Origin of the sequence: Francisella salimarina (assembly GCF_007923265.1) — a bacterium.
GTDB lineage: Bacteria > Pseudomonadota > Gammaproteobacteria > Francisellales > Francisellaceae > Francisella > Francisella salimarina.
In genome coordinates this window covers 1-230,686 of the sequence record NZ_VOJA01000001.1, presented here as the reverse complement: position 1 = coordinate 230,686, position 230,686 = coordinate 1, and the positions used below count along the sequence as shown (strand labels likewise).

Genomic DNA, 230,686 nt, shown 5'->3' with positions numbered 1-230,686 from the left:
ATATAGAGAAAGAACTTAAACAATCATATCTTGATTATGCAATGAGTGTGATCGTTGGTCGTGCCTTGCCAGATGTGAGAGATGGTTTGAAGCCAGTTCACCGCCGAGTGCTTTTTGCAATGAATGAGTTGTCTAATTATTACAATAGACCATATAAGAAGTCTGCTAGGGTTGTCGGTGATGTGATAGGTAAGTATCATCCACATGGTGATACTGCGGTATATGATACTATCGTTAGAATGGCTCAGCCATTTTCTCTACGTTATACGTTGGTAGATGGGCAAGGTAACTTTGGTTCTGTAGATGGCGATTCTCCTGCAGCTATGCGTTATACTGAGATTAGAATGCAGAAGCTGACGCATGAGCTTTTGATTGATATAGACAAAGAAACTGTAGATTTTTCTCCAAACTATGATAATACAGAATTGGTTCCTGATGTTTTACCGACTAGAGTTCCAAATCTTTTAGTCAATGGGTCATCAGGTATTGCTGTGGGTATGGCGACAAATATTCCTCCGCACAATATGACAGAGGTTATTAATGGTACTATAGCTTTGATTGATGACTCAAAATTAACTATAGAGGATTTGATTCAATATATTCCTGCACCAGATTTTCCTACTGGGTCTTACATAAATGGTACTGATGGTATCTTGGAGGCGTATAAGACTGGTCGTGGGCGCGTTATTATGCGTGCCAAAGCTGATATTCATGAAGATGAAGCTTCTGGCAAGTCTCAGATTGTGGTTACAGAAATACCATATCAGGTTAACAAAGCCAAACTAGTTGAAAAAATAGCGGAACTTGTAAAAGATAAGAAAGTAACAGGTATATCTGAATTAAGAGATGAATCGGATAAAGATGGTATTAGGGTTGTTATTGACCTTAAGAGAGATGAGTCTCCAGAAGTTGTTTTAAATACTTTATATGCTCAAACTCAGCTACAGTGTAGTTTTGGTATAAATATGGTGGCACTAAGCGACAATAGACCTAAGTTACTTAATCTTAAGGAAATATTAGAGCAGTTCATTAAACACAGAAAAGAAGTTGTTACAAGAAGAACAATTTTTGAGTTAAGAAAATCAAAGGAACGTGCGCATATATTAGAAGGCTTATTGCTTTCGTTGGCTAATATTGATGAGATGATTGAGCTTATTAAGGCTTCTCCAAGTCCTGCCGATGCAAAAGAATCAATGCTTGCTAGATCATGGAATGGTTCTATGGTTAAGAGTATGCTTGAGGGAGTTGATGTTAAGATGTATCGTAAAGAAACATTAGCATCTCACTATGGTATTCAAGTTGATAGCTCTTACAATCTTACAGAAGAGCAGGCTGAGGCAATACTTGCTTTAAGATTGCATAGATTAACAGGTTTGGAGCAGGATAAAATTACTAACGAGTTTAAAGAACTTATTGAAAGAATTAAGTATCTAATAGGTATCTTGAGTGATGTGAATGAGCTGATTCGTGTTGTGAAAGAGGAGCTTGTTGAAATCAGAGATAACTACGGTGATACAAGGAAGTCTGAGATTATAGAATCAAGACTTGATCTTACAAGAGAAGATCTTATAGCAGAAGAAGACATGGTTGTGACTTTGTCAATGGATGGTTATGTTAAAACTCAACCGCTTAGTATGTATAATGCTCAAAAACGTGGTGGTGTTGGTAAGTCTGCAACTAAGACTAAAGAAGAAGATAGTATCTTTAAATTAATGCTTGCTTCGACTCATGACACAATGCTTTGTTTCTCTAGTTTGGGCCGAGTGTACTGGTCAAAAGTATATGATTTCCCTGTAGCAAGTAGAATTTCTAAAGGTCGACCTATTAATAATATTTTACCACTTGATAAGAATGAAAGAATAACCGCTTTAATGCCAATTTCTGAGTTTACAGAAGGTTGGTATGTGTTTATGTCAACTAAGCTTGGTAGGGTTAAAAAAGTTGATTTATCAGAGTTTGCGAGACCTCGTTCTACAGGTAAGATAGCAATTGGATTAAATGACGGTGATGAACTGTCATATGTTGCTCTTACAGATGGTTCTAAGGAAATTATGATGTTCTCAGATGCGGGTAAGGCAATTCGTTTTGGTGAGTCAGATGTTAGAGCTATGGGGCGCTCGGCTGCTGGTGTAACTGGTATGCGTTTACATGCTGATCAAAAAATAGTCTCTATGATCGTAACAAATCCTGATGAGGGCGTTGTCTTGGCAGCAACTGAGAATGGTTATGGTAAACGTACTGCAGTATCAGAATATCGTAGAACTAAAAGAGCTAGTCAAGGTGTAATAGCTATATCAACCTCTGATAGAAATGGTAAAGTTGTTGTTGCTGTTTTGGTTGGTAATGATGAAGATATAGTCATGATTACCGATAATGGAACTCTGGTTAGGACTTCATCTGATCAAGTTAGAGAATGTGGACGTTCTGCTCAGGGTGTTAGACTTATTAATCTTAGGAATAATGAAAGGCTTATAAGTCTAAAAGTAGTTAAAAAAGATGATGAAGTTGATAGTGATGATGTAGAAATTTCTGAAGCAACAGAGCAGAGTGAATAAATTAATATGCTAAAGAAAAAGGTAACTATACTGGGTGCTACAGGTTCAATAGGTGATAGTACATTAGCTGTAATTAGAGAGAGTAATGACTTTGAGGTTTATGCGTTATCAGCTTTTAGTAATGTAGAAAAGTTGGCGAGATTATGTGAAGAATTTTCACCAAAATTTGTTGTAGTTTCGGATTTACCTAAAAAGCAACAATTACAAGCCCTGATATCTGATGTTACTGTTTTGGTTGGTGAAAGTGCTTTAGAGGAAGTTTCAAGTGCGGTAGAAGTCGATTTGGTGATGTCTGCTATAGTCGGCATAGCAGGTCTTAAGCCTACCTTTGCTGCGGCTAGAGCAGGCAAGAAAATTTTGCTTGCAAATAAGGAGTCTCTTGTAACAGCTGGACATCTTTTAATTGAAGAAGTTGAGAAAAATAATGCTCAGCTTATACCTGTGGATAGTGAGCATAATGCTATATTTCAATGTATTGACAACTCAGATAAGAAATATACTAAAGAGATTAGTGAAATAGTTTTGACAGCATCTGGTGGGCCTTTTAGGGATAAAGAGTTATGTGATTTGATTGATATCACACCTGCGCAGGCTTGTGCTCATCCTAACTGGGAAATGGGGCAAAAAATATCAGTCGATTCATCTACTATGGTAAATAAAGCACTAGAAGTTATCGAGGCATATTGGCTTTTTTCTGTTTCAGCTGATAGAATAAGCGTTCTGATTCATCCTCAAAGTGTAATCCACTCTATGGTTAGATATGTGGATGGTAGTTATATAGCGCAATTAGGTGTACCAGATATGAGAACACCTATAGCAAACGCAATGTATTACCCAGTTAGAGGGTCGATTAATGTTGATAGATTGGATTTTACAAAATATGAGCTTACTTTTAGGGAAGCATGTTTTGACAGATTCGAGGCTTTGAAAATAGTTTTTGATAATTTAAAGAGTGAAAATTATTCAGCAAATATTGTTTTTAACGCTGCAAATGAAGTTTTAGTGGCAGCGTTTTTAAACGAAAGAATTAAGTATTTAGATATAATAGAAGTAAATAAAAAAGTAACAAAAGAGTTGATTTTTGAGAATCCAACAAATATAGAAGAAGTTTTTGAAATAGATAGAAAGACTCGAGAATATGTGGATTCTGTTTTGGGGTAAATTGAGTGTTTTTTTTGAGAAAGAAGTTTGTATTAGCCTCTCTTCTTATGGGTATTGCATTAAATAGCTGGGCAGATAATGACAGTTTTATATTAGACAATGTTTCCATAAAAGGTTTGGAAGGTTTACAGAGTGATGTGGTAAAGAGCCGAATTGGCTATAAGAAAGGTAGTTATATCACTCCAGAAGATACAAACCAAATTATTAATAATCTTTACGGTACAGGATTTTTTAATAGTGTTGATCTATATCGTAAGGGTAGTAACCTCTTTATTAATGTTAAAGAGAGACCAATTATTGCTGGTTTTAATTTCACAGGAAATAAAAAACTTAAAAAAGAAGATCTGGAAAAGGTCTTTACTGATGCGGGTATATATGTTGGTAATGTATATAACCCTAATACGATGTTTTTGCTTAAGCAGTCACTACTAAATCAATACTCTATGATGGGCCTATATGGTGCAGAGGTTGATGAAAATATTAGAAAACTCCCTAATAATAGGATTGATATAAACATTACCTTTAAAGAAGGGAAGCCTGCAACTATTGATTCTATAAATTTTGTAGGTAATAAAAACTTTGATGATTCAGAATTAGATAGTAGTATGGCCTTCGAAGTTCCATCTATATGGAATTTGTGGGGCTTTTTGTCGTCGTTTGATAGTTACTCTCCTGAAGGTATGAATCAATCTGTTCAAGGGGTAACTAATTATTATCTTGATAGAGGTTATCTTGATTTTAAAGTTACATCTAAGCAAGCATCAATGTCTAAGGATCGAGAGCATTCATATATCACTCTTGATGTTGCAGAAGGTGATGTATATAAGGTTGGTGACGTATCTTTGACCGGAAAATTTATTTTACCAAAGTCTGAGTTGGAATCTTTGATAAAAATAAAGCGAGGCGAGGTTTTTTCTAAAAGTAAGCTTGTTGATACGGTTGAGAGTATAAAAACCTTGTTGGGAAGTAAAGGTTATGCATTCGCTACAGTTAACCCTATTCCGACAATTGATAAGAAGAAGCGTATAGTTTCTTTCAAGTTTGTTGTAGATGCCGGTAAAAAAGTATACGTAAATAGAGTTAATTTCTTTGGTAATAATGTTACCAATGATTATGTTTTTCGTAGGCAGTTGCAGTACTATGAGCAAAGCCAGTATAATAAAGAAGCCATAGATAAGTCTCAAAGAAGGCTTGATCAGCTTCCATACGTCGCAGGTGCAGATATGGAGCTTGTGCCTGTAGAGGGCTCTGATGACTTGGTTGATGTCAACTATAATATCAAAGAGAGAAATGCGAACTCAGTTAGTGGAAGCTTAGGTTTCTCGGACTTATATGGTTTCATGATTGGTGGTAGGCTTAATATGCCTAACGTTTTTGGTACCGGCAATACCTTTAACCTTAATGCGCAGTTATCGATTCCATTCCAACAATTAGATATAAGTTATATTGATCCTTATTTTACTACTTCTGGAGTTAGTCAGAGTATTTCAGCTTATATTAATAGATCAAACTTTGCAAAAACTAATGCGGTTGCGGCATATCGATTAGATACTATCGGTGCAAGACTAATGTATGGTGTGCCAATATCAACATTTAGTAACGTTTCAGCGGGTATAACATTTGCAAATAATACTGTTAACCAATCTAATGGGTTTACTTCATCAATTGTACAATGGTTTATACAGCAACAAGGTGGGAGAAATAGCTTTAATGAGCCTGCTTTAACTGCTGGTTGGAGTTTTGATAATTCTAATAAATATATGTTCGCTACAGATGGTGGCTCATTTGATATCAATGGCTCAGTTAACATACCAGTTATTAGTAATATTGAAGCTTATAAGATTGAAGTTGGAGGTAAGTATAATATAGCTATACCAAATACAGATATGTCTGCTCTAACTATCAGGGGTGGTGTGCAGTATGGTGGTGGATATGGTGGTACTGATAACTTACCTTTTTATGAGAACTTCTACGGAGGTGGTTGGGGAAGTGTTCGTGGTTTCCTACAAGGTTCTTTAGGTCCGCGTGATATAAATTTACAAAATGGTCAAATAGGTAACTCAATTGGTGGTAACCTTAATATCTACAATAACTATGATTTACTTTTTCCAGTACCATTTATTAAAGATAGCTCAAAAATGCGAATAGGTGCATTTGTTGACATAGGTAACACTTATACTACTTATGATCTGAAAGGGGTTGTAGCACCTCAGCCAAAACAAGAGACTACTCCATCATTTACTAACCTTAAATATTCTGTGGGTGTTGAGTTTAGATGGGCTTCGCCAATGGGTCCTTTGGCAGTATCAATAGCACAGCCGTTTAATGTTCAGCCTGGAGATGTTACGCAAGTTTTCCAGTTCTCACTTGGTCAAAACTTCTAAAAAAAATAATTAATCTAGAAAATATTTATCGAAATCTAATACCAAAACGATTTAACAAGGTCTATAATATTGTGTTAGAATCTGTTATTGAATATATAATAAAAATTAAGGGAGATCTTAAAATGAAAAAAATTGTATTATCGTTGTGCGTTTTGGCTAGTGCTGTGACAGGAGTATATGCAGATACTAAGATAGCGGTAGTTAACCCTGTAGAGATCTTCAATGATTCTGATTTGGGATCAGTTAGCGTAAAGAAAATGGAAAATGACTTAAAGCCAGAGGCAGCAAAGCTTAAGCAAGAGCAAAATGATATTATGCAACAAATGAGAACGCTTCAAGAAAATTCAGCTACTATGACAAAAGCTGAGCTGGAGAAGAAGCAGCAGCAGATTCAACAAGAGCAACAGAGCTTTGCTCAAAAAGCTCAAGTTCTTCAGCAAAAAGAGTATGCTGCAAAAGATAAGTTATCTAAGAAATTCCAAGCATCTTTTGATAGTGCGGTAGCAACAGTTGCTAAACAAAAGGGTTATAATATTGTTATGACAACTCAGGCGCTAGCTTATGTAAATAATGTTGATGATATATCAAACCAAGTAATTGAAATTATGAATAAGAACTCTTAATTGTTTGGGGAGTTTTGGAATGTATTCTTTAGATTTTTTGGCCTCGAAACTAGATGGTGAAGTTAAGGGTGACAAGAGTATTGAAATAAATAGGATAGCTACTTTAGAGAAAGCAGGTGTCGGAGATATTTCTTTTTGCACGAATCCTAAGTATTTGAAGGCGCTATCAGAGACTAAAGCTTCTGCTGTGCTAATTACAGAGGAAGCCTTAGAGTTTTGTAATACAAATGCAGTTGTTTTATCAAACCCATATATGGCATTGGCTAAAGTTATGGAGTTGTTTGATAAGTCACCAAAGCCAGATGGTAAAATACATAGTAAAGCTGTAATAGCCTCAAGTGCTGTTATAGGTGAAAATGTTACTATTGGAGCAAACTCTGTTGTCGGTGAAAACGTTACTATTGGAGATAATACTTTTATTGGTGCATGCACCACTATTGATGAAGGTACTAAAATAGGTAGTGATACTTTTATAAAGAGTAATGTTTCTATTGCTCATGATGTTCAAATTGGTGCTAACTGTATAATACACCAAAATGCAGTGATTGGGTGTGATGGGTTTGGTAATGCCAGAGATGATGATGGTAGTTGGACTAAGATTCCTCAGTTAGGAAGAGTTGTAATAGAGGATGATGTTGAGATTGGCTCAGGGACTACGGTTGATAGGGGAGCTATCGATGATACCATTATTAAAAAAGGTGCTCGTATTGATAATTTGGTGCAGATAGCCCATAATGTAGTTATTGGTCGAAATACTGCCTTGGCAGGTGTTACAGCAGTAGCTGGGAGTACTACTATTGGTGATAATTGTTTGATAGGTGGACAATCTGCGATAACAGGTCATATAAGTATATGTGACAATGCAGTTATTGGCGGAGCATCTAACATAGGCAAATCGATTACTCAACCTGGGATGTATTATGCTGCATTTGAAGCTAAGCCAAGGATTCAATGGGGACGATTCGTAGCGAGATTATCTAAAATCGACAGTTTGATTAAAAAAGTAAAACAATTAGAAGATAAGTTAAATAAGTAAGGATTATTCATGAGCCAGTTTGATGAAAAAAATAAACAAATAGATGTAATGGGGATTAGAAAAATTTTACCTCATAGGTATCCTTTTGCTCTTTTAGATAAGATTGTTGATTGGAGTATTGAAGATAGAACTATTGTGGCCCATAAAAATGTAACGATAAATGAAGATTTTTTTAATGGTCACTTCCCGGAGTTTCCAGTCATGCCTGGTGTTTTAATTGTAGAAGCTATGGCTCAGGCAACTGCTATACTTGGTGAATTGATGGCTGAGACACTGTTTGCTCATGTTGTTGCTAAAGCTGGTGGTGGAAGAAGAACGTTTATGCTGGCAGGTATTGATAAGGTTAGAGTCAAAAGACCAGTCGTTCCTGGAGATGTTTTGGTTATCGAGTCACGTATGGTTAAGCAGAAAAATATTATCTGCACGGCGGAGTCTGTAGCTAAAGTTGATGGGCAAGTCGTTTGTTCAGCTGAGTTAATGGCAGCATATAAGGATTATTGATTGTGATACATAGTTTGGCAGTAGTACATGAAAGCGCCAAAATAGCCGAAAGTGCTATAATAGGACCATTCTGTGTTATTGGAGAGAATGCCGTTGTAGGTGAAGGTACAGAGCTTAAGAGTCATGTTACTGTTGGGGATAATACAGTAATAGGCAAGAATAACCGTATTTTCCAGTATGCATCAATAGGTGATGATCCTATTGATTATACTTATAAACAGGGTGACTTTTCTCAAGTTATTATTGGGGATAACAATACCATTAGAGAGTGTGTTACTATACATGGTGGCACATCAAAAGAGACAGGTATTACAACAGTTGGAAATAATAACCTCATTATGTGCTATGTTCATATAGGTCATGATTGTAAAGTTGGAAATAATATTAGTCTTGTAAATGGAGTTGGTCTTGCAGGTCATGTCCATGTCGATGATTTTGCTATTTTGAGCTCAAATGTTGGTATTCATCAGTTTTGCAGAGTTGGTAAACATGCGTTTATAGCTCATGCTGCTCTTGTTGGAAAAGATGTTCCACCATACTTAATGGTAACAGCTGTAACAGCAGGTGCAACCCCTTGTGGAATAAATACAGAAGGTCTGAAACGAAGAGGGTTTACTCCAGAGCACTTAAAGAAAATAAAAGAAGTTTATAAAGTGCTGTATAGAAAGGGCTTGATGATCAAAGAGGCGTTTGAAGTCATTAAGGAAATGGCAGATGAAGAGCCTGTGCTAGAACCATTCGTTGATGTGATAAGTACTTCACGTAGAGGCATACTAAGATAATGAGAATAGGTATTGTAGCAGGAGAGCTCTCAGGAGATCAGCTGGGTGCAACTCTTGTCGAAGCTCTGAGAAAAAAATATCCTGATGCTATAATAGAAGGTATTGGTGGCCCTAAAATGGAAAGTCAAGGGTTCAAGAGCTTATATCCTATGGATGCTCTGTCTCTAATCGGTTTTTTTGAGATTATTTCAAAAGGTCTTAATATATTAAGTATTCGTAAAAAGATAATTAATCACTTTAAACATAATAAGCCTGATATATTTATTGGTATAGATGCGCCTGACTTTAACCTAACCGTAGAAAGAAAGCTAAGGTCTGCTGGTATCAAGACTATACACTATGTTAGTCCTAAAATATGGGTGTGGAGAGAGTATCGTATCAAAAAAATCAGAAAAGCGACTGATAAGATTTTAGCAATTTTACCTTTTGAAGTGGAATACTACAAAAATAGACATGATTTTGAAGCTATATATGTAGGGCATCCGCTTGCTAAAAATATACCAATCAAGATTGATAGAGCGAAGTATAGAGAGCATCTTGGTCTTGAAAATGTAGGGTTGCCAATACTATCTGTATTACCAGGTAGTAGAACTACTGAAGTAACTAGGCTATTACCATTATTTTTGGAAGCATTGCAAAAGTTACAAGAATCTGGATATAAATTCAAAGCTATTATGCCATTAGCTAAACCGTCACTTAGATCAATATTTGCTGAGTATGATACACAAATTAGAGACTTGGAAATTGAGGTTTTTGAAACAAACTCTCACGAAGTATTAAAAGCTTCGGATTTGAGTTTATTGGCATCTGGTACAGCAACCTTAGAGGCTATGTTGTGTAAGTTACCTATGGTAGTTGGTTATAAGTTGTCTAAATTTTCAGCATTTATCGGTAGAATTCTTATACGTGGTCATAGTTATTGGGCTTTTCCAAATATTTTGCATAAAAGTGAAATAATAAAAGAACTAATTCAAGAAGATTGTACTGCAGATAATCTTTTTTATGAATTGAAAAGACTGTTTGATGATAAGCAAAGAAATGATTATATAGTTCAAGAGTTTGAAAAAATTCATGAAGATATGATTGTCGACACCGAAGAAAAGATCATAGAAGTATTGGATACAATGATAGAAAAATCTTAATTTTTATAATCTTTAAATATATAATACATGAGTATGAAAACACCAAAGGTACTAAATAAATGACATTGATATTGGCTTTAGTTTTAATTTTAGTGGTCTTAATCATAATTGATTTATTCCGTAAAAGCTTGAGAGTTAGACAAAAAGATATTCTAGCAAATATTGAACATGCAAATAGTCAAGAGCTGATAAGTCAAGCTAAAAGTTCACCAAGCAATGCACGCGTCGAGGATGTTCAGCGTGAGTATCCTTTATTGAGAGATGGTTTTTTATTAATCTATTTTGAAGGAACTCAATCTATACAGGTAAAAGATTTAGCAACATTTTTGAAGTATTATGGTATTAAATTTACAGAAGAGAAAGTTTTTCAAAAGATAAACTATAAAGATGTTATTTTTAGTGTTTTGCCTGATAATGAAGGTCAAGAATTTTTGGCTAGTAATGAGGGTGAGGTAAATGGGATAGTGGCAGTAATGAACTATAGAAAGCTCGCTAATATAGGATATGATGTTAAAACCTGCTATGAGCTCATGCTTGATATTTTGGAAGCTTTAGGTAAATCATTTAATGGTACACTAATGAATGAGCATAAAGTTAGACTTACAAAAAAAGATAAGCAAAGCTATTTGGCAGCTATATTGTAGATAGGCATATCTAATTTTAAAGAGTTTGTTCCATTTTATTACTTTCTTCTGTACTTTGAGTCCTAAAAAATAGTCAACAAATAGAATTTGGTCTGCTAAAAGCAAAAAGTATTTCTAAAGATATGAGTTTTAGTTTTTATAATTTGTATGGGAACTATATCTGATAAATTGAATAGTTTGGTGGGCCCAGTAGGACTCGAACCTACGACCTACGGATTATGAGTCCGGCGCTCTAACCAACTGAGCTATAGGCCCAAAACTATAGTCAAGATTATATTTTAAATATGGTGTTTAGTCAATAGAAATTTTGCTTAAGTTTGTTGTTATTTATATATTTTTGATGATGTTCCTACGATAAGAGGGTCTGGTGCAATTGCTACCTCAGGATCTTTGTTATCATAATCAATACTATTTAGTATATATCTAATAGCATTTATTCTTGCCCTTTTCTTATCATCAGACTTCACAATTACCCAGGGCGCATAAGGCTTGTCTGTATATATAAACATCCTTTCTTTAGCTTCTGTATAGTCATCCCACTTATCTAAGGATGCTTTATCAATAGGGCTAAGTTTCCATTGCTTAAGAGGATGATTTTCTCTAGCTGCAAATCTATCTTTTTGTTCTTGTTGGCTTACAGAGAACCAAAACTTAATGATTATAGTGCCGCTATCAACTAACATTTTTTCAAGTTGAGGAGCCTGCTCCAGAAATAAAAAATATTCTCTCTCGGTACAGAATCCCATAACTCGTTCAACACCAGCTCTATTATACCAAGATCTATCAAACAGTATTATATCGCCACCAGATGGTAGATGTTCGATATATCTTTGGAAATACCATTGATTTCTTTCTCTTTCAGAGGGTTTTTCTAAGGCTATTACTTTAGCTCCACGAGGATTTAAGTGTTCCATAACTCTTTTTATTGTTCCACCTTTTCCAGCAGCATCTCGTCCCTCAAAAATTATTAGAACTTTTTTATTATTTTCTTTAACCCATTTTTGAAACTTTAATAATTCTATTTGCAAATGATGTTTTTGCTTTTCATATACTTTACGAGGGATTTTATGTTTGTATGGAAATATATTCTCGACAAAGAGCTTTTGACGCTCCTCTTGGCTTAATACTTTCATGTGTAGATTAACTAATATTTACCATAGATAATATATTACCATAAGGGATGGCTATTCGCTAAAGAGATTAGTTTTTTACTGGTTTAATATTAAGTTTGAGGCTAAATAATATATAAAAAATAGAGAAAATTAGTATTATTGATATAAAAGGAGTTGGAGTTTTTATAGGATATATTAGCACTGCTAGGAATGTGGAAATTGATGCAAGCATTGTAAATATAAAAGTAAATGATTTGATAAGCTTATTTGTACTTATATGCTCAGTTCTTGATAGGTAAATATATTTTATTGGTACAAATGAAAATATCGAAAGAATGACTATTACAATCTCGTTAACCCAGTATGGAGATTGAAAACATAGCATGTACATCACTATTACATTCCAGTAGCTAGGAAAACCAACAAAAAAGTGGTCATCTGTTTTGGCATTAGTTTGACAGAACTGATATGAAGATGAAATCGTTATCATTACTACTACTGGAATTAACCATTCCTGAGAGACTATCCCTGAGACATATATCCAAATGCATGGGACTATGGAGTATGTTGTGAAATCTATAATATTATCAAGTAAAGCACCGTCTAGAGGGGCTAATTTTTTTATATCTACCAATCTGGCCAAGCTACCATCAATAGAATCAATAAAAATAGCCATGATTATGCTAAACATTGATAGCTTAATGTAATAGTGGTGAAGATCTACTTGGTTAATCACACTGGCTTTAGCAGCTTCTATGGAGAAAATGATAGCGAGTATGCCAAATACTGCACCTAATGAAGTGAATAGGTGTACTAGCCAAGCATAAATTTTTTGTATTATTTGCATTGTTGTTATTTTTTTAATTTACTATGAAATAAATAATTACGGAATTGTAACAAAAATAGTTAATAGTTTCTATGAATAACTAGTTCAATAAGTTTTTCTAACTTTTGTGTAGAAAGTTGTCTTTCATTTAATTGAGTAAGTAGTTTTTTGATTTCACTCTTATTACGACTTAAGTGATCACCTGCTTTATCAAGACCCATTAGAGATACGTAGGTGGATTTATTTGCGTTAATATCTTTCGCACTAGTTTTACCAAGTTCTTTTGTCGATTTTGTAACATCTAAAATATCATCTTTGATTTGAAAACATAAGCCAATTAAGTCAGAAAGTCTTGTCAAAATGATTTCTATCTCTTTGCTATTATTCTCGGAAATGATGTAGGGTATTATTACGCTAGCTCTAAACATTTTCGCAGTTTTGTTTATATGCAGTTTTTGTAAATCTTTTAATTCTAGACTTTGGTTTTCGCCGTCTATATCTAATTGTTGGCCACCAACCATACCTTCTAGACCACAGCATTTTGCAAAAAATATATTTATTTTCTTTAGCTTGTCAATGTTCGATACTTCAATATTGTTTAGAATTTCAAAACCTAATGACTGTAATGCATCTCCAGCTAATATCGCTGTTGCTTCATTAAATTGTATATGACATGTGGGCTTGCCTCTTCGTAAGGTATCGTTATCCATTGCTGGAAGATCATCATGTATAAGTGAGTAAGTATGTATGCACTCTATAGCAAATGCAACTTTATGACAGTTCTGAAGACTTATATCCAATGCTTCACCTAGAGCATATACAAATTGTGCGCGTATTCTTTTACCACCGCTGAAAAAACTATATTTCATCGCTTCTTTGAGTCTTTCGGAAGGCGAGTTAATTTCGGAAAATATCTTTTCTGAAAAAAGATTGAAGCTTTCTATTGTAGGGGTGGTACTCATAAGAACTTCACTATATTGTTGTATTGCTTTTCTAGAACATCACTATGAGCTTCAAATGTTTTTAGAGAGCCCTGAGACATTTGTTGCGAATATTCTTTATTATCTAGTAACTTAACTATACTATCAGCAAGTTCTGTATGGTTTTTTACTCGTATTAGTGCTCTATTACGAATTAATTCTTTTGATATTTGACTAAAGTTGTAGAGACTTGTGCCACTTATAATTGGTTTTGCGAGGGCTGCAGGTTCTAATAGATTGTGTCCCCCGTTGTCTATCAAAGTGCCGCCTACAAAAGTGATGTTAGAAATGTAGTATAGATGAAGTAACTCTCCCATAGTATCACCTAAATATATCTGAGTATGGTTAAAGATTTCATTGGTAGATGACGATCTTTTTTGGTAAGAGAATCCTTCATTTGCAATGAGTTTCTCTACTTTTTGAAAACGTTCTTTATGTCTTGGTACTATTATTAATAGGCAGTTTGGGTAAGTGATTAACACTTCCTTATGAGCGGCAAGTATTATCTCTTCTTCTCCTTGGTGAGTACTACCTGCAATCCATACTGGTCTACTATTTATGCTTTGTTTGATGCTAAGCATCTTATCTTCTAAATTTTCAGGGGTGATAAGATTATATTTTAAATTGCCAGTTACTGTGATTTTTTCTTTATCAACACCTAATGAGCAAAATCTTTTTGCATCTTTTTCAGTCTGAGCGTTTATTTGACTTATGTTTTTAAATAGGAAATCTTTTCCAAATGGTATTTTGGTGTAGTTTCTAATCGATCTTCTTGATAGTCTTGCGTTTGTTATAACTACAGGAACATTTTCTGCAAAACATTTATTTAAAATATTTGGCCAAATTTCAGTTTCAATTATCAAGAAAGCTTTAGGATTAACTTTCACAAAGAAGCTGTTTATGAATGGTATTGTGTCATATGGGATGTACATATGGTATACATTATCGTATTTGCTGTACAAGTTTTTAACAACATCACTACCTGTAGGTGTTGTAGTAGTAATAACAAAATTTTCGTTTGGAAAGTTTTTTAAGAGTTCTTTCACTAGAGGTTCTGCTGAAACAGTTTCGCCCACTGATACTGAATGAATCCAAATTGAACTCTTTAGTCGAAGTTTTGTTTGAGCAAATCTTTCTCCCCATCTTTGCCTATAGCTACTATTTTTGAGGCTTCTTTTGAGTTTTTTGAGATATATGAAAGGTACATATATAATGAATAGGCTAGAGTATATGTGAGCAAGAGAAACGTATAATATTCTTTTTAAATGTTCCACACTTCGACCCAAAAGCTTACTTGTTTAGTAAAAATTATCAAACTAATTAAGCTATTTTAGCATATATGATAAGAAATTATATCATCAAGGATGAAAAAACATTAAGACCTCATATTTTGCTAATAATTTTATCAAGCGCTATAGCTCTATGACTTATTTTGTTTTTCTCACTTTTTGATAGTTGTGCTAAAGTTTTTTGTAATTCAGGTAAAGAGAATACCGGATCATATCCAAAACCATGTTCACCTAAGCAAGTGTGTGCGATCTCGCCATCTAAGAAGCCATATTCTAGTACTGGGGTAGGATCTTTTTCATTTCTGACATAAGCCAAGGCGCATACAAACCGAGCCGTACGATTATCTTTATCTTTTAGATTAGTCAGTAACTTTTGTATATTAGCATCATCATTGCCATGCTCGCTAGCGTATCTTGCAGAGTAAATACCAGGGTCGCCTGCTAATGAAAATACTTCAAGCCCAGAATCATCTGCTATTGCAGGCAATCCAGTGTGTCTTGAACAGTGTCTTGCTTTAATGATTGCATTTTCTATAAAGCTAAGCCCTGTCTCTTCAGCATCACTAATATTGAATTCTGTTTGAGGGATTATTTGAATGTTTATTTTTTTAAAAATATCTGTAAATTCTCTAATCTTTCCTTTATTGCTTGATGCTAGAACTATTTCTCTCATTTTTGAATGTTTTTTAAGGTTTAAGTCTGTGTATATATTAGCAATAATTATCCGAAATGTTATAGTTATATAAATTAAAGAATGGAAAATATATAGAGTATATTTATGAAAGTTTGTTTTATTGGTGGTGGTAATATGGCCGCTGCAATGATCGCGGGAATGGTTAATCATGGCTATGATGGTCAGAATATTATCGTTTTTGATAGAAATGAAGATAAAAGAGAAAATTTAGTTAGTCGATATGGGATACTGTCTTCGGACTCTTTACTAGAGTCAATTGCTATAGCTGATATTATTATTTTAGCTGTAAAGCCACAAGGTATGATTAGTCTAATCAGGGATATTAGAGATCATACTAGAGATGATCAGACAATAGTTACGGTAGCAGCAGGCATCAAAGCTAATGATTATGAGAGAATGTTTGCTAAGAATATTTCTTTCGCAAGGACTATTCCCAATACGCCTAGTAGCTTAGGCTACGGTGCTACTGGAATATTTTTTAATAAAAATATTAGTGATGATAATAAGTCAGAAGTTATTAATATTATGAAGACAATGGGAGAGGTCGCTGTAGTTAAAAAAGAGGATGAGATTGATGTTATTGCAGCTATAGCAAGTTCTGGTCCAGCATATTATTTTCAATTTATGGAGCATATGGTCAATGCTGCTGCTAAAAGAGGGCTGGATAAACAACAAGCTGAGAAGCTTGTTGCTCAAACGTGTCTTGGTGCTGCGCAGATGGTCTTGAAAAGTGACGAGGATATGGCTACTTTAAGAAAAAATGTAACATCTAAAAAAGGTATAACTTTTGAAGCTTTATCTACTTTTGAAAGACTTGATCTTGGTGGAACTGTTGATAAGGCAATACAAGCAAATATCAATAGAGCAGAAGAACTTTCCCAAGAGTTTAGTTCACAAATTTCTTGAACACTCATATTAGTTTTAGGGTAATATTTCTCATAATTCATAAGTTTAAATAAATATTTATTTTATGTACCTTATGCTATATACTTTAGCTGATAAATGTTTTTTTAGAATCTTATAACGAATAAAGGTGAATATATGAGGCTATTATTGGCTGAAGATGATCTTAACTTAGGTGAGGGCTTACTCGAAGCGCTGCAAAAAGAAGGTCTTATTGTTAATTTGGTTTCTGATGGCGAAGCTGCGCAGACTTTCGTTGAATCAGGATTGTATGATATTGTGGTTCTTGATATAGGTATGCCAATTAAAACAGGTTTGGAAGTTCTTAGGAATGTTAGGAATAAAGGTATTAAAGTGCCAATTATTCTTTTAACAGCTAGAGATGGTTTGGAGGATAGAATCAAAGGCTTAGATTTAGGCGCTGATGATTATCTTACTAAACCTTTTGAGCTTAAAGAATTGGTAGCAAGAATTAAAGCTATTTCTCGTAGAATAGACACAAGATCTGGCAAAAGTACTAAAGAAGAAATCAAGTTTGGCGACTATAGCTTTAACCCTAGCTCTGAGACAGTAACTAAAGATGGTGTTATTATTCCAGTTTCAAAAAAAGAATTAGCGCTTTTGGCTATTTTGGTGCAAAATGCTGGCCGTGTTGTACCAAAAACTCAGCTTCTGGAAGAAGTGTATTCTACTGATAAAGAAATGGACACTAATACTCTAGAAGTACACATGCACAATCTAAGAAAGAAAATAAATATTCCAAACTTTATTCAAACTATTAGAGGCGTTGGTTATTTTGTTCAAAAGGATAAAGTAGTTAAGTGATTTCATGGAACTATTGAACTATATCCTAAGCCTAGGTTTTACTTTTTGGCTACTGTTTTTAACTATAGCAAGTGGTCTAATTTATTTGATGGACCTACTTTTTTTTCAAAGGCCAAGATTAAAGCCTTATGCCAAGGAATTAAAGGGTTTATCTAAGAAACAGAAGCGTCAGTTCTATAAGGACAGTGGCCTTAAGGCTCCTTTGATAGCAGATCAAGCAAGATCCTTGTTTAGTGTATTCTTGGTGGTTTTTTTGCTTAGAACATTTCTAATAGGGAACTTTCTTATCCCTACAGCATCTATGACACCAACACTACCTGTTGGAGATTTTATATTTGTTAATAAAGCTGCTTATGGTATTCGAGCACCTTTTACTAATGAAACTCTGATAAAAACAGGTGAGCCTAAAAGAGGCGACATTTTAGTGTTTCACTTTCCAGTTAATCCAAGTGTAGATTTTGTCAAAAGAGTCGTTGGTGTACCTGGAGATGTGATTTCTTACAAGAATAAGATGTTGACGATTAATGGTAAAAAACTTGAGTACACAAATTGTGATAAAGATGCTATTAATTATTACAATCAATCATTAGCTAATGGCAGTGGTGATACAATTTGTACTGAAAATCTTGATGGTGTTAAGCATCAAGTTGATTGGATTGAATCCGTAAAAGGTACTGATTTTGAAAATCTTAAAGTACCTGCTGGACATTACTTCGTAATGGGAGATAACAGAGATAATAGTGAAGATAGTCGTTATTGGGGTTTTGTTTCTGAGAAGGATCTTGTAGGTAAAGCAAAGATTGTATGGATGAGCTGGGATAAGGTTGATAAAAAAGTTCGTTGGAGTGAAATTGGTAAGGTCTTTTAAATAAATGATTCCTGAATATTCTCGATTATATAAAATTCTTGGTTATAACTTCAAAAATTATACTCTCTTGGTCAGAGCATTAACTCATCGTAGTAAAACAAAGAAAAACTATGAAAGATTAGAGTTTTTGGGAGATTCTATTTTGGGATTTGTAATTGCCGAAGCGTTGTATTTAGAGTTTCCAGATTTAGCAGAGGGCAAGCTCTCACAAATTAGGTCTAAGCTAGTTAAAGGAGTAACTTTAGCAAATTTAGCTCTAAATTTTAAGTTGGATGAATATATTATCTTAGGTGCTAGTGAACAAGGTGGACATAAGCGAGAAAAAATATTAGAAGATGTATTTGAAGCTATTATTGGGGCAATTTATTTAGATAGTGATTTTGCTACTGTTAAAAAGGTTATACTAAACTGGTACAAGCCAGTTATATCAACTCTTAACTTGGATGATGTAAAAGTCAAAGATGGTAAGTCTAAGTTACAAGAAATCCTATTGCAAAATGGTTTAAGTCTTCCTGAGTATAGTATTGAAACTATCGACGGTAAAGACCATGAACAAGAGTTTACAGTGAAAGCATTGTCTAATGATTTAAATATTGAAGTTAGTGCAAAAGGTACATCGCGAAAAAAAGCTGAGCAGAAAGCTGCTGAGAAGATGATACAAATACTATCACAACAAGGCTTACATGAAAAAAAATAGATTAAATCTCAATGGTGTGATTGTCATAAATAAGACTCAAGGTCTTAGTTCAAATAAAGTTTTACAGCAATTAAAGTATATATTTAATGCTCAAAAAGCAGGTCATACAGGAACCTTAGATCCTATGGCAACAGGAGTTCTGCCTATATGCTTTGGTAGAGCCACTAAAATAGCACAATACCTTTTAGACTCTGATAAGGAATATATTGCAACTATTAAGCTGGGTGTTGAAACAGATAGTGGAGATGCTGAGGGTGAAATAGTGGCAAGAAATGCTAATATTCCAGAATTGTCGGCAGAGTACCTAGAAACAGTTTTGAGAGATTTTCGGGGGAACATAGTTCAAATCCCTCCAATGTATTCAGCTTTGAAGTATAATGGACAACCTCTCTATAAGCTAGCTAGAGAGGGTAAAACCGTTGAGGTTAAGCCGCGTAATATCTGTATATATGAGTTAGAGTTACTGGAGTTTAATACAGATTCATTAGAAATAAGAGTTAAATGTTCAAAGGGCACATATATTCGTAGTCTAGCTATAGATATTGGAAAAGTTTTAGGCTGTGGTGGACATTTGTCTGCTCTGCAAAGAACCCAAAGCGGACCTTTTGGAATTGAGGCTGCTCATGACTTAGATAACTTAAAAGATTTAAGTTTTGAACAAAAACTTGCTAGTATAGCTAGTGTAGAGAGTGTATTTATTGACAAGCCAATATACTCTTTAGTAGAAGAAGAAAAAGATGATTTATACAAAAGAGGACTCTTCGCTGACAAACCTCATCTTGATGGAACGGTCAGGATATATGATGATGAGAAGTTTGTTGCTATAGCAGAGTTTGATAAAGGTAAGTTAATAAGTAAAAAATTTTTTGACCAGGATATATTCATAAGTGAGTAAATATAATATACATAATGATCCTAATAGGGATGTCGAAGCACAAAAGTACGAGAATCCAATTCCAAGTAGAGAAGTGATTCTAAAATATATAAAAGATACTAATATTCCTGTTAGTATAGAAAACATCGCAAATGCTTTAGAAATTTTTAAAAAAAATCTTTTTGATGGTCTTGTAAATCGTTTAGGTGCAATGGTTAGAGATGGACAGTTAGAAAAAGACAAATCATACTATAATCTACCAGAAATGACGCCAATATATATAACATCTAAAGTAACAGCTGATAGAGACTCCCGTTTAGAGTTATTTAGCCATACTTTAAATACTAAGGTTGGAATTGTATCTCATCAGACAAAAATGGTAATGGCTGGTGATGAAGTAACAGCTAAAGTTCTTGGACTTAATAAACGTGGTCGAATAGATGCAGAAATTAAAACAATAGTTTCAAGATCACAAAAAACCATCACTGGATACTACTATAAGAGTTTTGATTGTGATTTTATTAAGCCGATAAGTAAGAGTATGACAAGTGATATAGTGCTATTACCACCGAGGCAGAAAATAGAACACAATTCTCTAATTGAGGCCGAGATTGTTGTTTATCCTAGTATAAATAGTGCAGCTGTAGCTAAGTTTAAGCAAGAGGTTGAAGCAGTATCTCCAGTTAAAGAAGCAATGATGATGGCAACACAGAAATATGACTTAATAGAACAGTGGAGCAAAAAGGCTTTGCGCTATTTAGATAATATTTCTGATGATGTGATTGTTGGTAATAGAGTTGATTTGCGTAATGAAAATTTTGTAACTATCGATGGTGAAGATGCCAAAGATTTTGATGATGCTGTTTATGCACACAAGACTAAAAGTGGTAGCTGGAAACTATATGTCGCGATTGCAGATGTGTCAAACTATGTTGAGAAAGATTCAGGCCTAGATTTGGATGCAAAGCGTCGCTCAACTTCTGTTTATTTTCCTGGATATGTTATTCCGATGTTACCAGAGAAGTTATCAAATGGATTATGTTCGTTAAAACCTAATGAGGATAGATATTCTCTAGTTTGTGAGATGAACATATCTAAAACTGGTAAGCTTTCTAGATACAAGTTCTATTCTGCAGTAATAAACTCAAAGGCGCGCTTAACTTATACAGAGGTTGCAAAACTTTTAGAGAAGAAACAAAACTCTATAGTTGATAAAACTCCTGAGTTGATACCAAATCTATTTGATTTATATGAGTTGTATAAAGTGCTACATGGAGCTAGGCAAGAGCGAGGTGCTATAGACTTTGATACCGTTGAAACACAAATAATATTAAATGAGCATAATCATATTGAGTCAATAGTACCAAGACATCGTAATGATGCGCATAGATTAATAGAAGAGTGTATGCTTGTGGCAAACGTTGCAGCAGCTAAATTCACCATTAAGCATAAAAAAACATCGCCATTTAGAGTTCATAGTGAGCCTAAAGAAGATAGGATGGAGACTCTTAAGAAGTATCTTGCTAAGCATGGTATACATCTTGCATATGGTAAAAATGGCAAAGTTACACCAAAGGCTTTGGCAGAAATGTTAGATAGCATAAAGGATCGTCCTGATTATGATGATATTCAGATGATGACTTTGCGTAGCATGAATCAAGCGGTGTACAGTATAAATAATGATGGACACTTTGGATTGGCATATAGTGAATATACTCATTTTACATCGCCAATTCGAAGATATCCTGACTTAGTAGTACACAGAATAATTAAATCAATTATTGGCGAATATGAGCATGGTGGTGCTGATTATAAGTCTTCTGAATTAGCAAATATTTGTGAGAATGCCTCTAATCAAGAACGAAATGCAGATGGTGCATCAAAGCAAGTTGAGAGCTGGTTGAAATGCTATTTCATGCAAGACTATATTGGTCATGTTTTGGAGGCTCAAGTTAAGCATGTTAATGGCTTAGGTCTATTTGCTGAGCTAAAAGATATGTATATAGAAGGCTTGATACACGTTTCTGCTATTCCAGGGGATTATTATATTTATGATGAAGCTAAAGATATATTGATTGGTAAGAGAACTCATAAAGTTTATAAGATTGGTCAAGATATTACTGTAAGAGTTGTCAGAGCAGATTTAGAAAGAATCCACATAGATTTTGAATTATATGATCCACGTAAGCCAAATTTAGATAAAGATAATGATAAGCCATATCCCAAGAAGTCAAAAAAACCTAATAAGGCTAAGAAAAAAAGAGCTAGACGTAGAAAAAAAGCAAAAACAAAAGCAGCTCAATAAATTTATTCTATAAATATTTAATCTAAACGGTTTTCTTTGGTTCTTTAAATCCCCATACTATTCTAAATTTTCTCAATACACAAAGAATCATGTATGTAATATCAATTTGCCATGCTTTGAGATTATTTCTAACAGAGTAAGCAAATTTATGGTGATTGTTGTGCCACCCTTCACCAAATGTAATTAATGCTATGAACCAATTATTACGACTATTATCTGAAGTTTCATAATCTTTTTTGCCAAAAATATGACAGATTGAATTAACACTAAATGTAGTGTGATATAACAATACTGTACTTAAGATACCGCCCCAGAATACAAATGCTAAACCGGATGTTTCGAGGTTGGGGAAGAAGTGGTTAACTAGGCTACCTACAACAAAGAGACCTACTAAATATAAAGCAAATGAAATATGGTCATATTTATCTAACCAAACTAATTCAGGATATTCTATCCAGTCTTTGGTAAACTTGGGATCAACATGATCACTTCTAGATTCAAAAACCCAGCCAACATGCGACTGGAAGATACCGTTTTTAGGTGAGTGTAGATCTGTGTCTTTATCAGAATGAATATGATGATATCTATGATGACCTGACCACCAAAGAGGTCCTTTTTGAGATGCCCAAGTTCCAACTAATGCTAAAATAAATTGAAATACTCTAGAAGTCTGAAAAGCTTTGTGTGCAAAGTAGCGATGGTACCCAGCGGTCAAAGCAAATGTTCTAGCTGAAAATGTAACAAGAAATACAACTAAGGCAGTAATATTATAATTTACAAAAAATATTGCCAGGCAAGCAATATGCATAATAGCAAAAGCTATTATAGTAAGTTTATTAGATTGTGTTTCCATGGTTTCTCCGGTTCTAAATCATCTTTTTAGCAATTTTAAAGTAAAGTTTGTAAGGTAAAGTTGCAATAAGTTTTAGAATTATAGTGAATTTTTTTGTAAAGTGAACCTCAAATTTATTTGACTCTAAACCTTTGATAATGCTAAGGGCAGCTTCTTCAGGTTGAAGTAGAACTGGCATTTTAAAATTATTCTTGTCAGTAAGTTTAGTTTTAACAAAGCTTGGATTTATTAGACGGATATCAAGCTCAGTATTTTCTGCTTTTAGGCTCTCAACTAAATTTATAACACCAGCCTTAGTAGCAGCATAAGGTTGTGATCTAGGTAAACCGATATAGCCAGCGACACTAGCTGTAATAGCTAGCTGACATTTAGGATTTTTTTTGAGATAAGGTAGCGTAAATCTTATTAGGTAAAAAACAGCAGTTAGGTTAGTTTGGATAGTTTTATTAAGATTTGAAATGGCAATGTCAGCAATTAATGAAGGTTCATAGAATGCGGGCAAATATATAATATAATCAGGATTATAGCTAAGAGCTATATCACTTCCTTTTTTGAAGCTCTCAAAATCTGCCACATCAAGATCAACAGTATGAGCAGTATTTTTTAGACTTGCAGATATGCTTTGTAGTTTGTCTAGTGAACGAGCTGATATTATAAAATTAGCTTGTATTGAATTATCAAGTTTCTTGAGTAATGCATTACCAATACCATCTGTTGCGCCAATTAACCATATAGTTTTATCTGCAAATTTTTGCATAGTTATTCTCCAGATTTTTCTTTATGCATAAATAGCGTTAATGAACCAACTGTTAGTCCAAATTTTTTGAATGTATTTTTGTTTATAAGTACACCATCGTTCATTAAGTACATCCAATCATCAAAGCTAATTTTGTATTTTTTGTCGCCAACTGGGATATTCATTTGATATTGCCAGTTCATAGCGTTGCCTTCAACATAGATTTTAGCAGTACCAATTACGTCGCCTGTTGTACCTTCGTAGTAGTTATCAGAAATTTTCTTAATCGTCCAAATACGGTGATCTTTTTGGCCGTCATAGTAGACCATGTGCTCATCAAATGTGCCGACATCACCATTCCAGCTAGCAGTTCCAGAGAAGTCAAACTGCTTAGTGACTTTTCCTTTATAGTCTTGAATAATCCCTGTGCCAACAATTTTACCTTGTAAATACTGTTGTAGGTCAAGCTTTGGACCGTTTCCTTTGTAACTTGATATATCAGCTGAGCATCCAAATAATCCTAATGCCATAATAATTACTCCTATTCTAGATATTAATTTTTTCATAAGCCCCTCAATTGTCTTGACAATGTTTGATATGATGAGTTATCGCTAAGCCATATTTCAAAAAAATATTTTGAAAGATCTTTGTCTGGTATTTGACCAATTAGACCATTGTCTGAATATATATATCCTTTACCATCTTCATCCATATAACCGTACAGGTTTGTACCGTTTTGGACATCGGGAATTAAATGATCAAAGGTATCTCTATATTCTTGATAATTTGCCTTAACTTGCTGTGGATGTTGGTATGATATTTCTTTAACAGTATGTTTAGAGATAGTTTTCCCATCCATATTTCTAAGGTAATGAATTTTTAGTAAAAATGGTTTATCCCAATTAAAATTTCCATCTTGAGTGTAAAGTTCAGCATCATAAACATCAAAAAACCATTTAGAAAAATGAATTTTACCAACTTGTTGTACTTGTTGAGATTTTATTTGCTGCAAAGTTAATTCTTCAGCGTAAGTGAATAAAGGAAAACTAATAATGATAAATATTAGTAGTCTTTTAAGCATGGACAATCTCCAACTGTACAACATCAATACGCCCATGAGTAAATGCAGCACTACAAGAGTTTAAGTAGAAACGCCACATTCTCTGAAAACGCTTGTCAAAACCTAGTTTTATTAGCTCAGGCTCTACATTTACGAAATTTCTGTCCCATTCATCAAGAGTTTTAGCATAATCTTTTGCAAAAGATTCAGTACCTACACATTTTAGACCAACCTTATCGAGTTCCAGATTAATTTGTCCCATAGATGGTAAGAAGCCACCGGGAAAAATAAAGGTTCTAATCATATCAGTACCTTTAGCATAATCCGCAAAAAGCGCATCATCAATGACAATGGCTTGAATAACAATCTTACCATCTTCTTTAAGTAGTGATTTAAGCTTAGAAAAATATGTGTTCCAATATTCTCTACCCACTGCTTCGATCATCTCGATTGAAACGATATAGTCATATTTATCACTTTGGATGCGGTAATCTTCAATAACTATATCAGCTTTTTTCCCAACTAGTCGCTTCGTAGCATAGTCGTGTTGTTCTGTCGATAGAGTGATGCCTTTGAGTGTGTAGTCACCACTATTTAGGGCTGTTTCAGCAAATCCCCCCCATCCACAGCCAACTTCAATGATTGAGCCATTTTTTTTATCAAATTTATCAATTATGTTTTTGTATTTATTGATTTGTGCTTGCTCTAATGTTTCATTTTGATTTTTGTACATCGCAGATGAATAAGTCATGGTTTTGTCTAACCACAAACTATAAAAGTCATTACCTAAGTCGTAATGATCGTAGATGTTTTTCTTACTCTGTTTGATGCTATTACGTTTAGTAAGGTAGCCAAGTTTTTGTAATAATTTAAAAAGAAAATTTGGCTTCATGTATTGACCAAATGCTTCTTCATTAACTAAACCTAGTAGAATCAGAGATTTAAGATCTGATGTTTCCCAGTAACCATCTCTATAATCAGCAGCAAATCCAATGTCTGATTTTAGTTGTAAGTTTACTACTGTGCGCCAATCTTTTAGTTTTAGATCGGCTGTTGGACCTTGTTTTTCGCCTTTTGTATAAATAGTTTCGTTTTCTGGAGTTGTTAAATATAGCTCACCACATTCTAATTTGTTAAGTGATTCTAATAAATTTTTTCTAACGGTTTTTTCAAACATTTCAAAAGGCAAAGGTTGATTATTCTGTACGTAAATATTAGCAAATAAATATTGAGGTAATATTGCTGGAATATTAAATTTTGTTAATAAATTTATAAGTAAGCTTTATATTTCTGATATGGGTAAAATATTGTCGGGAATCTAACTATTTGGACTTATAATATTAGCTACACTGACTCGAATATTTTTCTGCTCAGGTTTTGGAATATATTTTATGCGTTTAAATACGATTTTTAGAGCTTGCCAGTGAATTAGATAGATAACTTTGAAAGTTAGAAGTGGAGATCTAAAAAATTCTTTGACTAAGTTTGTACTTGATAAAGGTTTGATTTGACCATTAATTGCTGTACCAAGTTGGAGCTGATTATTATCATAGTAATTGATAATAACTTGATTTTTTGCATTATTATCAAAATCAAGTGCGAAGTTGAATTTATAAAAGCCTTGTCTTGGATAAAAAGGTGATACATGAAATATTTTTTCTGCTTTGAACCATGTTTTATCTGTAATTTCGTTGCCATTGTTGTGGCAAATATAGCTATGAGTTTCTTTGAATGTGTTGTTGACTTCTGCTATCACAGCTACAAGTTTTTTTTCACTATAACAAAGCCAAAAGCTAACGGGGTTAAATAAGTATCCTAGAACTCTAGGCATAGTCATCAATTTGATTTTATCATATTTAAGGTTGTGCTGGTCTAATAAATTAGTTGCCCATTTTAGACTACTTGAACCATCTTTTAGACCATGATCCTTATCATAGAAAGAATACAAGTTAGGTTTATTGATACTAAAAAAACTAGTCTTACTTTGCTTAAGATTAAGCATGTCCAAAATAATATAATATGATTTATATCTGAAAGAATTTTGCTTTGGATGATGCCTCTTATGAAAAACTTTTGAGCTTAAGATAAAGTTTTTTACCATGGAGTTTTGATTCCTAATTTATTCGCAACATTTACTGCACTAAGTATACCATCTTCATGGAAACCATAGCGTAGATAAGCTCCACAATAGTATGTGTTGTTAAGTCCTTGGATTTTATCAAAGTCTTTTTGAGCTTGAATGGCTTTTTTATCAAAAACAGGATGATCAAAAGTATGTTCGTTGATGATTTTTTGTGGATCAGGTTTTTGATCCGGGTTAACTGTAACAAAATAATCTATATTAGTATCTAAGGGTTGAAGATTATTCATCCAGTAGCTAAGTGAAACTACATCACGTTTGTCTTTAGTTTCAGCACTTAGATAATTCCAACTTGACCACGCAGCTTTGCGTTTTGGCATAATACTAGCATCTGTATGTAATATTACGGAGTTCGGTTGATATTTTATAGCAGATATAAGTTTTTTTTCATCACTGTCGGCATCACCTAATAGTTCGAGAACTTCATTGGAATGGCATGCAAAAATAACCTTATCATATTCTATGGTGTTATTGTTGATATCAGTTATCAAAGTTTTATGGGTTCTAGTTACATTGGTAGCTTGGGGTGCAAATTTAACATTAGCGGATTTTAGTTGAGTTATGATTTTGTCAACATATACTTTACTACCGCCTTTGACTGTGTACCATTGGACTGGTTTGGTAGTTGTAAGTAGCCCATGATTATCAAAAAATCGAATAAAACTAAGGGCAGGGAAGTCATACATCTTCTCTAGTGGAGTGCTCCAGATACAGGCTCCCATCGCTAGTAGATAATAATCTTTGAAGCAGTTACCAACATTTATAGATTCTAGATATTCAGCAAGGCTTATATTTTCATCAAGAGTGTTGTTTTCAAGATGCTGTCTTGAGATCTTATTAAATTTTAGAATATCTTTTATCATTTTATAGTAACTTGGTCTGAAAATATTTGACCATTGAGCGAATAAACTTTTGATACTACTAGATCCATACTCAAACTTACCATTTTTGATAGATACACCAAAAGACATGTTGCTGTCGGCGACGGGCACATTTAAATGCTTGAATAATCGCGATAAGTGATAATATGTGTGGTAGTTAAAGACAATGAAGCCAGTATCTACAGCGGTGCTATTTACCTCTAATGTACGAGCATGTCCACCGTAATAATTATTTTTTTCATAAAGAGTAATGTCGTATTTTTCTTTGAGAAGATAACTGATGGCAAGTCCGGATATGCCACTTCCTATTACTGCTACTTTTTCCATATATTTAAATTGATTGTAAGAATTTTAGTTAATTATAAGGGTAATTTTTAAACCTTTAAAAACATAGTTAAAATTTGTTAATGTAATGGTAGCGAGATTTCTATAATTAAGCCATGAGGATTGTTGTTAGTAGCAGTGATATCACCATTATGAAGGTGTATAATTTTTCTTACAAGAGAAAGTCCTAAGCCATTACCTATTTGGCTACGGCTTTTTTCTTCACGAAAGAATCTTTCAAAAATCTTATCAATATTTTCTTCATTTACACCAATCCCTTGATCGGTAAATGTGATGTTATATTTTGAGTTTTGAATTTTTGTCGAAATCGTTATTTCAGTATTATCTTTTGAGTATTTATAGCTGTTGTCTAGGATATTTGTAATACTTTGGAAAATAAGATTTTTATCGATATTTAAATTTTTTGAAATAACAGAGATATCTAATTTGATATTCTTTTGTTCAAACATTGGTTCATAAAGTTCAATAGCATCATCGATAATTTTTTTTACATCAGAATTTTTTTTGAGTAAGTTTTCACGACCATGTTCAAGACGATTAAGTCTTAGGATACTATTAAAGATATTAAGCAATTGATTACACTCTGCCAATGCCTCAGATGTGTCATCATTTGGACAAGTTTGCTCAAGGCTTTCAAGCTTGTTTTTTAAACGAGTTAGAGGAGTCTTTAGATCGTGAGCAATATTATTTGAAACGCTTTTGATATCTACCAAAAGCTCATCGATATTAGCTAGCAGGATATTGAGTATATTAGCTAAATTACTAAGATCATCCCAGCTTGTATCAGATTTGATTCTTTGGCTAAAGTCGCGAGTGTTAACAATAGAGGCAGCAGAGCTAGCTATAAAATTGATTTTCTTAACAACAAAAACACTGATCAAATAACTGATGATGACAACGCTTGCTGTACAGAAGATACCAATACTTAGGGGGATTATATGCTCAGTAACTCTATTACCAAGCGCGGAGAAAATTATATAAATCCAAGATGCTATACTTAAACCTAAAAGTATTGTAAAAAGCACTGCCATTTTAAAGCTTGAGCTAATTATATACCTACGTTGAATAGTGTCGTTGAATTTATTCTTGTATGACATATCCAAAACCTCGTATAGTTTTTATAGGGTCAGGCAGACCATTCTCAGTGAGCTTGTTGCGCAGGCGAGAGATATGTACTTCAACTACATTTGTCTGAGGGTCAAAGTCATAATCCCATACCTCTTTAAGTATCATCGTCTTGCTAACCACCTCATTTTTATGTTTAAGAAGTAGATGTAAAACTTTGTATTCTCTTTGTTGTAATAATATTAATTCATCATTGCGACGTACTTCATGAGCGAGTTCATCAAGAACTATATCTCCGCAGGTCAGTTTATGAGACTGTGCATCAGCAATTTGTTTAGTTCTTCTGTATAGAATATTAACACGAACCATTAACTCATCTATTGAAAACGGCTTAGTTAAATAATCATCACTACCTGATGTAAGACCTTGAATTTTATTCTCAGTGCTATCAAGTGCACTTAGAATAATCACAGGAATTGTTACATTTTGTTTACGTAAAATTTTTAGCAAAGATATTCCGTCTAAATACGGCATCATCCAATCTATAACAACCACATCATAATTATTGGTATTGATTAGGAATAGTGCTTCTTTGCCATCGTGAGCTAATGTTGTTTCAATACCATTTTCTTCAAATTTGGTTTTTATAAACTGAGCAATTTTTTTATCATCGTCAGCAACTAAAACTTTTGGTTTATCAGTCATTGAGTCTATATACATATTCAATTCACATACTATAATTATAGCTTATTAATAGTCATGTAACTTGAAAAAAATAGCTATAAAACTTATTTATAATTTTAGACTATTTGTGTATAAAATATTTACATCAAAAAGATGGAGGTTGAAATGAAGAAAATTCTAGCAACAATATTCGGTTTAATGGTTGTGTCAGGAGTATATGCTGAGAGTTATCAGATGTATGCAAAACCAGATGAAAAATCGAAAAAAATTATGACAGTTGATGATCGAAATCCCCAATTTAGAGCTATTTTTTCAAAGGGTAAATGGATTGAGATAGTTGATCAAAAAGATGGTACTGTTGGTTGGGTAAAACAAAAACCTCAAAACAGTACGCAAGTATCTAATAATAAACCTATAGAAAAGATGATGGCAGATTTTCAAAAGCAACAGCAGATGATAGATGAAAACTTCAACAGAACAATAGCAAACATTGATCAGAATATTGCCCAAATACAAGCTGAATCTAAAACATCAAAAGTTACTAAAAAGCCAGATGTATATAAAGAATTTAGTTCTATAACAATTAAGTCAGATGGTAAAACTGCTAAAATTGTCAAAAAAACAGAAGATAGCACTGGAAAAGTCGAAACAGTAGAGAAGGAAGTACCGGCTGATCAGCTAAATACTATTAAAATCTAGCGTTAGATTTAATTTTACTATTGATGATGTTTGCAAATAATAAATCCTTATTTAATATCTTTTGTTTCTAAAGTGTGTTCAATAAGTTAAAATTACTGTGTAAATGCCACACCAATGGGGAGTACGTTATGTATGAAGAAGAGTTCTTATCAGAAAAATTACAGCATTTCACATTAGTAGACATTGCTCTTGTTAAAATAGTCTACTTCTTGGTGGGCTTGCTTGTAGCTACAAACTATCTAGTTCTAACTGAAGTGAGTTGGATTTTTTATTTATTAATGTTTTTAACGGCAGTATTTCCAATAGTGATTCATCTATTTTCATTTGAGGGATCATATATTGAGAAAGCTAGAATGTATCTAAAGACAAATAAGCCATCATACCAAGTTCTTCTGTTTTTTAGCCAGTTCTTCTTTGGATGTATGGTAGTTGTACTTGTTCCGGTATTAATATTAGTTCCTTGGTATGTTTATTGTATCTTGATAGTTATTCTTGCTATTAAGCCAATGCGTTCAAATATGTTTTGGTAGAGTGAGGTTATCGAATTGAAAAAAAGCACACACGATGGCCAAAAGGTTTACTCAAAATTGGTTTTAAAGGTTTATAACTTTTGGGTTTTGTTTTTTAATAATACTTTTTTATGGAAATGTAAGACTTCCAAGTTGCTTAAATTATACAAAACCAATGTCTCTAAAAATCATTTAGATATAGGTGTGGGCTCTGGATACTATTTAAAAAAAGTTAATAACCAGCTCCAACAAGTAACACTTATGGATTTAAACCCAACATGTTTGGATTATGTAGCAAAGGCTTTGCCAGCTAAAAGTGTTTTGACTTATAAGGTAGATATTCTTGAAGCTATTCCTGAGAAATTTTATTCCAAATTTGACTCTATATCATTTAACTATCTAATTCATTGTTTACCTGATAATGGTAACAAACAAGTTGTTTTTGAGAATGTTGCAAAGATGCTTAAATCTGAAGGTGTAGCATTTGGATCAACTGTCATTAATGACTATAGCTCAAATCTTGCAATTAAGGTGGCTAATAAATTTAATGACAAAGGAATATTCGATAATAAAAATGATACTTATGAATTGATAGAAAAATATATAAAGAGTAATTTTGCTGAATATACTATAAAGCAAATAGGCTCAGTTTGTGTATATATTATGTCTAAACCTCTTAGATGATCTTTACTATTTATAATCAATAACATTCTTAATTATTTTTGTTATAATCGCTATATAGACAAATTATTCTGTTCACAAAAATAATGAAGAAAAAGCTTTTATTTGTAACTTTATCGGCAAGCTTAATTTTGTTGGGCTCATGTAGTAAAACAACTGTTGCTTATGAGGATCCAAATGGTGTAGATACAACATCTATTAATTTTAGTTCTACTGATTTGCAAGCTATTACAAACAAGATGACTGAAGATATGCTGAATTCACGAGCGGTTAAGAGAATTACTGCTATGGATACACCAACATTATTCTTTAGTAATATTCGTAATGAAACAAGAGAGCATATCAATACGACAATGTTATCAAATACAGTACAGACACAGATTATCAAATCTGGATTGTTCCAAGTTACTGATATGTCTCAAATCAAAAATGTACGTGAGCAGCTTGGATATCAAGCTAATAGTGGTATGGTTGATCAAACTACAGCTACTAAGATTGGTCAGCATATTGGTGCTAGATATATGGTTTATGGTTCTATTCAAGATATTGATAATACTAATGTTGATGGAGATAAGAGATCTAAATTCTTCTTGGCAACATTGAAGATGATGGATCTAAAAACAGGTCTTGTTGTATGGCAAGATGATAAGCAAATTCGTAAATCACAGACTAAATCAACATTTGGCTGGTAGTTAGATTTCAAAATGGTTATTTCAGAGTAGATCTGAAATTTCTTAAAACATAGGAGATAAAATACTATGAAAAAGAAAATATTAAGTTCATTAATTGTTTCATCATTATTAGTAAGTCCTTTAGTTGCTGCAGAAACAACTGTAGATACTAAATCTACAGCTGAGCAGTCGCAATCTGTTGATATGGGTTCAGATGTGTCTAATCTTAATAGTGCTATCTCATCAGATTCAAAAGCAGTTGCAACAACTGCAGAAGATAAGAGATCAGCAGAAGAAATATTAAGTGATGTAATGGAGAGTTATATCGATCAGAATAATCTTAGAGATAAATATGATTATGTTGGTTCTGCTATAGGTACAGCCTCTGTTAATCAAACAAATTCAAATTATGTCGACAGTGCTCAGTTGGCATTTGAGAAAGCTCTAATAAAAGCACAGGCAGAATACATATCATTTATATCAGCAAATACAAAAGTTGATAAGAGTCTAAGCATAGATAGTACACAAGGTTCTAATGTAAATGACATTAATACAGATTCTGATAAGCCCAAAGAGGGTACTCAAGCTGCGATTGATGCTAAGCAACAAGCATTAGAAGAAGCAAAGCTAGATAAACAATTAAAAGATCAAGGTTTAAACCCAGATGATTTTGCAACACCAGATGAAAAGAGAAAAGCTCTTTTAAGCCAGCAAATGACAGTCAAAAGCTTAACTACAGGATTTGGTAACTTATCAGGTCTACTACCAATTAAGACTTTTGTTGTAGAAAAAAATGGTAATGCTGCTATTGGTGTAGTGGTTATTTACTCAGATAAAATTAAAGGAATGTTTGAGGATATCAAACATGGTAATGAACCTGTAATCGTTGGTAAAGGCGGACAATCTCCTTCTGACTTATATAAGGATAAGTCAGGTGAAGATATGATGGGTGATTATGGTATTCGTGTTGGTTTTGGAGAAGATAATAAACCATATATCTTATCATATGGTCAAGGCTCGTACACAGGTCCAAAGCTTCAAGGAGTTTCAGCTGGAGATTATGGTTATAAGCAAGCTGAGATTATGGCAAGAGCAAATTTAGTTACACTAATAGCTGGGCAAATGTCGACAAAAGAAGCTTTGACTATGTCTGAGGATATATCTAGCACTCTTGCTAAAAATACTAAGACGCAGCAAACACGCAGAATAGATGCGACTGATATTGAAAAGACACTATCTACATATTACAAAACAAAAGCAAACCTAGATATTATTGGTCTTAAAACTGTTAAGAGATGGCGTTATAAGTTACCAAGTACAGAGAATACTGTATATGGTGTTGTATTAAAGTGGGATCCTAAGCAAGTAGCTACAGCAAATAAGATTAAAAACTTTAATTATGATGAATATCGTAAACAAAATGCTAAAAGTACAGAAAGTGGAGAAACTTCGTTAAATGGTAAAGTAATTATTAGACAAAGTGATGATAATAAATATTTAAACCAGTTCTAGGGTAATGTGATGCAAAAAATATTGATTTTTTTTTCTTTCTTACTGATTTCTATAGTTACTAATAATGCTTTTGCTGCAGATTCTGCTACAAATATTGTGTCTGATAGCTCAGCTAATTTGTCAAATAACTCATCAGATACTAATTCTGGAAGTACGCTTAAATATAAAGGCGTAGATGAGCGTAATAATCTTAAAATGTTCACAGTTGCTATATTACCTTTTGATACGAAAGGAGCAACTAATGAAAGTATTTACAGTGAGAAAGAGCTTCAAAAAGGACTTAATCAGAATATCATAGCTCAAATAACTCAATCACGTAAGTTTAGAGTATCAAATAGAGATGCTAAAGATGAGAAAGCTTATGAAGAGGAAATTAGACGTATAATAAATTCCAATGATACCAGTGAGAAAGCTAAGCTAAATCAAAGAATAGGCGCTGATTTTATATTAACTGGCGATATCCTGGGATTAAACATTAGTAAGAAAAAGAGTTCGTATTATGGAGAAGACTTTACAACATTGAATGTCTCAGCTAGTGTAGCTTATCGGATGATTGAGCTGGCTACGATGGAGGTTAAATGGTCGAATGTAGTTAGATTGCAAGTACCAGCAAATATCGCTAACGAGTATACTAACTATGATAATGGTGATCACTCACAGATATTAAGCTATGTAGCTGAGCAAATCGGTCAAACAATATCTGAACAAATTGTTGGGGCTATATACCCTCTTCAAGTGTTAAAAGTAGATGATGGTGAAATTTACTTCAATCGTGGTGGTAATGGAGTCGTTAAGGCTAGTACTTATGAGATTCGCCAAGAAGGGGGTACTAGTGTTGATCCGGCAACAGGACAGCATATTGTCTTAGATAGTAAAGTTTTAGCAAAAGTACGAATTACAGATGTGATGCCTAAGTATTCTGTAGGTATTGTAATTGATGGTAGCTTATCTAAAGTACATCCAGGTTTACGTGCTTACCTATCCAAGTAGTATGAAAGTTAAAGTCTGTTTGTTATCTATTGTATGCTTAATAATTTCTAGCTGTGCGACATTCAGTGGTAGCCATCCTGATAAGGTAGAAACTGCCAAAGATGCTATTGAAACATGCAGATATAAGCCTATTGAAACTAAATTTGACAATGCTTTTAGTGGTGATGGTGTTAATGCTTCTATCGGTTTCTTAGAAACAGGACGTTTTGATCAGCTACTTGGTAAAACTGAACTATCACAAGCTAAATATACCAAGGCAACGGATTATGTTGCAAAGTCAGAAGCAGAAGCAAAAATAAGAGTTAGGAATATACTTAAAAATACTCAAGCTACTCTTTTAAGCGATAAAGAGAGATATTACTATATATCTGATTATGAAATTACTTTTTTATATGCTTATCAAGCACTAAACTACTTAAAACAGCATGACTTAGAAAATGCTGCTGTCAGTATTCGTAACTTATCATATGCACAATATGCCACTTATGAAGCAAAAGATTTAGCTGCTCAGACAAATAAAACCAGGTATGAAGAATTTAATCATGTTAATTCTAGACAGGTTTCATCAAATATATCTAGTTCAAAACAATATAGACAGTTAGTGAGTATAGCTGATAGGGTAAAAAACTCTTATGAAAATGCTTTTGGATATTATCTAGAGGCTTTGATATATCAGTCATACGATACCGATCTAAATAATGCTAACTTATCAATGAGTAATGCTCTAAGGGTTGTTCCAAATAATCCATATGTTAGAGAAGACTATGACGAAATTAAGAACGCTTTTGACACTGGTCATAATATCTATCCACAAGGGCAAGGTAAACTTGTTGTAATATATGAGAGTGGTTGGGTAGAGCCTATTAAAAAATTTGATATACCAATCGTGATATTTTTCCAACAAGCTGGAGTTCAAAAAATTTCGTTACCATACTATGGCTCTTATAGGTTGACATCTAATGCCGATGTGCAAATCTTAAAAGATAATAAGATTATTGATAAAGGCAAAACTGCATTATTGGTTGATACAACTGCAATGGCAGCTAAGTCATTATCAGATCAATATCCTGCGATTGTAACTAGAGAGGTTTTGCGTCTGGTTACAAAAACAGCTATTTCTGTGGCGGCTATTAGATCATCAGGTGACTATGCAGCATTGGCAGCAATTGGAACTTCGGTGTATAATATGGCGACAACCCAAGCAGATCTCAGAAGTTGGAATCTTTTGCCCAAAAATGTTGATTTATTCTCTAAGAATTTAAGCCAAGGTGAATATACGCTCAAAATTAATAATAAAGATACAACTGTAACTATTATGCCTCAAAAAATAACTTTGGTATGGTTAACTAGTGAAGGTTGCTATCAAAGGATATTATTAAACGAAATTTTATAACATTGATTGTAAATAAGTTTTGAAAATTAATCTTTTAAAAATGCTCAAAAGTATTTTTTAGTTGTAATAATACATTCTGTCGAGAAATAAATAATTGCATAAGTTTCTATTGATTAATCCTATTCTTGAGAATATATTTAAAAGGTTAAATTTTTTTAAAATAAAGCTATTTAATAGTAAATTGGAGAAGATATGAGAATCTTATCAGTTCAAGATATGGCAAAAATAGTGCAGAAGCACGGCTTTGATAATTTTATTAAAGACCTAGTTGAATATACAAAACAAGACTTTATAAGATGGCAAGAGTTTGATAAATCACCAAGATATGCAGCTCATGTTCCGGGAGGTGTTCTGGAACTTATGCCAACTGCTGATAATAAACTATTTACATATAAATGTGTAAATGGGCATCCTGCAAATCCGTTTGAAGGTAAGCAAACAGTTGTAGCTACAGGTCAATTAAATGAGATTAAACATGGTTATCCATTACTTATATCTGAAATGACTGTTCTTACTGCTCTAAGAACTGCTGCTGCGACTGTCTTAGCAACAGATTATTTAGCACGTAAAGATAGTAAGACTATGACGCTAATAGGTACAGGTGCTCAAAGTGAATTTCAAACTTTAGCTCATAAATTAATCAGACCTATTAAAACAGTAAGATATTTTGACACAGATCCAGAAGCGATGAAAAAATATGCTAACAATATGAAAGGTGTTGATCTTGAATTTATCGCTTGTGATAGTGCTAAAGAAGCTTGTGAGGGTGCAGACATCATCGTCGTATGTACGGCTTGTAAACTTCATGCAATTGTTATTGAAAATGATTGGGTTAAAGAAGGTGCACATATAAGTGGTTTAGGTGGGGATTGTCCTGGTAAGACTGAGCTTGATATGGATATTCTTTTTAGAGGTAAAGTAGTTGTTGAATACAAAGAACAATCAATGATTGAGGGAGAAATCCAGAATTTATCACCACAAGAAGTTGAACAGGTTTTACATGCTGAAGTATGGGAAATTTTAACTGGTAAGAAAAAAGGTCGTGAAAATGATAAAGAAATTACCATCTATGATTCAGTAGGTTTTGCTGTTGAGGATTTCTCAGCACTTCGTCTTACTTTAGATTTAGCTGAGAAGTATGATATTGGTAGCCAAATGGATATGGTACCGCCAATTAAAGATCCTAAAAATTTATTTTCAGTATTATAGTATTGGAGTAATAAGATGAAAAAAGTAGAAGCTGTAGGAATAGCTATTGGTAATGCTGGTAGAGAAATTGGTTGTGGAAGAGCACCATACGCTTTGTTGAATGAACTAAGAGATAGACGTATAGATGCCCAAATTATCAACTACATTGGTGGAAGAGCTGAAGTACCAACTATGGGTAAGTATTTTACTAAGGTTGCTCAGGCGGTATCTGAGATTCTTAAAGAAGGTAAGTTTCCTTTGGCTCTTGGAGGAGACCACTCATGTGCAATAGGTACATGGAGTGGAGTTTATGACTACCTTAAAGATCAGAAAAAAGAACTTGGTTTGATTTGGATTGATGCGCATATGGATAGCCATAGGCCAGAAACTTCTGAGACTGGTAATATACATGGTATGCCTGTAGCACATCTTTTAGGATATGGGCATGAGGAATTAACAAAAGTACTAAATGATAATCCAAAGTTAAAGCCTGAGAATATTGTTTTCTTTGGAATTCGTTCTTATGAAAAGCCAGAAAGAGACTTTTTGGAAAAATTAGGAGTTAAGGTTTATTATCAAAGTGATTTAACCGATAGAAACTTTGAAGAGTTATTTTCACAAGAATTTGAACGTCTTGAGAAGATTACAGAGGGTAATGTCGGGATTAGTTTTGATTTAGATGGTTTAGATCCTACTAATCTTGACGCTGTAGGAACTCCAGTTGAAAATGGTATTGACCCTCAGGTTTTTTACAAGACTATTGAAAAAATTAATTTTAATAGTTTGGTATGTTTTGAAGTGGCAGAATATAATCCCCTGATTGATAAAACAGAAATCTCTCTTAAATATATGTCAAAACTAATAAGATTAGTTGAAGGCAGTATAAAAAATCTAACTCAAAAATAGTTTATCTTTACAACATTTGATAACATTATCTTACAAGTTTCTCTTTATATATATCTGATGCATAGAAACAACCTTTTATTAATGACTGATAGTTATAAACATTCTCATCCTTATCAATATCCTAATGATGCTAACTATCTTCACTTTTATTTAGAAAGTCGTGGTACTGTAAATAGTGATTTAGGGGCGCATACTAGATTTTTTGGCTTACAGTATTACATCAAGAAATACTTATCTCAGCCAATTACACCAGAAATGATAGATGAAGCTGAAGAAATTCTAAAAGCTCATGGTTTGGTATTTTATCGAGAAGGCTTTGAGAAAGTCCTAAAAAAATATAATGGTTATTTACCAGTTAGGATTCGTGCTGTTAGAGAAGGAAGTTTAGTACCTTTACATAATGTATTGATGACTATAGAAAGTACTGATCCAGAGTTATTTTGGTTGCCTGGATTACTAGAGACACTACTTTTAAAAGTGTGGTATCCAACAACAGTTGCAACAATCAGTTTTAATATCAAAAAACTAATCAAAGAGTATCTTCTAGAAACCGCAGATAATCTCGATAAGCTAGAATTTATGCTTCATGATTTTGGCTATAGAGGTGTTTCATCAGAAGAGTCAGCAGGGATTGGTGGAGCGGCACATCTGACTAATTTTCTAGGAACAGACACTTTGGCAGCATTACAAATTTGTAAAGAGTATTATCATGAAGATATAGCAGGTTATTCGATTCCTGCAAGTGAGCACTCAACAATGACTAGCTGGGGTATTGGTTCTGAGTGTGAGCGCCAAGCCTTTGAAAATATGGTTGAGCAATTTGGAGATAATAGTGTTTTCTATGCTTGTGTTTCTGATAGTTGGGATTTTAAACAAGCAATACAAACTTGGATTGATTTAAAAGATAAGGTCAAAGCTAAAAAAGCAAACTTGGTAATTAGACCAGATTCGGGAGATGCTATAGATAATATTTTATATGCGCTTAATGAATTAGAAAAGGCTTATGGTAGTAATGTAAATGCTAAGGGATATAAAGTTCTACAAAGGGTAGCTTTGATACAAGGTGATGGAGTGAGTCTTAGTTTAGCAAAGAGCATACTATCAGCGATGAAAAAAAACGGGTTTTCTGCTGAGAATATAGCTTTTGGTATGGGTGGAGCATTGCTACAAGGAAATCATGAATCATCTATAAATAGAGATAGTTTCAAGTTTGCTATTAAATGCTCAGCAATCAAACGAGGGGATTCTTTAATTGGAGTTAAAAAAGAGCCTATCACAGATCCTACAAAGAAATCTAAACAAGGACGTCTAGATTTGATTAAAAATGCTAAAGGTAGTTATCAGACAATAGTTCTAGATGATCAGTATGCAATAGGAGATTATCATAGCGACTCAATTCTTGAGACTTATTATGAGAATGGACAAATTAAATTTGAACAATCCTTGTCAGATGTGAGAAAATATACTTAAGTTAGGTATAAATGTAATTTATTTGTATCTATTGCTGTATCTGTATGCAGTTAATTTAATTAATCAATAAAGATAAGGAGTATCTACAATGTTAGAGCATCATCCATTAGTTAAAGAATTCCCTGAGTTAAGAGATCAACTTCATAATGTTAAAGAAGATCATCATATTAGTAATCAAATGAAAAAGTATGAAGATCTAGATAAGAAAATATATAACCTTGAAAGTTCAGGCATGTTTGAAGATATGCAATTAGAAGAGCTAAAAAAACAAAGACTAGAAATCAAAGATACTATCTACAAAGCCCTAAAAAGCTAATCATTGAATAATTTCTATATGAGATTTGATTCTTAAATAAATTACTTTTTTCTATAATTTCTTATAAAACTTTAGTTCTATTTAGTATATCTTTATAGTTATATGTTTATTGCTTAGTTGTTGAGTATTTATTATATATTTTATAAAGAGGGTCTAATGTTAGTAACTAAATACCAAAAAATCGTTATAACTTTGATAGTTTTGACAGGTGTATGCTCTGGCTTTGATATTGGAGTGATATCAGGGACATTACCTGTTATTAAAGAGGAGTTATCTCTTAACCTTACACAACTATCTGAGATAGCTGGTATTGTCTTTTTTGGAGCTTTGCTATCCAAACTAATATCAGGACCATTAATGGATATCTTTAGTAGAAAAAATATTTTGGCTTTTGGAGCATTTCTATTTACAGTATCAATGATATTGATGATGATATCTAATACTTATACAACTTTGATGCTATCAAGACTTCTACAGGGAGTGTCGATTGGGTTCTTGTTGACGGTAATTCCTGTTTATATTTCTGAAACTAGTGTAGCTAAGTTTAGAGGTAGGGCGATGGCTATATTTCAATTATCACTAGTTTCTGGAATTTTTTTGGCTAACTTTTTTGCAAGCTTATTTGTCGCAAGTTTTGGTTGGAGACTGATATTTGCTTGCGCTATCCCTTTTTCAATTTTACTTTTCATCACTAGCTTAATAGCACCATTTTCACCATCTTGGTTAATTTTAAAGGGTAGAAATGAACAGGCACTAACTATTAGTGAGCAATTAGCTCTCAAAGTTCAGCATTCATTAACCGAAAAAAATAAAACAGGTTTTGTTGAGTTTATTAAAATTGTTATCAAACAAAAATACTATTTATCTGTAATACTGATTAGTTTAATGGCAGTTTTAAATGGCTTTGTTGGTATTAATGTCTTTATAAGTTATGGTCCTACTATGTTTGGTCAACTCAGTAGTTGTAGTAATTGTGATGCTACTTATTATGGTACAGCAATGACATTAGTCAATCTTATAGCTACTGTATTTGGCTTGTTCCTTGTCGATGTTATTGGTCGAAGAAAACTTATTATTAGTGGGTTATTAATTTCATTTGTATCTATATTTACAATGATCTTTTGTATAACAGCTGGGTATAATAATTTAGGTCTTCTGATGTTGATTATTGTTGTATTCGGAGGAGCTGTAGGTCCTGGAGTGTGTATATGGTTGGTATTATCGGAAGTTTTACCTGTACATATACGTGGTATAGGGATATCTGTAGCTCTTGTTTCAAAAGCATTAATAGAAAGTATGTTTATCTCGAGATTCTTAGATCTTACTCATAATTATGGTTATGCTCCTGTATTATATTTTATGGGAGCGTGTATTGTTGCATTTATATTTATTGTGTATAAATTTTTGCCAGAAATGACAAATAAAGAGCTTATTTAAGATGTGCTACTAAATCATCAAGCTTATAGCTTGCGATATCTTTTTGTTTTGCATGATGCTCTTCTAAGAGTGCAAAGTCTGCATCAGCATAAGCACATAGATCACCTTTTTCATTGAAGATATCAACTTTTATCCACACGGTAGTACGACCTTTACGAATTACGGTGGTTTTGAAAATATGTGCTACTTTACTATAGGTTGGTTTTAAGTATTTGATATTTAAGTTGCGGGTCATACAAAATGACTTACTAATACTTAAAACATGTTTGCCAAGAATATCATCGCATATAAGTGCGATAATACCACCATGAATAACATTATCCCAACCGACATGATTTGGTAGACATTTGAACTTTGTATACATATGTTCGCCAATATGATACAAAGGTAACTTCACACCAAGAGGATTCTTGGCTATGTCACTAAAGCAAGTGAAACTCCATGGAAAATCAATTGGTTTATAATTATCTAAATTTATCATTTTAGTTTAACCTATTGGATATTTAGTTATTTTTATAATGTTCAGGATTATTGGCTGCTAACAAGCTTCAATAATACCAGCTGCACCCATACCAGTACCAATACACATCGTAATCATAGCATATTTCTTACCAGTACGTTGTAGTCCATGTAACGCTTTGACAGTTAGTACAGTACCAGTTGCACCAAGAGGATGTCCTAAGGCAATAGCTCCACCACAAGGATTAACTTTATTCTTATGAAGTTTCAAATCATTAATCACAGCTAGTGACTGAGCTGCAAAAGCTTCATTTAGTTCAATCCAGTCAATATTATTGATATCTAAACCAGTTTGCTTGAGCACTTTTGGTATAGCTTTGATTGGGCCAATACCCATAATGCGTGGATCAACACCAGCTACAGCAAACCCTAGAAACTTACCTAAAGGTTTTAGGTTGTGCTCTTTTAGGTATTTTTCACTAACTAAAATCACAGCTGCAGCACCATCTGATACCTGTGAGCTATTACCAGCAGTCACAGATCCACCGTTAGCAAAAGCAGGTTTTAGTTTAGCTAATGCCTCTAGTGAGGTATCTTTTCGAGCACCTTCATCTTCAGTTATAGTTTGTTTATGATTAATGATCTCACCAGTAGCTTCATCTGGCTTATTGTGATCAACATCTATAGGCAGTATTTCATCTTTGAAATAACCACTCTCGATAGCATGGATAGCCTTTTGATGACTCTCAAGAGCAAAAGCATCTTGGTCTTGTCGTGATACATTCCAATCTTTAGCAACCATCTCAGCAGTGATACCCATTCCATAAGCTATTGCAACATTTTCATCTTTAGCAAAGATTTCTTTACTAAAAGACATTTTGTTACCACCAAAAGGAATCATACTCATACTTTCAACACCAGCACCGATAGCAACGTCAATATTACCTTGAGCAATCTCATTTGCTGCAATAGCAATTGACTGTAATCCAGAGCTACAATAGCGATTGATTGTAAAAGCAGGAACACTATTAGGTAGTCCTGCCAAAAGAGATGATATTCTTGCGACATTTAAGCCTTGTTCAGCTTCAGGCATCGCACAGCCGACAACTATATCTTCTATATCGTTAGGATTTATATTAGCTTCAGCGACAGTTCTTCTAAGTACATCCGCCAATAATTCATCAGGACGTTTTTTTGCAAAACCACCTTTTTTACCTTTTGTAACAGCAGAGCGTTTTGCAGCGACTATATATACGTTTTCACTCATGTCAATTACTCCTTAATTTCTTAGTGGTTTGCCAGTTTCTAGCATATATTTCATTCTAGCTTCTGTTTTCTCAGATATCGCAAGTTCTTTGAAGTTTATTAGTTCTCTATCGAGTAGCCAATCTTCCGAAACTTCAGTATCTTTTTCTATCTGACCACCACACATAGTATCTGCTAAATTTACTGCGATCTTATAATCATGTTCAGATATTTGATTACCATCACGCATATTTACTAATAAAGCTTTGATTGTAGCGATACCAGTTTCACCAAATACAGGGACTTTTTGTTTCAGAGGTGGTTGATAACCAGCTAGAGCCATAAGTTGAGCTTTTTTAATTGCTACAAGTAGGATTTCTTTAGTATTCATTACGATTATGTCATCATCGCGTAAAAAGCCCATTTCTTTAGCTTCATAGGCACTTTTAGCCACTTGTGCAAGAGCAAGGTTTTTATAACGACGCTCAAAGTCTTTCCAGTGATCTTGAGCTTGAGATGCTCTAATAGCCATTTCTTTTGAGCCGCCCCACCCAGGGATAATTCCTACAGCGGCTTCAACAAGACCAACATAGCTTTCATACGCAGCAACAGCAGCATCACTATGCAAGATAGTTTCACAACCACCACCAAAAGCAAAGCCCTTAACAGCTGCGACAACAGGTATCTTGCTATAGCGTAATTTTTTGCTGATAATTCTATGACCTTTACGGATTACCTCTTCGATAGCAGCTTCGCCATTCATTGCAAATTTGATACCAAATTCTTCTAAGTTGGCACCTACCGAAAATACATCTTGCTCTTGCCAAATAACAAGACCATCAAGATTTTCTTCAGCATAGTTGATAGACTCGGATATACCATCTAAAACATCATCGCCAATAGCACACATTTTGCTCTTAAATGAGAGTATTCCTATATTGTTATAGTCATTAATTTGCCATAGTTTGACACCATCATTTTCATACAGTGTTTGTGTTGCTAAAGTACTAGTATGTTCAACTATATTATCAGCGAATAGTTGACGCTTATAAACATCTAGGCTATCACGAGATATTAGGGTTTTATCCTTAAAGCTAAACTCTTTATTATTTTGATAAACACCGATATCAAGAGTATCAATCCAGCTAGGTAGAGTATTTTTTGATAATGCCTTACCAGCTGAAATATCATCTTTTAGCCAACTAGCTACTTTGTGCCAACCAGCAAGTTGCCATATCTCGAAAATACCTTGTTTCCAACCAAATCCCCAACGAATTGCTAAATCCATATCTTTAGGGAAATTTGATATATCTCCCACTAGATGAGCAGCATACAAAAACATTTCTCTAAAAGTTGCCCACAAGAATTGAGCTTGGGGATTATCGCTATTACGCAGACCTTCCAGTTTTTTGCTCCAATCTCTCTCAGCTAGTATATCTAAGACTTCTTTATCAGCTTTTTTATCAGAAGGGCGATATTCTTTAGTGTCTAAATCAAGTACTTTGATACCATCAGACTCTTTGATATATAAGCCTTTTTTGGTTTTTTGACCAAGTGAACCTGAGTTGATTAGACTTTGAATCCAGTTAGGTGTGTTGTATAGCTTCTGCCAACCATCTTCGAGATTATCTTTCATAGTTTCAACAACATGAGATAACACATCTAAACCAACTAAATCAGCAGTTCTATAAGTTGCACTTTTTGCTCGCCCTAGTTTTTTACCAGTTAGTTCATCGACAATTTCTAAAGGGATATTCATCTGCTCTGTATAGTAACAAGTTACAAGCATTGAAAAGACACCTAATCTATTAGCGATAAAATTTGGTGTATCTTTTGCGCGAATTATACTTTTACCAAGCTTTTCAACTAAGAATGTTTCTAGTTTATCCAAGATTTCAGAATTAGTATCTGCATGAGGGATTAGCTCAACTAAAGGCATATAGCGCGGTGGGTTAAAAAAGTGTACACCACAGAAATTAACTTTGAGATTCTCTGTTAATACTTCAGCTAATTTTGTGATACTCAAGCCAGAAGTGTTTGATGCTAAAATTGCATTTTCTTTGATGTGAGCAGAGATTTTAGAGTAAAGACTCTCTTTGATATCTATACGTTCGGCTACTGCTTCTATGATTAAGTCACAATCTGCTAAAAGTTCAAGATTATCCTCATAATTTGCAGGAGTAATGTATTTGATAGAATCTTTTGAACCAAAAGGCGCTGGGTTAAGTTTAGTAAGTTTTGCTAGAGAATCTTCAACAATAGCATTAGCGCTACCTTGTTGAGATTTTAAATCAAATAAAACAACAGGAAATCTAGCATTTGCAAAATGCGCGGCAATTTGAGCTCCCATAGTTCCAGCACCAAGAACTGCAATTTTATCAATAGCTTTACGCTGTGATTTATTTTCTACAGGTTCTAACTTATTTGCTATAGTGCTACTTGAGGTATTGCTACTTTCTCCAGCTGGGAGATATTCTTCGCCAAAAACTTTAAGATAACCTCGCATAGCATCTTCTTTTGACATACCTTTAATTGCATCCCAAGCCATCCACTTAGCTCGTTCAACCATTTTCAGTGCAGAAGGTTTTTTAGTATTATTATCACCTTCTTTTACTTGTTTATAAAAAGCATAGAGCTTTAACTTTTGGCTATTATCGGGCTTGAAATCAATAGTTGCATCACGAACAGCTATCAACATTTCTTCAAACTTTTTCTCTAACTCTGTCATATTTTCCTCCCGATGTTGGTTTATACATCGTTTTTAGATTCCGTTATTTAAACGAAATGACATTGGTACATATTATTTTTCGCTATTTTTTTGCCATTCTGGGTGAGCATTTTTAGGTCCTAAAGCATAATCGTCAAACTCATCTGTTTGAATTATATTATTAACCTTTATGAGCATCTCATTAGCAATATCTGCCTCTTGTTGAGAGATTATTTTATTCTCTAAAGCTATTTCAATAGAGTCTTGCCAGCTTGCTTTTGGTAGCTTAGAAGTTTTGATAGCATCAATAATTTTTTTCTTAATAGGTTGTGTAGTTAGTGATGCAAGATAAGCATTCTCAACTCTACCAATTGGATCATTATCATCATTTGGTATATAGCACTTATCTTTCATCCATTGTCTTGTATCGCTATTGCTCACTAATGATTTACAAATTTGTACTTCAAGCTTGTCAGATGGTCTTCTGAATTTTTTACCGTAAGGAAAAACAAAAAGCTTCATCTTAGTAGCAAATATTCTATTTGGGAAATTTCTAAATAAGTCTAACATCGCTTGTTGAGCTTGGTATAGACAGTGCTGAATACTCCAATCAACATAGATATCATCACTTTGAGGTTCGCCTGTGTCCTTATAGTATTTCAATACAGCTACAGCCATATACAGATAACTCATGATATCTCCCAAGCGAGCGGATAATCTTTCTTTACGTTTTAGGCCTGCACCTAATACTGTTATTGAAATATCATTAACATAAGAATAAGCAGTACTCATATGTGAGATATAGCGATAGTAACGCTTAAATTTAGAAGGATAGCTAGGAGCTGTAAAGCCTCCACTTAAACCATACCAAAGTGTACGTGAGCCATTTAGAGCCATGTATTTAAAATGACCTTTGAAATTGTCTGTAAATTGTTTTTCATCCTCATTCATTAGGCTTTCTATCTCGTTACGAATATATGGATGACATTTCATCGCACCTTGACCAAAAATCATTAGATTTCGAGTCATAATGTTGGCACCTTCAACTGTTATGCCAATAGGTGTTGCCATATATGGAATAGCTAGATAGTTATTTGGACCCATAATGATTGCTCGACCACCGTGGATATCCATAGCATTGTTGATGGTTGTACGTCCCATCTCGGTTAGGTGATATTTTGCAATTGCAGATGATACAGATGGTCGCAAACCACTATCAACAGCAGAAACTGTGAATTGACGAGTAGCATTGGCAATATAGGCAAGCCCTGCAGTTTCAGCTAGTTTTTCTTGAACTCCTTCAAATTGAGCAATAGGAACTTTGAACTGTTCACGCACACTTGCATAAGCTGCTGTCATTACAGCGGACATTAATGTATTGGCTGTGCCACATGCTGGTAATGAAATAGCTCTACCTATAGATAAGCACTCAACTAGCATCCGCCAACCTTCACCAGCCATTTTTTGTCCGCCGATTATCCAATCGATTGGGATAAAGACATCTTTAGCTTTGATATAGCCATTCATAAAAGCTTGCCCTAGAGGAAAACCACGCCTACCAATTTCTAAACCTTTGTGATTATACGGTAGTAGGGCACATGTTATACCTTCATTACCTGTTTCATCAAGTAAGCCATCAGGATCTTGTAGTTGAAAAGCTAAACCAACTAGAGTGGCAATAGGAGCTAATGTAATATAACGTTTGTTGATATTCTTTAGTTTGATACCTAAAGTTTTTTTGCCATTGAACTCTTCATGGCAGACAATACCATAATCAGGCAATGAAGTCGCATCAGATCCTGCTGTTGGTCCTGTTAAAGCAAAACATGGTATCTCTTGCCCAGAGGCTAATCTAGGTAGATAGTGATCTTTTTGCTCATCTGTACCATAATGAACTAGAAGTTCACCAGGTCCAAGTGAATTAGGTACCATTACAGTGATTGCTGCAGTGACACTTTTGGTTGCTAGTTTCATAACCACTTCTGAGTGAGCCGCTGCTGAGAAGCCTTTACCACCGTATTCTTTGCTAATAACTAAACCTAAAAAGCCTTTTTCACGCATGTATTCCCAAGCTTCAACGCTTAGATCTTTGTCTTGATAATTAATCTTCCAATCATCAATTAGCCTGCATAACTCGGTTGTTTCATTATCTAAAAATGATTTCTCTTCAGCTGTTAGTTCAAATTTCTTTAAACTATGTAACTTATTAAAATCAGGTTTCCCTTGAAATATATCTTGTTCAAACCAGTTATCACCAGCATTTAGGGCAGTTTGTTCAGTTTGAGAAATACTAGGAGTAGCCTTTTTTGCAATATTATAAATTTTGTTGAACATCTTTAGCTCCTTAAGCAAAAAGCTGTTTAGTTATTTATTTTCATATTTTTCAGCATATTCTTTTTGTAATGCATTTACATCTATTTTTCCAACAGTATTTTTAGGTAACTCATCTATGAAGATTATTTTTCTAGGTAATTTATAATGAGCTAATTTAGTTTCACAGTATTTAAAAATTTCTCTTTCAGTAAGTTTTTTGTCATTTTTTAGTACAACAAAAGCAACTGGCATTTCACCTGTTTCGTTAGAGTGCCCTTTGATAACTGCTGCATCCTCAATCTCTTCTTTTTCAGTTAATACTAATTCAACTTCTTTAGGAAAAACATTAAAGCCTGAGACGATAATCATGTGTTTAATGCGTCCTGATATTACTAGGCGACCTTGCTCATCAAGATAGCCCATATCGCCAGTTTTAAGCCAACCATCCTCAGTGAAGTGCTCTCTATTAATCTCTGGAAGACTCCAGAATCCCGGTGACTTTTGTGGGCCTGCCACCCATATCTCTCCTGTTTCACCTTGTGGTAACTCATTACCTTTATCATCGTAAATTTTGATATCAGTATTCGGCAGTGGAAATCCAACACTACCACTGAAATCTTCCTCAAGTAAAGAGTTTACAGTTACGACAGGCGACATTTCTGATAGACCATAACCCTCTTTAATATTTACACCTGTGATTTTTTTCCATTCTTTAGCTACAGCTTCAGAAGTTGGCATGCCGCCACTTATTGAGAGCTTAAAATTAGGGAACTTACTTTGTCTAAATTTTTTATCGTTTAATAGAGCAATATAAAGAGTATTTACAGCAAATATAGTTGAGAAATTACTTTTTCTCATTTCAGCAACTAAGCTTTTGATATCTTTAGGGTTAGGTATAAGTATTTGAAAGGCTCCAGAACAGTAAAAAAGAAATAGATTAGCAGTTAAGCTAAATATATGATAAATCGGTAGGGCAGTTAAGACAATTTGTTCACTGAGCTCGATATCAAACCCTTCTGTCCAAGCTTTTACTTGATAGATATTTGCAACAATATTTCTATGTAGAAGTATTGTGCCTTTAGGTGTACCTGTTGTACCACTAGAGTATTGAAGTGCGGCTATATCATCAGACTTTAATTCAATACTTGTATAGTCTGGAGTGTAGTCTGATTTTAGAGCATCTGTAAATGTATCAAACTTATCTTTTGAGTATTTATCTTTCATACCTTTGATATATTTTACTACAAAGGAGATTATTTGTTTTTTTGGAGTAGGATAAAGATCAGAAATATCTGTAACCATTTTATATTTTAGATCTTCACACTCATCAGCTATAGCTTCGACATTATGCGCAAGTCCGGATAATACAATTACGCCTTTAGCTTTTGAATCTTGTAGGATTCCTTTGACTTCTCTACTTGTATATAGTGGGTTTATATTTACAAAAGCACAACCAAGTTTTACCAAACCGAAAATAACAATTGGGAACTGTAATAAATTAGGCAGCATAATGGCAATATGGTCACCTTTTTGTAATTTCCATTTGTTTTGTAAGAATCCTGCGAATTTATCAGAATAGCTGTTAATCTCGTCAAAAGTTAGTTTTTCACCGTGACAGCTAAGGGCATTTTTATCGTTGAAGCTTTTAGTAGCTTTTTCAAGCATATCTTTTAGAGTAATATTAGGGATATCTATATTCAGAGGAACCTTGTCGGGATAGTTTTTTGTCCATGGCTTAGTGATCATAAAGACCTCCTGATATCTTATAATTTGGTTGTTTTTATTATCTTTATACTATTCTTGCACTCCAATGTATTTCTTATAAATTAATATAATTTATAGTTAAATATTATATGTTATTTGAGCGTATTTATATAATAATCATTCTTAATCGATTATTTTTATGATTTATACACCAATGTAATTTATAATAATGATAACGTTAATTGAATCACTATTTTTATGAAAATTTATCATAATCCAAAATGTTCAAAATCACGTCAAGCAAAGCAAGTTTTGGATCAAAACAGTATCAATTATGATACTCATTTATATTTAGATAATCCTTTGACAGTAAAAGAGATCGAAGAATTATTAGCAAAATTGAAACTTTCTATAACAGATATCATTCGTACTAAAGAAGCTATTTGGAAAGAGAACTTTAAAGATGGTGAATTCACCAATGATGAGCTCATACAAATAGTAGCTAGCAATCCTAAGTTATTAGAGCGACCGATTATTGAACACAATGACTTTGCTGTAGTGGCAAGGTCTGACGAGAAAATACAAGAAATATTAAATACGTACTAGTTTTGTGTTAGTATTTGAAAGATGAAATTCTATCAATAGGAGATTTTTTTATGCATAAAATATTTTATACATTCACAGATGAGGCACCAGCTCTAGCGACAGGTTCATTTTTACCGATAGTTGAGAGCTTTACTAAAGTTGCTGATATCGAGTTAGAAACAAAAGATATATCTTTAGCAGCGCGTATATTAGCTAACTTTAATGATTGTCTTACAGATGAGCAAAAGTGCTCTGATAATCTAGCAATACTTGGGGAGCTAGCGAAAACTCCAGATGCTAATATTATCAAGCTTCCTAATATTAGTGCATCAATCCCCCAACTTACTGCAGCTATCAAAGAGCTTCAGTCAAAGGGCTACAAAATTCCAGACTATCCATTTGAGCCAAAAGATGACAAAGAGCAAGAAATCAAAGCTCGCTATGCAAAAGTCTTAGGTAGTGCGGTAAACCCTGTCTTAAGAGAAGGTAACTCGGATCGTAGAGTTGCAGATGCAGTTAAAAAGTACGCTGAAAAACATCCACACTCTATGGGTGCATGGACAAAAGATTCTAAATCTCATGTCGCTAGTATGGCAGATAATGATTTTTATGCTAATGAGAAATCTTATATTGTACCAAAAGCAACTAAGGTTAAGATAGTTCATACAGATACTAAAGGCACTCAAACAGTACTTAAAGATAATCTTGCTTTAGAAGAAAAAGAAATTATTGATGCTACTAAGATTTCAATAAAAGCACTAAGAGAGTTCTACAAAACTGAAATCGCTAAAGCTAAAAAAGAAGGTACATTACTATCACTTCATCTAAAAGCTACAATGATGAAAGTTTCTGATCCAATATTATTCGGTCATGCAGTAGAGATTTTCTTTGAAGATGTTTTCAAAAAGTATGCTAAAGAATTTAAAGAGCTTGGTGTGAATCCTCGCAATGGTTGGGGTGATGCAGTAGAAAAGATTACGCAACTACCTCAAGATCTTCAAGATAAAATCAATGCTGATATTGAAAAGGTATTTGCTAAGCAACCTGATATTGCGATGGTTAACTCTGACAAAGGTATTACAAACTTGAATGTCCCAAGTGATGTGATTATCGATGCTTCTATGCCTGCAGCTATTCGCTCATCTGGTCAAATGTGGAACAAAGACGGTAAGCTTCAGGATATGAAAGCTATGATTCCTGATAGATGTTATGCAGGTGTATATGCCGCAACTATCGATTTCTGTAAAGAAAACGGTGCTTTTGATGTTGCTACTATGGGTGATGTTTCCAACGTTGGTCTGATGGCAAAAAAAGCAGAAGAATATGGCTCTCATGATAAGACATTTGAAATTCAAGCAGATGGTAAAGTAGAGGTTATTGATATTGAAGGTAGTGTAATACTCGAGCATCAGGTTGAGAAAGGTGATATTTGGAGAGCTTGTCAGACTAAGGATATCGCAGTTAAAGATTGGGTTAAACTAGCTGTTAATAGAGCTAGAATTACTCAAAATCCTGCGATTTTCTGGTTAGATTCAAAAAGAGCGCATGATAGAAATTTAATTGCTAAAGTTAATGAATATAAAGTGTTGCATGATACTACTGGTCTAGATATCCAAATTTTAGCGCCGATAGAAGCTACGAAGTATTCTCTAAAGAGAATGAAAGAAGGTAAAAACACGATTTCTGTAACTGGTAATGTTTTGAGAGATTACTTGACAGATTTATTCCCTATTTTAGAGCTTGGTACTTCTGCTAAGATGCTTTCTATTGTGCCTCTTTTAGCTGGTGGTGGATTATTTGAAACTGGAGCTGGTGGTTCTGCACCTAAGCACGTTGAGCAACTTATCGAAGAAAATCATTTAAGATGGGATTCTTTAGGAGAGTTTTTGGCGTTAGGGGCTTCATTAGAAGACCTAGCAATCAAAACTAGAGACGCTAAAATCAAAGTCTTAGCAGAGGCATTATCTCAAGCAAACCAAGATTTCTTGGATAATGATAAATCACCAAAGCGTAAGGTAGGTGAGTTAGATACGAGAGGAAGTCATTTCTATTTGGCTTATTACTGGGTCAAAGCTTTGGCTGAGCAAACTGGTAATGCTGAAATCAAAGCTAAATTTGAACCAATTTATGCTGAGCTAAAAGCTAATGAAGATAAAATTGTCAAAGAGCTTAACGACGCTCAAGGCAAAAAAGTAGATCTTGGTGGTTACTACTTTATGGATAGTGACAAGCTAGCAAAAGTAATGAGACCAAGCAAAACTTTAAACTCAATTTTAGCTAAGCTATAGTCCTTTATTAAGTCAATTATTTCTTATTCATGGTATAATTCTTTACTAAGAATATGCAATTTCTACCATAAAATTATGAAATTTAAAACGCTATTATCGTTATCAGAGCTTTTTTGGAATATTTTTAAAGATATATTAGTTTTATTATTTTTGGCTATTTTTGTACTTGTGAGTAGGGTCGTGATGATTTTTATGAGATTAATTAATAAGATTCTAAAAGTTACAGGTATCAAGAAGCGTTTAATGCAGTAGCATGAATACGAATAAAACTTTATTTAATGATTATCTTAATCAGATACCAACTAAGCTTCGTGGTAAATTTATATCAGCTATAAAAAATAACAAGCTTCCAAGACAGCAAGTACTGAATGATTTGCAGCTTTTGGCTGAGCAAGCTAGCCAAAAGGTTTTGCCTAAGATAACTTATCCGGATCTTCCTGTTGCTGAAAAAGTTGATGATATAAAAAAGCTTATACAAGATAATCAAGTTATTGTTGTAGCAGGAGAGACTGGTTCTGGTAAGTCAACACAATTACCTAAGATATGTCTTGATTTAGGGCTAGGCAAACGCGGATTAATTGGACATACTCAACCAAGAAGACTTGCGGCTAGATCTATTGCTAGTAGAGTCGCTACTGAGATTGGTGATCAATCAAAAGTATCTTTTAAAATACGTTTTTCAGATCAAACTTCTGAAAATACTTTAATCAAAGTAATGACAGATGGTGTGCTACTATCTGAAATCAAGAATGATAAGTTTTTATCTCAATATGAGGTTATTATTATTGATGAGGCTCATGAAAGAAGTTTAAATATTGACTTTCTACTTGGTTGTATAAAAAAGATACTACCATATAGACCTGATTTAAAAGTAATCATTACCTCAGCAACTATAGATCATCAAAAGTTTATAGATTATTTTCAGAATGCTAAAGATATTACAATTAGTGGTAGAACATACCCTGTTGAAATCCGTTATCAAAATGATGAGGATTTTGAAGAGTTTTCATTACAAGAGAGAATATTGTATGCTCTTGATGAGCTTGGCAGAGGAGACGTTTTAGTCTTTTTGCCTACAGAAAGAGATATCCATGAAACATTAGCATATTTAAACAAACAAGATCTTAGATTTACAGAGGTTTTGCCTTTGTTTTCGAGATTATCAAATAAAGATCAAAGCAAAATATTCAACCCAGAGGGTTCTGTACGTAGGGTTATCTTAGCAACCAATGTTGCTGAAACATCTCTGACAGTGCCACGCATAAAATATGTGATAGATTCAGGCTTAGCGCGAATAAGTAGATATAGCTATCGCACCAAGGTGCAACGCCTACCGATAGAGAAAATTTCTCAAGCAAGTGCTAATCAAAGAGCCGGTCGATGTGGTAGATTATCAGCTGGTGTTTGCGTACGTTTATATAGTGAGGAAGATTTTAATAATCGTAAAGAATATACTGACCCTGAGATACTTCGGACAAATTTGGCATCTGTTATCTTGCAGATGTTGTTTTTAAAGCTAGGAAGTATTCAAGATTTTCCATTTATAGATTCTCCAGACTCCAGATTTATTAAAGATGGCTTTAAACTCTTGTTTGAATTACGAGCTATTTCCGAGCTTAATTATTCAAAGCCTAAAATTACTGATGATGGTATCAAAATGGCAATTATGCCATTAGATCCTAAGTTGGCAAAAATAGTTATAGAAGGTCATAGACAAAATACTCTTAGAGAGATTGTCTCCATTGTTAGCTTTTTAAGTGTACAGGACCCGCGTGAGAGACCTCTGAATTTTCAGCAAAAAGCTGATGAAAAACACAATGTTGATAAAGATAAATCTTCTGATTTCATAGCGATTTTAAATTTGGCAAATAGACTAAACTCTGATTTAAAAGGTTTATCAAATAGAGAAAAAAAAGAATATTTTAAAAAGAATTTTATTTCACCTGTTAGATTTAATGAGTGGAATGATATTTATCGACAAATTGTTGAAGTTGTTCACCAGTTTAAATGGAAATTATCGTCAAATGAAAAGCTTGATTATGAAAACCTACACAAAGCCATAGCCAGTGGATTTTTGAGTAACATTGGATTTAATTATGAAAATGCTGAGTATATAGGAGCTAGAGGGCTTAAGTTTTTTATATTCCCTGGGTCTTCTCAGTTTAAGGCAAAGCCAAAGTGGTTACTTTCATCGGAAATAGTTGAAACTACCAAGACATACGCTCGGAATGTTGCAAAAATAGAGCCTGAATGGTTAGAGAGCTTAGCAGTGCATCTTATAAAAAAACATTATGATGAGCCTGTTTGGAGCAAAAAGCGTAGAGCTGTTGTAGTCAATGAAAGAATTACGCTTTATGGCTTAGAGATAGTTTCAAAAAGATCTGTGCAATACTCTAAGATAAATCCTCAAGAGGCTAGAGAAATATTCATTCGAGAAGCTCTTGTAAGAGGTGACTTTGATTCTAAAGTGTATTTCTATCAGCAAAATCTCAAGCTTATAAATCAAGTTGAAGAGCTCGAAAACAAATCACGCCGAAAAGATATTTTGGTTGATGAAGAGGTAATGTTTGCACATTATGATAGCTTTATCCCAGATGATGTTTGTAGTGGTGCAACATTTGACAAATGGTTAAAGTCGGTCACAAAAGAGCAGCAAAAGGGCTTTATCTTTGATATAGAAAGTCTAATGCAGCATGATGCTAAAGAAATTACGCAACAGAAGTTTCCTGATGTCTTAACTATCGCAGATATGCATTTGCCATTAGAATATCACTTTGACCCATTGGATGAGAGGGATGGTGTAACAGTTACTGTACCAATAGTTTTTATCAATGATATAAATCCTGCTGTTTTGGAGTGGGGGGTGTATGGTTTTTTGTATGACAAGATTGTCGCTTTGTTACGTGCTTTACCAAAAAATATTCGCAAAAATTGTGTGCCAGTGCCAACTTATGCTCAAGCTATATTTGAATCAATAGATTTTGATAAGGATAGATACTCTCCTTTGAAGTCTATTATTGCTAAACATATTACGCGAATAGTAGGTTTTGTGGTAGATGAGACAGTGTGGCAGGATGAGGAGTTGGAGAAACATCTTGTGCTGAATGTAAAAGTTGTTGATGAGCAAGGTAAAACACTAGCTGTTGGTAAGGATATTTATATATTAAAGCAAAAGCTTAAAAATCTTGTAGCTAAACCAAGCCAAGAAGTTGATGAGATGGTTTATTATTATTGGGATTTTGCAGATATCACAATGACTAGTCAAATCAAAGAGTACGGCATAACGGTCAAAGTCTATAATTGTTTGGAGGAGTATAAAGATGGCGTGAAGCTATCTTATAAGGCAACACTTGATGAGGCTAAGCTATGTATGCAAAAGTCTTTGAAAAGGTTAATTAAACTACGCTTACAGAATCAGTTATCAAAAAATATCAAAAGTAATGACCTAACAAGCTTATCAATGTCATTGAAGCTAAGTGACTCAAAAGATAATGTGGTTGATAAAACTATAGATTTGAGTTTTTTTGATAATATCGAATTGCCATATACCAAAGCAGATTTTGAAAAATTCTATGCTTTGGGGATGGAGAACTTTGCTTTAAATAAAACCAAAGTTGAAGCATTGCTTTTAGAAATAACAAAGTTTAAGTTGCAGCTTGAAAAAAAACTTAATATTAAGAAAATACCACTTAATTTTATCGAGCTTTTCACAGATGTTAGGCATGAGTTTACTAAGCTTTTTACAGATGATTATATATCTCAACCCGTAGAGTTTTTACAGAGGTATAAATATTATCTTCAAGCTTTAGAAAATAGGCTAGACAAAGCTAAATTAAATCTCCAAAGAGATAGAGGGTATCAAATAGAAGTTAATGAGCTAAGATCTAAATTGGCTAAAAAAATAACAGCTAATCATATTGGTAAAAGTGAGTTTGTTGTTGTAAAAATTTATAATTTAATACAAGAGCTATGGATATCATGGTATTTGCAGAATGTTAAGACCATCGAGTCGGTGTCATATAAGAAAATTTTAGCTTACATAAATGAGATATAGTTGGGATACTTTGATATAATTAAATTACTGTAGGTATTGTTTTTGCTTTATGAAATATTTGTACGATAAGAGGGTTCTTAATTTTGCAGTGATTATAGTTCTGACTATTGTGACTGTTAACTGGACTTCTTATATTTTTAAGCAAGATGTTAATCTATATTTTTTACTTACGCTTGTTTTTTTGAGATGCTTAGCATCATTTTTACTTCTGCGTGACTACATGGCTAGTTGGCGTAAGTCGACACAGAAGACTTTTCTGCGTAAGGTGTTTATTAATGTTCCAGTGTTTTTTATAGTGGCTTTTGCTTTTTATGGTCAGGTTAGATTTGCGCTTATTTTCTCTGAGTTTCTATCTTATGTATTTTTAATTAATTTGAGTGTATATTTTTATTGGTATCTTACTAATAGAAGTCAAATAGAGAAAACAAAAACAGCTGTTATTTACGGAGCGGGTGCAGCAGGAACAAAAATAGCCCAAGAGTTATCGGCGACAGGTTATCGTATCAAGTTTTTTGTTGATGATGATAAGGCGCTACAAAAGAGAAGTATTGATGGCAAGAGAGTTTTATCAAGCTCGAAGTTGCGTAAAGAGCTACGTTCTTCAAGGTTTGACTTGTTAGTTGTTGCACTGCCTAAGAGTGCTAATCATATAGTTAAGAAAATTTATAAAAAACTAGAATCAAACTTTAATCAAATTAGAATCATGCCTCCTCTTGAAGATGTACTTCAAGATGAAAGTTTTATGTCACAGCTAAAGCCTGTTTCAGTATATGATCTTCTATCAAGGGACTCTAAGAGTCTTGATCAAAAATCTATCTCAAAATTTATCAAAGATAAAGTTATCCTAGTTACAGGCGCTGGCGGCAGTATAGGCTCTGAGATTGTTAGACAATGTATTAAGTATGAGGCAAAACAGATAGTTTTACTTGATCATAGCGAGTTTAATTTATATAAGATTACAGAAGAATGTTATGGATATAATATCAAAAGTGTCCTATGCTCAGTGTGTGATCGAGAGTCTTTTGTTAAAATTTTTAGTAAATATTCGCCAAATATAGTTTTTCATGCAGCGGCATATAAACATGTCCCTTTGGTAGAGGAGAATATCTCTCGGGCTATCAGAAATAATATTCTAGGCACAAAAAATGCTATAGACTTAGCTATTAATTCAGGTGTTGACTCATTTATCTTGATATCTACAGATAAAGCTGTGCGCCCAACTAATGTTATGGGAGCTACTAAAAGGGTTTGCGAGTTATACTTACAAAATGTTGATTCAAAAAGTACCAAACTTGCTGCTGTTAGATTTGGCAATGTGTTAGGTAGTAGTGGTAGTGTTATACCAAAATTTGAAGAACAAATTCGAAACGGTGGTCCTGTTACTGTCACTCACCCAGAGATTACAAGATATTTTATGCTTATTCCTGAGGCTTGTGAATTGGTATTGCAAGCTGGTGCAATTGCCAAAAACTCAGAGGTTTTTGTGTTAGATATGGGTCAGCCTGTCAAGATACTGGATCTTGCTAAGCAGTTTATTAAACTATCAGGTAGAGATGATATTAATATTGAAATAATAGGACTGCGTCCAGGTGAAAAGTTGTATGAAGAGCTACTTATTGATGAAAATGATATTAGTACTGAGTACAAAGATATTTTTATTGGTAGGAGAACTTTTTATGATTTTGAAGAGTTAGAGAATAATCTTCAGGAATTGTCTGTAGTACAACCAGATAAACAGTTAGAATTGTTGAAGAAGATTGTTCCAGAGTTTGATCATAAATTGAATGGGTAGATGGTTATGTTGTATAGGTTTCTAAAAAGATTTTTAGATATTGTTTTGTCTTTTGTTGGTCTGGTTCTTTTAAGTCCGGTGTTTTTGATTGTTATATTAATGATAAAAAAAGATTCAAAAGGTCCAATACTCTTTAAACAAAAGCGCTATGGTAAGGGTAAGAAATTCTTTTATATATATAAGTTTAGAACGATGTATGTTGATACTCCTAAGGATATGCCGACACATATGTTACAAGATCCGTCTAAGTGCATTACAAAAGTTGGTGCTTTTTTGAGAAAGACCTCTCTAGATGAGTTACCTCAGATTATAAATATCCTAAAAGGTGAAATGAGTATTGTTGGGCCAAGACCTGCATTATGGAATCAAGACGATTTGATCGCTGAGCGAGATAAGTATGGAGCTAATGATGTGCCTGTTGGATTGACTGGATGGGCGCAAATTAATGGTCGTGATGAGTTGCCGATTGCTCAAAAAGCTAAGCTCGATGGTGATTATGTTAAATACAAAAGTACTTGGTTTGATATTAAATGCATATTTTTGACAGTCCTTTCAGTATTTGCTAGTAGTGGTGTAGTAGAGGGTGGTACTGGTTCACTAGATAACAAAAAAGATAATAAGTAATAATGAAAAAAGTTCTAATTACTGGTTTAAATAGTTATATTGGTAATTCTTTTGAGAAGAATTGCGGAGATGATTTTATAATCGAAAAAATATCACTAAAAGATGAGTCATGGCAAACATTAGACTTTAGTAAATATGATGCTATATTGCATGTTGCTGGTATTGCACATACTTCAAAAGATCCTTCTTTAAAAGATAAATACTATGCTGTAAATACTGAATTAACTTATGAGTTAGCCAAGATAGCTAAAAGCTCAGGTGTCAAACAGTTTGTATTTATGAGTAGTATAATTGTATACGGAGATAGTGCGCCAATTGGGCAGCAAAAAATCATCACAAAAGATACTCAGCCGCGACCGGATGATTTTTATGGGGATAGTAAGCTTCAAGCAGAGCTTAAGCTAAAAACTTTAGTATCAGAAGATTTTGGTGTTGCAATAGTTAGACCTCCAATGGTATATGGAGACGGCTCGAAAGGTAACTATCCTAAGCTTGTTAAGCTTGCTAAGTATGCTTTTATTTTCCCTAAGATAGCAAATCAGAGAAGTGTAATACATATTGATAACCTTACTAGTCAATTGAAAGATATTATAAGCAATGGTTATGTGGGTACATTTTTACCTCAAGATGATAAGTATTTTTGTACATCTGAATTTATCAAAGAATATCGACAAAAATTGGAAAAAAAAACATATCTAACAGTTATTTTTAATCCATTAATCAAGTTAACGGCGACTAAAATAGGGTTTTTAAATAAAGTTTTTGGTAATATGATATATAAGAAATAGCTTGCTTAGACTATTTTGGTTTGTGGAAAAATGCTTTTAAAAGTAATATAATTTCAGGATGTATGGTTTCGTTGTCTAAAGCGATGTTAGAGGAGTGGTAGTGATAAACCTAATACTTTGTGGTGGTAGTGGTACTAGGCTTTGGCCTATTAGTAGGAAATTACTGCCAAAACAGTTTGTGAAGATGTTTAGTGATAAATCACTGTTTCAATTAACTGTTGAGAGAAATTCTAGTTTGTGTGATTCGACAATGGTTGTTTCAAATGAGGGGCAATTATTTTTAGCAAAAGATCAGTTGGATGAGCTAGGTATTCTAGATAAAAGTATCTTTCTAGAAGAACCTATCGGTAGAGATACAGCTCCTGCAATTGCTCTGGCATGTATGAAATTAGATCCGCAAGAAATAGTATTTGTAACTCCATCAGATCATGTTATTAATGTTGATGATGAGTATAGAGGTATATTAATTCAAGCTAAGAAATTAGCTAAAGAAGGTTCTCTTGTTACATTTGGTATTACACCAACTTTTGCTAATACTGGATTTGGCTATATCAAGTCAGCTGGTAATTTTGATGTAGAGAGTTTCCATGAAAAGCCAAATGCTGCTACAGCAGAGAAGTTTTTGGCAGATGGCTCATATTACTGGAACTCGGGGATGTTTATGTTTCAGGCAGGAGTTTTCTTAGAAGAGCTAAAAAAATATTCTCCAGAAATATATGATGCGTGTGTTGAAGCATATAATAATAGCGACCTAGATAATTCAGATGCTATTAAGTATGATGATATGATGAGTATTCCAGCTAAATCTATAGATTATGCTGTGATGGAGAAATCCAACAAAATAAAGATGGTTGTTGCTGATATTGTGTGGAACGATGTGGGTAGCTTTGATTCACTTTTTGATCAACTTCCTAAGGATAGCGATAATAATACTATAAACAGCAATCATATTAGTATAGATAGTAAAAATAACCTGATCCATAGTGAAAAAGGTCCTAAAAAGGTTGCTACTATTGGTGTTGAGGATCTGATAGTTGTCGACAGTGGCGATGCTCTATTGATTGCTAAAAAAGGTAGCTCTCAACGAGTTAAAGAAGTTGTTGAGCTTCTAAGTGACGATCTTAAAAATATCCACTTAACAGCACATAGGCCTTGGGGTACGTATACTGTGTTAGAGGATACTCCCGGTTATAAAATTAAGAAGATAGAAGTTAAGCCTGGCAAAAGATTATCTCTGCAGAAGCATTATCATCGTAGCGAACATTGGATAGTGGTTTCAGGTACTGCTACAGTGACTAAGGGAGATCAAGAGTTTATTGTTAGACCTAATGAGTCTGTGTATATTCGTATGGGTGAGGTACATAGGTTAGCAAATAATGGTAAAATTCCAGTAGTACTGATAGAGGCGCAAGTCGGTGAGTACACTGGTGAAGATGATATCGTTAGATTAGAAGATGATTTTAATAGAATTTAATTTAATAAAGTAAATATAAGGATTGTAGATGAAAAAAGTAGCATTAATTACAGGTATTACTGGTCAAGATGGTTCATATTTGGCTGAGTTTTTATTAAAAAAAGGCTATATTGTTCATGGTATCAAAAGAAGAAGTTCGCTTTTTAATACTGATAGAATCGACCACTTATACCAAGATCCTCATGTTGAGAATAGAAATTTAATTCTACACTATGGTGATATGACAGACTCTATGAACTTAACTAGAATTATTGCTGATACTCAACCGGATGAAATCTATAACTTAGCTGCGATGAGTCATGTGCATGTATCTTTTGAAACTCCAGAATATGTTGCTAATGCTGATGGTACTGGTACTTTGAGAATTCTTGAGGCTGTTAGACTTCTTGGATTAGAGAAAAAGACTAAAATCTACCAAGCAAGTACTTCTGAGCTTTATGGTAAGGTTCAAGCAATTCCACAAAGTGAGACTACACCATTCTATCCAAGATCTCCTTATGCAGTAGCTAAGATGTATGCATTTTGGATTACAGTTAACTATAGAGAAGCTTATGATATGTTTGCTTGTAATGGTATTTTGTTTAATCATGAGTCTCCAGTACGTGGTGAGACCTTTGTGACTAGAAAGATTACAAGGGCTGCATCTAAGATAGCGCTTAATCTTCAAGACAAGCTGTATCTAGGTAATCTAGATGCTAAAAGAGATTGGGGTCATGCAAAAGACTACGTAAGAATGATGTGGATGATTCTGCAAGCAGATCAACCAGAAGATTGGGTGATTGCTACCGGTCAGACTACTACCGTTAGAGATTTTGTTAAATTATCATTTGCTTATGCAGGTATTAACCTTAGATTTGAAAATGAAGGTGTTGATGAGATCGGTGTGGTTGATTCAGTAGATTTAGCTAGAGCTGAAAAAGCAGGTGTTGACTTATCTCATATATCAGAAGGTCAGGTAGTTGTTTGTGTAGATCCTAGATATTTCAGACCTACAGAAGTAGATCTATTATTAGGTGATCCTACAAAAGCTGAACAAAAATTAGGTTGGAGTAGAGAATATGATCTTGAGCATCTCGTAAATGATATGATGGAAAGTGATTTAAAGCTGATGACGAAGGATGTTTACCTAAAAGATGGTGGCTATAAAATTATGAGTTATTTTGAGTAAGGAATTATTTAAAATGCATAAAGATAGCAAGATATATGTGGCTGGACATAGAGGGTTGGTTGGTTCAGCTATTGTCAAAAACCTTCAATCTAAAGGCTATACTAATTTAGTATTGAGAACTCATGCTGAGCTTGATTTAACTAATCAAAAAGCTGTTGAGGATTTTTTCAATACTGAAAAGCTAGAGTATGTAATTTTAGCGGCAGCTAAAGTTGGTGGAATTGTTGCGAACAATACTTATCGAGCAGAATTTATCTACGATAATATTCAGATTCAAAATAATGTTATCCATCAAAGTTATGTGAATGGCGTCAAGAAGCTTCTATTTTTAGGTAGTACATGTATATATCCTAAAGAAGCTCCGCAACCAATGCCTGAAGACTGTTTACTTACTAGTCCGTTAGAATATACTAATGAACCGTATGCTATTGCTAAGATAGCTGGTATCAAGATGTGTGAGAGCTATAATTTGCAGTATGGAACAAACTTTATATCTGTGATGCCAACAAATCTATATGGGCCTAATGATAATTTCGATCTTGAGAAATCTCATGTGTTACCAGCATTGATAAGAAAGATACATCTTGCGAAACTTCTAAATGAAGGGAAGATAGAACAAGTGTTGTCAGATTTGAAAGTAAACTCTATTGAAGAAGCTAGACAGTATTTATCTAAATTTGGTGTGAATGAAAGTTCTGTAGAAATATGGGGAACAGGTAAACCAAGAAGAGAATTTTTATACTCTGAAGATATGGCAGATGCATGTGTGTTTTTATTAGAAAATAGAGACTTTAAAGATACCTATTCTAAGAATGCTAAAGAGATAAGAAATACTCATATCAATATCGGTACTGGAGTTGATATTTCTATCAGAGAGTTAGCTGAGCTTATTAAGGGTGTAATTGGCTTCAAAGGTGAGCTTAAGTTTAATGCTGATAAGCCAGATGGTACTATGGTCAAGCTTACTGATCCATCTAAACTACATTCTCTTGGTTGGAAGCATAGAGTGGAGCTTGAAGATGGTATTAGAAGAATTTATGACTGGTATCTATCAAAGTCTTAAATTCTAGTTTAATATTAAAAGTTTTTTATTTCTCAGAATATTTTCAACATACTTAGTTCTTCGATTGAAATTATGGCTGGCTATTCGTATACTATCGTATAAGTATAAAGATTATTTTATTAGGTATTTTTATGAAAGGTATAATTCTGGCTGGAGGCAGTGGTACACGACTGTATCCAATTACAAAAGGTGTAAGTAAACAACTTACACCGATATATGATAAACCACTTATATACTACCCACTTTCTGTGCTTATGTTGGCTGGTCTGAAAGATATACTTATAATTACAACAGAACAAGATCAGCCTAGTTTTAAGAATCTTTTAGGAGATGGTTCTGATCTTGGCATCAATCTTGAGTATATCATACAACCTAGTCCTGATGGGCTTGCTCAAGCTTTTATATTAGCCGAAGAATTTTTAGCGGGGGATTCAGCTTGTCTTGTACTTGGTGATAATATCTTCTATGGGCATGGCCTACCAGAAATGTTTGCTGAAAGTATCCAAAATGTAGAGAAAGAAAATTGTGCTAACATTTTTGGTTACTATGTTGATGATCCAGAGAGATACGGTGTTGCTGATTTTGATGTAGATGGAAATGTAATTAGTATCGAAGAGAAACCGAAGAAGCCAAAATCAAACTATGCGGTTGTGGGCTTATACTTCTATCCTAGTGATGTGGTTGCTAAGGCTAAGCAAGTACAACCATCTGAGAGAGGGGAGTTGGAAATATCTACACTTAATCAGATGTATCTTGATGAAGCACGCCTTAAAGTTAAAACTATGGGTAGGGGATATGCATGGCTTGATACTGGTACACATGAAAGTATGCTCGCAGCCAGCAACTTTATCCAAACTATAGAAGACAGGCAAGGGTTAAAGGTCGCATGTCTAGAAGAGATTGCTTATGAGATGGGCTATATCTCAAAAGAGCAACTTCTTAAATTGGCACAACCACTCAAAAAAAATCAATATGGCCAGTATTTGATTAAAAGAGCAAAAGAGCGAGCAGTACCGCGATGAAATTTACACGGGCGCGCATTGATGATGTTGTTATTTGTGAGCCTACTGTTCACGGTGATAGCAGAGGCTATTTTGCAGAGACTTTTCGTGAAGATAGGCTCTTTGACTTCTTAGGTTATAAGATTAACTTCTGCCAGGATAATGAGTCTAAGAGTTCTTATGGCGTGCTTAGAGGCTTACATTATCAATTAGCACCATATGGACAGACTAAGCTTGTCAGAGTGATTCAAGGTAGAGTGCTAGATGTTGCTGTAGATATTCGTAAGGGTAGTCCTACTTTTGGGCAATATGTTGCGGTTGAATTAAGTGCCAAGAATAAAAAACAATTATTAATTCCTAGAGGATTTGCTCATGGTTTTGTAGTTTTAGAAGATGATACAATTTTTGCTTATAAGGTTGATAACTATTATGCTCCTGAGTGTGATAGGGGTATTGCCTTCGATGATAAAGATATAGCTATTGACTGGCAGATACCTATTGATAAACTCGTGCTTTCAGCAAAAGATAAAGTTCAGCCTAAACTCGGCGAGACATTCGATTTGTTTGAGTATGGTGAAAATTATTACTAATGCTGAATTTTGGATTATAAATTATTAATTGGTAGTTGTTGAGTAATTAGTATAGTTCAAGATATTTAATAACCATTAACCATTAACCATTAAGTATTAAGTATTAAGTATTAAGTATTAAGTATTAAACATTAAACATTAAACATTAAACATTAAACATTAAACATTAAACATTAAACATTAAACATTAAACATCATGAAAATACTAGTAACAGGTAGCAATGGTCAGTTAGGCTCTGAATTAAAAGAGTTGGTATCTAATTCAAAATTAGAAATTCAAAATTACACATTTATATTTGCAGATAGTAAGTCATTAGATATCACAGGCCATGAAGCTGTTAAGCAATTTGTTATTGATAATGATATACGTTTTATAATTAATTGTGCTGCATATACGGCTGTGGATAAAGCTGAAACTGATATTGAAAGAGCTGATAAAATAAATCATCTAGCTGTTGCTAATATTGCTAAAATTGCAAAAGAGTATGATATAAAACTAGTGCATATATCTACAGACTATGTCTTTGATGGTCACAGCTATAGGCCATATCTTGAAGATGATCAAACAAATCCGCAAGGTGTCTATGGATCTACTAAGTTGGCAGGTGAGCAGGCAATTTTGGATATAAGTCCTAAAAATTCGATAATTATCAGAACATCATGGGTTTATTCATATTATGGTAATAATTTTGTTAAAACAATGCTTCGCTTAGGTAGAGAAAGAGACTCTTTAGGTGTGATATATGATCAAGTAGGTACTCCTACCTATGCCAAAGACTTGGCAAAAGCTATTTTAGATATACTTCCAAAAATTCAAAATTCAAAATTCAAAATTTATAATTATAGTAACGAGGGTGTGACAAGTTGGTATGATTTCGCAAGGGAAGTAATGAGTTTAGCTTGTGTGAGCTGCCAAGTTAATCCAATTGAAACTAAAGATTATCCAACTCCTGCAAAGCGTCCGCATTATAGTATACTTAATAAGAGTAGAATAAAGTCTGATTTTAGTATAAGAATACCGTATTGGAAGGGCTCACTAAAAGACTGTGTTTGTAGAATTATGAGTAATAAGTAATTACATTATTTGCAACTAAATTCTTATTATAAGCTATTTGATTAAGTGCTATATTTAGATATGGTGATTTATGGGTACCGTGATCAAGTCACGATATGACAAGTTGAGGTGATTTTTGAGCTTGATTTTGTAATATATACTTTTGCAGAAATTTTGTTGTAAACTGAATTTGGTATTAACTAATTGCTAATAACAAGCTACAATTATTGTATAGGGTTTTAAGAATTTGGGTATTCCCATAAATATAATTAGGAATAATGTGAATGAATTATAAAGCAAAAAATATATTAGTAACAGGAGCGGCTGGCTTCATAGGTAGCAACTATGTACGTATGATGTTATCAAGACATAATGATGTGAAAATAGTATCTTATGACAAGCTTACTTATGCAGGTAGTTTAGATAATCTAAAAGATCTAGAAAATGAACATAATCATACTTTTATCAAAGGTGATATTTGTGATGAGACTTTGGTGTATGAAACTCTTAAAAAGCATAATATTGAAACTATAGTTCATTTTGCAGCAGAATCTCATGTGGATAACTCAATTGCTAATCCTAAGGTATTTTTAGAGACGAATGTGATAGGTACATTTACACTTTTAAATTGTGCTAAAAGATACTGGTTGGATGAGTTAGGGTTAGATGAAACTAATTGTAAGTTCCATCATGTATCTACAGATGAGGTGTATGGTACATTATCAAAAGATGATCCAGCATTCACAGAGACAAAGGCGTATGAGCCAAACTCACCATATTCGGCATCTAAAGCAGGATCTGATCATATTGCTAGGGCATATCATCATACTTATAAATTGCCAGTTACGATTTCAAATTGCTCAAATAACTATGGACCATATCAGCATCCTGAGAAGCTAATTCCAGTTGTGATTAATAGCTGTATTAACCAAAAGCCTATTCCAGTATACGGAGATGGATCAAATATCCGTGACTGGCTGTATGTGGTGGATCATTGTGATGCTATACAAACAGTAGTTGAAAAGGGTGTGATAGGAGAAGTTTATAATATAGGAGGTATTAATGAGGTTGATAATCTGACACTTATAAATACTATATGTGAGCTAATGGATGAGTATAAGCCTGAGTATGCTCCACATAGTAGATTAATATCATTTGTTGAAGATAGAAAAGGACATGACTGGAGATATGCTATAGATAATAGTAAGATTCAAAATGAGTTAGGTTGGGAACCATCACAAGACTTTGAGAAAATGTTTAAAGAAACTATTGAGTTTTATTTGTAATGATTAAATGTGTTATATGCTTTGTGGTAACTTAAGGGGTTAAGGAATAATTAATGAGACTAAGAAAAAAAATACTACCTCTCTCGCTCAAGAAAGCTATAGATAAATTATCGAATGGTTATTTCACAAAGCGTATATTAAACGCTCAAGAAAAAATGCAAATTAAATATAGGTTGGATCAATTAGAGGAAGAGCTAGCTTTGTCTAAAAATAATCTTTATTCTGTAGAGCAAGAACAGGATTCTTTAAGAAAAGAGATAAGGATGCTTAAGGACGAGTTTGACTTCATGGAAAATGCTTGTATATATAAAAAAGAGCCAGATTTTATGATAATTGGGGCTCAAAAAGCTGGTACAAGTAGTCTTTTTGATTATTTGGATAGCCTAGATGGTTTTGAAGGTTCTAGAGTTAAAGAAACAAATTTTTTTGATAGAGATGATGATTTTAATAAAGGTAAAGACTATTATCTATCATTTTTTAGATGTGGTAAAAATATTAAAAGTTTTGAGGCAACGCCAGATTACTTATATGATCCGAAAACTCCTAAGAGAATAAACAAAACTCTGAATACAAATAAGTTTATTGTACTTTTGAGAAATCCAGTGGATAGGGCTTATTCTCAGTGGAATATGTGGCGTACGTCCTTTTTACATCAAAATAAGCGAGAGATGTTAGAGAGGTTTAATATTTCCAAAGACTCTTATTTCTATAATTTAATGATGGCAAATGCTTACCCTTCATTCAATGAAACAATCAATGAAGATATTTGCAAATACCATGGTAAAGATGTAGATATTAGTCCAGGTAATGTTAGGAGAGGTATTTATTATGATCAAATAGAAAGGTATCTTGAGTACTATGAAATGGAGAATTTTTTGTTTTTAGACTTTAGGGATCTTAAAAATAATACCCATGAAGTATTGAAACAAGTTTTTGATTTTTTAGATATTAATGGTGTGGATAGCCAAAAAATGCTTGATAGTTTTAAAATGCCAGAACAAAATATCTCGAATAAAGGTATATATGAGTCCAAGAGTGATGAGGATAGAGAAGTGTTGGAGTACTTAAGAGATTTCTATAAACCTCACAATGAAAAGTTATATAAGTTAATAGGCAGAAGATTTGATTGGTAGAGTGAATATGAAAGATGATTCCTTTAAATTTGGAAAAAACTATCTGTAGAGTAGCGAATTATGATAAATGTAACTAAAACATACCTACCTAATATTGACAAATATAAGCAATATATAAATCAGATATATACTAGTGGACAAATTACAAATAATGGACCGTTAGTTAGAAAATTAGAGCAACGATTAGCTACATATCTAGGTGTTAGGAATATGATCTTAGTATCTAATGGTACTGTGGCTTTAGAGATAGCATATAGAGTCCTTGGGGTTAGAGATTTTGCGATAACTACGCCATTTTCATTTGTAGCGACTACGAGCTCTTTAGTAGCTAATGGTATTAAGCCAATATTTGTTGATATTGATGAGAAGACATTTAATATTGATCCAAATAAAATAATCGATCAAATAACGCCAAATACAACAGCTATAGTTGCTACTCAAGTATTTGGCAATCCTTGTGATGTTGAGGCGATTGATGAAATTGCTAAAGAATATAATCTAAAAGTAGTGTATGATGCTGCACATGCTTTTGACGTAAAGTTTAAAGGTCAAAGTGTTCTAAACTATGGTGATATATCTACATTGAGTTTCCACGCTACTAAGCTTTTTCATACTATTGAAGGAGGAGCTCTTATTACAAATGATGATGAGTTCGCCGAGAGAGCAAGATTTCTAATTAATTTCGGTATCAAAAATGCTGAAGAAATTCCTCATCTTGGAACTAATGCAAAGATGAATGAGTTTGAAGCAGCAATGGGTCTTTGTGTATTAGATGATATAGAGACTATTTATGATTCAAGAAAAACTATTGCAGAAAAGTACAAATCAGAGTTGCAAGGCTTAGTTCAGTTTCAAGAGTTTAACTTTAATGCTACGGAGAATTATAGTTACTTTCCTGTATTGTTTAAGTCAGAAGAAGAACTTAAAAGAGTACAGCACGCACTAAATAGTCAGGATATTTTTCCTAGGAGATATTTTTATCCATCGTTAGATACCCTTAGCTATATTGAACCCAAACAGTGTATGCCAATATCTAGAGATATATCAAAAAGAATTATGTGCTTGCCTATTTATTATGGACTTGCAGAAAGAGTGCAAGAGCAAATAATATCATCAATAGTTAGCTGTTTAAATAGTTAGATATATCTGTATATCAAGGAGTTTTGTATGGAAAAGATATTGTTGGGGGATGCTAATTTTTGTGTTTTACCAATTTTAAAATCAATAATGTCAAAGAATAGACAAGTGAGTGTTGTTGGAGGAATAAATACAGATCCTGGACATAGTGTTGCAGATGTATCTGTTTTGATGGATTATTCAGATACAGATTTGTTATATAAACATATAGAAGAGCAAAAGTACGATTATATAGTACCAGGATGTAATGATAGATCCTATTTATCATTGTCAGAAATATCGCAAAGAACAAATCGCTATTACGGCTTGGATGATCATAATACAGTCTTAACTATACATCATAAAGATAAATTTAAGAAATTTGCCCAAGAACAGAAGTATCCAGTACCAAAATCTGTAGATAAGATTGAAGATGTTTGTAATTTAAAGCTTCCGATAATAATTAAACCAATTGATTCGTTTAGTGGTAAGGGTGTGAATATAGTTAATTCTACTAAAGACATATATAAATACTGGAGTGAAGCGGAAAAATTTTCAAAAACAGGTCTAGTTATTGCCGAAGAATTTATTGAAGGTGATTTATATAGCCATTCAGCTTTTATAAAAAATAAAAATTTATTAATAGACTTTTTTGTGAATGAATATTGTACGGTATATCCGTTTCAAGTAAATAGTTCTAATCTATCTTCTAATTTGAGTGACTTAATTATGAAGGGCATGAGAGAGTGGGTTGAGCAGTTTGCTCGTGATTTGAACCTTATGGATGGTCTTGTTCATACACAATTTATTGTTAATGGTGATGAGTTTTATATTTTAGAAGTTGCTAGAAGATGTCCTGGAGATTTATATAGTGAGTTGATTTCTAAAAGCACTGGGGTTGATTACGCGAAACTATATTCGCTACCATTTTTGGGACAGAAGCTGCCAGATATGATTGAAAAAAAGTTTATTAAGCCAATATCAAGACATACAGTTAGTGTTGATTACGAATGTATATTTATTAGTTCTAAGGTTAATCTAAAATGTAGTAGTGTGGAAAATATACAATTGAAATATTCTGGTCAAAAAATGAAGCCAGCACCATTTGACAAATCTGGCATATATTTTATCGAGCATGGTTCTATAGATGAAATGGAAGATAAAACAAAAGAACTTAGAGATTACATTGAAATTCAAAATATTAAATAAAGGGAGAGTATAGTGACGGATCATAAGGATTATAAGGAACCATTGAGGCTTGCCTTTATTGGTGGTGGGGTAAATTCTGCAATTGGATATACTCATTATATAGCATCCCAAATGGATCATTTATTTGTTGTTGTGTCTGGTTGCTTTAGTAGGAATCCTGAGATTAATAAATTAACAGCGCAAAAATGGGGAATTGAAGATAAATGTCTTTATGAATGTTGGAAAGACTTACTTGAATGTGAAGTGGGGAATGTTGATGCTGTAGTTATTTTAACACCTACTCCAACTCATTATGATGTAGCCACATATGCTCTAGATCTAGGTTATAATGTGATTTGTGAAAAAGCTCTCGCGAGCAATGTCGATCAAGGTAAAAAAATAGCTGAAAAAGTTGAAAATAAAAAAGCCTTTTTTGCAATTACTCATAATTATACTGGTTATCCAATGCTTAGAGAGCTTCAGGCAATGATTCAAGAAGGGAAGCTTGGAAAAATTATTAATATAAACATAGAAATGCCTCAAGAAAGTTTCATAAGATTTGTAAATGGAGAAAAACCACAACCACAACAATGGCGATTGCAGGATGAGACTATAAATGGTGTATCGCTTGATTTAGGAACTCATTTACAACATATGGTATATTTTTTGACAGGAGAAAATCCTATTGAATTAGTGGCTGACACTGCAAGTTATGGTCATTTTAGTAGTGTTATTGATAATGTCGCTTGTTTAGCTAGGTATCAGAGTGGTATGAAAAGTCAGATGCTGTATGGTAAGTCATTTATGGGACATCGTAATGGTTTAAGGGTTAGGGTGTATGGTGATCAAGGAAGTGCAGAATGGTTTCAGATGAATCCAGAGGATCTTATGTTTTATTCCATAGATGGGAATAGAATAGTAATTGATAGAGCTTCCCCTAATGTGTGTGTTTCTAATCAGAGTAGATATAATCGTTTTAAAGCAGGGCATCCTGCAGGCTTTGTTGAAGCTTTTGGTAACTTATACTTTGATATTTCAGAACAATTAAGAAAATTTAAAGTAGATGGAGAGTATGCAATTGATTGGTCGTATGGAGTAGATCAAGCGTTGGCAGGATTGCAAGTTTTTGAGGCTATAGAAGAATCTGCATTAAATAGACAATGGATTAGTCTTGGGGAGGTAATTGTATGTCATTAATAGATTTGAATGTTAGTGTTAATGTTAATAAGGAGAAATTAGTAGATGATTTCTTAAATGGGAGTGTGGACAAATATGTGTTAGGAAGAAATGAAACTTCTGCTAAGCTTTTGGATGTGGTTGATTTTTGTGGCTATATTGATGATTTTTTTGATGGTGAGATTTGGAATACTAAGAAAGTTTTTAAAATTAATCAAATCAATAATAAGAACGCGATTATAGTCTCATGTTCAACAGCAATATATCCAGTTTCTATAATCAGGAAGTTAGAAGAAAGTGGATTTAATAATATACTAACTGTAATGGATGTTGTGAAGTATTCTAATTTGAATTTTAATATAAAATTTCTTACCGTAGCGAGGCAGGATTTAGAATTAAATATAGTTGAATATGAAAAAATATATCAAAAATTAAGAGATTGTAAGTCAAAGCAGGTGCTTAGAGATTTAGTTAATTTTAGGTTGAATTTTGATTTGTCGTATATGCGAGAGTATACTGTAGACTTTAAGAAACAGTATTTTGAAGACTTCCTAGGGCTTGAATTAAATGAAGTGTTTGCAGATGTTGGTGGATATGATGGTCAAACATCTATAGAGTTTGTGAAGCATTGTCCCAGATATAAATCAATCTATATATTTGAACCATCAGAAGCTAATCTGATTCTAGCAAGAGATAGTCTTAAAAATTATAAGAATATTAATTTTATATCTAAGGGGTTGTCAAATAAAAAGGAAACGCTTAGGTTTAACACTAATTCAGGGAGCGCTAGTAACCTTTCTGAAGAAGGCGATGTCGAGATTGAAGTAGATACTCTTGATAATTTAGTCAAAGAAAAGATTTCATTTATAAAAATGGATATAGAAGGGGCTGAGTCATTAGCTATAGAAGGTATGAAAAATCATGTCCTAAAAGACCACCCTAAGTTAGCAATAAGTGTGTATCATAAACCTGATGACTTTTGGAAAATACCGGAACAGATATTCAACATAAGAAGCGATTATGATATTTATATGCGACATTATACAGAGGGAACAGATGAAACAGTTATGTTTTTTATTCCTGTCAAGTAGGAGTGAATGATGTTTTATAAAACAGAGAGTGAAGTAACTAAAAGATGGAAAGATGATAAGGTTTTATTAAGTATAATATGTGTTGCATATAATCATGAGAAATATATTGAACAGGCTCTTGATAGTTTTTTGATTCAGGAAACTGATTTTGCATTTGAAATTGTTATCAATGATGATTGTTCAACCGATAACACAGCTAGAATAATCAAAGCATATCAAGATAAATATCCAAAAATAATTAAACCTATATATCAAAAAGAAAATTGTTTTCAAAAAAATATTAATTTTATGAAGGAAATTTTTATCCCAGTTATACAGGGTGCGTATATAGCGTTATGCGATGGCGATGATTACTGGACAGATCGTCATAAATTACAAAAGCAGGTTGATTTTCTTGAGGCTAACCCTGAGTTTATGGGGTGTTCACATAATACAATTACTGTTGAAAAAAATAATGAAACGTCAAAGTTAGTTGCTTATAATGGGCATCAAACAGATGTGCATCATTTTGATGAATACTCTAAAGGAGAATGTTATTTTCATACAAGCTCGTATGTTTATAGGTTTGGAGGTAAATATAGAACAGAAGTTGAAGAATATTTACAGTTCTATAACAGTGATTGGTATATGTGTCTAGTTTTTTCATATTTTGGTCCTATAAAATCATTTAATAATATTATGTCGGCGTACAGAATTCATGATTTAGGCATTTGGAGTGCTAATGAATCATGTTTAAATGAGATCTATAATATATTGGCTTGTGTAAGTATTGTTAACATTTTTGATGAGAAGTATAGGAGAAATTTTTACCAAGCATTTTTGAACGTAATAAGAGCAAAAAACTCATCTGAGGTGTCTGAACTTTTATTGAAAAGTGCAACAGAAGAAGAGATAAAAAATACTCTTATTATGATTATTGACATACTGAATAAAGATGATAGTCCCATCAATGTCTTAATAGGAGACTTTCGAAAGGCAATAGATTATCAGGAAAAAATGCTGCATAAGAATAACGATGCCTTGAAGTTGCAGGGAGAGTGTATAAATGAGTGCAATAAGTATATAAAAGAGTTGGAAGAAGCATTGGAAAGAGAAAGAAAAAAAGGTATTATTGAATTTGTGTTGAAGAGAGTTTATAGGTTCTGCACGAGGTTCTATAGAAGGCGTAACTAGCTTTACTATAGCTTGTATTATATAATAGTTTTATTTTGAGGTTGAAAATATATGGTGGATATTTTGAGTTTAGCTGTTATTGGTGATGACAGGGGTTCTCTAGTATCCCTTGAGCAAAACAAAAATATACCATTTGACATAAAAAGAGTTTACTACATATATGGAACTAAGGAAAATGTGCGCAGAGGTTTTCATGCTCATAAGAATTTATCACAAGTTTTAATTTGTGTTTCTGGTAGTTGTAAAATATTGGTTGACGATGGTAAGACTAAAAAAGATGTTTTATTGGAGTTTCCTGAAAAAGGTTTACTAATTAAAGGATTAATTTGGAGAGAGATGTTTGATTTTTCACCAGACTGTGTGCTTATGGTTCTTGCTAGTGATTATTATGATGAATCTGACTATATCAGAAGTTATGGTGATTTTATGGAGATGGTAAAAAATGTTAAATGAGAGTTTAGTTCATCCTACAGCAATAGTGTCGGATAAGGCAATTATAGGTAGAAATGTAAAAATAGGACAATTCACTACTATTTATGATAATGTTGAAATAGCAGATGATACAACCATTGAGGGATATTGCGAAATAGGTGTTCAAAATCATTTATCTGAAGGCAGTAAACTTTTTATTGGTGGTAATTCATATATTAGATCACATAGTGTTTTTTATGAGGGCTCGGTTTTTGGAGAAAAATTAATTACAGGCCATCGCGTGACTGTACGAGAAAAAACAATAGCAGGTATAAATTTACAAATCGGTACTTTAGCTGATATTCAAGGACATTGTACTATTGGGGATTATGTAAGAATGCATAGTAATGTGCATATAGGTCAACATTCAAAAATTGGTAATTATATTTGGATTTTCCCTTATGTGGTGTTAACAAATGACCCGCATCCACCAAGTGAAGTTATGCAAGGTGTAGAGGTTGGTGATTTTGCCGTAATTTCTACGATGAGTGTTATTTTGCCTGGAGTTAAGATAGCAACTGGGTGTCTTATTGGAGCAAACTCTATGCTAAGTATCTCAACTAAGCCACATATGCTTTATAGTGGAAATCCCGCGAAAGAAGTTTGTGAAGCATCTAAGATAAGACTTAAAGATGGTACAAGAAAACCGGCATATCCTTGGATAAAGCATTTTCATAGGGGGTATCCTATAGATATTATAAAAGAGTGGGAGAAAATGAATAGTGAAGGAATCATATAGTATTGATGAAATAGAAATCGGGATGTGTGCATCATATTCACAAACAATAACTGATACAGATGTTAAAGTTTTTGCTGGATTGTCTGGTGATCATAATCCAGTTCATTTAGATGAATTATATGCAGAAAAATCAAGATATAAAAAAAGAATAGCTCATGGATTAATAAGTGCAAGTTTTTTTTCTGCATTATTTGGTACAAAACTGCCAGGTAAAGGATGTGTTTATGTAGGGCAAAATTTGAATTTTAAAAGACCTGTGTATCTTGGGGATACAGTAGTAGCAACTGTAATTGTATCAAACATAGATGTATCAAGAAAAAGAGTTTTTTTTGATACAAAATGTACTGTAAAAAATAAAGTTGTTATAGATGGTACTGCTGAAATATTTATTCCATAAATAAAAATATCTCCCAAACTTGGTAGAAGGAGTTTGTCAAGTGATTTTGAAAGACATAGCTAGAGTTATGTATATGTTTGTTCCTAGGTTTATGAGGGAGCAGTTTGTTAATGATGTGATATTAGCAATAAGGCGTATTAGAGAACCAGATCAATCAGATTATATAGAGGATGTGGAGAGAAAATATAGTAAAAAACTCATGCTTGCTAAAGATTTAGACTTACTTGGATGTGAATATAATATTTTGTACGAATGCAAAGATAGATCTATTCAGCTTAGTGCACCAAAGTTAATAATCGATGGTGAGAAGTATTTCAAAAATGAAATTAATACTGAACTACCAGATACAGCTATTTACCTTGTCAACGATGTAACACTTATTGGTGGCTCAGACTCTCTAATTAATCAAGGTAATGTTTATAACCATGATTTAAATTCGATGAGTAATCATCACGAGATCAAGAGATTTGAAAATATAGAGTACTATGGTGGTGGATTTTATAAATTCTACCTTGATTCAGAAGAGATTAAGTCTTCAGGTGACAAAACATATATTAGTTTAATTTCTGAATATTCTTGGAATTATTATCATTGGATCGTAGAAGTTCTGCCAAAGTTTATAATGATATTAGACGTCTTGAAAAAACAAGATGAAAAGTTTGATTGTACTAAATATACACTTTTAGTAGATCAAGGATTGCCTAGTCAGTGTATCGACATTCTAAATATTGTGGCCGGTTGTAGCTTCGAAATAGAGGCTGTTGAGCTGAGAAGACTTTTATTTTGCAAAAAAGTCATTTTTGCTAAGCCATTATCTTATGTTTTGGAAAATAATAAGAATCCAGTTAATAACATGAAAGATGTTGTTATAGATATTGATGCTTTAAAAGATTTGAAGCGTAAGGTATTAAATAATGTTTCTATAAAACCTTTTAAAGCATTTTCAAGTAAGAAAATTTATTTACAGAGAAATAATAAAATAAGAACAATTGAAAACATTAATGAATTGGAAAGACTTTTGCATAAGAAAGGATTTGAGTTCGTGAATCCAATAGGTTTAAGCTTCTGTGAACAATTAAGTATGTTTCAGCATGCTGAAGTGATAATTGCGCCCTCTGGTGCAGCTTTTACCAATATGTTATTTATGAGAGGTGGAACAAAAGCTATAAATTTATATCCATCTGTTACAGGTGTTAATTTTAATATATTTGAACCAATTGCGGCAGCATCTGGGGTAGAACTTGTACATTTTTTAACAACTCCGGTAAGTGACACTAGTTATATTCATGGGAATGTGACTGTTAATGTTCAAGATTTGGAGAAATATCTAGATGATATACTTGTTTAGAGGTTTTACTATATAAAGATTTTCAGTTTAATTCAAAGCAATGTTTTATAAAGTTTAATTTTAATAATTTAAGATGGTGAAATATTATGATAAGTTTTTTAGATCTTCAAAAAATAAATGGTTTATATGAGTCAGAGCTTAAACAAGCATGTGAGCGGGTCATTGATAGCGGATGGTATATTCGTGGTAGTGAATGTGAAAAATTTGAAGAAGAGTTCGCTAATTATTGTGGTACTAAGCACGCTATTGGTGTTGCAAATGGCTTAGATGCTCTTGTATTAATTATTAGAGCATATAAAGAGTTAGGAGTTTTTAAAAATGGTGATGAGATTATAGTTCCAGCTAATACTTATATTGCAAGTATTTTAGCGATATCTGCTAATAGTCTAGTGCCTATATTAGTAGAGCCTAATATAGATGATTATCTATTGGATGTAGATAAGCTTCAAAAGGCTATTACAGATAAGACAGTAGCTATCATGCCAGTACATCTATATGGACAAACTTGTCAGATGGACGAAATTAATTCCATAGCTAAAAAACATAATCTTAAAGTAATAGAAGATTCGGCTCAATCGCATGGAGCATACTTTGATAATAGGAAGTCAGGTAATCTCGGAGATGCTAGTGGTTTTAGTTTTTATCCGGGTAAGAACCTAGGGGCATTAGGTGATGCTGGTGCTGTAACAACGAATGATAGTATATTAGCTGATACAATATCGGCCTTGGCAAACTATGGTAGTCACGAGAAGTATAAAAATCTTTATAAAGGAACTAATAGTAGGTTAGATGAGATTCAGGCAGCTATGCTAAGGGTTAAGCTTAAATATTTGAATCAAGATATAGATTACCGTAGAAGAATAGCTGAATACTATCTTTCTAATATTAAAAATGAAATAGTTTTTTTACCAATGCTTAGACAATTCGATAATCACGTTTGGCACTTATTTGTAATCAGAACAGAAAATAGAGACCGACTGCAAGATTATTTATTAAATAATGGTGTTCAAACCGTTATTCACTACCCGATAGCCCCACATCATCAAAAAGCATATAGTGAGTGGAATAATGATAGTTATCCGATATCAGAGCAGATTCATGATCAAGTTTTAAGTTTGCCAATAGGTCAACATTTATCTCAGGATGATGTTGTTCGAATAACTGAAATCGTGAATAAATTTTAGACCGTAACATTCTGAAAAAGAGCTTGTCTAATAAGTGGTACTTAGTCAAAAAAACATAATGATTAATAAAAATGTTGTTATTGAGTTTTATATGATAGTCCGAAACAGTGGCCTTTAGTTATCATAAGGTCGATTAACTCTAATACTTTCAGTAAAAAAATCTAACAACATTTGTTAAAAGTAGAATATTCAATATAAGCATTAAGCTTGGGAGGTTAGGTTCTATGGATAATAGTCCTCTTATAAGTGTATGTATGCTTTGCTTCAACCATGAGAAGTATGTGGAGCAAGCCATAAATTCAGTTATAAACCAGACATATGATAATTGGGAATTAATTATTGTTGATAATAGCTCAACAGATTCTTCGAGACAGAAGATAGCCAATTGCTCTTTTACTGATGATCGAATTACTTTTATTTCACTTGAATATAATAGTTATCCCTCTGGAGGAATTAATACTGCTCTCAAACAGGCTAAGGGTGATTACATATCTGTATTATCTGCGGATGATTATTTTATGTCAGATAAGTTAGAGAAACAACTTAATTATATGAAAGAGACGAATAGTTGTATTTGCTTTACTTGGGTTAAGTTTGTGAATGATAGTGGTGTTGAGTTAGATAACTATAAAAATCATGTTTTTAATAAGCATTTTAAAAATACAGATGAGCTTATGAAAATGTTATTTAATGGTATTAATGTGTTTTGTGCAGTAACGCCATTGATATCTCAAAAGGCTCATGAAAAAATTGGTTTTTATGATAATAGATTACTACAGGCTCAAGATTTTGATTTATGGTTGAGAGCGTTAAAAGAGTATGATATATCTATATTGGAGGAAGAATTATCATGTTATCGAATTAGGGATGATGGCGCTAATCTAAGCATAGGAGTTGATACTAGAGCATTACTTCGAGGAAATACTGAAGCTATTTGGTATATGCAGAATATACCTAAATTAGAAACTTGTGTTATCTCAAAGATAATTGGTAATAAAAGCGATGAGATATCTAAGTATAAAAATTTATTTTATTATTATTTGAAACAATCAAATAAAGTAGGTGCGGCAGCTATGGTTTTTGCAGCATATGACAAATTAACTGAGAGTTTTTCATTTCCTTCAGAGCTATATCAAGATTTTCTTGAGATGTATTCACGCCTTGATCTTTTTGATGAGTTGGGTTTTAGGAAAGATGCTGTGGCAGAGCTATATCTTGAGCAATCAAATTCTGAATCAAGTAGTATAAAAAAACGGGTCTATGTAAATAAGAATATATATTCTTTCGATATATATATTGAAAATGATATTTCAAAGATCGAGTATTTACCAATTAATCAGCCATGCAAAATTAATCTAAAGTCAGCTAGAGCGATTTTCGAAGGCGGTAATGTAATAGCATTAGGTGTGAGTAAGACTAATGCTGAATATTTTGATGGACAGTATTATGATTTTAAAAGATACCCTAAAATCGTTTTTGATAAACTAAATGTAGAAGCTATAGGAGAAAAAATACAAACTATTGAAATAGATATAGATATTTTGCCGTACAATAAAGAATGTTTAATTTCATTAAATGAGGCTATTAATTATTTAAATGATGAGTTAAACAATGAGCTTGATACTTATAAAAAAGAGATTAATAAGATATACTCATCTTTAGGTTGGAAATTAACTAAACCTGTAAGAATAATTACAAAGCTGTTTAATAAGTAATAAAAGTATGACTAGGTTATATAATGATTTTAAGAGAGATAGTTACGTTTCTATGTCCTGTAGGCAGTAGAAGAAGAGAGATATTGAGAAAAATATATCGAGGTATTGTTGTTAGTAAAGTCTCTACTAATGATGTCGAAAATCAGTTTCAAGAAGGTAAAAAGGTATTTGATGTTTCCAAACAAACTTTGATCATAGTATCTCATATATCTTCAGCTACTGGTGCGCCTTTGTTGGGGTTAAATATAGGAAAGAGTTTAAGTAAGCAATATAATATAATTAACTACATTATGCAAAAGTCAGATATTCATGATGCTTTTTTTGAAGATGCTTTTCTAGTGGTTGAAGAGGTTTATAATAATCAGAGTCTGTCTATCCAGATGATCGATACGCTTAATCAAAAGTATAATATAACCGCTGCTATATGTAACTCAATTGTAACGTATCCTATATTAAGTATAGTTCGAGACCTTCGAATTCCTGCTTTGTCACTTGTTCATGAATTTGCAGGCTATGTAGTTCATGGTAGTGTAATGAGAGATACACTTGTGGCCGCAGACAGTGTTGTAATTCCCGCAAAAATAATACAAGAGTCGATTACTAATCATTTAAGGGATTTTGAAATAATTTCAAATGTTCCTAAGAATATATCTATTTACCCACAAGGAAAGCTACCATTTATCCCTAAAAATTATGGCCATGCTGACTCTGTGGATAAAATTTTGCAAAAAATAGGTATTGATAATATAGGAAATTATAGAATTATGGTCGGAGCTGGGTCAATAGATATTAGGAAAGGTGTAGATTTATTTATCTCCGTAGCTAGATATATTAAACAAAACTATGAGGGTAGGTGTAAATTTGTTTGGGTAGGTGATGGACTAAAAGAATCTGATTATACGTATTCTTATTGGTTGCAAAGAGAAATAAGACTATTTGATCTAAGTGACGATTTTGTTTTTTTGGAACATCAGCAAAGTCTAGATGCAATATTTTCTATAGCAGATATCTATTGTTTGACATCGCGTATGGATCCATTTCCTAATATCGCTATTGATGCTTTAGAAGCTGATTTGCCAATTGCTTGTTTTAAGGATGCTTCTGGCACAGTTGAGTTTTTAGAGAAATATAATGCACAATCTATAATAGTAGACTATCTAGATACGCATAAATTAGGTTATGAGATCGCAAAATTTTTATCAAAAAATATCGTTAGATCTAATAGGAATTCTTATCTTGTTAAAAAATATTTAGACTTTGATAAGTATGTCGATTTTCTGATCAGTAAGATTAACGAGTGTGTTTCATATAATAGTAAGAATCTAAAAATTGCTAGAGAGTTAGAGTTATCCGAGTTTTTTGATAATCAGTTTATTGGATTATCAGATTTGAAATCTGCCTCAACGTACTTTTATACATTAGCGCATAGGAAAGGTTTGCATAGGTTAACATCTAATCCATATCCTGGCTTTTCAAATCTTAAATGGATTTTAGAAAATGGTGATGGTAGGACGGGAGTTCCATTATATGAGGCTCTTAGTGAACATATACATGCTACTCACGAATGCTATAGATTACCTATCCATAGTGATGAAGAGAATATATCAGTTAGGTTTGCGGTACACTTGCATTTATTCTATATTGATTTGGTTGAGGAGTTTAATGATTATTTTAAATACCTTCCTCCCGGATACGACTTATACATCACTGTAGTAGATGATAACAATATTGAATTTATTAGAGATAAATTTAGCACTTGTGGTGCAGTTAATGTGGAGTTTATAAAAGTTGATAATATTGGAAGAGATATTGGTCCAATGATATTTGGACTCAAAAATCAGTTATTTAGTCAGAAATATGATGTTGTAGGCCATTTTCATAGCAAAAAAACAGTTAGTGCTCATGCTAACTTAGGTGATGAATGGAGATCATATTTGTTGGATAATTTAATTGGTAAGGATAAACAAATTTCTAGTTCTATACTTAGACTTTTGAATAAAGAAGAAGTAGGATTAGTCTTTCCTGAAGATAGGACATATGTTGATATCGGCGAGAACAAGTCATATGTTGATAAATTGGGTCAAGTTATTGGGTTAAAAGAAATATATGAAACTCCTATATTTCCTTTGGGTAATATGTTTTGGGCTAAGCTTGATGCAATCAGGGATATTTTTTATCTAGATGAGCAATTGATTCTACAAGAGGAACCGTTACCACGAGATGGTAGCTATATGCATGCTTTAGAGAGAATAATGCCGAATATAGTCGAGAAAAATGGTTATAAATATGTAACAGTGTACAAGGATGGTACATCGTGGTAGTTGGAGGTGGTCAGTTAGCACAAGCATTTTATAATTATCAAAACAATGAGGGTGTCACTATTTTTGCTAGTGGAGTCTCTGATTCTAGTTGTATTGAACAAAAAGAATTTGATAGGGAAAGAAAGCTTCTTGAAACTATACTTAAAGGGAATTCGAATAAAAAGTTTGTATATTTTAGTAGTTGTGCATTATCGGCTGAAGATTATCCTAAGAACTCATATTATGCTCATAAAATACAGATGGAAAGTACTATAAAGAAGCTTTCAGATAAATATTTTATCATTAGGCTTCCGCAACTATTTGGAAATCTAAAACTGCATAATACTCTAATAAATTATATTTATCATGCTATTAAAAGTAATAATGTAATGAGTGTATATTCAGATGCATATAGATATGTTATTGAGATAGAAGATGTTAGGAAGTTTGTTGATTCATATTTGGCAAATGGTGCTCTATGTTCTACTATTGATCTTGCTAATCCATATAGATATAAGATTTTAGAGATTATAGAAATTTTTGAAAATCTTCTTAACAAAAAGGCTAATACTATAATTATACAGAAAAAAGATAAATATATTTTAGATCTCAGCAAGCTTAACAGCTATATTAAAGCAAATAATATAGATATAGAATTTGGTAAAGATTATCTAAAAAATAAACTTCATGAAAAAATAAAAAACATAAATAGTATATAGAGTAATGCCAGTAAGTTATTTAATCTTATGTTGTTAATGATTATAATGTTTAGAATATAGTTATCCAAGTTTTATGAATAATGTCTAAATTAATAAGTGAGAGTCAAATATTATCACATTGGCAAGATAATAAACCAATATTGAGTATTTGTTGCACCGCATATAATCAAGAGAAATATATTGAAAAGGCTTTAGAAGGTTTTTTATCTCAACAAACAGATTTTCCATTTGAAATAATTATAAGTGATGATTGCTCGACTGATAGAACTACAGAAATACTTAATAGTTATCTTGAGCAATATCCAAATATTATTAGATTAGTCTATCAAAAACAAAATCAATACTCAAAAGGAGCTTTACCTATAAGAGACTTTATTTTACCTGTCGTTAGAGGTAAATATATAGCATTGTGTGAAGGAGATGATTATTGGATAGATTCCACCAAATTACAGCAGCAAGTTGATCTTTTGGAGCATAATCCTGAATTCATGGGCTGTGGTCATAATACAAGATTTTTAATCAATGGAGAGTTGACTGATAGATTATTTATAGATTCTAGTAATAAAAAAGACAGTTATAAATTCGATGATTTTATTGATTCCGCCTATTTGCATACAACATCTTTAGTTTTTAGATATGATGCACATAAAAGTCAGATTAATGAATACCTTGCTAAATACTCATCTGTTAAACGTAATGATGTATATATGTTGTTGGTATTTTCAAAATTTGGTTCAATAAAATATATAGATAAAATCATGTCTGTATATAGAATGAATGATGGTGGTATATGGAGTGGCGCGGATGAACAAGCACAGCTAATTATGTTTTTGCATGGTTGTGTAGATTTTAGCTATATATTTGGTGAGGAGTACAGAGATAAATTTCTTTACTCATTCGCTAATACATTAAGTGAAAGTATAGGTGCTACTACGCCAAATTTTATGTCAGAAGTATTAAAAGAATTCTCAATAAGAGATTTTGAAGTTATTGTAGAGAGTTTTGCCAGATTTAAAAATCGTGATAATGGAACTATTAGAGAATGTAGTGAGTATATTGAGTTTCTTGAAAAGCAAGTTAATGATAATAGTATCAAATCACTGATTATAAAGTTTATTAGAGTCTTAAGGAGATTTACTTTTTTCAAAAAATAACTTTGAAAAATAATTTTATTGTATAGTAGCGTAGCATAATGATGTACTATGTGAGTGGCTTCATTATTTCAACTAATTTTGGCTTAATATGCTTGAGTAAGTATATGGATCCTGTTTTTGAAAGATGATTACCATCAGAATAAAACGGAATGCCTTCCCTGTTTACATTATTACAATATCCATTTTCACAAAAAGTATCGTATGGATTGATAAAATAAACATTTTTATGTTTTTTGGCAAATTGATTGAGAATGTTATTAACATTTATTGCTGCAGGATAATTATTTTCTATTTCTTTTGTTTGACAATGATTTGTTGATTTAAACCATTTTAGTTGAGATAAGCAATATGTTGTATTGTAATTAAATGATTCTGGAGGATTTCCTATTATTATTAATTTATGTCCGTCAATTATTTTCAGCAATTTTTCAAAAGCATCCGTTAATGCTTTGTATTGATTGTATTTTGTCATGGTGAAAGGATCTATATTAATTGGCTTGTGTGAGTCTAAATACAATGCGTCTCCAACATAGGCTGCAACATATGCAGAGTATATTAAAACACTATCTTTTTTTTGTTTTATATGATTGCTTAGATCTATAGGTGCTTCCTTATTAGATTTATCATTCCATTCCTGTGTAAATATAGGATTTCCTTGTCTAGTAAGTCCCGGAATAAGTAATGTTGATGAATACTTGCCTCCATCTCCACCTGTTATACCGTATAAGCTTAGGTTGAAAGGTTTGGCTATTTCATCTATTAATCCTCTCTCCAACATTCCGGCATGACTATCTCCCATAAGTATTATATCAGCAGGTAAAGAACCGTATTTTACCTCCTCTGTTGTGACACCGGCCCCTCCCCAGTTTTCTATATGATATTTACTCAAATCTGTCACTTGATTGGCAGCTATTGGATATTTTGCTCTCCAAAGCCAACCTTTACTATAGAAAATAGAAGCTCCTATTACAGATATTATAACTACAATTAAACTCCATTTTGAAACCAATAAGACTTGTGAGTAATTTTTTTTAGGGATGTTTTTTCTGAAAGGTTGTTCAATTGTGTAATACATGACTGAAGCCACAATTAGGGCAATAATTAAAATAACTAATTTAGATATTGAACTAAGTTCAAATGGATACCCAGTGTTTTGATTGTATGTTTTAACGAATACTATCATTGGCCAATGTATTAAATATAAGGAATAGCTAATAAGTCCAATAAATCTGATTGCTTTGACTCTTAGTATATATCCTGACCACTTGGCGGATCCGGAAAGAATCAATAATCCAGCGCCTATTGTAGGTAGTAAAGCATTATAGCTAGGAAATAAGGTGCTTGAATTATAATAAAATATAGGATAAAAAACAAAAATAAATCCTGTGGCACACATTATTTCTTTACTTTTGTTTGATTTTAGTAATTTGTCTTGATCTAGCCAAGTTAGTATTGCTCCAATACAGAATTCGAAAGCTCTAAACTGAGTTAGGTAATACAAATTACTTATGTTTGTGCTTTGCTTATAAATTGACCAAATAATACTAATAGTAAATATTGACATTATAAAAGGGATTAAAAGTTTCTTGTTAATTCTATATATAATCAATAACCCTATGGGCCAAAATATATAAAACTGCTCTTCAACTGCTAATGACCATGTATGTAGAAGTGGGTTTGATTGTGAGAAAATATCAAAATATCCCGCCTGAGAATTGAAAAAAAAGTTTGATATAGATAATGCAGAGGTTGCTAAAGAGCCTCCAAAAATTTTAAAGCTAGCAAGATTTAGTAGCCATGTTGAGAGCAAAAGTGTAGTTATTAGAGTGAATATTAGTGCAGGCAATATTCTTCGTATTCTTCTTGTATAGAAATTCAAAAAGTTAAATTTGTTATCTCTTCTTAGTTCTTTAATTATTATTTTAGTTATAAGATAACCACTTATAACAAAGAATATATCAACACCAATAAATCCACCACTAAAAAGTGAATAGTCAAGGTGTACAAATATTACAGATATGACTGCTAGAGCTCTCAAACCATCTATGTGATCAATATACTTAATGTTGCTCAAAACTTTAACTCAACTGATTAATTTAGTTACAAAAGTTTATTATACATGGAATATACTAATAAGCAATTGTGCTTAAATGATAAAATTGACTTGTAGGTTGTTGTAGTAATGTTGGAGATCAAATCTTTCAATTGTTATAGATTTTAATGTAAAAAAAATAATGTTCTGATAAAATGATTCTCATAGTAGAAAAGTGGTTTTAGTATATATGAGATACTTCAAAGAATTCTATAGGTTTATTAGACATCTTATTAACAATAATAGACTAATTCTTATACTCTCTTACAATGATTTTAAAGAAGCATATTTAGGGTCATATTTGGGAATTGTTTGGGCTGTTATAAGACCGGTAGTTTTTATATTGGTGATATGGCTGGTTTTTACTTATGGTATTAGACCTGGAGGTGCTGGAGGTAGTTCTTCAATAATCCTTTTTTTATTGACAGGTATGATTCCGTGGTTCTTCTTTTCAGATGCTTTTTCTAAAAGCTCTGAAGTCCTTATAGCAAAAAGTTTTTTGGTTACGAAAGTTTCGTTTAGTGTGAATATTTTACCTATAGTAAGTATTATGTCTTGTTTTATTATACATATGATACTTGTTTTTATATTATTCTTGGCATTCACGCTAGCTGGCCACTATCCTAGTATTTACTGGTTGCAGTTGCCATACTATCTGTTGTGTAGCTTATTGCTCTTACTGGGATTGGGCTGGTTGGCTTCAGCATTAAGGGTGTTTGTGAAAGATACCTCAGAAGTTGTTGCTCTAATTACACAATTTGGGTTTTGGTTTACTCCGGTTTTTTGGTCTCCTCAGCAGATTCCAGAGAGATATAGATTTCTGATAGATCTGAATCCGATGGCATATGTAATTCAAGGTTTTCGTAACACTTTTATTGAAAAAGTGTGGTTTTGGCAACAACCAGTGCAGACTACAGTTTTCATGATAATGGTTTTTTGTATAGTATTTTTGGGGGCTATTGTATTTAAAAGACTAGCTCCTCACTTTGGAGATATTCTGTAAAATGAAAAAAAATATTGCTATTAAACTAACTAATGTTTCTAAGTATTATAAAATATATGACTCTGCTAGAGACCGAGTTAAAGAAGCTTTTAGCTTGTCTAGAAAGAAGTATTCCAAAGATTTTTGTGCGGTAAAGGATGTGAATCTTGAAATTAATAAGGGTGAGGTTCTCGGTATTTTTGGATTAAATGGAGCTGGTAAGTCAACACTGCTTAAGATTATCGCTGGAGTTGTTACACCAACCTCTGGGAGAGTTAATGTTAATGGTCAAATCAACGCTATGTTAGAAATTACAGGAAGTGTGAATCCTGAGTTAACTGGTGCGCAAAACATTAAATATAGCTTGGATCTTAATAAAGTCAATGAAAATGAAAGAGATCAAATTACTAAGGAAATTATAGAATTTGCTGAAATTGGTGACTATATAAATCAGCCAGTAAAGAATTATAGTAGTGGCATGACAGCTAGACTTGGGTTTGGAATTGCTACAGCGATTAAACCAGAAATATTAATAGTTGATGAAGTTTTGGCTGTTGGAGATGCTATCTTTCAAAATAAATGTTTTGTTAAGATTAGACAGCTTCTTAAAGGAGGGACAACAGTTGTCTTTGTTTCGCATAATGTTTCTTTGATGGTGGAATTTTGCAGTAGGGCAATATTTCTTCATAATAGACAAATACTTCTTGATGATGAACCCAAAAGGGTGGCTCATTATTATCAAAAAGCCTTATTTAGCGATGATAAAGAGAGGGTGATAAGAGAAATTCAAATTCTTAATGGTGATATTGTTGAGGAAGCTGATAGTGATGTAAAAGATAATTTTGGAAGAGATTTTGATAACCTTTTAGTTTCTGATCTATGTATTTATGATATGTCAAATAATGCGACGAGTTTCTTGGAGACAGGATATGAATATATTTTATCTATGGATGTTAAGTTTCTAAATGATTACAATAAAGTTAGGGTGGATTTTGATGCGCAAGATATTACAGGTAAGACGTTGACTTTATTTAATTCTTTTTCTAAGGGTAATATTATAGAAGGCATTAAATCAGGAGATGTTTTCAATATAAGTAATATATTTAAGTGTGTGGTATATAAAGGACAATATACTATAAGAGTAAGCTTTACTGATATTAGTGATAAGAGATTTGATACTCCTATTGAGAGTAATAAAATCGAAACCAAGTTTGAGGTTGGGGTGTTAGAGCAGGAGAATGTCCTAAAGGTACAAAAGCGTAAATAGGTTTTTACATGAAATTTTCTATAGTAACAGTATCATACAATTCTGAGAAATATATTGAAGAGACTATCTTGAGTGTAATCACTCAAAGAGGTGACTTTGATATTGAATATATTCTAGTAGATGGTAAGTCAAAAGATAGCACTTGTGATATTATCCAAAAGTATGTAGATAAGCATAAGAAAGGCGAATTAGACATATTTTGTAATAGTCTTGATATCAAGTTTATATGTGAGAAAGATGATGGCATGTATGATGCTTTATCAAAGGGATTATCGATAGTAACTGGTGATATAGTTGCTTATATAAACTCAGATGATTTTTATCTACCAAATGCCTTTAAAGCGATAGCTGCTGAGATGAAAAAACACGGTGAAAAAGCACAGTGGATAAATGCTAAAAATACCTGGTACAACAAGGATGGTATTATTGAAAACTCTATGCTGCCTCTAGTACCATCAAGAAAGAGAATACTAAAAGGTATCCATGGTACGAGTTTGCCATCGATACAACAAGAGTCAACTTTCTGGACAAAATCATTACAAGATAAAATGGATATGAAAAAGTTTGCTGAGTATAAACTAGCCGGTGACTTTTTTATGTGGCACGAGTTTGCAAAACATGCAAATTTACATATATGTAATAGTAATGTTTCGGGCTTTAGACATCATGAAACTAACAAAAGCAATGATCTAAGCGGTTATATGAATGAGTTTTATGATATTGTTGGCGGCAAGCCAAGAAAGAATATTTTTGATCTGTGGCATATTTTTATATATAAGTTTTATGTTAAATATACTTCAGATAATATGATTAGAAGACACAATGAGTATGTTAGAATATTCAGACATATAGGCTACAAGCTTAGTGAAAAACTAGGTAAGAAAAGTCACTAATATATCTTAGGAGCTATCCTTGTCAAATTCTCAAATTCAAAAAGCTAATTATCCTTTGGTTACAGTTATAACAGTTGTATATAATGCCAAAGAACTTTTAGAAGAGACTATTTTGAGTGTATTAAACCAGACATATTTAAATATTGAGTACATTATAGTTGATGGTGGTTCTACTGATGGAACGCTTGATGTTATTAAAAAATATCAAGATAAAATTACTAAGTATATCAGTGAGCCAGATCAAGGTATTTACGATGCTATGAACAAAGGTATTGCACTAGCTAAAGGGCAATGGTTTAACTTTATGAATGCAGGAGATAGCTTTTATTCTAATGATGTTTTACAGGAGGTATTTGAGAACAAATTTTCTCAAGATACTGCTGTCATTTATGGAAATACTAATATTGGTCATAAAATTCTAAAATACAAATCTGAACTAAATTTGAGAGATATGGCGCTAGGAATGATGTTGTGCCATCAATCTACTTTTTATAGGTTAGATAAAGCAATAAAATACAATCTTAAATACAAGATATGTGCAGATCAAGATTTTACAATGCAGTACTTTAAGCTTGGTAAAAAATCGAAATATCTAGATATGACTATTTCTAAGTATGATCTTGATGGTATATCATCACAAAACTTGAATAAGATTCTCAAAGAAAAATTTCAAATAAATAAATCTTATAATCTTTCGTATCTGCCTGTAATCAAGAGTTATATTATTTCGCTGTTAGTTAAGCTACGCAGTTACTTTAGGGGTTACTAAAAGCTAGTATTGTTATATCATATAGTTAGATATAGATTTAATTAAAGGCAAGATAAATATCATGTATGATTATGTCATAGTCACTCACATCCCAGCTTTTTATAAGGTTAACTTGTATAATCAGTTAGCTAAGAAGCTAAATATCTTTGTTGTTTTCTTAGCCTCGAATACAAATGAAAAAAGAGCAGATGATTTTGTTGGTTTAGATAATGTATCTTTTGAGTATCAGGTTTTATTCTCAGGCAACTTACAACAGCGAAACTCTTCAGCAAATATCAAAAGATTAAGAAGTATTTTAAAAAGTATTCAATATAAAAGAATGTTAGTAAGTGGTTGGGATTTGCGTGAGTTTTGGTATGTTATATTTGCTAATCGTAAAAACAAAAATTTTCTAGCTCTTGAGTCAACTATTAATGAAAGTAAGACTACAGGAATACAAGCATTAATAAAAAAAATATTTCTATCGCGAGTATCTACAGTTTTTGCATCTGGTACTCTTCATCGAGAGTTATTACTAAAACTTGGATATCGTGGCGATATAAAAATTACCAAAGGTGTTGGTATTATCAATAAACCAAGCTTTAATAAGGAAGTAAGAGAGTATCACAAAAAGTTTCTTTATGTTGGGAGGTTATCAGCGATTAAAAATTTAGAGAGATTAGTTCAGGTATTTAATAGTCTAAAAGATTATAGTCTGACCATAATCGGAGAGGGCGAGCAGAGAGAGTATTTACAAAAAATCGCTAATGATAACATTGTGTTTAAATCAGCTATTGAGAATAAGAAACTTAAAAATGAATTTCTTAGTCATGATGTTTTTGTGCTACCTAGCCTGGTTGAACCATGGGGATTAGTAGTTGAAGAGGCGTTTTATTTCGGTTTGCCTGTGATTATTAGCCAAAACTGTGGAGCTAGAGATATTGTCAAAGATAATATAAATGGTTATTGGATAGACCCACAAAATATTGATGGACTAATTTCATTAATCCGAGCAATTAACTCAGATAAATATCATGAGCTTATCACTGGTGTGGAGAAATTCTCTCTAAATGCAAAGGATATTGAGCAAATTGAGGCTTATTTATGAAAATTTTGATTGTCCATAACCGCTATCAGTCAAATAATATTGGTGGCGAAGATATAGTTTATGATAATGAGTTAAAGTCTTTGCGAGAATTACATGGCGAAGATAATGTTTTGGCATATCAGGTTTCTAATGATGATATTAGCAAATTTAGCTTATTATTTGGGATATGGTTTTCACGCAAGCATTATCGAAATATTAAAAAGATAGTTAGAGACAACAATATTGATATAGTCCATGTGCATAATTTTTTTCCTTTGTTGACACCAAGTGTTTTTAAGGCTGCAAAAAAATCTGGTGCTAAAGTGGTACATACACTTCACAATTACAGACTATGGTGTATATCTGGTATTCTGTATAGAGATGGCTTTGGTGCATGTGAACTATGTACCAAAAGTAAGTTACCTATTTTTGGTATAAAAAATAAGTGCTACAGGAAATCGCGATTACAAAGCTTAGTTGCTCAGGTCGCATTTAGTTTTTATAAGCTCTTCAAAATGTTTAAGAATATTGATTATTATTTCGTGTTGACTGATTTTCAAAGGCAAAAGGTCAAAGAACTTGGTATTTCAAACCATAAAATTATCCTCAAACCAAATAGTATCTCTTTGGCTGTAGATCAGCATACTCAAAAGATTAAACAAAACTATATTTATGTAGGTAGGCTTGAAGAATCCAAAGGCATATTTGAGCTTTTAGATACATGGAGATCTCTAGATGATAAGTTTGTGTTGACAGTGGTTGGCAATAGTCCCGATAGTGATGAGATAATTAATAAATACTCATCTAAAAATATTGTTTTTAAGGGGAAATGTACTAGGGAAGAGACGCTATCTTTGATTTCACAATCGAAGTATCTAATCCAACCAGCGCTACTGTATGAAACATTTGGCTTGACGATAATAGAGGCTATGAGTTTTGGCGTTCCTGTTATTGGTTTTGATATTGGTACGCGTAGAGATTTTATCAAAAATAGAGAAAATGGCTTCATAACTACAAAAAATGACTTACAAAGAACTATACAAAACTCTTACGACTATAGTAACTATGAGCTAATGAGTCAAAATGCAAAAAATACTGCAAAGCAATATCAAAATGACTATATAATAGCTAAGCAGTTAGAGATTTATAAAAATATTTTAGAAGGTTGATAGTTTGAAAGTATCGATAATTACAGTTTGTTACAATTCTGCAGAGACTATTGAAAAGACAATTCAGTCAGTAATTTCACAAAGCTATCAGGATATTGAATATATAATAGTTGATGGTGGTAGTTATGATGGCACTTCGGATATATTAGCAAAGTATCAGTCTAAACTATCAAAAGTGGTGAGCGAATCAGATGATGGTATCTATGATGCTATGAATAAAGGTATCGCTTTAGCAACTGGGGATATCATTGGTATTTTAAATAGTGATGATTGCTATAGTAATAGTGATGTTATAGACAATATTGTGAGCACGTTTAGGCAGAATGATAAAGATATGCTTTTTGCAGATTTGAAATTTGTTAATGATAATGGCAAGATCCTGCGCTATTACTCAGCTAAGCGTTTTACTCCAAATAGATTGAAGTTTGGAATTATGCCACCGCATCCGACACTTTTTGTCAAAAAAGCTATTTATCAGAAATATGGAGTCTACCGTTTAGATTTTAAGATTGCTGCAGATTATGAGATTTTTGTGAGATTCTTGCTTGTAAATAGACTTTCGTATACATATTTAAATAAATGTATAATTAATATGTTGGTAGGTGGGGTTAGTACTAGTAATTTGCAGAGTAAAAAAATTATTAACCAAGAAACGATTAAAGCTCTAGAGCTAAATGGTATCAAGGCAAATTATTTGTGTATTTCGACTAAGTATGTCACCAAAATACTAGAAATACTGAAAGGTCGACTGTTAAACTATTATAAGAAAAACTAAATTTATAAGTATATGAGATTATTTCGGGAGATTTGTGTGGAAAAAGTAGTTATAAAAGATGTTATTAATTCTAGTGGAGTGAAGTTCGGTACTAGTGGGGTTAGAGGCTTGGTTGTAGCAATGACTGATAAAATTTGTTGGCTATATACTAAGGCTTTTATTCAGTTTTTGGAGCAGAAGTACTCAATAACCAAAGGTTCAGAGGTTGCTATAGCTCATGATCTGCGTGATAGTAGTCCTAGGATAACTAAGGCTGTGATTAAGGCAGTCAAAGATAGTGGCTATGAACCAGTGTACTGTGGAGAGATCCCATCTCCAGCTGTGATGCTATATGGTATAACTAATCAAATACCATCAGTTATGGTTACAGGTAGTCATATCCCAGAAGATAGAAATGGTATCAAGTTTAATACTCCTTATGGCGAAGTTCTCAAAGAAGATGAGGAAATGATTGTCAGCCAAGTGATTACGGTTAATGATAATACTTTTGATAAAAATGGGATGTTTTTGCAAAAAGTAGAACTACCAAAAATCTGTAATCAAGCACATGTACAGTATGTGGATAGATATTTAGATTTCTTCCCGCGAAATTGCTTGTCGGGTAAGACTATTGGATTGTATGAGCATTCGTCTGTAGGGCGTAAGATAGTCAAAGAAATTCTTGAAAAGCTAGGTGCTAAGGTTATCTTACTAGGATTCTCAGAGAGATTTGTATCAGTAGATACCGAAGCAATTCGTCAAGAAGATGTGAAGCTTGCAAAACAGTGGGCTAATGAGTATGAAATTGATAGTATTGTATCAACAGATGGCGATGCTGATAGGCCTCTGGTTAGTGATGAGTATGGTAACTGGTTAAAAGGCGATATTTTAGGTGTATTGACAGCTAAATATCTTCAAGCTGATGTTATTGCGACACCAGTAAGTAGTAATACTGTAGCAGAAAAGATAGGTTATTTTAATAATGTGATTAGAACTAAGATAGGCTCACCGTATGTAATTGCTGCAATGAATGAGCTACTTACTAATAATCAAAATGCTGTAGCTGGATATGAAGCAAATGGTGGATTTCTATTAGCTAGTGATATATCAAGAAATGGCAAAGTACTAAAAGCATTAGCTACAAGAGATGCTGTGATACCTATGCTTGCTGTGATGATGCTATCTATTAATGCTAATAAAACAGTTTCAGAACTTTTATTTGATTTACCATCTCGATATACAGCAAGTAGTAAGATTGATGATTTTGCCACTGAAAAAAGCCAAGAAATCCTGAAATCAATATTAGCTGGCGAGTCAGATCTTTTAGATAAGGTTATATCTACTCATTTCGATGGTAAAAACAGCATTGAAAATATCGATACTACAGATGGTGTTAGAGTAACTATGACAAATCAAGATATTGTCCATCTTAGGCCGTCAGGTAATGCCCCAGAGTTAAGGTGCTATACAGAGGCCACTACTGAAGAGTCAGCTAAGAAACTTAATCAATGTTGTGTTGATTTGATCCAAGACATATAAGTTCTTCAATCGAATTACTATATTATGTAGATAATTTGAGCGATAGCGAACAATATCTTAAGATGATATAATTAATCCTATAGAGGTAAATAGTTACTATTATGCAAACACATCTAAAAAAACTTGAAAATGAGTCAATACAGATATTTAGGGAAGTAGTTGCACAGTTTGATAATCCTGTGATGTTATATTCTGTTGGTAAAGATTCATCTGTACTATTGCACTTAGCTCGTAAGGCATTTTATCCTGGTAAGATTCCATTTCCTTTGCTTCATGTTGATACTACATGGAAGTTCAAAGAAATGATAGAGTTTAGAGATAATATGGCAAAAGAGTATGACTTTGAGCTTTTGGTACATATTAATCAAGATGGGATTGATCAAGGTGTAGGGCCATTCTCACATGGTAGTGCAAAACATACTGATATTATGAAGACTCAATCACTCAAGCAAGCTTTGAATAAAGGTAAGTATGATGCTGCATTTGGAGGTGCTCGCCGTGATGAAGAGAAATCGCGTGCTAAAGAGCGAGTATTTTCATTTAGGGATAAAAATCATCGCTGGGATCCTAAAAACCAAAGACCAGAGCTATGGAATATCTATAATGGTATGGTAAACAAAGGTGAGAGTATTAGAGTTTTTCCACTCTCAAACTGGACTGAGTTAGATATTTGGCAATATATTTATATGGAGAATATCAAGATTCCAAGTTTATATTTTGCCAAAAAAAGACCTGTAGTTGAGCATGATGGTATCTTGATGATGGTTGATGATGATAGAACACCTGTTGAACTAAGACAAAAGGCTGTAAATAAAAAGGTTAGATTCAGGACATTAGGTTGTTATCCACTAACTGGAGCTGTAGAGTCAGAGGCTGATACTCTACCAGAGATTATCCAAGAAATGTTACTAACCAAAACATCTGAGCGCCAAGGTCGAGCTATAGATAAAGATAGTGTCGGCTCGATGGAGAAGAAGAAAATTGAGGGGTATTTTTAATGAGCCATGTATCTCCATTAATTCAAGAAAATATTCTTGCGTATCTAAAACAGCATGAGCAAAAAGAATTATTAAGGTTTATCACATGTGGAAGTGTTGATGACGGTAAAAGTACCTTAATTGGAAGGCTCTTGCATGATAGTAAGATGATTTTTGAAGATCAATTAGCTGCTATTACAGAAGATAGTAAGAAAGTTGGTACACAAGGCGATCAAATTGATTTAGCGTTACTTGTCGATGGTCTACAGTCTGAGAGGGAGCAAGGTATTACTATAGATGTGGCTTATAGATATTTCTCTACTGATAAGCGTAAATTTATCATAGCTGATACTCCAGGGCATGAGCAATATACTCGTAATATGGCGACAGGTGCATCAAATTGTGATTTGGCGATAATACTTGTAGATGCTAGAAATGGTGTGCAAACTCAAACACGCAGACATAGTTTCATATGCTCTCTTTTGGGCATTAAGCATGTGATAGTAGCTGTGAATAAAATGGACGCGGTGGATTATTCGCAAGATGTTTATAAAGAGATCCAAGATGATTATATAAAACTAGCAGGAAGTCTTGAGATACCAGATATTAGATTTGTACCTATATCTGCGCTAAAGGGTGATAATGTAGTTACTAAAAGTGAAAATATGCCATGGTTTAGGGGATCGGCATTAATGCACTATTTAGAAACGATGAAAGTAGAGCATTCTGATAGTGATGAATTTAGATTTCCAGTACAGTTGGTTTGTCGACCTAATTCAGATTTTAGAGGGTTTCAGGGTACTGTTGCTTCTGGTAAGATTAGTGTGGGAGACACTATCAGAGTTATGCCTAATGGTAAGATTACCACAGTCAAGTCTATAGTTACATTTGATGGAGACCTAGAATTTGCAGAGGCTGGGCAAGCTGTGACTCTAACAACAAATGACGAGATTGATATCAGCCGTGGTGATATGATTGTTCATAAGGACTCTATCTCGCATGTGTCACCTAACATCAAAGCACATATCGTTTGGATGCATGAGCAACCACTAGTAGAAAATAAAGATTATTATGTCAAGTTTTTGACTAAGCAAGTGACAGGTTCGGTAAGTAAGTTTAATTACAAAACAGACATAAATACCCTAAAAGATATTGATTGTGGTAAATTAGATTTAAATGAGATAGGTGCAGTTGAGCTGAAATTGTCAGAGCCTGTATGTTTTGATGATTATCAAAAAAATAGAGCTACAGGAGCATTTATAGTTATAGATAGATTATCTAATGCAACTGTTGGTGCGGGTATGATTATCAAACCACTTGCAGATGGCGAGATTAGAAGGGATAGTAATAATTATTCAGAGTTTGAGCTAGAGTTAAATGATCTTGTTCGTAAGCATTTTCCTCATTGGGGAGCTAAAAACTTAAGAGATTAGCTATATGAGTGCTATTTTACTATTTTTGATAATTGTTGTTATGCTTGTGTTGTTGTGCTTTTATCAGCACAAGACATTGATGATTTTTGGTGTGGTGATGTTTGCTTGTTTTGCTTTTGGTTGGGTTAACCAAAAAGAGCTATTAGGTAATGCATCTAATGCATCTTTGGTTACATTAGTAATCATCATGATACTTGCATCAGTGATTGAAAAAACAAGTGTATTACGGAAGTTACAAAATCTACTGATTGCCAAGACGGAGAAAAAAACTCTAATAAAGGTCTTGAGTATTTCGGCACTATCATCATCAGTTCTAAACAATACCGCAGTTGTAGCTATTCTTATCAAAGCTATCAATAACTCAAAAGCAGTACTACCATCGCGACTTTTGATACCGATGTCATATGCAACTATTATGGGTGGTACTTTGACCTTGATTGGTACCTCAACAAATCTGGTTGTTAGTAGTATGTACTCAGCTGCGACTGGATCTAAAGGTTTCGGCTTCTTTGATTTTACAATTGTCGGAGCTGTGGTAACTGTATTCGGTTGCATAACATTATATTTTACTAGTAAATTTCTGCCAAAAAAAGAACCCCAAATTAATAGCTATAATAGCTATATGGTTGAGGCCGAAGTGCTTGCTAAATCATCACTTATTGGCAAAAGTATTGAAAAAGCTGGATTACGACATCTCGAGGACTTATTTCTTGCTGAAATTATAACCAAGAATGGTGATAGGATATGTCCTGTTAAACCTCATGATATTCTTGCAGAGGGAGACAAGTTATTATTTTCTGGAGATATCCAAAAAGTTTCGATATTAAATCAGTTTGATGGTCTAAAACTATATGCTCAAACAGAGGGTTTTGATACTTTTCAGCTAACAGAAGTTCTTGTTAAGCAAGATTCGAGTATAGTTGGTAAAAGTCTCAAAGAAATTGAGTTTAGATCAAAATTTGATGCTGCTGTAGTTGCCGTACGTAGAGATGGTGAAAAAATTTCTGGTAAGCTTGGTAAGCTAATTATCAAAGCTGGAGACTTTTTGTTATTGGCTACAGGCGATGATTTTAGAAGTAGAGCTAATATATCCCAAAATTTCTTGGTCATAAAGGGAGTAGAGCCTAAAAGAGTGATTACAGGCTGGCGTGAGGCTTTGGTAATTTTTGGCTTTATTGCGGTTATTGTTTATTCTGTTTTTTCTGGGGATTCGCTGTTTTCAGGGATGCTTATATTATTAGGTATCCTGGTATTAACTAAGAGTATATCTATCAATGAGATCAAAAATAGCTTCCCTACCGAAGTTTGGTTGATAGTGACTAGTTCATTATGTATCGCTACGAGTATGGATAATACTGGTTTAGCAGCTACTATTGCTGATTTTTCACGCACATATTTAGCAGGACATTCTGCCATAGTTATATTTGTAGGGATTTTTATCACTACAATATTACTGACAGAATTTATAACCAATAATGCTGCCGCTGCATTGATGTTTCCAGTTGCATATAATCTAGCATTAGGTGTTGGTATCAATGTGTTTCCCGTGGTGCTTGGGGTGGCATTTGCGGCGTCTGCAAGTTTCTTGACTCCTTATGGTTATCAAACTAATCTGATGGTAATGAATGCTGCAAACTATAAGTGGCGGGACTTTATCGTAACTGGAGTGCCAGTTTCAATCGTATATGTAGTATCCTGCTGTGTTATGATACCTATAATTTATCCTTTATATTAATGGAGATATAAGTGAGCAAAAATATCGTTTGGCATGATGCTAGTGTCTCAACTGATGAAAGAGCTAAGCATAAGAATCACAAAGCCTTAGTGCTTTGGTATACAGGGTTAAGTGGCTCTGGTAAGTCAACTATCGCGAATGCTGTTGATCGTATACTGTATCAAAAGGGCTATCATACTTATATATTAGATGGCGATAATATTCGTCATGGATTAAATAAAGATTTAGGCTTTGATGAGACTAGTCGTATTGAAAATATTAGACGTATTTCTGAGGTTGCGAAGCTTTTTGTAGATGCTGGTATTATAGTTAGTACAGCATTTATTTCGCCATATATATCTGATAGAGAGCAAGCAAGAGAGCTAATTGGTAAGAATAACTTCATTGAAATTTTTATAGATACCGAACTATCAGAGTGTGAAAATAGGGATCCCAAAGGTTTGTATAAAAAAGCAAGAGCAGGTGAAATAGCAGATTTCACAGGGATAACATCACCATATCAAAAGCCAGTGAATCCAGATATACATATTGAAACCGAGGATAAAACAATCTTTGAATGTGCTGATATAATAGTCGAATATTTATTTTACAGGGTAAATAATGAAAAATAATATATATTATAAACATATAGATGGCTTAAGGGCTGTTGCGGTATTATCGGTAGTATTTTTTCATCTTGATATAAATTTAGTTAAATCTGGATTTTTGGGTGTTGATATATTTTTTGTTATATCAGGTTTTTTAATTACTAGTATTATTATTAGAGATTTAGAGAATAAAAGTTTTTCATTAAAGAACTTTTATTTAAGACGGATGCGGAGAATACTTCCAGCCTTAATTACTGTATTAATATTTTCTACGATTTTTGCATGGTTGATATTGTTACCACAAGATTTAAAGAATTACTCTAAATCGTTAGTAAGTGCATTGGGATCATTCTCAAATTTATATTTTTTCAAGACATTAAGTTTTGGTTACTTTAGTACAGATGCGACGGTAATACCTTTATTGCATACATGGTCTTTAGGAATTGAGGAACAGTTTTATATATTTTGGCCTTTATTTTTAATATTTGCTTTTAACGTATATATAGGAATAGGTTGGAAAGATAAACAAGCGTTGAGTAATTTTGATAAGTATTTGATTATAAGTCTAATACTTATAGTTTTATCTTTATTTTGTTTTAGATATTTTAGTTATTTTGAGATATATGATTACTTTAATCATGAGAGGTTTTATTATTTTCCATTAACAAGAGCCTTTGAGCTTTTGTTTGGATGTGCACTTGCTATTTATCTTACAAGATATAAGCCAACAAATAATAAGTTAATACTTGAGTTATTATCAATTATTTCGATATTGCTTATGTTGTATCCAATATTGTTTAAGGATGTGTCTTATCCAAGTAACTGGACAGTTATTGCATGTGTTGGAGCTGTATTGTATATATATGCTGGTTGTAACGAAAGATATAATACTTTAGTTAATAGGTTTTTATCAATTAAGCCAATTGTATTTATAGGTTTGGTTTCATATTCATTATATTTATGGCATTGGCCAATTATTGCATATTTGAATTATTTAAGTATAGAGAAGACACATTTGATTAAATTGATCATACTGGCTTTAAGTGTTGTGTTAGCTACATTGACTTATTTATTTGTGGAGAAACCATTTAGGTATAAGTTTAAGACATCATTTAAAAAGACACTAATCCTCTTATTTATATTTCCTGTAGCTATTTCGGTGGTTTTATTCTATATTGCTTCACGACATAATACCTATGTTATGATAAATGGTATGGATTATAATAAAGATAAAATGTTTGATCGTCTTTATGGGTTTGAGTACTTTATAGATAATGATTGTTTTTCTTATAGAGAAACTCAAGCTTCTAAGATTCCATCAAGTAATTCATGTTCTATTGGTGATAAGCATAAAAAAAATACAGATTTTATGTTTGTAGGAGATTCAACAACAAGAAATTTTATTTACAGTATGGATCGATGGGCTCAAGCTGTCAATCTAAGAGGTATATACATGGGGCAAGCATCCACCCCATTCCTTGTGGCTTCACCAGTTGGAACAGTATTAAATAGAGCAAAGGTTATACAGAAGGCAATTAGTAAATATAAGCCCAGATATATATTTATGGTTACCGCCTCTGCACTATCAGATTCACAAGAAATGAGAGATGATGTTAGAAAGACTGTTAAGTACCTTGTAGATAATGATATTATACCTGTTTTTGTTATTTCTACACCTATGCTATTTGAATCACCAAAAAAATTGTATGTTGATGGGGTGAATAGAGTTAGTATAGATATGACATCTGTAAAATATAAAATTCATGATGATACTTCATACATAAATGATTTAAGAGCAGATTTTCCTAGTATTAAAGTCCTAGATATTACGAATTTTTTTTGTGACATAACCACATGCTTATATAAACTAAAAAATGTTCCTATATATGCAGATCAAACACACCTAAATATTTTTGGGTCTAGGTTGTTGGGTGAAATGTATCTCAATAAGTATGGTAATCCATTGGCTAGTATTATTGAGTGACATAAAAAGGGTTGGTTTTTAATGTATAAAATAGATATTTTCAATGGTGATGCAGATGGGATATTATCACTTATTCAACTACGCAAGGCATTGCCAGTAGCTAGTAATAGCCATACACTAATAACAGGGGTCAAAAGAGATATTTCTCTATGTAAAAATGTTTCTAATCAGGATGCTAACGATGCAGTTGTGACAGTGTTAGATATTTCATATGATAAGAATTATCAAGATATTGAGAGATTGCTTGAGTGTGTCAGTCAGATGTCATACTTTGATCATCATAAGGCTGATAAACTAATCTTAAATCCAAAATTAGAAGCTCATATAAACACATCAGCAGATATCTGCACCGCACTGATAGTAAGTAATAGTTTAGATAAAAAGTATCATCTCTGGGCTATCGCGGCAGCTTATGGCGATAATTTGCATCATGTAGCAGACAGTGAGGCTGATTTACTTAAGCTGAAGAGTGAGCAAAAAGCTCAACTAAAAGAGCTAGGAATGCTGATTAACTATAATGGTTATGGAAGTATGATTGATGATTTGTATTATCATCCAGCTGACTTGTATCATGAGTTAATAAAGTATGAGACTCCATTTGATGTGATTGCTGATAAACATTCTTGCTTTTATAAATTGAGACAGGGCTATGAGAATGACAGTAAAAATCTAGATAGTTTAGATATCCAAGGTTTTGATGAGCTAAAGCTAGTTAAACTTCCTAATCAAGCTTGGGCAAGAAGAGTCAGCGGGACTTTAGGTAATGACTTGGCAAATAAGTATCGTGATAAAGCTATCATAATTGCAACGACAAAAGATAATGGTAATTATCTAATAAGTCTAAGAGCTCCAAAAAATAAACCATTTGGTGCGGCTGATATTTGTTCACAGTTCGCCACTGGAGGCGGTAGAGAGGCAGCTGCTGGTGTTAATGATTTATTGAAAGGGGAGTTAGATAAATTTGTGAATAAAGTTCAAAGGTATTATGGTTGAGGATTGATTATGACAAAACAGTGGGCTGTAATAGGTGGAGGTGTAGCCGGCATAACAGCTATAGCTAAGCTTCTGGATGAGAATGTAGGTGGTAAAAATATTCATTGGATATGTTCGGATTTCTGTGTTGGTGATCTAGGAAAAAAATGGCGCAATGTTTCAGGTAATACTTCTGTAAAGAGGGTTAAAGAGTTCTTACTGGCTTATGAGTCTTTTGATTTGAAAAAAAGACAAAGTGATTTTGATATTTTTAAAATGCCAGAAGATCAGACTTGTTATCTCAGTGATATTGTAAAACCTCTTGAACATTCAACAAAAGTATTGATAACTAAGGTAAATATATATAATCAGTTGGCTATAGATGTGAAATCTACTGACCAAAATGTAACTATAACATTAGATAATGGTCAAAAGATAACAAGCAATAAATCAATAGTTGCAATTGGTGCTGAGCCGAAGAAAGCATTATATCAAGATGTACAAGAGATCGGTTTGGATATTGCTCTTGATCCAAGTAGATTGTCTAAAGTGATATCGGCAGATGATACGGTGGCAGTTTTTGGATCGTCACATTCAGCTATTTTAATTCTTAAGTCATTAGTTGAAAATAATGTCAAAAAGATTGTTAACTTTTATATTGAAGATATAAAATATGCGGTTGATACCCCAGACGGTATTATAAATGATAATACTGGTTTAAAGGGTGTAGCTGCTGAATGGTCAAGAGAGTTTTTGGAACAGAATTTATTGGCAAATTTAATTAGAGTGAAGTGTAATGAACATAATCTTAAAAGATATTTACCAGTAGTCAATAAAGCTATTTACTCAATAGGTTTTGAAAGACGAAAGCTTAAAATCAATGGAAATAATAATCGAGACTATAATAAAGAAACTGGTGAAATAGTTGAAAATGTCTATGGTTTTGGTATTGCTTATCCTAATTTAAAAAAAGATCTATCAGGTCAAGATGAGTACCAAGTAGGTGTTGGCAAATTTGTCAAACACATTAATGATAGCTTCGATATTTGGAATAGTTAAGATGAGTAATAAACTAAAACTGATTAAAGAATACTGTAAAAGTAACCAGTATGATCTAAAAGTTCTTATGAAACAGATAATAAGCTTGATTGATGATGATTTATTGAATTTGTGTCGTAATGATTCTGTTAAATATACTAGGACATCACTGTATAATGACTCTCTCATAGAGGTTTTATTACTGAGATGGCCTCCTGCATCAAGATCCTATATTCATGATCATGATCTTCAAGAATGTTATGTGAGCTTGATTCAAGGGAGGTTAACAAATGTTTTATATGGCTTTAATAGAGATGAATTTGCGGCACTATCTGAGTCAGAAGTTAAACGTGGTTACATTTATGAAGCAAAAGACACTGAGATACATAGTATACAAAATAGAGGATTAGAAACAGCATATTCTTTACATATATATAGTAACCCTGTAAAAAAATGTAAGATATATTCAGAAAATGGAGAGTATGAGATTAAAGAACTTTCTTATGATGAAGTATTATGAGCTTTTGTATTTGTTTAGATGCTAAATAGCACCTCTTTTCATAGTCTCGAAGAACTCTTCATTAGTTAATGAACCTTTCATTTTTTCTGTTAGGAACTCCATAGCTTGAACATCTTCCATACCACCAAGAATCTTGCGTAGTACCCAAAGTTTTTGTAGTTCTTCAGGAGTTGTAAGAAGCTCTTCTCTACGCGTACCAGATCTATCAAAACTAATAGCAGGGAATACGCGACGCTCTGCAATCTTACGATCAAGATGAAGTTCCATGTTACCAGTACCTTTGAATTCCTCAAAGATAACCTCATCCATCTTAGAGCCAGTCTCTACAAGAGCTGTTGCAATGATTGTCAAGCTACCACCTTCAGCAGTATTACGCGCAGCACCAAAGAATCTCTTAGGCTTTTGCAGAGCATTCGCCTCTACACCACCAGATAGTACACGACCAGAAGCTGGTGATACAGTGTTATAAGCACGTGCAAGTCTTGTGATTGAGTCAAGTAGAATTACTACATCTTGTTTGTGTTCAACCAGTCTTTTTGCTTTTTCGATCACAATTTCAGCTAACTGGACATGACGAGCTGCTGGCTCATCGAAAGTAGATGCTACTACTTCACCACGCACTGAGCGTTGCATTTCTGTAACTTCCTCAGGACGCTCATCGATCAGTAGCATGATTAGATTACATTCAGGATGGTTCTTAGCAATTGATGTTGCGATATTTTGCATCATAATTGTTTTACCAGTTTTTGGTGGGGCAACAATTAGACCACGCTGACCTTTACCAAATGGAGCAGCTAAGTCGATGACTCTTGCTGTAATATCTTCATTTGAACCATTCCCTATTTCCATAGTTAGCCTTTCTTTAGCATACTCAGGAGTTAAGTTTTCAAATAAGATTTTTTTCCTAGCTAATTCTGGTGAATCAAAGTTAACACTGTCAATATGCTTTACTGCAAAGTATTTTTCATTATCACGAGGTGGACGAATTTTGCCAACAATGCTATCACCAGTTCTTAGATTTAGTTTTCTGATAAAAGCAGGTGAAACATAGATATCATCAGGAGATGCAAAATATGAGCTATCAGAAGATCTCAAGAAGCCGTAGCCATCTTGTAGAACCTCTAAGATACCTTCACCATATATATCTTCACCCTTATCTGCATGATATTTAAGAATTGAGAAGATAAGTTCTTGTTTTCTTGCACGAAGTGATTCAAGATCTAGACTTTGAGCTATATCCATTAGCTCATTAACAGATTTGTACTTTAATTCATTTAAGTTCATTTGATTCTCTATTTATAAAAAATAATACTGATCTAACTAATTATAGATATTTGTCTACGATTGAGATTAATTGAGTTTTTTGTACTACACCAACTTTAGTTTCTTTATTTTCGCCATCTTTGAAAACCATAAGAGTTGGTACACCACGCACACCGAATTTCATTGCTGTTTCTTCGTTGTCATCGATATTTATTTTGCATACTTTAACTTTGTCGCCATAATGCTCGGCAACTTGTTCTAATATTGGAGAAAGCATCTTACAAGGACCACACCAAGGAGCCCAAAAATCTAATAATACTGGAGTATCACTATTTAATACTTCGCTTTCGAACTGGCTATCTAATATATCGATACATTTTGACATGCTTTGATTTTCCTTTAAGTTTTTGATTCTAAAACTGATTAAGCAGACGCTTCTGCTGTATTTTTGATAATTTTATAAGAAGTTAAACTAATAGCTAGTTATTATAAACAAAAAAACTTCTTAGACAAATTTTTTTAGCTATTTTACAGATATTTTTTTATAATGGGGATAGTTATAAAAATAAGCTTTTGTTTTATATGTCAAAGATAGTCGCAACGGTAGATTTAGGTTCAAATAGTTTTCATATGTTGATAAGTGAAATCAAGCCTGATGGTGAGGTTGTTACATTATCAAAACAAAAGCAAAAAGTTCAGCTAAGAGCAGGTCTTAATAATAACTTAACAATTAGTAAAGATGCTCAAGAAAGAGCTATTGAGTGCTTGGGGGTTTTTGCTCAAGAAATTCAAAAATATAAAGTTGAGCATGTAAAAGCAGTAGGTACATATACTCTTAGAAAGGCTAAAAATAATATAAAAGGTTTTAAAAAGAAATTAGATAAAGCCTTAGGGACTAAAATTAAGATTATTTCTGGTCCGGAAGAGGCACGTCTGGTGTATGTTGGGGCTAGAGATAATCATGATGCAAAGCAAAAAACATTAGTTATAGATATCGGAGGAGGTTCCACCGAGCTTGTAATTGGAAGAGGTGATAAGATATTAATTGCTCGTAGTTTAGATATGGGCTGTGTAGGTATGCAAAAAGATCACTTTAGTAATGAGAAGCTTGATTTTGCTAACTTTTACGCAGCTACTGATAGGGCTAGAGAAATTCTCTTACCTATTTTGCGCAAGTACAAAAAAGTTGGTTGGAGTAGTGTATTAGGCTCTTCTGGGACAATTACATCAGTTGTTGGTGTTTGCCAAGAAACTACAGGAGGCTCTACTATTACTAAGGATTTTCTTAATGATTTGATTACAATGATGATGGATAAACGAGAGGTTGAGCATATTCGTTTTGAGGGCTTGAGAGAAGATAGAGAGAGCGTTTTGGCTGGTGGTGTGGCGATTTTGTATGCTATTTTTGACTGTCTTGGAATTTCTGAAATGAAGTTGTCTAATGGTGCTGTGCGTGAAGGTATGCTTTATGAGCTTGTTAAGCGTAAGTACAAGATTGTTATAGATTAGACAATAAAAAGATTTAGTTAAAATCAAAAAAGGATTTATTTATATGAAGTATGTTCCATTGGCAGCTCGATTAAGACCTCAGAGTATTGAGGAGGTGATAGGTCAGGAGCATATATTATCAAAAAATGGATCATTAAGAAAAATTTTGGCTGGAGATGGGGTTTGCTCGCTGATACTATGTGGAAAACCAGGTGTTGGTAAAACTACCTTAGCTAAAATTATAGCTAGTTCTAAACAGTTAGAGTTTTTTGAGCTATCTGCAGTTGATTCTGGTGTTAAAGATGTTAAAAAATTAATCGCAGATAATCAACATTTAGGTAGTTTTGTATTATTTTTAGATGAAATTCATCGATTTAATAAATCACAGCAGGATTTACTTTTACCTTATGTTGAGTCTGGCAAAATTATTTTAATTGGAGCAACTACTGAAAATCCAACATATTACTTAAATAATGCTCTAGTTTCGCGAGTATTTATTTTACGATTGAAAAGGCTGAGTATCTCAGATACCCGTAAGCTTATTCAAAGAGCTATAACTAAGGATGAATCATTGGCAAAACATTCTTTTGAAATTGATGATGATTTATACAATGCTATACACAACTATAGTGAAGGTGATTGTCGTAAAATTTTAAATTTGCTTGAGAGGATGTTTTTGATTAGTGATAGAACTAGCAATATTCATCTTGATAGCGATCTTTTTGATCAAGCAGTAGGCGAGGCATCAAGAGATTTTCACCGTGAGGGTAAAGAGTTCTATGAGCAACTATCAGCCTTTCACAAGTCTGTCAGAGGTACTGATCCTGATGCGGCTATATTTTGGCTGAGTGTAATGTTAGATAATGGGGCTGATCCTCTAGTTATCGCAAGAAGAATGCTCTGTATAGCATCTGAAGATATCGGTAATGCTGATCCTCAAGCTTTGAGAGTCGCCATAGATGCTTGGAATGCTTATGAAAAGTTAGGTATGCCAGAGGGGAGGTTGGTTTTGTCGCAGGCAGCTATATATTTAACAGTGGCACCCAAAAGTAATGCTTGCTACAAGGCGCTAGCAGATGCCCAACAGATTGTTAAAAGTTTGGGCAATATTGAAGTTCCTCAGCATCTAAAGAACTACAAAGATAGTAACTACTTATATCCACATAATTATCCGAACGCCTATGTGGTGCAGCAATACTTGCCAAAAAATATTAGTCAAGCTTTTTATAATCCTACGAATGCTGGTTTTGAATCTAAGATAAAAATGAAGCTAGAGAGCATAAACAAAATCAAGAAGTTATAATTAAGCTATTAAAATTTTGTATTTGTATGCTATAATCTTTGGAATTAAATTATATCTAATAAAATTATAACTAGGTTTTATACTGCTATGGCATTGGAAAATTTACTACATCCTACTAATATTAAAATTGATGAATATGCAAAAAATGCTACTAAGTTTTCTTTTGAGGCTCTAGAAAGAGGCGTTGGTTATACACTTGGTTATGCGCTTAAACAGACTATGCTGTATTCTATCTATGGTGCATGTGTTACTAGTGTGAAAATTAATGATGGTAAGATTACTTCTCTTGAGGATGTAATTCCTTGTGATGAGACTGTTGCAGATATCATTTTGAATGTGAAAGCTTTACCTGTGACTTTAGCAGATGATATTGAGTCTGGAACTATTACTTTTGAATTATCAGGTTCAGAAGAAGAAGTTTTTTCAGAAGAGGCTAAACTATCTGAAGGTTTAACAATTACAGAAGAAGTATTTATATGTAGCTATAATGGTGGCAAGAAACTCAAGATTGAAGCTAAAGTAGAGAAAGGTGTTGGCTATAGACAAGCTGAAGAAAACTTCAAGGATGGAGAATTTTTTCTGGATGCCACTTTTTCTCCGGTATCTTTCTGTGAGTATGAGATTAAAGATGCTCGTGTAGGTAGACGTACAGATTTGGATAAGCTTGAGCTTAATATTAAGACAAATGGTAATATTAACTGTGAAGAAGCTCTAAGACTAGCAGCAACAAAAATTCAAAATCAATTGAGAAATATAGTTGATGTTGAAGAAATAAACAAAGGGATTTTTGTAGAAGATCCTACTAAAGATATAAACCCTGTTTTACTGAAGCATGTTGAGGAGTTAAACCTTACTGCTAGATCTTCAAACTGCCTAAAAGCAGTTAATATTAGATTAATCGGTGAACTTGTGCAAAAAACAGAAAATGAGCTTCTTAAAGCACCAAACTTTGGTAAGAAGTCATTGACAGAGATCAAAGACAAATTGTCTGAACTTGGTTTATCTTTAGGTACAATGATTGATAATTGGCCTGAAGATCTGTAATATATAACCAGCTACTCTTGCCGGAGTGGTGAAATTGGTAGACGCGCCGGATTCAAAATCCGGTTCTGGCAACAGAGTGCCGGTTCGAGTCCGGCCTCCGGCACCATCTTATTATAAGTAATCAACTTGTACTCTCATAATGTTCCTATCTCATAAATTTTATATACAAAAGAGAATTAGTGTATGAAAAAACCTAACTTTAATATTGTAGTAATTGCGATCATAACGATTATGGGTATGGATCTTATTGATACAACTGTTATGAATAATATCTTACCTAAGATAGCGGAAAGCCTTCACACTACACCTGAATTTCTAAAGACGGGTATTAGTATTTATATGATCGTTATGGGTATGTTTCTGCCTCTTAGTTCATGGATGGCTGAGAAGATTAGCTTTAGATATACATTAATGTTTGCAGCATCTGGTTTTGGATTATTTTCATTGCTATCTGGATTAGCGATGACTGATACTCAGCTTTTTGCATTCAGAGCAATTCAGGGATTATTTGCAGCATTTTCAGCGCCTGTAGCAATGCTTGCTTACTTAAAGCTTTCGGAGAATATGCTTGAGGGAACGGCTTCATTATCTAACTATACTTTGATAATGGCTATATCTGGACAGATTATAGGAGGTATCTTTGCATCTATATCTCCAGAGTCATGGCGTTTGGCATTTGTGATGCAAGTGCCATTTGCCTGCTTTGCAGTTGTAGCTATATACAAATATTTCCCCAAACAAATATCAAATAATCAAAAGCAGAGAATCGACTTTGTTGGTCTTTGTCTGTTAGGCTTTTCAATATCAGCACTTTTTGTACTAAGTGAGATTCTCTTAAAAGAGATTGACTTGTCAATTAAGATATATATTGCGATATGTGTAGTTGTATCGATATCTTTATATGCGATTACATACAAAAAAATTAGAAATCCAATAATTGATTTAAGTATCTTTAGTAATAAAAATTTTACGATAGCCTTTGTTTCAAATTTTTTGTGTAGACTAACAACTTACTGGGTGTTTTTTGCTTGGCCTGTTGTCTTATATCATCTTAGCCACTTGAATACTATATACATATCTATTATGTCCGTATGTTTGATGATTGGTACTATTTTTTCTAAAAAAATTGCTAAACATATAGTTTATTTCTATGGTTATAGAATATGTATGGTGTTAGGTTTGCTAGGTGTATCTTCAGTGATGTTACTCTCAATTTTGTTTGATATTCACTATAATTATATTATATTCTGTGCAGTCGCTATGGGGTATGGATTTGTGTTAGGTTTATATCAGACATCATCAAATGCAGTAATGTATACTGTAGCGGATAAAAATAAGTTAGATAGTGTCAATACACTCAAAAGTTCAGGAAATATGATTTCATCGGCATTTGCCCTAACTATATTTACTATAACTTATGACTTATATTATAGATATGATATTAGTCATCATTGGTTAAGTAGATTCCTAAATGTCTTTACGCAAACATATTATCATGTGGTTGTTACAGCAGCATTAGCTCAGATTATTTTAGTAGTATGGATAATTTTGAGAATGGATAATATAAAGGAGAATACACTTTGATTCTCTTATTTCTTCTTCGCTTTGATATGAACAACAGAAGTCGGATTGTGGAGTAATTTACCGTTTTTTACGCCTCTAATTGTGCCTACAGCCGCTGTAGTCCATGCAAATAATAGAACAACAAAAGAACTTATTGCTGCAAACTGAAAGAAGGTTAAACCTGTATGTAGAGATAGTTGTGTAGTACCTGTAACACATGTACCAACCGGGAATGTAAATGCCCACCATGTTAATGCAAATGGCATTTTTCTTTGTAATGCTCTTAAGGTAAGCAAAGTAGCTATGAAGAACCACAGCATAGCAAACCCCCAAACTGGTACACCATAAAGAATAGCCATGACATTCATACCTGTCGCAATAGGCTCACTAACTGTAAACACAGCTGCAGTACCCAAACATCCTGCAGCTGTAATTGATTGACCTAATGGACCTAGTATAATCCATAATGTCGGGACTCTTGCACTACCTGAAGTGCCAGAGTGAGCTAAGCGATTCCAAATTAGAGTTATAATAATAAGTGAAGCTATCAGACTAAGACCAAAGCAAGCATACATACCATAGAGCAATGTTTGCTGTGCTTCGCCATGTTGCATATATTTAAGGAACATTGAGCCAATAGTTGCCGATACCATTGGTGGGACAACAGGCATTAGCCAGCCACCAAATGCAGCATCTGCATGTACCTCATTGTATGTAAATAAACGATATGGGATAACAACAGCAGTAATAATACCACTAATAGTACCAATCCAAAAAAGTGGCCATGCAATATCTAGAGCTAACTGTTGACCAAAAAGGTTAGGTCCTAGTAGCAATGTACCACCAGCTATGGTCAAAAAAGCCATAGGGGGAGCACCAAAAAATTGCGACATTACTGGATCATTGAATTGACGTTTGATAATTTGTGGTTTAGTTATTGTTTGGTAACTTTTAAAAATAGTCATAAAGATAAGCATAGCAAATGCAATAAGCCAAATAATAGTTGCAAAACCTGTTAAACTCTTCCCAATAAGAGGTAGTCCGACAGCAGCATTTGCAATAATGCCAGTACCCATTACTGAGGCAAACCAGTTGGGCCCCATTTCTTTTTGTAACTCAATTTGTTTATCTGTAGACATAACTCTCCTAATATTAATTAAAAATCAGCTAATTTTGTTTTTAGTGATATGATAATAGTTTTAAAAGTTAAAATGTGTAATCCAAATTTTAAAATCTCTTTTAATTAACTGTTAAATTACTATTTAATTGTAGTCTTATATCTATAAATTTACAATTTAAAAGTCTCTTGTGATTGGTCTTGATCATAAAACAAATATAGCTTGTCAGATGTGTTTGATTAGGTGTGGGAATAAGATAGAGCCTGGAAAATAAGAAGTAAGATGTCTCTTTTATCTTTAAATTGTTATAATACATCACATCATTTGATAAATTATAAAACTGTTTTATGATAATAGATTCGCATTGTCATCTAAATTATTTGAAACTAGAAAACATAAGCCTCGAGCAGGTTATTAATAATGCAAAAAGTGCTGGTGTTGAAAAAATTGTTTCAATAGCTGTTGCATGGGATGAAATTGCTGATATAGAGAGAATTACAGAAAATTTTAATAATATTTACCATTCTGTAGGAGTTCATCCTAGTGAGCTTGATACATATCAGCCAACTGTGGATGATATAATAGCGCGCTCGCTACATGATAAATGTGTTGCTATCGGTGAGACTGGTTTAGACTACTACTATAATGGTAGTGACACTAGAGAAGCTCAAGTAGAAAAGTTTGTAAATCACATGCAAGCAGCAAATGAAGTAAATAAACCAGTCATAATACATACTAGATCTGCAAAACAAGATACCTTGGATATACTAAAAAGCGAAAACGTAGAGAAATGTGGAGGTATACTGCATTGTTTTACGGAAGATTATGATATGGCTAGAAAAGCTATTGATATGGGTATGTATATATCATTTTCTGGTATCTTAACCTTCAAAAATGCAAAGGATATTCAAGAAACTGCCAAAAGGTTGCCACTAGATAGAATATTGATTGAAACGGATGCACCTTATCTAACCCCAGTACCTTTGCGCGGTAAACCAAACTATCCAGAGTATGTTAAATATGTGGCTCAGTTTTTGGCGGATCTTAAAGAAATATCTTATGATGTGGTTGCTAAGCAAACCTACAAAAATACCTGTGAGATTTTTAAATTTTAGTTTTGTAAATTCTTTTAAGGCGTACTTTTGTGTTACTATGAATTAATACCTTATAGTTTTTTTATTTTTTTATGAATAGATTTATTTGTTGCTTTCTGATTTTACTGATGAGTTTAGGGTATCTTCAAGCAAATACGCTTAACAAAGATGGACAGCTAAATCAAAAAATATCACAGATTAATTTATTTGCAGAGTCTATTTATAACTCCAAAGAATCTAACAATGAGCAAACACTATCGTATCAAAGAAGTAAGCTTCTTAAAGACAGATCTTTTATAAGTAAGCATATTGCTGAACTAAATACTCGACTTGAAAGAGTTGATAGTATTCTGAGATTTATTGATGGCAAATATCAAAATGAGCAGTTTTCGGAGTTTATAAATGAGAGAGTTGAAAATAACAAATACCTAAATGTTAAGCTAAAAGAGTATACTCGAAAGAGGGCGTTGATATTAAACGAGCTAGTACTTTTGAAAGAGGTACATCTGAACATAGAAAATGCCCTAAAACATATATCAAGTATAAGAACATATTTGCGCAATCAATTTAGGTTTGAAAAGAATAATGTTCTTTGGAAGCCACAAGCATGGTATTTTGCATTTCATACATTCTGGGATAATATTACTCAAGTAATTAAAGATATTGTGTTTTTCCTTATTCTATTAGGAATGTATTTTTTTTCAAAGACAGTTTTCTCTCTCGATAAGTGTTTGTTTCAGAACCCTAAATTGAAGACAAAAAAGAAACTATTTAAGGCAACTCGTAAGCTTAATGGTATTTATTTCTTACTTTTTAGTGCAGTGTTGTATCCGTTGGTTGTTCTTGGTATAGGGCATTTATTTAGGTATTTAGAAATAATTTCATCGGATACTTATTATGTTATGACCATAGTATCCCAAGTTGTTGGTATTTATGCTTTTTTGATATTTATTTTAGAAAATTTTGCACAGATCTACATATCTAAGTTATTAAAGACTTTGTTTATAATTGCTTATTCTACTTTTGGTATGATTATGTACATATTCAGATCAAACTTAGTCAGCTTTACAAGAGGTAGCTTGACGTCAATACTCTCTAGAGAGGAGGCATTAATTTTGGTCTTCTTTTTTATGTTGGTAATGTTGATACCAATAGTATGTATTTTTATAAAACTAGGTAAGGTTACAACTTCTAATAAGTCAGATATAAGAGTGGTACATTTAGTTAAATACTTCATGTTGGGAACATTGTTGTTTAGTATCTTAATGATGACTCTTGGAGGTTATCCAAATTTTGGGATGTCTGCAGGGTTTGATATGTATCAGATTTTATATGGATCATTGTATATTTATGTTTTTTATAAAGTTTCTGTAATTATTGTTGATATGTTGATGTGTAATAAAACTAGAGTAGTAGTTATTCGTAGTCTTGCTGAGACAGCTGTCGGCGGGGTTAAGCGAGCTGGAGTAAGGTATTGGATAAAAAATTTAATATTTATTCTCTCTATAGTAATGTTTTTGATTATTTTGCCTTTATGTTTAAATATCCAGTCTGAGAGATTAGAAGATATATGGAATACTTTTTTTTATGAAGGTGGTGATATTTTAGGATTACAATTAATTCCACTTATTACACTAATGAAGTCAATATTAGTCATTATAGTTGCATTTTTTATCTATAGGTTTATTATTCTAGTCGCTAATAAAAGAGTATTTCCATATACAAACATGGACCTGGGGACTCGTGAAGCAATTTTATCGATTATTAAATACATTTTTGTAGTTATTGCAATTTTCTTGTTTATTAAGTCTTTAGGAATAAGTAATACAGCTATTACATTTATTATTTCTGGTTTGTCAGTTGGTCTCGGTTTTGCCATGCAAGATTTAGTTAAAAATTTCTTTGCAGGCTTAGTTATGCTTATCGAAAGACCTGTAAAAATAGGCGACTGGGTTAATGTTAATAATGAGATTGGAGTTGTTAAAAAAATTAGTATTAGAGCAACAGAGGTTTTGACTTTTGATAATAATTCATTGATAGTTCCTAATAATGTCATGATAACTAATGTGGTTTCTAATGAGACATTAGATCCTACATCTAGATTAGTCTTACCTTTAAGAATTTCTTATGCTCAAAACCCCCAAAGAGTTATAGAAGTTTGTAAACAAGTTGTGGAATTAGAAAAAAGAATATTTAAAACCCCAGCTCCTGAATTTTTACTAACCAGCTATGATGAGTATAGTATGGAGATAGCAGTTAGAGCATATTGTCTTAGAACTGTGAAGATATATTTATTGAGTGATTTGAGGCTTAAGATCCTAGATGCTTTAAAAGACAACAATATAAGGATTGAGTATCCTAAGCTTGATATATACGTAAAAGATGCTGATAAATAAGGTTATTTAGTCGATAAAAAATATAAAAACTTAGGATCATAAATATAAATTTGATGAAAAAAGATAGTGATGAACTTAATTTGTATAATATTGACCCCATAATCTCTGAAAAAGAGGTTTTTATAGATCTCTTTAAAGATAATAGTATTCACATAGAAAAGATTGTATCTTATGGACAGGTTACGCCTATAGATGAACCGTATATCCAGAGTCATGATGAGTGGGTTGTTGTTCTTAAGGGTATGGCAAAGCTTAGGTTAGATAATAATGATTATATTTTGGATGAAGGAGAGCATTTATTTATCCCTAAAAATACTAAGCATTGGGTTACATATACAGAAAATCCGACCGTTTGGCTCGCGTTACATTTATTAATACAATAGGGTGAATTTATTCATTGAGAAAAGATTTTACTCGCTTTACTGAATCCTCTATTTGAGGAGGTATTATGCCAGTGAAATTAATTTGTATATTTTCCTTAGCTAATTCTTCTTTTAATGTTTTGATAAAAATACCATTACCGGCTACTTCTTGGTCGTCAGCCCAAGTAGTTTCAACACCACACGTTGGAGACATATTTACACCAAGAATCCCAACAATTTCAAAATTATACGTTTTATACTGTTTTAACTGGAGTATGACGTGTTTAGCTAAATCTATACAAAGTTGTTTTTGATTTGCCATAAGTTTTGAAACTCTTGTCTTTTCACTCTTAATATCATCAGCAGTAGTATCTTTAATACACTGTCTATCAATCCCTAGTCCTAATAACTCTGGACATGGCATCTGTACAATCCCAACTCCAGAATTTATTATTTCTCCCATTACTAAAGGAAGTGCGCCAGGTCTAGATGCGAGATGATCTAATTTTACATTTTGATTTAATAAGCAGTGTGACATGAAGAGTATTCTTTTGCTTCTGTTATCTGTATCAAACATAGATATTAACCCCTTAGAAGTATTGTGAGAGTAAGTTGGTCTAATTTGTATTTATTTAGCAGTATTGCAACCAAATATATTGTAATATTGAGTTAGTCTATCTTATATGATTATAGTTTGTAAATGGTTGAATTTTTTTCCGAGCATTTTTATATTTTATGTCTATTTGTTGTATCTATGGGTTTTTTGGCAAGTTTCATTGATGCTATAGCTGGAGGTGGGGGGTTGATAAGTATACCAGCTCTAAGTATGACAGGTTTGCCAATTGTAACAGTACTAGGTACAAATAAGTTTCAAGCTAGTATTGGTACAGCCATGGCGGTGTTGAAATATTATAAAAGTGGTTTGATTAACATCAAAACAGTTCTAAGAGGACTTATTGCAGGATTTATTGGTGCTTGTTTGGGCACTATATTAACCTTGGTTATTCATAATGATTTTATGAATACTTTGGTTCCGATTCTTTTGATAGTTGTTTTTATCTTTAGTATTTTGAATAAAAACTTAGGTGTTAATCAAGGTAAAAAAAGAATGTCAGAGGTGACTTTTTTTACAATATTTGGTTTTATACTGGGTGCTTATGATGGCTTTTTTGGTCCCGGAACAGGTAATTTTTGGATTATCGCTATAGTTTATTTTCTTGGTTATACATTTTTACAGGCATCAGGATACGCGAAAGTTCTTAATCTAAAAAGTAATCTATTTTCTTTAGCTGTATTTGCTTTATCTGGTCAGGTAAATATAGCATTTGGATTGTTAATGGCTGTTGGTAGTTTCTTTGGTGGGATTGTTGGTTCGAGAATGGTTATACTTAAAGGTTCAAAATTAGTGCGACCAATATTTATAGTAGTTGTTGGTTTTAGTATATTGATGATGCTATTTTAGAATTTTTCACATTAATGGTTTGTAATATCTCTATTATTTATTTCAGGAACTTCAAAAAACACCTATTAAATGATTAATATTAAATTATAATATATGATTAATATGCTTAATTGTTTAAGTGTTTAAATTTAATATAAAATATAAAGGAGTTATTAATGAGAAAAAATATTCTAAAGAAAGTGGCTGTAGCTAGTATATTATTTGTACCATTTCTAGGATGTGCGGCTGCAAATTTCGAAGTGCAAGTCAGTGATGGTCTTGCTGATGAATTATACTTTGGTAATGCTTCGTCAATAGATCCAAACTGTAAGGTTCTAAGTATCTCTAGTAAGCAAAAAGTAGTAGTATCATGTGATGGTTCGGGTCAAGCTACTTTCCCTGTGATTTCAGTAAATGAAGATAGAGAAGTGGCGGTGATTAAGATGAATAATCCTTGGTATGCTTCGGCATCTACATCTTTAATAATTGATGAGACAAATGAGAGTTCTAAGTGCGATATGGATGGTAACTGTACCAATACGCCAGTTAACGATTATTACCTTTTAGCTCAAGGTTTAGATGGCAGTAGACCTGATTATGCGGATGAAAACGCTATTATTAAGCTGAGAAAATTATAATTTTTTATTTCTAGAGTTTGTCTTATAAGTTTCCAAAAAAAAAATTCTGAAGTGCTATAATATTCAGATATTTTTCTAAATAATTAATTATTATGGATAGTCAAAACGCATTAGAAATAAAAAATCTTACCAAAGTTTATAAGGGTGGCTTAAAGGCGGTTGATGATATTAGTTTTGAGGTGAAAAAAGGAGATTTTTTTGCTCTTTTAGGACCTAACGGTGCTGGTAAATCAACAACTCTAGGGATGATATCATCACTTGTAAACAAAACTTCTGGGCAAATAAAAATTTTTGGATATGATATTGATAAGGATTATATCCAAGCGAGAAAGCATCTAGGTGTAATGGCTCAAGAGATTAATCTAAATATCTTTGAGAAGCCAATGGATATCCTTGTTACCCAAGCAGGCTTTTTTGGCATCTCTAAAAAAGAAGCGATTCCTTATGCAGAAGAGCTCTTAAAGAAAGTAGACCTTTATGAGAAAAGAAATACTCAAGTCAGATTTCTATCTGGAGGCATGAAAAGAAGATTAATGGTTGTTCGAGCTCTTATACATAAACCTAAGCTTCTTATACTTGATGAGCCAACGGCTGGTGTTGATGTCGAGCTTAGAAATTCGCTGTGGGAGATGATTTCAGAGTTTCACAAAGAAGGTTTGACAATTATCCTTACAACACATTATTTAGAAGAAGCTGAGTCAATGTGTAAACATATAGCACTAATTCATAAAGGTAAATTATGTGTTAATACTGATATGAAGACTTTTTTAAAGTCAGCCGATAAGCATACTTATATTTTTGATCTTAAAGAAAAGTGTCAGCATGATTTGAAACTAGATCTTGGTGAAGTCAAGCGAATAGATGATTATACAATTGAAGTTGAAGTTACTAAGGGGGTTGTACTTAATAATATATTTGCAGAATTAACGAGCAAATATAGTTTAGATGTTTTAGATGTGCGATCAAAAGAAGCAAAATTAGAGAAGCTATTTATAGAAGTAGCAAGAAATAAGTAGGTGAATTTATGAGTTTAAGAGATTTTTGGATAACATATATCACAATTTTGGATCGTGAGTGTAAAAGAGTTTTTAGAATTTGGCCACAAACATTACTACCATCAGTTATAACGATAATTTTATATTTTTTAATATTTGGTAAGGTTGTAGGCTCACGTATAGGTATGATGGATGATGGTATTACTTATATGCAGTATATTACACCTGGCTTGATAATAATGGCAGTGATTCAGAACTCTTACGGTAATGTAGTAAGTTCTTTTTTTGGAATTCGCTTTAGTAAAGCTATAGAAGAACTATTAGTATCACCTGTTAGTAATCATGTTATTGTACTTGGATATATCTCTGGTGGAATTTTTAGAGGCTTTTTGGTTGGTATATTTGTTAGTATTGCAGCATTCTTGTTAGGTGGTTTCAGTGCTATACATAATTTACCTCTTGTCTTGGCTGGGTTTGTTTTTTGTGGAGCATTATTTTCACTTGGTGGACTGATAAATGCAATATTTTCACAAAAGTTTGATGATACTACGATATTCCCTACATTTATCCTGACTCCACTAATATATCTAGGAGGAGTGTTCTATAACATAAACAATCTTACAGGATTTTGGCACTTCATCTCATCATGTAACCCATTATTTTATATAGTTGATTTTGTGAGATTTGGATTTCTGGGAGTTTCTACAGTTAATCCATATTATGCATTTGGAGCAATAGTGATTTTTACATTTATTTTGTATTATGCTTGTTGGTATTTGTTAGATAAAGGTATTAGATTAAAAGCTTAAAAGAAATTATTTTTCAGATCTGTGCACTTCACGCACTATATATAAAGGTCGATGTTTTGTTTCTATAAATATTCTGCCAATATAACTTCCTAACATTCCTATACCAATCATCTGTAATCCACTAAAGAATAAAATAAATGTCACTAATGAAGGGTAGCCTGGTACATCGGCTCCGAATACTAATGATTTAATGATTATTATAGAGCCATATACAAAACTCATAAAAGCAACAAAAACACCAATATAAGACCATATTTCTAATGGTGCACGGCTGAAGCTTGTAATACCATCTATAGAGAACTTAAATAGTTTCCAGTAGTTCCATTTAGTCTGTCCAGCAACTCTTTCTTCTCTAGCATGGTAGACAATTTTTTCCTTGAAGCCTATCCATGTAAGAAGACCTTTGTTAAAACGTACCTTCTCCTTTAGCTCAAGAAAAGCATTAATTGCTGCTCTATTCAATAACCTGTAGTCTCCGGCGTTAGGAGTAAGTTTAGTTTCACTGATCTTGTTCATGACTGTATAGAAAAGTCCAGCAGTGTGTTTCTTGGTTGAAGTATCTGTATCACGATTTTCTCTAACGGCAGTTACAACCTCATAGCCATTTAGCCAGTGCTCAACCATCTCTAGAATAAGCTCAGGTGGATCTTGTAGATCTGCATCAATAGAAATAGCAGCATCACCTTTACAGTTGGCAAAACCGGCGAATAATGCAGCTTCTTTACCAAAGTTACGGGATAAATCAACGATAGCAATTTCTGGAATGCTTTTTTGTTTTTCTAGAAGAAGCTCTAAGGTGTTATCATTACTTCCATCATTTATAAATACTAGTTCATAATTAGTCGGCAGTTGATTTAAAATTGGCATTAATCTATTAAAAAGGTGATCAATACCTTCTGATTCATCTTTTACAGGTATAATTATACTCGTAAGTTTATTCACTTTGTCCATCTGTTCAATCGAAATTTACTAATCTTATACTTTATTTTAAATATATTAACAGATTTGAGCAACTTATATTTGATGGCTATTGTACGTTAACCTATTAGTATTATAAATATTGGGTTAAAGATTTTCGGTGCTAGTAAGTATTTTGGTATAATCACAGTTAATGTCAGTTTAAATATATGAGTATGATCTATAAATATAGTAGAGTTGCTATTATCGGTAAGCATTATAAAGAAGAAGTAAGTCAAACAGTAGAGATTCTGTATGCTTATTTGCAACAACAAAATCTAGATGTGGTAGTAGAGGATGAAACTGCATCTGATACCACCTTGGAAAATATTACAACCGCAAGCTTAAAAGAGATAGCTTTGGTATGTGATGTTGCTATCGTTGTTGGTGGAGATGGTAATTTTCTTAAAGCATCTAGGGTTTTAGCATTATATAGCAATATTCCTGTTATTGGTGTAAATAAGGGTAAGCTTGGTTTTTTAACAACTCTTGCTGCAGATAATAATGCCTTAAGAAGAGACCTTGATGCTATATTAAAAGGGGACAGTTCAGTTACCAAAATGAGTATGCTGAAATGTCGTGTTGATGATAATTTACGTGCACCTCTAGAGGCGTCTATCGCATTAAATGAAATTGCTATAACTTCTAGTAGGGGGTTGATGTTTGGTTTGAAGGTATATATAGATGGTCGATATGCTTTTGATCAAAGAGGTGATGGACTTATTGTTGCTACACCAACAGGCTCAACAGCACATGCAATGTCAGCCGGTGGACCTATTTTGAATCCTAATCAAAGTAGTGTGGTTTTGGTGCCAGTATGTTCTCATTCATTAAATAGTAGACCTTTGGTTATATCAGATACAAGTGTTATAGATATTTACATAACAGATTACAATGATCCAGAACCTGTTTTAAGCATTGATGGTAGACATGATACTATTTTAAGATCACATCAGAAAGTAACTATTCAAAAAGCACAGAAAAAAGTCACTGTCTTGCATACTAAAGATTATAATTACTATGATACTCTAAGAGAAAAGTTAGGTTGGAGTAAAGTTCTATTCTAAAAAAGCTCAATTAATATAATTACTACAAAAATAGTTATAAAAATAGCAGACACAAATTCAATTTTTTTGATGTTTCTAAAGAACACTTGCCTAAGTTTATTATTACCAAAGAAAGTAGCAACAATTGCGAACCAAATAAATGTACTTAGAGCTATAGCAATCCAAACAGCAATTTTGCCAAAGCTTGGAAGTTGAGCGACTAAACTAAGCATCGAGCTAAAGAAAACCAGTACCTTAGCATTAGCAAGATTTGTAAAAGCACCGTTTAAGAAAAGTTTAATGTTAGTAGGCTTATCAAAATTATCAAGGTTTTTTATATGCTCATTTGCATTAGGGTTTAATTGTTGTTTTGTAAAAATATTCTTGTATAAGTTATATGCTATGTACGCAAGATAAATGACACCTAGAAGTATTAATGCTTTGAACAGTAATGGCTGTTTATAAAGGAGGAATGAACCAAACCAGTAGACTATAAAAGTATTTAGAAGAATTCCACTAGCAACGCCAAATGCGGTATATATTCCTGATCTATGTCCAAATTTGATAGAGTTGCTTATAGTTACAAAGAAGTCAGGACCAGGTAATACAAGACAACTTACTTGTAAAGCTAGAATTGTTAAAAAGATTAGCACAGTTATACTCTTATTTTTGTTTTACTTGCGATAGAATAGTAGTAATAAAATTGCAATAAATCTAGAAAAATGAGTGATAATTCTAAAGAAAATTTACGCCAGATAAAAAGTTATGTCCAAAGAGCTGGCAGAGTGACAAAAAAGCAGCAACAAGCACTTGATGATTATACATCTAAATATATGGTTGAATATGATCAAAATAAAAGTTTAGACTTCTCTGAAATCTTTAAAAATTCTAATGATGTAGTATTAGAGATAGGTTTTGGAATGGGTGGATCATTGGTGCAAATGGCTCTAGAAAATCCTAAAAAAAATTATTTAGGGATTGAAGTTCACAAAGCAGGAGTTGGTAATATTCTCTATGAAATTGAGCATCAAAATATATCTAATCTTTTAGTTATGAGTCATGATGCTGTAGAAATATTAGAAAATATGATATCTGATGATTCTTTGTCAGGAATGCAGATATATTTTCCAGATCCATGGCATAAGAAAAAGCATAATAAACGAAGATTAGTGAATCAATCAAATGTTGATTTATTTGCTAAAAAACTCAAAACAGGTGGTGTGTTTCACTATGCTAGTGATTGGTTACCATACGCAGAGGAAGTTTTAGAACTTCTTGAAAATGATGATAAATACAAAAATCTATATGATGGATTCGCACCGCGACCAGAATGGCGACCTTTGACAAAATTTGAAAAGCGAGGTCAGAACCTCGATCATCCAATATCAGATATTCTTTTTGAAAAGATTTAGGGATAAAAAGTGAAAACAGCTAGATATAAAAGAGGGTTCATAAAAGCTAGTGAGTATAACAGCAAACTCCATTTTGATAATATTTTTTGTCCAGATTGTGGCAAAGCTAAACTAAAAATAGTACGTAAAGCTGATCAAGAACTATACTTTGCTTTTGTGGCAGACCAAAAACATGATGAGCTCTGTCCGAGGGTTGCTAAGCCAATTCAAGATGAAAAAATTAAAGAATTAGTTTTAAGTGATTCAAAAAAAGACATGAGTAAGTTGAATTTTTTAGTAAATAAGAATTTAGAAAAATGTATAAATCTTGTTACTAAACTAGAGAATGATGGCAAGCTTAACAAAGAAGAAGAGCTTAATCTGATGCCACAAAAGAAGCAGCAACTTACGGAAAATCGTATTAGAGAGTATTCAAGACAAGATATTTTAACTATTAATATCCTTGATTTAGATTCTATCGATACTAATGTACTTAACAACAAACACTGCTTGATCTATGGTATCGCGGGGATTACATTATCTGATATTGGAGAAAGTAAAAAATTGTTTTTTAAGGCAGATCAAGACTCTAGGTTTTCAATATTTGTGGTACCTAGTCAGATTAAGTATCTTGATTTTGATAAAGGTAAGAGAGCAAAGTTTGCAGTATTTGGTAAGTTTAAAAAATCTGGTAAATTTCTAAATTTAGAAATTCGTTCAACGCGTGATCTAGTTATTGGAGATTAGGGTATGCACGTAAAAATAAGATATGAAACTTTAAAGGATCAAGAACAGATATATAACCTAATATCTGAAGCATTTGATACCAAAGATGAAGAGAGATTAGTTAGACTTTTACATACTGACCATCAAAGTCTAATATCTTTAGTTGCTGAGACTGATAACGGCAATATAATAGGTCAAGCAATTCTTTCAAAAATGACAACGGAAAAATCTACTAATCTAAAAATATATGGATTGGCTCCAATGTCTGTCGCACCTGAATATCAACATAAGGGGATAGGTACTAAGCTTATAGAAATGATGATAAAAGAGGCTAGAGTAAATAGTATTGATGCAATATTTGTTTTAGGGCACCCTAGTTATTATCCAAAATTTGGTTTTAAGCCTACTATAACATATAAAATAAAGTGTGAATATGATGTGCCCGAAGATGTTTTTATGGTGTTAGATTTATCGAATAAATTGGATCAGTTAAAAGGTCAGAAGGTTTATTATGCCGAAGAGTTTAGGAAAGTCTTTTAGAGATTGTATAAGAAAATGGTTCAGTTATTTTATTGCTATTGAGCAAATGTTTTTTATTAGATATAGGGAGAAGTAGATGAAAATCCTCACAAATTGTAAAATATATAGTGGACTAGAAATATTGAATAATCATTCTGTTGTTATGAATGGCCAAACTATTCAAGATATAATCCATAATTCTAATATAAAGGATTATTCAGATTATGAAATTATAGACTTAAAAGGTGAGAATATTGCACCAGGATTCATTGACCTGCAAGTAAATGGTTTTGGAGGGTTTCTTCTAAATGATGATGTCAGTGAGGATTGTCTAAAAGGCATATTTGAGTCTTCAAAGAAATATGGGGCAACAACAGTGCTGCCAACATTGATTACAACTTCTGATGAAAATATCTTAAAAGCATTGAAATTGGTGAGGGATTATAAAGATAAATATCAATATAATATTCCAGGTCTTCATCTTGAGGGTCCCTATATTAGCAGAACTAAAAAAGGGGTTCATAATATTGATCATGTTAGAGGACCTAATTCTAAAATTATAGATACAATAATAGAGTATGCTGATTGTGTGAAAATTCTGACCCTGGCTCCAGAAGTTTGTGATTCATCCACTATCAAGAAACTAGCTAATGCTGGAATAACTGTTTCTTTGGGTCATACAAATGCAACTTATGAAGAAGCATTTAATGGCATTGAATCAGGTATAACTATGGCAACACATTTGTATAATGCTATGAGTGGATATCAAGGTAGAAACCCTGGTGCTATAGGTGCAGTCCTAAACTCATCAAGTGTATATGCTGGAATCATCGCTGATGGGTTTCACTTAGATTATTCATCATTAGAAGTTGCTAAGAAGTTACTCAAAGAGAAATTAATTCTTGTAACAGATGCAGCAGCTCCGGCAGGTACAGATATGAAAGAATTTGTCTTTGAGGGCGCGGTTGTCTATCACAAAAATGGTAAGCTAACTACAGCTGATGGGACTTTGGGTGGATCTGCTTTGACAATGATGGGTGCGGTTAAAAATACAGTTGAGAATACTTTTATACCTCTTGATGAGGCACTAAGAATGGCGTCTACTTATGCAGCAGAATCGATTAATTTAGGGAATTTATTAGGGAAGATAAAGTCCGGATATATAGCGAACTTGGTTATATTTGATAATGGTTACAATATTTCAATGGTAGTTGATAAAGGTGAGATTAGTACTTATTGCTAATAAGAAATCTAAAAATTTTTATTAAAATAATTGACTTCTCAATTTCATATAAATATAATCACGGTGTTTGTCTATTTGGTTAGATAATTCAATTAGGCCCGGTGCTTATCTGCTGGTTATATAATCCTCAATTGACCCGAATGGATTTATTTAGTTTAAATAACGATAAATCAACAAGAGGATAATAATTATGAAAACAATATATCGTGCAAGTATCTTTACATTCAACAAAAATGCAACGCTTCAGTCACTATTAGGCCATAAGGTTGACAACTTATTTTCTGATTCAAAAGACTATACATTTCTAAGAGATGGTGCAGTTGTTGTAGAAGATGGTTTGATAACTGAGGTTAACGATTTTCATAAGATTAACATAGGTGATAATGATAAGTTGATAGACTACTCTGGTAAATTAATTATGCCAGGGCTTATCGATACACATATGCATACAACTCAAACAAAAGCTGTAGGTGCCTATGGGGAAAAGCTTTTAGAGTGGTTAGATGGATATATTTTTCCAAGTGAAGCTAGTTTTAACAGTAGCTCTTTAGCTCATAAGGAGTTTGATATACTTTTCAAAGAATTATTTAAGAGTGGAACTACAACTATATGTGGATACGCTCCAAGTGCTTATGACGGTACAGATATAGTTTTTGAAATAGCTCAAAAATATAATATGAGAGTAATTCTTGGAAATACTATTATGACTCAAGGTAATAAAGAAATAATTACAGATGCTCAAACCAGTATGAAAATCTCCGAGAAGCTTTGTAATAAGTGGCATAATAGAGGACGTGCTAGTTACGCTCTTACCCCAAGATTTGCTCTTAGTTGTGATGATGAAACTCTTAACTTATGCAAAGAGTTCATGCAATCGCATAAAGATGTTTATGTACAAACACATTTAAGCGAAAATTTAAATGAAATCAAAGATACTTTAGCGATGTATCCAAATGCTACTGATTATCTAAATGTTTATGAGAACTATTCATTAATTACGGATAAAACTATTTTAGGACATTGTATCCACTTGTCAGATAGTGAATGGAATAGAATGAAAGATCAAGGTGTTGTTATAGCAAGTTGCCCAACTAGTAATAATTTCCTTGGCAGTGGTCATTTTGACTACAAAACGGCTATTGAAAAAGATATCAAGCTAACTTTAGCTACTGACTGGGCAGCAGGTAATACTCTAAGTATACTTCGTGTAATGGATGATGCTTATAAGGCTGCATTATTAAATTCCTATAAACTTGAAACTTTGGTACGCCTGTTCTCTTCTACTCTAGGTAGTGCAAAAGCGCTAGGTTTAGGCGATAAAATTGGCAGCTTAGAAAAAGGTAAAGAAGCTGATTTTATAGTTATCAATACTGACAACAATTCTCTACTTAAATATAGACTTGAATCTGCATATAATCTTCAAGACTACTTATTCTCAGTTATTTCTTTAGGAGATGATCGTTTAATTGATGCTACATATATATATGGAAGCAAAGTTCATTAATTACGATTATTAACTAATTCACATTACAAAACGTTAAATCAATAATTATAAATAGTGTAGTATCTTATTTGTAGATGGCATATTTTTAATTATTGGTTTGTAGGTTTGTACCTAAGGAGAATATCTATGAGAGCTATAAATTATACGCGTTGGGCTATTACAGAGTTGTTTTTTACAATGAGTGTTTTCTCAGCAGTTTTGTTCGGAACATATGCATTATCAATAAGGTTAGATAATCATTTGACAGATACTAATCTGTCAATATTATCAGGAGTTTTTTTTGTAGTATTTGCTATTTCTCAAGTGTGTGCTGGGGTATTAATAAATAAGATATCACCTAAATTATTGCTTAGTAGTTCAGCATTTGTATCTGCTTTGGGCGCACTTTTGTTTGCACACACTACTGTATTTGAGTTACTGGTAGTTGCAAGGATAATGCTTGGTTTGGGTTTGGGGTGTACATTTGTAGGAGTGCTTTATGTTGTGCAGACTAATTTTTCAGATCATCAATTTGCATTTTTTTCATCCTTGAGTCAGAGTATTGCTAATATTTTTGCAGGTATGTTAGCACTATTTGCAGGTAAGGCTTTGAGTCAATATTCATATACTTATGTTTTTGATATTCTTGCAGTGATGTTTATTATCTGTACTATTGGTCTTAGTATCTTGTTACCTCATAAGACAAGAACTACGAGTGACAGTGATCTACAACAACCAGTAATATCTAGAATATGGAGTATTCTTTCAAAACGAAATTTTTGGTTAGCATCATTTTACTTTACAGGTTTGTTTGGATCAATTTTGACATTTGCAGATCTATATAATGTTACCTATGAAATGAAGGTGTTTGGTGTACCTCATGATACAGCTATCATGATGAATGGTTTGGTACCAATAGGAGTTGCAACAGGAGGAATTATTGCTGGATTTTTGGTATCAAGATACCAAAATAATAGACTTACAGCTATATGTTTTAGTTTGATTACACTCATTTTTCTTTGTTTAATTATGTATATAAGATGGCCAAATAGAAGTTTTGGATTTGAAATGGCTTTCTTGTTTAATTTTCTGTATGGTGTTGGGTGTGGAGGAGCTATGCTAGCATTCCAAGAAATTCAGCTACTGTTCAAAGAGTTTTCAATAAGACCATTAGCTAATTCATTAGTGCTAACATTTGCTTATCTATTTAATGGAATGATTATACAACCATTGACGGGATATATCATTGGTGAAACAAGAGTTGTGCACTATTTTAACCAATCTTCGCCTTATTCAAGATGGCTATATGATACTAGTATTCATAATGAGTGGCATAAGTTTAATAGTGGTTTACTTATTATCGTATTGATAATAGTAATTAGTTTCGTAAGTAGTATTTTCTTTACCAAGAAAAAATCAAGCTAATTATTTTCTATATACTGAATTATATTATTGATTACTAAATTAGAATTTGCTAATATTTGTAGTTAGAAATTAACAAACATTGATCATAACTATGGATTTGATACAAATGAAAGGTAATGCAAGTAAAGCTTCGTCTTTATTAAGAGCAATATCTCATGAATCTAGACTTTTGATACTTTGTTTATTACTAAGACATGAAATGAGTGTTGGGCAGTTAGCGGAGTTTTCTGATCTTAGTCAGTCAGCATTTTCTCAGCATTTGTCTGTTTTGAGGAAAGAGGGACTTGTTAAGACTAGGAAAGAATCACAAACAGTTTTTTATAGTTTAAATGACCCTGCAGTAACTAAAATATTAGAAGCGTTATATGGCATATATTGTGGTGATGATAACAATTAAAAAATTTGAATAAAATATTAGTAATAACTAAATTAGAAGTAGCTTAATAATATAAAGGAGAGCAAATATGAGTAAAGTAAAAAATATTTCAGTTAAAGACTTTTTGGAATTACAAAAAAAAGAAAAAGTAAAATTAATAGATATCAGAACAACAGGTGAACATAACAGAGAGTGTATTGATTGTGCTGAAAATATAACAGTTGATGAAATATATGATGCAGATATTAAACCTGATGAGATTGTAGTACTTCACTGTCAGTCTGGTAACAGAACTAATCAGGCAGCAACTAAAGTAAAAGATCTAAATGCAAAAGCAGTATATTTGTTAGAAGGTGGCTTGAATGCTTGGAAACAACACAAACAACCTACAAAAAAAAATGTTAAAGAACCTCTACCAATAATGCGTCAAGTACAAATAATAGTTGGTTTTATGGTTCTGTTAGGTGTAGTACTTTCGTTTACAGTATCACAATACTTCGCAATTTTGAGTGGATTCTTTGGTGCAGGACTTTTATTTGCTGGGTTAACAGGCACATGTGGTTTAGCAGTTATGTTAGAATTTTTACCATATAATAAAAGAAAATAACACTTCATATAATATTTCTAGAGGAGCTCAATAATGGCTAAAAAATATCTCATAGTTGGTGGTGTTGCTGCAGGTGCATCAGCAGCTGCAAGACTAAGAAGGCTTGATGATAAAGCAGAGATAGTAATGTTTGAAAAAGGACCACACGTATCATTTTCTAACTGTGGCCTACCTTATCATTTAGGTGGGCATATCGAACCAGCTGAAAAATTAATCTTAATGACGCCTGAAAAGTTTGATACAAGATATAATATTGAGGCTCGTACAAATTCGGAAGTTGTTAGTGTTGATAAATCAAACAAAACTGTAACTGTTATAAACCACACAACTGGAGAAGAGTATACTGAAAGCTATGATAAGCTAGTGTTAGCTGTAGGTGCTAAGCCGATAGTTCCTCCTTTTAAGGGTCTTGAGACAATCAATCACTTTATATTAAGAAATGTTGTCGATGTCAAAAAAATCCATAAAGCTGTTTTTGATAGTGAAAAATCTGTCAAAGACGTGACAGTTATAGGAGCAGGCTTCATTGGTATTGAGGTTGCAGAAAATCTTAAAGAAAGAGGCTTTAATGTAACTATAGTTGAGATGGCTAACCAAATTATGCGTCCGTTTGATTATGAAATGGTTAAGTATCTAGAAAAAGAGTTATTAGATCATGATATAAACTTGATGCTATCTGAGAAAGTAGTTGGTTTTGAATCTGATAAGGTTCTGCTTGAATCAGGTAAAGAAGTTAAGTCAGATTTGGTGGTTTTAGCTATTGGTGTGGCACCAGATACTGCATTTCTAAAAAATGTAGGCATTGAGCTAGCTAAAAGTGGCCATATACTTGTTAATGAGAATTATCAAACATCAGATAAAGATATTTATGCAGCAGGTGATGCTATATTGGTTAAAAATGCTCTTACAGGTCAAGATTTTAATTTGCCGTTAGCAGGACCAGCTAATAAGCAAGGTCGCTTGATTGCAGATCATATAAATGGTAGAAAAATTGTAAACAAAGGTTATATTGCTTCATCAATCATTCAGATATTTAACTATACTGGCGCAGCAACAGGCTTAAACGAGGCTTGGATTAAGTTTCATAATTTAGATATCGATTATCAGGTAGCATATACAGCACCATTTGATAGAGTAAGTATCATGCCTAATGCTCAAAATGTATTTACAAAAATATTATTTGAGAGTAACACAGGTAAACTTCTAGGTGCTCAGACAATAGGTAAAGGTATAGTTGATAAGAGGGCGGATGTGTTTGCAACAGCTATCAAAGCGGGTATGACAGTAGAAGATCTTCAAGATCTTGAGTTATGTTATGCTCCTCCATATTCAACAGGTAAAGATGTAGTTAACCATACTGGTTATGTTGCTAATAATCTTTTAAATGGAGATTTTAAACAGGTTCTATTTACTGATGTTGAAAAGCTTTTAGCTGAGAATGCTCAAATTATTGATGTTAGAGAATTTGGTGAAACATCTAAGGGTATGCTAGCAGGTGCTAAAAATATACCAATGTCAGAGATTAGAAATAGATTGTCAGAGCTTGATAAAACTAAGCCGGTATATGTACATTGTCAGTCAGGTCAAAGATCATATAATGTAACTCTAATGTTACAACATCATGGCTATGATGTTTATAATATTGCAGGTGGTTATGCTATGATTTCTAATTATTATGGCACTATTGAGCGTATTACAGGCGAGTGTCGTATTTTAATAACTTAAACTAACTAGAACAGATAAATATATCTAGGAGGAACTATGATTTTTAGACAACTAATTGATAGGGATACTTATACCTATACTTATATTTTAGGTTGTGAGCAAACTAGGGAAACTATAATAATAGATCCTGTAAGATTTAATGTTCAACAGTATTTAAAACTATTGAGAGAACTTGATCTTAAATTGATTTATGCTGTAGATACGCATGTTCATGCAGATCATGTAACAGCAGCAGGTATTTTAAGAAAAGAAACAGGCTGTGATATAGTACTAGGTGGTGAGAGTGCTGCTCAATGTGCTACTAAAAAAGTATTTGATGGAGATATACTAACATTTGGTAATTATCAGATTAAGGCAATATATACACCAGGTCATACAGATGACTCTTACTGTTTTATAACAGAGAATATGCTTTTCACTGGAGATACTTTGTTGATTAGAGGTTCGGGTAGAACTGATTTTCAAAATGGTGATTCTTATGCTGCATATGAGAGTATTATGACTAAACTTATGACTTTACCAGGTAGTACAATTATCTATCCAGGTCATGATTATAATGGTGTTACTAGTAGTAGTGTTGCTGAGGAAAAAAGAAATAATCCAAGACTACAAGTAAACTCGCCAGAAGAGTACGCGAAGATCATGGATGATTTAAAATTACCTCCACCAAACTATATAGATATCGCAGTTCCAGCTAACCTAAAATGTGGTATAGAAGAAGAGTAATATGTTTTTGATTATATTTGGATTTATTTGTGGAATCGCTTTGGGCTTAACTGGTGGTGGCGGATCTATATTAGCAGTTCCATTACTTACTTATGGTGTAGGTTTAGATTTCCATACCGCTGTTCCCATTTCTCTACTTGTAGTAGGCTTTACAGCTATTTTTGGTCTTGTAGTTAACTATAGGCAGCATGATATTAATTATTTAGCGGCTGCTATAATGATTACTACTGGAGTTATTTTTGCTCCAATTGGTAGCTACATATCTCAAGGCTTATCAGACAAAGTGCTAATGGTTAGTTTCTCTATACTTATGATTACAATAGGTATTTGGAGTTTGATAAAAGCAAAAGTTATGTCAGGTGCTGAGAAATCAATATGTGAGAGTATCGCTCCGAAATGTATTATCGCATTATTAGTAAGTGGTGCAATTGTTGGTACTTTGACTGGATTCTTTGGAGTTGGTGGTGGATTTTTGATAGTGCCTGCGTTGGTATTTATAACAGCTATGCCAATTAAAAGAGCTATAAATACTTCTTTATTAGTAATATTTGTTGTATCAATATCTGGGTTTATATCGCATTACGAAGAAGAGCATATGAGTTGGTATGTGGCTGGTATGTTTATAATTGGCAGTGTAATTGCGATGTTAATAGCTACTAAACTTAAAAAAAGACTTAATGATAAAATCTTACAAACATTATTTGCTATTATGCTGGTAGTGCTCGGAGCAGTGATTTATTTTATTAATTAACAATCTTCAGCTTTAACTGTTTTAAAGCCATAGAATGCTGCGAAAGCTTGGTTATTTGTGTTATTGCTATCACATGTTATCGCTTCAAAAGTTATACCATATGGTTGAGCTTCTCCATGAAGCTCGAATGTTGGTATAGTAATATTCTCTATATTTTTGTTATGTAATTCTGTAATAAGCTTTTGTCTATTTTGATTAAACTTATAAATTGAGTAATATGCACTTCCCATAACTCCCATGATAATTAATAAACCTATCAGAAAAAGGATATAAATTTTTTTGAAGGCTTTGTGGATAGTTGTAATCGCTACACTCTGATTATCATAAAACGGTTGCATCACTGCAATAAAAAAGATTATGTAGTATATCAACATTAACCTAATCTGTAAGCCGTAACTAGTCGCAAGAGGAGCCATTATAAAAATTGATATAATTAATGTTAGTGAGTATATCAATACGCTAATTTTTGAGTTCTTTTGATTAGTAATGGCTAAAATAAAGTATAGGATAAATAGCCATACAATAATCATCGTATGAGGCCATAAATTGTATTTGAATATATGAATAAAGTAAAGAAGCTGATTTAAAAGAGAAATGCTTTGGTCATTCGACATTTGATCCATTCTAACGTAATTACCTGGAGCAGCTATTAAAATAGCCCCTCCAATCAAAAGACCTGTCAAGAAAAACAGAATCCCTTTGTTTATAATTTTGTTATTTATTTTTCTCTCAATAAAATATGCTAAACAAAATAAGAGTAGTACTGCAACAAACTGCTCATTATATAGGCCTATAAATAGGCCTCCTAACAAGCTAATTAAGTAGAAGCTTTTATTTTCGATTATTAAATAATAATACAAAATAATAAGGATTGTATATCCCCATAAGTATTGTATAGCAGCAGTTTTCCATATTACTTGACCTATGAAACCTGTCCATGTGAACATTAAAGCAAAGAAGAATGAATATATAATAAAATCTTTTGATGCTAGACTATACTTGTTTCTAGTCACAATTTTAAAGATAAATATTATAAATAAGCTCATGGATATTGAGCTTATAGTATTTATAGTTAGCAATGATAATGTTAAGTATTTTTTTGAAAATAGTGCATATACTAAAGCTTGAGCAGATATTCTACCCGTCCAGCCTGTATAATCTTGGATTAGAAAATGAAAAAAAGTACCATTTACTAGAGTATCATTAATAGCACGCCAAAAATCATCCATAGCCAATGGTTGACAAAAATTCAAAAATAGAAAATAAGAGAAAATAGCTAAAATTATAAGTAATTTAGACTTTAAAAGATTATTCATTATTTAAGATTTATAATTTAAAAATTAAATTATTATAACGTATATGAGACTATTTTTGCAAAAATAGTATTACGTGGTAGTGCAAATTAGCCAAGAAGTTTGTGTGTTAAGTATACGATTTAATTGGTTTTTAACCATCCAGTAATGCTAAGTCTTTTATTTTTCGTAAGTACAGGTAACACTTCATGTTCAATGGTTTTGCTATCAAAGAGAACTATTTTTCCATTAGTTGGAAATATTTGTAATGTTTGATTATTAAGATATAGTTTTAACTCTCCACCGAAAGATTCATTCCAAATTTCATTAAGATAGCAGACTATAGATATCGTTCTTCGATCATCATTTTGAAAGGTATCGATATGTTTTTTATAGAATGATCCTTTAGGATAAGCTGCGTAGTGAAACTCCTTTGTTACAATTCCGGCAAAACACGTTTTATTAAGGTAGTCAATAAAATTATTTATCTTTTTAAAGAATGTTACGGCATGTTTTGTTTCATCTAACCAAAAAATAAAGTCATTACGTATTGATCTTTCTAAGTTTTCATTCAAGCGATTACCTATTGCGGATTTTTTAAAGCAATCAGCATCATAAAAATGATTAAGTTCTTTGCGTAGTTGAATAGTTTCATCATTAGTTAGCCAGTTATCGATAACGCAGAACCCATTGTTAAGATAATCACTAATTATCTTTTCATAAAAAAGATTAATTTCGAATAAATCAGACATACAATGCCCAATTAGTAAAGAGTAAGGAATTATATATCAGAAACTAAAAATCAGTTATCTATTTTTATGATAAAGTCTTCTAAATATTCATCAACATCTAACTCATATTCAGAAATAGCAAAATGCTTAGCAGATTTTTTTTGTTTGTGCATCTCATCAGTTGAGCCCGTGTTTAAATGATGCCAGTCAGGTAGGTCTTTATTTTGTAGTAAAAGCTTATAGCTACAACTATTAGGTAGCCATTTATGGGCATGATTTTTAAGTTGTTTATATGTTAGGTTTATACAGTCAGGCACAATCTGCTTTCTTTTTTCATACATGCTGCATTGGCATTTTCCGATATCTAAAAGCTTACAGCTAACTTTTGTATAGTAGACATCATCAGTTTCATCATCTTGAAGCTTATTTAAACAGCAAAGGCCACATCTATCGCAAATCGATTCCCATTGCTCTTTACTCATATCTTTTAGATCAATTTCTTGCCACCACTTATTCATGATTCAGTCATTTATTGATAATTTGTAAGGTATTAAACTAAATTTTTTGACAAAAATACAGTTCAAAGAGAAAACTATTTAAGAGACTTTTTGAATAGGTTGACTTAATACTGGAGAAATACCTGTTTGTACAAAGATTTGTTGCTGGATTTTTGCAAAAGCATTTTCGTATGCTTGAGGGTCCAAGATAGCATAAGAAGTGTTTATTGGAGCAGCTCCTTGATTAGGATCAGGGGTTGATTGATAAACTACAAAGTTAATTCTAATGCTAGAGTCTTTGGTTGATTGTCTATAAGGTTGAATAAATGCTGTAGCTTCAGTATATTCAGATTGCCCCCAACCATTAGCATTTTCAGTACTTTTAGCTGTAATAATGCCAGTGTTGAAGTTAGCATCTTGAATGATATAACCTAGATTTTGCATAACAGTAACTGTAGCATCAAAAGCTGTTCGTAAATCAACATTAAAAACTTTTGTTTGCATAAGTTGGATTTGTAGAGGTGTTAGATTTGGTCGTTGTGGTCCTGATGATATACATCCTGATAAAGCTAAAACAACTAAGTAAACTAAAAGACTAAATTTCTTACGCATATTATAAAAGCCTCATCTAGAAGTTAGTTGATAATGATTTATAGTTAGAGACAATATTACCCTTGAATGTGATAATTATAGTCATAGTTTTTTGTGATTGCATAAATCCTGATTCTTGTGTATTTTCACCGGTTATCAGTAGAGTCAAAAAACCATCTCTAGAAGCATTGTTCTCAACAGTTGCATTTGTTTGATATGTCCAGACAGATTCTCCACTTGCATTTTGAGTAACTATATTAGGAGAGCCAAAAGCATTTATAACTTCATCTTTTGTAGTTACACCTTTTTTTAGAGTTAATGATACATTACCAGAAGTGTAGGGGGTTTTTACAAATCCAACATCTTGAGGGTTGGTATTATTTACGCAAGAGTTAAGGATAAATACTATTCCTATTAAACATATAATCTTAAATTTCATAATAGTCTCACTAGTTACAAGAAGTAGTTTTAATCAAAAATCATTTTATAATAGATCGGATAATAATGATATCTAAAACTTATAATTTAAAGTACTAATCACTCATAAGAACTATATATATTATTGTTAATAATGTATAATCTAGAACCATAAAATTCCCTAATAAATTATATCTATAAACAATTATGAAAACTACTGCTAGAGCTAGAAATAACGCTCGTTTATATACTGTGCAGGCTTTGTACCAAAAAAAGGTTGCAGATCATACATTTTCTGAACTAAAAACTCAATATTATGCAGATAATGCAGAGAGACACTATACGGACTGGGATCTTTTTTATAGATTAATGGATGCAGTTAGAGAAAATCAAGATACTATAAATAACTATATACAGGATAATTCAAAAAATGGTGTTGAGTCTATAAATTATGTTGATTATGCAGTACTTCAAGTCGCTATAGCAGAATTGATAGAGTGTCTAGAAAATCCATATCAAGTTATTATAAAAGAATATGTTGAAATTTGTTATAGTATGGGGACAGAAGAGGGATATAAATTCGTCAACGCTGTTTTACAAAACCTTGCTAAGTCGATTAGAGGTGAAGAGTAAACTTATCTTGTGATGCAAGAAAATTAAACTTATCACGATGTTCTTGTTGTTTGTTCTTATCTAAAGTTGCTGTTAGTATAGTTTCTTTATATTCGTCATGAGCTAAAACATCTCCATTATAGTCAATAATCATACTATCCCCAGAATAGCTAAAGCTAGGGTCATTTCCGACTCTATTGCATGCAATGACATAGGCTTGATTTTCTATAGCTCTTGCTTTTAGTAATGATTTCCAATGCTCACGACGAGATTCTGGCCAACAAGCAACATTTAGTAGTACATCATATTCATTATTATTACAATTAAATACAGGGAATCTTAAATCAAAACACACTGTTAGCAATATGTTGAAACCTTTGTAGTTAATAATTTGACGATTATTGCCGCTAGTATATTTTTTATCTTCTCCTGCATGTATGAAAAGATGATTTTTGTCATAAGTAAAAACTTGCTTGTCAGGAGTTACAAAGTAAAGTCTATTGGCAATTTTATTTTCTGTAAAAGTTGCAGCACTACCTACAATTGCATAGTTTTTACCTTTTACTTGATTATACATCCATTCGATAATATCTTCTTCAGAGCTAGCCTCATTAGTAGGATTCATTATAAAACCAGTGTTAAACATTTCACAAAGTATTACAAGATCAGTTTCTTTATGAATATCTGCAATCTTATTCTCGATAGCTCTATAATTTGCTTGCTTATCATCCCAAATAATATCTGATTGAATTATGCTAACTTTTAGTTTTGACATATATGTTCCTTATTCGGAGTTAGGGTATCTTCTGAGAGTTTAACAATATTTCTCATAATCGTTAAGAATAAAATGCTATATACAAAATATAATTTGTTGACAAATAAATAGCACAATAACATAATAATCCTAATTTATTTTGATACCTATATGAGGAAATTATGAAAATTATAAAACTAAGAAATTATGCTCTATTATCTATACTAGTATTTGCTTTTGTTACCGGCTGTTCAACCGTCGAAAATAATAATGGTATAAAATATGTAGAGGGTTATTACATTGTAAATATGCCATATAGTTTTGACAAAGTTTATAGTTCTGCATATCAATCAATAAAAGCAGGGGAAACTTATACTTCTACTAGCGGTGCTCCTTATAATCTTGTTGTTAACAAGAAGACTAATGAAACAGCAACTTTAGAGGGTATAAACCCAAATGATCCGAGAGATACCATTAAAATAAATATAAAGAAAATATCTGATACAAGTACCAGCTTGGCTATCAAATATGGTAAAGATGGAAATTCTATGAGGTCTTCGGCAGAAGTACAAATTATTGAAGGAAATATCAAGTACGACTAGTATTTGTCATTAAAGAAGTAAAAACTTTTATATCTTTGCAAGAATTTTTGCGCCTTTAATTATCTCATCATCTTTTTTTGCGAAGCAAAGTCTTAGTAGTCCATTTTGTGGTTTTTCAAATAATGACGATATTGGAACTAGGCCAATGCCATATTCTTTGATCAAATTAGAGGCAAAATCTTCATCAAACTCATTACTAATATCACTATAGTCTAACATCTGGAATGGAGAGCCATGCCATTCAAGAACTTTAAACCTAGTTCCTTCCAGATTTTCTCTTAAAAGCTGATTCTGTTTTTTATACAGTTTATTGAGATCTTCATAATACTCAGGGTGTTCAATTATACCTTCTGCTAATGCTAACTGTAATGGATGCACTGCTGAGAAGGTTGCAAATTGCTTTACCGCTAAGATATTTTTTATAACTTCAGCTGGAGCAATAGCTACACCTTGACGCCATCCAGTAACATTATAAGTTTTGCCTAAGGATTGAAGAACTATGAGCTTATCTCTAAGTTCAGCTATTTGTATGGCACTAGTGAAGTTTTCACCTGCGTAAATATGTTCATAAACCTCATCAGAAATTACTAAAAGATTTTTATTTTTAACTATTTTAGCAATTTCCTTGAATTCATCTTCTGATATCACAGTACCCATAGGATTATGAGGCGAGTTTAAGATAATAAGTTTTGTTTTATTTGTAATTGCATTTGCAATAGCTGGGATATCAATTCTACCATCTGCTAGTAGTTTCAGCCTTACGCATTTACCTTGATTAAGTTTTGTAGCTCCAACATACGTATCAAAAACTGGATCAAACATGATAACTTCATCACCTTGTCCGATATAAGCAGATATTAAAGTAAATAAGCCTTCTTGGGCTCCTGCTGTAATAGCCACATTTTCAATACCTATCTCTGCATCATAGCATTTTTTAGTTTTCGTTATTATAGCATTACGCAATGCAATAGTACCTGGTATTGGGGAGTATTGATTTTTTGCATGTTGCATATGAAAGTTAGCCCTATCAATTAACCACTCAGGAGTATCAAATGCAGGAGCTCCCTGAGTAAAGTTAAGGGCTTTATGTTCTGCCGCTAATGTTGCGAATCTACCATAGACAGAAGGGGAAGTATCAATATAAGACTTAGCTTTAATCATATTATTCGTTATAAATTATTAGCATATTTACAGTATATAATAGAAATGTATTTATCAAGAAGAGTTTTGTGCTAAAAATATATTAAATGATGCCGTATATTAGTGTTTTTGGGTAAATTCAAGCGGGTTACCATGCATTTTTAAATATTGTTTTCCTAATAGTTTTGAACCTATATAGTTAAGATGATTTGAATCAGCATAAATGGGGATATTATTTATTTCAATATCACAGTATTTGTCACTACAGAGTACTTTTTTCGGATCTATAATTACTAATCTAGGAAATTCTTTTTTAAGTTTTTCAATAAGATTAGAAAATACTAATTGTTGTTGTTTTACAAATTCGATATTTAATTTGCATGAATTATCTCCGAAAATAAATGGTAGTTTATTTTTTTCTAATGGACAAAGATTAGTGACATCTGTGTTGAGTGTTGGAGTATCTAAAATAAGTATAGGTATACTACCATTATCTATTACTAATTTAATGGATTCTTGTATTGAGTTAATCGAACTAGAGTATAGTGCATTTGACCATTCACCAGCAAGAATAACATATTTATATTTTTTTGATTTTATCAAATTAGCAATTGCCTTATTTCTATCAGTAACAGAAACATATTCAACAACATTTTTGAAAGTCGGTAAGAATGGAGTAGATTTTTGGGTTACAACGTAAGCTTTCTGGCTTATGTTATCAAGCCAAGTAGTTATCATAGGTATTTCAGATCTTGCATGAGAGTCACCTACCAACAGAAAATTAGTATTTTTAGCTTTAGGACTTCCTATTGAACAGATATCCTTATTAGGGAGTTGTTTTGACTGAAAGCTAGAAGATTGAATCATAAGGAAACAATTGTTTTGATCGATTTTATTAAACCCATAGTTATATGTTAGTTTATTTTGATTAATAAGGTTTGACGAATTAAAACCAAATTTATTATTAGTTGAGGCTATATAAAAGCAGCAAGCCAAAATTAGAGGCATTATCCATAGTAGTATAAGGCTTTTAGTAAAGCTAAGCTTATATTTGTGTCTAAAAGGTTTTTCTACAAATAAATATGTTAATGTAGCAAGAGCTAAGCTAACAGTAAAAATTATGATACATATAGTGACAGTTTTATTGATACTTAAATAGTTGACATAAGCAATAATAGGCCAATGCCATAGATATAAAGAATACGAGATAAGACCTATAGCCACAATAGGTTTTAGAGAAAGTATTCTATTTATAATAGGTATATGATTAGTATTTGCGCCAGAATATATATAAATAGTCGCCCCAATACATGCAGTAACAGTCCAAATACTTGGGAAACTCACATTAATAAAAAATATAGGTGCTATCATCATTAAAGCACCTATTACAGAGAGTATATTAAGAGTCAGTTTGTTATTGTTTAAAGTAGCTGAATTATTAAGGTATATTGCTAAGCAGCAACCAAATAAAAGTTCGAATGCTCTATGAGTTGGAAAGTAATACCATCTGTCAGAGCTCAGAATATATAAATTAAATTCGCCAGAAAGGAAAATCAAGCAAGATATAACTAGCAATATTATTGAAGTGGCTAGAAGTTTTACTTTTGCTGAAAATCTTAGTTTAAATAATAGTATTAAGACTAATGGCCAGATCATATAAAACTGTTCTTCTACACCTAAAGACCATGTATGAAGTAATGGTATTATTTGCGAGTTTTGACCGAAGTAACCAAAATCAAGTTTTACAAAGAAATAGATATTAGAAAAGGATGCTATTGCACTAACAAGTGATTCGGCGTAGTCTATTAAATCTTGCGGTAGTAATATAAGCCATGCAAAAAAAGTAGAGAAAATTAAGACAGCTATTAATGCAGGTAGAATTCTTCTAATTCTTCTTAGGTAAAAGTTTTTGATAGAAAAAGAGTTGTTTTGTAGATCTCTAAGAATTATAGCTGTAATTAAATATCCAGAAATTACAAAAAATATATCTACACCAAGAAAGCCAGATTTAATCCAACTTATATTTAGATGGAATAGAACTACGGATAATACCGCAAAAGCCCTTAATCCATCTATATCTTTTCTATACTTTATATTGCTCATTAGTACTTTTTATAAGAGTTTCTATATATTATGATACATTTTTATTGGTTTTTATAAAATATAATTTAATTTGGGTGCTAAGAATCACTTTTATCAGTCTTTATTTAAGTATAGAGATAATATAGACTTCTTCATAAGGTTTTATTATTTATAGTATTGATGAAAATTTCACGTACAAATGTAATAATAGCTATTTTGATAATAGCTTTTTTCTTTGTTATAAACTATTTACAGCCTTTAAGAGCCGATGATTTTGGTAGAGCTTATACTGATGCTCTTGATAAGGGCTTTATCATATATCTTCGTGGTATTGCATCAAATTATATTCACTGGACAGGGCGGATATCAGCACAGGCATTAATTTATCTGTTTTTGAGTAAAAAATATATCCATTTATCAGTATTTATGATCAATATGATTAACTCGATATGTTTTTATCTATTTGTGCTATATTCATATAAAATAGTAAGATTTAAAACAAAAGTTGATCTATTTTCGAAAGACTTTTTAATATATTTTTTCTTTTTTATCTTCCTTTTTTATCAAACAGGATTTATTGCTAATGTCATATGGAAAACAGCGGCAGTACAGTATTTTTGGGGTATAACACTTTTAGCTATCTTTTATTACATATCAGTAGTGAAAAATAAGCAGAACATATGGTTTAGTTTATTCACAGGTTTTTTTATTGGTTTATATAATGAGATATTCGCTGGTGTCGCAATTATCTTGTGTTTGGCATACTTTTTAAATCAAAAGCTTTCTCAAGCTGAAATAGCTAAGAATATATTATATTTTTTTATAGCTTGTGCGGTGGGAGGTATAATTCTGATAGCAGCTCCTGGTAACTATGTAAGACTAAGCACAATGTCGGCAGGAGAGCATATTTCTGTATTAAATCAGCTCATAAATTTAGTTACACAAATTGTAACAAGACCTGGGGATACACTTGTGCCTATGTTAATGCTGCTGACATTCTTAGTTCTTATTTTCACAAACAAAAATATCACTAGGAAAGCTTCTTTTATATATGGGGTAGCAATTGCATCCTCAATATTTGTATTAACACCTGTGGCTAAGTCTTATGATTTGAATCAAAGAGTTTTATTAATTTATGATGCAGTATTTTTTATAATAATGATGCAGCAATTTTATAATCATAGTACTAGTTTTATTCTAAAGTTAAGGCTACGATTAAATTCCTTAAGTTGGGTATTTTTAGTATTATTAGTAATGCAACTCGTATTAATGGTAAGTATTTATTTTGAAATATATAAGTTTGAAAGATATAGAGATACTTTAGTTACATATTATCAGCAAAATGAGATCTCTGATCCTATCTTACCAATGATTCCTGAATTTAGTCAAATAACTTTTATAGATGATATCACATCTGATGAAAATGCTTATAATAACGATGCTTATGCTAAGTTTTATGGTTTTGATAAGGTTTATGGAAAAGAATTAGGCTAGAATGTCGAACAGTTTCTCTAATGTGATTTCTTGTTTTTCTTGAGTTTTGCGATTTTTATACTCAATCAAACCTTGCTCTAAAAGTCTATCACCAATAACCACATGATGAGAGTAGCCTATAAGATCTGCATCTGCAAACATCACACCAGGTCTTGCGCCTCTATCATCTAAAATAACATCTATTCCTTTTGCAAGTAATTCTTGATAGAGTTTGTCAGCTGTTTGTTTGACGCTTTCAGATTTGTTATAGTTGATTGGCAGTATTGCAACTTGATATGGAGCGATAGCCTCTGGCCAAATGATCCCATTTTCATCATGAGACTGTTCAATTGCAGCAGCCATGACTCGAGATACTCCAAAACCGTAGCAACCCATAAGCATAGACTTAGGCTTGCCATCTTGACCAATTATATTGGCATTCATTGGTTTTGAATAAACATCTTCAAGCTCAAAAATATGTCCAACTTCGATACCGTTTGTGAGCTCTAGAGTTCCATTATTATCTGGAGATATATCTCCTGTAACTACGTTTCTAATATCGGCAATTTGATAACTAGTGATATCTCTATCCCAATTCACATTTGTAAAATGATAGTCATCTTCATTTGCGCCACAACAGATATCTTCAATCATCATTGCACTATAATCAGCTATAATTTGTACAGAGCAGTTAACTATCCCTAATGAACCTGGATTAGCATTAAAAATAGAGAAAATTTCATCTTTGGTTGCAAGAGTGTATGGAGCTACAATTTGTTCGAGCTTATTGATTTTTGTCTCGTTAAGTTCATGGTCTCCTCGGATAACTAAAGCGAAGAAGTTACCTTTAGCATCTTTTATAACCATAGTTTTGATAGTTTTTTTGATATCAAAATCAAGTTCGCTACAAAGTTTTTCGATAGTCTTAATATTTGGGGTATGAATTTTTGTTATAGTATTCTCAGAAACTGCTCTTGTACTTAAATCTGGTTTCGCATATGTTGCTAACTCAATATTTGCAGCATAGTCGGAGCCATTGCTGTAGCATATAATATCTTCACCAGCATTAGCTAATACTTGGAATTCGTGACTGTTATCACCTCCAATTGCTCCAGTATCAGCACGGACGGGACGATAGGCTAAGCCAATTTTATCAAGAATTTTACAATAAGTTTCATACATCTTGTTATAAGTGTTATGTAAACACTCACTATTTTCATGAAATGAGTAAGCATCTTTCATGATAAATTCACGGGCACGCATCACACCAAAACGAGGGCGGATTTCATCTCTGAATTTTGTTTGAATTTGATAAAGATTTAGAGGTAATTGTTTGTAACTCTTGATAGTATCACGAGCCATGTCTACAATTGGCTCTTCATGGGTTGGGCCATAGCAAAAATCTCTTTCATGTCTGTCTTTTAGCTTCAGAAGCTCAGGGCCGAATTTATCCCAACGGTGAGTTTCTTGTAATAACTCAGAAGGTAGTACACTTGGCAGTAATAACTCACTTGCTCCAGCTTTATTCATCTCTTCACGGACTATATTCTGGATTTTCTGTAGAACTTTTAGTCCTACAGGCATCCATGTATAGATTCCTGAAGCAAGTTTTTTTATCAGACCAGCTTTTAGCATGTATTGATGGCTAGTAAGTACGGCTTCTTTAGGAAGCTCTTTTGTAGTAGCAATAAGGGTATGTGTAGCTTTCATGACTATCTAAGTTTCAAAATAAAAATATGAGCTAAATTATAGCAAAAAAATAATTATAAAATATAAAAATTGACTCTAGATGAAGGAAGTTAAGGAGATATGAAAAAACTAAGGAGTATCACCTAGAGTAATCTTTATATATTAAGACTCAATCAAACCAAAGTCTGTAAATTTTTGGATATGATTTTGCTTAGGATTTTATATTCTATACTTAATAAATTTTATGTCAATTATTTTTTATAGATTTAATAACCAATAATTATCTGGATCAGACGGACAAAGATGTGGGCCACATTCAACAAATACACTTATTGTATTGGCAAGAGTTAAAGCTAGTATCAAGAATATTGCTACTTTAGCGAATAGACTTAAATTTTTCTTTTTATCTTCATTTGGAGTAAAGAATCCACAAATAGTAGCATATATTATGAAAATAATACTTATAATAAAATTCCAAGTATACATATGTAGTGAGAATACAGCATCTCCATAATTCCCAGTGCCAGGAACAATATGTAAAAGTATTTGTGTCATTGCCATTGCAGCATTTAGGATCGCTACTAATGTTACGAACAGATAGTTCTTGTATTTATTGCCATGAGTCAAATTTAGTAGTAACCCAAAAGTTAATAAGCTCAGTGACATTCTTTGGAATACACATAAGGCGCAAGGCAGTTCTTGGAAATAAAGTTGATAATAAAAAGCCGTTGCTAATACAACACTTATACCAATAATAGCTAAAGAGTCGAATAAATCTAGAATATTATCTTTCATAGCTAGCCCCTTAAAGTTGAATATTTATATATCGAATTGTATGAGGAATAAATACTACTAGTAATAATCCCAAAGACACAAGGAAAAGAGTGGTAGCTAGCTTATGCTTATTTGTTATAGCAAATATTAAGCTAAGAAATGTTGTCAAAAATATTAAAAATATCATGCTATTAAACTTTTTTTAAACTTTAATGCTGGGATTATAGTCTTACTTTAAGTATAAGTGAAATTGAAAAAAATTAATTGTGTTATAAGTAAAACTGATGTTTTAATTCTGAGCACACTTAGGGCCATCTAGAATTCATAAATTTAGAGATAAGAAAGGAGGAGAAAAATATAAACTACTAAACAGCCCTAAGTAAAAAACTTTTAGTACGATGGAAAATTTTTCTTGAAATTGTTTGGCTCCCCGAGACGGACTTGAACCGCCGACCAATTGATTAACAGTCAACTGCTCTACCGACTGAGCTATCGGGGAACTTGTGAGGTATTATATGGCTGTTTTGTTATACTGTCAACAGTATTTTTAGTTTTTTTGAGAAAATATGATGTTTTATCAAGTTTATATGAATTTTGGTGTGTGATAACATATTATAAGTTTCAAAATATCGTTATTTAAAGCAAGTAATAGTTAGTATGGAAAATCAAGTTATACAAAGACAGCAAGAATTAGTTGAAGAGTTATCTTTTTTTGAAGATTGGGAAGATAAGTATGATTATGTCATATCATTGGGTAAGCAATTACCAGAGTTTCCTCAAAATAAAAAAACTGAGGAGAATTTGGTTAAAGGCTGTCAATCCCAAGTCTGGTTCGACAGCAGTATAAAAGATGGTAAGTTACATTTTATAGCTACTAGTGATGCATTGATTGTTTCAGGGTTGATTGGAATGCTACTAAGAGTATATAGTGAAGCAACTCCAGCAGATATACTTAATTCAGATACTAATTTTATTAAGGAAATTGGTTTTGGCAATAATTTGAGCTCTACAAGAGCTAATGGTCTAAAGTCAATGCTTGATTATATCTATGCAACTGCACAAAAAAACCAGTAAATGAAAATACTTGTTTGTAGACCTAAAGATGATGCTGATATTCTCTCAAAGCTATTAATATCTAAAGGCTATGATACTGTATGCTTACCATGTATTAATATTGATTATATAAATGTTGAAAGTTCAGTGTTGAGCTATACAAGTTATATATTTACTAGCAAATATGCTGTAGAAAGCTTATTTGCTCAATATAATCCTGAATTGTTCGACGGTAAAAAAATTTATAGTGTAGGTCAAAGCACCGCAAAAACTCTAAAAAAATATGGTTTAGATGCTATATATCCACATGATCATGGTTCACAAGAGCTTTTGAAACTAATCTTGGAAGAAGATGTTGCTGATGATAGTTTTGCGGTTATCTCTGGGGTTTCTGGAAATGAATTGCTTGTCAAAGAAATATCACAACTAACAAAGTGCGATAAATTTGAAACTTATCGGAGAGTTTTTGAGAGTGTTGCTACGCTTAGTCAAGCGTATTTAAAATTCATTGATGATGGTATAAATCCTGATGTTATTGTCACCACAAGTATCGATATTTTTAAGTCTTTGAATAGGATTTTTGATGAAATAGTAGCGCCTGAGGCTGCAATTGTTACCATAACAAGTCCAAAAATGCTAGAATTTGTTAATGAACAAGGCTTTGAAAATACTTTGAGTCTTGAAAGATTAGACAATGATTATATCTGTCAAAAAGTACGAGAACATATAGAGGCAAAAAATGTCACAAGAAAAAAATATTCAGCAAGAGCAAGCGAATGACGCTGCTGATAATGTTGCTCAAAAATTAGAACCAATTAAAAATAAATCTTCGTTTAACATCTTGTCTAAAATTAGCATAGTTGTATCTTTAGTAGCCCTTGGTTTAGCCAGCTACTCTGTTATTGATTTTGAAAGAAGTGATAACAAGCTTGGTGTTAATGATCAAGCTTTAGCTAGTTTGCAAAATCAACTTGACTCGCTTAAGTCTTTACAAACTGAGCAAAAAGAAGCTATCAATGACCTTGGCGAACAAAATGATTTTTTAACACAAAATATTAAAGCGACACAGTCGCAGGTTACTACTTTAGGTAATCAAGTGGCAGTTCCGACTAAGGACTTGTATCTGCAGATGAGTATAGTAAATATTCAGTCGGCTATTAACTACTTAGTATTAGCTAAGGATGTTGCAGTCTTTGATGGTGATGCTCAAAAGGCTAATGAGCTGGTTGATAGTGCATTTGATAAAATAGAAGCTAGTGGAGTTGCAACTGTAAGTGTTAGTGAGCGTCAAAAGATAAAAGATACATTAGGGGAAACTTTGTCAAAAAGTGATGTTATTAAACATTTTATCTCTATCCAGCAGCAGTTTAGTAAGCTTAAATATATTACTCCAGAAGATATTTCTGCTGATGTTAATACTTCTTCACAAAGTAACTATATGAAGCTTTTACACTCAGTAGTTGAGATACAGAATATTCCTGAGAATCAGACTCTTGTTGCTACAAATCAAGCTAAGCAAGTTGTTTCAAGTAATCTGTATAACTCATTGATACAGTTACAGAGTGCTATGTATATTAACGATCAAGGTAGTATTGATGAGGCTAAAGACAATCTTATTGCTATTATCAATCAATATTTTGTACAAGATAACAATGCAAAAGAGCTTAAAAAAGATATCAAAAGCATTAACTCTCAGAATTTAGATAATGTAGATAGTAGTTTGGATAAAGTTATTAATCAGCTATCTGAACAACAAAATAAGCTTTTGATAAAAGAATCAAGTCTAACTAAAACTAATGTAAGTGCACAAGGAAGTGATAAATGATAAGAGTCTTAAAACTTATAATAGTTGTTGCTCTAGCTACCTTGATTGGTATATGGGCGACTAAAAATCATGGATATATTATGTTAGTGATGGCCGATAAAGCTATCAAAGTAAACTTAGTTGCCTTTGTATTTATCGTTTTTGCACTATTGTTTGCCTTAGTTTTTGGCTTTAGGATAATTAAACTAAGTTTTCAGTTTCCTTATTTGTTGTTTAATTGGCTTATTGGTTTGTTTACAGTAAATAAGCAAGAAAGATTTGCAGATTTATTTGCTGATATGGTTCTAGAAAATAATAGAATAACTAATAAGTTGAGCATTTCAAGTATTGCTAAAATTTCTCCGAGATCTTTCAAGGATTATGTGCTTTTTAGAAAAATTTGTATGATTGCTAACAATAAAGATATTAAAGAATTAGACAAAGCTCTGAAGCAGATTAATGGTGACACAATCGTATATAAGTTCTTTGAGGTTTATAAGCTTTATCTGGTTCAGAAACTTTCAGAAGCACGCACGAAAGTAAGCTTACTTTTGGAGAGAAATAATTGTAGATTCTTACCTAATATTGCAAATCTGGCTGGAAATATTGCTTTAGCTGATGAAGATGCGGTGTTTGCGCTCAAAGTCTTGGAGAAATATGATGTTTATCTCAAGCAAGATCTTGGCGAGAAGTTAATTGTTTTAGCTCTAAGAAAAGCTAAAGATGTTGATGAATTATCAGATATTTATAATAAGGCAGAAACAACTAATACAATAAGTAGGGTGTACCTAGAACAACTTGTTGACTTTGAAGAAGTTGTTTTGGCTGAGAAATTTGCTAAAAAGCAGTTAGTAGGGGGCAACATCTTGCCAGAGATGCTAAAAATTTATGCTAACGCATTTAGCATTCCGATAGCTAAATTATCTGAGAAAGTTCTTGATAGAGCTAATCACGACTATGATAGTATTCTTATGTTGCTAGAGCTTGCGACGATTAAGTCAGATAATTATAGTTTTAAAATAGCTTATGATTATATCGAAAGACATATTAAGGACTTGCTAAGTACTACACAACTAGAAAGATACCATCATATATTATGTAAGTTTTTTATAAAAAATGGCGATGTGGCAGGTATAGATATCTCAGCTACACAATTAATTTATCGAAATAACTAAAAGGTATGTTTAAATGCAAGTTAAAAGATGGTTTTTGAATAATAGTTTGAGAAATTATCAGTATTTATTATATGATGATAGTCACGCTATTGTCATAGATCCTCTCAAAGCAGATATATTTGATGATTTTATCAAACAAAATAATTTAAAGCTCGAGGCAATACTTATTACACATAGGCATGGTGATCATATTGCAGGTGTCAAGAAATTGCTTGAGATTTATCCAGGTACTAGAGTATATGCTTATGCTGATAATGATCTCTTTAAGCCAGATGTTTATGTCGATGAGGGAGATTTTATAGATTTTGGATTTACAAATTGTAAGGTAATGTATACTCCTGGGCATATTGATGATCATGTATGCTTCTTGTTTGAAAAAGAGAAGGCTCTTTTCTGTGGAGATACTTTATTTAATGCCGGAGTTGGCGGTGTACATGCAGCATCTGCAGATGTGGGACAGTTATATGACTCATTAGCCAAGATTTCTGACTTAGATAAAGATATAAAACCATATCCTGCTCATGATTATTGGCAAAGCAATCTTGATTTTGCACTTAGTATACTGCCTAATGATGAATCTTTTAATTATTATAGAAATCAAGTTGCAGAGCTTGCGGCTGAACATAAGCCGGTTGTGAATTTAGCAGAGGAGAGTAAGCTTAATATTTTTATTAGATCAATTGATGATGAATCTTTACTACGAGCTTTGCCTGAGTGTTCATTAGGAAAGGAGATGTTTGTTAAGCTTAGAGAGTTAAAGAATCGATTCTAAACCTAGTCTTTAGAAGTCTTATTGCTTGAGGATTCCTCCGAATTGTCTGAAGATTTGTTTTTAGAATCTTTCTGAGCATCTTTGGGTTCAATTTTTGTTCGACTTATTTCGCGTGGGAAACCTCCATTTAAACCAATTCTCTGAAGCTTGATTATATCCGGAGCCATCGCGCGTTTGCTATCATAAGGTCCTATATACATTCTAATCCAACTGCCTACTCGTTGGAATTGTGGGTTAAGACCATCCTCTTTCATTTTTTTAACATACCAAGATGTTTCATCCATATTTCTGAATGATGCAATTTGGTAAATATATTTATATTTATACTGAGCTCTTTGTGCATCAGGTTGAACATCGACTTCAACACTGTCATGTTTAAGGCTATTGTAGAATGTAAACACCATTTTTCCACCACTACCACTTTCAGTAAAGTCTGGCTTTTGATCACTGTTTGTTGAATTGGTTTTAGTATTATCTTCTGTGCTATCTTGCTCTTTTATTGAATCGCTGTTTTGATCCACTTGAAGTTCTACTTTTGCTTTTTCTTCTTCAGCTTTTACTTTTTTTAGGTGTTTGTTTATAAGTTTAGATGCTACAGCTATTACCAATAAGCATACTACAGCTATGATTACTATTTTCTTTCTCTTGGAGCTACTAGGTTTTTGTGGCTCTTTGTTATTTTCTTTTGTAGGCTTTTTAGGGATATCTAATCTTGATAGATCTTTCATAAGTGTAATTTTTTTAATAAATCCATTAAACTTGGTAGGCGTTTAATATCATAATGTTATACTAAAGAAAGATTATAAATAATACTTAAGTAAATATATAGAGTTTTGTTATTAGTTGTACTAAAAATAGTATATTTGTTGAAAATGTTTTCTAAAATATATTGTGATTGTTGAAGACTAATATATAAATAATATAATTAGCCTTAGAGAATTGCTGGTCTATGAGATAAATTCCAGCTTACTTTTAGGGGAGTAGATTAAACTAAATTTTTTAAAAAAAGAGGACATATAATGCGTTTGCAGAAAAAAATATTATTAACATCTTTGTGTATGACTACTTTTATAGCAACAAATTTATATGCTGCAACAGATGCTCAGGTCTCTAAGCTAACTAGCCAAGAAAAGTTTGATAATAAAGAGATGCTTATAAGTAACTTGGATTCTTTATTTGCATATCAAACAAAAATAACAGTTGGTAATGTTTCGCAGGATAAAAATGGTAACTTAGTAGCAACAGATATTTGGATTATAAGTAGTGATTCAAAAAATCCAAATATTAGTATTAATAAAGCTATATTTGAGGGACTGAAGGCAGGAGAGGCTGTTAAGAATAGTTTTCATATAAAAATAGAAGGCTTGAGTGTAGCAAATTTGGCAACAGCGGTTGCTAATAGTAATGTGGTTAGCTCAAAGACAGACCCTAAAGATCTTGCAGATAATCAAGGTCCATTTGCTATTATAATGAATGATGTCGGTCAAGGAATATATAATCTTGACATTAACTATGATTACGATGAGAGTACTATTAATTTTGTATTGAACTCAACCATTGGCAAAAAAACATTTATAAAAGCAGATGCAAAATTAAAAGATATAGATTTATCTGGTACTGAAGTTGACATGGACTTCTTAGCATCGTTAGTTACAGAGTGTATGAATTCGAAGATACAAAATCTTAGTTTTGATGCAAACTTCTCAGAAGTTCTAAAAGAGGTAACAAGTAAATATCTTGGTAAAAAGTATAAACAAGATCCAGTCCTTGATATAAATGGTAAGTTAGGTAATAAGCCAGGAGAGCTTGTATTAAACCTTGACGGTAAGCTAGGCACTAATAATTATGGTAAATATAATATTGTAATTGAGGGTATAGATCTAGATAGTGGTTCTATCAATGAAATTATTGATGGAACTGGCAAGGCTTTGGATAATGCTTATGTACAATCTAATACTGCGGATTCAAAAATTCAGCTTAATTTTCAGAAGGATTTTTTCCCAGAGAAGTCACCAATAAGAGAAGTATTTTCAATACTTGATACTAATAATATCAATATAAAAATTAATTCAGATCGCCAATTTAAGAATAATAAATATAATACTAATTTTGATATACAAGCAGAGGGATTAGCAAGTCTAAAAGGTAGTGCTGAAGCTATGGTAAATGACAAATTAAGCTTATTACCATATTTAGGTGCCGGAGCTCAAGATCAAAAAGATTTATATGATTGTGATAATGAATTATGTTTGAAAAGTGTAGATGTTACATTTGCTAACTATGGGTTACTTGAAAAAATTGCTAGACTTGCAAATCAAGATCCTAATACAACGCCACAGCAGATATTAGGCTCATATGGAGCATTGTTACAGCTTTTTGCTGTACAACAACAAGATAGGTTCTTACAGCAAGTACTATCATCATTTGCAATGTTTTTACAAAATCCTAAAAATATAAGTATACATGCGAAAGCGAATAAACCAGTTAATGAAATGGCTTTATTAAATATGCTGGTTAGTGATGCAAAAACTCTAAAAAGAAATAATCCTATCAAGAATAATGGTAATGTTGATTTGAGTAAGAGCCCTGATGTCAAACTTATAAATAATATTCAAAATCTCTTCAAGATTAGTTTTGATGTTAATCAGAACTAAAAATTAATATTTCTTGAAAATTAAAGCTATATCTCTATTGACAACTTTTGAAAATAAGGTAATATATCACCCTATAAAGCGGGAATAGCTCAGTGGTAGAGCACAACCTTGCCAAGGTTGGGGTCGCGAGTTCGAGCCTCGTTTCCCGCTCCATACTCTTAGGTTTGTGTGGCTGAGTAGCAAAATGGTTATGCAGAGGCCTGCAAAGCCTTGGACGCCGGTTCGATTCCGGCCTCAGCCTCCACTAACTGCCCGGGTGGTGAAATTGGTAGACACAAGGGACTTAAAATCCCTCGGAGCTTAACCTCCGTGCCGGTTCGAGTCCGGCCCCGGGCACCATATTCTTATTTCATACTGTTTCAAGCTGTATCATAATCCTAATAAAATCAATACTTTGAGAAGATTTTATGTACCATCCTGTATCAGAAGATATCATTTAAACCCACAAAAAAGTACATACTAGAGTACATACTGAGTTATACTCTTAATATCAATCATAAATATTCTTATCTTATGGCTGGCAAGTTAACAGATACAAAAATTAAAAAACTTACCTTTAAAGATGGTCCGACCCATGGAGATGGTAATAGACTATATTTAAAAGTAACGCCTAATAATACTAAGTCATGGGTATATCAATATAAATTAAATAAGAAACGTCATACTATGGGCTTAGGAGCCTATCCTGAGGTATCTTTAAAACAAGCTAGAGAGAAAGCTTTTAAGTTTAATAGTATATTAGCCAATAATGAAGATCCAAAAATACATAGAGAACTTACTAAAACTAAAGATGAGCGGTTATTTATGAATATAGCTGTTAAAGCTATAGATAAATTGGATATTGGAGAAGATAGTAAGAAAAGGAAGCTAAGAATATTAGATAAGGATATCAAGCTAGTATTTGGTAGTAGGTATATTGATACTATCAAAACATTTGAGTTAGCTAAGTTTGTTGAGAAATTTGAAAAAACACCATCGGCACAGAGAAAAAAGAAAGATTTACTTTCTAATATTTGGCAATATGCTGTAGCTAAAGGCTTTGTTGAGCATAATATAGTCAAAGATATTCGCGGGGTATTATCTCGAGAGAGAGGGGATAATTACGCATATATAGACCCTATAAAACAAAAGGGGTGGTTTAGTCAACTGCTTAAAGACTTTGATAATTATCCAGGAGATATAATTACAAAAGCAGCATTACAAATATTGCCTTATTTAGCTTTTAGACCAGGTATAGTATTAAATCTTGAGTGGAAAGAAATTAAAGATAATGAACATGGTAAACATTTAGTTATTCCTGCTGTTAAAATGAAAGGGTCACAACATGATAAAAGGAAAGGACCTGACTTTATACAGCCGTTAAGCAATCAAGCTTATAAAATCTTAGTAGATTTAAAGGAGAAGTTTTATAAAGGTGATGGCTATATATTTAGTATAAATGGTAAAAAACCTATAACACATAATGCTTTAAGACAAGGGTTGCAAAATACGCTAGGTTATAACGGATTAGATAAAAAACCTAAACAAACTGCTCATGGTTTTAGACATATTTTTACTACAGGAGTAGAACATTTAGCTGGTAAGCATGGTTGGAGGGAGCTAGCTACTGAATATTGTTTGGCTCATGTTAGTAGTAACAAGGTCAAAAATGCTTACAATGGCTATGAATATATGGATGAAAGAATTGTTATTATGCAAACTTGGGCTGACTATATAGACCATATAAAAGAAAATGCTAATGTAATAAGAATTGAGGATATTAGTTAATCACTTTTTTATCAGTAGATAACTTATGCTTAACACTATTAGGCTCTTTTAAGTCTATATATACTTTTATAAAATCATCAAAACCAAATATTATATCACTCAAGTTGCTTTTTAGATAATGCATATTTGATAACTTATTATTCTTAACATATAAGGATTCTATATTTGTTGTTAAGGGATTGATAGTATCGTTACCAAAAACACTGTGTTTGAATGAATTATGAAAATGATTAATAATTTTTAAAAAATCTTCAAAGATATCAAATTTAATAGCCTCCTTTATTTCTTTAGTAATAGTTCTTTCTTTAGGTGAGAGTAAATCACCAATACTACTTATTTTTATTTCATCAACCATATCACCTTGAGATCTAATACTGTTAATCATGATCAGATCATCTAAAATTCTTTTTATTAAATGTATAATATTTTGCTTTTTTATATCTATAGAGAAAGATGTAGCATTAGATATTGTTGATACTGATTGATTTATAAGATTATATGTTTCTTTTATTATTTGATTTAAAACTAAAAGATTTTTATTTAAATTAGCTATCATCATCTGGATATTGAAATCATCTAAACGTATTTGATTAAACTTTTTATCAACTAGAAGTTTTCTTGTAATTAAACTCCCTGCATTTAAATGATCTTTACCAATAGCTTTTTCGTTTATCTTGGGAATAATTTGATACTTAGTATATTCTCTGTTGAAATTATGAACAGTGATTTCTCTTGGGGTGTAAGATCTCTTCTCCCATAGACTCTTATCTTCATTAAAAAAATAAGCCTCATTTGTTAAACCATTATAATCATCAGGTATAGGTGTTTCTGTACTATTTGCAGGAAACAGCCAATTAGTTGAGTCTAGAGGGTCTCTATGGCACACTCCTTTACTTTTAAATCTTTTGGATTTCTTTGTATAAGAATAATAATATTTAACTTTTGACATGATAAACAATAGTAATTAAATTTGATAAAATTATAACCGATAATTGTTTTAAATAGCTAATATAGCTATTTTTAAACCAGTTAAGCACTTTCTAGGTAGGCCAACCGAAAGACATTACCCAAATGTTTGTTAGTGCTTAATCTATTGGGAGCACTGTGGGAGGTGTGGGTTTGAATTGTAATTTCAAATTTGATATTTCTAAGTATGATAGAAAATACCTGTACAGTTTAAACACTCTTGACTGGTTTAAGTTGTTAGATAGAAGAGAGAACTTTTTTACTATGTTAGAAGAGGGTGTGGATTTTTCTAATTGGATAATATTTAAAAATCTTTTAAAAGAGCCAGTAAGTTTAATATTCGATGATGAAACTAACTATAAAAGTTATTATGCTCTTTCTAAGTGGGAAAAAGCTTTTAATACCAAATCGTCAAATAATTCTATCCAGCCTTTTTCTACATTTGACATTAAGAGTTTTTGTAACCTACCTTACAATAGAGACATCATAAAAGGAATGGTTGATAATGGTGTAATCTTTAAAATATTTGGAGATGAAGGCGAAATAAAAGACATATACAAAGAAGGCACTTTTTATAGTCCTCATTATGAGCAAGGCATAAGATATTTTAAGGTTGATACTAATTATCCTAGACAAAAAATAATAAATGACTTCATTGGTTATTTAGATAATATGTTAGAAACAACTGATCGAAAAAGAAACAATAAACATGGCTTTACTGATAGGTATAAAAATAAACTCATAAGCTATAAGGTGTTACCTATTTTAGATCTAATAATCTTCAGAGAAGTATTCAACTTAGAGTTAAAAGACATAGATATTTATGATATTGTTTTTACTGAACCAGAAGAAGCTATAAATAAGGGTCGAGAAGCCAAAGCACTTGCCTTACAAGTAATATCAGAAAAAAACATGTTATGGCTAGCAAGCCTTTTGTAAATATGTAGTAGAAAAAATAGCTAAAAATATCCCACATACATTCAACTTTCTTTTCAATAAACTTACTCCATACCGTAGCAATACAGCTCAAATCCGAGCTTTGTATTCAAGGTTAACATTTAGTTTGCTAGCAACTAACACAAAAACTAAATTTAATTAACTGGAGATAAGTAAATGAATACTTCAAATAGAAAAATAATGAGAATTGGCGAAGTGGTAGAGATTACTGGAGTAAGTCGCTCTACTATATATCGTTGGGTAGATAAAGGACAATTTCCTAAATATGTAAAACTTAGTCCTACTAGTACTGGCTGGTATAGCGATAAAGTTTATGAGTGGTTAGAGTCTTTAGATAATAGTGAGGTGGTTTAATATGACTACTTTACAAAATACCAATAATCTTTTATCATCATTCTTGTTAAAGGGCGTCGAAACCCTAATACCAAGTAGTGATATTGCCACTAATAAGAGCAATGACAAAGTGAATTGTAATAATAGCCATAATTGTATAGCTAGTGCTATATATTTTATTAGCGGGCTTTATTATGCACTTTTAAGATATGTTAATCAATATATCTATCACACGGCTAAACTCTTTTGTTTTGTCGGGAGGCGTAGGGAATACAATACCCAGAAATGGGGAATACCTACGGCTAGGCTTGGTACTAGTTTCGAACCGCCCCGATACATTTCGAAAACAAATACCAAGAGAGGAATATAGCCATGTCTAACACTAACAATACAGAAAATCTATTTTTTATTGATATCAAGAATGAATACATGACAAATAAAGATCATGAGTTTAACTTAGATGTTAATGATAAAGTCTTATTTGATAAGTCAATCAAAGCAGAGCCGAACAACATTGCTATCATCAAAAATTACCAAGATGAATGCAATATAGTTTTACTTAAAAAAATATCCACTAAAGAGTTTGTAGGTACATTCCTAAACGAGAAATACAAAGGACTTGAGATAGCCATTAAAGAAGTTATAGCTATAGCCTTAGAGTCTCGTAAACCAAGCAGAGTATTTAGGGGTTAGTTATCATGAAGAAGAATAATATAGAGAATTTATTTTGTATTGAAATAAAAAACAATGCTATGAGTAATTCAGCTCATGATAAAAATCTAGTTAAAGGTGATTTCTTAATCTTTGATAGGACTTTAGAAGCAGAGCCAAATAGAGTTGCTATAGTTGAAAATAATAACAATGATACTTTCATAGTCTTACTATCCAAAAACTCTAAGAATAAGCTTGTAGGCAAGTTTATAAGTGAAAATTACAAAGATGTAGTAATACCAGTAGAAAGAGTACTTGGAATTGCTACTAAAAAGATAAGTAATATTAGATATTTTTAGAGGTAGTAGACAATGAATATAGGTAAATTTAATACTTTTGTATCAAATCTTGGTTACTCATTGCCTAGTGGATTTAATTATAGCATAGATGTAGGTAATAGGATTAGATTTAATGATGAAAATAAGAAAGATAATAATAAAAACTTATGGCTTCAAAGGGTAGACAATGATGTTTATGTCTTTGGTGACTGGGCAGGTGATAAACATACTTATCTTGATAATGAAAAACCCAAATATGAGATACAGGACTTTGTAGAATTAAGAAAGCAAAGAGAGGCTAGACAAAGAAAATACCAGGAGGAAATAAATACTAAAAAAGATTTAGCTACTAAATTAACTGATTTTTATAAGTCATTACCATTGGCTAACAAGGACCACCCTTATTTAGTAAAGAAACAGATAAATAATCATCCATTAATACGTTTATATAACGATGTTTTGATAATTCCATGTTTTGGTACTGTAGAACCTTTTAATAATGAAATACAGAGCTTACAAGGAATATATCCAAATGGCTTTAAGAAGTTTTATAAAGATGCTCATGCTAAAGGCTCATGTTTGATATTAAATAAGTCCTCTAATGAGAGTTTTATATTTGTTGAGGGTTTCGCTACTGGTATGAGTGTATTAAGCCTTGTAGAGCATTTTAAGGCTGATATATCGGTTATATGTGTATTTAACTGTAATAACTATATTCATGTCATAGAGAGCTTCTATAGTAAATATCCTAATGCTGAATTTAATATATGGGCTGATAAGGATAAGAGCGGTATAGGAGTTGAAAAGGCGGGTGTGGTTGCTGCCGAAATACCAGGTATAACCATAAACCCACCACCTTTGACAGATGAACAGATGGATAAAGGTTTATCAGATTGGAATGATTATTTAGTTACTAGAGAGGGTTTGAAAAATGAGTAATGTAGTAGAGCTAACAACAATAGATGATAATGTAGAAATGCTAAAAGGTAAGCCTAGAGAGTTGCCAAAGAATGATAAAAAGATGCCAGTATTTACTAAGGATATGTTACCAAATAGATTATCTGATTATGTCTTTGGACAAGCTGAGGCTGGTAAGCTAACAGCAAGTTCTATAGCTATATCTGCTTTGACTGGAGTATCAGGAGTACTTGGTAAGAAAGTAGTATTAGATGTTGGTTTTAAAGAGGTAACAGCTAATGTATGGGGATTAGTTACTGGTGAGAGTGGTACTGGCAAAAGTCCTTGTTTAAGAGTTATTACTAGAATCATTAAGGACTTAGATACTCAATTAATAGAAGAGCATAAAGAACAGTTAAAAGATTATAATCTTGATATAGAGATTATTGATGCAAGGATTAAAGAAATAAAAGACTCAATGAAGTCTGATATTAAAGATGCTAATCATGAGGCCATAAGAGAAAAGAAACAGCTTATTAAAGAGGCTGAGGATAGTAAACCTTATAGGCCTATATCAAATGAGATTATATTTAATGATGGTACACAGCAAGCTATTATTAATAAGATAGCCAATGATAGTCCCAATGGTATCTTACTTACCTGTACAGAGTTTTATAAGACACTTCAAAGTTTATCTGGTAAAGATAATGCTGATAAGCAGGCCATGCTTTTAAAGGCTTACGATGGAGAGTTTGATAAGAGTATGACGCTTGGTAGAGGAACTATTAATGTTGATACCGTAGCCATTTCAATATTAGGAGATATTCAGACTAGTAACTTAGATAAGTATCTTGAACAATCACAAGATAAAGAGGGGCTGGTAGCTAGGTTTCAATTATTATCAGTAGTAGAAAGTATTCCTAGAACTCATAAGAAATCGCCATTAGATGAGAAGCTACAAGGGGTATATAAGAATCTTATTGATGAACTATTTGATATCTCTGTATTAGATAGGGTTATTGATGGGCAGTTAGAAAAAGGTGAGCCAAAGATGTATAGATTCTCTAAAAAAGCAGATGAGTTTTTAGAAGAATGGTATCAAATGTATGACTTAGAAATTAAAAAGTATGCAGAAGATACGCCAATGAGAAGATATTTAAATAAGTTTGGCGAGACTATATATAAAGTTTCTTTAATATTTCATGTCATAGATAAAAAAGATGAAGAGTTTATCTGTATAGATACTTTAGAGAAGGTTGCTAAGTTTATGGACTATCTATATGACACTGCTAAATATCTTTATAGTGATGAAATTGATTTAGTGGTTAAACATGCTAAAGAAATATTATCCAAGCCTGTGGATAAATTAAGAGATGGTTTTACAGCTAGCTCACTAAGAAATAGATATTCAAGTCTAAAAAATAATAGACAAATTGATCTTACAATAGAGAGTTTGGGGCTGTTAAAAAATCATAATTATTTGATAGAAACTGATGCTAGAAATAATGCTAAGTATAAGAAGTATATTTTGAATACCTAGAAAATCCACCGAAAGTACCTAAAGTAAGCTGAAAGCTATATATACCAATGCTTTTAATATGGTCTACGTACCACCTAAAGCCCACCTAAAGCTTTATTCAGTACCTAAAGTACTAGGTATTAGTTTAGGTGATTAGGTGAATGCTAGGTGATTACCCAACTAGGTTTAAACCCTTATGTATCAATGCTTTGATGAGACATTCGGTAAATTAGGTGGTTTTTTAGTTAGGTGAATATATCAGCATAAGAAAACTAACAAATAAGGATTAAAAAATGGGCTTTGCAACATCATTAATAGAGAAATATAAAACACAAATTGAGACTAAACCAAAAGACAAAATACAGCTACAAGACATTAAAGAAATTAAATCATCACTCACCCAAAAAGGTGAGGCTAAAATATCTCGGCAGCAACCACAAAATAAAAATGAATATTTAAAGAAATTTACTATAGAGAGTTATTTGTCAGATATTGACTTACCACCTAAAAATATCCCCTGGATAGAGCACTTACTTAAATGGAAACCTAAAGCTAAACAGTATGATCTTTTAAGGCAATATAAAGAGCTATATTTACAAGCTTATAATGATACCCCTTTAGAGCATCAAAAGATTAATGCAGGTACTTTAAAAGCTAATACCTGGTTGAGGGTGTTAATAACGGGAGAGTGAATTATCAAATAAGCTTAACATTAGATTTTTTATACAGTATTATCAACTTTATAAGTTATCTAATTCATAGGTATTTTAAGTTGAGAGCATTTAAAATAATCGCTTTATTTTTTATTGTTTTGTTACCAATTGTTAGTTTTGCTAATGATCCTGTGATTTTATCAATAAATAATAAAGTAGATATCCCTCTACCAAAAGATATGCAAAGATTGATTGTTTTAGATGATGGAATTTATGCAGCTGTTATGAATGATGAAAATGGCAAAAATATTTATTATAGAACAGTAAGCCTAGAGGAACTTAAAAAGTTAGGCGCAAAAGATTCAGTATATAAGTTTTTAGATGATTCTTTTAACTCATCACTTGATAATCCAAGCAATGATTTTCAGAGAATATTGATTAAAGGAAAATTTATAAAATCAGATAATCCTAATGTAAAAATATACAGCTATAGAGACGGTAATTACATATCTAATCATGTGTATTCTAAAAACTTAAATTTTGCTGTGTTAATAAATTATGACTCTAAATATCAAGGTTATATTAACCTAATAAAAGAAACTAAGATAAGAGGATAATATAGTGTCAGTTGCTACTTTAACCAACAATGAAAAGAATGAGCTTAGAAAGCTTTTAGTTATTATTTTTGGCTCTCAAGCAAAAAACTGGAATATTAATAATAAGGTTGCGGAACTTATAACTAAAGCATTTAATGAGAGTGTGAAATGTAGTAGGGGAATAGATGCTTCGCCTAGACCATTTGGCTTTATTCCAAGTGGTATATCTGTTGCCAGTCAAGCAGTTTCAATAGCTAATAGAATAATAAATAACAAAGGACAATATAAAATGTGTATCGATTATGTTGCATATACCTATAAATCTGAATTATATATAGCTGCCAATGGTATATAAAAACATAGCCTGTGTATTTGATAATTACTTTTTTAACCTATTTCATTAAATTGTATTAGTTCTATAACCAATTAATCAAAGACTGTGCAAAGTTTCTCGCTTAAATCAACTAAATTTATCTCATTATATAATTACTTCTAACATTACATAACTAACAAAATGTAATACCTATAATTACAATCAATATACAAAAAAGTAAGGTTAAAAGATGGATAAGATACTGAATTTTAATGATATCCCTAAGCAAAAACCCATACCTATAGAAAAGTTATCAATAAGCGAAATATACGAGGTTCTATATTGTGACGGTTTAGAAGCTATATTGACTGATGGTACGGATAATCAGAAAGAAATAATAAATACTCATTTGTTAAATATTCTAAGTAAAGATTTAGATTTATTAATATCGTTATTCTTTGAGCTAGGAGATGTAGCAGATAGAGAGTATCAAGATAACAATATTAAGAAGTCAGAACTTAAACAAAGACTTATCAAGTTATTTGATTATATGGAGGCTATTTAATGGAGGGTTTAAGAGAGATAGCTTGGAGTAATGGCTATGAGTTACCTAATGATGTAGAAACTCAAACTATGGCTAAATATAGATGGTTTGAAAAGAGCAAATATATAGTAAGGGTTGACTGGGATAGCTTTGTTTTTGGTGATAAAAGAACAGGCGAGAGATACAAAGTAGTTAATGGCGAATTAGTAGAAAAAGAGCAAGGTATAAAGATATGAGAGAAGAAAACCATAATATAGAGTTCAAGAGTAAGACTATATCAATAACATTAAGACTTGATGAAAACGAGCTACAAACTTTAAAGAATACAGCCAGTCAACACGGTGTAGGTTACTCTGTGATAGTTAAGTCATTGATTTACAAATTTAATAGGAATCTTATTAATTTTTTATAGGAAGGAATAATGAAGACAGATTTAACAGCTAAACAATTAGAGTTTTGTAAGCAAATTCTTTTGGGTGAATATCAGTTGGAAGCTTATATGATGGCCTATGATTGTGAGAATATGGAGTATGACACTGTAAAGAATGAAGCTAGTAAGCTTATGAAGAATAAGAAAATAATAGCTTTCATTAATAATGTAAGAAAAAGAGAGTTATTAGGTACATTAAGAACTAGAGAGACTTATCTAAATAAGTTAGATGACATTATTGATAGTGATGAATCTACTACGGGAGAAAAAATACAAGCAATTAATACAATATCAAAACTCAAGCTATGGGATAAAGGAACATACGGAGAGATAAAATTGAATAATATAAATGAAGATGTACCTAGTTTAGAGGAGCTAAAAGGTAAAGAATAACCATTACATAGCCACTACTTTTTAGGTTTTTGAACGATATAAAAAAGAGTTTTTACCGCTTATAAAAAAGAGGGATCAAAAGGCATTAATAAATCTAACCGATGTTATAACTTAATCTTATCACATTCATAAAAACTATATATTTCACTTTATTAAAATCAAAAGCCATAATATCAGCATAAAATTTATACATTGTAAGAGATTATCAAAATGAAGAAAGTAATATTAACAGCATCAATAGTTTTAAGTTTAATTTCAACTGGCTTTAGTTATGGAATAGCTACTCAAGTTTCTAGTAGTTCTTTTCCGCCTCCAGTAATGCAGCTAGCATATTAAATAAAATATCAAAAATAGGGGGTCACTTTGAACAAAGTACATACTAAAGTACATACTAAGATTGTATGTTATATTTTAGTGTATTGATAATAAAAGGTTTGAGGCTTATACATTAATTCCGGCCCCGCCATTATTAGTCATGTATTTTCCTTGTAACATCTATGCGTAAATAATATTTAAATGCTCCTAGTGTTGTTTTATGGTGTATTATTGAATTAAGTTACATTAATTTTTTGAAATTTCTTTTTTAGCAAGTTTAATTTCTTTCTGGAATTCTGGGCTTGTTTGTAGTTGAGAGAACATGATGCTTCCTACTAAATACCCTGCATTAACATCGCTTGGATAATGAACTCCACAAACAATTCGACTTTGACCAAATTCATAACCTCTCTTCATGATTTGATTTGTTCTTGAGGGGTTTATCTCACTTAAAGTAAGAGCAATTGCCCACCCTATAGTTGTATGCCCAGAAGGGTACGATCTATGAATATTATCTGTTTTCACACATGCTTTTTCATGAAAATATGCAAAAGGTCTTGTGCGATGATAGAATAATTTAGCTGGTTTTGTGAACTCTCCTTCAGCTATTTCTAATTGATTTAGAATTTTCCATATTGCGGGTGTTTCTTTTTTACTTATCTGATGACCAAAAGCTTTTTCAAAAGCTTGAGCAAATCCTTCTGGAGAATAGTTTGCATCTGATTGAGCTAGTTTATATCTATTGGTGTTTTTGATAAAAAAACTAGCGTGAGAAATATTCATGTCATTTTGATATAGTAATGTTCCAGGAGTTGGAGGAGGTGGTATGATTTGTTTTATGTCTGGAATATCTATGTTGAGTCTATCGGCTGCAAAAGCTGAACTTATTATAGCTGTTAATGACCCTACAAATAGTATTTTTCTAATCATATTTTTATTTCCTTGGTTAATTATCCAAAGAAAATGATAAATGATAAATTGATTTAAAAATGAAGAAATCAAAAAATTAAAAATTTGTTACTAATTACAGCTAAAGTATGATATTTTAATATTCCTTTTTTTCTAAAAGATCACTATTCTAGAAAAAGGCTTATAAGTATGTTGAAAATTAAAGCAAAAATCAATAGTTTATTTAAAACTAGAAATTTTTATATCAAATATAAAATAGAATTATTTTTTTAAGGGTAGACGAGTTATGTTTTATTGCCTTTTATTTTCAGTGAGTTTTGAAACACAGTTTTAGTTAGCTATATTCCTTATCAAAAACTTCTAACATTAAAAGAGTTAACAACTCTACCGATTATTACCGCATCATTTGGTGATTTGATTTCATCATTATTTTGAAATTTTGAGTTTAGTGGCATCAAGTATAAGCGGTTATTATCTTTATATAGTAATTTAACTGTGGCTCCATCGGAGTTTCTAGCAACTACAATTTTATCAACTAAATTCTGGGGACTAATTTCGCTAGGGTCAACTAAAATATTCTCGTCTTCGTAAAGAGTATATCTAGCATATTTAGGACTAAGCAGTTGAGATTCTGATGAATCATAGAGCATGCTCTCACCTTGTACTCTCAGTGAAAAACCGTTTTTTGGTACAAGGCTATCTGGTATTTGCAAATAGTCAATCGGGTCAATATTCTCTTGAGATTCGGTAAATTCACCTGCTTGTACATAACTTAGTACTGGTACGTTAGTTACACTCATTATAGATATATCATTAGGGTAATAATTATCTTCGAGACCAAGTATCTTCATAACCTCTATATGTCCATCATATGAGGGACAGTTAGTACCGGCAACCCAACCCTTAATAGATCTATCACTTTTGCCAAGTTTTTTTGCCAATTCTATTTGTGTCATGCCTATTCTTTTTAAGGCTGGTTTTAGATCGGTTTTGTAATTAAACATCTCTAATCCTAAGTACAACAATCTAATTCTAAGTATATTTATATAAAATCAGCAATTCAATAATTTTTTGGAAAATAGTGCAATATTACTTCCCTTTACAGCAAAAAGTGATTAATATTGAAAGTGTAATAAAACTGCACTTTTATAAATTGAGGGAGTTAAATAAAATGATAAGAAAAAGCATTCTAGTAGAAAATCAGGAAATTAAAGATTTACTATCTGTCATCAAACATCATTACACATCTGATAATAGGAATACTATTCAAGATGTAAGCTTAAACCATGTAGTAAACAGAGTATATAAAGAAAATGTAAGAAAATATATAGTTGAGCGTTGGCATGCTCTAGAAACAAAAGTTGGACATCAAGTAACACTTTTAGAAAACAACTATAATAAGAGTATTATCAATAAGTTATACAAAAAGTCTCGTGATCTAAATTTTGTGATTAAAACTCGACCTGATGAGTCATCAAGAGATTTACACGATTCAATTAAAAAAGTATCTAACATAGATATAGTTATAAGAGAGTTTTCTTTCTCTTAGAGTTTACTTAGTTACTTGTTTTTCTAGCACTTTTTTACCTAAATAAACTGATAGTATGATTATAAACATTCCAATCAGTTGCTGTATTGAGAATGTCTCTCTAAACAAAATATAGCCATATAGTAAGGCAAATACTGGACCAACTAGTAAAACTAAAGAGCTCATGGCTAATGATATATATTTGACACGACTTATGTATAAAATATTTCCGAGTAGGTGTCCAAATATAGCTATAGCTAATAAAATTAGAACGCCACTTAAAGTTGTCGGAATTATCTGTTCATTGAAAATAAAAGCTAATATAAATAGTGTTGCTGAACCACTTAATGATGCTATAAACATCATTCTAAAAGTTGAGCAAGAATCTCGTAGCTTTTTAGAAAAGATAATAAAGAGTGCATAAAATACCGCAGATATGATAGCTAGCCAGTTTCCTAAAAGGTGCTGAGAGCTTAAACCTGATTGACTCATAAGAAGTAATAAACCAATAAATGCTACTAGAAGAACTAAGTAATATTTAAGGGACACTTTTTCTTTGAGAAATATAATGGCTATAAAAGTAGTAATAAAAGGACAGAGATTTGTTAAAAGGCTAGCCTCAGCTATTGATGTATAAATCAAAGATATACCATAAAAAGCTAGATCTAAAGCTAGGAATAGACCAGTTAATGCGGCAATGTATATAGATTTCTTTGATAGCTTATCTTCATCTTTGGTAATAGCTAAGAATGAGTATAAGAATATACAAGGTAATAATAGTCTATAGCCAAAACTTGCAATTGGGCCAACTTCTGAATATCTAATTAATACCGATGCTATAACAAGGTTGGAAAGTGCAAACAATATTATGAAAAAATCTCTATTCATGATGGTGTCCTGGCTAAATGCTTATTAAGCAGATGATATCATGAAATTAGCTAAATACTTGTGATAATTAAAGGTAAATACTAGTGTTATCTAAACTTAGAGATTTTAACTTTAAGAGATACATGCTAAATTAGCTTTAGAATTAAATTTTTTGATTAAGTTTTAAGGTTAAAATAATGCATATAAGTGAGCGCCGTAAGTGGTATGTAGGCTTTGCTGTTTTTGTAATAATAGTTTTATTATCTCTTTCATTACTCCACGCATCAATATGGGTCAGTATAGGCTTTATAGCTGTTTTGGTAGTTGTCGCAGTATATGATGCTACGCAAACAAAACACGCTATCTTGAGAAACTTTCCTATAGTTGGGCACATGCGTTTTATACTTGAGTTTATTCGACCTGAAATTCAGCAGTATTTTATCGCGGATAATGAAAGTGAAAAGCCATTTGGTAGAGAAACTAGGTCAACTATATATCGTCGTGCTAAGGGTATTAATGATACAGTAGCATTTGGTACTGAAAAAGATATTGATAGAGTTGGCTATGAGTGGGTAACACATTCGCTTGTGCCGAAGCATTTGGATGAAGTTGAAACGCGTGTTAAATTTGGTGGCTCTGATTGTAAACAACCATATATGGCATCACATCTAAATATATCAGCGATGAGTTTTGGAGCACTGTCGGCTAATGCAATTATGGCTTTGAACAAAGGTGCTAAGTTAGGTGAGTTTTGTCACTGTACAGGTGAGGGAGGTTTGACAAAGTATCACTTAAAAGGTGGCGATATAGTCTTTCAAATTGGTACAGGATATTTTGGTTGCCGTACTGATGATGGTGGTTTTTGTGCTGAGAAGTTTGCTGAAAAGGCAAATTTAGATAGTGTTAAGATGATCGAGATTAAGCTATCTCAGGGTGCTAAGCCTGCTCATGGAGGTGTGTTACCTGCTGCTAAGATAACTCCAGAAATCGCTGAAATCAGAGGAGTGTCTATGGGTAAAGATGTCTTGTCGCCACCAGCACATAGCGCTTTTTCAACACCAATTGAGTTTTGTCATTTTATAAAGCAATTAAGAGATTTATCAAATGGTAAGCCAATAGGATTTAAGCTTTGTATTGGTAGTCATGTAGAATTTTTGGCTATATGTAAGGCAATGCTTGAGACTGGTATTAAGCCTGATTTTATAACTGTAGATGGAGCAGCTGGTGGTACTGGTGCAGCACCTTTAGAGTTTTCTAATCACATAGGTATGCCGTTAGAAGATAGTTTAGTATTTGTGCATAATGCTTTGGTTGGTTGTGGCTTACGCGATGAGATTCGTATTGTTGCAAGTAGTAAAGTAGCTACTGGTTTTGATATGGTTAGACTATTTGCTATGGGAGCAGATACTTGTAATTCTGCTAGGGCGATGATGATGGCAGTAGGCTGTATTCAATCGCGCCAATGTAATAACAATACTTGTCCAGTTGGTGTAGCAACCCAAAATGAGCGTCTTGCAAAAGCACTGGTAGTAGAGGATAAGATGTATCGTGTATATAACTTCCATAAAGCTACAATTAATTCATGCTTAGAAATCGTTGGAGCAATGGGCTTAACATCTACAAATGATATTGGTCCAGAAAATCTCAAAAAGCGTGTATCTGTAAATGAGATTAAATCATATATTGATTTGTATGATTTTATACCAGAGAATAGTTTGATAGATGGTAATACGCCAGCTAGTTTTGCCAGATCTTGGGAAAAAGCTCGGGCAGATTCTTTTTAGTTTTTCAAACCGAAATAATAATTTTTTGCCTACTCAATTTGCTAAAATAACTAATATAAATATTCTTGTTAGTTAAATATGGCGTTATACACCTATCCATCAAATAAGCTTGAGTATCTGGTTCAAGTTTTATCTAAACTTCTAGATGTTGAAAAAAAAGATTTGTTCACACCAACACAGCTAATAGTTGGTAGTCGTGGTATGCAACATTGGTTAAGTATGCAATTAGCACAATATCGTAATATTGCGATGAATCTTAAATATGACATGATAAATGGTTATATACTTGATATCTGCTATGAGCTCACAGCAAAACAAGAATATAAAAAAGCATACACAAAAGATATTTTAGCTTGGAGAATTTTTAGAGGTTTAGATAGTATCAATAATCCTAAGCTCCAAGAATATTATCAAAATAGTGATCTTAAGAAATATCAACTATCCGTTAAAATAGCAGAAATATTTTCAAAATATATATCATATCGAAGTGAGTGGTTGCAAAAGTGGGAGCAGGGCGAGTACATAAATCTTGCTAAACCAGAGAGTGATGAAGATTGGCAAATTCAACTTTGGCAAGCTCTTGTTAAGGAGGTTCAAGATACCCCATACAAAGTCCAAGCAGAAGCACTCCAAAAGCTTAATCAACAAAACTTAGAAAAACTAAATATACCAAATGATATCTATATATTTGGGGTTAATACTATATCTCCCAAAAATCTTGGCTTTGTATTTGAGTTGGCTAAATATATTGATGTTAATATTTTGTATATTAATCCATGTAGCGAGTATTGGTATGATTTATACAAGAGTAAAATCTCAGCTTGGTTAGATAGTGATGACTATGAGCTTCAACCTCTTTTGGCAAATCTAGGTCAACAAGGGAAAGAGTTTTTTAATCAGCTTTTAGAGAATCAAGAAAAGCAAGAATTAGAAGTTTTTGAAAAGTTTGATAAAAATTCGTTAGATTTTGAGAAACTTGCTGATAATAATCAAACACAGCTAGTAAGCCTACAGCGAAATTTATTGGAACTAGATTGTCAAAACCACGCTAAGCAAAAAGATATAAGCATCAGTATTAATTCATGTCATAGTCCACTTCGAGAAGTGCAGATTCTACATGATAAACTTTTGGATATGATCAAAGCAGATCCTAGCATTAAGCCTCGAGATATTTTGGTAATGTGTCCAAATATTGAAGACTATTCACCGTATATTGATAGTGTGTTCTCAAGGTTTTCAACAGATAAAAAGTTACCATGCTCGATAGCAGATAGGACATTATTAGATTCAGAGCCTTTAGCTGCTAGCTTTATTGAGCTTTTGCAACTACCAGAGAGTAACTTTGAGGTTAATAAGATACTTGATTATTTATCGGTTCCAGCAATTCAGCAAAAGTTCAAAATTAGCGATGAGCAACTAGAAACAATTCGCTATTGGTTAAAAGAGTCATGTATTCATCATAGTAATAATGGTCAAACCTTCTCATGGAGTTGGGGGCTTAAGAGGTTGATGTTTGGATTTAGTTATAGTGATAGTAATCATATTATTGATGATAAGCTAATGACTATACCTGTGATTGAAGGTAGTGAGATTGCCGAACTTGGTGGCTTGTATGAGTTGCTAGAGCTGCTAGAAAAATATTCACAAGAGTTACTTAAACCAAGAAGCTTAGAAGCATGGCAGGACTATCTTTTGGAGATGTTTGATGATGTCTTTGATGTAACTAATGATGAGCAATATATTGCTAAGAAAATCAAAGATATAATCGTAAGGACAGTCACTACAGCTAAAGATGTATTGCTAGTAGAAGAGATTGATTTGTATACAATTAGATATTGTTTGATTTCACAGTTATCTGAACCAATTATTAATAACCATTTCCTAAATGGTAAAGTAACATTCTGCTCAATGACACCAATGCGTAATGTTCCTTTTAGAGTGATAGCGATGCTGGGTTTAAATAATGGTAAGTTCCCGCGCCAAGAATCTGCGATTAGTTTTGATTTGATGGCAAGACTTGGAAGAGTTAAAGGCGATAGGACTAAGCGAGATGATGATAGATATTTATTTCTAGAGGCTATTACATCTGCACGAGATTATTTGTATCTTAGTTATATTGGTAGAAGTGTTAAGACTAATGTTGAGCAACAACCAAGTCTAATACTCAAAGAGTTGACTAGCTATTTGGATTTGAATTATGGCTGGGGAAAGGCTGATATCAAAGAATATTCATTACATCCTTTTAGTTCTAAATGTTATGCTAATGAATACAGAAGTTATGATGAGGCTTGGTTGAAGTTGTTACAGTCGGAGCCTAAGATATTTTATGATTCAAAGTTATTAAGTAATAGTGTCAATCTACCAAAGAGCTTAAGTATCTCAAAAATTGTCAAAATCTTTGAAGACCCGATCAAAGCTTATACAAATTATGGCTTAGAACTATATTTAGAGGATGACTTTGAAGAGCTAGAAGACAGTGAGCCATTTGATATAAATAGTTTAGATAAGCATAAATTTAAACAAGATTTACTAAATACTCTTGAGAATAATAAAGACAAAGAATTAACCATAAAAACAGCTAAGCTAAGTGGCAAGCTTCCAGAATCTGTACTTACTGAAAATGAGATTAATAAAGAAGTTGAGAGTATTCAAAAGCTATTAGATAAGGCAAATTTAGCAAATTATGAGTCTAAATATTTTCATCAAGAGATGTTAGGATATGAGCTAGAGGCTAATTGTCATATCAAAGATAATCAAGTTTTGTTATATACAACTTCAACTTTTGGTATTAAGCATCGATTTGAATTATATTTGACAGCACTATTAGTGGTATTATCAGAGCAACAAGATATCACTGCTACTTATGTCTATTTTGATAAAGACAAAAATCAAGCATTTGATACTACTTTTGTTATAAGTCATTTAGGTGCAAAAGAGTTGTTGGAAAAATATCTATCAAATGCAGAAAAGATAGTATCTAAGCCAAATTTAGTACATTTAGATTTAGCCAAAGCTATTTGTGATTATAAAAATGATACTGATAAAAAGAAGCAAAAAGCTTGGGAAGGCGTGATAAAGTCTTCAGAGCATAACTTCAAAGCATTAGAGAATAATAGTTATTTCAAACTTTTTTATAGTGAGCATCCAAAGATAGAAGACTTTGAGGGACTGCAAATATATCAAGATTTCTTTGAGGTTATAAATGAAAATAAATAAAAATCTATCCTTATCTCAGTTATATAAAGATATTTATATCAGTTTTGAAATTGCAATTGCTGCTTGTATATGTTTTTTGTTTGGTTTTTATATGTCAAACCTCTTGCATGGGGGACAGTCGATAATTGGTGGTTTTTGGTGTCTGATTACAGTTTCTACAATTTTACAGTTGAGTATTAGAGATTCTTACTTGGCAGCTTTTCAAATTCTTGTGGGTTCTGTAATAGGTGGTATTACAGCATTTATTTTTACATATATTTTGGGTTATCACTATTATGTCATGATTTTGGCTGTGGCAATTAGTGTTCTTATCACAGCGACTCTACATCTTGAAAATGCTATCAAAATGAGTAGTGCTAATGCTGGAGTAATTGTTGCATTAGGACTGTATCAGCCAAGTTATTCACCTTTTCTAAATACTGGTTTACGTTTGATAGAAACATTCAGTGGTACAGCTATAGCATTATTTTTTATATTTATTAGTAGACTTCTTAAAGTAAGATCCGACTAGTTGTTAATACTTCCATTACCTATACTATATTTTATTTTAATTTTTGCAAAATTATGATTAAATTGTTTGGGTAAGTATTAGTTTTTATATAGGAAATTTACAATGAAAAAACTTTTAAAATCAATGCTGTTGCTATCAACTGTGTTAGCAGGTTCTGCAATGGCATGTACAGCTATTACACTCAAAGGTAATGATGGAGATGTTGTCGCAGGTAGAACGATGGAGTGGGGGTTCACTTGGGATTGGAGTCTAACATATATTCCAGCCGGTACTTCACATACACTGACTGCACCTAAAGATCTAAACCTACCAGCAAAACAATATTTATCTAAATACTCTGTATTAGGAATAGGTTTGACAATAGATAAAAATAATTTTGTAATACTTGATGGACAAAATAATCAAGGGCTTAGTCTCAGTGCTAATTATCTACCTGGTTTTACTCAGTATCAACAAGTTGATAGAGGTGATAAAAATTACGCTTCAATTTTAGAAATAGTAACTTATATTTTAAGTCAATATAATAGTATTGATGAAGCTAAGAAGGGTTTAGAAAACATCAAAGTTTGGAATGATAAGTCTACAGATGTTAATGGAGTGGTTCCAGAACTTCACTTTTTGATATCAGATAAAAGTGGTAATGCGATAGTTGTAGAGTATGTAAAAGGTGAAGTTCATTTCTATCAGTTAGAATTAGACCTGAAAGTTATGACAAATGCTCCTACTTATGATTGGCATTTAGTAAATATTAGAAACTATCTGAACTTGTCAAATAAGACTGTATCTCGTATGAAACTTTATAATGAGAATGATGTAGTGCCAAACCATACTTATAAAATTGTGGATGCACTAGGTCAAGGCAATGGGTTATTAGGTATGCCTGGTGATTACTCTCCACCATCTAGATTTATTAGAACAGCAGTATTAGGCTACTATTCTAATAATGATAATATCAAAGATGAAAGTACTCTAAACAAAGTAGCTCACATCTTGCATAATGCTGATATACCTAAAGGTGTAGTAGCTGAAAACATAGATGGTAAAACATATTATGATCATACAGTGTTTACTAGTATCAAAGATCTAACAAACGATACTGTTTATATAAATATTTATAATAATCCGCTTAACTCTGTTTCTATAAATCTAGATACTTTAGATAAAGATCATGCCAAAGCTTTTGTTAAAAATATTAAGCAGTTACCATATCCAAAGTCTGATATAACAGGTTCTTTGGTTTAGTATTGTACTCATATTTTTTAATTTCATATTCTTAAATTTTTAAAGGAGTAATTTGCTAAAATATCTCAAAGACTTTTTTGAAAATTATAATTTGTTAATATGATTAATCTAGATGCAAACACAATAACCCTACAAGGTCGCCATATTATCGAGGCTAGTGCAGGTACTGGTAAGACTTTTAATATTACAGAGTTATACATTCGTTTACTTCTTGAGCAGAGGTTAGGAAATAGATTATTACCTAAAGATATCCTTGTAATGACATTTACCAAAGATGCTACTCAAGAGATTATCGGTAGAGTGGAAGCTAAGATTAGAGATGTATTAGAGGATATTTCTGAAAGCAAAGAGGTCAAAGTTTCTATAAAAGGACGAGATACTCTGATTCAAAAAGGTGATGAGAATTATAAGCATCTAAAAAGATCATTACTTGAGATAGATGAGGCAGCTATATTTACTATCCATGGTTTTTGTAAAAAAGTCCTAAGTGAGCAGGCATTTGCTAGTGGTATCGAGATGGATGTCTCTATGGAGGTTGATACTTCAGATATTTTGCAAAAAGTAGTAGAGGATTTTTTTAGAAAGCATATCAATAAAAACAAAACAAACTTTGAATATTTGCAGGCTTATAAGCTACATACTCCAGAGAAGTTTTTGGATAAGCTAAGGAATATTGTTAGGTCTAGTTATGAACTATTAACAAAGCAAGCTATAAGCTTAGATGAATTTAAAATACTTAAAAAGCAACAGCTGGAATTATTTTTAAATAATCATGATATCGTAGATGACTTTTTATCTAAATTAGGAAAAGGCGAGCCACAGGGCAAGAGAGTTGATGAATACCATAGAGTTTTAGAATGGTTGAGATTAGATAATGAAGATCCATTTTCAGATAATATATCTATAATCACAAATGGTAATAAGACTAAAGGAGCTAAGGTAAAGCCTATATTTACTGGCGTAAAAAAATTAAGAGATCTACACGAAGAAATAAAGAAAGCAAATGCAGCCCAATTTATCAAACAAGCCTGCCTGCAAATCCGCCAAGATTTTTCAAAAGCCAAAGAGCAAAAAGGTGTTTTAGACTTTGATGATTTGATTACTAAACTTTGTCATAGTGTCAAAAAGTCACCAGATTTAGTCAAGACATTACAACATCAATATCCAGTTGCTCTTATCGATGAGTTTCAAGATACCGATGCTGAGCAGTATGAGATTTTGGATACTATTTACCCTTTGAAGAATAGTAGTCATTCCCACGAAGGTGGGAATCTTCTTACGAATGGATTAAATTTAAAAGATACCCGCCTACGCGAGTATGACAGTAGCTCTGATCAGAATGATAGCAGTCTTCTGCTCCTAGTGATAGGCGATCCAAAGCAGGCAATCTATGGTTTTAGAGGCGGAGATATCTTCACATATCTAAAGGCTAAAGATAGTTGCTCTAGTGACAATCAGTGGAGCATGGATACTAACTGGCGTTCAACTAGTGAGATGATAAAGGCTTACAATAGACTTTTTTATAAACAAGACTATCAGCCAGAAGAGGAGGGTCAAATTGGAGCTAATATCTTTAGTGATGGTATTGGTTATCAGCTTGTTAAAGCATCACCAAAGGCAAATGAGAAAGCAAAAGAGTTTGATGATAACCTTAAACCAATAAATTATTTCTATTATCAAGTGACTGAAAATGATAACAAAAGTGATGTTGATAATAATTTATCAGCATGGACTGCTAATGAGATTGTCAGGCTATTAAATTCGAAAAAAGTTGTAGAAAGTGATATCGCAATTTTGGTAGAGAATGGTAAGCAAGCAAAGGTTATTCAAAAAGCTCTACAAGCTAAAAAACTAAGCTCGGTATATCTAAGTCAGCGCGATAATGTCTATCATAGCCAAGAGGCTACGGAGATATTAGCTCTTATGGAAGGTATAAACGATCTTGAAAATAAATCTATGCTAAAAAGAGCGTTATCAACTAGTTTACTTGGTGGTAGAGCTGATAAATTTATTAGTTATATTGATGAAAATGATGTCTCAGCATGGGATGAAGAGATAGAAAAAGCAAAATCTCTAAGACAACAATGGCATAAATATGGTTTTATGGCATTTATTATGCAAATTATACATCAGAATTTCACTCAAAGATCGGATTCAAAAGAGCGTGTTATCACAAATATTCTCCATTTAGCTGAGCTTATAAAAGTAGCTGAGAATAAATATAAACACCCAAATCAGCTTATTAAATGGTATCGCCAACAGCTAAATAGTACAGCTACAAGTGAGGGCGAACTTAGATTAGAGAGTGATGATAATCTAATTAAGATAATTACAATTCACGGTTCAAAAGGGCTTGAGTACTCAGTTGTATTTATACCATTTGCAAGTTATGTAAGCTCAAAGAAATTTCAAGTTGGTGATTTCTCTAAATACTATGATAAAAATATTAAACAGACAGTCTATAAAATTGGTAAGGATGACAGTATAAAACCACAAATAGAAAATGAAGTTATAGAGGAATTAATGCGCCTATTTTATGTGGCTGTTACACGTGCAGAGCATAGATGTTATATTGGAGTTGCAAAATATAATAATAGCGAAAAATCACCATTAGCAAGATTTTTAGATTATCAAAAAGATGATGACTGGTTAGAGAAAATCCAAAATATAACAGTAAAACATGATAATCAAAGTTCGCTTATAGATGTAGCCACAAGTCATTGTTATGAAAGTGAGAATTTAATTACAAATGACCAATTTAACCATGATACTTTACAAAACCTCAAAGCGAATGATATTAATAAGTTAGCAAATGATAGTTGGGAGATGCTGTCTTTCTCAAAAATATCCAAGTCAAAAGTTCAAAATACTGCATTAGAAAAAGAAAATGATGAGTCTGAAGATGATAGTGCTCAAAAATCTCAGCAGGAATTAGAGTTTAGATTTACAGCTCCCAAAGGAGCAGATATTGGTAATATTTTGCATAATGTTTTAGAGCATACGGATTTTAGCCTAGGCAAGATAGATGATAATCTTTTACAAGAGCAAATGGATAGATATAAAGTAGTTGCTGCAGAAGATTTTGATAAGCTTAAAGTATGGTTAGAAGAGTGTTTAGTCGCGTCTATACCTTCTATAGAAACTGCAGATTTTAGTTCTAATGATATTCAATATGGTTTGTTTGATATCAAGGATAAAGGCTTTTGCTTAAAAGACATCTCTAATACAAAAACCTTAAAAGAAGCAGAGTTTTATTTTCCTATAACAAATGAAAAACTATATAAGAAAAATATTATAGAGATTTTAGCAGAATATCGTAATCAGATTATTGATTATGATGAGTTTTCTAGTCAAAAGATTTTTGGTATGCTTCATGGTTTTATTGATTTGATTTTTGAATATGATGGTAAATTTTATGTGGCAGATTATAAGTCAAATTATCTTGGGAGTACCCTAGAAGATTATAATCAAGCTACTATGAGTGAGAAAAATCAAAGTAGCTTTTATGATTTGCAGTATCTAATATATAGCGTTGCCTTGGATAAGTACCTGCGACAAAACATTGAAAATTATAATTATGAAAAGCATTTTGGTGGAGTATATTATTTCTATCTTAGAGGTATGAAAGATGGTTATGGGGTTTATCGAGCTAGACCAACTTTAGAGATTATTAACAAAATTGCTAATCTATTTAATGGGGATGATTATCATGTATAAAACTTTCCATCAAGCTTGTGAGCAATTAGCAGATATTAGAGCTATAGATTTTTTCTTTGCTAAAGAAGTGTTTGATTTGGCTAAAAATTTACCTAAAAGCTCAAAAAACAATTGTCATTCCGGACTTGATCCGGAATCTCTAAAATATAGTGAAAATGCATTTTTCCATATTTTGATAAAGCTTATGCATGTATATAGCCATGGTCATAGCTGTTTGAAGATAGCAGATATATCAAATAAAACTATTTTTGCTTCAGAGCAAAGCACTCAGAGCGATGCTAAAGTAGGCTTTAAAATGCCAAGTTTTGATGAAATTGTAAGTATTTTAGAGTCTTTAGATTATGATAAATTACCTATATATTTTGCTAAAGAGTATGATTCCTTATATATCAAAAGATTGTGGAATTATGAGGTTGAAATAGCTAACTTTATAAAATCTAGAACTATCCAAAATACTCAACAAGCCAACCATATTGAAGAAGTTGTAGATAAGCTATTTGAACCTGCTGATGAGATAGATTGGCAAAAACAGGCAGTTATCAAAAGTCTAAATTATAATTTTAGTATTATCTCAGGTGGACCTGGTACAGGTAAGACAACTACAGTCGCAAAGCTTTTGCTTGCCATACAAATGCTTAATCATAATCAGCAAAGAGTAGCTCTTTTAGCACCAACAGGTAAGGCTGCTCAGAGAATGACGGAATCCTTAAATAGTGTGTTAAGTAAAAGGGTAGACAATGATAGTTATTTAGGATTATCTAATCTAGAAGCTCAAACTATACATAGATTTTTAGGCTTAAGGCCAAACTCTACTTATGTTAAATATAACGAGCAGTCAAAAGCACCATACGATGTGATTATTGTTGATGAAGCTTCGATGCTTGATATGAATATCTTTATTAAGTTGATTAGAGCAGTAGCCGATAGTACCAAGCTAACTTTGATAGGTGATACTAATCAGTTACCATCAGTTGAGGCTGGTAGTCTTTTGGCAAACTTTACACATCATAGAGATGGCGATATTACGCCATATACAACATTACTTATCAAAAACTATCGTTCACAACAATATATAAATAATCTTGCAGCCTCAGTTCTAAAAGGTGATATTAATACTGATAATCATCAAAATGAGAATATTAATTTCCATAGCATAAGGAATTTAGATACTTATTTAAGAGATTATGCAAAGAGATATTCACAGCTTGAAAAGTGCAGTGACTACAAAGAGGCTCTTACCGAGCTAAATAAATTTAGAATACTTGTAGCTAATAAAAATTTAGAAATTGGTACAGATAAGTTAAATCAGAAAATTGAGAAATTTATGTCTAAACCTATAGATTCTAGCTATAAGGGTAAACCAATTATGATAATTCAAAATAGTTATTCATTGGGATTATTCAATGGAGATATAGGGATTATCTGGCCAGATGATACAGGTAAGCTTCGAGCATATTTTGATGGTAAAGATGCTAAGGCTTTTAGTTTAAATATGCTACCAAAATATGAAAGTGTCTATGTGATGACAATTCATAAGACGCAAGGTTCAGAGTTTGATGAAATCGTGATTGTTCTTCCAGCAGAAGATAATGAAGCGTTAAGTAAACAACTTTTGTATACAGCTATTACCAGAGCGAAACATCAATTAACGATTATTTCTGAACAAAGTAGCTTAAGAGATATTGCTCAGAAAGATATTATGAGAAATTCAAATATTGGTGAATTGGTTAGCTTGAGCATTCAATAACTTAGAAATCACTTATTCATTTGCCATATTATTCTAAGTCCATGAAGTAATAAATCTGAGATAATTACATCAAAGTATTGTTCTTTCTCAAATAAGTGAGCATACCCTCCAGTTGCGATTAGCACGGGAGGTTTATCTGAGAAATTCTCTTGAGAGATTCTACTAATTATCTCTTTTATGGCTCCTAATTGACCATATATAAGACCAGATTGAATTTGAGATATAGTTGTCTTACCTAAAGCAGAGCTAGGTTTTGATATAGTCACATTTGATAGTTTTGCAGTCTTTTGCGATAAGCTATCCATTGATAGATTAATTCCAGGTAGAATTGCACCACCTATATAAGATTTATTTTGCTTGATAGCGCATATAGTTGTTGCAGTACCAAAATCAACAATGATAATGTTCTTAGATGGAAAGTTAGATTTAGCTGCAACTGAGTTTGCAACACGATCTGCACCTAAATCTAGAGGGTTTTTGATATCAAGTTTTAATCCTGTTTTTATTCCAGGTTTTAGCTCAAGAGGTGTTATCCCTAAGTATTTTTTACAAGCAGAATTAACAGAATACTCTAAATGAGGAACAACAGATGAAAGTACAACTGCTTCAATATCTTCAATATCAAGCTTTTTCCTCTCAAAGAATGATAACAGAAATATGCCTAGCGTATCGGAGGTACACGGAGTAGTAGAAGGGTAGCGAAAGTTGTGCTTAATTTGATCACCTACAAATACTCCACCAAAAATATGTGAGTTACCAATATCTATGCATACTATCATTTATTATTCTCCGATTTTTAGGTCAACAAGCTTAGGTTTTATATTTTCTCTAGTAGGATCAATTTGCGCATAACTAATTATAAACAGCTGATCACCTATTTCACATCTTCTAGCAGCAGGGCCGTTTAGTGCGATAGTTTTACTATTTGGCTCGCCCTTGATTACATAAGTTTCAAGACGCTCACCGTTGTTTAAGTTTACTACTTGTACTTTCTCATTTTCAATAATATTTGCCTGTTTCATTATTTCACTATCGATAGTGATACTACCTACATAAAATAAATCTTTGCCAGTTACAGTAGCGTATGAGATTTTTGATTTTAAAACTGAAATTAACATGATGGTCCTGTCTCCTTTAGGAAGTTGTCAATTAAACGTACTTTACCAATATAAAGTGCCAAAAATATTCTGTTATTAAGTTTTTGAATGTATTCTGTTGTTGCACCACTAGAGTTAATCTTATTAGTTAGTTCTTCTAAGTCTGAGAAATTATCTTGTCTAAGTATTTCGTATACTTTATTAGCAATCTCTATGTCATTAGATGTTAGATTTTTATTTCTAGAGCTAAGAGGAAGCCCTGTTGCTTGTCTTTGTGTTGAGCAAACTATAACCTTTGTTTTGATAAAAAAATCTTTAACAAGTTGTTTTATTAGCATAACTTGTTGATAGTCTTTTTCGCCTAAGTAGAGATTATCAGGCTTAGTGATTTGTAATAGCTTTAGTACTACAGTTAGCATACCACTAAAATGTCCAGGTCTAGCTTTACCTTCTAGGATATTCGCAATTTCAAGCTCAGGTTGTATTCTCAATAGGTTACCATCGGGATAGATATCTTTTTCACTAGGGTTAAATAATATATCGACATCAAGAGATTCTAATATTTGTATATCTTGCTGTAGTTGGTTTGGATATGTTTGATAATCATTTGGATTATTAAATTGAGTTGGATTTACAAATATACTGACAATAGTAATTTCATTTTCTGATTTGGCTTTTTTGATTAGGCTTATATGACCACTATGTAACGCACCCATTGTTGGGACAAAGCCTATTTTTCGATCTTTAGTGAAACTTTCTCTTAGCAAATTAAATTGCTCAATATTTTTAGCAATAATCATAGCTATACTCCTTAGTTGGAAAAATATTAGCTTTCGTCTCTTTTACATACGTATTTATAGCTTCAGAAAATATCTCAGAAGCATTTATATATTTCTTGACAAATTTTGGTTGAAAGTCAGTATTCATACCCAGCATATCTTGGAGAACCAAAATCTGACCATCAGTATCACTACCAGCTCCAATACCTATTGTTGGGATATTCAAATTCTGTGTAATATTTTTAGCAATATTTATCGGTATACATTCTAGAACTATCCCAAAACATCCTGCTTGCTCAAGAAGCTTAGCTTCTTCAAGTAAATGCCTAGCAGCTTCTTCAGTTTTACCTTGAACTTTAAAACCACCAAAACTATTTATAAATTGAGGAGTCATACCAATATGACCCATGACTGGAACACCAGAATCTACGATATGTTTGATAATATCTAAATTTCCTGAACTACCTTCAAGCTTAACCGCATGAGCTCCTGATTGAATCAAAGCCGTAACAGCTTGCATAGTTGTTTCTAATGATTGGCGATAACTCATAAATGGCAAATCAGCGATGATGAATTTATCTGTAGCACCATTAGCTACCGCTTGAGTCATGAACTGTATATCAGCTAGAGTTGTATAGGTAGTATTTTTTTTACCCAGTAATACCATACCTCCACTATCTCCAACGAGTATACAATCTATATCTGTTGAGTTTATGATTTTAGCTAAAGTATAGTCATAGCAAGTTACCATCGAGATTTTTTCTCGATTCGATTTAGCTTTTTTGAAGCCTAAAACTGATTTCATTTCATCTTTTCTCCTTGTTTGAAAATTGATTAACAATGGCTCTAAAAACATCATAGAAATCATCATCAATTAAAGCATTAAGATCCTTTTGTAGTGTAAGGCTATCCCCTCTAGCTATCGGGCCTGATAGGGCATGATGATTGTGTTTGATATTTTTAAAAGTGGTTTCTAAAAATGGTGTTAGACAGTCTTGATTTATACCAAAGCGATTCTGCATTTCAGTATAGAATTTTTGCCAAATCAATGTACTAACATTGTTCGCTAAAACACACATTGCGTGATAATACGCTTTTTGACTTTTATCGATACAAAAATTAGCGTTAGGTAGCTTAGGTAAAAGCGCACTAAATGCGATATCTCTATCACAAGTTACAAATGCAATCGATTTGTACTCATCTAAAGAGTATAAGTTCTTATCGGGGAAGCTTTGTAAAGGATGTGCTGAATAAGCATTTTCGATATCCAAAAGACCAGAGAAGTGAATCACTATTAGCCTTTTTGATTTATTTGTGAGATATTTATCTACAAAACTTTGTATCTCAGAGTCTTTGATTAAGACTAAAACATGAGTTGCATTAGCTAATAATTTATCAAGCTGATCTAACGATTCATTTCGAGACCATTGTCTAAAATCTAGTTTTAAGCATTCAAAATAATAGCACATATGTGCTGCTACATTGCCGTTGCCGACAATGACATATCTAGGTACCTGTTGCATAAATCAAGTCCATTTTTTAATTAAACTAAAACTGTGATTATTGCCTTTTTAAAAGGTCAATATTGTTTACAAATCATAAGTACCGTTACAAAATCGTATACAGTCTTATTTTTGTAATGCAGATTTATAACATATTGCAAAAAATCATACAATCTTTTGATAGCATTATTATTATATTTACCTAAGTTAAATAAATAAGAAAGCTCACAAATCTAGAGCTCTTTCTCTTATGCAAAAGCTACTAAATTAGTATAAAATAATCACTATAAAAAATTATGATAAACTTTTCTTGTAATGACTCCGAGTGATTTTATCTCTATAGACTATAAAACTTTAACTAAAGCACAATTAAAATCATATATTGATGATCTTGCAGAGTATCTAGGTGAACAAAGCTATTTGTACCATACTATAGATAAGCCAGTTATTACTGACTCAGACTATGATAAGTTATTCCGATTATTACAAGATTTAGTTGATGATAATCCACAGCTTAAGCCATTAAACTCAGTATTAGATCGTGTTGGTGGAGAAATTTTAGCGGGATTTGAGACTATCAAGCATAAGAAGAAAATGACATCTCTGGCAAATGTTTTTAGCCTAGAGGAGTTGCGTGATTTTTATGACAAGATAGAGTATGACATTGAGCTTGAATGTGAACCTAAAATGGATGGCTTGGCTATTAGTATCTTTTATAAAAATGGTAAGTTTGATTATGCTGTTACGCGTGGTGATGGTATTCAGGGTGAAAAAGTCTCTGAAAATGTCAAAACCATCCGCAATGTCCCACTTAAACTAAATACTTTAAATCCTCCAGAGGAACTAGAAGTTCGTGGTGAGATTATCTTAGATAAGCAAAGTTTTCTATCTCTTAATGAGTATATGCAAACTCATGAGAATAAAACTTTTGCAAATCCGCGTAATGCAGCAGCTGGAAGTATTCGTATGCTTGACTCAAAAGTTGTAGCGAAGCGACCACTTAAGCTTTTTAGCTATGGTATAGGTTACTTCTCAAAAGACTTTGTACATCCTGAAACTCAATTTGAGCTTATGAATCTATTACAGAGTTTCGGCTTTACTATCAGTGATAATATGTTTTTGGCAAAAAACTTCTCAGAAGTTGAGGAGTACCACCATAAGATGAGTCATCAGCGTGCAGATTTAGCTTATGATATTGATGGTTTAGTTTTTAAGGTCAATAACATTAAACTACAAGATACTATTGGCTACACTGCTAGAGGACCTAAGTGGGCTATAGCATATAAGTTCCCAGCTGAAGAGGTTGAGTCAGAAGTGCTAAATGTAGAATTCCAAGTTGGCAGAACAGGAGCAATTACCCCAGTTGCAAGACTTAAGCCAGTTGCAGTTGGTGGTGTAATAGTTTCAAATGCAACTTTGCATAATATCAATGAAATCAAACGCAAAGATATCCGAGTCGGTGATAGAGTCATCGTACGTAGGGCAGGGGATGTAATTCCAGAAGTCGTCAAAAGCTTATCACAATACCGTAAGCCTGATGCACAGATGGTTGAGATGCCAACAAATTGTCCAGTTTGTGATTCAGCAATTGAGAATATCAACGATCAGGCTATATATCGTTGTACAGGAGGGTGGCATTGTCAGGCTCAAACTACTGAGCGCTTGAAGCACTTTGTCTCTCGTAAAGCAATGGATATTGATAAGCTTGGAGCTAAACTGATTGAGCAACTTGTTGCTGCAGATTTGATCAAGTATCCAGCTGATATTTATAAACTCAATTTTGAGCAATTGACAGGCTTAGAAAGAATGGGTGCTAAATCATCGCAAAATGTTTTAGACTCTATCACAAAAAGTAAAGAGCCAAGCTTAGCAAGATTTATTTTTGCAATAGGGATTAAAGATGTTGGTGAGGTGTCATCAGAAGCTTTAGCCAATCATTTTGGTAATTTAGAAAGCTTCCGTGAAGCTAAATTTGAGCAATTAATAGAGATTAATGATATTGGTGAAATTATTGCTAAAAATATTGTTTCATTCTGGCAAGATTCCCTAAATATACAAATTGTTGATGAATTACTAGGCAATTCTATTAATATCCAAAATCCAGAAAAAATTGAGCAAGCGCATAATGAGAGTTTTACAAATAAAACAATTGTGATTACAGGAACTTTTGAAAACTATAACCGTACAGAATTGACACAACTTCTTAAATCAATGGGTGCAAAAGTTACCTCAAGTGTCTCTAAAAAAACGGATATGGTTATTTGTGGTGATAATGCTGGAAGTAAGCTTACCAAAGCACAACAATTAGGTGTTGAAGTTATTTTAGAAGAAGGGTTAGCAGGTTTAATATAGATGATTATCTTAAAAGCTATTGAAGCTGATTTTGATCAAATGATAGAGGTATGGGAGAGTTCTGTTAGGGCAACTCATGGTTTTTTAGCAGAAGAAGATATAGTAAAGTTAAGAAGCTTAATAAGAAATGAGGTTTTCTATATAAATAGTATAGAAATATATGTTTTAAAAGATTTAGATAAGGTTATTGGTTTTGTTGGAACTTCTGATGTTACTATTCAAATGTTATTTATTTCTCCAAATTACTTTGGTAAAACAGTCGGGCGAATTTTACTTAAATATGCTTTAGAAAATAAAAAATGTACTAAAGTTGAGGTAAATGAACAAAATCCAAGAGCTCTAAAATTTTATCAAAAGCATGGTTTTCAGATAAAAGCGCGCTCAGAGCTTGATCATCAAGGAAATCCTTTTCCTATTCTCTTTATGGAGTTATAGCGAAGTGTTCAAGAAAGGAGATGTGATTTTTATAGTAGATAATGCAGAGAAGAATATTTCTAGTTTATCTACTGGATTTAGTGGCTATAGCTACTATCATTGTGCTTTATATATAGGCAATGGGGATATTATAGAAGCTATTCCTGTCGCGGGAGTTATACAAGCTAAATTATCTAAATACTCAAATAAAAAAACTCTAGTAGCTCGCGTATCTGAGAGTGAGGAATTTTTACAAGAAGTAGTTAATAATGCTAGTGAATTTATTGGCTTTGCTTATAATGATTTATTTTTACCGAATATAAAAGGCAAGCTCTATTGTTCAGAGTTAATTCATTTAGCTTTTAACAGTGTGTGTGGGGATAAATACTTTGCTCAGCATACCCTTAACTATATAGCACTTAACGATATTGAAGTATCGAAATATTGGATAGATTTTTATGGTGAGCATGGTTTAAAAGTCCCTCAAGGAGAACCTGGTTCACACCCTAATAATTTATCATTAGATAAAAAGTTTACTCATAGATTTTTTTTAGGTAGTATTTAATAACAGCGTAACTTTATATTTTGATATACGAGTTAGGTTGTGAGATACTTTTTATTGAATCACTTATAAAATAGCCTAAGGATTACTATGAAAATAAGAAAAGCGACATCTAAAGACTTCAAAGATATGCTATATATATGGAAAGAATGCATATCTACAACTTGTCAATTTCTTACAACAAGTGAGATAAATAAAGAAGTAGAAATTTTAGAAGAAAAATATTTAAATACACCAGAAACCAAGTGTTTTGTTCAAGTTGTAGATGATGAAAACGTCGGTTTTGCATGCATCAGAGATAAGGAGTTACTATTTTCTCCTGTACTACCAAGTTTTTTTGGTAAAGGTCTTGGTGAAGCAATGGTTAAGTACTTATTTGAGCATCATGATATAGATACTGCTTATGTCTATTGTTCTGATATGCACTCTCTAGCATTTTATACAGCATTAGGATTTATTATTGATGATAGAATAGATGATATTTTCTTTGATAATAGATATAAACTGAATAGACTAAAATTATCTATATCTCCAAAGGAAGGAGCTGAGAGAATTGCAGCTAAGAAGAAATCTTCTTAATCAAACAATAATAAAATCCGTCACCTTTATCTTCTGTTGGTAATATCTGATAACCATAATCAGTTTTATAATTTTCTAGAATTTTAATTTCTACAATCTCAGCATCTTGATGTTTTGATAGGAAATTCTTTATTTGTAATTGATTTTCTTGTTGTAATATTGAGCATGTAACATACAGCAGATAGCCATCAGTCAGTAGATTATTACACCATAGATTATCAAGTATTTGAGCTTGGAGTATTTGTATAGATTTTATATCCTGAGGCTTTCTTAATACTTTGATATCAGGATTTCTCTTAAGTGTGCCAAGAGCAGAACATGGGGCATCTAGGATGATTTTGTTATACTGTTCCGCTAGAGGTTGTGTCAGATCATGCTTGATTACATTTACATGATTATCTTTAGCTATTCTTGTTATATTTTCTTTAAGTAATTCTAAGCGTTTATCAATAATATCTATAGCTGTAATTTTAGCTTGTGGAGCTAATTCTAGGATATGAGTTGTTTTGCCACCAGGAGCAGCACAAGCATCCAGTATAATATCATTAGATTGTGTATTAATGATATGACCCATATACTGAGCAGATATATCCTGAACAGTAAAATAACCTTGTTGAAAAAGAGTATTATTTCTAACATCAATCGCTTTATCTAATTTGATGCAGTTCTTTAGCTCAGTTTTTGAATAGCTAATATTGTTTTTATCAAAATAATCAATAACATATTGAGGCTCTTTTGCTTCGTTCAGGCGAACAAACATATCTGCTTTTGAGTTTACAGCTTTAGCAATTTTTTGATAATCAATAGGGTATTGTTTTTTAAGCATATCATTAAGCCATGGCGCAAGATCATGGTTTTTATGCTCTGTATAATTCGGCGTAATATCCCCTAAATCACGAACTAGTTGTCTTAGTACGCCATTAACAAGTTTTTTTGCCCATAGTATCTTTAAATTTCTACAGGCTGCTACGGTTTCATTAATGCTAGCATAATGAGGTTGATTGATCTCAAAAATCTGTAGGATACCAAGCATTATTAGTATCTTAGCTTTTAGCTTAGTTTTTTCAGCTAAATATAAACTAGCTACATTCTCTAAAGAATAATAATTTCTAAAGAATTCATAACATAATAGTTTTACGAACGATTTATCTTTATCTGATAAATTATATTCAATAAGTTTATGTTCTATAGTTAACAGAGAGTATTTGTTATCAATGATATCTAAAATTGACTTAGCTGCAATAGCACGGGTATTCATTATTTGATATGTTTTGCTAAAATTTTGATAAGCTTAGGTTGGACTTTTTTATTACCTGCTACGATTAGACCAGATTCAAGATTGCTAGTACCATGAATATCAGTAACTATAGCACCAGCTTCTTTCATGATTATATATCCAGCTGCTAAATCCCATATTTTGACACTACCACAAGCCCATAATCCATCGATATAACCAGCCGCTAAGTAAGCCATGTCCATAGCTATACTTCCAGAATATCTATAGCCAGAAATCACTTGTTGAAGTTTGATAAGTTCAGCAACATAAGTATCTTTGAATATTCTACGTGAATATTTTAGAGATGCTGAAATCAAAGCCTTCTCCAAGTCTTGACTTTGTGCAACTCTAATTTTTTTGCCATTAAGTAGAGCGCCTTGTCCTTTATAAGCACAAAACATTAAATCTAAGAATGGATTATAAATAACACCTAAGACAATATCTCCATCTTTTTTAGCAGCTATTGAGATACAGCAGTGTGGTAAACCATGGACAAAGTTATTAGTACCATCAATAGGATCTATAATCCATGTGAAGCGGCTGTCTTTATTACCAAACTCACCACTTTCTTCAGTTATGAAATAGTCATTAAATCCAGATTTTTTGATATTATCGATGATAAAATTTTCTACGGCCACATCAATATTTGAGACTGTTGTATTATCAGACTTTTGAGAAATTTGTATAGTACTAGGATCATTTTGAGCTTGTAGAATAATTTTACCTGCTTTTCTAGCAATAGTTGTTACAGCATTAAGAATAGGTTTCATTGTTTGTGAAAATTATCAGATTATTATTTTTAGATATGATACATTATTTAGCTTCAAAATAGGATAGCTTTGGTCAAATAAGAGGCTATATTATACTAGTAATACCATAAGTGATTGCTATGCCGCCGAAAAATAACCATGCGAATAATATTAACGCTAATACTAAAGGTTTTATTCCAGCTTGGATAAATTTAGATACATGAGTTTCAAGTCCTAAAGCAGTCATCGCCATAGCTAATAAAAATTGGTCAGCTATTCTTATGTTACTAACAGTTGTTACTGGTAGTAAGTCTAAAGAGTTGAATCCTGCAACTATTATAAAACCAATAGCAAACCAAGGAATGATTTTCTTGATTGATCCTTTTTCAGGTTTTGAACCACTAATTCCACTCACAGTTGCCGCAGACTTAGCTATCCATATACCTATCACGATTAGCATAGGGGCTAACATCATCACACGAATCATTTTAACCGTTACGGCAACTTCTTCAGCATGAGCACTTACAGCACTACCAGCAGCTACTACTTGAGCTACTTCATGTATTGAACCACCTGCAAAAATACCGTACTGAGCATCAGTCATATGACCTAAAAGACCAGCTTTCATTAGGATAGGGTATAAGAACATTGCTGTAGTCCCGAATAATACAACTGTACCTACAGCCATAGCTGCTTTATATGGTTCTGATTTTAAAGTCCCTTCAGTAGCTAATACAGCAGCAGCACCACATACAGCACTGCCTGCAGCTACTAGAATTGAGCTATCTCTATCTAAACCAAATATCTTAGTACCTAGCGCAATACCTATAACCAAAGTTGAAACTAACATAATTATTGATACTGAAAGACCCGCTAGACCAACAGAAGCAATTAATTGAAAAGTTAGGTTAAAACCATAAAAGACTATTGCAAATCTAAGGATTTTTTTTGCACTAAATACAATACCTTCCTTCCATTTATGAATAATCTTACTTGCAGGTGTGTGAGTTAGGGCCATGCCTAGTACAATCCCTATAATTAGTGGGCTAATTCCAAGGTCTTCAATTGCAGGAATTTTCGCTATAAAATAAGCTATGCTAGCAAGAAATGCTACTAATAGCACGCCTAGGATCATTGGTTGAGTAAAATGTTTTTTCATGGTTCTCTATCGTTACTTTAAAAATAAGTTTTGTATAAATATACACTATCAGATTACCATTTTATAACTAAAAGTATTTATATCTTTTATTAGAAAAACTTATAGTTAATGCAGTTGCATTTAGGCATTTTTTTGTTCTTTTGAGAATAAAACAGCAAGGATTACAAGTATGAAAGATATTATATAAAAGATCACTACAGCATGCATTACACTAGTGAGTCCAAAATATTTGTTTATAAAGGCGCCTGTAGTTGTAGATAGAGCCGTACCTGTTGTACCAAATAAAAGAATTGTTGTAATAAGTGTTGGAGGAGCATTTTCCATTTGGAAAGTTCCATAAGCAAGTAAACCAGCATATATATAACAATTAAATAAACCAAATATTATAGCCGCTTTTATTACTGTGCTCATATCAGGGATATATAATATGCATGATAATGCTACCAATCCAACTAGCATAAATGTTGGTAGAATATATCTTAAAGGTACAAATCTTGTTATAAGTGGGCTTATAAACAATCCGACACATTGAGCTGTCCAGAAATATGAAAGAGGTTTGTTTGCATCAATCGTACCCCACCCTAATATTTCTTGGAAATAAGATTGAGCATAGCTAGTCATAGTTAATTGAGCTAGTAGAAACAAGAATGCAGCAAAAGCTATACAGTATAAACTTAAACTCCATGATGAAAAGCTTAGGTTTGTTTTAACATCGCTTTCAGTCTTATGTCTGTTTAGTATTGTGAAATCAGAAAAGATAACTAGAAGCAAAATTATAACAGCAGTTATTTGTAGTATTGAATAAATGGTATACCATTGAAAGTTTTGTGTGATCAGGTAGGCTGCAAAAATTGGAATCAGAGCTCCACCAAAACTAAAGAAGAAATCTGTAAAAATAACATTCATTGCTCTAATTTTATGATCGTTATAGATATGTACAATCATGTAGCTTGCTATTGCCATAAATAGTCCACCTGTTATACCTACACAAGTTAGCAACACCTTAAGAGTAAACATTGATGGAGTAATAGCAGTAACTAGTGATGAAACTACACCAATAGCCACAGCTGCTATTAATAATAGTTTTATTGAGAATCTATTCATCAAAATACCAATAATCAATATAGCAAACCACATTGCTACGTTGATAAATGTGAATGCAAAGCCAATATTACTATTATTAAAATATTCAGATAGGGGTTTCATGACAGCCCCTGTTACTAGAACGACATTGGCAGTATAAAAGTAACAAAGGTAACATATAAAAGTTATTAGTAGTTTATTCTTGAATGATGATGAATTATTTATTCCACTTTCCATGTTGATTTTATATTGTGAAGATATAGAATGGTTATTTTTGCACAAGTGGTTGCTTTTAGCAAGATAGGAGTCTTGTTAATTGATAGCAGACTTTATTTAAAAGTAATTAAGAATATGTATACAAAAATAATATGGCAAGATGACACTCCAAAATCAGAATTGTTTGATGATTTTTATTTCTCTAGTACATCAGGCATTGGTGAAAGTACATATAACTATTTAGAGCATAATCATCTAGAGAATAGATTTAAGAATTTAATGAATCATCAAGTCTTTAGAATCTGTGAAACAGGTTTTGGTAGTGGATTAAATTTTATTCTAACTATGAATCTTTGGGAAAGCTTAGCTCCCAATAATGCTAAATTAGAATATATCTCATTTGAGAAACATCCTATTTCACCATGTGATTTAAAAGAGATATTTATAGCACTAAATGGTATAGCAGGGCATGAAAAACTTTTGAGTACTTATGACCCCAAACCTGGGTTAAATATACTTAAATTTAATAATATAATTCTAAAATTGATTATTGATGACGCAAAATACATTGGTACTTATGATTTAGATACAATAGATGCCTGGTTTCTTGATGGATTTTCACCTGCAAAAAATAGTAGTATTTGGGATGAATCATTTTTTGTAGATATGGCAAAAGTCTCTAAAAAACAAACTAGCTTTGCAACTTTTACATCAGCATCAAAAATTAGAAAATTACTTCAGAAATATGGTTTTGAAGTTAAGAAAGATACAGGGTTCGGTAAAAAGAGGGAAATGATGTATGGTACTTTTATTGCTTAGCTAATTCTTTTATATGCTTGACAGCATCAAAAGTACTAAAGTTATACTCGGCGATTTTATTAACATAAAAAGGATCATTTCTGATAAATTTTTTAATTTCCTCAATACTGCCTTTAGCTAGTATAACACCTCCAGTCTTATCTGATTTGGGTCCTGAAGCTAGAAGGATGCCTTTGTCATATCCAATATCTAAAAACTCTCTATGTTGAGGCCTAATATTTGCTACCTGATCTTCATTAACGATATATTTCAAATCTATAATATGGATTTGCATGATATTTTCCTTATAAATAAAAAAAGCCACAAATGTGGCTTTATGATAATATGAAATCAGAGACTTCTAAATTAAACTTTTTTGAAAATGACTGATCCATTTGTACCACCGAACCCAAAAGAGTTATTAAGTACATAATCAATCTTCATTTTCTTAGCAGCATTAGCAGCATAATCTAAATTACAACCATCGTCTAGGTCCTGAAGGTTAATTGTAGGAGGAGCTACTTGATCTTTTATCGATAGTACACTGAATATTGATTCAATTGCACCAGCAGCACCTAACAAGTGTCCAGTCATAGACTTCGTAGAGCTCATTACAAGATCTTTTCTATACTGGCCAATTATTTTTTCTGCAACTTGAGATTCTTGTACGTCGCCTAGAGGAGTAGAGGTGCCATGAGCATTTACATAGTCAATAGCATCAGGATCATTTTCAAGACCAGCATCTGCCAAAGCGTTTTGTATACATCTCTCTTGTCCTGGAGCATATGGCATAGTCATGTGATAGCCATCAGCAGACATACCAAAGCCAAGTACTTCAGCATATATCTTAGCTCCACGTGCTTTAGCCTTTTCATACTCTTCGAGTACAACAACACCAGCACCATCACCTAGAACAAAACCATCTCTATCTCTATCCCAAGGTCTAGAAGCACCTTGAGGATCATCATTACGAGTTGATAATGCTCTAGCTGCAGCGAATCCACCCATGCCTATAGCGTTACTAGCCTTCTCAGAACCACCAGCAAGCATAGCATCTGCATCACCGCTAGCAATTAATCTTGCAGCCATACCGATGTTGTGAGTACCAGTTGTACAAGCTGTAACTATAGGAACATTAGGTCCACGTAAACCATGGTTTATTGAAATAATACCAGATAGCATATTAACAATAGACGATGGAATACAGAATGGTGATATTTTAGAAGGTCCTTTTGTATCTATTATAGATTTAGTAGTCTCTAATGTTTCGATACCACCAATACCAGAACTGACACAAACACCAAACTTATATGAATCTTCTTCAGATACCTTATCAATACCAGCATCTTTTAAAGCTTCATTAGCAGCAGCAATACCATAGTAGCAGAAAGGATCTACTCTTTTGGCATCTTTCTTGCCTACAAGTGCATTTACATCAAAGTTCTTAATCCTTGCTGCAAACCTAACTTTAAATTCGCTAATATCTGGAGCAGGTGTATCGAAACCAGTTAATGTTTCTACACCACTCTTACCAGCCAAAATATTAGCCCAAGTTGTAGGGACATCATTTCCTAAAGGTGTTACCATACCAAGGCCAGTAACAACTACTCTACGATTAGATTTCATAATTTAAATTAACCTGTTTATATTCATTTAGAAAAAAGTACGAATATATCGTACGGACTTGGAGATTAATTTTGATTAGTTTACTTTAGAATCGATATAATCGTAAACATCTTTAACAGTTCTGATTTTCTCAGCATCTTCATCTGGAATTTCAGTATCGAATTCTTCTTCTAGAGCCATTACAAGTTCAACTGTATCTAAAGAGTCAGCACCTAAGTCATCGATGAAAGAAGCTTCTGGTTTAAGATCTTCTTCTTTAACACCTAGTTGCTCAACGATAATAGAGTTTACTTTAGCATATACTTCATTTGCGCTCATGTTTTTTTCCTTCTTATTTTTGTTTTGAAAAAATTAAAATTACTATTCAAATCCAATGATATTATTTTTTAATCAGTTTTGCAATAACTTTGCAAAATTTAAGCCATATACATTCCACCATTTACGTGGATAGTTTGTCCTGTTATGTATTTTGCATCATCAGAAGCTAAGAAAGCAACAGTTGTTGCGATATCTTTTGGTTCACCCATTTGACCTGATGGTATTTTAGTTGAAATGAATGATTTTTGTTCATCTGTTAGCTTATCTGTCATATCAGTTGCGATAAAGCCAGGGGCAACAACGTTTACTGTGATATTGCGTGTAGCAACTTCATAAGCTAATGACTTTGAAAAACCAATAACACCTGCTTTAGCAGCACAATAGTTTGTTTGTCCAGGGTTACCAGCTGAGCCTACTACAGAGCCAATTGAGATGATTCTACCCCATCTTTTTTTCATCATGCCTCGGACGCATTCTTTTGACATGCGGAAAATTGAGCTTAAATTTGTGTTGATTACTGCTTCCCACTCATCCTCTGACATTCTCATCATTAGATTATCTCTAGTTATACCTGCATTATTAACTAGTATGTCTATAACTAGTTTTTCAGCTTTTACTTCAGCAAAGAAGTTTTTGATGCTCTCAATATCAGAGATATTTAAAACTAGGCCTCTAGCTTGAAAACCCTTGCTTTTCATTTCATTTTCAAACTTTTCTGCAGAGCCTTGGCTAGTGGCTGTGCCTATTACCATAGCTCCTCTAGTCGCTAGTGCTTGAGCAACTTCAAAACCAATACCTCTACTAGCCCCTGTAACTAGAGCAATCTTACCATTTAAAGACATTGTTAATCTCCTTTTAAATATTTTCTAAACTATCAACATTATTAGTGTCTTTGATAGTTAATGACTTATCGATTCTTTTTATTAGCCCTGACAAGACTTTATTAGGTCCGCATTCAATAACTTCAGTAACACCAAGTTTAACTAACTCTTCTATTGATTGAGTCCAAAGTACAGGCTTGTAGAGTTGTTTAATAACGGCTGATTTTATCTCTGTTGGAGTTGCATGTGATGTTGCATCATAGTTTTGTACTATAGCAGTAGTGGGTTCTTTAAATTCTACATTATCAAGCTCTGACTCAAACTTATCAGCAGCATTTTTCATAAGTGAGCAGTGTGATGGTACGCTTACAGCAAGAATTTGTGCTCTTTTAGCACCTTTTTCTTTTGCAATTATATTCGCTTTTTCAACAGCAGCTTTTTCACCAGATATTACGACCTGACCAGTTGAGTTGAAATTAGCTGCTTCAACAACTCCAGCATCAGCAGCTTCTTCACAGCTACTTATAACATCTTCATTTGACAGCCCTAGGACTGCACTCATCGCACATTCTTTATCAGTTACTGCATTTTGCATTAGTTTTCCGCGAGTTGATACTAGCTGCAGGGCATCTTTATATGAGATGCATTCAGCTGCTAGAAGGGCAGTGTACTCTCCTAGGCTGTGTCCAGCAAAATATTCCACTTTGAGTTCTGGATTTTGCTCTTTCAGCACTTTGTATATAGCATAACTTGTAGCTAGTAATGCTGGCTGAGTAAACTCAGTTTTGTTTAGTGTTGGCTCATCATTTTGGATGATATTCCATAGATCGTAGCCTAAATGTGTTTTAGCTTCGTCAATAATGCTTCTGAACGTTTCAAATTTTTCATAATAATCTTGAAGCATCCCTAGTTTTTGTGAGCCTTGACCTGGGAAAACCACAGCTATTTTTGACATAATAATTCTCCTTTATGATATTGAAGTAACTTTCAAAAAAAGATTAAATTTTTGCAATAAATCCACCCCAGACAAATCCAGCTCCAAATGCTTCTGAGATGATTGTCTCGCCAGGTTTAATTTGGTTTGTTCTGACTGCATGGTCTAGTGCTAAAGGTATTGAGGCTGCCGATGTATTACCATGATCTTGAAGTGTTGTAACCACTTTTGACATAGGCATATCTATTTTCTTAGCAGTTGAATTTAATATTCTATAGTTTGCTTGATGTGGTACTAACCAGTCGATTTCATTAGACTGTATCCCTGCTTCTTTAATTAAATCATCAGCAAGAGATGAAAGTCTTGAAACAGCAAATTTAAAAACTTTATTTCCTTCCATGATTAAGTATGGATCTATGTTTATTGCTTCTCCCCTGGATGTTGGAAGGTTGTTAGGCACATTTAGCATATCTAGACATGAACCATCAGTATAAAGTAAAGATGATAAAATCTTCTTCTCATGACTGGTTGAGATAACAACAGCACCAGCACCATCACCAAAAAGTACACAGGTAGAGCGGTCACTCCAGTCAAGAACTCGAGTCATTTTCTCAGCGCCAATTACTAGGATGTTTTTTGATGTTCCTGTTTCTACATATTGTTTTGCTATGTCAAGAGCGTATACAAACCCGCTGCAAGCTGCAGATATATCGAAACATCTAACGTTAAAATGATCAATCTTTAAGTTTTGGTGTACCATTGATGCTGTCGATGGCATAATAAAATCTGGTGTGCTCGTTGCTACTATTATCATATCGATGTCATTAGCATTAATCTCAGCAGACTCTAAAGCTTTTTCAGCAGCTTTAGTTGCCATGAAACTTGTAGTTTCTTTTTCATTTGCACAATGGCGTCTCTCTATACCAACTCTTTGTTTAATCCATTCGTCCGAAGTATCAACAAATTTACTTATATCTTCATTGGTTAAGATTTTTTCAGGTAAGTAACTTCCTGTACCAAGTATTTGCGAAAACATTATATACTCATACCTATTTAGTTAGATTAGTAACAAAAACTATTATTGTAAGCAATCCAAAGAAAGCCTACTATCTTGAAATATTGTATCATGATTGAATGTGATTAAAGAACTTTTTCTAATGATTCTTGAATTGTTTTTGGTATATTGTGTTTGATTTCTTTGATTGCTTCATAAATGGCAGTTTCAAATGCATTAGCACTTGCACTACCATGACTTTTAACGACAATACCCGTTAAACCTAATAATGATGCGCCATTAAAACTATCTAGGTTCATTCCTTTTTTCATCTTTTTGAATAAAGGTAGAGACATGATTACAGGTATTTTCATAAGTAGCGATGTTTCTGTAATCGATTTTTTAATTAATGATTCTATAAGTCTTAAGCTACCTTCCATTGTTTTAAGGGAAACATTGCCGACAAAGCCATCACATACAATTACATCTGTACTATCATCAAAAATATGTTTTCCTTCAATATATCCTTGATAATTGATAAAATCACAACTCTGTAAAAGTTTTGAAGCATTTTTGATGTTATCTAAGCCTTTCATCTCTTCTTCACCAATATTTAGCAGAGATACTCTGGGCTCAGCTAAGCCTTTTGAGCTGGCAGCAAGTATTGAGCCCATGATTGCGAATTGGAAAAGCTGTTCAGAAGAGCAAACCACGTTCGCACCCAAGTCTAACATATAAGTTTTGCTGAGCTGTTTGGTCTCTCTATTAAATGCTGGAAGTGCATATACTATAGCAGGGCGATCTACACCGTTCACAGTTTTTAAGACAAATTTGGAGGTTGCCATTAATGCGCCTGTATTACCAGCACTCACACATGCATCCACTGTACCATCTTTAACAAGGTTTATTGCTACACGCATTGAAGAATCTTTTTTCTTTCTTACTGCAATTGATGGAGACTCATCCATACCGACAGTTTCGCTAGCATGATGAATGGCAATTCTTTGTAAAACTGGCAGTTTTATTTTTTTGACTTTTGAATATCTGTCTAAAGCTCTTTTCACCTTGTGGTGGTCTCCGACTAATACTATTTGTAAGTTAGAGTCTTTCTTAACTGCTTCAAGAGCTGCTGGGATAGTGGTGTTTAGACCATTATCTCCACCCATTGCATCTATAGATATTTTGTAACCCATAATAAATAAAACTTCCTATGTCGCTAATTGATATATTTCTAAATACTCACTAACCAAGGCATAAGTAATAGTGTGAGATGATTCTAAAGGTTGACTGGAATGATATTAGTCTTCAGATTTTGTATCTACTACTTTTTTACCTTTATAAAAGCCATTTGGCGAAACATGATGTCTTAAGTGCAGTTCACCTGTAGACTTATCAGTAGATAGAGTTTGAGTTGTTAAAGAATCGTGAGACCTTCTCATGTCTCTTTTTGATCTGCTCTTTTTGTTTTGTTGTACAGCCATTTTTAGATAACCTCTTTTATTTAATTTTAAATTCTAAATTCTGTGTTACTTAAGCTTTTTGAGAACCTCAAAAGGATTCACTTTTTCTTCGGTAACAATTTCTTGCTCGCTATAGTATGAATGTTTTTTTGTCTTTTTACAAGAGCTAGAGTCTTTTTTTGGCGCCATGGGTAGTTCTAAAAGTATTTCTTCTTTGATAATATCTTGTAAATCTATTATTGCGCTTTCACAGATGAACGGTTCATGTAGGCTGTCTTGTACGAGCCTATCATCCTCAGTGATTATTATGCTGTTTGACACAGAGATAGGGTAGTTAAATTGCTCGAGTGATTCTTGGCAAATTAGTTTAAGTGAACCGTCTATGTGATATTTAATGCACGCATGATTTTTTTCTTCAAAAAAAGAGAATGAGCAGTTAAATATGTGTGTTGTATTAGCTATAAGTTTAGAAATGTTGTTTAAATTTTCTACAGCAATATTGATATTTTCTAAGTCTCTTTTTTGCTTTGCATATATGCCATAATTTACCTGGCTATGTTTGCCTTTCATACATTATATTTTCATTGTCGTATTGTTATACTATTCTATATACATTTCTTGTTTTATGAAAGTCTCTACTGTATCATCTTACTAGTTATATTTTTTTAAATTGACAATACAGTAAAAGGATCAAGTAATAATGTCTTTATCTATCCCTAGAGAATTTTCAAATGCTATAAGATTTCTATCTATCGATGCAACACTTAAAGCCAAGTCAGGACATCCTGGTATGCCAATGGGTATGGCGGATATCGCTACAGTTTTGTGGACCAAGTTTCTTAAACACAATCCTCAAAATCCAAGCTGGACGAATCGTGATAGATTTGTACTTTCAAATGGTCATGGTTCTATGCTTTTATATTCTTTACTGCATCTTAGTGGTTATGATTTAAGTATTGATGATATTAAAAATTTTAGGCAACTTCATTCTAAAACTCCAGGTCATCCTGAATATGGTTATGCGCCAGGTGTAGAGACTACAACTGGACCATTGGGTCAAGGTGTGGCCAATGCTGTTGGTATGGCACTAGGTGAAAAACTATTGTCAGATAGATACAATACATCTGACTTGAAAGTAATAGATCATCACACCTATGTATTTTTAGGCGATGGGTGTCTAATGGAAGGAGTATCTCATGAAGCGTGTTCGTTAGCTGGTACCTTAGGTCTAAATAAATTAATAGCATTTTGGGATGATAATAGTATTTCTATAGATGGGGATACAAAAGGTTGGTTTACTGATAATACAGTTGAGAGATTCAAAGCCTACGGCTGGAATGTGATTGAGGATGTAGATGGTCATAATTTCGAAGCTATCGAAAAAGCTATAGTTAAAGCACAATCTGAACAAAGTAAGCCAACTTTGGTTTGCTGTAAAACGGTTATTGGGTTTGGCTCTCCAGAAAAGGCTGGTACCGCTTCTGTACACGGCTCACCTTTGAGTGAGCAAGAAAGAACCTCTGCTGCAAAAGAGCTTGATTGGAATTATGCTCCTTTTGAAATTCCTAATGATGTATACAAATTCTGGGATGCTAAAGAAAAAGGTCAAGCTTTAGAGACAAATTGGCAGAAACAATTGGATTTATATAAGAGTAATCCTAAGTTTGAAGAATTTAATAGAGTATTGAAAAAACAGTTGCCTGCAAATCTTGAGCAAGAAGTTAATCAATATATTACTTCACAATTAGCGAATCCTGTAAAAGTGGCTACGCGTAAAGCATCTCAGATGGCTTTAGAGGTGTTGTGTAATAATATGCCAGAAATGTTTGGCGGTTCAGCAGATTTAACAGGATCAAATAACACTAATTGGAGTGGATCAATTTGGCTGAACAATACCGATAAAGGAGCTAACTATCTTTCTTATGGGGTGAGAGAGTTTGGTATGGCTGCTATTATGAACGGTCTAAGTTTATACGGTGGTTTAAAGCCATACGGAGGTACATTCTTAGTATTTAGTGATTATTCTAGAAATGCTATTAGAATGTCTGCTCTTATGAAACAGCCTGTTGTGCATGTGATGTCACATGATTCAATTGGGTTAGGGGAAGATGGTCCTACTCATCAACCTATTGAGCACGTTCCTAGTTTAAGATTGATACCAAACTTAAATGTTTGGAGACCAGCAGATACCATTGAAACAATGGTTGCTTGGAATGAAGCGGTTAAGTCTAATGAGACTCCAAGTGTTATGGTACTAACGCGTCAAGGTTTAGAGCCTGTGGTTCAGACGAAAGAACAAGTTTCTAATATTGTGAAAGGCGGATATTTAGTCAGAAATAATAACGATGCTAGACTAACTATTGTAGCTACTGGCTCAGAAGTCGAGTTAGCTATTAAAGTAGCAAAAAAATATGAAGACAAAGGGGTGGAGGTTAATGTTGCTTCTATTCCATGTGTCGACGTTTTCGATACTCAAACTCAAGAGTATAAAAAATCAGTAATAAGAGATGATATTCCAGCGATTTTTGTTGAGATGGCTCAGCCTGATGGATGGTATAAGTATATGCCTAAAGCTGGTGGTGAAGTAAAAGGGATTTATAGTTTCGGTGAGTCCGCGCCAGCTGAGGATTTATTTAAGCATTTCGGTTTTACTGTAGAAAATATCAGCAACATAGTTGCTAAATATGTGTAATAAACTTTCGAAAGATAATATCTTAAGGAGATTAAAATGAGAGTTGCAATTAATGGTTTCGGTAGAATTGGTCGTTTAGCTTTTCGTCAAATGTTTGACAAGGCTGGTATAGAGATTGTTGCGATCAATGATTTAACAAATCCAAAAATGTTAGCACATTTATTAAAATATGATTCCGCTCAAGGTAGATTTTCAAAAGCAGCTGTTACAACTGCAAAAGATGATGCTATTGTTGTAGATGGTAAAGAAATTAAAATATATGCTGAAAAAGATGCAGCTAATTTGCCTTGGGGTGAATTGAAAGTAGACCTAGTATTAGAATGTACAGGTTTTTATGTATCAAAAGCAAAATCACAAGCTCATATTGATGCTGGTGCTAAAAAAGTAGTTATTTCAGCTCCTGCTGGTAATGATTTGCCAACAGTAGTTTTTGGTGTTAACCATGATATATTAACTGCAGATGAGAAAATTATCTCAGCTGCTTCTTGTACAACTAACTGTTTAGCACCTATGGCTAAAGGTCTTCATGATTTGGCAACAATTGAAAGTGGATTTATGACAACTATTCATGCTTACACTGGTGACCAAAATACTTTAGACGCGCCTCATGCTAAAAATGATTTCCGTCGTGCAAGAGCTGCAGCTGTAAATATTGTACCTAACTCAACTGGTGCTGCTAAAGCTATTGGTTTGGTAATTCCTGAACTTGCAGGTAAGCTAGATGGAGCTGCTCAGCGTGTTCCTGTTCCTACTGGGTCATTAACAGAACTAGTTGCTGTAGTGTCTAAGAGTGTAACAGCTGAAGATGTAAATGCTGCTATGAAAGCCGCTGCTAATGAATCTTTTGGTTATACAGAAGAAGAGTTGGTATCTAGTGATATCGTAGGAATTTCTGAAGGATCATTATTTGATGCAACTCAAACTAAAGTTACTTCACTTGGAGATAAGTCTCTAGTTAAAGTTGTATCTTGGTATGATAATGAAATGTCATATACAAATCAAATGGTAAGAGTAGTAGAGTACTTTGGAGCTCTGTAAACACTTATAGGTGGTATAAATGAGTTTTCTAACATTAAAAGATGTTGATCTTAAGAATAAGAAAGTCTTAGTTCGTGTTGACTTTAATGTGCCTGTCAAAGATGGCAAGGTTACAAGCAAAGTCAGAATAGAGGCAGCTACTCCAACTATTCAGTATATTTTAGATCAAGGTGGAGCAGTGATTTTAATGTCACATCTTGGTCGCCCTACAGAAGGCGAGTATGACTCTCAGTTTTCACTTGAACCTGTTGCTGAAGCATTATCCCAAATCATCAAAAAACCAGTTAGATTTGCTAAAGATTGGCTAAATGGTGTTGATGCTAAAGCTGGTGAAATTGTTATGTGTGATAATGTACGTTTCAATAAAGGTGAGAAAAAGTCTGACGATGAGCTATCAAAAAAAATAGCAAGTCTTGGTGATGTGTTTGTTATGGATGCATTTGCTACAGCTCATAGAGCTCAAGCATCGACTTATGGAGTAGCTAAGTATGTGCCTGTAGCGTGTGCCGGTCTACTTTTGGCTAATGAAATCAAAGCACTAGAAAAAGCTTTGAAGGCTCCTAAGAAACCAATGGCTGCTATAGTTGGTGGATCTAAAGTTTCAACAAAGTTATCTGTTTTACACAATCTTCTTGATAAGGTTGAGATTCTTATTGTTGGTGGAGGTATTGCAAACACTTTCATAAAAGCTGAAGGATTTAATATTGGTAATTCACTATATGAAGAAGATCTAGTTGGTGAAGCTAAAGATATCTTGGCAAAAGCGAAAGAGTTTGGTGTAAACATACCTGTACCGGTAGATGTAAGAGTTGCCAAAGAGTTTAGCGAAAATGCTGTTGCAGTAGTTAAAGATGTTGCTGATGTTGCTGATGATGAAATGATACTAGATATAGGTCCAAAGTCTGAAAGAAATATTGCAGAGCTTTTAAAATCTGCTAACACTATTCTATGGAATGGTCCTGTAGGAGTATTTGAATTTGATAATTTTGCAGAAGGTACAAAAGCTCTATCATTAGCGATAGCTGAATCAGATGCTTTCTCTGTTGCAGGCGGTGGTGATACTATTGCAGCGATTGAGAAATTTGATATTAAAGAAAAAGTGTCTTATATATCAACTGCTGGTGGAGCATTTTTAGAGTTTCTTGAAGGTAAGAAACTACCTGCTGTAGAAATATTGAAAGAGAAAGCAACTATATAACTGTAGGTTATTTATATGAGAAGAACGAAAATTTTAGCTACGCTTGGTCCTGCTAGTGAATCTAGAGAAGCGTTGACAGAGATGATTAAAGCAGGTGTTAATGCGGTAAGATGTAATTTTTCGCATGGATCTGCTGAAGATCATCGTAAAAGAGTTGATCTGATACGTCAAATTGCAAAAGAACAAGATACTTATGTCGGTATTTTAGCGGACTTACAAGGTCCAAAAATAAGACTATCGAAGTTCAAGAATGGTTCTGTGATAATCAAGAAAGGTCAAAAATTCACACTTGATGCAGATCTTGGTATCGAAGATGGTGATGAAAATACAGTTGGTATTGACTATAAAGAGCTCATTCAAGATGTTAAGAAGGGCGATATACTATTGGTGGATGATGGTAAAATTGTTCTAGAAGTTGATTCTGTTAAAGGTAACAAAGCTGTAACAAAAGTTGTTATCGGTGGTAAAGTTTCTAATAACAAAGGGATCAACAAAAAAGGCGGTGGACTTACTGCACCAGCTTTAACAGATAAAGATAAGCAAGATATCAAAGTAGCAGCTATGCTTCAGGTGGATTTCTTAGCTGTTTCATTTGTTAGAGATGGCAAAGATATGGAATATGCTCGCCAGCTTGTTAATGAGGCTGGTTGGAAGCCTGCAATGGTTGCTAAAATCGAGCGAGCAGAAGCCGTATTAGAAGATAACCTCAAAGGCATTGTTGACGCTTCTGATCTTGTGATGGTGGCTCGTGGTGATTTAGCTGTTGAAATCGGCGATGAAAATGTCCCTACTGTACAGAAATTAATTATTAGTACAGCCAGAAGAAATGAGAAGGGTTCTATCACAGCTACTCAAATGATGGAGTCAATGATTGAGAATTCATCTCCTACTCGTGCTGAAGCATCTGATGTAGCAAATGCTGTATTTGATGGTACTGATGCAGTGATGTTATCAGCTGAAACAGCTGTTGGTAAGTATCCTGTTGAAACTATTTCTGCAATGTCAAGAATTTGTGAGTCTGCAGAAAGAAGTAAGTATACGCATATTACTAAAAAGCAAAAAATTGCTGATTGTGATAGAGTGGATCATGCTGTATCAGTCGCTGCTGTTAAAATAGCCAATGACATTGGAGCAAAAGGTTTAATTGTATTGACAGAGGGTGGGAATACTTCACGCTGGATGTCACGTATAAATTCTGATTTATCTATTTATGCACTATCACGTAATGCTACAACATTAGGAGCAATGACATTGTTTAGAGGAGTTGTTCCTCTATATTTTGACTCTACTAGAATGTCTAAGCTGTATGTCAATAGATCTGCTTCTATGGAGTTGGAAAGCAGAGGCTTGGCCAAGGATGGTGACATTCTTGTTTTAACAAGTGGTGATAGTATGGGTGTACATGGAAGCACAAATAAAATTAAAGTAATAATTGCAGGTCAAGTAAGATAAGGAGATAAACATGGCTTTAGTTTCATTGCGTCAACTATTGGATCATGCTGCAGAGCATGGATATGGGTTGCCAGCATTTAATGTAAATAATCTTGAGCAAGTAAGAGCTGTTATGGAAGCTGCTGATAGAGTTAACTCACCAGTTATTCTACAAGGTTCTGCGGGTGCAAGAAAGTATGCAGGAGCTCCATTTATAAGACACTTAGTTCTTGCAGCGATTGAAGAGTATCCTCATATTCCAGTTTGTATGCACCAAGATCATGGTACATCTCCATCTGTTTGCCAAAGATCTATTCAATTAGGTTTTTCATCTGTAATGATGGATGGCTCATTAAAATCAGATGGTAAAACTCCTTCTGATTATGAGTATAATGTTAATGTTACAAAAACTGTTTCTGATATGGCTCACGCTTGTGGTGTATCAGTTGAAGGTGAGCTTGGATGTCTTGGTTCATTAGAAACTGGACAAGCAGGAGAAGAAGATGGTGTTGGTGCTGAGGGTACTTTGTCTATGGATCAAATGCTTACAGATCCAGAAGAAGCTGCTGATTTCGTTAAGAAAACAAAAGTTGATGCTTTAGCAATTGCTATAGGTACTTCTCACGGTGCTTATAAGTTCACTAAGCCACCTACAGGTGATGTACTATCTATTAAGAGAGTAAAAGAAATTCATGCAAGAATTCCTGATACTCACTTAGTAATGCATGGATCATCTTCAGTACCTCAAGATTGGTTAGAAGTAATCAACACTTATGGTGGTGCTATGGGTGAGACTTATGGCGTGCCAGTAGAGGAAATCGTTGAAGCAATTAAGTATGGTGTGCGTAAGGTAAATATTGATACTGATTTACGTATGGCTGCTACTGGAGCGATTAGAAGATTTATGGCAGAAAATCCTGCTGAATTCGATCCACGTAAATATAATGCAGTAGCAAAAGCAGCAATGTCAGAAATCTGTCAAGCTAGATATGAAGCATTTGGTAGTGCTGGTATGGCTAGTAAAATTAAGCCAATTTCACTTGAAACAATGTTCCAACGTTATGAAAGTGGTGAACTTGATCCAATCGTGAAATAATATTTCTTTCTAATTTTTCTATATTTTCAGCAAGAATTTTTTTAATTAGTTACATTAATTTAGCTTGGTATTCTTAATGGTTTAAGAATGTTAAGATTCTGTATATTTATAATTTATACATTTTGATAAAGCTTGCGACAACGCCATTTGTCCAACCGAAGCCATCTTGTACTATATATTCTCCACCACCAGCATTTGCTTTGGGATCAACTACATCATACTTTTCACGGATTTTTCCAGTCTCTTTAAATTTCTGATTAACTGTATTTACAAATCTTTTAGCAATGGTTTCTGCAAGCTTGTCAAAACCATAATTTCTTAAACCTATAACAGCTTCAAAATGTAATGGTGCCCAGCCATTTGGAGAATCCCATTGTTGAGAAGTATTTAAAGTTGTTGTAATAAGTCCATGCTCTGTTAAAAATTGATTTTCTATAACCTTAGCTACCTTTTGAGCCTGTTCTTGAGTAGCTATACTTAAGAATAGTGGTGTCACTCCTGCTAAGCTTGTAATGCTAGTAATCTTATTTGTCTTAGTATTTAGATCATAAAAAAAATCTTTTTTATTATCCCAAAAAGTATTTTGGATAAGTTTTTTTCTTTTTTCAGCTAACTCTAAATATTTAGTCGTTTTTTCTTGGTCTGAAATTTCAGTGAACCATTTACTTAATAGATTCTCTAATCCATATAGATAGCTATTTAAATCAATAGGTAGAATATCTATTGTTTGAATAGTACTAAAGTCATTTGTATTAGCAAACCAACGACTAGAAAAATCCCACCCAGATTCACAAGCTGCACGGATGTTACGATAGAAGTCTGGTTTATTTGTTATATTTTGCGCATGCTCAATATCTTCGCGATATGATTCTGGTCTAGGGGTGGTAGACTCATCCCAATATCTATTTAAACCGTTTACATTTCTTTGAGTATTCATCCAAAATGAATATTCTTTTTCTAAAGTTGGTAAATATTTTTCAATAGCGGAAATACCTAGTTCTTGATATAAGATATTTACGATTAAGTAAAATAGAGGTGGTTGCGAACGAGTTAGATAGTATTTTCTATTTGCATTTGGTACAAAGCCAATAGTATCTATTAAATATGCAAAGTTATCTGCAATATCTTTAATCATCTGTATTTCGCCATCAACTCGTAAACCTTCACAAGTAAAGTAGCAGTCCCAATAATAAACCTCTCTAAATCTTCCACCAGGGATTATATAAGGTTTTGGAAGTGCTATAAGAGAACTTAGCGAGTTTTTTTCATCTGATGATTGATGTAAAAAATGCCACATTTGTTTGATATAAGATGATAGAGATAATTCTTTACTATTATCAAAAGTTTTTTCCGATACTGGAGGGTAAAAGTTATCCTCAACAAAAGCCTTAAGATCAAAATTATCAGAGTCTCTAAGTTTTCTGTAATCTTTTAAGATATCTTTAGAAGATCTTTTAGGAGTCATATCGACAAAGTATTTTGAGTCATTAAAACATGGTTTTAATTGAACTGCTTCAAAAAGTTCACCTGATAGTTGTATTAGTTGTTCTTGATTATTAGACATAATTATTTATTCCTATGAAGTTTAGCATAAGGAGGTATTAATAGTACTAAAAGTGCTATAGGTATAAGTACACAGTAAAATGCTGTTACACCACCAAAGTGTGCAAATATTTCACTAATTATTCTAGAACCAATAGTACCACCTAGAGCAGAAAATATGATTATTAAACCAGCCATAGCACTTTGTAAGTTCTCAGGTTGGCTACTAAGAATGCTTGAACATAATGTTGGATATATTGGAGCCATGAAAAAACCAATCATAGGAAACAGTAGTGCTATAACTATAGCCATATAAGAATCTGTTTTATTAGTATCTATTAGTTTAGATAGTTGTAGGGTTGATACTATTAATATTCCACAGCATATAAGGCCTATGATAATAATTACTTTCCAGTCAATCTTTTTCATTATGAAGCCAAAAGTGATTCTACCAGCAGCTATGCTTAAAGCAAAAATACTTGCCATAAAGACACTGGTTGATGTAGAAAGGTGAAGTACTCTAGTGTTAAATGTTGGAAGCCAAGATTGTACACCTTGCTCGATAAATACATAAAAAAATACACTAATTATAAATAACATCACAATTGGTAGTTTTATGAGTTTTAGCATACTTAAAGTATCTGCTAGAAAATTAGAATTTTTAGATGTTTGTACTGCTGATTCATCAAGTTTGGTAAATAAAAGTAGCAAAAATGCAACTAAGCATAAGCCAGCTAATAACCAGTATGTGCCAAGCCAGTTACCAAAGTGAATAAATATGCTAAATACAAAAAAACATAAAACAACCCCAACCTGAAAGACACCCTCTAATAGACTCATTAAGCTAGCATGTGCTTTTGAGTCATTGGTAATTAATCCAACAGTTGAATATACAGATACTTTGATAAGAGCAAAAGCTACGCCTATTAAAACAAATAGTAGTTTAGCTGTAAAGAAACTATCTAGGCTTGCCATGGTAATACATCCTGTAGCAATAATTGCTAGTCCTAAAAGCATAGCATTCTTATAACCAAATCTTGGAATAAATGAACAAATAGCAAATGAAACTATTGCTATAGTAAGATCTTTGCATGCCTCAAGAATACTTGCTTGAACTTCTGTGACCTGATAATGAGTGACCGATTGTAGAATCACAATACCAACACTATTAAGTAAAATAGCGCTAATAAAGAAGATGAGAAATAGCGAAAGCTTGAGCTGAAAGTATTTCATATGATTAACAAAAAATTGTTTCTAACTTTAGGATAAACAAAGTTATATATGTAAACAAGTCTAAGAAAGAGCAATTCTAAAATGTAACATGATTTCAAAAATTGAAATAATCAGTGTCTGTAAATTAGCTAGTAGGTTATAATAAAATTAAGATTTTACTATTGGGATATCAAGGATGAATGAGTATAAATACTGTATTGGAATTATGTCTGGAACATCGCTAGATGGAATTGATGTGGCTTTATGTAAGATTAAAGGCCATGGACTGGATACTGATATTAAATTAGTCAGTTTTAGAACATATTCATACTCAGAAGATTTATTAAACGATATTAAGCAGTCTTTAGATTTAACAAGAAGTAATGTTCAGCTATTATGTAGTCTTAATTTTAAGCTTGGAATTGAATATGCTAATGCTGTAAAGAAATCAGTAGCTGTAAATAACCTAAAATTAGAAGATATCGAGTTCATAGCTAGTCATGGGCAAACTATATATCACCAGGCAAAAAAAGAAGATGGATTTATTAAATCATCATTACAGTTGGGTGATGCTGCGACGATAGCTTATGAATGTAAAACAACAGTTGTGTCAAATTTTAGAGCCGGAGATATTGCAGCTGGAGGAGATGGAGCCCCTTTGGTACCTTATGTGGATTATATCCTTTATAGTGATAAAAATAAATCACGTGCTCTACATAATATTGGTGGAATAGCTAATACTACAATTATTCCTAGAAATGCAAATATTAATGATATATATGCATTTGACACTGGTCCAGGTAATATGATGATAAATAGGGCAATGGAAGTTTTGTTTAATCGAGATTATGATAAAGATGGCGAAATAGCAGCTTCTGGTACAGTTATTGTAGATATGTTGCAAGAGCTTTTGCAAAATCCATATTTAGCTCTGAATCCACCAAAATCAACGGGTAGAGAGCTTTTTGGTATTGGGTATACAGATTATATTCTTGATAAATATAAGCAAAGCAATCCTAAAGATATAGTTCATACGTTAACTATATTTACCGCGGAGAGTATAGCCAAAGCATATAATGATTTTGTGTTTGATAAAGTTGAGTTGGATGAAATAATTTTCACTGGGGGAGGGGCGTATAATATATTTTTGATAGAAACTATTAAAAAACTGATAGATGTCGAAGTCTTCACATTTGAAGATATTGGGCATAGTAGTGATGCAAAAGAAGCTATAGCCTTTGCTGTGTTAGGAAATGAAACTCTTAACAATAGCTATAATAATATTCCATCGGCAACAGGGGCAAAAGATAGAGTGATATTGGGGCAGGTTAACTTTTTCTAGTAAGAGTTTATAAAAATAGTAGATGGATATTAGTGTTATAGGACAATAGTAGGGCGTACATATTTTTTTAGTTCTTGATTTTGAGCTATTATAGTTACCAGAGCTTGGCTTGATCTCTCCTCATTGTTTGTCATACCAACCTCAAGATCAAGTGTAGCTTCTGTTAGACACTCAACAATTTCTTTAAAAGCTTTGACAGGTATTCCACAAACATTATCGACACCATACTTTTTTAATATCTTATAAACATTTACATTTACTAGCTTTGTGTCTCCTGCTCTTAGTTCTACAGTTCCAGAAGAAATTTCAGCTCTTAGTCCAATAGTGAACTTAGCTACATTTGTATTTGTCGATGCTTCTTGTTTAAGTATTCTAAACCCAACAAAATTATCAGTGGTAAATCTCTTATCATTATTAGCTTTGTTTGATATCTGCTTATATAGTCGTCCTACACTTTGTTGTATTGCTTTATCTTCTTTATTTTTGTTATTGATATCTATATTAAGGTCACCTAAGGTTTGTTCATTAGCTTTCCAACATGATTCTATGACTAAAGATGTCGTAAATCCAAGTTTGCTGATATTTTCTATCAAACCGTTTAGCATATCCTTGTTTGTTTTATCACTTAAGTATTTAAGAAAATTCAAATATGGGACACTACTATTAACACAGGCTTGCTGCATTTTTGTAAGACTCTCCATAAAACCTTCAATATTTACACAGCCATTGAAAAAATGTTCAAATATTTGCGACTCATATTCATCATTAAAATTAAAGTCTTTAGTTAAGTTTTTAAAATCAAAAGAACATAAGAACGTGATTATGCTGTTAAACATTTTTAGATGTTCATCAGATATATCTACACCATTTAATCTTCTTTTCTTTATGAATAGTTTTTTAAGCTCTAAGAATTTAACAAGGAACATATTTCTAAGTCTAATAAATCTAAAAGCAGTTTTAATTTGTAAATATTGAGAGCGAGTAGTTGAGTTGTGGAAGTCTGCTATCATTCCCAGATATGCAGAGAACTCTTGACATAGCAAATAGTCTAGTTTGTATAACTTCTCTTGTACCCAGTACTTAAAGTCTTGTTCTGCACTACTAAAAACATGAATGCCACTACTTGTCCATTTTTGTTTTCTTAAAGCAACTATTCCTCTAAGAGCATTGTTTAGAGTAATGGAAATAATCCTTTCAATGCCATCTTCTAGTCTTTGCTCAATTCCTTCTACAGAATCATAATTGGAATGTTTAAGACACTCTTCCATGAGAGCAAAATATATATCTAGATAAATATCACTCTTGTTATTACCGTTTTCAATTATTCTAGTGACATTATCTATAATGTTATAGTCATAAGTGTACTGCTCTTCTAAAATATTTATATAGTTCATAAGATTTTGATAGACTGGTACGTTAAAAGATGAGCCAAAATATATAGCTGAGCTAGTAGTGTTTTCATACTCACTATCTAAAGGTTTTTTCTCTAGAAGTCGACATAATGAAATATATGAAATGTTATTTGTTGATTTTATTCCGGAACCATTCTCAGAGGCCAAGAATTCTTCTAAGGCCTTTGCTGGACTAAAGTCTTTGCTTTTAGAAGGTTCATTAGCATTAATATAATCTATGATTTGTTTTTTTAGTTCTTCATTCGATTTTCTTTTATCTAAATCATATTCTTTAGATACTTGACCACCCTTGGTACTATCTTCTGTAGATGCTAAAGCAGTTATGAGAGAGGCTTTTTTAGAGTTAAACCATGAATTTTTAGATTGAGAATCCATTGAGATTTCAATATCAAAATCTTGAGTGTAATTTAATATCGTGTTTTGAATAACTATAGCATCAGTTTCTCTTGAATCAGTAGCATCTTGGAAGTTGAAGGTATCTGATAAAAAGTTATCTACTTTCTGAGGATCTGCAACTGGATCAACTCCTGGGTTAGGATTAGCAATGTCTTGAGCATGTCCAGATAACCTATCTAAAAAAGTTTCTCTTCCTAAGTTTAGCTTAGCAAGGTCATCAACATTATTATTTGCTATTGTAACAGGCTTATAGTTAGTTGAATTATTTCTAATACCTTTAACATGGTAATAATCTTTTAATCCTTTCCCTGAAATACTTTTTTCATGTAAACTCAACTTATCTTGAGTGCCTTTGGTTAGGCTTTTATCAGGTACTAATAAGCTTCTATCAAATGGTATCGCTACATTTATTGTACGTATTTTAGAATAAGATTTCCTATCAAAAACACAAAGTCGTGCTTCAACTTCTGTTTTTAGAGTATCTATGGAATCATAAATAGGATTAAGTTGCTCTGATAGTGTACCTTCGCGATTAGTAAACTCAAGATTTATGATTTCATCGTATTCTTTGATTTTTTCTCTATATTTTTTTAGCTCATCTGAATCATGTATTTCTAGAGAATTTACTTTATAACCAGCTTTAGCACTGATTTCTCCCAGTTTAATATAATGTCCAGATTCAGTAGTAGTAACTACAAATCTAGGATCCGATTCTGACTCTTGCTGACGTGAGCCAGTAATGATGTTATGTTTAGGTTTTGCAACTTTACCTTTAATAATTTTTCCACTTTCTAAAGTACCAAATTTTTCTAATGAGTTCGTAGGGTTTTTCGTTGCGTAACCTTGATATATGTCCTTGTCAAAGAAAAGTCTGTTGATATCTTCTAAAGCAATATCTTTGACCGCAGTATTTTTTTCAGAGACAATATCAGGGATTAGCATTTTATCATTTGGTGTTATAAGTCTATATGACGCTCTTAAGCAACTGATTTTATGTTTGAGATCGATTAGGTTTAATGTTGCCGTAGCAGACCAGTTAGATGCTAGAATATCTGCAATTTTTTTACTGTCTTCTTTGACAGGTTTTCCATCTTTGTCAAAAATTTGCTTACCATTTTTATCGAAAGAATCAACTTGAGCTCTAGTGGGCTTATATGAAGCGTTACCACCTAATGTAAATCCTATAGTGTGTTCGTAAGAGCAACAAAAACCACTTAGATTGAGGTAAATAGGCATGACATCGTCAGTTCTATGATTCTGAAAATCATATATTGGTAGCGAGGTCCATAGGCAAAGATTACCATAACCATTAATTGACTTAGCAAATGATGCATTAAAATCTACGCCAAAGTTAGCATCTACTTCACTTGGAAATTTATCTTCGGTATTTGGATTTATCTGTTTTTTTATAGCATCAATTAGCTTACCGATACTTCCAGCAGCTTTTAGTTTAAACTTTAGAATAAATGGATTTACAGTATTTATGTAAGCTACATTACCTCCACCAAGCTCTTGATCATTAGACTGCTTGATAAAAAACTGATATTTTTCATCAAGAGTTATACTTTTCCATGATTGAACACGTTTATCATTTGCTTTGAGCTGCCAGTTACTAAAGATGCTTAAATCATCAAGCTTACCCAAGTTTTTTTCGTAAACTTCTTTTTTAACAGCATCATAGCCTTTTTCCATTGCATCTTGTAAAGAATGCTTTTGTCTAATTACGATTTCCTCTTCAAAAAAAGCTTGTCTTGCTCTACTATTGAGGAAGTATGCTCTAAGAAAATCTTTTTTTGATGTTTTGGCATAAGCGTATTCTGTAGAATCATCAAAGTTGTATTTATTGATAATATCATCAACACTATTTGCATCGTTAAAGTTTGATGTCATTGGTTCATACTTTGGCATAAAATAAACCCTCATTTCTTGTAATTCTAATTGGTAGATGCTTCCAGAAGAGTCTGGCCTTAATTTATAAGAACATATCGTCATCTAAAAAATCAAGGAATGCTACACCAATATTTAAATAACTATTTTGCTAAATAATTTAAAAAAAATAATTGCTGTATAAAGTGTTTGTTTTAGTTGCACTCTTTGCTAGATTTCATATTAAAGCTTTTGTAAGGATAAATAGGGAGAAGAGATGGCAAAAAATAAGATTCCAAATTCAAGGTTAATGATAAATTATGAAACTAATGTTGATGGTGTTTTGAAGAAAAAAGAATTGCCTTATAGAGTTTTAGTAGTCGGAGATCTATCAAAAGGAAGGTCTGTAGATGCAAAAAAAGAATTTGCAGATAGAGAAGTAAGAAGAATAGATAATGGAGTTGATAGAGCTTTAGAGGATATGAATATATCTTTTGATTTTGAAGCTCCTAATTTTGTCTCTAAAGATCCTAGTAACTTGAAGGTTAATTATAGAATCCAAAGTGTAAAAGATTTTAGGCCTGATGCGGTCGCTAAAAAAGTTCCTGAGATTAGAGCTTTGCTTGAAATGAAAGAAATATTAGCATCTTTTGCTAAGGATATAGAAAATAATCGTAATCTTAAAAAAACGATAGATATGATTTTTTCTGATAGTAATGAGTTAGAAGCTTTAAAAAATAAGATTCCTGCTTTGACAAACTATACGATTAAAGATTCTGATGATGCAGAAGCTGTTGAGTCTCTTGAAACAGGCAAGCAAGAAGAAATAGAAAATAAGTAGGGAGATTTTTTGATGTCAGAAAGTAAATTAAGTCTTACAGATGAGCTTTTGAACAACTTTGGTGGATCAGCAGAGGTTGATAGTGTACTTAAAAATATAGACTTTGATGTTTCAGATGATGCGTCTAAGGTCTTATCGTTATCTACAGACTACAATGCTAGAAACCTTATGGCGTTATCTCTAGTGTTAGCAAATAACGATGCTATTAATAATTATAATCAAAAGTATATCCAAAAAGTTATTACAGTTATTGATAAGCTTATTGATTTACAAGTTAACTCTATAATATCTAATGATGAGTTTAGAACTCTTGAACAGGAGTGGTTGAAAGTACAAGAGGTTTGCCAAGACGATCATGATAATGTAGAGGTAAGTGTAATAGATGTTAAGAAAGAAGAGCTGCAGTATGATTTTGAGAGAAATTTATATGATATATCTAGTAGTGATTTCTTTAAAAAAGTATATGTTGCAGAGTTTGATCAATATGGTGGAGAACCATATGGTGCAATACTAGGCTTATATAATTTTGAAAATACTACAAATGATATAATCTGGCTAACTGGAATGGGTATGGTTGCAAAGAACTCTCATGCACCTTTTGTAGCATCGATTGATAAATCATTTTTTGGTGTAAAAGATCTTTCAGAAATAACGCATATTAAAAGTTTTGAAGCTTTATTAGAGCATCCAAGATATAAAGAGTGGAATGATTTTAGAAACCTTGATGTTGCTGCATATATAGGACTGACTGTCGGAGACTTTATGCTACGTCAGCCATATAATCCTGAAAATAATCCAGTTCAATACAAACTCATGGAAGGTTTTAATGAGTTCGTAGATTATTCAGATAATAATAGTTATCTGTGGGGACCTTCTTCTATTCACTTAGTTAAAAATATGATGAGATCGTACGATAAAACTAGATGGTTCCAGTATATAAGAGGGGTCGAAAGTGGTGGCTATGTAAGAAACCTAGTATCTTGTGTCTACGATAATAAAGGGGTTTTAGAAACAAAACCTCCTTTAAACGTGTTATTTGCTGACTATATGGAGCTATCATTGGCAAATATTGGCTTAATACCTTTTGTAAGTGAAAAAGGTACGAGTAATGCATGCTTTTTTAGTGTAAATTCGGCTAAAAAAGTAGAAGAATTTGTTGATGATTTTGATTCGGCCAACTCAAGATTGATTGCTAATCTTTCATATACTATGTGTATATCTAGAATATCTCACTATATCAAATGTGTAATTAGAGATAAAATTGGAAGCGTAGTAGGAGCGGAGCAAATTCAAAATATTCTTTCAGATTGGATATCAGAGTATGTTACTACAGTATACCAGCCAACGCCTCTAGAGATGGCAAGATATCCTTTTAGAAATGTATCTATAGAAGTTAAAACCATACCAGGTAAACCAGGTTGGTATTCATGCAAAATAAATGTGATTCCACATATTCAATTTGAAGGCATGGATACTACAATGACTATTGATACTAGACTTGAACCAGAATTATTTGGTGCGAATAATAATTAAAAATAAGGAGAATGATTATGAGTGAGATGATAACAAGACAGCAGGTAACAAGTGGAGAAACTATTTATGTGAGAACTGATCCTACAGCATGTATTGGTTCTCATCCTAACCGTAGATTGTTTATTGACTCTTTGACCATAGCTGGAGAGAATCTTGATAAGAACATTGTTGCTATTGAAGGTGGCGATGATGTTACAAAAGCAGATTCTGCGACAGCTGCAGCTAGTGTGATACGTTTGTCAATAACACCGGGGTCTATAAACCCAACAATCAGTATTACACTTGGCGCCTTGATTAAGTCAAGTGTTAGAACTAAGCTTGAAGAGAAAGTTTCTAGTATTTTACAAGCAAGTGCTACAGATATGAAAATCAAGCTAGGTAATTCCAATAAAAAGCAAGAGTACAAGACAGATGAAGCATGGGGTATTATGATTGATCTATCTAGCTTGGAGCTCTATCCTATAAGTGCTAAGGCGTTTTCTATAAGTATAGAACCGACAGAGTTGATGGGTGTTTCTAAAGATGGCATGAGATATCATATAATAACTATTGAAGGTCTAACAACTTCACAAGGTAGCTTGCCTGTATGTGGTGCTGCAAGTACAGATAAAGGTGTTGCTAAAATAGGATATATAGCAGCTGCTTAGTAAATAGGAGTGATGTCTTAATGTTTCTTGAAAGGGTATACTGGGAAGATGGAGTAAGGTTAGATAGAGATATTTTAGATCAGTCAAACTTATCTGTTTTAGAGAGGTCAAGAGCTGCAAACTACTTGCCGATGAATCTTCATAAAGGGATTATTAGCTTTAATTTAGATATTGAAAGTTTGCATACTGGGCTTATTCTCATAAAAGATCTTGAACTCTATTTAGATGAAAAGATATTTGTTTCTTATGATAGGTCTTACCCTTTATCCTTACAAGTAACAACAGATGAGTTGGTTGGTGATATTCCAATATTTTTAGATATTAAAGAAAGGGTAGTTGAAAAAGATGGTACTAAGTATATCTATAATCAACTATCTCTTTCGTTAGAACATGATTATAGCTCTAAATATAGTACACAAATTGCATTATTTAAGTTAGACAGAGGTCGATTAGTATCGGATATTTACGACTTTCCAGTATTAACTCTCAATCATTACTCGATGCAGGATATTTTTGTAAAGCTTAATAGGCTCGTTTCTGAGTTAAAGTCTTTTAACCGTTTTGTCTTCTCGACCTCTAGATCTTATGCAGCTATTATATTGGTATTTATAATTAATAAGTTAGAGAGAGAGCTTAAATTTGCAGAATCAAATAGATTGAATAGCTCTCCGAAACAAATATTTGATTTGGTGCATGATATTTATAGTCTAATTCAACTTAACTTAGATAAAGTTGAGGAGATTGATAGTATTGAATTTGATTTTTATAAGCCTTTGAGAAAGCTTGATTCACTTGCTGATAGGCTACTTAGTCTTTGTGAGTATAGAAAAATTAATAACTTTATTAAATTTGATTTGCATGGAAGAAAATATATATGTGAGAATTTCCCAGAAGAGTTCTTTGTCGCTTCTAGGTATTATATTTTTATAAAAAGGAAAGCGACTGCTCCAGCTAATGTGAAGTTTGAAAATAAAAAAGTCTTACGAATCACGAGCATTAGTAGGAATAAAAATGTTGTTACTCTGTCTCTTTCTGGAATTAAGCTGGTTGAAGTTGAGAACTCGATGATGAATTTTACAACAAGAGTTGATAATATTGATGCAATATATGAAATTCAAAAAGGTTCAGAGTGGGATTTTATACTCGCAGATAGTAGTGCTGTTTTTACCGCTTTTGAAGGCAGCGAAAACTTTGATTTCTTCATAGCTTTTACCTAAGAACTCTTTAACTATAAATATGTGTAACCAGCATATTTATTATTTGGTTTATTATTTTCTATCGTTATGTTTAGTTTTATTCTTATCGAATTGTTCTTGATACTCTTTTTGATTACTTTAACTTTATTTTTTATTCTCTTTATATCGTTATTATTTTTGTTTATAACTATTATGTTTACTTTAATCAAATAAATAAAAGAAGGAATATATCCACCTAGATATATATTGCCTATATTTTTTTGACCTACTAAGGAAGGAGGTCTTCTAATTTTAATTAATTCCTTTTCATAGTTAATAATAGTGCAGTAATCTTCACTAAGAGCTTTATATAGAGCATTAATTGTATTATCAATAGTAAATCTGGGAGCTGCTTTAATATAAGCATTATCTTGAGTCAGTCTATATAATTCCTTAGTTCTAATTATATATCTGTATAATAGAGATCTAATACCGTACTCTAATACTTCAATTGCTAAATCATTATTACTACGAATATATTTTTGGTATTTTGTTTCTAGTTCTGCAAAAGGCTTAAGTTTAAAAACATTTATATCGATATATATACGCTCATTTTTCTTTGATATTCTTAGGATAGTGGCTGATAATGTGCTATCTATTAAGACTGGTTCAAATCTCATCTTCTGGGGAGGAATATTATAAACAGAAAAAATCCTAAGAAGATGATTTAAAGAGAGTTTATGAGATATTTTATTCAATTTATCTATATTCATAACTATTTATACTTTAAAAGTCGAATAATTTATTTAAATCATCACCACTAATATTATCGACATCATCGCTTGTATTATTTTGCTTTAAAGTATCTTGATGAGTATTATTAACTTCTTGATTTTTGGGCTTTGTGTTTATATTGGGCTTATGAGCATCACTATCTTCTAATACTTTATTTTTTTCACGATACTCTTTCTTTGCTTCAGAGTTTGTTTCATAGAAGTGTTCTTTAGCTATTGAAGAAGATGTACTATTGATAAAGTTGTTTTCAGGCATTTTCTCAAGGTCATCCAAAAACTGGCTATAATCGATTTCATACATTTTTTTTGCTACACTCCATTGAATACTCGAAGAGTAATAATCTATATTTTTATGTATATCACCTATTATTGGTGCAATCTTTTTATATAAAGGGAAAAAAACTTCAGGGAAATATTCTTTAGGATCAAAATTTGCTAGTAGATTCTGAATATCATCATAGACTATGGATGTTTCAAATATTCTCTCATCATCAACTAGACTTTTTAGAATTTCTATCTTTTCAACAAGAGATTGCCACTTATCTGAACCTTGTAAATTCTTTTTAGTGACTGATATCAACTCTTCGCTTTTTGTTACGGAATGTTTTACATCCTTATGAGGTTCTTGTTCTACACTTTGATTTTGTTGCTCTTGTGTAGCTATTGATTTTTTTATTTTGTTTAATGTTTTATCTAGTTGTACCTTTAGATCAGAATTATAACTTAGATTATTTTCATCGAAAAATACAGTAAATTTATTAATTAAATTAACTATGTTTTCAATAGTAGTGGATGATTGAGGCTCTAGATTTTTAATTTCAGCAAAATTGATATCAACTACTGCTAAAAATTTGTTAATACCTTTTTCAGCAAGCTCACTTTTCTGTTTAGAATCTAAGGGACTTATAGTTGAAAAGTTTTTTTCTATAAAAGAAAAGTAATCTTCAATGATTTCGGGGGTTGCGCCGATTTGATCTAAGTTCAAGCATATTTCTGAATTCAAGCAAAGAAATAAGCTATATATATCTATACTTTTAGTATCATTAGAATTATCGACTATTTTCTGGACAAATGTATCATATTCGGCATTCTCATATATTGAGTGAGTTCGCATGCTATTAATAAGATTTATCTTATCTTGAGTTTCTAACTCTATATTGTTCAGTGCTGATATTAGTCTACTCATGCTAATCTCCCTAAATTACCAAATCATAAAAATCAATAAACTTATAAGGAATAATCCAAGAGGGACCCCAAACCTTAATAAGATTTTTGCAATTTTACGATATCTCTTTGGAGGAGGGGTACTATTAGAAGTATCAATAAAGCTAACTGAATCAATTGCAGATTTATCTATATATTTATCAACTTCTTTTTTGTAAGCAAGAAAATTATGGTTATAAATGTTTTCATAATATTTACCATAGAAATCATTATTAAGAATTAGAGATATTGTTTGATAGCATAATTGAGGATAGATATTGTCTGATAATAAATTATCAATTATTTCAAAAACATATTCACCACCATCTTTTCTATCATAGTATTCAAGTTGTAGCAGTCCCCAAGAAATATTACTTCCTGCTTCTTCTTTTAGAATCATTAGTTTTTCATCAACATATGCAATTAATGGAAATGTTATGTATTTACATATAGTTTCACTATATTTTTCTAATAATTCTTCTTGAAGGAAAAATATACTTTTTCTGATGTTATTACGATAGTATGCAATTTGCTCATTATCAATGTGATCTGCTTTAACAATTTCCTTTGTACTTTTAATAATCTCTAGAATGATCTCTACTTCTACAAAATCTGCCATTTTTATATCCTTTCTCAAGAGTTATTCAAAACAATTTTTTTAATAAAACTGAAGGTGTTTTGGTTTATGAATTTACATATAATACCTACAAAAAAATCTAAGAAATATTTATATTTCTCATTGTACCTATCGCTAGTGGTTAGAATTAGTTCATTAGTAACAGAATCAATTTCCACTTTATCTAATAAGCTTGATAATAATGATATATTATTATCATCGGTCTTTAAAAGCTTTGCTATAGCTATAAATGTTGTTTTTGAATACATATTCTTAGATATAATCATATCAACCATATTAAACATATCTCTAGAGTTATTGTTATAGTTATTTAATCCTCTATTTATAAAGATTGGAGAAATACTTGAATTTATAGAAGCTATTGCATTTGAGTTAATCTCTATAAGATCAGATATCTCTACTATCTGTGTCCATGTTGTGTATGTGTGTATTTTTGTCTCTAATATTTTGTTATCAAGTTCAGGGAAGACAACATTGTAGTTTAGTGATTGAGAGTTTCTATTAAGATAGTATTCATTTTGACCAGAAAAGACAAAGCCATCAAATGAACAAGGAGTATTGTTTTCATACACTGATAAAACCTCTATTGCTTGAGCATCATCTATTTGATGATGTTTTAGTTTACTATTTGATAGACTCATAGAGGTAAATGTGGCGCTTGAATAATCATCGAAGCTATTAAATATTGGTACCAAATTGACTCTAAATAATGAAGAAAGTCTTTCTTCGCTGTAGTTATCTATTTTTAGATTAAAGTAGAAGTCTATTTTTTGTAGATTATTGTATTTATATTTAAATAAATCTTTGATTCGTATATTAAACCCATACATCAGACTAGGGTTATGAATATTCAAAATCAGTTTTTCAGTTGGTTTAAGTTGTAGGTTAATAGGTTCTACTATTATATCCTTGGTTGAGTATGAGTAGTCTAAAAATCTAATTTTTGCGGAACCGCTATCTACTAGTATTTGATTGAAAATATATGTGGCAAAAAAAGGATCTTCTTCACATAGTCTTGGATCAAGCCATATAGTAAGATAATCATATTCAAAATTATTTTCAAAATCTAATGATATATTTATTAGAGTGTCACTTTTTTTTATGGTTGCTACATTCTTTACAGGTAAGATAAGACTTTCTGATCTTGTTGTATATGTTAAGGATTTATTAGTTCTTTTGTCCTCAATAAAAAAATACTCTTGAGGACGAATATAGTAGCCATTATGACCTTTGTCTCTTATTTCTAATAAACATGATTTAGGAAGAAAATAATATAAACTACTATAATACTTGAATAAAAGGCTACTACTATACTCAGAGATTCTTTTATCAAAATCATTTTTAATATCACTACTTAATTTGTCAAAAGTTTTTTTTAGGATGGCTGCATCATTTGTGCTTAGGTTATCCTTTATTTCATTCATGCCAATAGTCCTTTAAGATGTTTTTGCATTAATCTGCCCACTACTTATGAAGTTCACCATACCTCCAGCAGCAAATGTACATATTGCTTTGTTATTCATAGTATTTATTGGGGCACCTTCTAATAGCGTGGTTGGGTTCGTTGGTATAAATGGTGTAAGGTTCGGTATACATACCCAAGGAAAAACGAAAGGGTTCATTGTCGGGTTGGCTGGGTTTGTACACCCAGCAAAAGGTAGTATATTAGCGCCTAGCTTAGAGTCAGTAATATTAGATGCTGGTAGATTCCCTGCAAGTGTTTTTACTCTTGTACTTAAATAGACTCCTGGAGCGAGACTGAATGAACATTTGATTTGAGCAGTCATAGAGGGAGTTAATGTCGAGGCACTGCCTGAAAGGTTGAGATTTGTAGGGCTTAACAAAGTCTTAATATTATTAAGCTCAGATATCAGATTGGATATTGCATTACTAATACTATCATCATTGTTAGGTGCGGTTTCTAGTCGTTTTAATGAGTCGTTTATTATGTCTAGCATTATATCCTCCAATAAGCATCTTGCTTGCTTTTTAGATCATTAATAATTGGATCGTCTGTAATTTCTTTAAGTGTTAGGAAGTAATCATTGGAAAAGGGTGGTAAATTATATATACCTATAAGAGAAGGGCACTTGTAGCATGCTTGATTTAAAAGGAATAAAGTAAGTTCTTTAGCTTTCTCAGAAGCATTTTTATAATTGGTATTAGAAATATTTTTATTTATTTTTGTTAAATATTTATCAATATTAATTCCCTTGTTGCTAGGATTAGATACTCTAATTTCTCTATATGTTAAAAACTTTTTTTTGCTAAAAAAACAGTTAAGTCTACTTATACCATTTTTATTTTTAATTAATTGTTGTTCAATATCTTTTAATAATGAGTAATTAGACTTTAGTCTAGGATATATCTTATTTAGATGCTTTATATCTTTGTAAAATCTTTCATGATTAAACTCATGTTTTTTGGATATTTGTGAGGTTATTAAATTAAAATTCTTTTCGAACTCGATGAAAGGACCAATTACCTCGAGGTTTTCATCGGATATGGCGATGTTTATAGAAGTAGCTATTTCTAGCAAAGCTTGAAAATACTTATTAGATATTTTTGTAATTAAGTTATTAGGTGACTGTTCTATAATTTTCTCTATAGGCTTGTCATTATTATTTGTAAAAAGGTTTTCATAGAGCTCTCTTTCTTTATGGACTTTTTTATATAGTGTTTCATCATCAAATATTGTATCTGGGATACATTTTAAAGTTATCAAGAGCTGTTCAAAAGACTCAAGTTTAGGCGTGTTTGTTGTATGAGTCTTATGAAAGAAAATATTTTCTAAATTAAAATCATTAAAGTATCGAGATATGCCAAAAATTTGTAGGTCGATAAAATCTATAATCTTTTTTAACTCATCAGAAGGCTGTGTTTCTTGTAGAGATGTTAAAGAGGTGCTTAGAGTATCTGTATTTATTCTTTCGTTAATAATGTTTAGTTTAGTAATATCACTATTTGCAGAATAATAAGCTTTTAAAAGTATGATGTCACTAGCTAAGTAGGTATCTACTTTGAAGATCCCATTTTTAATTATATAAGCAAGATTTATTAAGCTTAAAATGGGATTTTTCCTTAATGGAAGAAAGCTATCTGTGCTTTGTATCTGTTTTACAAAAGTTTTCAGTGTATTAAAATATGTCTCGTACTCAACTATATGTTTATCTGAGTCAGGTTTTTTTAGGGTTTTAGTATATAACTGTGTAAGCTTATCAGTATTAACTTCTATATTAGTATCTTTTGTAACATCTAAAAAAATAGTACCCAATTCATCATTACTACTTGTTATGATTTTTTTTCTATCAGCTATATCTTTGTCAATTACTAACTTATAGTTATCAACTAACTTTCTTAAATCTTTCAAGTAGCCAACAAAAAGTTCAGTATCAGTAGAGTCTAAAATATTGTCGATAACTTTTAATATCTGATTATAAAGCCTCTTAGACATATCAGATAAGTTGAGATTTACTGAATATTTTATATCTTCAATAAGATACCTAATATTATATATATCAAATTTCTTATAATATTTTTTATTTTCAAGTTTAATGATATCGCTGATACATTTATCAAGCTTGTCTACTCTAAAAGACCTTTCTTGGTCATAGTAGAAGTTGATATTTTCAAATAAACGCTTAAGCGCTTTATCAGCAATACTATCCATAAACATTAACCAACCATTGTTGCTGCAGAACCTTTTATACTTGCTGTAGCACTTCCTTTGATATTGACATTTACACCTTCTGCATTAAGGCTTACATCAGCTTTTATACTATTATTTAAGCCTTTTATGCCGATGTTCTGTGCAGCTTGAATATTTGTGTTTGCAGAGCTTTTTACATTAATTGTTCCTGACTCTATAGAAATACTCGAGTCATCAAGCACAATAGTCGAATTACCTATTTTTAGCACAATTTTGCTATCATTAAGCATGATGCTTGATTTTTTCGTAGCTAATAATATTTCTTTTTCCGTTATTGAAATTTTTGAGTCTTTTACATTGTCGATTATTTGCTTGTCAGCAGTTGATTCAATTGATTCAGTTGCGTTATGAGAGATTTTTCCTGAGGATTCTAACTTAGTAGTACAGCCTTTTGACTCATCTTTTATGTCTATGAGTAAACCCTGTTCTTCTAAATTAAAAATATGATCTGCTTTTGACATAAGAGTTATCTCCCTTAATCTTTTTCTATATTGCTATCATTTTTAATAGTAAATTCATTTACTGAATCAGAGCTAATAATATACTTCCAGTTTTCAATATTGTTATTATCCGGCAATATGAAGTATAGAGCATAATCTTTACTATCTTTATTTAACGGAATTTCATTTTCTCCAGTTTTTAGGTTTAATACTTTTACGTTATCATTATATATTCTTTGAGAGATGGACTGATAGTTGTCAGAGTAAAAGGTATTTTTATCAGGTTTAGACTCTAATACGACTTTTGTTTTAGGGACATTGTTTTTGATATACAAACCATCACTTGCACAACTACTAAGTCCTAGAGCTATAATTAATATTAAAAAGGCTTTTTTAAATAAGTTATTGTACATTAGTATCTCCTTGTTTCTGCCAACCTAATACTTGTAAAAATTTTGATTCGACTTTAAAACTTACAGGGTATGTTTTACCGTTATGTTTAACTTCCCAAGTACAAATATTATTTTGATCACAGTTAGCATCTTTAATAGCTTTTAGTATCGACCATTTACCGTGGTAACTTATTTGGTCTGTACTACCGTCTTCAAATTTTATAGTTATAGTCGTTGATTCAAGTGAGTTCCAATTGTAACTAATTTCCATACTATTTGAGTATGCTATATTCAGAGAGTTTACATAGTTTTGCTTATCGAGAATTATACTGAAGAAGGTATAGTCATTATCTTCATTTGGTATGGGAGTTATCTCAAATTTGATAGCTTGAGGATTTCTTTTGTCATCCCATAATAGTTTGTTCAATAAGTATACTTTGTTAAACTTATTTAAGTAATCTACCTGCTCAGAAGCTGAGAAATCGTTACTATACCATTTATCGTTAGTTTTATTATAAGATAATAGTGGCGATAGTTGCTCTATAAATGTTGAGTATATATAACCGTTGCTATCAAAATCTTTTGTTATTGCTTCATTTGTGGCAAAAGTATTACTATTTTTATTGAATGGGAATTGATCAGTTATGAATTCATATTCAATATTAACAGTATTATCAAGTTTGGTTATTGCATCTTTTATAGCTATAGTTTTTATCGCTTCAATAGCTATATCTAGATGTTTTTTAAGTAATTTATATAGGTTGTTATTGTTTGGATTATTTATTTCAGAAAGTCCGGAGTAAACTTTTTGTAGAGGTTTATATCCTTGCTTAATTTCCTTATAAGTATCTGAGTAACCATGTTCTCTTATTAAATTATTCAATTTTTTGAATATCTCTCTATATTCAACATAGCTTTTTGATTTTAGATACTCATCATTTTCGTGGAAGTGGCTATCTATCGGAGCCCATAATGATATGTCTTGATCTTTATTATCCTGTTTACCTAGCTTAGTTATTTTTCCATAGAACTGTTGAAGCTTATTTACTTTCTTAGATGAGTCGACTTTTGAGTCACTAGTTATTAGACTTGTGTTGGTACTATAAAACTCTATTAAGCTATTAAATGAGGAGTCTTTTGATGACATAGCTAATAAATAAAGATTTAAAGCATTTTTATTGGAAATGTTTTTACTGAAATCAGAGTCATTATTAAGTTTATCAATCATTCTGTTGTAAGAATCTATATATTTTGAATTATAGTTGTTTATGGAGCTTTTGTAGATAGCAATCATAAAGTCAGGTTCTATATCAAAATTACTTTTCAGGTTGTTAAGTAATCTATTAAATTTCTTATTAATAGGATCAATATTATCTTTGATGTATTCCTTTGAGTATATTGGAGAAATTAAAATCCTTTTACCATAAAAGTTAGGAGCAAATTCCATATATAGCTTTTTACTTACAGGGTTTATAAGAGGAAGTTCATCTTTATTATATGTTGAGTTAATAACACTATTGAGAACATAGTTTACTAAAGATGTAGTTATAGACCCAGTTTGTTCTTTACCATCATCTGTGACGTCATTGGCATTTTTCTCTAAAGATTTTACTAGGTAGTAAATATGGTCGAGCATATCGCTAAAGCTTTCAAATTTCTTTTCAGTTTCCTCTTGATTAAAGATTAAAGAAACACTTTTTGTGACAGAGCTTATATATGATGAATTACATAATTTCTTTGATGATGTATCAAACTGTTCCTGATACATCGAAAAAATATTGTTAACTTCAATTGGTATTATGTAATTATTTTTTAAGTCTAATATTGAGTTATCAATAGTGCATTTATATAAGTACTTTATATAAATGTCATTGATAAATTTAGCTCTTTTAGTATTAGAAATTCCTAAGTATTCAGCATTGAAGCCTTGTGTGCTTAAGTAACTTTCTGAGTCTTCACCAACGACCAGCAAGCGATCTGTATACAGTTTATTAGCTCTTTTAGTAATGGAGTTAATAGTTTCAGTTCTTAAACTAGAATCGGTGTATTTGATTACTATTTGTAACTGCTTTTGAGAAAGATTTGTGAAGCTACTTATTATTCTAAGCATACTTTCTGTACTTGGATCGATGTTTTTATTAGCTAAATATTCAAAAAATATCAAATAAGAGGTTACTATTGAAAGATCATAGGTTTCGTTATACTTTGGTAAAACTACGCTTTTCAACAAAGCGTTGGCATACTGTTTGTATATAAAGTGATACTTTACTGATTTTGGATATAAGATATCTAGGAGTATTGCATCATCAACTTTTTTTCTAGCTTCTTTTACTACTTCATTCGAGCTGTTTTCTGATGATGGTTTCAGCTCTTTAATAGAAATCTCTTCTTTTAGTCCAATCTCTTGAAAAATATTAATAATAAATATGAAGCTAAACAATAGAGATATTAAGTTTATGATGATACCTCTAGGGGAGCTGCTAAAAAAGATGGTATCTCTTCTTGCTATTATATTATCCGGAATGTTTAAGCCAAAATTAAGAAATATTTCCTTATCAATAGATTTTAATTGAGGGTATATGTTTTTTAGTGATTTTCTTATTTGGTTTAATATTCTTGTATTATTGTATTTATCTTCAATACTATCTTTATGGCTAAGAATTTTTGACAGTATTGCTTCATCAATTTTGTTATTTAGGCCTTCATTTGAGCTTAGTTTGACTATAGATTTTTTACCAATAGCATTATTATAGCTTTGACCATGTTCAGATGAACTGTAGAATGATATTATGAAATTTTTTAATCTTAACTTTGTAAGTTCTTTATAAACCTCACTTATACTATTGTCCTCTTGAAAGTGAGGGTTAGAAATATCAAAGCAGAAATTGAGTTTATAAAACTGTAGGTTTAATTTTCTTCTTAATTTACACAGGTCCGAAAGGTCTTCGGTCCCAAATACTAGTGAAGTATTGGTTTTATCGATAGCTATTAGTGGCAGTTCATTGTTATCAATAATTTGGACGTTAGGCTTTAGCTTTTTTATGTGGTCTTTTGCAGCAGAATAATCTCCATAGAATATATACAGCTCAGCTAAGCTATTCTTTATTTTATTTGTTCTAATAACCGATTTTGCACGTTTTATAATATTCGCAATAGGCTTTTTGCTGGAAGTTTTTGATGTTTTTAGCCACTTCCTTATAAGGAAAATGCTAACAACAGATAGAATGATTACTACTATTATCAGAGAAATTAGTAATATTTGATGATTTTTTATAAAAGTCATATTTTAATTCCCTTTTGATTTGTATCTAAGAAAAATTCCTTTTTTATCGTTTATTAAAAAAGAATTCTCACTAGCTTCGTTAAGTTGAGTTAATGAGAATGTCTCACCATCGCTTGTCTGTGTATATGCCATTTCACAGTTTTCCTTAGCACCAAGAAGTTGTCTTTGTAATAACTGTTGCTGTGCTTTTTCTGTTGATATTGCTGAGTTAGAAATCAACTCAACTATTTCGCCGTCTGTGAATGATTGAGCCTCAACTAAAATAATATCATCATTTCTAAGAGGCATGAATTGGTTATTAGCAGAATTTATATTTACCTTCATTGGTAGGTATATAATTGGTTTTTCAGAAGATTTATCTGGTAGTAATTCTTTGATAACTTCTATTGCATAAAAAATACTGGCTTTACTATTTTGTATAGCAGAAGTGCCTTTTTCACCATTTCCTTGAAACTCAGCAAATGAGCTCTCTTCAGGTTTATAGTTTTTAAAGAATTTATATGCTTTTTTCGAATCGTTATTAACATTTTCTCCGATAGTCACTCTACCATTTATATAGAAATTATGAAAAGACTTGTATTTAGGATATTCAGGAGCTAGGTTGTTATAGTCTTTTATTTTGTAGGTTACTAAATTGTTGTGTGTTAGGTTAAGAGTTTTTGTGAAGGCTATTTTCTCATATACATCGGCCTCAGAAGTACTCTTGTAGTGAAGCTTATTTATGTTTTTATACAGTTGTTGAGTGCTATATTTACTCCTAGTGAATGACAACTCTCTTTCATATATGAATAAATTTTTTATATTTGTTGCTCCTAGTAGGTAATCTTTATCATTTTCTAGTTTGGATAGAGTGATCTCACTATCTATAAAGGGAAGAGTATTTCTCGAGGTTAAAAGTATTTCGAATTCCGAAGTCACAATCTCTTTTTTTTCATCATCCTGATTCTGCAAATATTCAATAGTACTAAGGTTATCTTTATATATCGATGAAAAAGGTTTTATTGAGCCTTTAGAATTTTTTCGCTCTTCTTTTCTCTTATTGTTGATAGTTACGTCTGGAGAAATATCGTTTTCTTTAACGTAGAAGTTTGGTTCGTTAGAGGTTAGAAGTTGTTTTTTTAGGCAACTTATATCATAGGGAGATAGCTTATCCTTCAAGTTATCATCAGAGTTTGCAATGTTGTTTTGTAGGGAACTGTCTACTTTATCAAAGATATAGTAGGTCACTTTACCATTTTTCTTGTTGCAGAAATATTTTAGGTAGCTTTTATTTTGTTGGAGTTGCTCAATAAAAAAATCATAGAAACTTCTATTTATAGTTGAAATAAATGTTTGAGGTATTCGAGTTTTTAGGTTATTACTTTTATTCGTGTCTAAAGAAAATAAACTGTCAAAGAGAAAATTATCTTTAAGAATGTCGTCCAAACTTTTATTGATGTCAATATAAGATGGTTTGTGTTCCATCCAAAGTGCTTTGAGAGGGTCATGGAATTTTATTTTAAATTCTTTTAAACCAGATGAAACACTTTCAGCATAAGAGTATATGCTATATTCGAATTTTTCTTCAGTATCTACATAGTTTGTAGTAGATCCAATAGCTACAAAACGAGTTGATCGTGTGTGATGTTCTTTTTTAGAATCTTTCTTATAAAAATTAAAATCATCATTTATTTGGATATCTATCAGTATAGGTTGATTTGGAGTCAGTAGAAAATCAAAGTCTTTGTGATTGTTTATATATGCCAAATTAAAAGTTAATTCCCCACTAATCCCATAAATATTTTCACATATTTCTAAATTTTTAATATGCGAGTTCTTAATTGTTAGAGAGTTCTGTTTGAAGTATTGCTTATTGTTTGTAGATACAAAGTTGATATTCTCTATTTCAAAGCCTTGATTAATAGGCTTTATATTTATCGTGAGTTCTTGTTTTTGCAGTACTGGGTTGTATCCAATATATTTAGCAAGAATGTTCTTGAGTTTATTAAACTCGTTCAAAGTAGATTTATCTAGCGAGCTAGATCTTTGTATTGAGTTATCGATAACGTTTAGTAATTTATCTATTTTTCTTATGTAATCGTAAGGAAGTTCTAAAATTAGTTTTGATTTGCATGAATTTTCTAAGTCTAAAATAGCCAGTTCTAGACTCTGATTATCTTTATTGTTTGTAGAGAAATATTCAATAAATTGATTTATGATGTTTTTAAGTTTAGTGATTTTACAGTATTGTTGATACTTTTTATAATCAAGCCTGGATATTAGATTATTATCATATAATGTTTTAGTTGTTTTTAGTTGCGTGCTAACTAGGTTTATGTTCTCTATATTATGTCCAACTATAAAATAATTGATCTCACAAGCAAGTTTAGCAGAATAAGAAGTTACACCTTTATTTGTAACATCAGAAGCTAATTGACCAACTACAGTATCAATATTAGAGTCTGTTATATTGCTAATATTTATCATTGCTAACTTAAGTGATTTAAATCTAGTTAAAAAGCATTGTACATAAGCAAATATCTCTAAGCTATATGTTTACAGCTTATATTTTACTAATTTTTAATATGTTTATATGAGTTTGAAAACTAGTGGATGGACAGGGAATTTGGTTGTAAAGATCTAAATTTGAGTGGTATTTACGAGTTATTTGGCTAGATGTTAAAAAAACTTTAATTTTTTTG

213 protein-coding genes and 6 tRNA genes (1 of these 219 cut by a window edge) are annotated in these 230,686 nt (G+C 32.4%); 145 read left to right on the top strand and 74 right to left on the bottom strand.

Going from position 1 to position 230,686, the window contains the following annotated elements:
• The 9 genes from gyrA to FQ699_RS01045 form a co-directional block, all read left to right on the top strand.
• A protein-coding gene (gene gyrA, locus FQ699_RS01085; RefSeq protein ID WP_146420766.1) for a DNA gyrase subunit A crosses the window boundary here: on the top strand, nucleotides 1–2,555 show its 3' portion. Its footprint begins 34 nt before the window's first position; 2,555 of the gene's 2,589 nt are visible here — the last part of the coding sequence; its start codon lies off the left edge, out of view; the stop codon is at nucleotides 2,553–2,555.
• Nucleotides 2,556–2,561: 6 nt separating this feature from the next.
• Nucleotides 2,562–3,716 (top strand): 1-deoxy-D-xylulose-5-phosphate reductoisomerase, encoded by a 1,155-nt coding sequence (gene dxr / locus FQ699_RS01080; RefSeq protein ID WP_146420765.1) that lies wholly within the window; start codon nucleotides 2,562–2,564, stop codon nucleotides 3,714–3,716.
• A 5-nt stretch (nucleotides 3,717–3,721) separates the two neighbouring features.
• Nucleotides 3,722–6,100 carry an outer membrane protein assembly factor BamA gene (gene bamA, locus FQ699_RS01075; RefSeq protein ID WP_013922559.1) on the top strand — a complete coding sequence of 793 codons (2,379 nt, stop codon included), beginning with the start codon at nucleotides 3,722–3,724 and terminating at the stop codon, nucleotides 6,098–6,100.
• Between the two features lie 122 nt (nucleotides 6,101–6,222).
• A complete protein-coding gene (locus tag FQ699_RS01070) occupies nucleotides 6,223–6,723 on the top strand; it encodes an OmpH/Skp family outer membrane protein (protein ID WP_146420764.1) in 501 nt (166 codons plus the stop codon).
• A 19-nt stretch (nucleotides 6,724–6,742) separates the two neighbouring features.
• Nucleotides 6,743–7,759: a UDP-3-O-(3-hydroxymyristoyl)glucosamine N-acyltransferase gene (gene lpxD / locus FQ699_RS01065; RefSeq protein WP_013922561.1), complete on the top strand. Its 1,017-nt coding sequence runs from the start codon at nucleotides 6,743–6,745 to the stop codon at nucleotides 7,757–7,759.
• Between the two features lie 9 nt (nucleotides 7,760–7,768).
• On the top strand, nucleotides 7,769–8,260 hold the full coding sequence (gene fabZ, locus FQ699_RS01060; RefSeq protein WP_013922562.1) for a 3-hydroxyacyl-ACP dehydratase FabZ: 492 nt from the start codon (nucleotides 7,769–7,771) through the stop codon (nucleotides 8,258–8,260).
• Nucleotides 8,261–8,262: 2 nt separating this feature from the next.
• Nucleotides 8,263–9,042, top strand: coding sequence for an acyl-ACP--UDP-N-acetylglucosamine O-acyltransferase (gene lpxA, locus FQ699_RS01055; RefSeq protein ID WP_146420763.1), 780 nt, complete (start codon nucleotides 8,263–8,265; stop codon nucleotides 9,040–9,042).
• Nucleotides 9,042–10,184 carry a lipid-A-disaccharide synthase gene (lpxB, locus tag FQ699_RS01050; protein ID WP_146420762.1) on the top strand — a complete coding sequence of 381 codons (1,143 nt, stop codon included), beginning with the start codon at nucleotides 9,042–9,044 and terminating at the stop codon, nucleotides 10,182–10,184. Before lpxA ends, lpxB begins: the two co-directional genes overlap by 1 nt.
• A gap of 59 nt (nucleotides 10,185–10,243) precedes the next feature.
• Nucleotides 10,244–10,828 carry a cell division protein ZipA C-terminal FtsZ-binding domain-containing protein gene (locus tag FQ699_RS01045; RefSeq protein ID WP_013922565.1) on the top strand — a complete coding sequence of 195 codons (585 nt, stop codon included), beginning with the start codon at nucleotides 10,244–10,246 and terminating at the stop codon, nucleotides 10,826–10,828.
• 178 nt (nucleotides 10,829–11,006) lie between these two features.
• Here FQ699_RS01045 and FQ699_RS01040 read toward each other — a convergent pair.
• The 6 genes from FQ699_RS01040 to rdgB all read right to left on the bottom strand — a co-directional run bounded on the left by FQ699_RS01040 (nucleotide 11,007) and on the right by rdgB (nucleotide 15,708).
• Nucleotides 11,007–11,083 (bottom strand) — tRNA-Ile (locus tag FQ699_RS01040).
• A 68-nt stretch (nucleotides 11,084–11,151) separates the two neighbouring features.
• Nucleotides 11,152–11,961: a polyphosphate kinase 2 gene (gene ppk2, locus FQ699_RS01035; protein ID WP_004287226.1), complete on the bottom strand. Its 810-nt coding sequence runs from the start codon at nucleotides 11,959–11,961 to the stop codon at nucleotides 11,152–11,154.
• Between the two features lie 67 nt (nucleotides 11,962–12,028).
• Nucleotides 12,029–12,787: a CDP-alcohol phosphatidyltransferase family protein gene (locus FQ699_RS01030; RefSeq protein ID WP_013922566.1), complete on the bottom strand. Its 759-nt coding sequence runs from the start codon at nucleotides 12,785–12,787 to the stop codon at nucleotides 12,029–12,031.
• A 59-nt stretch (nucleotides 12,788–12,846) separates the two neighbouring features.
• Nucleotides 12,847–13,728 (bottom strand): polyprenyl synthetase family protein, encoded by an 882-nt coding sequence (locus FQ699_RS01025; protein ID WP_146420761.1) that lies wholly within the window; start codon nucleotides 13,726–13,728, stop codon nucleotides 12,847–12,849.
• Nucleotides 13,725–15,020 carry a lipid IV(A) 3-deoxy-D-manno-octulosonic acid transferase gene (gene waaA / locus FQ699_RS01020; protein WP_146420760.1) on the bottom strand — a complete coding sequence of 432 codons (1,296 nt, stop codon included), beginning with the start codon at nucleotides 15,018–15,020 and terminating at the stop codon, nucleotides 13,725–13,727. Before waaA ends, FQ699_RS01025 begins: the two co-directional genes overlap by 4 nt.
• Before the next feature lie 109 nt (nucleotides 15,021–15,129).
• Nucleotides 15,130–15,708 carry an RdgB/HAM1 family non-canonical purine NTP pyrophosphatase gene (gene rdgB / locus FQ699_RS01015; RefSeq protein ID WP_146420759.1) on the bottom strand — a complete coding sequence of 193 codons (579 nt, stop codon included), beginning with the start codon at nucleotides 15,706–15,708 and terminating at the stop codon, nucleotides 15,130–15,132.
• A 105-nt stretch (nucleotides 15,709–15,813) separates the two neighbouring features.
• Between rdgB and proC the strand changes: the two genes are divergently transcribed.
• The 6 genes from proC (at nucleotide 15,814) to rnr (ending at nucleotide 22,201) form a co-directional block, all read left to right on the top strand.
• On the top strand, nucleotides 15,814–16,635 hold the full coding sequence (gene proC, locus FQ699_RS01010) for a pyrroline-5-carboxylate reductase (RefSeq protein WP_146420758.1): 822 nt from the start codon (nucleotides 15,814–15,816) through the stop codon (nucleotides 16,633–16,635).
• 135 nt (nucleotides 16,636–16,770) lie between these two features.
• Complete coding sequence (gene qseB / locus FQ699_RS01005) at nucleotides 16,771–17,457, top strand: response regulator QseB (RefSeq protein WP_146420757.1); 687 nt, start codon at nucleotides 16,771–16,773, stop codon at nucleotides 17,455–17,457.
• Nucleotides 17,458–17,461: 4 nt separating this feature from the next.
• Complete coding sequence (lepB, locus tag FQ699_RS01000; protein WP_013922572.1) at nucleotides 17,462–18,325, top strand: signal peptidase I; 864 nt, start codon at nucleotides 17,462–17,464, stop codon at nucleotides 18,323–18,325.
• A gap of 4 nt (nucleotides 18,326–18,329) precedes the next feature.
• The gene (gene rnc / locus FQ699_RS00995) at nucleotides 18,330–19,022 is read left to right on the top strand and encodes a ribonuclease III (protein WP_146420756.1); all 693 of its coding nucleotides are present in this window, start codon (nucleotides 18,330–18,332) and stop codon (nucleotides 19,020–19,022) included.
• A complete protein-coding gene (gene truB / locus FQ699_RS00990) occupies nucleotides 19,009–19,917 on the top strand; it encodes a tRNA pseudouridine(55) synthase TruB (RefSeq protein ID WP_146420755.1) in 909 nt (302 codons plus the stop codon). The genes rnc and truB overlap by 14 nt, the downstream gene beginning before the upstream one ends.
• A complete protein-coding gene (gene rnr / locus FQ699_RS00985; RefSeq protein WP_146420754.1) occupies nucleotides 19,910–22,201 on the top strand; it encodes a ribonuclease R in 2,292 nt (763 codons plus the stop codon). The genes truB and rnr overlap by 8 nt, the downstream gene beginning before the upstream one ends.
• 22 nt (nucleotides 22,202–22,223) lie before the next feature.
• Here the strand turns inward: rnr and FQ699_RS00980 are convergent, their stop codons facing one another.
• The 9 genes from FQ699_RS00980 to bfpR form a co-directional block, all read right to left on the bottom strand.
• Nucleotides 22,224–23,054, bottom strand: a complete 831-nt coding sequence (locus tag FQ699_RS00980) for an acyl-CoA desaturase (RefSeq protein WP_146420753.1) — start codon at nucleotides 23,052–23,054, stop codon at nucleotides 22,224–22,226.
• Nucleotides 23,055–23,067: 13 nt separating this feature from the next.
• Nucleotides 23,068–23,811 (bottom strand): SDR family NAD(P)-dependent oxidoreductase, encoded by a 744-nt coding sequence (locus FQ699_RS00975; RefSeq protein ID WP_146420752.1) that lies wholly within the window; start codon nucleotides 23,809–23,811, stop codon nucleotides 23,068–23,070.
• 2 nt (nucleotides 23,812–23,813) lie between these two features.
• Nucleotides 23,814–24,356, bottom strand: coding sequence for a DUF3833 domain-containing protein (locus FQ699_RS00970; RefSeq protein ID WP_146420751.1), 543 nt, complete (start codon nucleotides 24,354–24,356; stop codon nucleotides 23,814–23,816).
• Nucleotides 24,353–24,871 (bottom strand): chalcone isomerase family protein, encoded by a 519-nt coding sequence (locus FQ699_RS00965; protein ID WP_146420750.1) that lies wholly within the window; start codon nucleotides 24,869–24,871, stop codon nucleotides 24,353–24,355. Before FQ699_RS00965 ends, FQ699_RS00970 begins: the two co-directional genes overlap by 4 nt.
• The gene (locus tag FQ699_RS00960) at nucleotides 24,864–26,027 is read right to left on the bottom strand and encodes an SAM-dependent methyltransferase (protein ID WP_146420749.1); all 1,164 of its coding nucleotides are present in this window, start codon (nucleotides 26,025–26,027) and stop codon (nucleotides 24,864–24,866) included. Before FQ699_RS00960 ends, FQ699_RS00965 begins: the two co-directional genes overlap by 8 nt.
• A 141-nt stretch (nucleotides 26,028–26,168) precedes the next feature.
• Nucleotides 26,169–26,951 (bottom strand): DUF1365 domain-containing protein, encoded by a 783-nt coding sequence (locus FQ699_RS00955; protein WP_146420748.1) that lies wholly within the window; start codon nucleotides 26,949–26,951, stop codon nucleotides 26,169–26,171.
• Nucleotides 26,945–28,198: an NAD(P)/FAD-dependent oxidoreductase gene (locus tag FQ699_RS00950; RefSeq protein ID WP_146420747.1), complete on the bottom strand. Its 1,254-nt coding sequence runs from the start codon at nucleotides 28,196–28,198 to the stop codon at nucleotides 26,945–26,947. Before FQ699_RS00950 ends, FQ699_RS00955 begins: the two co-directional genes overlap by 7 nt.
• 77 nt (nucleotides 28,199–28,275) lie before the next feature.
• On the bottom strand, nucleotides 28,276–29,313 hold the full coding sequence (locus FQ699_RS00945; protein ID WP_146420746.1) for a sensor histidine kinase: 1,038 nt from the start codon (nucleotides 29,311–29,313) through the stop codon (nucleotides 28,276–28,278).
• On the bottom strand, nucleotides 29,297–29,986 hold the full coding sequence (gene bfpR / locus FQ699_RS00940) for a two-component system response regulator BfpR (RefSeq protein WP_146420969.1): 690 nt from the start codon (nucleotides 29,984–29,986) through the stop codon (nucleotides 29,297–29,299). Before bfpR ends, FQ699_RS00945 begins: the two co-directional genes overlap by 17 nt.
• A gap of 144 nt (nucleotides 29,987–30,130) precedes the next feature.
• Between bfpR and FQ699_RS00935 the strand changes: the two genes are divergently transcribed.
• The 12 genes from FQ699_RS00935 (at nucleotide 30,131) to FQ699_RS00880 (ending at nucleotide 41,737) form a co-directional block, all read left to right on the top strand.
• Nucleotides 30,131–30,664 carry an SH3 domain-containing protein gene (locus FQ699_RS00935; protein ID WP_146420745.1) on the top strand — a complete coding sequence of 178 codons (534 nt, stop codon included), beginning with the start codon at nucleotides 30,131–30,133 and terminating at the stop codon, nucleotides 30,662–30,664.
• Nucleotides 30,665–30,792: 128 nt separating this feature from the next.
• Nucleotides 30,793–31,194 (top strand): hypothetical protein, encoded by a 402-nt coding sequence (locus FQ699_RS00930; RefSeq protein WP_013922586.1) that lies wholly within the window; start codon nucleotides 30,793–30,795, stop codon nucleotides 31,192–31,194.
• A 132-nt stretch (nucleotides 31,195–31,326) separates the two neighbouring features.
• On the top strand, nucleotides 31,327–31,857 hold the full coding sequence (locus FQ699_RS00925) for a class I SAM-dependent methyltransferase (RefSeq protein ID WP_257217883.1): 531 nt from the start codon (nucleotides 31,327–31,329) through the stop codon (nucleotides 31,855–31,857).
• Between the two features lie 83 nt (nucleotides 31,858–31,940).
• Nucleotides 31,941–32,546 carry a penicillin-binding protein activator LpoB gene (gene lpoB / locus FQ699_RS00920; protein WP_013922588.1) on the top strand — a complete coding sequence of 202 codons (606 nt, stop codon included), beginning with the start codon at nucleotides 31,941–31,943 and terminating at the stop codon, nucleotides 32,544–32,546.
• A gap of 66 nt (nucleotides 32,547–32,612) precedes the next feature.
• Nucleotides 32,613–34,037 carry a DUF6844 domain-containing protein gene (locus FQ699_RS00915; protein WP_013922589.1) on the top strand — a complete coding sequence of 475 codons (1,425 nt, stop codon included), beginning with the start codon at nucleotides 32,613–32,615 and terminating at the stop codon, nucleotides 34,035–34,037.
• A gap of 9 nt (nucleotides 34,038–34,046) precedes the next feature.
• Nucleotides 34,047–35,027, top strand: coding sequence for an LpoB-related protein (locus FQ699_RS00910; protein ID WP_179951644.1), 981 nt, complete (start codon nucleotides 34,047–34,049; stop codon nucleotides 35,025–35,027).
• Between the two features lies 1 nt (nucleotide 35,028).
• A complete protein-coding gene (locus FQ699_RS00905) occupies nucleotides 35,029–36,420 on the top strand; it encodes a COG3014 family protein (RefSeq protein WP_146420742.1) in 1,392 nt (463 codons plus the stop codon).
• A 192-nt stretch (nucleotides 36,421–36,612) separates the two neighbouring features.
• Complete coding sequence (gene ocd / locus FQ699_RS00900; protein WP_146420741.1) at nucleotides 36,613–37,629, top strand: ornithine cyclodeaminase; 1,017 nt, start codon at nucleotides 36,613–36,615, stop codon at nucleotides 37,627–37,629.
• A gap of 15 nt (nucleotides 37,630–37,644) precedes the next feature.
• Nucleotides 37,645–38,514, top strand: a complete 870-nt coding sequence (locus tag FQ699_RS00895) for an arginase (protein WP_146420740.1) — start codon at nucleotides 37,645–37,647, stop codon at nucleotides 38,512–38,514.
• A 57-nt stretch (nucleotides 38,515–38,571) separates the two neighbouring features.
• The gene (locus FQ699_RS00890) at nucleotides 38,572–39,984 is read left to right on the top strand and encodes a nicotinate phosphoribosyltransferase (protein WP_146420739.1); all 1,413 of its coding nucleotides are present in this window, start codon (nucleotides 38,572–38,574) and stop codon (nucleotides 39,982–39,984) included.
• 88 nt (nucleotides 39,985–40,072) lie between these two features.
• Complete coding sequence (locus FQ699_RS00885; RefSeq protein ID WP_146420738.1) at nucleotides 40,073–40,300, top strand: HP1242/YdcH family protein; 228 nt, start codon at nucleotides 40,073–40,075, stop codon at nucleotides 40,298–40,300.
• Between the two features lie 156 nt (nucleotides 40,301–40,456).
• Nucleotides 40,457–41,737: an MFS transporter gene (locus tag FQ699_RS00880; protein WP_146420737.1), complete on the top strand. Its 1,281-nt coding sequence runs from the start codon at nucleotides 40,457–40,459 to the stop codon at nucleotides 41,735–41,737.
• Here the strand turns inward: FQ699_RS00880 and FQ699_RS00875 are convergent.
• The 5 genes from FQ699_RS00875 to FQ699_RS00855 all read right to left on the bottom strand — a co-directional run bounded on the left by FQ699_RS00875 (nucleotide 41,730) and on the right by FQ699_RS00855 (nucleotide 50,207).
• Nucleotides 41,730–42,218 carry a PaaI family thioesterase gene (locus FQ699_RS00875; protein ID WP_146420736.1) on the bottom strand — a complete coding sequence of 163 codons (489 nt, stop codon included), beginning with the start codon at nucleotides 42,216–42,218 and terminating at the stop codon, nucleotides 41,730–41,732. The genes FQ699_RS00880 and FQ699_RS00875 overlap by 8 nt on opposite strands.
• Before the next feature lie 57 nt (nucleotides 42,219–42,275).
• Nucleotides 42,276–43,463 carry an acetyl-CoA C-acyltransferase gene (locus FQ699_RS00870; RefSeq protein WP_146420735.1) on the bottom strand — a complete coding sequence of 396 codons (1,188 nt, stop codon included), beginning with the start codon at nucleotides 43,461–43,463 and terminating at the stop codon, nucleotides 42,276–42,278.
• A 12-nt stretch (nucleotides 43,464–43,475) separates the two neighbouring features.
• Nucleotides 43,476–46,169, bottom strand: a complete 2,694-nt coding sequence (locus FQ699_RS00865) for an acyl-CoA-binding protein (protein WP_146420734.1) — start codon at nucleotides 46,167–46,169, stop codon at nucleotides 43,476–43,478.
• Between the two features lie 72 nt (nucleotides 46,170–46,241).
• On the bottom strand, nucleotides 46,242–48,482 hold the full coding sequence (locus tag FQ699_RS00860) for an acyl-CoA dehydrogenase (RefSeq protein ID WP_146420733.1): 2,241 nt from the start codon (nucleotides 48,480–48,482) through the stop codon (nucleotides 46,242–46,244).
• A gap of 30 nt (nucleotides 48,483–48,512) precedes the next feature.
• Entirely contained in the window at nucleotides 48,513–50,207 is a 1,695-nt protein-coding gene (locus FQ699_RS00855; RefSeq protein ID WP_146420732.1) for a long-chain-fatty-acid--CoA ligase, read from the bottom strand.
• Nucleotides 50,208–50,423: 216 nt separating this feature from the next.
• On the opposite strand from FQ699_RS00855, the gene FQ699_RS00850 reads away from it, so the two are divergent.
• From FQ699_RS00850 to FQ699_RS00715, 29 genes are all read left to right on the top strand, one after another.
• The gene (locus FQ699_RS00850) at nucleotides 50,424–50,771 is read left to right on the top strand and encodes an arsenate reductase family protein (protein WP_146420731.1); all 348 of its coding nucleotides are present in this window, start codon (nucleotides 50,424–50,426) and stop codon (nucleotides 50,769–50,771) included.
• A 50-nt stretch (nucleotides 50,772–50,821) separates the two neighbouring features.
• Nucleotides 50,822–53,038: an NADP-dependent isocitrate dehydrogenase gene (locus tag FQ699_RS00845; protein ID WP_146420730.1), complete on the top strand. Its 2,217-nt coding sequence runs from the start codon at nucleotides 50,822–50,824 to the stop codon at nucleotides 53,036–53,038.
• A 75-nt stretch (nucleotides 53,039–53,113) separates the two neighbouring features.
• On the top strand, nucleotides 53,114–53,290 hold the full coding sequence (locus FQ699_RS09665) for a hypothetical protein (RefSeq protein ID WP_013922604.1): 177 nt from the start codon (nucleotides 53,114–53,116) through the stop codon (nucleotides 53,288–53,290).
• 1 nt (nucleotide 53,291) lies between these two features.
• Nucleotides 53,292–57,092 (top strand): ATP-dependent RNA helicase HrpA, encoded by a 3,801-nt coding sequence (gene hrpA / locus FQ699_RS00840; RefSeq protein WP_146420729.1) that lies wholly within the window; start codon nucleotides 53,292–53,294, stop codon nucleotides 57,090–57,092.
• Nucleotides 57,093–57,141: 49 nt separating this feature from the next.
• On the top strand, nucleotides 57,142–58,884 hold the full coding sequence (locus FQ699_RS00835; protein ID WP_146420728.1) for a polysaccharide biosynthesis protein: 1,743 nt from the start codon (nucleotides 57,142–57,144) through the stop codon (nucleotides 58,882–58,884).
• Nucleotides 58,885–58,890: 6 nt separating this feature from the next.
• Nucleotides 58,891–59,508 carry a sugar transferase gene (locus tag FQ699_RS00830; RefSeq protein ID WP_146420727.1) on the top strand — a complete coding sequence of 206 codons (618 nt, stop codon included), beginning with the start codon at nucleotides 58,891–58,893 and terminating at the stop codon, nucleotides 59,506–59,508.
• A gap of 2 nt (nucleotides 59,509–59,510) precedes the next feature.
• Complete coding sequence (locus tag FQ699_RS00825; protein WP_146420726.1) at nucleotides 59,511–60,296, top strand: NAD-dependent epimerase/dehydratase family protein; 786 nt, start codon at nucleotides 59,511–59,513, stop codon at nucleotides 60,294–60,296.
• A 100-nt stretch (nucleotides 60,297–60,396) separates the two neighbouring features.
• Nucleotides 60,397–61,770, top strand: a complete 1,374-nt coding sequence (locus tag FQ699_RS00820; protein WP_146420725.1) for a mannose-1-phosphate guanylyltransferase/mannose-6-phosphate isomerase — start codon at nucleotides 60,397–60,399, stop codon at nucleotides 61,768–61,770.
• Between the two features lie 28 nt (nucleotides 61,771–61,798).
• Nucleotides 61,799–62,938, top strand: a complete 1,140-nt coding sequence (gmd, locus tag FQ699_RS00815; RefSeq protein WP_146420724.1) for a GDP-mannose 4,6-dehydratase — start codon at nucleotides 61,799–61,801, stop codon at nucleotides 62,936–62,938.
• A 13-nt stretch (nucleotides 62,939–62,951) separates the two neighbouring features.
• Nucleotides 62,952–64,001 carry a GDP-L-fucose synthase family protein gene (locus FQ699_RS00810; RefSeq protein WP_146420723.1) on the top strand — a complete coding sequence of 350 codons (1,050 nt, stop codon included), beginning with the start codon at nucleotides 62,952–62,954 and terminating at the stop codon, nucleotides 63,999–64,001.
• A gap of 131 nt (nucleotides 64,002–64,132) precedes the next feature.
• On the top strand, nucleotides 64,133–65,023 hold the full coding sequence (gene rfbA / locus FQ699_RS00805; RefSeq protein ID WP_146420722.1) for a glucose-1-phosphate thymidylyltransferase RfbA: 891 nt from the start codon (nucleotides 64,133–64,135) through the stop codon (nucleotides 65,021–65,023).
• Nucleotides 65,020–65,592, top strand: a complete 573-nt coding sequence (rfbC, locus tag FQ699_RS00800; protein ID WP_146420721.1) for a dTDP-4-dehydrorhamnose 3,5-epimerase — start codon at nucleotides 65,020–65,022, stop codon at nucleotides 65,590–65,592. Before rfbA ends, rfbC begins: the two co-directional genes overlap by 4 nt.
• 196 nt (nucleotides 65,593–65,788) lie before the next feature.
• On the top strand, nucleotides 65,789–66,667 hold the full coding sequence (rfbD, locus tag FQ699_RS00795; protein ID WP_146420720.1) for a dTDP-4-dehydrorhamnose reductase: 879 nt from the start codon (nucleotides 65,789–65,791) through the stop codon (nucleotides 66,665–66,667).
• Between the two features lie 263 nt (nucleotides 66,668–66,930).
• The gene (gene rfbB, locus FQ699_RS00790; protein ID WP_146420719.1) at nucleotides 66,931–67,932 is read left to right on the top strand and encodes a dTDP-glucose 4,6-dehydratase; all 1,002 of its coding nucleotides are present in this window, start codon (nucleotides 66,931–66,933) and stop codon (nucleotides 67,930–67,932) included.
• A 53-nt stretch (nucleotides 67,933–67,985) separates the two neighbouring features.
• Complete coding sequence (locus FQ699_RS00785) at nucleotides 67,986–69,065, top strand: sulfotransferase domain-containing protein (RefSeq protein ID WP_146420718.1); 1,080 nt, start codon at nucleotides 67,986–67,988, stop codon at nucleotides 69,063–69,065.
• Nucleotides 69,066–69,125: 60 nt separating this feature from the next.
• Entirely contained in the window at nucleotides 69,126–70,205 is a 1,080-nt protein-coding gene (locus tag FQ699_RS00780) for a DegT/DnrJ/EryC1/StrS family aminotransferase (RefSeq protein ID WP_146420717.1), read from the top strand.
• A gap of 27 nt (nucleotides 70,206–70,232) precedes the next feature.
• On the top strand, nucleotides 70,233–71,390 hold the full coding sequence (locus FQ699_RS00775) for an ATP-grasp domain-containing protein (RefSeq protein WP_146420716.1): 1,158 nt from the start codon (nucleotides 70,233–70,235) through the stop codon (nucleotides 71,388–71,390).
• A gap of 12 nt (nucleotides 71,391–71,402) precedes the next feature.
• A complete protein-coding gene (locus FQ699_RS00770; protein ID WP_218961587.1) occupies nucleotides 71,403–72,566 on the top strand; it encodes a Gfo/Idh/MocA family protein in 1,164 nt (387 codons plus the stop codon).
• Nucleotides 72,557–73,636 carry an FkbM family methyltransferase gene (locus tag FQ699_RS00765; RefSeq protein ID WP_146420715.1) on the top strand — a complete coding sequence of 360 codons (1,080 nt, stop codon included), beginning with the start codon at nucleotides 72,557–72,559 and terminating at the stop codon, nucleotides 73,634–73,636. The genes FQ699_RS00770 and FQ699_RS00765 overlap by 10 nt, the downstream gene beginning before the upstream one ends.
• Nucleotides 73,637–73,645: 9 nt before the next feature.
• Complete coding sequence (locus FQ699_RS00760; RefSeq protein ID WP_179951643.1) at nucleotides 73,646–74,809, top strand: glycosyltransferase family 2 protein; 1,164 nt, start codon at nucleotides 73,646–73,648, stop codon at nucleotides 74,807–74,809.
• 51 nt (nucleotides 74,810–74,860) lie between these two features.
• Nucleotides 74,861–75,262, top strand: coding sequence for a sugar 3,4-ketoisomerase (locus FQ699_RS00755; protein ID WP_146420713.1), 402 nt, complete (start codon nucleotides 74,861–74,863; stop codon nucleotides 75,260–75,262).
• Complete coding sequence (locus FQ699_RS00750; protein WP_146420712.1) at nucleotides 75,252–76,019, top strand: acyltransferase; 768 nt, start codon at nucleotides 75,252–75,254, stop codon at nucleotides 76,017–76,019. The genes FQ699_RS00755 and FQ699_RS00750 overlap by 11 nt, the downstream gene beginning before the upstream one ends.
• Nucleotides 76,003–76,416, top strand: a complete 414-nt coding sequence (locus tag FQ699_RS00745; RefSeq protein ID WP_224728114.1) for a MaoC family dehydratase — start codon at nucleotides 76,003–76,005, stop codon at nucleotides 76,414–76,416. The genes FQ699_RS00750 and FQ699_RS00745 overlap by 17 nt, the downstream gene beginning before the upstream one ends.
• Before the next feature lie 40 nt (nucleotides 76,417–76,456).
• The gene (locus FQ699_RS00740) at nucleotides 76,457–77,764 is read left to right on the top strand and encodes a glycosyltransferase family 61 protein (protein ID WP_146420711.1); all 1,308 of its coding nucleotides are present in this window, start codon (nucleotides 76,457–76,459) and stop codon (nucleotides 77,762–77,764) included.
• Nucleotides 77,765–77,850: 86 nt separating this feature from the next.
• Entirely contained in the window at nucleotides 77,851–78,948 is a 1,098-nt protein-coding gene (locus FQ699_RS00735; protein ID WP_146420710.1) for a DegT/DnrJ/EryC1/StrS family aminotransferase, read from the top strand.
• 224 nt (nucleotides 78,949–79,172) lie between these two features.
• Nucleotides 79,173–80,663: a glycosyltransferase family 2 protein gene (locus FQ699_RS00730; protein WP_146420709.1), complete on the top strand. Its 1,491-nt coding sequence runs from the start codon at nucleotides 79,173–79,175 to the stop codon at nucleotides 80,661–80,663.
• A 23-nt stretch (nucleotides 80,664–80,686) separates the two neighbouring features.
• Nucleotides 80,687–82,984 (top strand): rhamnan synthesis F family protein, encoded by a 2,298-nt coding sequence (locus FQ699_RS00725; protein WP_224728115.1) that lies wholly within the window; start codon nucleotides 80,687–80,689, stop codon nucleotides 82,982–82,984.
• A complete protein-coding gene (locus tag FQ699_RS00720; RefSeq protein ID WP_146420708.1) occupies nucleotides 82,978–83,682 on the top strand; it encodes a Rossmann-fold NAD(P)-binding domain-containing protein in 705 nt (234 codons plus the stop codon). Before FQ699_RS00725 ends, FQ699_RS00720 begins: the two co-directional genes overlap by 7 nt.
• 80 nt (nucleotides 83,683–83,762) lie before the next feature.
• On the top strand, nucleotides 83,763–84,836 hold the full coding sequence (locus tag FQ699_RS00715) for a glycosyltransferase (protein WP_146420707.1): 1,074 nt from the start codon (nucleotides 83,763–83,765) through the stop codon (nucleotides 84,834–84,836).
• 46 nt (nucleotides 84,837–84,882) lie between these two features.
• On the opposite strand, the gene FQ699_RS00710 is transcribed toward FQ699_RS00715, so the two are convergent.
• Entirely contained in the window at nucleotides 84,883–86,910 is a 2,028-nt protein-coding gene (locus tag FQ699_RS00710; protein WP_146420706.1) for an acyltransferase family protein, read from the bottom strand.
• Between the two features lie 208 nt (nucleotides 86,911–87,118).
• Between FQ699_RS00710 and FQ699_RS00705 the strand changes: the two genes are divergently transcribed.
• The 16 genes from FQ699_RS00705 to FQ699_RS00630 all read left to right on the top strand — a co-directional run bounded on the left by FQ699_RS00705 (nucleotide 87,119) and on the right by FQ699_RS00630 (nucleotide 104,613).
• Nucleotides 87,119–87,931, top strand: a complete 813-nt coding sequence (locus FQ699_RS00705; RefSeq protein WP_146420705.1) for an ABC transporter permease — start codon at nucleotides 87,119–87,121, stop codon at nucleotides 87,929–87,931.
• A gap of 1 nt (nucleotide 87,932) precedes the next feature.
• Nucleotides 87,933–89,177: an ABC transporter ATP-binding protein gene (locus FQ699_RS00700; RefSeq protein ID WP_146420704.1), complete on the top strand. Its 1,245-nt coding sequence runs from the start codon at nucleotides 87,933–87,935 to the stop codon at nucleotides 89,175–89,177.
• 8 nt (nucleotides 89,178–89,185) lie between these two features.
• Entirely contained in the window at nucleotides 89,186–90,070 is an 885-nt protein-coding gene (locus tag FQ699_RS00695; RefSeq protein WP_146420703.1) for a glycosyltransferase, read from the top strand.
• A gap of 19 nt (nucleotides 90,071–90,089) precedes the next feature.
• Entirely contained in the window at nucleotides 90,090–90,839 is a 750-nt protein-coding gene (locus tag FQ699_RS00690; protein ID WP_146420702.1) for a glycosyltransferase family 2 protein, read from the top strand.
• A 61-nt stretch (nucleotides 90,840–90,900) separates the two neighbouring features.
• The gene (locus FQ699_RS00685) at nucleotides 90,901–91,926 is read left to right on the top strand and encodes a glycosyltransferase (protein ID WP_146420701.1); all 1,026 of its coding nucleotides are present in this window, start codon (nucleotides 90,901–90,903) and stop codon (nucleotides 91,924–91,926) included.
• A complete protein-coding gene (locus FQ699_RS00680; protein ID WP_146420700.1) occupies nucleotides 91,923–93,074 on the top strand; it encodes a glycosyltransferase family 4 protein in 1,152 nt (383 codons plus the stop codon). Before FQ699_RS00685 ends, FQ699_RS00680 begins: the two co-directional genes overlap by 4 nt.
• A gap of 4 nt (nucleotides 93,075–93,078) precedes the next feature.
• Nucleotides 93,079–93,849, top strand: coding sequence for a glycosyltransferase family 2 protein (locus tag FQ699_RS00675; RefSeq protein ID WP_146420699.1), 771 nt, complete (start codon nucleotides 93,079–93,081; stop codon nucleotides 93,847–93,849).
• Nucleotides 93,850–93,861: 12 nt separating this feature from the next.
• On the top strand, nucleotides 93,862–95,367 hold the full coding sequence (locus FQ699_RS00670) for a phosphomannomutase (protein ID WP_369852894.1): 1,506 nt from the start codon (nucleotides 93,862–93,864) through the stop codon (nucleotides 95,365–95,367).
• Nucleotides 95,368–95,468: 101 nt separating this feature from the next.
• Complete coding sequence (cysD, locus tag FQ699_RS00665) at nucleotides 95,469–96,365, top strand: sulfate adenylyltransferase subunit CysD (RefSeq protein WP_146420697.1); 897 nt, start codon at nucleotides 95,469–95,471, stop codon at nucleotides 96,363–96,365.
• On the top strand, nucleotides 96,365–97,777 hold the full coding sequence (gene cysN / locus FQ699_RS00660; protein WP_146420696.1) for a sulfate adenylyltransferase subunit CysN: 1,413 nt from the start codon (nucleotides 96,365–96,367) through the stop codon (nucleotides 97,775–97,777). The genes cysD and cysN overlap by 1 nt, the downstream gene beginning before the upstream one ends.
• 4 nt (nucleotides 97,778–97,781) lie before the next feature.
• On the top strand, nucleotides 97,782–99,512 hold the full coding sequence (locus FQ699_RS00655) for an SLC13 family permease (RefSeq protein WP_146420695.1): 1,731 nt from the start codon (nucleotides 97,782–97,784) through the stop codon (nucleotides 99,510–99,512).
• Nucleotides 99,513–99,523: 11 nt separating this feature from the next.
• Nucleotides 99,524–100,123, top strand: coding sequence for an adenylyl-sulfate kinase (cysC, locus tag FQ699_RS00650; protein WP_146420694.1), 600 nt, complete (start codon nucleotides 99,524–99,526; stop codon nucleotides 100,121–100,123).
• Nucleotides 100,113–102,083 (top strand): acyltransferase family protein, encoded by a 1,971-nt coding sequence (locus FQ699_RS00645; RefSeq protein ID WP_146420693.1) that lies wholly within the window; start codon nucleotides 100,113–100,115, stop codon nucleotides 102,081–102,083. Before cysC ends, FQ699_RS00645 begins: the two co-directional genes overlap by 11 nt.
• Nucleotides 102,084–102,104: 21 nt before the next feature.
• Entirely contained in the window at nucleotides 102,105–103,076 is a 972-nt protein-coding gene (locus tag FQ699_RS00640; protein ID WP_146420692.1) for a DHH family phosphoesterase, read from the top strand.
• Nucleotides 103,077–103,085: 9 nt separating this feature from the next.
• Nucleotides 103,086–104,114, top strand: a complete 1,029-nt coding sequence (locus FQ699_RS00635; protein ID WP_146420691.1) for an FAD-dependent oxidoreductase — start codon at nucleotides 103,086–103,088, stop codon at nucleotides 104,112–104,114.
• Nucleotide 104,115: 1 nt separating this feature from the next.
• On the top strand, nucleotides 104,116–104,613 hold the full coding sequence (locus tag FQ699_RS00630; protein WP_179951642.1) for a cysteine dioxygenase: 498 nt from the start codon (nucleotides 104,116–104,118) through the stop codon (nucleotides 104,611–104,613).
• A gap of 21 nt (nucleotides 104,614–104,634) precedes the next feature.
• On the opposite strand, the gene rho is transcribed toward FQ699_RS00630, so the two are convergent.
• Both rho and trxA read right to left on the bottom strand, forming a co-directional pair.
• Nucleotides 104,635–105,897, bottom strand: a complete 1,263-nt coding sequence (gene rho / locus FQ699_RS00625) for a transcription termination factor Rho (RefSeq protein ID WP_004287296.1) — start codon at nucleotides 105,895–105,897, stop codon at nucleotides 104,635–104,637.
• A gap of 40 nt (nucleotides 105,898–105,937) precedes the next feature.
• Nucleotides 105,938–106,261 (bottom strand): thioredoxin, encoded by a 324-nt coding sequence (gene trxA / locus FQ699_RS00620; RefSeq protein WP_004287297.1) that lies wholly within the window; start codon nucleotides 106,259–106,261, stop codon nucleotides 105,938–105,940.
• 197 nt (nucleotides 106,262–106,458) lie between these two features.
• Between trxA and FQ699_RS00615 the strand changes: the two genes are divergently transcribed.
• From FQ699_RS00615 to FQ699_RS00595, 5 genes are all read left to right on the top strand, one after another.
• Nucleotides 106,459–107,385: a Ppx/GppA phosphatase family protein gene (locus tag FQ699_RS00615; protein WP_146420689.1), complete on the top strand. Its 927-nt coding sequence runs from the start codon at nucleotides 106,459–106,461 to the stop codon at nucleotides 107,383–107,385.
• 43 nt (nucleotides 107,386–107,428) lie between these two features.
• Entirely contained in the window at nucleotides 107,429–108,667 is a 1,239-nt protein-coding gene (locus FQ699_RS00610) for an AAA family ATPase (protein ID WP_146420688.1), read from the top strand.
• Nucleotides 108,668–108,754: 87 nt separating this feature from the next.
• Nucleotides 108,755–109,711 (top strand): DNA-directed RNA polymerase subunit alpha, encoded by a 957-nt coding sequence (locus FQ699_RS00605; RefSeq protein ID WP_146420687.1) that lies wholly within the window; start codon nucleotides 108,755–108,757, stop codon nucleotides 109,709–109,711.
• 19 nt (nucleotides 109,712–109,730) lie between these two features.
• Nucleotides 109,731–109,817 (top strand) — tRNA-Leu (locus FQ699_RS00600).
• A 77-nt stretch (nucleotides 109,818–109,894) separates the two neighbouring features.
• Nucleotides 109,895–111,295, top strand: coding sequence for an MFS transporter (locus tag FQ699_RS00595; protein WP_146420686.1), 1,401 nt, complete (start codon nucleotides 109,895–109,897; stop codon nucleotides 111,293–111,295).
• A gap of 5 nt (nucleotides 111,296–111,300) precedes the next feature.
• On the opposite strand, the gene FQ699_RS00590 is transcribed toward FQ699_RS00595, so the two are convergent.
• Nucleotides 111,301–112,413: a TDT family transporter gene (locus tag FQ699_RS00590; protein WP_146420685.1), complete on the bottom strand. Its 1,113-nt coding sequence runs from the start codon at nucleotides 112,411–112,413 to the stop codon at nucleotides 111,301–111,303.
• A gap of 326 nt (nucleotides 112,414–112,739) precedes the next feature.
• Here FQ699_RS00590 and FQ699_RS00585 point away from each other — a divergent pair, with 326 nt between their 5' ends.
• The 3 genes from FQ699_RS00585 (at nucleotide 112,740) to FQ699_RS00575 (ending at nucleotide 116,265) form a co-directional block, all read left to right on the top strand.
• A complete protein-coding gene (locus FQ699_RS00585; protein ID WP_146420684.1) occupies nucleotides 112,740–113,507 on the top strand; it encodes a TatD family hydrolase in 768 nt (255 codons plus the stop codon).
• 107 nt (nucleotides 113,508–113,614) lie between these two features.
• Nucleotides 113,615–115,882: a mechanosensitive ion channel family protein gene (locus FQ699_RS00580; protein ID WP_179951641.1), complete on the top strand. Its 2,268-nt coding sequence runs from the start codon at nucleotides 113,615–113,617 to the stop codon at nucleotides 115,880–115,882.
• A gap of 53 nt (nucleotides 115,883–115,935) precedes the next feature.
• Nucleotides 115,936–116,265 carry a cupin domain-containing protein gene (locus FQ699_RS00575; RefSeq protein WP_146420682.1) on the top strand — a complete coding sequence of 110 codons (330 nt, stop codon included), beginning with the start codon at nucleotides 115,936–115,938 and terminating at the stop codon, nucleotides 116,263–116,265.
• A 7-nt stretch (nucleotides 116,266–116,272) separates the two neighbouring features.
• Here FQ699_RS00575 and FQ699_RS00570 read toward each other — a convergent pair whose 3' ends face one another.
• Nucleotides 116,273–116,821, bottom strand: coding sequence for a CD3072 family TudS-related putative desulfidase (locus FQ699_RS00570; protein ID WP_146420681.1), 549 nt, complete (start codon nucleotides 116,819–116,821; stop codon nucleotides 116,273–116,275).
• A 123-nt stretch (nucleotides 116,822–116,944) separates the two neighbouring features.
• Between FQ699_RS00570 and FQ699_RS00565 the strand changes: the two genes are divergently transcribed.
• The 4 genes from FQ699_RS00565 to FQ699_RS00550 all read left to right on the top strand — a co-directional run bounded on the left by FQ699_RS00565 (nucleotide 116,945) and on the right by FQ699_RS00550 (nucleotide 120,127).
• Nucleotides 116,945–117,706 carry a TSUP family transporter gene (locus FQ699_RS00565; protein ID WP_041263683.1) on the top strand — a complete coding sequence of 254 codons (762 nt, stop codon included), beginning with the start codon at nucleotides 116,945–116,947 and terminating at the stop codon, nucleotides 117,704–117,706.
• 155 nt (nucleotides 117,707–117,861) lie between these two features.
• Complete coding sequence (locus FQ699_RS00560; RefSeq protein WP_146420680.1) at nucleotides 117,862–118,323, top strand: hypothetical protein; 462 nt, start codon at nucleotides 117,862–117,864, stop codon at nucleotides 118,321–118,323.
• Nucleotides 118,324–118,415: 92 nt separating this feature from the next.
• Entirely contained in the window at nucleotides 118,416–119,339 is a 924-nt protein-coding gene (locus FQ699_RS00555; protein ID WP_146420679.1) for an ABC transporter ATP-binding protein, read from the top strand.
• 8 nt (nucleotides 119,340–119,347) lie between these two features.
• Nucleotides 119,348–120,127, top strand: a complete 780-nt coding sequence (locus FQ699_RS00550) for an ABC transporter permease (protein WP_013922682.1) — start codon at nucleotides 119,348–119,350, stop codon at nucleotides 120,125–120,127.
• Nucleotides 120,128–120,133: 6 nt separating this feature from the next.
• Here the strand turns inward: FQ699_RS00550 and FQ699_RS00545 are convergent, their stop codons facing one another.
• Nucleotides 120,134–121,078 (bottom strand): glycosyltransferase family 2 protein, encoded by a 945-nt coding sequence (locus FQ699_RS00545; protein ID WP_146420678.1) that lies wholly within the window; start codon nucleotides 121,076–121,078, stop codon nucleotides 120,134–120,136.
• Between the two features lie 182 nt (nucleotides 121,079–121,260).
• On the opposite strand from FQ699_RS00545, the gene FQ699_RS00540 reads away from it, so the two are divergent.
• On the top strand, nucleotides 121,261–122,151 hold the full coding sequence (locus FQ699_RS00540; protein ID WP_041263912.1) for an NAD(+)/NADH kinase: 891 nt from the start codon (nucleotides 121,261–121,263) through the stop codon (nucleotides 122,149–122,151).
• Here the strand turns inward: FQ699_RS00540 and FQ699_RS00535 are convergent.
• Entirely contained in the window at nucleotides 122,148–122,783 is a 636-nt protein-coding gene (locus tag FQ699_RS00535; RefSeq protein WP_146420677.1) for a LysE family translocator, read from the bottom strand. The two genes, FQ699_RS00540 and FQ699_RS00535, sit on opposite strands and share 4 nt — an antisense overlap.
• Before the next feature lie 69 nt (nucleotides 122,784–122,852).
• Here FQ699_RS00535 and trmB point away from each other — a divergent pair, with 69 nt between their 5' ends.
• The 11 genes from trmB to FQ699_RS00480 all read left to right on the top strand — a co-directional run bounded on the left by trmB (nucleotide 122,853) and on the right by FQ699_RS00480 (nucleotide 133,102).
• Nucleotides 122,853–123,542: a tRNA (guanosine(46)-N7)-methyltransferase TrmB gene (gene trmB, locus FQ699_RS00530; RefSeq protein WP_146420676.1), complete on the top strand. Its 690-nt coding sequence runs from the start codon at nucleotides 122,853–122,855 to the stop codon at nucleotides 123,540–123,542.
• Nucleotides 123,543–123,551: 9 nt separating this feature from the next.
• Nucleotides 123,552–124,268: a hypothetical protein gene (locus tag FQ699_RS00525; protein WP_146420675.1), complete on the top strand. Its 717-nt coding sequence runs from the start codon at nucleotides 123,552–123,554 to the stop codon at nucleotides 124,266–124,268.
• A 3-nt stretch (nucleotides 124,269–124,271) separates the two neighbouring features.
• Nucleotides 124,272–124,787: a GNAT family N-acetyltransferase gene (locus FQ699_RS00520; RefSeq protein WP_146420674.1), complete on the top strand. Its 516-nt coding sequence runs from the start codon at nucleotides 124,272–124,274 to the stop codon at nucleotides 124,785–124,787.
• 76 nt (nucleotides 124,788–124,863) lie between these two features.
• Nucleotides 124,864–126,009 (top strand): N-acetylglucosamine-6-phosphate deacetylase, encoded by a 1,146-nt coding sequence (nagA, locus tag FQ699_RS00515; protein WP_146420673.1) that lies wholly within the window; start codon nucleotides 124,864–124,866, stop codon nucleotides 126,007–126,009.
• Nucleotides 126,010–126,199: 190 nt separating this feature from the next.
• Nucleotides 126,200–127,513, top strand: a complete 1,314-nt coding sequence (gene guaD / locus FQ699_RS00510; RefSeq protein WP_146420672.1) for a guanine deaminase — start codon at nucleotides 126,200–126,202, stop codon at nucleotides 127,511–127,513.
• 126 nt (nucleotides 127,514–127,639) lie between these two features.
• Nucleotides 127,640–128,917, top strand: coding sequence for an MFS transporter (locus FQ699_RS00505; RefSeq protein WP_146420671.1), 1,278 nt, complete (start codon nucleotides 127,640–127,642; stop codon nucleotides 128,915–128,917).
• Nucleotides 128,918–129,008: 91 nt separating this feature from the next.
• Entirely contained in the window at nucleotides 129,009–129,314 is a 306-nt protein-coding gene (locus tag FQ699_RS00500; protein ID WP_146420670.1) for an ArsR/SmtB family transcription factor, read from the top strand.
• Nucleotides 129,315–129,381: 67 nt separating this feature from the next.
• Nucleotides 129,382–129,900 (top strand): rhodanese-like domain-containing protein, encoded by a 519-nt coding sequence (locus tag FQ699_RS00495; protein WP_013922693.1) that lies wholly within the window; start codon nucleotides 129,382–129,384, stop codon nucleotides 129,898–129,900.
• A 33-nt stretch (nucleotides 129,901–129,933) separates the two neighbouring features.
• On the top strand, nucleotides 129,934–131,625 hold the full coding sequence (locus FQ699_RS00490) for an FAD-dependent oxidoreductase (protein ID WP_179951640.1): 1,692 nt from the start codon (nucleotides 129,934–129,936) through the stop codon (nucleotides 131,623–131,625).
• 36 nt (nucleotides 131,626–131,661) lie between these two features.
• Nucleotides 131,662–132,351 (top strand): MBL fold metallo-hydrolase, encoded by a 690-nt coding sequence (locus FQ699_RS00485; RefSeq protein ID WP_012280662.1) that lies wholly within the window; start codon nucleotides 131,662–131,664, stop codon nucleotides 132,349–132,351.
• Between the two features lies 1 nt (nucleotide 132,352).
• The gene (locus FQ699_RS00480) at nucleotides 132,353–133,102 is read left to right on the top strand and encodes a sulfite exporter TauE/SafE family protein (RefSeq protein WP_035736572.1); all 750 of its coding nucleotides are present in this window, start codon (nucleotides 132,353–132,355) and stop codon (nucleotides 133,100–133,102) included.
• On the opposite strand, the gene FQ699_RS00475 is transcribed toward FQ699_RS00480, so the two are convergent.
• The 5 genes from FQ699_RS00475 to FQ699_RS00455 form a co-directional block, all read right to left on the bottom strand.
• Nucleotides 133,099–134,418, bottom strand: a complete 1,320-nt coding sequence (locus tag FQ699_RS00475) for a DUF6056 family protein (RefSeq protein WP_224728116.1) — start codon at nucleotides 134,416–134,418, stop codon at nucleotides 133,099–133,101. The genes FQ699_RS00480 and FQ699_RS00475 overlap by 4 nt on opposite strands.
• A gap of 119 nt (nucleotides 134,419–134,537) precedes the next feature.
• Nucleotides 134,538–135,146, bottom strand: a complete 609-nt coding sequence (locus tag FQ699_RS00470; protein ID WP_146420668.1) for a 2OG-Fe(II) oxygenase — start codon at nucleotides 135,144–135,146, stop codon at nucleotides 134,538–134,540.
• Nucleotides 135,147–135,196: 50 nt separating this feature from the next.
• Nucleotides 135,197–135,643 carry a YcgN family cysteine cluster protein gene (locus tag FQ699_RS00465; RefSeq protein ID WP_146420667.1) on the bottom strand — a complete coding sequence of 149 codons (447 nt, stop codon included), beginning with the start codon at nucleotides 135,641–135,643 and terminating at the stop codon, nucleotides 135,197–135,199.
• 78 nt (nucleotides 135,644–135,721) lie between these two features.
• Nucleotides 135,722–136,234 (bottom strand): hypothetical protein, encoded by a 513-nt coding sequence (locus FQ699_RS00460; RefSeq protein ID WP_146420666.1) that lies wholly within the window; start codon nucleotides 136,232–136,234, stop codon nucleotides 135,722–135,724.
• Between the two features lie 16 nt (nucleotides 136,235–136,250).
• Nucleotides 136,251–136,652, bottom strand: coding sequence for a hypothetical protein (locus FQ699_RS00455; protein ID WP_146420665.1), 402 nt, complete (start codon nucleotides 136,650–136,652; stop codon nucleotides 136,251–136,253).
• A 185-nt stretch (nucleotides 136,653–136,837) separates the two neighbouring features.
• On the opposite strand from FQ699_RS00455, the gene nusB reads away from it, so the two are divergent.
• Nucleotides 136,838–137,263, top strand: coding sequence for a transcription antitermination factor NusB (nusB, locus tag FQ699_RS00450; RefSeq protein WP_146420664.1), 426 nt, complete (start codon nucleotides 136,838–136,840; stop codon nucleotides 137,261–137,263).
• On the opposite strand, the gene FQ699_RS00445 is transcribed toward nusB, so the two are convergent.
• Nucleotides 137,247–138,017 carry an amidohydrolase gene (locus FQ699_RS00445; RefSeq protein ID WP_146420663.1) on the bottom strand — a complete coding sequence of 257 codons (771 nt, stop codon included), beginning with the start codon at nucleotides 138,015–138,017 and terminating at the stop codon, nucleotides 137,247–137,249. The two genes, nusB and FQ699_RS00445, sit on opposite strands and share 17 nt — an antisense overlap.
• Nucleotides 138,018–138,178: 161 nt before the next feature.
• On the opposite strand from FQ699_RS00445, the gene FQ699_RS00440 reads away from it, so the two are divergent.
• On the top strand, nucleotides 138,179–138,598 hold the full coding sequence (locus FQ699_RS00440) for a DUF3568 family protein (RefSeq protein ID WP_013922705.1): 420 nt from the start codon (nucleotides 138,179–138,181) through the stop codon (nucleotides 138,596–138,598).
• A gap of 27 nt (nucleotides 138,599–138,625) precedes the next feature.
• Here FQ699_RS00440 and FQ699_RS00435 read toward each other — a convergent pair whose 3' ends face one another.
• Nucleotides 138,626–139,759 (bottom strand): aminotransferase class I/II-fold pyridoxal phosphate-dependent enzyme, encoded by a 1,134-nt coding sequence (locus FQ699_RS00435; RefSeq protein ID WP_146420662.1) that lies wholly within the window; start codon nucleotides 139,757–139,759, stop codon nucleotides 138,626–138,628.
• A 99-nt stretch (nucleotides 139,760–139,858) separates the two neighbouring features.
• Nucleotides 139,859–141,841 (bottom strand): acyltransferase family protein, encoded by a 1,983-nt coding sequence (locus FQ699_RS00430; protein ID WP_146420661.1) that lies wholly within the window; start codon nucleotides 141,839–141,841, stop codon nucleotides 139,859–139,861.
• Nucleotides 141,842–142,000: 159 nt separating this feature from the next.
• Between FQ699_RS00430 and FQ699_RS00425 the strand changes: the two genes are divergently transcribed.
• A complete protein-coding gene (locus FQ699_RS00425; protein ID WP_146420660.1) occupies nucleotides 142,001–143,314 on the top strand; it encodes a DUF6056 family protein in 1,314 nt (437 codons plus the stop codon).
• Here the strand turns inward: FQ699_RS00425 and FQ699_RS00420 are convergent.
• From FQ699_RS00420 to FQ699_RS00410, 3 genes are all read right to left on the bottom strand, one after another.
• Nucleotides 143,306–145,003 (bottom strand): proline--tRNA ligase, encoded by a 1,698-nt coding sequence (locus FQ699_RS00420; protein WP_146420659.1) that lies wholly within the window; start codon nucleotides 145,001–145,003, stop codon nucleotides 143,306–143,308. The two genes, FQ699_RS00425 and FQ699_RS00420, sit on opposite strands and share 9 nt — an antisense overlap.
• Before the next feature lie 237 nt (nucleotides 145,004–145,240).
• Complete coding sequence (locus FQ699_RS00415) at nucleotides 145,241–145,777, bottom strand: disulfide bond formation protein B (protein ID WP_146420658.1); 537 nt, start codon at nucleotides 145,775–145,777, stop codon at nucleotides 145,241–145,243.
• Between the two features lie 402 nt (nucleotides 145,778–146,179).
• Nucleotides 146,180–146,255 (bottom strand) — tRNA-Asn (locus FQ699_RS00410).
• Between the two features lie 158 nt (nucleotides 146,256–146,413).
• On the opposite strand from FQ699_RS00410, the gene FQ699_RS00405 reads away from it, so the two are divergent.
• The 5 genes from FQ699_RS00405 to FQ699_RS00385 are packed head-to-tail and all read left to right on the top strand — an operon-like array spanning nucleotide 146,414 to nucleotide 150,560.
• The gene (locus FQ699_RS00405) at nucleotides 146,414–146,830 is read left to right on the top strand and encodes a SufE family protein (RefSeq protein ID WP_146420657.1); all 417 of its coding nucleotides are present in this window, start codon (nucleotides 146,414–146,416) and stop codon (nucleotides 146,828–146,830) included.
• Nucleotides 146,831–147,589 carry a uroporphyrinogen-III synthase gene (locus FQ699_RS00400; RefSeq protein WP_146420656.1) on the top strand — a complete coding sequence of 253 codons (759 nt, stop codon included), beginning with the start codon at nucleotides 146,831–146,833 and terminating at the stop codon, nucleotides 147,587–147,589. It abuts the gene before it with no gap.
• The gene (locus FQ699_RS00395; RefSeq protein ID WP_146420655.1) at nucleotides 147,549–148,634 is read left to right on the top strand and encodes a hypothetical protein; all 1,086 of its coding nucleotides are present in this window, start codon (nucleotides 147,549–147,551) and stop codon (nucleotides 148,632–148,634) included. Before FQ699_RS00400 ends, FQ699_RS00395 begins: the two co-directional genes overlap by 41 nt.
• Nucleotides 148,631–149,788, top strand: a complete 1,158-nt coding sequence (locus tag FQ699_RS00390; RefSeq protein ID WP_146420654.1) for a heme biosynthesis protein HemY — start codon at nucleotides 148,631–148,633, stop codon at nucleotides 149,786–149,788. Before FQ699_RS00395 ends, FQ699_RS00390 begins: the two co-directional genes overlap by 4 nt.
• A gap of 13 nt (nucleotides 149,789–149,801) precedes the next feature.
• Nucleotides 149,802–150,560 (top strand): MBL fold metallo-hydrolase, encoded by a 759-nt coding sequence (locus tag FQ699_RS00385; RefSeq protein ID WP_146420653.1) that lies wholly within the window; start codon nucleotides 149,802–149,804, stop codon nucleotides 150,558–150,560.
• A 2-nt stretch (nucleotides 150,561–150,562) separates the two neighbouring features.
• Here FQ699_RS00385 and FQ699_RS00380 read toward each other — a convergent pair whose 3' ends face one another.
• Nucleotides 150,563–151,288, bottom strand: a complete 726-nt coding sequence (locus FQ699_RS00380; protein WP_146420652.1) for an SPOR domain-containing protein — start codon at nucleotides 151,286–151,288, stop codon at nucleotides 150,563–150,565.
• 291 nt (nucleotides 151,289–151,579) lie between these two features.
• Between FQ699_RS00380 and FQ699_RS00375 the strand changes: the two genes are divergently transcribed.
• The 5 genes from FQ699_RS00375 to FQ699_RS00355 all read left to right on the top strand — a co-directional run bounded on the left by FQ699_RS00375 (nucleotide 151,580) and on the right by FQ699_RS00355 (nucleotide 154,981).
• The gene (locus FQ699_RS00375; RefSeq protein WP_146420651.1) at nucleotides 151,580–153,214 is read left to right on the top strand and encodes an aq_1923 C-terminal domain; all 1,635 of its coding nucleotides are present in this window, start codon (nucleotides 151,580–151,582) and stop codon (nucleotides 153,212–153,214) included.
• Nucleotides 153,215–153,292: 78 nt separating this feature from the next.
• Nucleotides 153,293–153,367, top strand: a tRNA-Gly gene (locus FQ699_RS00370).
• Between the two features lie 17 nt (nucleotides 153,368–153,384).
• A tRNA-Cys gene (locus FQ699_RS00365) sits at nucleotides 153,385–153,458 on the top strand.
• Nucleotides 153,459–153,464: 6 nt separating this feature from the next.
• Nucleotides 153,465–153,553: transfer RNA gene (locus FQ699_RS00360), tRNA-Leu, on the top strand.
• 174 nt (nucleotides 153,554–153,727) lie between these two features.
• A complete protein-coding gene (locus FQ699_RS00355; protein ID WP_146420650.1) occupies nucleotides 153,728–154,981 on the top strand; it encodes a tyrosine-type recombinase/integrase in 1,254 nt (417 codons plus the stop codon).
• Here the strand turns inward: FQ699_RS00355 and FQ699_RS00350 are convergent.
• Nucleotides 154,974–155,930 carry a hypothetical protein gene (locus FQ699_RS00350; protein ID WP_146420649.1) on the bottom strand — a complete coding sequence of 319 codons (957 nt, stop codon included), beginning with the start codon at nucleotides 155,928–155,930 and terminating at the stop codon, nucleotides 154,974–154,976. The genes FQ699_RS00355 and FQ699_RS00350 overlap by 8 nt on opposite strands.
• A 170-nt stretch (nucleotides 155,931–156,100) precedes the next feature.
• Between FQ699_RS00350 and FQ699_RS00345 the strand changes: the two genes are divergently transcribed.
• The 14 genes from FQ699_RS00345 to FQ699_RS09765 all read left to right on the top strand — a co-directional run bounded on the left by FQ699_RS00345 (nucleotide 156,101) and on the right by FQ699_RS09765 (nucleotide 163,907).
• A complete protein-coding gene (locus tag FQ699_RS00345) occupies nucleotides 156,101–156,886 on the top strand; it encodes a DUF6387 family protein (protein ID WP_146420648.1) in 786 nt (261 codons plus the stop codon).
• A 174-nt stretch (nucleotides 156,887–157,060) separates the two neighbouring features.
• A complete protein-coding gene (locus tag FQ699_RS00340) occupies nucleotides 157,061–157,258 on the top strand; it encodes a helix-turn-helix transcriptional regulator (RefSeq protein WP_146420647.1) in 198 nt (65 codons plus the stop codon).
• Between the two features lie 351 nt (nucleotides 157,259–157,609).
• Nucleotides 157,610–157,930: a hypothetical protein gene (locus FQ699_RS00335; RefSeq protein ID WP_146420646.1), complete on the top strand. Its 321-nt coding sequence runs from the start codon at nucleotides 157,610–157,612 to the stop codon at nucleotides 157,928–157,930.
• Between the two features lie 5 nt (nucleotides 157,931–157,935).
• Nucleotides 157,936–158,247 carry a LexA family transcriptional regulator gene (locus FQ699_RS00330; RefSeq protein ID WP_146420645.1) on the top strand — a complete coding sequence of 104 codons (312 nt, stop codon included), beginning with the start codon at nucleotides 157,936–157,938 and terminating at the stop codon, nucleotides 158,245–158,247.
• A gap of 12 nt (nucleotides 158,248–158,259) precedes the next feature.
• A complete protein-coding gene (locus FQ699_RS00325; RefSeq protein ID WP_146420644.1) occupies nucleotides 158,260–159,165 on the top strand; it encodes a primase/helicase family protein in 906 nt (301 codons plus the stop codon).
• Nucleotides 159,158–160,663, top strand: a complete 1,506-nt coding sequence (locus FQ699_RS00320) for a DUF3987 domain-containing protein (RefSeq protein ID WP_146420643.1) — start codon at nucleotides 159,158–159,160, stop codon at nucleotides 160,661–160,663. Before FQ699_RS00325 ends, FQ699_RS00320 begins: the two co-directional genes overlap by 8 nt.
• A 272-nt stretch (nucleotides 160,664–160,935) precedes the next feature.
• Nucleotides 160,936–161,334: a hypothetical protein gene (locus FQ699_RS00315; protein WP_146420642.1), complete on the top strand. Its 399-nt coding sequence runs from the start codon at nucleotides 160,936–160,938 to the stop codon at nucleotides 161,332–161,334.
• Entirely contained in the window at nucleotides 161,331–161,912 is a 582-nt protein-coding gene (locus FQ699_RS00310; protein ID WP_146420641.1) for a hypothetical protein, read from the top strand. The genes FQ699_RS00315 and FQ699_RS00310 overlap by 4 nt, the downstream gene beginning before the upstream one ends.
• A gap of 4 nt (nucleotides 161,913–161,916) precedes the next feature.
• A complete protein-coding gene (locus FQ699_RS00305; protein ID WP_146420640.1) occupies nucleotides 161,917–162,246 on the top strand; it encodes a hypothetical protein in 330 nt (109 codons plus the stop codon).
• A gap of 208 nt (nucleotides 162,247–162,454) precedes the next feature.
• Nucleotides 162,455–162,769 (top strand): hypothetical protein, encoded by a 315-nt coding sequence (locus FQ699_RS00300; protein ID WP_146420639.1) that lies wholly within the window; start codon nucleotides 162,455–162,457, stop codon nucleotides 162,767–162,769.
• A complete protein-coding gene (locus tag FQ699_RS00295) occupies nucleotides 162,769–162,984 on the top strand; it encodes a hypothetical protein (protein ID WP_146420638.1) in 216 nt (71 codons plus the stop codon). Before FQ699_RS00300 ends, FQ699_RS00295 begins: the two co-directional genes overlap by 1 nt.
• Nucleotides 162,981–163,160 (top strand): CopG family antitoxin, encoded by a 180-nt coding sequence (locus FQ699_RS00290; RefSeq protein WP_146420637.1) that lies wholly within the window; start codon nucleotides 162,981–162,983, stop codon nucleotides 163,158–163,160. The genes FQ699_RS00295 and FQ699_RS00290 overlap by 4 nt, the downstream gene beginning before the upstream one ends.
• Nucleotides 163,161–163,169: 9 nt before the next feature.
• Entirely contained in the window at nucleotides 163,170–163,571 is a 402-nt protein-coding gene (locus FQ699_RS00285; protein ID WP_146420636.1) for a terminase small subunit, read from the top strand.
• A 210-nt stretch (nucleotides 163,572–163,781) separates the two neighbouring features.
• The gene (locus FQ699_RS09765; protein ID WP_257217876.1) at nucleotides 163,782–163,907 is read left to right on the top strand and encodes a hypothetical protein; all 126 of its coding nucleotides are present in this window, start codon (nucleotides 163,782–163,784) and stop codon (nucleotides 163,905–163,907) included.
• Between the two features lie 225 nt (nucleotides 163,908–164,132).
• Here the strand turns inward: FQ699_RS09765 and FQ699_RS00280 are convergent, their stop codons facing one another.
• The gene (locus tag FQ699_RS00280; RefSeq protein WP_146420635.1) at nucleotides 164,133–164,816 is read right to left on the bottom strand and encodes an acid phosphatase; all 684 of its coding nucleotides are present in this window, start codon (nucleotides 164,814–164,816) and stop codon (nucleotides 164,133–164,135) included.
• A gap of 329 nt (nucleotides 164,817–165,145) precedes the next feature.
• Entirely contained in the window at nucleotides 165,146–165,799 is a 654-nt protein-coding gene (locus tag FQ699_RS00275; protein WP_146420634.1) for a LexA family protein, read from the bottom strand.
• A 167-nt stretch (nucleotides 165,800–165,966) separates the two neighbouring features.
• Here FQ699_RS00275 and FQ699_RS00270 point away from each other — a divergent pair, with 167 nt between their 5' ends.
• Nucleotides 165,967–166,344, top strand: coding sequence for a normocyte binding protein 2b (locus FQ699_RS00270; protein ID WP_146420633.1), 378 nt, complete (start codon nucleotides 165,967–165,969; stop codon nucleotides 166,342–166,344).
• 3 nt (nucleotides 166,345–166,347) lie between these two features.
• Here FQ699_RS00270 and FQ699_RS00265 read toward each other — a convergent pair whose 3' ends face one another.
• Nucleotides 166,348–167,211, bottom strand: coding sequence for a DMT family transporter (locus tag FQ699_RS00265; protein WP_013922723.1), 864 nt, complete (start codon nucleotides 167,209–167,211; stop codon nucleotides 166,348–166,350).
• Between the two features lie 176 nt (nucleotides 167,212–167,387).
• On the opposite strand from FQ699_RS00265, the gene FQ699_RS00260 reads away from it, so the two are divergent.
• The 6 genes from FQ699_RS00260 (at nucleotide 167,388) to recD (ending at nucleotide 179,407) form a co-directional block, all read left to right on the top strand.
• Nucleotides 167,388–168,974, top strand: coding sequence for an FMN-binding glutamate synthase family protein (locus FQ699_RS00260; RefSeq protein WP_146420632.1), 1,587 nt, complete (start codon nucleotides 167,388–167,390; stop codon nucleotides 168,972–168,974).
• A gap of 78 nt (nucleotides 168,975–169,052) precedes the next feature.
• Nucleotides 169,053–172,190 (top strand): exodeoxyribonuclease V subunit gamma, encoded by a 3,138-nt coding sequence (recC, locus tag FQ699_RS00255; RefSeq protein ID WP_146420631.1) that lies wholly within the window; start codon nucleotides 169,053–169,055, stop codon nucleotides 172,188–172,190.
• Nucleotides 172,177–172,701 (top strand): FUSC family protein, encoded by a 525-nt coding sequence (locus tag FQ699_RS00250; protein WP_146420630.1) that lies wholly within the window; start codon nucleotides 172,177–172,179, stop codon nucleotides 172,699–172,701. Before recC ends, FQ699_RS00250 begins: the two co-directional genes overlap by 14 nt.
• A gap of 102 nt (nucleotides 172,702–172,803) precedes the next feature.
• Nucleotides 172,804–173,943 carry a choloylglycine hydrolase family protein gene (locus FQ699_RS00245; protein ID WP_146420629.1) on the top strand — a complete coding sequence of 380 codons (1,140 nt, stop codon included), beginning with the start codon at nucleotides 172,804–172,806 and terminating at the stop codon, nucleotides 173,941–173,943.
• A 99-nt stretch (nucleotides 173,944–174,042) separates the two neighbouring features.
• Entirely contained in the window at nucleotides 174,043–177,660 is a 3,618-nt protein-coding gene (recB, locus tag FQ699_RS00240) for an exodeoxyribonuclease V subunit beta (RefSeq protein WP_146420628.1), read from the top strand.
• Nucleotides 177,653–179,407, top strand: coding sequence for an exodeoxyribonuclease V subunit alpha (gene recD, locus FQ699_RS00235; protein WP_146420627.1), 1,755 nt, complete (start codon nucleotides 177,653–177,655; stop codon nucleotides 179,405–179,407). Before recB ends, recD begins: the two co-directional genes overlap by 8 nt.
• A gap of 8 nt (nucleotides 179,408–179,415) precedes the next feature.
• Here the strand turns inward: recD and FQ699_RS00230 are convergent, their stop codons facing one another.
• Genes FQ699_RS00230 through panG form a run of 5 tightly spaced genes read right to left on the bottom strand, consistent with a single transcriptional unit; the run spans nucleotide 179,416 to nucleotide 182,806 of the window.
• The gene (locus FQ699_RS00230) at nucleotides 179,416–180,186 is read right to left on the bottom strand and encodes a type III pantothenate kinase (RefSeq protein ID WP_146420626.1); all 771 of its coding nucleotides are present in this window, start codon (nucleotides 180,184–180,186) and stop codon (nucleotides 179,416–179,418) included.
• Nucleotides 180,187–180,189: 3 nt separating this feature from the next.
• Entirely contained in the window at nucleotides 180,190–180,525 is a 336-nt protein-coding gene (gene panD, locus FQ699_RS00225) for an aspartate 1-decarboxylase (RefSeq protein WP_146420625.1), read from the bottom strand.
• Complete coding sequence (panC, locus tag FQ699_RS00220) at nucleotides 180,519–181,304, bottom strand: pantoate--beta-alanine ligase (RefSeq protein ID WP_146420624.1); 786 nt, start codon at nucleotides 181,302–181,304, stop codon at nucleotides 180,519–180,521. The genes panD and panC overlap by 7 nt, the downstream gene beginning before the upstream one ends.
• Complete coding sequence (gene panB / locus FQ699_RS00215) at nucleotides 181,291–182,088, bottom strand: 3-methyl-2-oxobutanoate hydroxymethyltransferase (protein ID WP_146420623.1); 798 nt, start codon at nucleotides 182,086–182,088, stop codon at nucleotides 181,291–181,293. Before panB ends, panC begins: the two co-directional genes overlap by 14 nt.
• 1 nt (nucleotide 182,089) lies before the next feature.
• A complete protein-coding gene (gene panG, locus FQ699_RS00210; RefSeq protein ID WP_146420622.1) occupies nucleotides 182,090–182,806 on the bottom strand; it encodes a 2-dehydropantoate 2-reductase PanG in 717 nt (238 codons plus the stop codon).
• Nucleotides 182,807–183,100: 294 nt separating this feature from the next.
• Here panG and ligA point away from each other — a divergent pair, with 294 nt between their 5' ends.
• The 4 genes from ligA to FQ699_RS00190 all read left to right on the top strand — a co-directional run bounded on the left by ligA (nucleotide 183,101) and on the right by FQ699_RS00190 (nucleotide 186,692).
• The gene (gene ligA / locus FQ699_RS00205; RefSeq protein ID WP_146420621.1) at nucleotides 183,101–185,137 is read left to right on the top strand and encodes an NAD-dependent DNA ligase LigA; all 2,037 of its coding nucleotides are present in this window, start codon (nucleotides 183,101–183,103) and stop codon (nucleotides 185,135–185,137) included.
• Nucleotides 185,138–185,572, top strand: coding sequence for a GNAT family N-acetyltransferase (locus tag FQ699_RS00200; protein ID WP_218961586.1), 435 nt, complete (start codon nucleotides 185,138–185,140; stop codon nucleotides 185,570–185,572). It abuts the gene before it with no gap.
• A gap of 4 nt (nucleotides 185,573–185,576) precedes the next feature.
• Nucleotides 185,577–186,116 carry a YiiX/YebB-like N1pC/P60 family cysteine hydrolase gene (locus FQ699_RS00195; RefSeq protein WP_013922741.1) on the top strand — a complete coding sequence of 180 codons (540 nt, stop codon included), beginning with the start codon at nucleotides 185,577–185,579 and terminating at the stop codon, nucleotides 186,114–186,116.
• Nucleotides 186,117–186,203: 87 nt separating this feature from the next.
• Nucleotides 186,204–186,692, top strand: coding sequence for a GNAT family N-acetyltransferase (locus FQ699_RS00190; RefSeq protein WP_146420620.1), 489 nt, complete (start codon nucleotides 186,204–186,206; stop codon nucleotides 186,690–186,692).
• Here FQ699_RS00190 and rsmB read toward each other — a convergent pair.
• The 4 genes from rsmB to tsgA all read right to left on the bottom strand — a co-directional run bounded on the left by rsmB (nucleotide 186,673) and on the right by tsgA (nucleotide 191,196).
• Nucleotides 186,673–187,950 carry a 16S rRNA (cytosine(967)-C(5))-methyltransferase RsmB gene (gene rsmB, locus FQ699_RS00185; protein ID WP_146420619.1) on the bottom strand — a complete coding sequence of 426 codons (1,278 nt, stop codon included), beginning with the start codon at nucleotides 187,948–187,950 and terminating at the stop codon, nucleotides 186,673–186,675. The two genes, FQ699_RS00190 and rsmB, sit on opposite strands and share 20 nt — an antisense overlap.
• Complete coding sequence (locus FQ699_RS00180) at nucleotides 187,950–188,738, bottom strand: inositol monophosphatase family protein (protein WP_013922744.1); 789 nt, start codon at nucleotides 188,736–188,738, stop codon at nucleotides 187,950–187,952. The genes rsmB and FQ699_RS00180 overlap by 1 nt, the downstream gene beginning before the upstream one ends.
• Nucleotides 188,739–188,823: 85 nt before the next feature.
• Nucleotides 188,824–189,876 (bottom strand): YeiH family protein, encoded by a 1,053-nt coding sequence (locus tag FQ699_RS00175; protein WP_146420618.1) that lies wholly within the window; start codon nucleotides 189,874–189,876, stop codon nucleotides 188,824–188,826.
• A gap of 120 nt (nucleotides 189,877–189,996) precedes the next feature.
• A complete protein-coding gene (tsgA, locus tag FQ699_RS00170; RefSeq protein ID WP_146420617.1) occupies nucleotides 189,997–191,196 on the bottom strand; it encodes an MFS transporter TsgA in 1,200 nt (399 codons plus the stop codon).
• Between the two features lie 114 nt (nucleotides 191,197–191,310).
• Between tsgA and mnmC2 the strand changes: the two genes are divergently transcribed.
• Nucleotides 191,311–191,994 carry a tRNA (5-methylaminomethyl-2-thiouridine)(34)-methyltransferase MnmC2 gene (gene mnmC2 / locus FQ699_RS00165; protein ID WP_146420616.1) on the top strand — a complete coding sequence of 228 codons (684 nt, stop codon included), beginning with the start codon at nucleotides 191,311–191,313 and terminating at the stop codon, nucleotides 191,992–191,994.
• On the opposite strand, the gene FQ699_RS00160 is transcribed toward mnmC2, so the two are convergent.
• The 9 genes from FQ699_RS00160 to FQ699_RS00120 form a co-directional block, all read right to left on the bottom strand.
• Complete coding sequence (locus tag FQ699_RS00160) at nucleotides 191,984–192,268, bottom strand: YciI family protein (RefSeq protein ID WP_146420615.1); 285 nt, start codon at nucleotides 192,266–192,268, stop codon at nucleotides 191,984–191,986. The genes mnmC2 and FQ699_RS00160 overlap by 11 nt on opposite strands.
• A gap of 71 nt (nucleotides 192,269–192,339) precedes the next feature.
• A complete protein-coding gene (gene fabF / locus FQ699_RS00155; protein WP_146420614.1) occupies nucleotides 192,340–193,599 on the bottom strand; it encodes a beta-ketoacyl-ACP synthase II in 1,260 nt (419 codons plus the stop codon).
• 75 nt (nucleotides 193,600–193,674) lie between these two features.
• Nucleotides 193,675–193,917 carry an acyl carrier protein gene (acpP, locus tag FQ699_RS00150; RefSeq protein WP_004287370.1) on the bottom strand — a complete coding sequence of 81 codons (243 nt, stop codon included), beginning with the start codon at nucleotides 193,915–193,917 and terminating at the stop codon, nucleotides 193,675–193,677.
• Nucleotides 193,918–194,015: 98 nt separating this feature from the next.
• Nucleotides 194,016–194,759, bottom strand: a complete 744-nt coding sequence (gene fabG / locus FQ699_RS00145) for a 3-oxoacyl-ACP reductase FabG (RefSeq protein ID WP_146420613.1) — start codon at nucleotides 194,757–194,759, stop codon at nucleotides 194,016–194,018.
• A gap of 13 nt (nucleotides 194,760–194,772) precedes the next feature.
• A complete protein-coding gene (gene fabD / locus FQ699_RS00140) occupies nucleotides 194,773–195,693 on the bottom strand; it encodes an ACP S-malonyltransferase (protein WP_146420612.1) in 921 nt (306 codons plus the stop codon).
• 43 nt (nucleotides 195,694–195,736) lie between these two features.
• Nucleotides 195,737–196,708, bottom strand: coding sequence for a beta-ketoacyl-ACP synthase III (locus FQ699_RS00135; RefSeq protein ID WP_146420611.1), 972 nt, complete (start codon nucleotides 196,706–196,708; stop codon nucleotides 195,737–195,739).
• A 104-nt stretch (nucleotides 196,709–196,812) separates the two neighbouring features.
• Nucleotides 196,813–197,859, bottom strand: a complete 1,047-nt coding sequence (gene plsX / locus FQ699_RS00130) for a phosphate acyltransferase PlsX (RefSeq protein WP_013922753.1) — start codon at nucleotides 197,857–197,859, stop codon at nucleotides 196,813–196,815.
• Nucleotides 197,860–197,964: 105 nt separating this feature from the next.
• Nucleotides 197,965–198,147, bottom strand: a complete 183-nt coding sequence (gene rpmF, locus FQ699_RS00125; RefSeq protein ID WP_146420610.1) for a 50S ribosomal protein L32 — start codon at nucleotides 198,145–198,147, stop codon at nucleotides 197,965–197,967.
• A gap of 45 nt (nucleotides 198,148–198,192) precedes the next feature.
• Nucleotides 198,193–198,696 (bottom strand): YceD family protein, encoded by a 504-nt coding sequence (locus FQ699_RS00120; protein ID WP_013922755.1) that lies wholly within the window; start codon nucleotides 198,694–198,696, stop codon nucleotides 198,193–198,195.
• 130 nt (nucleotides 198,697–198,826) lie between these two features.
• Between FQ699_RS00120 and tkt the strand changes: the two genes are divergently transcribed.
• Genes tkt through fba form a run of 5 tightly spaced genes read left to right on the top strand, consistent with a single transcriptional unit; the run spans nucleotide 198,827 to nucleotide 205,581 of the window.
• A complete protein-coding gene (gene tkt / locus FQ699_RS00115; RefSeq protein WP_146420609.1) occupies nucleotides 198,827–200,818 on the top strand; it encodes a transketolase in 1,992 nt (663 codons plus the stop codon).
• Nucleotides 200,819–200,854: 36 nt separating this feature from the next.
• Complete coding sequence (gap, locus tag FQ699_RS00110) at nucleotides 200,855–201,856, top strand: type I glyceraldehyde-3-phosphate dehydrogenase (protein ID WP_004287378.1); 1,002 nt, start codon at nucleotides 200,855–200,857, stop codon at nucleotides 201,854–201,856.
• Nucleotides 201,857–201,875: 19 nt separating this feature from the next.
• The gene (locus tag FQ699_RS00105; RefSeq protein ID WP_146420608.1) at nucleotides 201,876–203,054 is read left to right on the top strand and encodes a phosphoglycerate kinase; all 1,179 of its coding nucleotides are present in this window, start codon (nucleotides 201,876–201,878) and stop codon (nucleotides 203,052–203,054) included.
• Nucleotides 203,055–203,069: 15 nt separating this feature from the next.
• Nucleotides 203,070–204,506, top strand: a complete 1,437-nt coding sequence (gene pyk / locus FQ699_RS00100; protein ID WP_146420607.1) for a pyruvate kinase — start codon at nucleotides 203,070–203,072, stop codon at nucleotides 204,504–204,506.
• A 10-nt stretch (nucleotides 204,507–204,516) separates the two neighbouring features.
• A complete protein-coding gene (fba, locus tag FQ699_RS00095; RefSeq protein WP_013922760.1) occupies nucleotides 204,517–205,581 on the top strand; it encodes a class II fructose-bisphosphate aldolase in 1,065 nt (354 codons plus the stop codon).
• Between the two features lie 106 nt (nucleotides 205,582–205,687).
• On the opposite strand, the gene FQ699_RS00090 is transcribed toward fba, so the two are convergent.
• Both FQ699_RS00090 and FQ699_RS00085 read right to left on the bottom strand, forming a co-directional pair.
• Entirely contained in the window at nucleotides 205,688–207,145 is a 1,458-nt protein-coding gene (locus FQ699_RS00090) for a trehalase family glycosidase (protein WP_146420606.1), read from the bottom strand.
• Nucleotides 207,146–207,147: 2 nt separating this feature from the next.
• Nucleotides 207,148–208,278, bottom strand: coding sequence for an MFS transporter (locus FQ699_RS00085; protein WP_257217868.1), 1,131 nt, complete (start codon nucleotides 208,276–208,278; stop codon nucleotides 207,148–207,150).
• Nucleotides 208,279–208,531: 253 nt separating this feature from the next.
• On the opposite strand from FQ699_RS00085, the gene anmK reads away from it, so the two are divergent.
• Complete coding sequence (gene anmK, locus FQ699_RS00080; protein WP_146420604.1) at nucleotides 208,532–209,677, top strand: anhydro-N-acetylmuramic acid kinase AnmK; 1,146 nt, start codon at nucleotides 208,532–208,534, stop codon at nucleotides 209,675–209,677.
• Between the two features lie 35 nt (nucleotides 209,678–209,712).
• On the opposite strand, the gene FQ699_RS00075 is transcribed toward anmK, so the two are convergent.
• Nucleotides 209,713–213,393 carry a hypothetical protein gene (locus FQ699_RS00075; protein ID WP_146420603.1) on the bottom strand — a complete coding sequence of 1,227 codons (3,681 nt, stop codon included), beginning with the start codon at nucleotides 213,391–213,393 and terminating at the stop codon, nucleotides 209,713–209,715.
• 235 nt (nucleotides 213,394–213,628) lie between these two features.
• Here FQ699_RS00075 and tssB point away from each other — a divergent pair, with 235 nt between their 5' ends.
• From tssB to tssK, 4 genes are read left to right on the top strand one after another with little or no spacing between them, the layout of a single operon-like run.
• Nucleotides 213,629–214,192 (top strand): type VI secretion system contractile sheath small subunit, encoded by a 564-nt coding sequence (gene tssB / locus FQ699_RS00070; protein ID WP_146420602.1) that lies wholly within the window; start codon nucleotides 213,629–213,631, stop codon nucleotides 214,190–214,192.
• A gap of 12 nt (nucleotides 214,193–214,204) precedes the next feature.
• Nucleotides 214,205–215,725 carry a type VI secretion system contractile sheath large subunit gene (tssC, locus tag FQ699_RS00065; protein WP_146420601.1) on the top strand — a complete coding sequence of 507 codons (1,521 nt, stop codon included), beginning with the start codon at nucleotides 214,205–214,207 and terminating at the stop codon, nucleotides 215,723–215,725.
• Between the two features lie 17 nt (nucleotides 215,726–215,742).
• Nucleotides 215,743–216,372 (top strand): type VI secretion system tube protein IglC, encoded by a 630-nt coding sequence (iglC, locus tag FQ699_RS00060; RefSeq protein ID WP_179951639.1) that lies wholly within the window; start codon nucleotides 215,743–215,745, stop codon nucleotides 216,370–216,372.
• Nucleotides 216,373–216,392: 20 nt separating this feature from the next.
• The gene (gene tssK / locus FQ699_RS00055) at nucleotides 216,393–217,589 is read left to right on the top strand and encodes a type VI secretion system baseplate subunit TssK (protein ID WP_146420599.1); all 1,197 of its coding nucleotides are present in this window, start codon (nucleotides 216,393–216,395) and stop codon (nucleotides 217,587–217,589) included.
• Between the two features lie 11 nt (nucleotides 217,590–217,600).
• Here the strand turns inward: tssK and iglJ are convergent, their stop codons facing one another.
• Genes iglJ through FQ699_RS00005 form a run of 10 tightly spaced genes read right to left on the bottom strand, consistent with a single transcriptional unit; the run spans nucleotide 217,601 to nucleotide 230,471 of the window.
• Nucleotides 217,601–218,320: a type VI secretion system baseplate protein IglJ gene (gene iglJ, locus FQ699_RS00050; protein WP_146420598.1), complete on the bottom strand. Its 720-nt coding sequence runs from the start codon at nucleotides 218,318–218,320 to the stop codon at nucleotides 217,601–217,603.
• A gap of 13 nt (nucleotides 218,321–218,333) precedes the next feature.
• Nucleotides 218,334–219,527 (bottom strand): type VI secretion system protein IglI family protein, encoded by a 1,194-nt coding sequence (locus FQ699_RS00045; RefSeq protein ID WP_146420597.1) that lies wholly within the window; start codon nucleotides 219,525–219,527, stop codon nucleotides 218,334–218,336.
• Between the two features lie 15 nt (nucleotides 219,528–219,542).
• Nucleotides 219,543–220,163 (bottom strand): DotU family type IV/VI secretion system protein, encoded by a 621-nt coding sequence (locus FQ699_RS00040; protein WP_013922771.1) that lies wholly within the window; start codon nucleotides 220,161–220,163, stop codon nucleotides 219,543–219,545.
• A gap of 14 nt (nucleotides 220,164–220,177) precedes the next feature.
• Complete coding sequence (gene iglH, locus FQ699_RS00035; protein ID WP_146420596.1) at nucleotides 220,178–221,605, bottom strand: type VI secretion system baseplate subunit TssF/IglH; 1,428 nt, start codon at nucleotides 221,603–221,605, stop codon at nucleotides 220,178–220,180.
• A gap of 12 nt (nucleotides 221,606–221,617) precedes the next feature.
• The gene (gene iglG / locus FQ699_RS00030; protein WP_146420595.1) at nucleotides 221,618–222,139 is read right to left on the bottom strand and encodes a type VI secretion system PAAR-like protein IglG; all 522 of its coding nucleotides are present in this window, start codon (nucleotides 222,137–222,139) and stop codon (nucleotides 221,618–221,620) included.
• Nucleotides 222,139–223,851 carry a hypothetical protein gene (locus FQ699_RS00025; RefSeq protein ID WP_146420594.1) on the bottom strand — a complete coding sequence of 571 codons (1,713 nt, stop codon included), beginning with the start codon at nucleotides 223,849–223,851 and terminating at the stop codon, nucleotides 222,139–222,141. Before FQ699_RS00025 ends, iglG begins: the two co-directional genes overlap by 1 nt.
• Before the next feature lie 5 nt (nucleotides 223,852–223,856).
• Nucleotides 223,857–224,351, bottom strand: coding sequence for a type VI secretion system tip protein TssI/VgrG (tssI, locus tag FQ699_RS00020; protein ID WP_013922776.1), 495 nt, complete (start codon nucleotides 224,349–224,351; stop codon nucleotides 223,857–223,859).
• Nucleotides 224,352–224,365: 14 nt separating this feature from the next.
• Nucleotides 224,366–224,743, bottom strand: a complete 378-nt coding sequence (iglE, locus tag FQ699_RS00015) for a type VI secretion system lipoprotein IglE (protein ID WP_013922777.1) — start codon at nucleotides 224,741–224,743, stop codon at nucleotides 224,366–224,368.
• The gene (locus tag FQ699_RS00010; RefSeq protein ID WP_146420593.1) at nucleotides 224,733–228,005 is read right to left on the bottom strand and encodes a hypothetical protein; all 3,273 of its coding nucleotides are present in this window, start codon (nucleotides 228,003–228,005) and stop codon (nucleotides 224,733–224,735) included. The genes iglE and FQ699_RS00010 overlap by 11 nt, the downstream gene beginning before the upstream one ends.
• 3 nt (nucleotides 228,006–228,008) lie before the next feature.
• Nucleotides 228,009–230,471, bottom strand: a complete 2,463-nt coding sequence (locus FQ699_RS00005; RefSeq protein ID WP_146420592.1) for a pathogenicity determinant protein PdpA1 — start codon at nucleotides 230,469–230,471, stop codon at nucleotides 228,009–228,011.
• Between the last annotated feature and the right edge of the window lie 215 nt (nucleotides 230,472–230,686).

Bases quoted from the DNA above. Each gene is read 5' to 3' on its own strand.
- FQ699_RS00355 (WP_146420650.1), top strand. From the start codon at position 153,728: ATGGCTGGCAAGTTAACAGATACAAAAATTAAAAAACTTACCTTTAAA.
- FQ699_RS00580 (WP_179951641.1), top strand. From the start codon at position 113,615: ATGAGTTTAGGGTATCTTCAAGCAAATACGCTTAACAAAGATGGACAG.
- FQ699_RS00005 (WP_146420592.1), bottom strand. From the start codon at position 230,471: ATGATAAATATTAGCAATATAACAGACTCTAATATTGATACTGTAGTT.
- recD (WP_146420627.1), top strand. From the start codon at position 177,653: ATGTATAAAACTTTCCATCAAGCTTGTGAGCAATTAGCAGATATTAGA.
- iglE (WP_013922777.1), bottom strand. From the start codon at position 224,743: ATGTACAATAACTTATTTAAAAAAGCCTTTTTAATATTAATTATAGCT.
- hrpA (WP_146420729.1), top strand. From the start codon at position 53,292: ATGAATACGAATAAAACTTTATTTAATGATTATCTTAATCAGATACCA.
- FQ699_RS00560 (WP_146420680.1), top strand. From the start codon at position 117,862: ATGAGAAAAAATATTCTAAAGAAAGTGGCTGTAGCTAGTATATTATTT.
- FQ699_RS00500 (WP_146420670.1), top strand. From the start codon at position 129,009: ATGGATTTGATACAAATGAAAGGTAATGCAAGTAAAGCTTCGTCTTTA.
- FQ699_RS00120 (WP_013922755.1), bottom strand. From the start codon at position 198,696: ATGAAAGGCAAACATAGCCAGGTAAATTATGGCATATATGCAAAGCAA.
- recB (WP_146420628.1), top strand. From the start codon at position 174,043: ATGATTAATCTAGATGCAAACACAATAACCCTACAAGGTCGCCATATT.
- FQ699_RS00405 (WP_146420657.1), top strand. From the start codon at position 146,414: ATGGAAAATCAAGTTATACAAAGACAGCAAGAATTAGTTGAAGAGTTA.
- ocd (WP_146420741.1), top strand. From the start codon at position 36,613: ATGAGAATCTTATCAGTTCAAGATATGGCAAAAATAGTGCAGAAGCAC.
- FQ699_RS00395 (WP_146420655.1), top strand. From the start codon at position 147,549: ATGTCACAAGAAAAAAATATTCAGCAAGAGCAAGCGAATGACGCTGCT.
- FQ699_RS00290 (WP_146420637.1), top strand. From the start codon at position 162,981: ATGAGAGAAGAAAACCATAATATAGAGTTCAAGAGTAAGACTATATCA.
- FQ699_RS00470 (WP_146420668.1), bottom strand. From the start codon at position 135,146: ATGTCTGATTTATTCGAAATTAATCTTTTTTATGAAAAGATAATTAGT.
- FQ699_RS00830 (WP_146420727.1), top strand. From the start codon at position 58,891: ATGTTGTATAGGTTTCTAAAAAGATTTTTAGATATTGTTTTGTCTTTT.
- trmB (WP_146420676.1), top strand. From the start codon at position 122,853: ATGAGTGATAATTCTAAAGAAAATTTACGCCAGATAAAAAGTTATGTC.
- FQ699_RS00075 (WP_146420603.1), bottom strand. From the start codon at position 213,393: ATGCCAAAGTATGAACCAATGACATCAAACTTTAACGATGCAAATAGT.
- FQ699_RS01070 (WP_146420764.1), top strand. From the start codon at position 6,223: ATGAAAAAAATTGTATTATCGTTGTGCGTTTTGGCTAGTGCTGTGACA.
- tssB (WP_146420602.1), top strand. From the start codon at position 213,629: ATGGCAAAAAATAAGATTCCAAATTCAAGGTTAATGATAAATTATGAA.
- FQ699_RS00905 (WP_146420742.1), top strand. From the start codon at position 35,029: ATGAAAGTTAAAGTCTGTTTGTTATCTATTGTATGCTTAATAATTTCT.
- FQ699_RS00750 (WP_146420712.1), top strand. From the start codon at position 75,252: ATGTTAAATGAGAGTTTAGTTCATCCTACAGCAATAGTGTCGGATAAG.
- FQ699_RS00485 (WP_012280662.1), top strand. From the start codon at position 131,662: ATGATTTTTAGACAACTAATTGATAGGGATACTTATACCTATACTTAT.
- ppk2 (WP_004287226.1), bottom strand. From the start codon at position 11,961: ATGAAAGTATTAAGCCAAGAGGAGCGTCAAAAGCTCTTTGTCGAGAAT.
- FQ699_RS00520 (WP_146420674.1), top strand. From the start codon at position 124,272: ATGCACGTAAAAATAAGATATGAAACTTTAAAGGATCAAGAACAGATA.
- FQ699_RS00160 (WP_146420615.1), bottom strand. From the start codon at position 192,268: ATGCAAATCCATATTATAGATTTGAAATATATCGTTAATGAAGATCAG.
- FQ699_RS00275 (WP_146420634.1), bottom strand. From the start codon at position 165,799: ATGTTTAATTACAAAACCGATCTAAAACCAGCCTTAAAAAGAATAGGC.
- FQ699_RS00865 (WP_146420734.1), bottom strand. From the start codon at position 46,169: ATGACAGAGTTAGAGAAAAAGTTTGAAGAAATGTTGATAGCTGTTCGT.
- FQ699_RS00655 (WP_146420695.1), top strand. From the start codon at position 97,782: ATGAGTGCTATTTTACTATTTTTGATAATTGTTGTTATGCTTGTGTTG.
- FQ699_RS00780 (WP_146420717.1), top strand. From the start codon at position 69,126: ATGATAAATGTAACTAAAACATACCTACCTAATATTGACAAATATAAG.
- rpmF (WP_146420610.1), bottom strand. From the start codon at position 198,147: ATGGCTGTACAACAAAACAAAAAGAGCAGATCAAAAAGAGACATGAGA.
- FQ699_RS00835 (WP_146420728.1), top strand. From the start codon at position 57,142: ATGAAATATTTGTACGATAAGAGGGTTCTTAATTTTGCAGTGATTATA.
- truB (WP_146420755.1), top strand. From the start codon at position 19,009: ATGAAAAAAAATAGATTAAATCTCAATGGTGTGATTGTCATAAATAAG.
- FQ699_RS00200 (WP_218961586.1), top strand. From the start codon at position 185,138: ATGATTATCTTAAAAGCTATTGAAGCTGATTTTGATCAAATGATAGAG.
- FQ699_RS00025 (WP_146420594.1), bottom strand. From the start codon at position 223,851: ATGGATAGTATTGCTGATAAAGCGCTTAAGCGTTTATTTGAAAATATC.
- FQ699_RS00955 (WP_146420748.1), bottom strand. From the start codon at position 26,951: ATGGTAAAAAACTTTATCTTAAGCTCAAAAGTTTTTCATAAGAGGCAT.
- tsgA (WP_146420617.1), bottom strand. From the start codon at position 191,196: ATGGAAAGTGGAATAAATAATTCATCATCATTCAAGAATAAACTACTA.
- FQ699_RS00595 (WP_146420686.1), top strand. From the start codon at position 109,895: ATGAAAAAACCTAACTTTAATATTGTAGTAATTGCGATCATAACGATT.
- FQ699_RS00730 (WP_146420709.1), top strand. From the start codon at position 79,173: ATGGATAATAGTCCTCTTATAAGTGTATGTATGCTTTGCTTCAACCAT.
- FQ699_RS00700 (WP_146420704.1), top strand. From the start codon at position 87,933: ATGAAAAAAAATATTGCTATTAAACTAACTAATGTTTCTAAGTATTAT.
- FQ699_RS00435 (WP_146420662.1), bottom strand. From the start codon at position 139,759: ATGATTAAAGCTAAGTCTTATATTGATACTTCCCCTTCTGTCTATGGT.
- FQ699_RS00605 (WP_146420687.1), top strand. From the start codon at position 108,755: ATGGCATTGGAAAATTTACTACATCCTACTAATATTAAAATTGATGAA.
- FQ699_RS00545 (WP_146420678.1), bottom strand. From the start codon at position 121,078: ATGGACAAAGTGAATAAACTTACGAGTATAATTATACCTGTAAAAGAT.
- FQ699_RS00270 (WP_146420633.1), top strand. From the start codon at position 165,967: ATGATAAGAAAAAGCATTCTAGTAGAAAATCAGGAAATTAAAGATTTA.
- FQ699_RS00430 (WP_146420661.1), bottom strand. From the start codon at position 141,841: ATGAGCAATATAAAGTATAGAAAAGATATAGATGGATTAAGGGCTTTT.
- FQ699_RS00715 (WP_146420707.1), top strand. From the start codon at position 83,763: ATGTCTAAATTAATAAGTGAGAGTCAAATATTATCACATTGGCAAGAT.
- FQ699_RS00385 (WP_146420653.1), top strand. From the start codon at position 149,802: ATGCAAGTTAAAAGATGGTTTTTGAATAATAGTTTGAGAAATTATCAG.
- FQ699_RS00885 (WP_146420738.1), top strand. From the start codon at position 40,073: ATGTTAGAGCATCATCCATTAGTTAAAGAATTCCCTGAGTTAAGAGAT.
- gmd (WP_146420724.1), top strand. From the start codon at position 61,799: ATGAAAAAAGTAGCATTAATTACAGGTATTACTGGTCAAGATGGTTCA.
- iglC (WP_179951639.1), top strand. From the start codon at position 215,743: ATGAGTGAGATGATAACAAGACAGCAGGTAACAAGTGGAGAAACTATT.
- FQ699_RS00890 (WP_146420739.1), top strand. From the start codon at position 38,572: ATGCATAGAAACAACCTTTTATTAATGACTGATAGTTATAAACATTCT.
- FQ699_RS00010 (WP_146420593.1), bottom strand. From the start codon at position 228,005: ATGACTTTTATAAAAAATCATCAAATATTACTAATTTCTCTGATAATA.
- nagA (WP_146420673.1), top strand. From the start codon at position 124,864: ATGAAAATCCTCACAAATTGTAAAATATATAGTGGACTAGAAATATTG.
- FQ699_RS00300 (WP_146420639.1), top strand. From the start codon at position 162,455: ATGGATAAGATACTGAATTTTAATGATATCCCTAAGCAAAAACCCATA.
- panC (WP_146420624.1), bottom strand. From the start codon at position 181,304: ATGATTATTGCTAAAAATATTGAGCAATTTAATTTGCTAAGAGAAAGT.
- FQ699_RS00585 (WP_146420684.1), top strand. From the start codon at position 112,740: ATGATAATAGATTCGCATTGTCATCTAAATTATTTGAAACTAGAAAAC.
- FQ699_RS00855 (WP_146420732.1), bottom strand. From the start codon at position 50,207: ATGATCACTAAGCCATGGACAAAAAACTATCCCGACAAGGTTCCTCTG.
- FQ699_RS00845 (WP_146420730.1), top strand. From the start codon at position 50,822: ATGCATAAAATATTTTATACATTCACAGATGAGGCACCAGCTCTAGCG.
- FQ699_RS00420 (WP_146420659.1), bottom strand. From the start codon at position 145,003: ATGAAAGCTACACATACCCTTATTGCTACTACAAAAGAGCTTCCTAAA.
- FQ699_RS01030 (WP_013922566.1), bottom strand. From the start codon at position 12,787: ATGCAAATAATACAAAAAATTTATGCTTGGCTAGTACACCTATTCACT.
- tkt (WP_146420609.1), top strand. From the start codon at position 198,827: ATGTCTTTATCTATCCCTAGAGAATTTTCAAATGCTATAAGATTTCTA.
- FQ699_RS00495 (WP_013922693.1), top strand. From the start codon at position 129,382: ATGAGTAAAGTAAAAAATATTTCAGTTAAAGACTTTTTGGAATTACAA.
- proC (WP_146420758.1), top strand. From the start codon at position 15,814: ATGAAAGTTTGTTTTATTGGTGGTGGTAATATGGCCGCTGCAATGATC.
- FQ699_RS01025 (WP_146420761.1), bottom strand. From the start codon at position 13,728: ATGAGTACCACCCCTACAATAGAAAGCTTCAATCTTTTTTCAGAAAAG.
- FQ699_RS00860 (WP_146420733.1), bottom strand. From the start codon at position 48,482: ATGTTCAACAAAATTTATAATATTGCAAAAAAGGCTACTCCTAGTATT.
- FQ699_RS00380 (WP_146420652.1), bottom strand. From the start codon at position 151,288: ATGAAAGATCTATCAAGATTAGATATCCCTAAAAAGCCTACAAAAGAA.
- FQ699_RS00415 (WP_146420658.1), bottom strand. From the start codon at position 145,777: ATGAAAGATAATATTCTAGATTTATTCGACTCTTTAGCTATTATTGGT.
- FQ699_RS00590 (WP_146420685.1), bottom strand. From the start codon at position 112,413: ATGTCTACAGATAAACAAATTGAGTTACAAAAAGAAATGGGGCCCAAC.
- FQ699_RS00505 (WP_146420671.1), top strand. From the start codon at position 127,640: ATGAGAGCTATAAATTATACGCGTTGGGCTATTACAGAGTTGTTTTTT.
- lpoB (WP_013922588.1), top strand. From the start codon at position 31,941: ATGAAGAAAAAGCTTTTATTTGTAACTTTATCGGCAAGCTTAATTTTG.
- FQ699_RS00135 (WP_146420611.1), bottom strand. From the start codon at position 196,708: ATGTTTTCGCAAATACTTGGTACAGGAAGTTACTTACCTGAAAAAATC.
- FQ699_RS00895 (WP_146420740.1), top strand. From the start codon at position 37,645: ATGAAAAAAGTAGAAGCTGTAGGAATAGCTATTGGTAATGCTGGTAGA.
- mnmC2 (WP_146420616.1), top strand. From the start codon at position 191,311: ATGTATACAAAAATAATATGGCAAGATGACACTCCAAAATCAGAATTG.
- lepB (WP_013922572.1), top strand. From the start codon at position 17,462: ATGGAACTATTGAACTATATCCTAAGCCTAGGTTTTACTTTTTGGCTA.
- FQ699_RS00190 (WP_146420620.1), top strand. From the start codon at position 186,204: ATGAAAATAAGAAAAGCGACATCTAAAGACTTCAAAGATATGCTATAT.
- FQ699_RS00245 (WP_146420629.1), top strand. From the start codon at position 172,804: ATGAAAAAACTTTTAAAATCAATGCTGTTGCTATCAACTGTGTTAGCA.
- FQ699_RS00670 (WP_369852894.1), top strand. From the start codon at position 93,862: ATGAGATTATTTCGGGAGATTTGTGTGGAAAAAGTAGTTATAAAAGAT.
- FQ699_RS00375 (WP_146420651.1), top strand. From the start codon at position 151,580: ATGCGTTTGCAGAAAAAAATATTATTAACATCTTTGTGTATGACTACT.
- fabD (WP_146420612.1), bottom strand. From the start codon at position 195,693: ATGTCAAAAATAGCTGTGGTTTTCCCAGGTCAAGGCTCACAAAAACTA.
- FQ699_RS00440 (WP_013922705.1), top strand. From the start codon at position 138,179: ATGAAAATTATAAAACTAAGAAATTATGCTCTATTATCTATACTAGTA.
- FQ699_RS01045 (WP_013922565.1), top strand. From the start codon at position 10,244: ATGACATTGATATTGGCTTTAGTTTTAATTTTAGTGGTCTTAATCATA.
- fabG (WP_146420613.1), bottom strand. From the start codon at position 194,759: ATGTCTTTAAATGGTAAGATTGCTCTAGTTACAGGGGCTAGTAGAGGT.
- tssC (WP_146420601.1), top strand. From the start codon at position 214,205: ATGTCAGAAAGTAAATTAAGTCTTACAGATGAGCTTTTGAACAACTTT.
- iglH (WP_146420596.1), bottom strand. From the start codon at position 221,605: ATGAATGAAATAAAGGATAACCTAAGCACAAATGATGCAGCCATCCTA.
- rfbC (WP_146420721.1), top strand. From the start codon at position 65,020: ATGAAATTTACACGGGCGCGCATTGATGATGTTGTTATTTGTGAGCCT.
- FQ699_RS00610 (WP_146420688.1), top strand. From the start codon at position 107,429: ATGAAGTATGTTCCATTGGCAGCTCGATTAAGACCTCAGAGTATTGAG.
- trxA (WP_004287297.1), bottom strand. From the start codon at position 106,261: ATGTCAAAATGTATCGATATATTAGATAGCCAGTTCGAAAGCGAAGTA.
- FQ699_RS00735 (WP_146420710.1), top strand. From the start codon at position 77,851: ATGATAAGTTTTTTAGATCTTCAAAAAATAAATGGTTTATATGAGTCA.
- FQ699_RS00090 (WP_146420606.1), bottom strand. From the start codon at position 207,145: ATGTCTAATAATCAAGAACAACTAATACAACTATCAGGTGAACTTTTT.
- panG (WP_146420622.1), bottom strand. From the start codon at position 182,806: ATGCAACAGGTACCTAGATATGTCATTGTCGGCAACGGCAATGTAGCA.
- FQ699_RS00970 (WP_146420751.1), bottom strand. From the start codon at position 24,356: ATGAAAAAATTAATATCTAGAATAGGAGTAATTATTATGGCATTAGGA.
- FQ699_RS00880 (WP_146420737.1), top strand. From the start codon at position 40,457: ATGTTAGTAACTAAATACCAAAAAATCGTTATAACTTTGATAGTTTTG.
- FQ699_RS00755 (WP_146420713.1), top strand. From the start codon at position 74,861: ATGGTGGATATTTTGAGTTTAGCTGTTATTGGTGATGACAGGGGTTCT.
- rho (WP_004287296.1), bottom strand. From the start codon at position 105,897: ATGAACTTAAATGAATTAAAGTACAAATCTGTTAATGAGCTAATGGAT.
- FQ699_RS00350 (WP_146420649.1), bottom strand. From the start codon at position 155,930: ATGTCAAAAGTTAAATATTATTATTCTTATACAAAGAAATCCAAAAGA.
- FQ699_RS00230 (WP_146420626.1), bottom strand. From the start codon at position 180,186: ATGATAGTATGCATAGATATTGGTAACTCACATATTTTTGGTGGAGTA.
- FQ699_RS00975 (WP_146420752.1), bottom strand. From the start codon at position 23,811: ATGCAAAAATTTGCAGATAAAACTATATGGTTAATTGGCGCAACAGAT.
- FQ699_RS00465 (WP_146420667.1), bottom strand. From the start codon at position 135,643: ATGAATAAGTGGTGGCAAGAAATTGATCTAAAAGATATGAGTAAAGAG.
- rdgB (WP_146420759.1), bottom strand. From the start codon at position 15,708: ATGAGAGAAATAGTTCTAGCATCAAGCAATAAAGGAAAGATTAGAGAA.
- FQ699_RS00565 (WP_041263683.1), top strand. From the start codon at position 116,945: ATGGTTGAATTTTTTTCCGAGCATTTTTATATTTTATGTCTATTTGTT.
- FQ699_RS00980 (WP_146420753.1), bottom strand. From the start codon at position 23,054: ATGGAAACACAATCTAATAAACTTACTATAATAGCTTTTGCTATTATG.
- qseB (WP_146420757.1), top strand. From the start codon at position 16,771: ATGAGGCTATTATTGGCTGAAGATGATCTTAACTTAGGTGAGGGCTTA.
- bfpR (WP_146420969.1), bottom strand. From the start codon at position 29,986: ATGACTGATAAACCAAAAGTTTTAGTTGCTGACGATGATAAAAAAATT.
- FQ699_RS00945 (WP_146420746.1), bottom strand. From the start codon at position 29,313: ATGTCATACAAGAATAAATTCAACGACACTATTCAACGTAGGTATATA.
- FQ699_RS00575 (WP_146420682.1), top strand. From the start codon at position 115,936: ATGAAAAAAGATAGTGATGAACTTAATTTGTATAATATTGACCCCATA.
- rnc (WP_146420756.1), top strand. From the start codon at position 18,330: ATGATTCCTGAATATTCTCGATTATATAAAATTCTTGGTTATAACTTC.
- FQ699_RS00910 (WP_179951644.1), top strand. From the start codon at position 34,047: ATGCAAAAAATATTGATTTTTTTTTCTTTCTTACTGATTTCTATAGTT.
- pyk (WP_146420607.1), top strand. From the start codon at position 203,070: ATGAGAAGAACGAAAATTTTAGCTACGCTTGGTCCTGCTAGTGAATCT.
- FQ699_RS00540 (WP_041263912.1), top strand. From the start codon at position 121,261: ATGATCTATAAATATAGTAGAGTTGCTATTATCGGTAAGCATTATAAA.
- FQ699_RS00265 (WP_013922723.1), bottom strand. From the start codon at position 167,211: ATGAATAGAGATTTTTTCATAATATTGTTTGCACTTTCCAACCTTGTT.
- FQ699_RS00570 (WP_146420681.1), bottom strand. From the start codon at position 116,821: ATGTTTGATACAGATAACAGAAGCAAAAGAATACTCTTCATGTCACAC.
- rfbA (WP_146420722.1), top strand. From the start codon at position 64,133: ATGAAAGGTATAATTCTGGCTGGAGGCAGTGGTACACGACTGTATCCA.
- FQ699_RS00640 (WP_146420692.1), top strand. From the start codon at position 102,105: ATGTATAAAATAGATATTTTCAATGGTGATGCAGATGGGATATTATCA.
- FQ699_RS00400 (WP_146420656.1), top strand. From the start codon at position 146,831: ATGAAAATACTTGTTTGTAGACCTAAAGATGATGCTGATATTCTCTCA.
- FQ699_RS00295 (WP_146420638.1), top strand. From the start codon at position 162,769: ATGGAGGGTTTAAGAGAGATAGCTTGGAGTAATGGCTATGAGTTACCT.
- FQ699_RS00175 (WP_146420618.1), bottom strand. From the start codon at position 189,876: ATGAAAAAACATTTTACTCAACCAATGATCCTAGGCGTGCTATTAGTA.
- FQ699_RS00680 (WP_146420700.1), top strand. From the start codon at position 91,923: ATGAAAATTTTGATTGTCCATAACCGCTATCAGTCAAATAATATTGGT.
- FQ699_RS00340 (WP_146420647.1), top strand. From the start codon at position 157,061: ATGAATACTTCAAATAGAAAAATAATGAGAATTGGCGAAGTGGTAGAG.
- FQ699_RS00455 (WP_146420665.1), bottom strand. From the start codon at position 136,652: ATGAAATTTAAGATTATATGTTTAATAGGAATAGTATTTATCCTTAAC.
- FQ699_RS00645 (WP_146420693.1), top strand. From the start codon at position 100,113: ATGAAAAATAATATATATTATAAACATATAGATGGCTTAAGGGCTGTT.
- FQ699_RS00105 (WP_146420608.1), top strand. From the start codon at position 201,876: ATGAGTTTTCTAACATTAAAAGATGTTGATCTTAAGAATAAGAAAGTC.
- FQ699_RS00390 (WP_146420654.1), top strand. From the start codon at position 148,631: ATGATAAGAGTCTTAAAACTTATAATAGTTGTTGCTCTAGCTACCTTG.
- FQ699_RS00315 (WP_146420642.1), top strand. From the start codon at position 160,936: ATGGGCTTTGCAACATCATTAATAGAGAAATATAAAACACAAATTGAG.
- FQ699_RS00760 (WP_179951643.1), top strand. From the start codon at position 73,646: ATGTTTTATAAAACAGAGAGTGAAGTAACTAAAAGATGGAAAGATGAT.
- FQ699_RS00825 (WP_146420726.1), top strand. From the start codon at position 59,511: ATGAAAAAAGTTCTAATTACTGGTTTAAATAGTTATATTGGTAATTCT.
- lpxD (WP_013922561.1), top strand. From the start codon at position 6,743: ATGTATTCTTTAGATTTTTTGGCCTCGAAACTAGATGGTGAAGTTAAG.
- FQ699_RS00915 (WP_013922589.1), top strand. From the start codon at position 32,613: ATGAAAAAGAAAATATTAAGTTCATTAATTGTTTCATCATTATTAGTA.
- cysD (WP_146420697.1), top strand. From the start codon at position 95,469: ATGCAAACACATCTAAAAAAACTTGAAAATGAGTCAATACAGATATTT.
- rfbB (WP_146420719.1), top strand. From the start codon at position 66,931: ATGAATTATAAAGCAAAAAATATATTAGTAACAGGAGCGGCTGGCTTC.
- FQ699_RS00935 (WP_146420745.1), top strand. From the start codon at position 30,131: ATGAAGAAAATTCTAGCAACAATATTCGGTTTAATGGTTGTGTCAGGA.
- FQ699_RS00260 (WP_146420632.1), top strand. From the start codon at position 167,388: ATGCATATAAGTGAGCGCCGTAAGTGGTATGTAGGCTTTGCTGTTTTT.
- FQ699_RS00425 (WP_146420660.1), top strand. From the start codon at position 142,001: ATGAAAATTTCACGTACAAATGTAATAATAGCTATTTTGATAATAGCT.
- FQ699_RS00460 (WP_146420666.1), bottom strand. From the start codon at position 136,234: ATGCGTAAGAAATTTAGTCTTTTAGTTTACTTAGTTGTTTTAGCTTTA.
- FQ699_RS00250 (WP_146420630.1), top strand. From the start codon at position 172,177: ATGAAAATAAATAAAAATCTATCCTTATCTCAGTTATATAAAGATATT.
- FQ699_RS00320 (WP_146420643.1), top strand. From the start codon at position 159,158: ATGAGTAATGTAGTAGAGCTAACAACAATAGATGATAATGTAGAAATG.
- fabZ (WP_013922562.1), top strand. From the start codon at position 7,769: ATGAGCCAGTTTGATGAAAAAAATAAACAAATAGATGTAATGGGGATT.
- FQ699_RS00285 (WP_146420636.1), top strand. From the start codon at position 163,170: ATGAAGACAGATTTAACAGCTAAACAATTAGAGTTTTGTAAGCAAATT.
- FQ699_RS00870 (WP_146420735.1), bottom strand. From the start codon at position 43,463: ATGAGTGAAAACGTATATATAGTCGCTGCAAAACGCTCTGCTGTTACA.
- FQ699_RS00335 (WP_146420646.1), top strand. From the start codon at position 157,610: ATGTCTAACACTAACAATACAGAAAATCTATTTTTTATTGATATCAAG.
- FQ699_RS00325 (WP_146420644.1), top strand. From the start codon at position 158,260: ATGAATATAGGTAAATTTAATACTTTTGTATCAAATCTTGGTTACTCA.
- FQ699_RS00445 (WP_146420663.1), bottom strand. From the start codon at position 138,017: ATGTCAAAACTAAAAGTTAGCATAATTCAATCAGATATTATTTGGGAT.
- lpxB (WP_146420762.1), top strand. From the start codon at position 9,042: ATGAGAATAGGTATTGTAGCAGGAGAGCTCTCAGGAGATCAGCTGGGT.
- fabF (WP_146420614.1), bottom strand. From the start codon at position 193,599: ATGAAATCTAATCGTAGAGTAGTTGTTACTGGCCTTGGTATGGTAACA.
- rsmB (WP_146420619.1), bottom strand. From the start codon at position 187,950: ATGAATACCCGTGCTATTGCAGCTAAGTCAATTTTAGATATCATTGAT.
- FQ699_RS00930 (WP_013922586.1), top strand. From the start codon at position 30,793: ATGTATGAAGAAGAGTTCTTATCAGAAAAATTACAGCATTTCACATTA.
- FQ699_RS00765 (WP_146420715.1), top strand. From the start codon at position 72,557: ATGTCATTAATAGATTTGAATGTTAGTGTTAATGTTAATAAGGAGAAA.
- acpP (WP_004287370.1), bottom strand. From the start codon at position 193,917: ATGAGCGCAAATGAAGTATATGCTAAAGTAAACTCTATTATCGTTGAG.
- panD (WP_146420625.1), bottom strand. From the start codon at position 180,525: ATGTTAATTTCAGTTTTAAAATCAAAAATCTCATACGCTACTGTAACT.
- FQ699_RS00045 (WP_146420597.1), bottom strand. From the start codon at position 219,527: ATGAGTAGACTAATATCAGCACTGAACAATATAGAGTTAGAAACTCAA.
- dxr (WP_146420765.1), top strand. From the start codon at position 2,562: ATGCTAAAGAAAAAGGTAACTATACTGGGTGCTACAGGTTCAATAGGT.
- guaD (WP_146420672.1), top strand. From the start codon at position 126,200: ATGAAAACAATATATCGTGCAAGTATCTTTACATTCAACAAAAATGCA.
- fba (WP_013922760.1), top strand. From the start codon at position 204,517: ATGGCTTTAGTTTCATTGCGTCAACTATTGGATCATGCTGCAGAGCAT.
- rfbD (WP_146420720.1), top strand. From the start codon at position 65,789: ATGAAAATACTAGTAACAGGTAGCAATGGTCAGTTAGGCTCTGAATTA.
- cysN (WP_146420696.1), top strand. From the start codon at position 96,365: ATGAGCCATGTATCTCCATTAATTCAAGAAAATATTCTTGCGTATCTA.
- FQ699_RS00490 (WP_179951640.1), top strand. From the start codon at position 129,934: ATGGCTAAAAAATATCTCATAGTTGGTGGTGTTGCTGCAGGTGCATCA.
- FQ699_RS00615 (WP_146420689.1), top strand. From the start codon at position 106,459: ATGTCAAAGATAGTCGCAACGGTAGATTTAGGTTCAAATAGTTTTCAT.
- plsX (WP_013922753.1), bottom strand. From the start codon at position 197,859: ATGGGTTACAAAATATCTATAGATGCAATGGGTGGAGATAATGGTCTA.
- FQ699_RS00960 (WP_146420749.1), bottom strand. From the start codon at position 26,027: ATGTTTGAAAAAACCGTTAGAAAAAATTTATTAGAATCACTTAACAAA.
- anmK (WP_146420604.1), top strand. From the start codon at position 208,532: ATGAATGAGTATAAATACTGTATTGGAATTATGTCTGGAACATCGCTA.
- FQ699_RS00725 (WP_224728115.1), top strand. From the start codon at position 80,687: ATGATTTTAAGAGAGATAGTTACGTTTCTATGTCCTGTAGGCAGTAGA.
- iglG (WP_146420595.1), bottom strand. From the start codon at position 222,139: ATGCTAGACATAATAAACGACTCATTAAAACGACTAGAAACCGCACCT.
- FQ699_RS00475 (WP_224728116.1), bottom strand. From the start codon at position 134,418: ATGAATAATCTTTTAAAGTCTAAATTACTTATAATTTTAGCTATTTTC.
- tssI (WP_013922776.1), bottom strand. From the start codon at position 224,351: ATGTCAAAAGCAGATCATATTTTTAATTTAGAAGAACAGGGTTTACTC.
- FQ699_RS00695 (WP_146420703.1), top strand. From the start codon at position 89,186: ATGAAATTTTCTATAGTAACAGTATCATACAATTCTGAGAAATATATT.
- FQ699_RS00555 (WP_146420679.1), top strand. From the start codon at position 118,416: ATGGATAGTCAAAACGCATTAGAAATAAAAAATCTTACCAAAGTTTAT.
- FQ699_RS00635 (WP_146420691.1), top strand. From the start codon at position 103,086: ATGACAAAACAGTGGGCTGTAATAGGTGGAGGTGTAGCCGGCATAACA.
- FQ699_RS00810 (WP_146420723.1), top strand. From the start codon at position 62,952: ATGCATAAAGATAGCAAGATATATGTGGCTGGACATAGAGGGTTGGTT.
- FQ699_RS00705 (WP_146420705.1), top strand. From the start codon at position 87,119: ATGAGATACTTCAAAGAATTCTATAGGTTTATTAGACATCTTATTAAC.
- gap (WP_004287378.1), top strand. From the start codon at position 200,855: ATGAGAGTTGCAATTAATGGTTTCGGTAGAATTGGTCGTTTAGCTTTT.
- ligA (WP_146420621.1), top strand. From the start codon at position 183,101: ATGACTCCGAGTGATTTTATCTCTATAGACTATAAAACTTTAACTAAA.
- recC (WP_146420631.1), top strand. From the start codon at position 169,053: ATGGCGTTATACACCTATCCATCAAATAAGCTTGAGTATCTGGTTCAA.
- nusB (WP_146420664.1), top strand. From the start codon at position 136,838: ATGAAAACTACTGCTAGAGCTAGAAATAACGCTCGTTTATATACTGTG.
- FQ699_RS00280 (WP_146420635.1), bottom strand. From the start codon at position 164,816: ATGATTAGAAAAATACTATTTGTAGGGTCATTAACAGCTATAATAAGT.
- FQ699_RS00950 (WP_146420747.1), bottom strand. From the start codon at position 28,198: ATGGAAAAAGTAGCAGTAATAGGAAGTGGCATATCCGGACTTGCCATC.
- FQ699_RS00850 (WP_146420731.1), top strand. From the start codon at position 50,424: ATGAAAATTTATCATAATCCAAAATGTTCAAAATCACGTCAAGCAAAG.
- iglJ (WP_146420598.1), bottom strand. From the start codon at position 218,320: ATGAATATAGATAAATTGAATAAAATATCTCATAAACTCTCTTTAAAT.
- FQ699_RS00040 (WP_013922771.1), bottom strand. From the start codon at position 220,163: ATGGCAGATTTTGTAGAAGTAGAGATCATTCTAGAGATTATTAAAAGT.
- FQ699_RS00775 (WP_146420716.1), top strand. From the start codon at position 70,233: ATGGAAAAGATATTGTTGGGGGATGCTAATTTTTGTGTTTTACCAATT.
- FQ699_RS09665 (WP_013922604.1), top strand. From the start codon at position 53,114: ATGAAATTTAAAACGCTATTATCGTTATCAGAGCTTTTTTGGAATATT.
- FQ699_RS00875 (WP_146420736.1), bottom strand. From the start codon at position 42,218: ATGATAAATTTAGATAATTATAAACCAATTGATTTTCCATGGAGTTTC.
- FQ699_RS00480 (WP_035736572.1), top strand. From the start codon at position 132,353: ATGTTTTTGATTATATTTGGATTTATTTGTGGAATCGCTTTGGGCTTA.
- FQ699_RS00550 (WP_013922682.1), top strand. From the start codon at position 119,348: ATGAGTTTAAGAGATTTTTGGATAACATATATCACAATTTTGGATCGT.
- tssK (WP_146420599.1), top strand. From the start codon at position 216,393: ATGTTTCTTGAAAGGGTATACTGGGAAGATGGAGTAAGGTTAGATAGA.
- FQ699_RS00180 (WP_013922744.1), bottom strand. From the start codon at position 188,738: ATGAAACCTATTCTTAATGCTGTAACAACTATTGCTAGAAAAGCAGGT.
- FQ699_RS00965 (WP_146420750.1), bottom strand. From the start codon at position 24,871: ATGCTTAAAAGACTACTAATATTTATCATTATTAGTTTTCCTTTATTC.
- FQ699_RS00630 (WP_179951642.1), top strand. From the start codon at position 104,116: ATGAGTAATAAACTAAAACTGATTAAAGAATACTGTAAAAGTAACCAG.
- FQ699_RS00330 (WP_146420645.1), top strand. From the start codon at position 157,936: ATGAAGAAGAATAATATAGAGAATTTATTTTGTATTGAAATAAAAAAC.
- FQ699_RS00785 (WP_146420718.1), top strand. From the start codon at position 67,986: ATGAGACTAAGAAAAAAAATACTACCTCTCTCGCTCAAGAAAGCTATA.
- FQ699_RS00685 (WP_146420701.1), top strand. From the start codon at position 90,901: ATGTATGATTATGTCATAGTCACTCACATCCCAGCTTTTTATAAGGTT.
- FQ699_RS09765 (WP_257217876.1), top strand. From the start codon at position 163,782: ATGAAGAAAGTAATATTAACAGCATCAATAGTTTTAAGTTTAATTTCA.
- panB (WP_146420623.1), bottom strand. From the start codon at position 182,088: ATGAAATCAGTTTTAGGCTTCAAAAAAGCTAAATCGAATCGAGAAAAA.